The organism is Paenibacillus sp. VCA1, from assembly GCF_031583795.1.
Taxonomy (GTDB): domain Bacteria; phylum Bacillota; class Bacilli; order Paenibacillales; family Paenibacillaceae; genus Paenibacillus_AQ; species Paenibacillus_AQ albilobatus.
This window is the reverse complement of record NZ_JAVLSX010000006.1, coordinates 1-230,686: the sequence shown is the minus strand read 5'-3', so window position 1 is coordinate 230,686 and position 230,686 is coordinate 1. Positions and strand designations below refer to the sequence as shown.

Below are 230,686 nucleotides of genomic sequence, written 5' to 3'. Positions count from 1 at the left end.
GCTGTCGATCATGATCTCCGTGGAAACGATGGGCATTCCGCGTTATATCGTCGTCAAGTCCTTGGGGATCATGAACACCTATTGGGGGCATGTGCTGCCGATCCTTGCATTGCCCGTCGGCGTGTTTTTGCTGAAGCAGTTTATGGATCAAGTGCCGGATGAGCTGCTGGAAGCGGCGAAGCTTGACGGAGCAACCGAGTGGCAGCTGCTCGTCCGGATGATCCTGCCGATCGTCACGCCGGCGATGGCGACGATTACGATCTTGTCGTTTCAAACCGCATGGAGCAATTCGGAAACTTCCGCGCTTTTTATGCAGGACGACGCGATGAAGACGCTGCCGTTTTACGTGGAATCGCTTACATCCAATCTGGCGAATACGGTAGCGCGCCAAGGAGTCGCAGCCGCGGCATCATTGATCATTTTTATGCCGAACCTGATCATCTTCCTGCTGTCGCAGCGGAAAGTCATTCAGACGATGGCCCATTCGGGCATCAAGTAGGGTAACGGAGGTTCAAACATGGAAAAGAGAAGGGGCAAACGACGGTTCGTCTTTTTGTTAACGGTTTTTTGCATCTTGACCGCGATCTTGTTTCCCGGCTTGGCTGCGGCGGAACCGCCCTACATGACTTTCAGCAAGGACGGTTACGATCGGAGGATTCCCAGTCAGGCAGCCTATTACCCTTCCACGGTCGTGGGAGACAACATTTATAAAGCGATGTCGCAAAACGGCGCGGAACGCCTGGAGTACTCGCCGCTGAAACGTCCGCAGGATCTGTTTATCGACGGCAAAGACGAAATCTATATCGCGGATACGGACAACAACCGGATCGTTCACCTGAACCGGGACGGGGAATTCGTGAGGGAAATTACCGCCAAAGGCATGAAATCGCCGCAAGGCGTGTTCGTGACCCCGGATGGAATGATTTATGTCGCCGATACGGGAAACAAACGGATTCTGAAGCTCTCTCCAAGCGGCGAACTGCTTGCGGAGTATGGGCGTCCGAAGTCGCGTTTCATCGATGAATCCTTCCACTATGAACCGACGAATCTCGTCGTGGACGCCAGAGGATTCATGTACGTCATCAGCAACGGAAGTTATCAAGGGGTGATCCAGCTGGATCCCGAAGGCAATTTTTACGGCTTTTACGGCACCAATATGACCGAAGTATCCCTCATGGACATCGTACGCAAGCTGTTTTATACCGAAGAGCAGCTCAGCCGCCAGGTTCGCACGCTGCCTTCGACCATCCGCAATATCCACATCGACGAACAGGGGTTCATCTATACGGTGTCCGCGACGGATAAGGAACAGGTCAAAAAGCTGAATATCCGCGGCGAAAATCAATGGAAGGACAAAAAGTTCGGGATCGAGCCCCGGTTCAGGAGCCGGGGTCAGGCGGCGGAAACAAAGACAACCGATTCGAAGCAGGAAGTGCAAAAATCGGGCTTGACCGATATTACGGTGGACCGCAACGGAAATCTGGTCGCGATCGATAAAGTATCCAATGCGGTGACGCAATACGGTCCGAACGGGGAGCTGCTTTTTTTCTGGACGGGACCGGTGACGATCGGGTCTCCGCAGCTTGGCATCAGCCAAAGCCCGGTGGCGGTGGATACCAATTCCCAAAACGAGCTGTTCATTTTGGACGATTCCCAAAACCTGATCCACGTGCTGAAGCCGACCGAATTCGGGACGCTTCTTCATAAAGCGACCACCTTGTCCCAGGAAGGAAAATATGCCGAAAGCGAGCCCGTCTGGCGGGAGGTTCTGAGGTTAAACGCATTGTATTCGCCGGCTTATCAAGGACTCGCGGAAGCGGCTTATTACAAGGAGGATTATAAAGAAGCGCTTCGCCTGTTCAAGCTGTCGGGGGATGTGAGCGGATATTCCGACTCGTTTTGGCAGCTGCGTCTGCAGTGGTTCCAGCGCCATTTCTCCGTTTTGGCCAATACGGCGTTCATAGCGGCCATTCTGATCTGGATATTTTACCGCAGCAGGAAGAAGATGCGTTTTATTGCGCAGGGGAGCAAAAAATTACGGGGGTTTTTGGGCAAAAACAAGCTTTTGGCCCAGCTGCGGCATGCGTTTACCATTTTGAGACACCCGATCGACGGGTTTGCGGATCTCAGATATGCGCAAAAAGGCGGATACCTGAGCGCATTCATTCTTCTTCTGTTTGTGACGCTGGTGCTTCTGGCGAAGGAATATTACACGAGTTTTACCTTCATGCCCGTCCCCAGCAACGAACGAAGCAGCGGCTTCCTGTTGACCGGAGCGGTCACCTGGCTGACATGGGTCGTCTGCAATTATTTGATCGGCAGCATCAGGCAAGGGGAGGCGCGTTTTAAGGATGTGTTTGTAGGCAGCTCTTACGCCTTGTTCCCAATCGTTATCCTCGGGCTGCCGCTGGCGGCCGTATCCAATTTGATGGCGCTCAGCGAATCTTCGATTTACGGCTTTTTCCAGACCGGCATGCTGATCTGGTGCGGATGTTTGTTTTTCTGGAAGATACAGTCTCTTCAAAATTACGGCGTCGGCGAAACGGTAGGGAATATCCTTCTGACGGCGTTTGCGATGGTGATCGCCTGGGTGCTGTTATCGATCATCGCGGGGCTGTCTTCCGAGCTTCAAAACTTCTTCTATACCATATACCAGGAGGTGTCGATGTGATGCAGTTGCCGGCGAAATGGAAACGCCTTTTCGTGCTGACGCTTTTAGCGGCCATAACAAGCGCAAGCATCGTCACGTACACCATTGCCGCGGAGACGGAGAAGCCGGGCCAAGCGAATGAGAACAAAACGGATTCGGAGAAGAAGGCGAAACAGGAAGACCATGCCGCAAACGTTCGGGAATCCGAAACAGGGACGAAAGCCGGAACTCCCCAACAAACGAAGAACGCACAGGAGGGTTCAACGACCGACGCCAGAACCGCGAGGGGCGCGAACGTCCAAACGGCCAAAAACAGTTACCGTTCCCTGTTTCCGGGCGACGACTCCTTTCGGCTCGCGAGCGAAAATGCCAAGCTCAGGCTGTATGTCGACCCGAAAACCGGGCATTTCCTAGTAAAGGATAAACGCAGCGGCCAAGCGTGGAGGTCTTTTCCGGATGCTTACGGCTGGAACGACAAGGATAACACCAACACCTGGAAAAAGCATATGCAGTCCCCGGTATTCATCAAATACGTCGAATTTAACGTGCGAAAAGACCAAATCAAGGAAACGAACGTCCTGGACCAGAAAGCGGCGATCGAGCGGTTCGAGCTGACGGATTCGGGCTTCCGGTTGACGTTTAACATGCCCGACATCGGGTTCGCCATTCCGATCGAAGTGAGTCTGAAGGATGACTACGTGGAAACGAAAATCATCGAGGAAGGTTTTAAGGACGGAAAAAGCAGCGAGGAGATGGCCGAATATGAGGCACGCACGAAAAAAAAGGATAAAAACGCGCGCATTGCCGCACTTCGCTTATATCCGTTCCTCGGCGCCCACACTTCGGACCGGGAGGACGGTTACCTCTTGATACCCGATGGTCCGGGGACGCTGATCCAGTTCCGGAAGGACCGGCCGCCTAACAACAATTTTTATTTTGAAGCGGTATACGGAGAGGATTACGCCTTCAGCAACAACAACCCGTCCCTTTCGATTCGTGAGCCCGTTCGAATGCCCGTTTTCGGCATCAAGGCCGGTGATCAGGCACTTTTGGCCGTTATTCATGACGGGGCGGAATATGCCAACGTGCTTGCGGCGCCGTCCAAATCGATGAACCAGTATAACTGGGCGACGGCCGAGTTTACGTACCGGCAGCGGTTTTTTCAGCCTACCGATAAGCGCAAGCAAAACGGATTTCAGACGTTCAACAAAGAGCGCGCGCAAGGCGACCGTTCCATCCGGTATTATTTCCTGGATGGAAACTCACCCGATTACGTCGGGATGGCCGCGCGTTATCGCCAGGTTCTGATGGAGGAAGACGGTTTGAAGCGGGTGACGCCGGATGGCGATTCCATCCGTCTGCCGGTCTATTTGCTTGGGGCCGACTCCAAAAAAGGGTTCCTGTGGGATTCTTACGAGGCACTGACGACGACATCGGAAGCGGAAGAGATCGTCAATGAGCTGACGGCGATCGGAGTCAAGAAAATGTCCATCACCTACGCCGGCTGGCAAAAGGGAGGCATCAGCGATTTCGGCGGGCATTTTCCGGTCGACAAAGGCATCGGAGCCAATGACGGAATGCGGCAGTTCATCGAATATGCCCATGTCAAAGGCCACGACGTGACGCTGGACGCCTCTTCGTACACGTTCAACAACACAGGGCGCGACGGATTCCGCTCCAGCCGGGACGGATTGCAGGATCTGGGGTCGGTCGTCATCAAATATGGACGAAGAAACGAGACCGCGACGACGCTCGTGAGCCCCCGTTTCATGCAAGAGGTGCTGGAGAAGGACTTTGACAAGTTCAAGCAGCTCGGAACGGACGGGTTAACGCTGGGCGGCGGCCAGGGGTCGCTGTTGAACAGCGACTTTAACGAGCGGCACAAGGCAACGCGGGAAGAAGCCAAAGGAATTCAGCAGCAGCTGTTTGATCAGGCGGTTCAAACGCTGGGCTCCGTCAGGGCGGAAAGCGCCAACGCGTATGCTTGGAAATACGTCGACGCTTTGGACGGCGTGCCGATCGAAAATTCCTTCGATCTGTTCGTCGATGGGACGGTGCCATTTATGCAAATAGCGCTGCATGGACTGATCCCTTATTCGTCCGTCTTTGCCAATACCGCCGATAACTATGCGACCTATCTTCTGAAAAACATGGAGTACGGCTCCATCCCGAGTTTCATGCTGACTTTTGCGGCTTCGCAAGATCTGATCGGGACGCGTTCGCTTTATAACTACTACAGCACGCATTACAAAGATTGGTCGGAAGAAATCGCAAAGCAGTACAGCCGGTTCAACGAAGCGCTTGGGGACGTGCAGGACCGGATGATCGTAGGCCACCGCTCCCTGGCCGCGGGCGTCTACGAGACGACATACGACAACGGGAAACGGATCGTCGTGAACTACAACGAATCGCCATATTACGGGGACGGGTATGAGGTCAAAGCCCAGGACTTTGCCGTCGTTCATGGGGGGAGATCATGATGGGCAAATTCAAGCTCAAAGCTCGGACTTCACGGCATTTGGAAGCGCTGATGTTTGTCGCTCCCTGGATTCTCGGCTTCCTGTTATTCATGGCGTTTCCGCTTGTTTTCTCCTTGTATATGAGCTTGCACAAGGTGACGGTGCTGCCGACGGGCCTCAAATACGATTTTCAAGGCTTGAAATATTATAAGGAAATTCTGTTCGGGAGCTCGGCCTTTTACGATAATCTCATTCCGTTTTTTCAGGAAATCGTCATCATGGTGCCCGTCATCATCGTCTTTTCGTTATTTATCGCCATCATGCTCAATCAGAATTTTCCGGGGCGGATTTTGTTTCGGGTAGTGTTCTTCCTGCCGATCATTTTTACTTCGGGGTACGTGCTGACGGAATTCGTGAATCAGGGCGAAGGAACGCTTGGTTTTTTGGAACGGTTTTCGATCGGGGAATACCTGCTTGATTTTTTGGGGGACAGCTCCTGGACGAAACCCGTGATGGACGTGCTGAACCGGTTCGTGCTCGTGTTATGGTACTCCGGAGTACAGATTTTGATTTTCCTTGCGGGAAGACAGACGATCTCGAAATCGAGTTACGAGTCCGCGCGGATCGACGGCGCTTCTCCGTGGGAGGTGTTCTGGAAGATTACGCTGCCGGCCATGTCCCCGTTCATTTTGCTGAACCTGATTTATACGGTGGTCGATATGTTCACGTTCCCTTACAACCCGATCATCGAGCTGATCAATACCGGGAACTACGGCTACAACAGCGCTTTGGCCTGGATTTATTTCGTCGTTATCGCCTGCTTCCTGAGCTTGATCATGCTCCTGTTTTTGAGAATGAACCGCAGCCGCCGATACCGGTGATGCAGATCCCGCAAGAGAGGAGGGGCCGAAGTGATTGGGAAAATGAACGCGATAAAGACCAAAACGTCTTCGCTGAAAAAAAGGGTCGCACGCGACGGCTTGAACACGATTCGTTACGTCATCCTCGGCCGGGAAGTGAACCGGGGATTATTGTTCAAACTGTTTATTTACTGGATTCTGATCGTCACCTCTTACATTTATTTGAATCCCATTTTGAAAATGCTCGTGAAAATGGTGATGAACGAGAAGGACTTAAACGACCCGACGGTGACTTGGGTACCCCATGAAGTCTATTTTGGCCACTTGAAAACGGCCTGGCAGGCGCTTCATTACGTGCAATCCTTATCGGTTAGCGTCGGCATTTCCGCGGTCGTGGCCTTGTTTCATGTGATTGCCTGCGGATTGATGGGTTATGCCTTGGCCCGAATGCAGTTCCCTTTCAAAAAGCTGCTGACGGTGCTGCTTGCGGTAACGTTTATCATTCCGCCGCAGGTGATCGTGCTGCCGATGATCATCATGTACACAAAACTGGGGCTGCAAGGTCATCTTTTTTCGCTGGTTCTGCCTTCCCTGTTTGGTTTCGGGATCAAAGGCGCGTTATTTGTCATCATCTTCAGGCAGTTTTATACGACGCAGCCGAAAGAACTGGAGGAGGCGGGAAAAATCGACGGCGCGAGCAGCTTCAAATTTTATTGGAAAGTGATGTTTCCGCTGGCCAAACCCGCGATTCTCGTCGTTTCCCTGTTCTCCTTCGTGTGGACGTGGAACGACACCTATTATCCGCGAATGTTTCTTGGGCAATCGCCGTTAGTGCCGCTTTCGACCCAGATGTCCCGGGTGGATGCAAGCATTACAAGCATGCTCGGGAACGAAGAAACCGCCCTTGTATTGGTGGAAGCCATCAAAATGTCTGCCAGCTTCCTTGCGCTATTGCCGCCGCTTCTCATCTTCTTCTTTGCGCAGCGTTATTTCGTCGAAAGCGTCGAGCGTACGGGACTTGTAGAATAACGTGCATGCTGCAAATGCCTTCGGGCCCGTACGGAAACGTTGGGCATTGCAGGAATAGGGGACAGAAGAAGGGGGGATGCGGGCCAAAAAATGCTGCAAGGTTCCAAAGCGATTTCCATAAGTTCATGAAATGCCAAAGGGTATAAGATGAATACATGTTGAAGGGATGAATCGGTCATGAAAAAGCGGATAAATGTTATTTTCTTGATAGTTGTTGCATTTGCGCTTATGTTGACGGGATGCGGCTCCGGAGGTTCGGGAAACGATACGGCGACAAAGGAGCAGCCCCCGGCGGATACAAAGCAAGCCCCCAGTCAACCGGCGGAGCAGAAGCCTGAAGAGAAAAAAGAAAATAATGAGCCGATCAAGCTGATTTTCATGGCGCCTTGGAGCAAAGAACAGGTGGAAAGCCGTATTCTTGCGGGAACGAAGGAGAAATTCCCCAATGTCGATATCGAACCTACAGGCAAATTCGCGGATGCCGCGTCCTTTGACGAATTGTTCGCCCAAAATGTGATGCCGGATTTGATTCTGACGACGGATGGCTTCGACATTTTGAAGGAAAGGGATATGCTGCTGCCGCTGGATGACATGCTGAAAGAACGGAACTTCGATTTCAACGCCATCAGGCCGGGAATCATGGATGCGCTTCGGGCGCGGGATCCGGAAGGAAAAGGAAGGCTGCTCGGCGTTCCCATCGAGGACGTGACGGTGGCGCTGCATTACAACAAAGCCGTGTTTGACAAGTTCGGCGTGGATTATCCGGTCGACGGGATGACCTGGGACGAGGTGATCGACCTTGCCGGCAAAGTTACCGGGGAAAGGGACGGCGTGAAATACCGGGGATTGGCGACCAACTCTTTGTCCCAAGCGATGACGCAGCTATCCGCCAATGGCACGGATCCGCAAACAGGCGAACCCCAATTTTCGAAAAATCCGGCATTCGGGAAATTTCTGAACTTAACGAAGCGGATCGCAAGCATCCCGGGGAACTGGGAGCCAGACATCGAATACGACTTTAAAAAAGGCGACGTGGCGATGAGTCTGGGACTGATTGCAAACACCATCCCTTATTATCCGGAAGAACTCGATTATGACGTGGTGAGCTTCCCGAGCTGGCCGGATTTGCCGGGCGTCGGGCCGTCCACGCTGCCGCTGACGATCGCCGTCAACAAACACAGCAAACATATTGACGAAGCGATGGATCTGCTGGAATTCCTGCTGACGGATGAACAGCAAATCCGCATGACCCGTGCGGGCATTCCTTCCGTCTCTTCGGATCAAAGCATCTTGGAGCAGTTCGCCGGGGATACGCTGAATGGACGGGAATTCAATATTAAAGGCATCTATTCTCTGCAACAGGCCAAACCGGCGCTGTATAGCCCTTATGGACCGGATATTTTGCTTTACGGAACCAATTATGTCGGTTCGCAAGTGAAACCGTTCCTGACTTCCGGCAACGACGTTCAGACGTTCCTGCGGAAGATGGATGAGGACTACGCCGCCATCGTGAAGGAGAAGAAACAGCAGAACTGATGCGATGCAAAAGCCTTCCAATATACCTTGCGGATGAGGGGGAATACGAGTGGGCCAAAAGCAATCTTGGGTGCATGGGCTGATCGGTTTGCTGCTGTTGCTTATGATCTCCGCTTGCACCGGCGCAACGAAACAGGAAGCCGTTCCTGAGCCGAAGCCACAGACGGAAGTAGAACAAGCGGAGCCTGAGGAGCAGGCTCCCGTGAAGACGTTTCCGGAAGATCCGGTCGAACTGCTTGTAGCCACGCCTTGGGGCGAGGATTACTTTAATTCCCGCATTGGCAATTATATGAAGGAAAAGCTGCCTCATATCAAGGTGACGCATGTCGATTGGAACGGCACGGTGGAAAATATGCAGGAGCTTAACGCTTCGCAGATCGTTCCGGATATCGTGCTTGCGTTTACGGGCCAAGAACCGCTTCAAGAACTGGAGATGGTTTATCCGCTGGATGACATGGTGAAAGAATACGGAGTCGATCTGAGCCAAGTGGACCCGGCCATACTCGCCCAAGTGCGGTCGCGGGACCGGGAGGGTCGTTTGGTTGGCGTTCCGCAGGAGATGGGCGTCATCGGTCTTCATTACAACAAGGAAATATTTGATCTGTTCGGGGTCGAATATCCTTCGGATCATATGACGTGGGATGAAGCGATCGAGATGTCGAAAAAAATGACCGCCGAACGGAACGGGGTGCATTACAGGGGATTGGAGCTTGGAAGCTATACGTTCCCCCTGAAGCAGCTGTCCATCACTTTAACCGATCCCGATACAGGCGAAGTGCTGTTATCCAAAAATCCGGAATTCACGCAGTATATGGAATTGTTGAAAAAAATATATAGCGTACCGGGCATGTACGATGAAAACGTCAGCGGGTTCAGCGATAAAACCGTCGCGATGCATGTGGATTGGCATGGTTATTTAACCTGGTTCGGGGGGAACGACGAAGAGGCGAAGGAATTCCAGCAGGACATGGATATGGTTCCCGTACCCACGTTTCCGGGCAAGGAAAATACGGCGCCTTCGCCGAACACGCAGATTTTCGCGATCAATGCGTTCAGCAAGCACAAGGAAGCGGCATTCCAATGGATCCTTGAAAGCATTTCGCCCGAATATCAGGCAACGCTTGCCCGGGCGGGAACGCCGTCTGTAATCACGGGGGATAAAACGATTAACGAGCAATTCGCTCAGGACAATATAAGGTACGAAGGCAAAAACATTAACGCGTTTTTCCAATATCCTTTCACGCCGCCGCCGGCCAAAAGCAGCTCATGGGATTCCTACGTGAAGCTGGATGACGCGATCAAGGAGTTTTTGCAGTCGGACATGGACATTCAGAAGTTTCTGAGAACGCAAACGGAAAAAGCGGAAAAAGCGATTCAGGAGGCAAAATCCTCGAAAGGGAAGTAATGAAGCCGCATGAATCTTTAAAGTTTAAGTATTGGCCGTAAATAAGTAACTGTAAAAAAGCCCGCATCCGGAATCGGAATCGGGCTTTTCGATTTATCGCCGTCAAGTTGGCTGACGAAGCTCATCCTTCATATCTTCTAGCCTCTTGATAGGTGAGCATCAGCGCCAAAAGCAGCACGGACATCATCGTATCGTAAACGATCAGGATCAGCACAAGCTGAACCGGAGCGGCGAACAAGTTGGCTGCCAGGCTTGCCAGGCCCGAAACAACCAAAATCACGGCGGCCATTGCGACGGAGGCGGGCCAGTGCTGCTTTAAGGATCGAAAGGCACGGCGAAAGGCGGCATCAAAAGGAACGCGGTCCGTGACGACCGTAAACTCCAAAAATACAAACAGGATACGGAAAGCGATAAAAAATAGAAGGGCGGCTCCGGAGCCAATCGCTCCAAACAATAAGATCAATAGGGTTGATACCGTTGACGTCGCAAGCACCATCGCGGCCTGCAGCAGCAGAAAGGGGGGGCCGAAACGCAGGTTGGCGCGCAAAATCTGGGAAGCATGAAGTTTCGAACCCCGGCACGCGGCAGCGAGCGTACTTATATATCCTCCCTGCGCGAATGACCACAGCACGGCGGCGGCCAGCATAAACCACGTAAACGGGAGGGAATACAGCTGAAAAACGGACGGTATTCCGATGCCCAATATGACCCTAGAGCTCCACTGGGATTGAACCTCCCACGCGTGCGAGCCGTAAAGAACAGCTAGCAGAATGGCGTCGATCAGGAAGGGCTGCAGGACGATATAGGGTTGCTTTTTGAACGTTCGGCAAGCTTCAAGGATCGGCATAGCGACCTCCTTTGGGTTCGAAAAACATCCGTTATTCGGGAAATCAGCCCGCAGATAAGGCTTGTCGGGACGAATCCATTTGAAACGATTGCTGCACCGGCAGCCGGATCCAAAAGACGGAGCCTTTGCCAATTTTGCTTTCAGCCCATATCTTGCCTTGATGAGCCTCCACCAGCGCTTTGGCAATGCTTAAACCTACGCCAAGGCCGCCGCTGTCCCTGGATCTGGATTTATCCGCCCGATAAAAACGGTCAAAAATCCGGCCCAGCTCTTCTTCCGGTATTCCCATCCCCGTATCTTTGCAATATACGAGCATGGAGTCCTCTTCATGGACGACGCCGACCTCGATTTTTCCGCCGCTTGGCGTATATTTGATGGCATTGTACATGACGTTGGACAGGATTTGCGCGACCCGGTCCGGATCGGCTTGCAGGTAGCACGGCGTTTTGGACGGCACATATTCAAACCGGATGTTTTTTTCCCGGGTCAGAAATAAAAATCCTTCATAAATGCCTTGAACGACCCGGGACAAATTGACTTCCTGCTTATTCAGCTCGAATTGGGCCCCTTCGGCTTCCGACAATTTTTCCATGTCTTCCACGAGTCGGTACAGCCGTTCAATGTCGACGAGAATGCGCTGGATTTGATCGGCGGTTAGCGGATAAATGCCGTCAATGATCGCGTCCAGCTGCGACAACACGGCGGTCAGCGGCGTTCTGAGCTCGTGTGTCAGATCCTGCATCAGCTGATTGCGCCATGATTCATGGCGTTCGAAACGGTCGATGAGATGGTTGATCGTCGTGATCAGAACCCGGGTCTCCGTCGTGCCTCGGACCGGAATCGGCGAAAGTTGGTTGCTCGTGACGATGGACTCCGCCATGCCGGATGACGTGGACAGGCTTCGGCTCCAGCGCCAAGAGGCAAAAACGGATACCGCGAAAGCGGCACACAGGAGGATCGTGATCGCAAACCTGCTCCGGCGCTGAATCTGCTCTTCGAATTGCCGGATGGCGGGCGAATACGTACCGTCCGACGTATCAAAATAGGAGGTGAGATAACCATCGATTTCCCCGTTTAATACGAGCGGCGCTTCAACGGTAAAAAGATCGGTCCGTTTCAACCAGACCGGGTCAAGCAAATCCAAAATGACCGTTTCGCGATCCGCGTCGACATATTGAATCGGAATCGCAAAATGGCGCGATGCTTCCTCAAATATTCCGATGCTGTCGCTGCGGTCCGTTCCGTTTTGCTGCATCCGTTCCCGAAGCGAATAGAGCAGATGTTGGCTCTGCTCGGCGGCATATTTTTGCTTAAACACGGAGAGTTGTTTGCTCCAAATTTGCGTCAGGGCCACATAGGAACAGATGGAAGCAACCACCGTCAGGCAGAGGATCACCAAAAACAGCCATGTACGGGTGGAGATCGTCAAGAATGAAAGCATCTTTTTCATGTTTCGTCCGGCTGAAAAGTAAATTTGTATCCGGAGCCGATTTTGGTGACGATATACTGCGGGTTTTTGGGATCCTCTTCGATTTTTCTGCGGATATTCCGGATGTGGACGTCCATGACGCGCCCGTCGCCAATGAAACGGTAGCCTTGAACCTCATAGGACAAATCATGCCTGCTAAAAACCTTGCCCGGCTTTTTGACAAGGATGCTTAACGTGCGAAACTCGGTTGCGGTCAGGTTTGCGGGTTTGCCGTCGATATAAACGTCCTCGAATTCGAAATTGACCATCAGCCTGCGGCGGTTGAAGTAGAGCACATTGGGCCCGCTTTTGTTCAAATGATTGATTCTTCGCTGCAAAGCATAGATTCTTGCAATCACTTCCTTCATCCGAAACGGCTTCGTGATGTAGTCGTCAGCACCCAGGTTCAGGCCGTTGATCATATCCGTTTCGCGGGCTTTCGACGTAATCATGATCAGCGGAATATTCGATACCTGCCGGATGCTGCGGCAAACTTCCTCCCCGGGGAGCCCTTGAATCATCAGATCCAGCACGACCAGGTCCAGCTTCAATAGCTGAATTCGCTTCAATGCTTCCCTGCCGTCGCCCGTAATGTGCACGTTCCAGCCTTCATTGATAAAGTACGATTGCAAGATGTCCCTTACGGAAGCTTCGTCTTCTACAATCAAGATGTTCATCCTGTAACCTCCTAGAACTCTTTCTCATTTGAACGGAATAAACAAACTCGAAAAAGGGTATACCCGGATCGCGAAGAGGGCGCCATATGGCTATGTTTGGATCGATCTTTTGGATGAATACATGTCCTTAAAAGATATATCTAATCATCGATTTATATGTATTGGTAAACGCTTTCATGGAGGCGTGGTTATATTTTACAATAAAACCAAACGAAGTGGTAGCAATTTGTTATATTAACTTGCGAAGGGGCGCGAGTAGAGAATACGAGGGGAGGGCGCCAGCTTCGGTTCACGGATATTCAAGTAATCGTTGAAACGGAAACCGTTTTGAAAGCCTATTATTGAAGCCATTGAAAGACGGTTTGAAGTGAATATTCCCGTATCCTGCGTTGAAAAATGCTTTTGACGCGTTGACGCCAGGACTACAAAAAGCAAACTTACCTGATCTATATTTCGGCGCCTAAACAATCCAAAACATCGGGAGCCAGGGTTGAAAAATGTGGCAGCAAAATCTCGACGATGGGAAGGAAATAAATGATCGATACATTCGGTCGTAGAGATTAAACGTATCGGACAAGGGAACATGGTTGAATAGAATCACCTGCTGGCGTGTACTATCTTAATAAACTTTCCATTCTAACTGTTTAAAAGTTTTCTTATTCCATTCTTTCACATTTGTAAATGATGTGTCGTCAATGTTTGCAACCTTGGCTATTAACGTGTCATCATTCCACTCGATCATCGAAATTGGATATTCGAAGGAACTTAATATTTTCAAATTTTCTGGAGGTGGGATTTCCTCAAACTTTTTCAAATTAACGATCACGACTTGATTTCTAAGAACCTCTGAACCTTCATTTCTACCAAAGAGAAAGGCCGCAATTTCACCATTTTGCTTAGAGAATTGAAGAAAACTTGACTCTGAAATCTGCAATGACTGCCATTCTCCATCCTTATGTTCCAATAGAAGTTGATTACAAAGTTTCGTCCCACAACTGTAATTCAAAAGGATGTATTCCTTCTGATTGTTTGTGAACAAATAATTAATCCGCATTCGATTTAATTCACTCTTTTTGTCCTTAAATGGTTCTAAGTACGAATTTATAATCGGAATTTTGTCGACGGAGATGCTGAGAGGGTTTTGGTTAGGAATTTTCATTTGAAGCAATAGCTCTTTTTCCCGATTTGCTTGAATACCATTATCTTTAGATATATTTTGGAGTTTTGCGTCATGCGTTTTTTCTCCTCCATCCCCAAGTATTAAATGATTTCCCTTTGAGTGGCAAGAAACGGATAAACAGATTATTAAAAACATGATTGGCAAGTATCTTTTCATCATATCCTCCTTTGCTAAACCATTATAAAAGAAATTGCACCTAATAAAATATATATAAGCTCATTCTCGCTCAAAGTTTTCTTTGCGGATTATCTTATTAGATTCGTGTCGGCTGGTCTATCTGATTCAAACGTCCTTTGCACCGATTCGAGGAGGGCATTTAGCTCTTATGAGAATACGAAAGGCTTGGAATGAGGGGATCGTGAACCGTAAGTTCATTGCATTAAGCATGTTAGTTCAATGTCCCTCAGTCTGAAAAACGACGACCCCAAAATGGTCATTGTAAGCTGCACTCGAGATGAATGGCGTTATCCAAAAAAGAAAACAGCTGCTCGCACATGACATCGGCGCCGGCTCCCAGCCAAATCAGGTGACCCCATGAATCAAGCTCGCAAAGCCGGGCGTTCGGAATGACCCGATGGGCGTGCCTTGCGTGTTCCACAGAGACGGAAGCATCATGAATGCTATGTGTAATCAAGGCAGGGCACTGGATCGAAGCAAGCTCCGGAGTCAGGTCATGTCCTGTTTGCTCCAAATCGATCATAAAACCTCGTCCCGACCGCTGACGGTTGACCATATTTTTGAATCGTCTCCGATCCTCGTCGCTGATTTCAGGCAGTACCTGTTCTTTCGGCAGCGTGCTGAAGGAAGGAATCATGCTGTTCAAAAGAAAGCGGGGAGCAAATTTGTTCATGAACCGTATCGCCGCCCATACATATTTTTCAGTAGAAGGGTTGAACATGATCCTTGCCCATTGATGCGTCTTGTCGGTTGGAGACAGCCAGCGATCGGAGACTGCGGATTGCAGGATAAGGCTTTTTACCCGGTTCGGGTATCGGGAAGCGAGATAAATCCCGCTTGGGCCTCCGGCGGACATGGCGAGGATATGCGTTTGGGGCTCTTGGAGCTCATCCAGGAGTTCGATATAGGCTTCGCATGCAGTCATGGGCGATCGGCCCAGCTCCGCTGACGTGTTGCCGTAACCCGGACGGGAAGGCGTAATCATCCGGAAACCACGTGCCGTAAGAAGGTCATAACCCAATTCTTCACGGCAGCTCGAATGGCCTCCGTGCAAAATGAGGACCGGCTCTCCCGATCCGACGAGGCTGTATTCCAGCTTGAAGCCGTTTTTGGTCACGTATTGATGGATGGATCTTTCCATAACATTTGCGCCTCCTAAAAGCGAATTATGGTTCATTATTAGATTTAAAAAAACGCGTGCGCCCTTTACTAAAGAAACGCCCGCAGGCCTTGATACCAAAAAGAAACGTACTGGCCAACCATCCGCTTGCAATCTTCCGGATCTTGGTGGTGGCGGACGATCTCGAAATAGCCTTGCATAAAAGCGACCGAAACCGGCCAAGCCGCTTGCCGCTCGAACACTGTCCTTCCTTGTTTGCCGTTATAGATCGCCAAATGCTCCGCAACGTTGTCCGCCATTACCCGGTGAAAATTCGCAGCGGCGGTTTCGAACCGGGTTCCCTTGGAGCCATCGATTAAGATTAGGAGCGGACTTCGGTATTTTTCAACGATCCCCGCCAATGCGTGGACGACAAGTTCAAATATATCCCCTGTTTCATCCGGATGGTTGTCGTGATTGCCGATCAGCATCTCCAGCTCGCGGAGGACGGGTGACACGATGGAATCGAATAACGCTTCCTTCCCCGGGAAATACCGGTACAAGTTGCCGACCGAGATGCCGGCATTCGCCGCAATCCGTTTGATCGAGGCGTCCGCAAAACCATGCTGGGCAAACTCATCTTGGGCATGTTGGACGATCGCCTGCCGCAATTCCTCCTTCAAAACCTGAACCATAAATGAACCTCCATTCGCTTTTAGAGTATAAATGAATTGGCCGCTGCAATCAAGCGCTTGAAAACAGGGCCAATAACGGTCGGGGAAGTCGTACGTTTAACCTGCCAGCAGGACGGCCGCAAGAAATACGAATTGCAGCAAGGTTCGGGGAAATAGCTTAGGCACAGGGCGCCCGCCGATCGTTAACTTTTCCTTGGCTGCGCGCACATTGGCGGGAAACATGGCGACAAGCAGCATGGCCAAACCGATCGAAGCGGCCTTGGAAACGGCAGGAATCAAGATGCCGACGGCTCCGGCAAGTTCCAGCAGCCCGGTGGCGGTCACGATCCAATCCGGTCTGGGAAAAACCGGCGGAACCATGCGGATCAGATCCCGCCTGCGGGTTCCCCAATGCGCGGAAGCCGTTAGGAGCAGCATGGCGGCCACAGCCGCCTGTAGCGAAGTATGCCAGCCTTCGAAATAGGAAAGCCCGGCCAAGCCAAGCATCTTGAACAACAGAAAAACCGCAACAAGTACATAAAAAGGCAGCATCCAAATATTCCTCCATAGGAAGTCATGATCAAAGCTTTATAATCCTAAACCAACATCTTGCTGTGACATCCGTTATGCCTGGCTTTAGAATCCTTTCATGACCATCAAGTATAAAATGACGACCGGAAGCAGCGTGGCGGCGATGCCGAATACGGCCCAGGAACGGGAGGCGTTGCGGTAGGCTTGGGAAATCACGCCGGTTTCGATGCAGCGGGCGCTGGACCGGATCATTTTGCGCTGCAGGGGAATGAGGATCGCCGCCCAAATGATGCCGGTAAGGGCAAATAAGATGAGGGAAAGCACAAGCCAATTGAAACCCGAGAACGAAACTCCGGCACGCGCTGCCATCATGCCGCCGGAAAGGATCACGAGGAAAAGACCCGGAATCGTAAAGATGTAATCGGCAAGCATGACATTTTGCACGGCATGATGAATGGCTGCAGGGTTTTTCGTCAAATCCGCCCGAACCTTCCAAAAGGCCGCCGTCACGATATTTCCTACGAATAATACGACTCCGAGCAAATGAAGCGTCAACCATAAATTCATGATGCTTCCACCTTTCGATTTTTTATTTTCGAGACTGTAACATATCCGAAATCATGGATGTGAAATCATGTCCCTTGAAAGAGGTCGCCGTCAACGGGATGGAGGAGCGCACTCGCAAGCCGAGCGTAAGAAGGACGAACATATCCGCCGTTTTGTCCGCATCGACCGACTCCGGAATGACTCCGTACCTCTGGCCGGTCTCAATCCACTCCTTGGATAAATATACCGATCTCTCATAGTACTGTTTAAGGGCTTCCGCGATGACGGGCTGATCCTCCTTGCCAAGCAAATACAACAGCACCTTGTTTGTCACATCCTGGGCGTTTTCGTATTGCAGGATGTTTTCCGCAATTTTCTGCATGGGTTCACCGAACGAACGTCGTCCTTGCTCCACCTCGTTCATAAATTGGGTATTCGTTTCTTCAAGCCGCTCCTGAAGCACCCAAACAAAAATTTCGTCCTTGCTCTTTACGTAATGGAAGATCGCCCCCTTGGACAAGCCCGATCGATCCATGATATCCTTCATGGTCATCGAGTGGCATCCTTTTTCCTGAATCAGTTCTTTGACCGTATCCAGCAGAAGTCTGGTTGTTTGCTGCCTGCGTTGTTCTTGTTTCAATCGGATCCCTCCGGAATGGTAATCGATTTTTTATCGTGTTATCATTATTATAAAAAACCGACCGACGGTTTGTAAATATGTTTGAAGAAATTTTAGTGCGATTAACGCATGACTGCAAAACATGAAAACTATGAAAAATCGTGAAAAACTGTGAAAAAAGCCAAGACAAGGGCGAAATGAAGGATTTGCGGTAAAAAAACCCTACATTTTGTCGATGGCTGCTGCATTATCTTATGTTATATTGAAAGGGATTAGGTCATAAGGAGTGGGATGAATGGACGATAAATGCATATCGGTCGTTGTCCCCGCTTACAATGAGGAAGAAGTCATCCGGCAGTGCTACAAAGCATTGACGGACGTGATGATGTGCACAAACTATACATACGAGCTTCTCTTTGTAAACGACGGGAGCAAGGATCGGACGATAAGCATTTTGGATGAGCTGGCAAGGCAGGATGCACATGTGCGAATCGTAAACTTTGCAAGAAACTTTGGTCATCAGGCGGCGGTCACGGCGGGCATCAATCAAGCACGGGGCGACTGCGTCGTCATCATCGACGCGGATTTGCAGGATCCGCCCGAAGTGATTCACGACATGGTGAAGAAGTGGGAGGAAGGGTATGAGGTCGTATACGGAAAACGGAGAAAACGCAAAGGCGAAACGCTGTTCAAGCTCGCTTCGGCTTCTTTGTTTTACCGCTTTCTGCAGCGCATGTCCGATACCCACATCCCGCGCGATACGGGGGATTTCCGTTTAATCGACCATAAGGTCGTGCATGTATTCAACCGGTTGACGGAGCGGAACAAATTCATCCGGGGGATCATCAGCTGGATCGGATTTAACCAGACCTACGTGGAATATGACCGAAACGAACGGGTTGCCGGGCAAACGAAATACCCGCTGCGCAAAATGATCGCTTTTGCTTCCGACGGCATTTTTTCGTTTTCGTCCAAGCCGTTGAAGCTGATCACCCGAATGGGTTTGCTGACGGTCGTGATCGCATTTTGCGTGCTTGTGTATTCCTTAAGCGCCAAGCTGCTCCATCTTCCGGAGGTTGAGCGGGGCTGGACGTCCATCATGACGGCCATTACGTTGTTCAGCGGCGTTCAAATGCTGTCGCTCGGCATTATGGGCGAATATATCGCGCGAATCTATGACGAGAGCAAAAACAGACCGCAGTACATTATAAAAGAGACGATCCACTACCCGCAGGAAGAACTACATATTCAGGAAACGTATCAACCGAAATCCCGCCAGGCCGAGATGGCAACCAATAACGCTCCATAAAAACGGGGCGCAAGCTTGACGCAGGAGGTAGGATGTTGAAAAATTTTTGGATATGCGGGATGGGCACCATGCTTTTGTTTAATGCCCTCGCTGCTTGCGGCAGCCCTCCGAATGGGAACGGACAGGCGGAACATCCGGTACAGCAGGCAAAACCGGCCGATCCCAATGCGAAACGGGAATCAAGCTTCGGCGATCGGTTGAACCTGAGGCAGCATCGTGAGGACACGGAGCGTTTTGTCATGAACCGAATGCACGGGCCGTATGGCGTATATACCAATTACGCCGACAGCGGCGAATCGGACACGGATGCCACGGGCCACGAAGTATTAAGCGAATCTTCAGGTCTCCTGATGCGTTATGACGCGCTTACGAACCGGAAGGACGCTTTTCAAGCCGAATGGGAGCGGGCAAAGCAGGTTTTTGAGCTTCCTTCAGGTTTCAGCTACCGGTATAGCCCCAAGCAGGACAAGAAATATTCGGTCAATGCCGCCGTCGACGACCTGCGGATCATCAGGGCTTTGTATGAAGCGGGGGATCGGTTTCATTCCGCGGAATACGCCGGGTTGGCCGACGACTACGGGAAGCGGTTCTATGCGTTTAACGTCAAGGACGATAAGCTTTACGATTTTTACGACGATGCTTACAAGGTTACAAACGATTTCGTGACGTTGTGCTACATTGATTTGGCGACATTGAAACGTCTGCCCGTTCCTGCTAAGCAGCAATCCGCATTGGTCCAAAACATGGCGGCAATCCTCCAAAACGGATATCTGTCGGACGCGTTCCCCTTTTACGAAACAAGGTATGATTACGGCACGGACACCTACCGTTCGGAGGGGATCAACACCATCGAATCGGCGTTAACGATTTTGGCGTTATCCGAGGCCGGCCTCGAGCGTTCCGAAAGCATCGCTTATTTGAAGGAACATGTGAAGAACGGAACGTTATACGGCCAATACGATCGGAACGGCGTCCCCCGGAACGATATTCAATCCACCGCAATCTATGCGATAACGGCCATGATCGGCTCCGTGCTGGGGGATGAGGAATTGTATGAAAACAGCATCCGGCAGATGGAGAAATACCGGGTGACCGATAAGGCAAGCACGTTGTACGGCGGCTTCGGCGATCCGGCAGCAAAACAGGCTTTTTCTTTCGACAATTTGATGGCATTGCTCGCTTATGCCCATTAGTGCCGGGCGTTTGCGGGAATAAAGGCAGGTGTATGCATTGGCTAAGGCTCGCTTAATCGACCGATTGGGATTCGGCATGACCGTACTCGGCCGCTATGTTTCCCCGCCCCTGCTGGCCGCGTCGCTGGTCCTCGTCATCACGGCGATCGCGCTGTTCGTGCCGCCTTACATCGGGATGGCCGACAACGGAGACTATTTCCGCGTATTGTACAGCAACGGGCTTTATTTCAACAACCCGGACTATGACAGTTTGTATTTGGGCTTTTTTAACAAGCAATTCGGGATATTCCAATACTTCAACGAAAACGGTGCTACCTTAACGTCCTCGCAATCTCTTCTAATACGTTTATCCGTTTGGATCAATCAATGGTTTGACCGGCAGGTGTTCGACATTCGGGTGCAAGGGGCGCTGTTGACGGTCTTATATACGGTTGCCGTTTATCTTTTCGTCGAGGCGCTAACTTGGAAAATGAAACCGAAATACGGTTACGCGGTGGCCATTCTGGCTGTGTTCTTGTTTGGGGACACCGCTTATACCGCTTTCTTCAACTCGTTTTTCAGCGAAAGCATGGTTTGGATTATGCTTATTTATTTGTTTGCCTCCGGCTTATTGCTGTTCCGCAAACGATACTCCGATTATGCGATGCTGGCTGTCTTTTTTGTCAGCGGCCTTTTGCTTACGACAAGCAAGCAGCAAAATGCGCCCGTCGGCATCATCGTCGCCGTGATGGGAATCGTTTTTATTTTCGTGCGGAAGCAGCGGACCTTTCGGGTCATGACGGCGTCTGCGCTCGCGTTCCTTATGCTTGCCGGCATCGCGACCTACGTGCTCATTCCGAAGGAATTCGTCAACATCAACCAATACCATGCGATGACGCGCGGCGTGCTGATGCAATCCGAAGACCCGGAAGCCACCCTGAAATCGTTCGGCATCAACCGGCAATATGCCATTCTGAACGAAAGCATTTATTACGAGCCATATACGACCGTGGACGTGAATTCCAAAATATTGGAGGATAACTTCTACAATCATTACGGCTTCGTATCTATCCTTGCTTATTACGTAACCCATCCGGGACAAGCAGGCAAAATGATGGACCTTGCAGCCAAAAACGCGTTCACGATCCGCCCGCCGGCCATGGGAAACTATGAAAAGTCCGTAGAAAACCGTTTGGGGCGCAAACGACGTTTTTTTCCGGATACAGTGAGCAGAAAAAGGCACTTGCCCCCAAGACGTTCGGCTTCATCATCATATGGATGCTGGTCGTTACGGGCATGTATGCCGCTCATTTCGCCGCGTCCGTCAAGGCCAGGGATGTACGGGGCATGATCCGGCTGCCGCTGATTCTCATGCTGATGTTCATGGGGTTGTCAGGGATCTTCGTGTCGATTATCGGCGCAGGGGACGCGGATTTGTCAAAGCATGAGTTTTTATTTACGGCCGCGTTTGACTTGGTTACGCTCACCGCGGTGTCGGACGCTATATGCCGGAATTTGTGGCAAAGCAAGCCTGCGGCGCATGATCAATCCGTAACGGCGCAGAGTTAAATCGGGAGAAAGGGGGCGATTCATTGATTCGAAACCACCATCGGTCACATATGATGCTGCTGGCGCTGCTTGTTGTGAGCCTTGTCTTTTCGGTGCCGGTACCGGTGCAGGCGGCTGAGCAAACATCCTTTCCTTCGGTTCTGATCTTGTATGACAGCCTCGGAGTCGGAACGAAACAAGAAGGCAACGTCGAGGCTTTAAAGCGGCTGCTTGCCGCGTTCCGGGTTCAGGTGACGGCCGAGCCGGTCGATTCTTATACCGCCGGGTCGCTTAACGGCTATTCCAAACTTGTCGAGGTTCGCAACCGCTCCGATTGGATGGAGGAACCACGCGAATTTCTCGCAGACTTGCAGTCGTATCAAGGAGGCCTACTCTACATCGGGGAAAAGCCAAGCGACAAGCTGGCCCGGTCACTGGGGCTGCGGGTTCAGGCCGAACGGAGAACGGCCGACCTGGCCATCGGGCCGTTCGTCGAGAAATCCATCGATGTCTCGTATCTTTTCGATTCGACGCAAAGCGAAACAAAGCGGTACGGAACCTTAAAGATTCATTCGTCCGGCGCAAGCTATCCTTACGGGGTGCTGAATGGGGCAAACGCGTACGTTCCTTTCATGGAGAAGGACACGTTAAGCGAAATTGCGTTGGCTTATGTGCTTAAGGATTGGCTTCAAGATCACCAAACAGGTCATTATTTTCTCGTTTTCAACGAAATATACCCTTTTTCGGACTTAAGTTTGCTGGAGCGGATGTCGGACGAGCTGTTCGAGGCTGGCATACCGTTTATCGTTAGCGTGCACCCTGTATTCAGCAATACCGATTATCCCGCCATGAAGCGTTATATCAACACCTTGAAATACGTTCAGTCACGTAACGGGACCGTTTTGGTCGAATCGCCCGTCGTGGCTTCCACCATCCAGGACCTCGACCGCAGCTTGCAGCGCCAGATGGAGCATTTTATCGATGAGCTGGCGAAGGAGGGCGTCGTTCCGCTTGGGATGGGGACCGAGATGTACTGGTCTTATGACGAGCACTACGTTTCGGAAGGGATGGCGTTTTTTGACTCGGTCGTTCTCTATCCGGACGCGCGCCCGATCTATAAAGCGAAACGGAACCGGTCCACGGCGTTCCCGTCCTCGCTATACAGCGTAAATTCGGCGTTGCTGCAGCGCTATCTTTCGGACGACCGCTTGATCAAACCGCTGCCGATGGACACGGCGATAACCTTTGACTTTGCGGAGAATGAGTCGGAGCTTGATCGTCTGGTCGACGGGCTTAAAAACAGCTGGTTCACTTTCGAAGACTACAAAAACGAAGCCCACAGCGTAAAAACGGGGACCAACGAACTCGCATCGGATCGAGGTTCGCTGGTGCTTAACGGGGTAAGCTTGGGCATTCAGGCAAGTCATGTGGAAACGAGCTCCGACCATGTATACAAGCAGCAGGGGAAAAAAAGCTTTGAGACCTGGTTTACGGTTCAAAACAAAATTTTTATCGTCATTATTATCATCACTTTAATCGTATTTTGCGGCTTCCTGATGATCGGATACCGCATGTACAAGCGGAAATTTTACAAGTAGAGGATTTTGCCCAAATCCATGCAAAGGAGGCAGTCATGACCGCTGCAGACATCTTGATGATGATTGCCGTCATCAGTATATGGTCGTTGCTTCTCGTCAATGTCGTGCTGATCATCTCCGGCTACCTGTACTACATCGGAAACGAAAGCCGGGAGGTGCCGCCGCTCCCCGAAGAAGTCCCTTTTGTCACGCTGATGGTTCCCGCCCACAACGAAGGCAAGGTCATTACGCAAACGGTGGAGGCGCTGCTTGCGCTCGATTATCCGCATGACCGTTATGAGATCATCGTCATTAACGACAATTCGAGCGATAACAGCGGCGAATTGCTTGCGAAGCTGCAGGACAAGCATCAAGAGCGCCATTTGATCGTAATTAACACGGACAACATCATCGGCGGAAAAGGGAAATCGAACGCCCTCAACATCGGTTTTCAGCAAAGCAGGGGGGAATTCATCGCCATCTACGATGCCGACAACACGCCGGAGAAGACGGCTCTCCGTTACCTTGTCGGGGAAATTACGCATGATCCCACGCTTGGCGCGGTCATCGGGAAGTTCCGAACCCGCAACCGGTTTGCGAGCCTGCTGACCCGCTTCATCAATATTGAGACGTTGTCCTTCCAATGGATGGCTCAGGCCGGACGATGGAAATTGTTTAAATTGTGCACCATTCCCGGCACCAACTTCATTATGCGGCGCGAGATCATCGAAGCCATCGGAGGCTGGGACGTCAAGGCGATCGCGGAGGATACGGAAATCAGCTTTCGCATTTACATGATGGGTTACCGCATCAAATTCCAGCCCAAGTCGGTAACGTGGGAGCAGGAGCCCCAAACGCTGAAGGTATGGTTTAAGCAACGGACAAGATGGGCTAAAGGCAACATTTACGTCATCGTAAAAAATATCCCGCTGCTTTTCGACCGGTCCGCCAAACGGATTCATTTCGATCTTTTGTACTTTTTATCGATCTATTTCCTGCTCCTGACATCGCTGATCATGTCCGACGTGCTGCTCGTCTTCTATGCGCTTGGACTTGTCCATACGACGATTGCCGGGCTGAGCTCGTTTTTGTGGCTGCTCGCCGTCATTTTATTCGTGACGGGCACGTTTATTACGCTGATCACGGAAAAGGGAGAAATGAGGCTTTCGAATCTGCTGATCATCATGCTGATGTACATATCGTACTGTCAATTATGGATGGTTGTGGCCGCCTACGGGTTGTACAACTATATCAAGGATTTGATTTTCAAAAGGGAAGTCAAATGGTATAAAACCGAACGTTATTAAAACAAGGAGGAGAAACGTGAAAACCAAATCTACGATCTCCTGTATTATTTGCTTGCTGTTAACTGTGATTGCTTGCGGACAAGCATTCGCCCTGCCCAAACAAGACGGAGACGCTTTTACGTTCACAGAGAGGTTAACCTCAACGAATATATCTTTATCCGGAGTCACGGCTTCCCGTTCATTATTTATCCGGCTGGAAGATTACTGGAATGTTAGCGAGGTAAAGCTGTATCTGGCTTATCAGGCGACCCAGCTTGCGAGAACGGAAGAGTCCAGCGTTACACTGAAAATGAACGGTACGAAATTTTATTCGTTTCGCCCTATTGGGGACAAGAAGCAATACCTAACCGTTTCGGTTCCGAAAGAACTGCTTGTTTCAGGAAGCAATACGCTTTCGATCGAAGGTTACATTTTGACGAATTTGCCGGAACGCGTTTGCGTGCCAACGGAGAAACGGGACAATTGGCTTGAGTTGTACAAAACTTCCTATGCCGAAATCAATTATGCGAAACAAGACACGGCCAAAAGCATCCGGGATTTCAATCGGCGATTCGTCGGTTTGGATACGTTAAAAGACGAACAAAACGCGCTTGCGGTCCCAAACGGCAGCGATGCTTCGGAGCTTGAAGCCGCGGTGTACGCCCTTTCCGGATTGGCCAAGATCAACCGCACCGACGATACCGCGATACCGCTGCTTCCGCTGGACGACGAGGCGCTCAAACAACGCGACAAGCTGGTCATCGTCGCCTTATACAAAAATCTTCCGGAAAAGTGGAAACAACAACTGGGACAAGTCGACGTTCAAACCAAAGCGTTGATCCGGGTGGTGAACGAAGGCTCGGATTCCGCCCTGATCGTGACGTCCGAGGACCCGCTCATGCTGAAAAAGGCAGGCCGCCTGATCGGTAATCAGATGCTGTTCGACCAGCTCGACGGTCCCGAAAAATGGGTGGACGCGAGCACGGAGGTAGATACGCCGGAAATGAATGTGAGCCGGGACGTCACGCTGACGGAAACCGGAGACAAGCTGACCGGCATGATGCATCAAGAAAAGAGCTACTTCGTGACGCTGCCGGCAAACCGGTTTATAGCCGACTCCAGCAAAATCAGTCTCGATTTTCGTTATTCGGGCAATCTTGATTTCGACCGCTCCCTCGTCACGATTTTGGTCAACGACACGCCGATCGGCAGCAAAAAGCTGACGAAGGAAATGGCGAATCAGGACCGACTTACGCTGACGATTCCGAAAAACCTCGAGGTTTCGGGCAATTTTACGGTCACGGCCGCCTTCGACCTGGAGCTGAAAAGCGCAGGCTGCATCGAGCTGCAGGATCAAATGCCTTGGGCTTTCATTACGAAAGATTCCTTGCTGCAGCTAAACACCAAAGATCGGACGGACTTATTGTTCAACAATTATCCCAACCCGTTTTTGAGGGATGCAAGCTTCAACAAGATCGCGGTGCTGCTGCCGGAAAAGATGGACGCTTACGATTATCAAACGGTCGGAAACCTGTTCCATTTGCTCGGCAAATATGCGGAGGCCAACACGGGCGAGGTCGTTTTTTATAAAAGCAAGGAACTTCCGGACGAATCGAAGCTGCAGCAGTACAATCTCATCTCCATCGGCTCGTATCAGGACAATCCTTGGCTCCAAAAACACAACGACCAGCTTTTCTTCCGGTACAGCCCGGATGGGACAAGGATCATGTCCAATGAGAAGATGAGCATCGAAGAAAACTACGGCAAGCGGATCGGCACGCTGCAGTTGATGGAGTCTCCTTACAATCGGGGATACGGCTGGCTTGCCGTGACCGGGCCAACCTCCAAATACGACGATTTGGCATCGAATCTGCTGGCGACGGACAGCTCCAAGTGGAAGGTCTATGGAGATGGCGTCGTGACGGATCCGGACGGCAATACGAAGGCTTTCCGGTTCAAGAAACAAGCGGAGACGCAGCAAGGAAACTCCCTGGTCGGTCAGATCTCCGAGCGGAAAGATGTGCTGGGTTTTATCGCGGCCTTGGGACTGACCGCCGTTTTGGTCATCGTGTCGCTGATCCTTCTCCTTCGTAAGTACAGAAAGAGAGAAGGTGGGAAATGATGAAACGCTACCAGAACAGTCTGTTGTCGGATGCCGCTTTTTTGCTGCTGTTTGTCGTCTGTTTTATTCATATCGTGTTTACGGCAGGGGATCCGCAACATTATTTAGTCAATATGATCCTGCTTAACGTATCGTTTCTCATTGCCGTTATCACCTATTTTACAAGTATTACCGCTGGCCTGATCCTGAATATCGCGTTCATTTTCGGATATGGTACCTTTGCCATTTATCAAACTGTGGTTGTCGGTGAGCCGCTGCAAGGCTACCATTACTACTGGCTCATCATGACGCCTGTTTTGACCGCGGTTATCTCGCTGCTAACCTCTTCCAACCGGCGGCTTCAGTTGGAAGCGGAAAGCCTAAAGCAACGCAACGCTTCGCTGGCGACGTTGGACGAACGCACGAATTTGAAAAACAGCCGCTCGTTTCAAAGCGACGCGACGATATTCATGGCGCTTTCGAAACGGTATGACATTCCCTTGACGCTGCTTGTGATGACGGTCAAACATTGGGATGAACTGAGCCGGATGATCAGCGAATCCCAGGTCACGGAAATGATTTACGACATTTCGAGGATGAGCGAGACAAGCATCCGAATGAATGATTCTCTCTATATGCTCAATGCGGATCATCCGACCTGGGGTTTGCTGCTGTTTACCGATCAGGACGGGGCAAAAGTGGTGGTGCAGCGCTTAAAGGAAAAAGTCGAGTCGTTCAATACGATCGAATTTTCCAACAAATACAAGCTTGATTTGAAGCTTACGGTCGGAGCGATTCAGTACCATGCCGAAGAGATCCGGACGCCGCTTGACTTTATCGCAAATGCACGCCAGAAGATGGAATATGATGTATAGAAGGTGAGCTCCTTATGAAGTCGATCGCGACGCGCGAATCCCTTCGTTCGTTTATTGTTTTTGGCCTGGTAGGCATTTTGAACACCGGCGTAGACGTCGCGGCCTTTACGCTGCTGACCTGGTGGCGCTTGCCCTGGCTGACGGCCCAGGTCGTTGCTTACGGCTGCGGGGTGCTGAACAGCTTCCTCATGAACCGCAAGTTTACGTTTAAACAGCAAGGGGCGTTAACGAAAGGGCTGCTGCGCTTTCTTTTGCTGAATGTGGTTACGCTTGGAATTACCTCCGCCAGTATGGCGTTTTTGCATGATCAGATGGGAATTCAGCTCTGGATAAGCAAAGGGGCGGCGACACTTTTGGGGGTCGTGCTTAACTTTGCGGGAAGCCGCTGGTGGGTGTTTCGGTCGGAGGTTCGCGCCAGTGAAGAAAGCGCAAATCGATTGCGCGCGGGATTATAAATGATACATGGATTCCCAAAAAGGGTTGTTCCTTTGCAGCGTGAATGCTGCAGAAGAAACGACCCTTTTCTTTTGCTAATGCTGGATATTAATTTGAACAATCATTTGATCTCTTTGCTCCTTGCTCACTAAATGTAGGAGTTTGCCATTCGTGACTTTGTTGTATTCGCCATCTTCTGCAGCAAGACCACAGGCTTGAATGTCCCATCTGTGTATCCTTAAACGAGTCCAAAATCGGCTGCTTTTTTGATTGCTGTTTCTGCCCAGTGACCGGAGATATCAGAGTATGATTTTTCTGAATCAGCGTCAGCATCCACACGATAAGAAAAACTGAAAAGGATTATTACAAACAAAAATATATAGTGAGAATATGATAGATTCATATATTAATGAAATTGCTCCTTTAGCTTAGAATAGTCACCATTTGGTTGGATAATAAGTATCTTCTGATTTCCGTTGTCAAATAATTCAGATATATCATTATTTGATGAAGGTGTGTTAGTTGTAAGCTCGGTGAGGGAAATTTGTCTCACATTGCCGAAGAGATTTAACGCAGAAAGGCTGATTTTTGACATTTTATCTATTGACCAACCTGTTCTTCCTTCATAGTCTAAATTTCCCAGTGCTATAATTTCACCACTCGGTAATAAAAACAATTCTGGTTGAATTTGTTTTTCAGCAACCGGTATTTCTCTATATGTGTTTTTCACAAAATCAAATAACCAATATTTATTTGAAGTTACTACTGTATTATATCCGTAATTTGCTGTTGGCTTTTTTGTAGTTGATGTAGCATTTACAAGAACTTTCCCATTGTTTAAATAAAGACTTTTATAATATTCATGATCTCTGGACTGGTTTTTGTTAGGCTGATAATCCAACACTCTCCAAGAATTCGAATCATAATTGTATATATAAAATCCTACATCTGAAAGGAATAAAATGTTTGAATTTTCGATCGATATTATTTCTTCGATTGAGGGTTTAAAACTTGCTGTTTTTCCCGTTGCGCTTTTAAGTGTACATACATTAGAACCAACAACCGGGATCGATTGGGCTTTTGTCCATGTATTTGTGTATGGGTTGAAAATTTGAGTCCATGTTCCATAGGGATTGTCTACTACAAAAAAAACATTTCCGTCATCCAACAGAGTTGCTTTTATTCCATAGGTTGGTTCATTGCTCATTGATTTCTGTAAGGTCCACTGATTTGTCTTTGGATCGTATATCTCAACTGATTTCTCGCCTAATCCATCCTTTTGTATTCCTCCTGCTACAAGAACCCTCCCGTCTTGAAGTAAAGTTACTGAGAAGTTTGGAGAAAAATTACTGAAATCTCTTACTGCTTTCATGTCGGTGGTTATTTTCCACTTTTTTGTATTGAAATCATATATCTCAGCTCGTTTTATTGGCTCTCCTTGTAATATAAGTTGTTTATTAAGACCTACTGTGCTTCCTGTAAAAGCTAAAACACGACCATCTTTTAATTGTATAGGGGAATATAGTAATCCTTTTTGATTTACTCCCGGAAATTTTGACCAAACGGTTGTCTTGTGGTTATAGATATATGAGCCCGTTTCTTGGTTTCCTACAATCATTAAGTTACCGTCGTTTAATTGAATAATATTATTGACTCCATTAATATCAATAGCTGTCTTGGGAGTGTTTGTTTTTATTGCTGTCCAGCTATTACTTGCCGCATTTACGTGAATACTCGATTGAAAAACTACAAAAGCAATAAATAACATTAATATTTTTTTATACATTTTGTAATTGTCCTCCAAATATAGATATCGAATATTATGCTTATTGAATTCCATGGTGAGTTGATCCTGGTTTGCCCAGGTAATCGCTAAATAGAATCGATAGATGTTATAATAATAAGAAACAACATCGCCGAAAGTTGCTAGGTGAACGATCAGGACTTCAGATGAATTACATTCGACAAGTAGAGCGAGATGAAAAAAATCTAACGATCAATAGTTTGGTAAAAATTGCATCCGGTCTTCAAGTCACGCTGGAGCAACTATTCCAGTCCATTTCGCACTGGTAGAAAAACTGCTAGTCCTGTAAAGGAGCTTCACATTATGTTTGATTCCGTTTTAGATACCTCATTTTTTAAAGACATAATTCAGGATAAAGACAGGGGACTGGTAGAATCCAAATTTGTGCTTCGATCTTATCCCAAAGGTCAGATATTGTACTTACATGGCGAGGAAGGCAACGAAATGTACATTATAAAGTCCGGTGCCTTAAAGATATATCGCCAGGATGACAGCCGCGAAATCATATTAGGACACCAGTTCCCAGGCGAAGCAATCGGAGAACTGGAGATGTTTCATCACGACAATCGAAGAACAGCTTCTGTAGCGGCCATAGAGCGTACGACTCTTTGGGCCATTAAGCGTCCTGATTTGGATGAGCTAGTGCGTATGTATCCTGATATTATGCGAAAGACCATCTACATTCTGAGTGAACGACTAACCCAAGCAGACCGTAAATTAGAGTATTTAGCATTTCTAGATACACGTGTACGAGTGGCCAATCTACTGCTTGATCTCTACTCGAATTTCGGCGTTGAAACGAAAGATGGGCTTCTTATATCTTGGAAAATAACACAGAACCACTTCGCCAGCATGATCGGTGTAGGTAGGGAATCCGCATCACGGGTTATTAATGAGTTTCAAGCAGAAGGGTTATTACATATTAAAAACAGAATGTTCATCATTATTGATATGGAGAACATCCAAAAGATCGCAAAGCATGAAACGTCAGTTGACAATGAACGACGTTGGCATTCCACCCATAAGTATGATAATCCAGTTCTCTAGATTTTACTGTGGCCGCGTAGACATTATTTTTGTGATTTTGAGCACAAACACTTGTTCGGATACAGGTTTTTCACCTTGTAAGGATTATCTTGTTACAAACTTTTCCCTGTAGTTTAATAGTTCCGGATTTTCAAAAAAAAAAGAAGCCGATGCCAATCGCGAAGTTTGAACTTGGTCTATTTCTTGATCCCATTGGGGAACTCTAGCCCCGGGTTGTTTCCATGTCTCCCAGTTTGTTCCCAGCAATCTGCCGAGAGGATGTCCGCTGTAACTCCTCTGTTTCCTGATTTCGCCAAATTCATAATATAATTGAACAAAACGGTCTACATGATATGTGAATGTCTCATTAATAAGGGGGATTGGCATGGATGAAGAGAAGCAGGGGGCCGATAATCATCGATACATAACCGAAGCCAGAAATGGCGATTTCAATGCTTTTCGCCAGATTGTGCTTCAATATTCCAACGCGATGTTATCCGTTGCCTTCAGCGTGATCGGGGACTTCCATGAAGCGCAGGATGCAACGCAAGAAGCTTTTATTAAATGTTATCGTCGACTACATACCTTAGATGATCCTTCGAAATTGGGCAGTTGGTTATATGCTATTGCTTATCGAACAAGTCTTGATTTCGTAAAAAAGAAAAAACAAACATTGCCTTACGAAGATGCAATTGCCCCCTCCATAAATAATGTCGATCGATGGTTAGATCATCATATTACGCAAGAAATGATTTGGAATGCCATGCAAAATCTAGAGCAGACAAGTAAAATAGCCATCATGCTGTACTATTTAAGCGAATGGCCCATGAAAGAAATCGGTCAGTTCCTGAATATTTCCTTATCCGCTGTAGAAAGCTGCATTCGTCGCGCCAGAGAAATACTGAAGCGTCATCTCACCGACGACTTCGAGCCATATTTCCGCATGCGGCGTCTAGATCGGAAATTCGAACAGAGAGTCATGGAAACAATATTAAGAAGCGCCGGGCATTTCTATATACCTGTACTTGATCGAGAGCGGGTATTAGACTGGTTCGTCCGTCATTTTCAACTGGGAATCAGCAGACATGGCAATCTTTTAATGGAGTCTGGGCATGAATTGTATTTGCTGGAATGCCATACCCATCTGCCAAGCGATGTGCCCTTATTGGCCTTTGAGGTGTCCGATCTAGAAGGACTATGGCATAAGCTGCAACATGACGAAGTCAAGTCGGAGTCGATCAAAACGAACAATTTTATCGGCAAACACTTCGTTTTTTACGACCCGGACGGTAATGCATATCATGCGGTTGAAAAAAAAGAAAAAAAACAGCTTGAGTATGACGGATTTGATGAAATTAGGTCGTCTATATATAGAAATACGAATTTTTAAGAGAGGTGGGCTTTCATGGCCAAAAAAGTATTAATCAAAACACAGGAGCAACAAGCAACACAAGCACCGATGTTAAAAAGAGTCTCTCACAACTACTTACCCGTATCTAACGTTGAACTTGCCTCCAAGTGGTACAAAGAGACATTAGGACTTACAGTAAGACCCCGCGGATCTGCCGACCCAGCCATCCTCGTGCTCGGTAACGGGCAATGGCTGTTCCTGCTGGAAACGAAGGAGAAGAGAACGGCAAATTTCCTGACCGATCAATGGGAAGGCGAACAATATGAAATGTTCTCTCTGACATTCGAGGTTGAGAATATCGTAGAGGTCCATAAACGAATTCGCGAAAGTGGCGTCTACGTCGAACCGATCAGCGACCAGGGAAGCTGTGGTTTGCAATTTAAATTCAAAGATCCGGACGGAAACAAGTTCAATGTTTGGCAGGATGCAGAATAAAGTTAACGGGGGGATAGACTTCATGTTGAACAGCCTAGACAGAGGCAAGTGTTTATTTCGCTGTATGTGATTTCAAAAAAATTCCCGTTGCTGCGCATTCATTAAAAAAGGCCGAATCTCCTTTGTATGGAGTTTCGGCCTTTAGCCTTTATTTAACGAGAACGCACATGCTCGGTGCATCATCGTAAAAATATATTCAGTAGCCGCGTGTTGAGTTGGTGTTGACCTAACTCCTTTCCTTGGAACGGATACAGTCTGCATGTTGCCATGTATGAAGTACTAAAAGTTTTGTCCGCTGCGGTCCCTCAGATCTTAGTCTTCCCCAGTCGCAATCGAATTTTCGCTGTACGAAATCCAATCGCTCCAGCTACCCGAATACAGCTTCACATTTTCATATCCCGCTTCCTTAAGTCCAATGAAATTCGGGCAGGCAGATACGCCGGAACCGCAATAAACAATGATTTCTTTGTCGCGGGGGAACTCTTTATAGTGTTCCTGCAGCCGGTCCGCCGCAATCCATTTTCCGCTGTCGTCCAAAAGCAGCTTCCAAAACTTGTTTTTGGCCCCCGGAATATGTCCGGCGACGGGGTCCATCGTTTCGTCCAACCCCCGGTAGCGGCGGGGATCACGGGAATCAATGACGATAACGTCATCCCGGCCGGACGCGTCGCGTACGTCTTCCATGCTAGCAAGCAGTTCGGGATGAAGTGTATAGCCGTAACTTGCAGGAACCCGGATCGGCTGATCGGCGGTTACCGGATAACCCGCAGCTTTCCAGGCGCTGAAACCTTCGTTCATGACAAAAGCCTGCCCATGGCCCAAATATTTCAGCAGCCACCACAGCCGCGAAGCGTACATGCCGCCTTGGTCGTCGTACGCGATGATGCGCGTTTCGGGCGTGATCCCGTTTTTGGCCAAAGTGCGGCTGAGCTGTTCCGGTTCGGGAAGGGGATGGCGGCCGCCATGCTCGCGCACGGGAGAAGAAAGGTCTTTTTCCAAATCGAGGTAAATAGCACCAGGGATATGTTCCCGTTCATAAGCTTCTTTTCCGGCTTGGGGTTTTCCGAGTTCGAATCTGCAATCCACGATCGTGACATCCGGTTCATACATTCGGGCCAGAACCCAAGGTTTGCTTACGATTGCACTCATCAATTTTGCACCGCCCTTATAAAATGTGATCGTTTTAAATACTCCAATTCCGTGAATATACCCATTATATATAGTTCCCGTCCATTTTCACCAGCAAAAAACGGGTGCAAATTCCCGGTTTAACAGGATGGATATTGGCGAGCCGGGACTTGAACAATTTCAAAGGAGCGAAAAACGCACGGACCGGGTAGGAAATCACAATTCACATGGCATAAGCCGGTGGAAGGATAAAAGAAAATCCGTAAAGACAAATGCTTGTTGAGGAGCGGTTCTTTGCGGATTTTTTTCGTGCCGACGATATTTAAGCTGCATCGACTTTTTTTCAACCGCCCCCCGCATGGAGTAAAAACGGCAGTTGATCCGAAAAGATAAAGATTGCCCGTTTCGCTCGCACTGGCTACAATTTGATCCGAACACCAATTGAATTTTCGGGAGGAGTGCACGCATGAAGCAAGTCATTGACGAAGGAATTTTGGCCGCCGGCAGGTATGACCATGCGCCCCAGTTGACGAAAGAACGGTGCGAAGAGGCATTGTCTTTTATTTTGGATCAAATCGACCGCAATCTTGAAACGTTCATCGACACCTTTCCGTCCGAAGCCAGTTCCGGCAACGTGTATCGGCAGGTCGGCAATACCGAATGGACCCCGGCCTTTTGGACGGGAATGCTGTGGCTTGCCTATGAGACCACCGGAAACGAAAAATACCGGCAAGCGGCGGAAAAGCAGCTCCCTAGCTTCAAGCAGCGGATCGAAGAACGGCGTTATACGAATACGCATGACCTCGGCTTTCTGTATACGCTTTCCTGCGTATCGGCGTATAAGCTGACCGGCAACGAGGAAGCCAAACAGATTGCGCTTGACGCCGCCGAGCTTCTGTACATCCGTTATCTGGACAAAGCGGGCATCATCCAGGCCTGGGGTAATTTGGACGATCCGAGGCAGCGCGGCCGGATGATCATCGACTGCTTGATGAATTTGCCGCTGCTTTATTGGGCGAGCGAAGTATCAGGCGACCGGAAATTTTACGATGCCGCCCATTCCCATGTCCATATGTCGGCAAAATATCTCATCCGGGAAGATGCTTCCAGCTATCACACGTATTATATGGACGCCGAAACGGGGGATCCGAAATACGGCAAGACGGCCCAAGGTTACTCCGACGATTCGTGCTGGTCGCGGGGGCAAGCTTGGGGGATCTACGGTTTCCCGCTGTCTTACCGTTACACGGGGGAAACGGAACTGCTCGAATTGACGACGAAAATCGCAAATTATTTCCTGAACCGGCTGCCGGAGGATTTTGTCTGCTATTGGGATTTGATCTTCACCGAAGGGACGGAAGAAAGAGACAGCTCCGCCGCGTCCATTGCCGTCTGCGGATTGTTGGAAGCCGCGGCGCATTTTCCGTTGACCGAACCGTTGAAGCGGAAATATGAAAATGCTGCGTTATCGATTCTTGAATCCTTGGTCGAAAACTACATGACGAAGGACGTGCCGGAATCGAACGGGATTTTGCTGCATGCGGTATACAGCAAGCCGGGGAACAACGGCGTCGACGAATGCTGCATCTGGGGCGACTATTACATGCATGAAGCACTTGTCCGGGTGACGAGAGATTGGAAACCTTATTGGTAAAAGGAGCGTGAAAACCATGGGCAAAGCAGGCAGCACCGGACATGATGTCCACGCCGGAACGGCGCGGCGCGACCCGCGAACGGCATGGTGGACGGCGGCCCGATTCGGAATGTTCATCCACTGGGGGCTGTACGCGCTTCCCGCGCAGGGCGAGTGGATCATGTACGCGCAGAAAACGCCTGTCCGCGAATACGAAAAGCTAGCGCAGCGGTTCAATCCGACCGAATTTGACGCGAAAGCGTGGGTAACGCTGGCGAAGGAGGCCGGCATGCGCTACATCGTAATCACCGCCAAACATCATGACGGCTTTGCGATGTACCATTCGAAGGCCGATCCATTTAATATCATCGACGCGACGCCGTTCGGCCGCGACCCATTGAAGGAATTGGCCGAATCCTGCGAAGAAGCGGGAATCGTCTTATGCTTTTATTATTCGCATGTCATCGACTGGCATCACCCGCATGCGCTGCATAAAGAGCATAACAATACTTGGGATTACAAGCTGGAGGAGAAACGTTTTACGGAATATTTCGAAGGCAAAGCGAAACCCCAGCTGAAAGAGCTGCTGACGGAATACGGCAGGGTGGGGCTGCTTTGGTTCGACACCGCCGGAGGGTTGTCCGAAGAAGACAGCAAGGACATCGTCCGCCACGTGCAAAGCCTTCAGCCCGACTGTCTTATCAATTCCAGGGTGTCCCATTTTATGGGAATGGGCGACTTCGTTTCCAAGGGCGACAATGAAATCGGCATGAGCGGGGAAGACGCCAGGCCTTGGGAGACGCCGATGACGCTGAACCAGTCCTGGGGGTATACCACCAAAGATCAGGTGTGGAAAACGACGGATGCATTGATCAAAAAGCTTGTGAACGTGATCGGCAAAGGCGGAAACCTGCTGCTGAACGTCGGCCCGACGCCGCAAGGAACCATACCGGAGCTTTCGGCGGAAAGGTTGCTTGAGGTTGGGGAGTGGACCCGCCGGAATGCGGAGGCGATTTATGGAACGGATGGGAGTCCTTTTCCCGTGGAGCTCGAATGGGGGGCGCTAACCACCCGGCCGGGAAGGGTTTATCTTCACATCCACAACGACAAATGGCCGGCAAACGGCCTGCGGTTAAACGGGATCCGGAATAAGGTGCTGCGTGCCTACTGTCTGGCGAACCAGCGTCAAACCGGGCTTGAATTCGAGCAGGCTTACGATGAACAATTGGAACTTCATACGCTCGGGATCCGTTTGCCAAGCCAGCCTGCGGATCAATATGTATCGGTTGTCGCTCTGGAACTTGAAGGAGAAAACGATTTCGATCGCACGCTTACGCAAATGCCGGACGGGGTTTTCCAACTGGAGGTGCCGCATGCCAAGGTCAGCCTGGTCCGGGAAGCGGACAAGGAAGCCGGCATTCCCGACATCCGGGGCGCGGAATGGACGTTCAAGCTGGTGACACCGGGAACCTATGAGCTGCTGCTGGTCAGCTTCAAACGCCATGATCAGGAGTGGGACGGACTGTATCCGGAACCGATTCTGCTGGAATCGGAGGGTCAAGTAATCGCCGTTGAGCCTAGGGAAGATTTGGCGGATTCCGATTCTCCTTCGTGCCAGCATCCGTATACGGCCGTGCTGTCGCGAATGGGGCAATTTACTTGGGATCGGGCGGGAGTCCATACATTAGCTTTACTCTCTTCCAAGCTGAAGGACCCGGCGCCGAGATTCACGGAAATTTGGCATGCCGATGCGGTCAAGCTGCGGGCGTTGAGGCTGGTTCGAGTGAGTGGCTGACGTTTTTCATCACGCCCGAAAAGGCCGTCACGACAAGGGTTTTCGCGTTTTTGTACAATTTTAACATTAAAAAAAGGCTGGAAAAAATAAGAATCGTCAGTCATCAATCTTACGAAAATATAAGCTTTATGAAAAAGTTCCAGTATCTTGCTGGCGGGGGCGTTCCCTATACTTTGGGTACCGGCTGGACGAAATGGACCAAGCTCCGGATAGTTTCGAAACGATAAAAGGGAGGCGCTTACATGGTAAAAAGAAGCAAAAAAATCGGAACCGCGCTTTTGGCGACGACATTGGCTTTATCGCTTGCGGCTTGCGGAAGCAGTTCCGGAGGGGATCAAGCGAAAGGGGGAACTTCCGCGGATGGAAAATCGGGCGAACCGGCAAAGCTTACGCATCTGACGTATTGGGTAAGCATGCACTCCGCAGCTGCGGCCCAAATGAAAACGTACGCCGAGATGGGCATGTACAAAGAGCTTGAAAACATTACCGGCGTCAAAGTCGATTTCCAGCATCCGCCAACGGACGCAGCGCAGGCAGCCGAGCAGTTCAACCTGATGATGGTATCCGACAAGCTGCCGGACGTCATCGAGACGTCGTGGATCGGTTATCCGGGCGGACCGGAAAAAGCGATCCAGGACAACAAAATCATCAAATTAAACGATTTGATCGATCAATATGCGCCGAATTTGAAGAAATTGCTGGAAGAGCATCCGGATTGGAAAAAGCAGGTGACGACCGATGACGGAAGCTTATATATGTTCCCGTTCTTCCGCGGCGGCGAAAAGGTCCGGGTATTCTACGGGCCGGCCATCCGGCAGGACTGGCTGGATAAGCTCGGGCTGCAAAAGCCGACGACGATCGACGAGTGGTACACGGTGCTGAAGGCGTTCAAAGAAAAAGACCCGAACGGAAATGGCAAAGCGGACGAAATCCCGCTGTACTTCACCAAGGACGACGTCGGCATCGACGCGCCTTTCCTGGGCGCCTGGGGGATCAACTACGGATTCTACCAGGTCGACAACCAGGTGAAATACGGCCCGATTCAGCCGGAATACAAAGAATTTTTGACGACGATGAACAAATGGTACAAGGAAGGTTTGCTCGACAAAGACTTCGCGGCGCCGAACGACAAGCTGTTCGATGCCAAAATGACGGGCAACCAGCTTGGCGCGGCGCCGACCTACAACGGAGGCGGCATCGGCAAATACGCCAACCTGATGAAGGATAAAGACCCGACGTTCAATTTGGTGGCGGCTCCTTATCCGGTGCTGAACAAAGGCGACAAAGCGATCTGGGGCCAAAAGGACTTTGCGACGAACGGCGTCGGGGCGGCGATTTCGACCAGCAATCCGAATCCGATCGAAACCGTCAAATGGCTGGATTACGCGTACGGCGAAAAAGGAAGCCTGCTGTTTAACTACGGCAAGGAAGGCGAAGCTTACAAAATGGAAAACGGCAAGCCGGTCTTTTTGCCGGAAGTGCTTAACCCGCCAAGCGGCGTAAGCTTGCAGCAATCGTTCGCGAAGCATAACCGCTCGACATGGAGCGCGCCGTTCGTGCTTAGCGACGACTTCCAGATGCAGTACCTGGCGCTGCCGAACCAGCGCGAAGCGCTTGAAATTTGGTCCCAGCCTACCGGCGAACGCAAAATGCCGCTCGTGACGCCGACGAAAGACGAAAGTTCGCAGTACGCTTCGATCATGACGGACATCAACACGTACCGGGACGAAATGTTCCTGAAATTTATCATGGGCGCCGAACCGCTCGACAATTTCGATAAATACGTGAAGAAAATCGAAGCTATGGGCATTGAAGACGCAATCAAAATCCAACAGGCAGCCCTTGACCGGTTCAACAAACGTTAATGGCATGAACGCCGATTCAGGGTCGGGGGATGAACGTTCATCTCCCGGCTTTTCTAGAAATATGGGGAGGTATAAGTTTCACACGTATCAACAGGCTCCTATTTCATCCGGATTCCTACAGAAAGGCAGGGATAAGCATGTGGCAGATAAGCAAAAACAAGCCGATGAACAAGCGTTCCGCCAAGCTTAAACACGATCTCTCCACCGGTCAAACGATCCGAAAGGATCTGCGACGGAATTGGGTCATTTATTTGATGGCGCTACCGGTCATCGCTTATTACGTCATTTTTCACTACGGTCCGATGTACGGCCTGCAAATCGCATTTAAGGATTATACGCCGGCAGGCGGCATTTGGGGCAGTCCTTGGGTCGGTTTTAAACATTTCGACAGCTTTTTTAACGGCGTGTATTTCTGGAGACTGATTCGCAATACGCTGCTCCTGAACGTCTACGACCTGATCTTCGGCTTTCCGGCCGGCATCATTTTGGCGTTGTTATTAAACGAAATCCGCAAAATGATGTTCAAGCGCTTCGTGCAGACCATTTCCTACCTGCCGCATTTCATTTCGATCGTCGTGGTGGCGGGAATGATGTTCGACTTTTTGAGCCGCGACGGGCTCATCAATCAGCTTCTCGGTTTTATCGGCGTCGAGCCGATCGATTTCCTGAAAGAAGCGGGCTGGTTCCGGTTTATCTTCGTATCCTCGGGCATTTGGCAAGGCGTGGGCTGGGGTTCGATCATTTATTTGGCGGCGATCGCCAACATCGACCCGACGCTGTACGAAGCGGCCAAAATCGACGGCGCAAGCCGGTGGAAGCAGATTTTCCATATTACGATCCCGGGCATCATGCCGACGATCGTCATCATGCTGATTTTGAACATGGGCCATCTGCTTTCGGTCGGCAGCGAAAAGGTGCTGCTTCTCTACAATCCGCTCACCTATGAAACCGCCGACGTCATTTCCACTTACGTGTACCGCAAAGGGGTGCTGGAGGCGAGCTACAGCTTCACGACGGCCGTCGGCTTGTTCAACTCGGTCATCAGTTTGATTCTGATCGTTTCGGCGAACGCCATCAGCAAGCGCGTATCCGAAAATAAATTGTGGTAAGGAGGCCAAACGATGGGCGCACAAACAACCGGTGAAAAAATATTCGGCGTCGTCAATACGATCCTGATGCTGCTGCTTTGCTTCGTCACGTTGTACCCGTTTTTGTATGTTCTGTTTGCCTCTCTCAGCGAGGCGTCAACCTTTATTCAACACCGGGGCATGCTGCTGAAGCCGCTTGGGTTCAATCTGGACGCATACAAAGCTGTATTTGATAACCCGATGATCACGAGCGGCTACAGGAACACGCTATTTTACGTCGCGGCGGGAACGGCGATCAATTTGTTCATGACGGCGCTCGGAGCGTACGTCCTTTCCCGGCGCAACCTGTATTTCAAAAATATGCTGATGTTCGGCATCGTCATCACGATGGTATTCAGCGGCGGTTTGATTCCGAACTATATTTTGGTCAATAAGCTGGGGATGATGAACACGCCGTGGGCTCTTTTGATTCCCGGAGCGATCTCCACGTTTAACCTGATCATTATGAGAACCGCGTTCCAAGGCGTTCCCGTTTCCCTGGAGGAATCCGCCAAAATCGACGGGGCGGGGGAAATGACCATCCTGTTCCGAATCGTCATTCCGTTGTCCATGCCGGTGATTGCGGTCATGATTTTATGGTATGCGGTAGGGCATTGGAATTCGTATTTTTCGGCGCTGGTTTACTTGCGCGACCGCACCATGTATCCGCTGCAGCTGGTCCTGCGGGAAATTTTGATTGCCAACTCGACGGATTCGATGTCGACCGGAGTGGCTGCAGACGATAAGTACGCCATAGGCGAAACGATCAAATACGCGACGATCATCGTATCGACGCTGCCGATCATTTGTCTGTATCCGTTCCTGCAGAAGTATTTCGTCAAAGGAGTTTTGATTGGTGCCATCAAAGAATAAAACGGGTGACCGGCCCTGCCTGCTTGCATTATAATGTACGTAATCGTTCATTTTTGCGTAAGCAGCATAATGCAAATTAAGGTGGGGGTGATGCTTGTTGAAATGGCTGCTTCGTCCGCTGGGGATATCCAATCTGAGAAGCGTATGGATGACGATGTTGATCTCGAATCTCGTTCTTTTGCTTATACCCGTTTCAATGGGCGCCTTTCTGTACACCAAGGTGGAAGCCAGCCTCGAAAACGGGGCCAACCGGTCCAATAAGGCGATGCTGGAGCAGCTGAAACTGTCCCTTGACGGTAAGTTGAACGAAGTGGAAAAATTGGCGCAGCAAATCATTTTTGATCCGAAGCTTGAATATCTGCTCAAGCTCAGCGGGGATCCGGACAGTCCGGACCGCTACAAGTTTATCGAATTCATGCAAAATACGATGTCCCGGCCCGGGAATATCACGAATTTCATTTTGGATTATTACGTCTATTTCGATAAAAGCGACCTTATTCTAAAGTCCGGCCTCATGACGGATTCGCGAAAATTTTACGACATGTATTACAGCTATCAGGGCATGTCCTATGAGAAGTGGCGGGAAGAGATGCTGGGAAGTTTCCATACGATGGCATATCTTCCTACCGCGACGCTGCTCCGCCGGGCGGAATACGATCCGATGGAAAGTCTGGACAAAAATCCGCTGAACGTCGTGACGTTTACCCAATCCCTTCCCGGACGCGACCGGAAAGACATTAAGGGAAGTTTTGTCGTCTTGATCAACGAAAGCCAGATCAAAGAAATGTTCGCGCAGATCGAATCGGCGAACGACAGCTCGATTTATGTCGTGGACGGCGACGGCAGAACGATCATGGCGACGGACCGGGAGCCTCTTCCTTCAGAGCTTTTGTCCCGGATCAAGGGTAGCGGGGGGTTGTTCAATCAGTCCTTGAACGGCGATGAAAAAATGGTGTCGTATACCGCCTCCAAAAAAGAAGGATGGAAATACGTCCTGGTCACGCCGCGAAGCGTGTTCATGCAGCAGGTCATTCGTATCAAACAATGGGCCGTCATCCTGTTCGCCTTGTGCCTGGCCGTCGGCATGTCCGCCGCTTTTATGATTACATACCGCAACTACAGTCCGCTCCGAAGAGCGGTCAATGCGATCCTTCGCGGCAAAAATTGGAGCGGAAAACCGTCCGTCAACGAATACGAGTTCATTATGCAGACCATCGAAGGTTCCCTGCATGAAGAGAAAAATTTGCGGAACCTCCTGGCCCAACAGACGCCCGTGATCAGGTCCAACTATTTATCGCGGCTCATTCGCGGACAGATGGACGTGGATGCATCGGAGCGGGGCGGTCAGTCGCTGCGGTTTATGGACATTGAATTTGTAAGCGATTACTTTTCGGTCATCGTCGTCCATATTGACGGCATTGCGAGGTTTAACGAGGAACAAAGCGAGGAACAATGGGCCTTGGCCAGATTTATCATTTCGAATATCGGAATGGATATGATCGAAATCCCCCATAAGTCCTTCGCCGTGGAACTCGACCGCGACCGGGTGGTTTTTTTGAACAATTTCGATCCGCAGCTGTTCGGGGACGCAGACCGGGTCATCAGGGAAATGTGCGTGTCCCTCAAAACGATTATCGAGCAGCGCTTTAAGATGGATATTACCGTGGCCGCAGGCCTTCCCCATGCCGGGGCAAAAAGCATCGGCGAAAGCTATGCGGAGGCGGTGGCCGCGTTCGAATACCGCATCATTCGCGGGGGCGGCACGATCATCCATTTCCAGGACATCCAAAAAGTGCACGCCCATTATTATTATCCGATCGATATCGAGGTTCAGCTCATCAATTTCGTCCGGAGCGGAGATACGGAAAACGTCCTTAAGCTGCTGGACACGATTTATATGATGAATTTCGAGTCGGGCAGCATTACGCCGGAAATCGGACGCTGCTTGTTTTTTAACATTACGAGCACGTTCCTGAAGATCATCAACGCGACGGGGACGGATCAGCATGACATTTTGGGGCCGGATATCGATCTGGTGAAGGACATCTTCTCGTACGAAACGGCGGAAGGAATGCACAAGCGGACGAAAAAGCTTTACGAGCTGCTGACCGAATCCCTCGTTACGGAGCGGACCGACCATAGTTCGCAGCTGCTGCAGGAGATGGAGCGGTTCGTGGATGAGCATTTCACGGACCCCAACATGGGGCTTGGCATGGTTGCGGACCGTTTTGGCATGACGCCTCAATACGTCTCGACCTTCTATAAAAAACAAAGCGGGAAAAACCTCAGCGACGCCATCGTCAGAAAAAGGATCGAGCTCGCCAAGCAGCATATGTGCGACAAGGACCTCACGAATGCCCAAATCGCGCAAATGGTCGGATATACGAGCGACGTCGTTTTTATCCGGGCCTTTAAGAAGCTTGAGGGCGTCACGCCCGGCAAATACCGGGAAAACATGCTTCCGTCGTATGCCGATGATGCGGGGTGAAGGTGAACCGCGCAGGCTATTGCCGCTTTGTCTACACCCGCGCCATGCGCGGGTTCTTTTTTTGCTGCACAAGAAAGTAACTCGCCCGGTTGCAGCCGTTAGCGGAATTTGGAAAATCGTATCGGCTTGACATCAAGGTGGCAACTCGGTAAAATCTATACCCGCGGGGGTATATTTTGCGAAGATCGGCTCCTGCGTTTTTTATAGCTTATTAAATACCCTGTGGGGTATATCGAGAGGAGGCGACATGATGTTCAAACGATTATGGAAAGACATCACGCCGCAGGAAGTAGAACAATGGATCCGGGACGGACGCGATGACGTCCAGTTGATCGATGTCCGGGAATTGGCCGAATTCAAGGAAGGACATATTAAGGGAGTTAAACTGCTTCCTCTTAGCCAGCTGGAGGTTCGTTTTGACGAGATTAACCGCAACAAGGATGCGGTCATCATTTGCCGCAGCGGGAACCGAAGCCGTCAGGCTTGCGAATTTTTATCCGCCCATGGCTACCGCCAGCTCCGCAACATGACCGGCGGCATGCTGGAATGGCAAGGAGAAACGACGACAACATCGTAAATCAATCCCATTGGAGGAATGCGGAAATGGCAACAAAAGTGGCAATCATCGCGGCCAACGGCGGTATGTTCGACGCGTACAAGGTGTTCAACATCGCAACGGCGGCTGCGGCAAGCGACGCGGAAGTAGGCGTTTTTTTCACGTTCGAGGGTCTGAACCTGATTCATAAGCAGGCGCATCATCAGCTGCCGATGCCGGCGGGAACGGAACATTTTGCCGAAGGTTTTCAACAGGGAAGCGTGCCTTCCGTTCCGGAACTGGTCTCGATGGCCCAGGAATTGGGCGTCAGAATCATTGCCTGCCAAATGACGATGGACGTGATGAACCTGAAAGAAGAAGACTTCATTGACGGGATCGAAGTAGGCGGAGCGGCGACGTTTATCGAATACGCCATGGATGCGAACATCACGCTGTCTTTTTAAACATTCGGGAGAGAAACATTAAGGAGGAGGAGAAATCGTGTCGGAAAAGACGAAGCAGCCCGTTTTGTCCAAAATGAACCCCCGCAAGTTGGCGCAAATCATCGTCGGGCGCGAGGAATTGTTCATATTGGATGTACGCAACGAAGCGGAGTTTAACGATTGGAAAATCGAAGGCGAGAACATCGATAGCATCAATATTCCTTATTTTGAACTCCTAGACGGCATAGACCCCGCTTTGAGCCGGATCCCGGATAACAAGCGCGTGCTGGTCGTATGTGCGAAAGAAGGCTCGTCCGTCTTTATCGGTGAACGGTTGGCCGAGGCCGGCCGGGAAAATGTATTTTACCTTGAAGGCGGCATGAAACTTTGGGGCGAACATCTCGAACCCGTGAAGATCGGTGACCTGGAGAGCGGAGGCGAGATCTACCAGTTTGTCCGGATCGGGAAAGGCTGTCTTTCTTACATGATCGTTTCCGAAGGGGAGGCCGCGGTCATTGACGCCGTTCGGACGATCCGGCATTATCTCGATTTTGCGCAGGAGCGCGGGGTAAGGATCAGGCATGTGATGGACACCCATCTGCATGCGGATCATATTTCGGGTGGACGCGACCTGGCACAAGCAGCCGGAGCGGCTTATTGGCTGCCTCCCAAAGATGCGGAAGAAGTGATGTATCCGTATCATCAGCTTGTCGAAAATAACGATATCCAGATCGGAAACGGCAAAACGACCATCCATCCGATGTATACGCCTGGACATACGATCGGAAGCACATCCTTTCTCGTGGACGGGCAGTATCTGCTGACGGGCGACATTTTGTTCGTAGCTTCCATCGGACGTCCGGATTTGGCCGGCAAAGCCGAGGATTGGGTCGACGACCTGCGCCATTCCCTGTATGAGCGGTACGGAAGTTTGCCGGAACAACTGATCGTGCTGCCAGCCCATTTCGGTCGAATGAGTGAGATGGATAGGGAGGGGAAAGTTTGGGAGAGGCTCGGTGATCTGTTCAGGCGGAATCCGGGATTAAACATAACGGACGAAGATGAATTCCGAAAAACGGTAACCCGGCATCTGCCGCCGCAGCCGAATGCGTACCAGGAAATCCGGCAAACCAACATGGGAAAAATCGAGCCCGATGAAGAAGAGCGGCGCGGGATGGAAATCGGACCTAACCGCTGCGCCGTGCATGATATATAAAAGGAGGACAATTCGATGAATGCAGATAAAGTAATTGACGCCAAAGGACTGGCGTGCCCGATGCCGATCGTCAAAACGAAAAAAGCAATCGAAGAGCTGCAGTCCGGGCAAATCCTCGAGGTTCAAACGACGGACAAAGGCTCGAAAAACGATCTCACCGCCTGGGCGAACGCCACCGGACATCAGCTGTTGGACACCAAAGCCGAAGGCGGCACCTACACGTTTTGGATTAAGAAAAAATAAATAAAACCCAACCTAAAAGCAAACACTCCGAAGAACGGAGTGTTTGCGGTGCTCCCGATTAATTATGGTAAATGATGCGGATATTCAAGTGGCTGTATGTTTCCTCGGTATAATGCCGGTTGGGGCAGCTTTTGATGCAGCGAAGGGAATCCGTTGTGGCATGCAGCTTTTCGGAGCATTCCGGACAGCGTTCCTGAAAATACGATTTGAGCTTGCGAAGCATGATAAATCCACCATCCTATTCCCATTGAATTACTTGGTTTTAATTGATTATAACGCTTTTTTCTTCATTAGTATAGTGTTTCTGCGGGAGGTTTATGCGAAATAACGGCAGCGGAGGAGGTGCAAGAACTTGGATGCGACAGGGTACATCGTGATGTTTGTAATCGGCCTGATCGGCTCCTTTTTTTCCGGATTGCTTGGGATCGGCGGGGCGATTATAAACTACCCTCTGCTGCTGTATGTGCCCGAATGGCTTCATGCCGGGAGCTTCACCGCCAAAGAAGTCTCCGGCATCAGCATGTTTCAGGTTTTCTTTTCTTCCTTGGCGGGGGTTATAGCATATAAAAGGCAAAGCAGGAACGAGAAGCCGCTGATGCATAAAGGGCTGATCGGCACAATGGGGGTTAGCATTCTGATCGGCAGTTTGGCGGGCAGCGTCAGTTCCAAATATTTGCCGAGCGAAACGATCAATATCGTGTACGGCGTGCTTGCGATTATCGCCGTGATCATGATGCTGGTGCCAAGCCGGGGAAGCAGGGAAGATGTCGAGCTTCAAGCGATAGGTTATAATCATGCCATGGCTTCCGTTGCGGCGTTTTTAGTCGGGATCGTATCCGGCATCGTGGGGGCTGGCGGCTCGTTTATCCTCATTCCGATCATGCTGACCGTGATGAAGATACCTACCCGGGTAACGATCGCTTCATCGCTGGCGATTGTTTTCATCTCGGCGATCGGCGGGGTATCCGGCAAGCTGATTGCAGGCAGCGTACCGCTTTTGCCGACGGTTGCCACCGTTATCGGCAGCGTTTTGGGTGCTCCGATCGGAACCCGCGTCAGCCGCCATCTGAACGTCAAATGGCTGCGGGGAGGACTGGCTGTGCTGATTGCGGCGACCGCCGTCAAAATATGGTGGAGTATTGCAGCCTCGTAGATCGTAGCCTCGTAGAACGAGACCAATCAAAAAACGGTTGATTTATCGTTAACGATAGTTGACGAATGCGGAAAGGCTCGTTTAAAATATAACTAGCATGAAACCGTAATAAAGGCGATGGAGTTCGCCATAACCGCCCGCAAGGGCTGATGACTCCTACCGGTGATGAAAGAGCGCACTGGTAGGAGTCTGTTTTTTTTGGGCCGCTTCTACCAGGCCGGCAAGGAAAATTTATACATATCGTTTATAAAAAGGGGCATAACAGAAATATGAACAACGCGAAACGCAGCAAAGACAAGCTTCACTTTACGTTATGGTACGGCGAAATGATCCGGAATTTTGTCAAATGGGTTTGGCGCGGCAGCGTGATCGGCCTGTTGACCGGATCGGCGTCGGCCGTTCTGCTGCTTGGTCTCGAATATGCGACGGACGCCCGAAACCGGCACCCTTGGCTCCTGTTTTTGCTGCCGCTGGGAGGAGCGCTTGTCAGCTTGTTATATTGGAAATTCGGCAGCAGCAGCTCCAAAGGCAACAATCTCGTTATCGAGCGGATTCATGACGGCAGCGAGGCCGTACCGTTCCGCATGTCGGTGCTCGTTCTGTTCGGTACGTTAGTGACCCATTTGTTCGGGGGTTCGGCCGGCCGGGAAGGCACGGCGGTTCAAATGGGAGGAAGTTTGGCGGAGACCTTCGGCAAATGGATCAAAGCCGGGGCATTTGACCGGAAAATTTTGCTCATATGCAGCGTAAGCGGGGGCTTCGGCGCCGTGTTCGGCACGCCGCTGGCCGGAGCGATGTTCGGTCTGGAGGTTGCCGCAATCGGGATCATGAGTTATGAAGCGCTCGTACCGTGTTTCACTGCAAGCTTTGTCGGCCACCTTGTGACCACGCGTCTTTGGGGCGTTCACCATGTCAGCTACCCTCAAATGATCGCGCCCGAGTTTAGCCTGCCGGTCGTGTTCAAAGTTATGGCCGCGTCGATTCTTTTTGCGCTCGCCAGCATCTGCTTCAGCGAGTTGACCCATGCGTTAAAAAGGCTGTTTGCAACCGTATTCCGGAATCCGGTTCTGAAAAGCGCGGTTGGCGGACTGATCGTCATCGGGCTGGTTTATGCCGTCGGATCGCGCGCGTATTTGGGGCTTAGTTTGCCGCTCATTTCCGATGCGCTGGACAAGGACGTGCCGACGTTTGCTTTTTTATGGAAGCTGGTCTTTACGTCGGTTACGCTGGGCGCAGGATTCCAGGGCGGAGAGGTGACCCCTTTGTTTGCGATCGGCGCCACGCTCGGGAACACGCTGGCGGATGTTTTCCATCTGTACGGTCCGTTTTTGGCGGCCCTCGGTTTTATCGCGGTATTTTGCGGAGCGACGCATACGCCGATCGCCTGCTTTTTGATGGGAATCGAGCTGTTCGGCTCAAACGGCGCCGTCTATATGTTTCTTGCATGCCTCATCAGCTATTTGTTTGCCGGGTACAGCGGAATTTATACATCGCAGCGGATCGTTGTTTCGGGCAGCGATCGGATCGTCGTTCCGGCAGGAACGACGCTGTTAACGAGGAAAAAAATGTTGATTCGGCCAAACGGTTCGAAACAACAGAATGAAACAACTCTGTCAGATGATAAAAACGAATAAATCTGCAGAACATTTGAAAGGAGCCAGGACGATGGGACGGATATGGAAGTCAGGTGTGACACTGCTGCTTGTCGGTATGCTTCTTGCCGGATGCGGCGGAAATCGGAATGAGGTTAAACCGGCGAATCCGGAGGATGGGACAAACGGACAACAAACGCAGCAAGGCAACAATGCTCAGGAAGAACCGGGAACATCTGCAGGCGGTGATCAAAAAGGCGGCAACGAGCCGGAGGACACTAATCCGGAGCCAAGCGATCCGGCGCTCGAGCTTCTCGGAAAAATGGACACGGACGAAAAAATCGGCCAGTTGGTGCTGGTGGGCATGGACGGGACGTCCGGCAGCGACGCAACCCGCGAACTCATCGAAAAATACCATGTCGGCGGTTTTATTTTCTACAAAAACAACATCGAAAGCACCAAGCAGGCGCTTCGATTGTTTAATGATTTGAAGTCGGTCAATCGATCGAACCCGGTTCCGCTTTGGATGAGCGTCGACGAAGAAGGCGGGCGCGTGACGCGTATGCCGAATGAATTCGTCAAGGTGCCGGCAAGCAAAAAGATCGGCTCAAAGGACAGCGAGGAGCTGGCCAAAGGCATCGGCGCCATTCTCGGGCGCGAGCTTTCCGGCTTCGGGCTTAACATGGATTTTGCTCCCGTGCTGGACGTGAACAGCAACCCGAAAAACCCGGTCATCGGCGACCGCTCGTTCGGAAGCAAGGCGGACGTCGTCAGCCGGCTTGGCATCGCGACGATGGAAGGCATCCGGGAGCAGCGGGTCGTTCCGGTCGTCAAACATTTTCCCGGACACGGCGACACCTCCGTCGATTCCCATATCGGACTGCCGGTCGTTAACCATGATTTGACCCGTCTTCGGAAGCTGGAGCTCGTTCCATTCAAAGCGGCGATTGAAAACAAAGCTGAGGTTGTGATGATCGCCCATCTGCTGATGCCGAAGCTCGATCCGGATCACCCGGCGTCGTTTTCCAAAAAAGTAATCACGGATATCCTGAGGGGAGAGCTTGGTTATCAAGGGGTTGTCATCTCCGACGACATGACGATGGGCGCGATCGAAAAAAATTACGAGATCGGCAAAGCGTCGGTCAACGCCATTTTGGCGGGAGGCAACATCGTGTTGGTCGGACATGATTACGCCAAAGAAAAAACCGCGATCGAGGCGCTGAAAACGGCGGTGGCTAACGGAACGATTTCGGCGGATGTGCTGGATAACCGGGTGTACGCCATTTTGAAGCTGAAGCAGGCATACGGGCTAACGGACCGCCCGGCGGCAGGCCCGGATGTGCAAAACATCAATCGGGATTTGACGAAACTGCTCCAAAAATACGGCTTGCGTTAATAGGAATTACGGATAAAAAAGGAATGAACGGAATATGGAACAAGCCCTGACCGATGCGGGTTGCATCTGCAGGGCTTGTTTGCATGGAACCGCGTGGAAACGAAATATTTTGCGATTCGGCGAATTGATGTGAGCAAAAAACGCATGCAGCTTTATGCCGCCCGATGGTAAGAGGATTTGCCTGCGCTTTTTCGTTTCACAAGCAGCTTCCGGAAATCCAACTCGCAGACGGCGACGCCGGCAAGAACAAGGCCTGCGCCGATGTACCCCTGCACGGTCAGCGTCTCGTTCATGAAGCAAATTCCGAAAAAGGCGGTGACGACGGGTTCCATCGCAAAAATAAGCCCGGTATGCGTCGGCGACGTATATTTCTGTGCCATGGCTTGAAGGACGAAGCCGACGGCGCTGCACAAAATGCCGAGCGCCAGGATCGAAAGCCAACCGGCAGCGTTCTGCGGCAGCGTGGGCTGCTCGAAAAGAAATGAGGAAACGACGCCCAAAAGCGCGGCAAACCCCAGTTGAAGAACGCCGACGGTAATCGAATCGACCCGTTTGCCGGCCCGTCCGGTAACGATAATATGTATGGCAAAAAATAAAGCGGCGAGTATGCATAACGCATCTCCGGATTGGATTGCGGCATGCGGCTTCAGCGTTAACAGTGCGATCCCCGCCATCGCGACCGCAATCCCCGCGATCAGCCGCTTGTCCGGCTTGATTTTCAGGAACAGCGTTGTGAGCACGGGCACGAAAATGACCGTCATGCTCATCAGGAAGCCGGCATTTGAAGTCGACGTGTTTCGCAGCCCGAAAATGATGCAGACGAACACGCCGAACAGCAGCGTGCCGAGCAGCAGCGCGTATTGAACGGCCTTGCGGTCCGCATGCCTGATTTTTTTATGAAACAGGATGCCCGCCGCCGCGAAAGCGACGCCGAAGCGCAAGGCGATCAGATTGAACGGCGCTAGCGTATCGAGCCCGATTTTCATAAACAAATAAGAAGTACCCCAAAAAAACGTAACCAACAAAATAAGCAAATCCGCTTTGTACTGTTTCATGTTCCCTGTCTCTGCCTTTACGTCAAAAATGGATCGAAGAATTTGGCACATGGATCAAACTTCGTGCGACTCCCGCTTGTGCCTGAATCAGTATAAATGGTATAACAAAATAAGAAAATTGAATGTTTATCATCATTCGCATGAGAAAAATTCATGTAAATGAAACATCGGTTTAGTGACGGGAGACGGGGAATCATGAGCCTCATCAAATACGAGATTTTGAAACAGGTCGTGGAACTGGGCAGCTTGACGAAAGCCGCGGAGGTGCTCGGGTTGACGCAATCCGGCGTAAGCCATGCAGTCCAGAGCCTGGAAACGGAATTCGGATTTTCTTTGTTAAGCCGGAGCCGATCCGGCGTAAAGCTGACGGACAACGGAGAACGCGTATTAAAGCACATACGGGACATGCTTCGGGTGCAGGAGCAGCTGAAGCAGGAGGTGGCGTTGATCAACGGGCTCGAAACCGGAACGATCCGGATCGGCACCTTTACGAGCATTTCCGTCCAGTGGCTGCCCGGGATCATCCGGCAATTTTTAAGCGAGCATCCGAATATCGAAGTGAAGCTGTATGAAGGCGATTATCATGAAATCGAGGAATGGCTGCTGAAAGGGGAGATCGATTTCGGCTTCGTATCGCTCCCGACGATGGATTCCTTCCGGATCATCCCGCTCCGCCAGGACCGGATGCTGTGCGTGATGCCGCCGGAGCACCCGCTTGCGGACGAGCCGTTTGTCCGCTACGGTCAAATCGCGGAGGAGCCTTTCATCATGCCGAAGGAGGGCAGCGATTACGACGTGCGCCGCGTGCTTCGGAAGGGAAGGATCAAACCGCCCGTCCCTTTTCAGGCGGCGGACGATTATGCCATCATCGCGATGGTCGAGAACGGGCTTGGCATCAGCATTTTGTCGGAAATGATCCTGCAGGGAAGAACGAACCGGATCGTGGCGCTCGAACTTGAGGATCAAAGCTACAGATCTTTGGGCATTGCCCTGAACATGGCCAAAAACACCGCGCCGGCCGCCAAAAAGCTGATTCGCTGCGCCAAGGAATGGCTGACGGGCTGGCAGCCTTCGCCGCAAACCGGGCTTTTGAAGCATGGAGAGACGGCGGAGTGATCGTGATTCCCCATTGTATATTGCGAATAAAGAACGGAGGTTGGATTTTTCGGCCGGCCTTGTATATGATATGAATCATTGATAGGGCGTGGGAGAGATGCGAGAATCCGCGGGAGCGGCCAGAAACGGAGATGAAGAGGTGGATCAAGTCAACATCCTGATAATCGAAGACGATGCAAAAATTGCGTCTTTGCTGAAATCGCATATTCAAAAATACGGCTACGCGGCCAGTGCGGTGGAGGATTTCGCGCGCGTCATGGAGGCATTCCGCGAGGTGCAGCCGCATTTGGTCCTGATTGACGTCAACCTGCCGATGTTCGACGGCTTTTATTGGTGCCGACAAATCCGCACGGTGTCCACCTGCCCGATCTTGTTCATTTCGGCGAGGGAAAGCGAAATGGACCAGGTGATGGCGCTTGAAAACGGGGCCGACGACTATATTACGAAGCCCTTCCACTACGATGTCGTCGTGGCCAAAATCCGCAGCCATTTGCGGAGGGCCTACGGGTCGTATTCCGCCAAATCCGAGGAACGGACGGTGGAAGCGTCGGGACTGGTGCTGTATCCCGAGCGGTTTATGTTGACTTACGGGGGACAGTCGGTGGAGCTTACGCAAAAGGAATCGGTTCTGGTGGAAGCGTTGATGAAAAAGGCGGACCGCGTCGTCAGCCGCGGGCGGCTGCTGGATCTCATGTGGGAAGACCGGCATTTTATCGACGATAACACGCTGAACGTATACATTACGAGAATCCGAAAAAAGCTTAAGGAGCTCGGGTTTGACGACCCGGTGGAAACGGTCCGCGGCGCCGGATACATGCTGAAACTGGAAGGAAAGGATTGACGATGAGACTGTTTGTTCGGGAGCAGCTGCCGTTACTTATTTTTTACGCGGGACAGATGCTGATCGTCGGCTTATGGTATTGGCTTGCGGTCGAGGACCATTCCTGGGCGACGGCGGCTTACGGGGCATTGCTCGGCATCGTGGTGCTGGCGCTTTATCTGGCTTACCGTTATTATACGCATCGCAAGCTGTACGCGAGGCTGGAAACGCCTCTGGCCGACATGGACCAATCGCTTGCCGGGCTCGGCGAAGCGCCGATGGCCGGGGCGGTCAGCGATTTGCTCCGCAATCAATTCCAGCTGTACAAAAACGAGCTTTACGGCACGCAGCAGCGGCTGGAACACCATACGGCCTTCATCAATCGCTGGATTCACCAAATGAAAACGCCCGTTTCCGTCATACAGCTTGCACTGCAGGATTTGGACCTGGACGACGATGTCGAGGATGGGCTGCAAGAGGAGATCGACCGCCTCAAAAAGGGACTCGAGATGGCTTTGTACACGGCCAGGCTGGACAAGTTCGAGCAGGATTTCAAGGTGGAAGGCGTGCCGCTTCTCATGGCCGTCGAAAACGCCGTCGCCGAAAACAGGCAGTGGTTCATTCGGAAAGAGGTTTACCCGGTCATCGATATTCCCCCTGATCTATCCGTGATCAGCGACGCCAAATGGCTGGCGTTCATGCTCGGGCAGGTCATCGTCAATGCCGTAAACTATTCGGCAGGCGCGGGCAAGAAGGTTGCGTTCCGTGCTTACAAGCTCGGTCCCCGTGCCGTTCTCGAAATCCGCGACGAAGGCATCGGCATCGCCAAAGAGGACTTGGGCCGGGTGTTCGACCCTTATTTTACCGGCAATCAGGGGAGGCAGTATCACGAATCGACGGGCATGGGCCTGTTTCTCGTCCGGGAGGTGTGCCGCAAGCTTGATCACCAGGTCGGGATCGATTCGGCGCCGGGCGAAGGAACGACCGTCAGATTTACGTTTAATCTATAGGAATTGATCATTTCCGGCCGGAAGTCCCCGCAAAGTACCTGAATCGGTTTCGTAGCCAATGCCCGCTTTGCGGGGTTATTTTAAAAATGGAGTGAATACGAGGGCGCCGCATCAAGCGGCGTCTTTTGATTTGCGCTTTACCCCATCGCTTCGAACAAAACCTTACAAATGTTTAAGGTTCGGGTAAGGAGAATCCATAGTTTTGGCCCAGGCAATGCTATAAAGTGAAATACATAGAGAGAAGAGAATCAGGAAGGAGAGAGTTTTCATGACGGAAATTTTAAAAGTTTCGGGACTCAGCAAGGTATATCCGGGCAAAGTGACGACGCGCGCACTGACGGACATCAGCCTAAGCATACAAAAAGGGGAGTTTGTCGGCGTCATGGGACCTTCGGGGAGCGGGAAAACGACGCTGCTCAACATGGTGTCGACGATCGACGCGCCAAGCTCCGGCACCGTGCTCATTAACGGGAACAACCCGCATGCTTTAAAGAAAAAGGAGCTGGCCTTGTTCCGCAGACGCGAGCTCGGATTCGTGTTTCAGGACTTTAATCTGCTCGATACGCTGACGGTTGCGGAAAACATCGTCCTGCCGCTGACGCTCGACAAGCAGAGCCTGAAATCGATGGAAGCCCGGCTTGAAGCGATCGCAGAGCGGCTCGGCATCAAAGAGATTTTGAACAAAAGGGTTTACGAAATATCGGGAGGGCAGAGGCAGCGCGCCGCGATCGCCCGCGCCATCATCCCGGAGCCTTCGCTGCTTTTGGCGGATGAACCGACGGGAGCGCTGGATTCGAATTCCTCGCGGATCGTCATGCAGACGCTCGAGAAGCTTAACGAGGATGACGGCGTTACGATGATGCTGGTTACGCATGATCCGCAGGCGGCCAGCTACTGCCACCGCGTCGTGTTCATCAAAGACGGCATGATTTCCGGGGAAATCCGCAGGGGCGAAAGCCGGCAAGCCTTTTTCCAAAAAATCATCGACATGCTTTCGTATTTGGGAGGTCAGGCGCATGAGCTTTCGTCGGTTCGCGTTTAACAACGTCAAACGGAATGCGCGCGCGTATTTCGCCTATTTCCTGAGCAGCTGCTTTATGGTGATGGTGTTTTTTACGTATGCGCTGTTCATTTTCCATCCGGATATCGATAAAACCGAGCTTGGCTCCAACGTCAAAATGGTCATGCTCATTATGGAATATGTGATTTATACTTTTGCGTTTCTGTTCGTGTTGTATTCGATCGGCTCCTTTTTGAAAGCCAGGAACAAGGAATTCGGCATCCTAACCATGTTGGGGGCGACCCAAGGGCAGCTCAGCAAACTGGTTTTTGTCGAAAACATGATCATCGGAGCATTGGCGATCGTCGCCGGAATTTTGGCAGGGCTGCTGCTGTCCAAGCTGTTTCTGACGTTAAGCGCCCGCATGATCGGGATCGACGAGCTTGGGCTCTATTTTCCGGCAAAAGCGCTGCTATTGACCGTCGGCGCGTTCCTGCTGTTGTTTTTGGTCATTTCGGCCTTTACGCTGCTGTTCATTAACCAAAGCCGCGTACTCGAATTGCTGAAAGGCGGAAGCAAGCCCAAAAAAGAACCGAAGGTTTCGATTTGGATCTCCCTGTTCGGCGTTTTGCTGCTCGCCGCCGGGTATGTCACGGTCGACAAAAACCTTGCCGTCGCCGCGGTGACGGGCATCGCGGGAACGTACTTCTTTTTCACGCAAATTACCGTCCTCGTCTTCCGCATGCTCAAAAAGAGCCGGCGACTGACCTGGCGGGGCACCAATTTGATCTGGATTTCGGAGATGGCCTATAAAATCAAGGACAACGCGGTCATTTTGTTCATGGTGACCGTCGTTACCGCCATTTGCTGCATGGCCGTGGCTTTTGTCATGTCCATCAATGTCCGTACCCAAAACATGTACCACGAGGACCCGTATCCGTTCCGGTATTATGTCGGCGATGCGGCGCAAGGCGAAAGCGGTCTGAAAACCGTCGAGCAAAAATTGAACGAAAAAGGCATAACATACGAGAAGTTTAAAACCGAATCCTATAGGGCGACTGCCTCCGGCAGGAAAGGCGGCGTTGCCGTCATGTCGGAGGAAAGCTACAAAAGTATCGCGGATGCGCTTGGGTTGGAAAAGATCGATGCCCTCAAAGGGAAACAAGCCGTGCTGGTGCAGTCCGAAAAAGAAGCGCGGAACAACCCGGGCTGGTCCGCAGGAACGGCGATCGAGCTGAACAATCCGTCTTCCCGGCTGGAGGTCGTCAAGGAAATCCGCACGAAAAAAGAAGTTTCGCCGGTGAGCGGCACCAACCTTCTTGTCGTGAGTCCCGATCTTTATGATGGATTGATAAAACAGATTCCTGCCGACCGCAGTTATTGGATCTACCCTATTTACATTTATATGGTTCCCGCTTGGTCCGGCGAAACGCCTCCGGGCAGAAACGACCAGGAATACAAGGTGGGATTGGAGCTTGACCAGTGGGCGCATGAACGGAATGTGAGCGGAGAATCGGTGGATTTGCTGTCTTCCCGCGGGGGAATGTACGCCATGCATGAGCAAGGAACGGCCATGATGAGTTTTATCGGCATCTTTATCGCTTCGCTTCTGTCGGTATGTTCGGCAAGCTTCCTGTATTTCAAGCTTCATTCCGAGCTAAGGCAGGACCAGCAGATTTATACCGCGATGTCCAAAATCGGCCTGCAGTCCGGTGAAATGGGCAAATCTTCGACCGTGCAAATTGCGGTGCTGTTTTTTACGCCGATCTTCGTTTCGGCGATTCAAACCTTGGTCGTGCTGAATCGGGTCCGCGAAGGGTTTGATCTGGATGACGTCAATCAGCCCGTGCTGCTGGCTTCAGCGGCTTTCCTCATCGTTCAGGCCGTATATTTCGTGTTGGTCAGCTCCCGTTATATCCAAAAGCTGAAACGGGTGATGGTGTAGGGGAAGGAGCTTTATGTTCGTGAAAAGAATCGATACGCTGGATTATTTGCGCGGTTTTGCGCTTGTCGGCATCATTTTTATCAATATTTTGCAGATGGTTCCCCATGTCCGGATTCCGCCGGAATACGGGTTTTGGAGCCACTTTGAGCAAGGGCTTTTAACGTTTGTTTATCACGCGGTGTACGGCCGTTTTTATACCATTTTCAGCTTTTTGTTCGGCGTCGGGTTTTATCTGTTTATTTCCCGCGCACGGGCAAGAGGGGATCAAGCGAATGTGCTGTTTGTGCGCAGGCTGCTGATTTTGCTCGTGTTCGGCTTCGTTCACCATCAGTTCCAGCCGGGCGAAGCGCTGCTGATGTACGCGATTTTAGGTTTTCTGCTGCTTCCGCTTTATCGGTTGAAACCCGGGGCAAATCTTGCCGCCGGCATGCTTTTTTTGGCTTCGGGCTGCTGGATCGGTCCGATCGGGATTAGCCTTGGGATGTTCGTCCTCGGTTTGTGGGCAGGGCAAAGCCGCATTTTTGAGCAAGTGAAGCGGCATAAAAAGCGGTGGATCATCGCCCAGGCCGTTTCCCTCGTACTGATCCCCTTCGGACTATGGGCGGAGCGCGAGATCGTTGATGCAACGGGTCTGGTCGACATCGCGATGGTGGCCGGGGGATTGGCCGAAGACGTGTTTTACGTCACGACGCTGACGATCCTGCTGGAGTTCCCGTTCATGAAACTGTGGCTTATGCCGTTAAACCGGCTCGGACGGATGGCGTTAACCAATTACATCATGCAAACCGTTCTGATTTTGACGATGGACGCGGTGCTGAACCTGAGCGGCCATGCCTACTATTTGATATTGGCGATGATCGCCGCCGAGATTTTGGTCATCCAGGCGATTTGCAGCACGATGTGGCTGAACCGTTTTGCCATGGGACCGCTCGAATGGCTGTGGCGGATCGGCACGTACGGGAAAATCCCGGAGCATTATAGGTCCAAGCACAATTGATTGATCCGAAGGCATCATTCATTTTATTCCAGCTTGTTGAAAATAAACCGGTTCTCCGCTAATCTTAGATCAACTCGCCTGGCCTCGGCCAGGACACGGACGATTGAAGAAAAGCGGAGGATTTGGCATGCGCTTCAGCTTAAAATGGAAATTTACGGGTTTTCTTGCGTTGCTGCTTCTGTTTGCGATCGGCTTGCTCAGCTTTCTCATTTTGCAGGGAGTGTCGAGCAATCAGCGGCGGGAGATGGAACAATCGATGCAGCAGCAGGCGGCGGTGGCCGCGGACCGGATCCGGCAGCTGTACGTGACCGGAACGCAGGTGGATGCGGACGTGTTCATGCGTTTACAGGGACCGGCCCTGGCGCGCGAACTCGGGAATGTCAGCGGGATGCGGGTGATTCTGTATGACGCCACAGGCAAAGAAGCCGGGGATTCGCTGATGATGGCGGATAAGCCGGATGTCCGAGGGACGCTGCCGTTTGCGCTGCAAAATAAAATTGCGTACGAGATTCATGGGGACATGCTGGAATATTTGTCGCCGGTGCAAAGCGATCAGGGACAGCTGGGAGTCGTTCATTTTCAAACCTCGGTCGCCGACCGGCATCTCTTTTACCGCAGCATTCAGAGATTGTTCCTAATAGCGGGAGCGGCGGTTCTTATCGTTTCTTTTATTTTCGGGTTAATCTATATGAACAAACAGGCCAATGCCATTCATGCCTTGAAAAAAGCGACCGAACGGATTCGGCGCGGGGACTATTTGGCGGAGCCGAGCCTTCGGCGGAAAGACGAACTGGGAGAGCTCAGCAATGGCATATTCGAGATGAACCTGGCAATTAGGGAAAACGTGCGGTCGCTGCGCGAGGAGCGGGAAAAACTGCTGGAAACGCTCGATAAATTGCAACAGCTCGAAAAAAGGCAAAAGGATTTTATCCATAACATCAGCCATGAGTTTAAAACCCCGTTAACTTCCATAAGGGCCTACGCCGATCTCCTGCAGATGTACCCGGACGACCCGGCGCTTGTTCAGGATGCCCATGCATCGATCACGAAGGAAACGGGAAGGCTGTATGATCTGGTGGAGCGGGTTCTCCATCTGGCGGCTTCGGAAAAATACGCGTTTGACCACCATCCGGAGGAGGTCGAGCTGATGGAGCTGCTCACGGACGTATGTTCCAGGATGAAAGGAAAAGCCGAGCAGTTCGGCATCACGCTGGAGCAGCGGCTCGAACCGGTCGTCATCGTCGGCGACCGCAGCAACCTGATGCATATCTTCCTTAATTTGCTGGATAATGCGATCAAATATAATGTGGCCAGAGGTTCGGTCGCGATTGCGGGCGCAAAGGATGGCGACCATGCCGTGGTGCGCATCCGCGATACGGGAGTCGGCATTCCGGAAGACCAAAGGGAGCTCGTCTTCGAGCCGTTTTACACCGTGAATCACGACCGTGCCCGCAAATCCGGCGGAAGCGGCCTGGGGCTGGCTCTGGTCAAACAGCTGACGCTCCAAAACGGAGGCGAAATCAGGATTGAAACGCCCGAGACAGGTACAGGCACGGAGTTTATTCTTACGTTTCCGCTTGCGGGAAAGGATGGCTCCGAACCCCTGCTTCGTTTGCCCCAAAAATGAGAAGGCGAAATGGATACAAGTTGGAAACAATTCATTATATTTTCGAAACGATTGTCCCTTATACTCGAAACAGATCGAAAAACAGATCGAAAACAACCGGAGATCCCGGCAGCCGCAAACGGTAAGGAGGGGGCGCGATTTGAAAAAGACGACGGGCCGGATGTTATTAACATGCGCGGCGGCCATGGCCGTCACGTCCGCGCTTCTTGGCGGATGCGCCGGCAGCGGCGGCGATCAAGTCACCGTCAAACCTCCCCCGATCCGCGCGGAATCCGGCAAAATCGAGCTCGAGCAAATCATCCGCCTCGAAGATGCGTACGGTTTCGCATGGCTGTCGGATTCGGAAATCATTAGCACGAAAAAGCCGAAGTGGATGGAAGCGCCGCTGTACGTCCATTCGCTCGTCAGGGAGAAGGATCCGGATAAGACTCTAGGGGTTCAAGAGGCTTTAACGGTAAATCCATCGCCGGAAGGAAAGGTTTTGTTCGTCAGCAACCAGATGAAAGCGTCGTTTCTCCGTATGGAAGACTTGAAAACAATACCGCTGGACGTATCGAACGGGAACGAGTCCATCTTAAACGGCAACGTCCGCGGCGCTTGGCTGGGAGAGAAGGCGTATCTGTTTGCGTCGGCCGACGGGCTCGTCGTCGCGGATTTGGACGGGAATGCCGCCAGCGTGTTGAAGTTTAAAGACGGGCAGACACCGGTCAAAGTCGAAGCGGCTGTTGATCCGAAAGATCCCAAACGGTTTACGGCGTATTTTATCGATGAGGAACGCAAGGTTTACAGTCTTAAGATCGTTATTGAGGATTCGCGTTTTCCAAAAGCCGAGGGGAGTCCCGAGCTGTTGGAGACGCATGCGGCGGATTTTTCGGTTTCGCCGGACGGCACCCGGCTTGCCGTCGCGGAGGAAACCGGGGAAAATGCCAACAGGCTGGAGCTTGTAAAGACGGGCGAAACCGAAACGGGGACCACGCTGATCGAGGGGCGTTTGATCCGGCAAATCTCATGGTCGCCGGACGGCTCCAAGCTGGCCTATTCGTTGTTCAACCTGGAAAGGGGCGGCTCGGGCCTGTATGTGATGGATACGAAAACCGGCCATACCACTTTGGTATCTTTGTATCCGAATCTGCAAAGCCTGCTCATATGGAGTCCGGATGGAAATCAGCTGATGATGAGTCAGGAAAATCCGGAGATGAACCTGACGACAGAGAGAACGAAGCTGATGACCGAGATCTACCGGTTTAAATGAGTAGATTTTAATATCCGTAACCGTAGCGGCACATCGAACTGGCGAAGATTGCTAATAAGAGATTTGGAAAGGGGCGAAGGGGTTGAAACGGAAAGTTATTTTCATGCTGCTGGCGATGAGCGCGGTCATCGTCGTCAGCGGTTGCGGCAATTCCCAAAAGATTACCGTCCAAACGCCTGCGGGGCAGCATGAACAACAGCCTCCTGGCGGTCAGCCGGCCGAAACGAAAGAAGACGCGCTGGACCAGTTCAAGCTTCTGACCGCGCAGGCGAAGGACGCGGCGGAAGTGATCCGTTTTTTGGACGAAAAGCTGCCCGGAGCAACGCCAAAGCAGGCCGATCAGTTGATCTTGGAGCTGGAACATTTTTATGACCGGTATTTGCCGAGCCTGAACGACAATTTCGACACGATGCTGGCGAAGCCCGAAACGGCGCAAAAAATGAACGAAATCGGGTATCCGATGGACGTGAACAACATCAAAGGCGATGACACGCTGAAGCAGTGGCTCATGGACCAGATGGCGGGAGGGCTTGCCTTGGGCAATACGGAAGGCATGTTTTTCTGGAAGGTGGACTACAAGGCGCTGCAAAAATACAACCGCTACGTCTCAACCGACATCCGGAGCTACCTGGCATTGAAGGCGCTGGATGCGGAGAAAAACTACATTGAAGACGGGGCGCTTGCCGTTTCGAGAGAAGAGCTCGGCGACCGGATGATGAAAGCCGAATATTACATGATCGAGCATCCGGAAGGGCTGCGGTTTAAGGAAGTGCTGCAGGCGTACAAAGCCTATCTGGATACCTATTTGACGGATTACCGTTATGACGCCATCGACGACCGCACCGGGAAGCTATTGCCGGACGTGAAAAAAAGCTATCGAACCTTCGTCGGCGAGCACCCGGAATCCAAGACGGCGATTATCGTCAAAAAATATCTAGAGGCGATTGAACGCAACAAGGACGTCATCTACGAAAAGGGCAGCGGCGGCATGCAGGGACCGCTCAAAAAAGACATTCAGTCTTTCTGGGATTCCATTGATTTGAAAGTAAACAGCTTGTTTGTTCCCGAATCTTGAAAGGCGCGGACGTGGTCCGCGCCTTTTGCGCTGCCTCCCGGAAAGCCGCCGATTCGACGCCGTCCGCCGCGGTATGACTTCATCTTCCAATACATGTATAATCGAATTGGGAACTTATAAAAAAATACAATTGGATAGGGGCAATCATCGAATGAAAGAAGGTTATCAAAAGGGGAACTGGAGGGCGTTCGTGCGTTTGGTCCGCGAAACGAAACCGTCTCCATGGATGCTTTCCGTGGCCGTCATTTTAAGCGTTATATCGACCTTGGTCAGTCTCGTGGTGCCGCTTTTCACGAAGGGGCTCGTCGACAGCTTCACGTCGGACAGCATCAAACCGGCCCAAATCGTCATGCTGATCGTCAGCTTCGTCGCTTCCGCCGTCGCGGGCGGGATTTCGATATATTTGCTGAACCGCCTCGGTCAGGAAGTTGTAGCCAAACTTCGCGAACGCCTTTGGAGAAAGCTGCTGAAGCTGACGATTCCATACTACGACAATCACCGGACTGGCGACACGATCAGCCGGATGACCAACGATACGGCCGTGCTGAAAGGGCTTGTCTCCGAGCATGTCACGGGATTTTTTAACGGGGTCATTTCGATGGTCGGGGCGATCGTCATTTTGCTTCTTCTCGATTGGAAAATGACGCTGATCATCCTGGCGGCGATTCCCGTTACCGCGGCCGTGCTTGTTCCGCTGGGCCGGATCATGCTTCATATTTCCCGCCGTCTGCAGGATGAAACCGCCGATTTTACGACGATCCTGAATCAGGTGCTGTCCGAAATCCGCCTTGTCAAAGCGTCCAATGCCGAGGAACGGGAAAACGCGATGGGGGACGACGCCATTCGGGGCCTGCTCAAGCTCGGGATCCGCGAAGGCAAAATCCAGGCGTTTATCGGCCCGATCATTTCTTTCGTCATGATGGGTCTTATGGTGCTTATTATCGGTTATGGCGGAATGAGGGTATCCAGCGGCGCGCTTTCCGCGGGCGATCTGGTCGCGTTTATTTTGTATTTGGTGCAGATCGTCATGCCGATGAACCAGATTACGATGTTTTTCACCCAATTGCAAAAATCGGTCGGGGCGACGGAACGGATCGTCAGCATTCTTGAGGATCGCCAGGAAAACGTCAAAGAAGGCAAGACGTTGGCCGGTCCGATCCAAACGATCCGGCTAGAACATGTCTATTTTTCGTACGAAAAGGGCGATACCGTCCTTCACGATATCAGCTTCACGCTTGAGCCGGGGAAAGTGACCGCCGTCGTCGGCCCGAGCGGGGGCGGAAAAACGACGCTGTTTTCCGTCATCGAACGGTTTTATCTCCCGGACAGCGGCGTGATCCTCGTCGGCGGGGAAGATGTCAGCGGGTATTCGCTGGAGTCCTGGCGCCGGCAAATCGGTTATGTTCCTCAGGAAAGCCCGATTGTCGCCGGAACGATCCGCGACAACATATGTTACGGCATGGATCGCGAGGTGACCGACGAGGAGCTTCGGCATGCGGCCCATATGGCTTACGCCGACATTTTTATCGATGAGCTGCCGGAAGGATACGCAACGGAGGTCGGGGAACGCGGCATCAAGCTGTCCGGAGGGCAGCGCCAGCGGATTTCCATTGCCCGGGCGCTTTTGCGCGACCCGCAAATTTTGATGCTGGACGAAGCGACGTCGAGCCTGGACAGCCAATCGGAGGTTTTCGTGCAAAAAGCGCTGCAAAACCTGATGAAAGGGCGCACAACGCTGGTCATTGCCCACCGTCTGTCGACGGTCGTGGACGCGGATCAAATTCTTTTTATCGAAAAAGGCCATATTACGGGCGTAGGAACGCATCAGGAGCTGGTCGAAAGCCATCCGATGTACAGGGAATTTGCGACCCAACAGCTCCGGATTGCGGAAAACGCCGTGGCGGACGGGGTTTCATCCTGATTGACTTTTGCGCCGAAGGAACCTATAATCGGTCTATACCCCAAAGGGTATGAAAACAAAAATGGAAATTGTCCGCGCCAAGCGGTCAGTCAAGATAAGTCGGACCACTACAGGGAAAGCGTCCGACCTTTCATGAATGAAAAGCTTCACATTCCCTAGAAGGAGGAGCGTGTATCGATGCTGTGGGTGTTGTTCGCCGCGCTTGCCGTAGTGGTTGTATTATGGGCGGTAAGGGAACTGCGGCCGGTGAATGGATTGACCTTCATCAGTTCCGAAGAGCTGAACGCTCAACGGGAGAACAGGCAGGATCTGCAAATGCTTGATGTCCGAGACGCTGCCGACTACATCAAGCACCATGTTCCCGGATCGATCAATATTTCCATCGGAAGATTGCCTTATGTACATCATTCGCATTTAACGTCCGAGGAACCTGTGCTCATCCTGGCGGAGAATAACCGTCAGATCAAAAAGGCGGCGCGTATGCTGAAACGGTACGGCTTTTTGCGAATTTATGCGCCCCGCAACGGAAAAGCTGCATTGAACTGCGGCGTATGCTGCCGTTCATAAGACGTTATGAAATCAGACCTGGCGCTGCCGCCAGGTCTTTTTAGTAAAATCAGGCGCGAGCTGACCCGGCTGCCTTCATCCGCACAAAACATGGGTTCAACGTATATAGAATATACGAATGGGGGAGCTTTCCTGTGCAAGTCGTCATGATCGGACCGTTCATGCTGAAACTTTCGCTGCTTATGCTGGCGGCCGCCGCTGCGGCAGGGTATGCGGTTCCTTTTTTTCTGACAAAACGATTGGAGCCTGACCGTCGAAAGCCGTTGATGGATGACCTGGTGACGGCCCTTTTGATCGGCATATTGGTCTGGAAATTCAGCGTTATCGTGTTCAATCCGAATAGCGTCATCCGTTCGCCGCGATCGTTGCTGTATTTTACGGGTGGAACGGAGGGCCTGAATTTGGGTGCGATTATCGGGGCTATGATTCCCGTTTACAAATGCTTGAAATACCGCAGGCCGTGGGCGGCCTACGCCAACGCGGCATTGGCCTGGCTCGCCTCAGGTTATGGAGTATGGAACTTGCTTCGCGTTTTCTTCGATGGCGGGGGAGCTTCAAGTATCGCATCCACGGTTGTATCCGCCGCCGTCGTCACATTCCAGCTTCGACGCACGGACCGAGTGTTCAGCGGGTATCATTTTGTCCTATCGGTGCTCTGGCTTTCGATCGGATGGTTTGCCGCTTCGCTGCTTGACGGCGCTCCGGATGAAGCTTGGTGGCTGGGCTTTACCGGTATGCAACTGTGTTTAATCGCTGCCATGATTTTGGCATTTTCCGTTAAGGTAACGGTAGACGCCAAACGAAAATCGAATGACACGAAACCGCCAATCATTTGACGTTACTGCAAAAACCGCGTATAAACGCGGTTTTTTTTGCCAATGATACGTATTTTAGGTTCAATTTCATTGACATCTCCCCGGTAGAGTGAATATAATGTGCTTAACAAGATTGATACATGAACATATGCTCATATTATATTTGCAGTTTGGATCGGAGGCATGTACGATGGCTGAGGCAACCGTAAAAGTGAGACGGGAACTCGTGCTGGAAGGCTTGGATTGCGCGAACTGTGCCATGAAAATTGAAGACGGCGTGAAAAAAATGGAGGGCATCACCTCCTGCTCCGTCAATTTCGTCAAACAAACGCTCACCTACGAAACCGACAAGGAAGACGACGAGTTGATTTCCAAAGTTAAACATAAAATCAAAAAGCTCGAACCTCACATCAACGTTCTGGATCAACCGAAGGGAGGGCACCGGACCTCCACCGGCCACAGCCATGCGCATACGCATGACGGGCACGGCCATGGTCACGATCATGCACATGGAGAGACCCACGATGAAGGGCATTCGCACAGCCACGATCATGGCAGCGGCGGAACGAAGACGATGGCTGCGCGGCTGGTCATTGGCGCGGCGCTGACCGCGGCGGGCATGTTTTTGCAAGTCAATGCATACGCAGAGCTGGCCATTTTCCTGGTTGCCTATCTCGTTGCCGGCGGGGATATCGTCTTTCAGGCGGTCAAAAACATCATCCGCGGACAGGTTTTCGACGAATATTTCCTCATGTCGCTGGCGACGATCGGCGCTTTTGCCGTCGGGCAGTATCCTGAAGGCGTCGCCGTCATGCTGTTCTATCAACTGGGCGAGATGTTCCAGGGCATTGCCGTAAACCGCTCCCGAAAATCGATCAGCGCGATGATGGATTTGCGTCCGGACTACGCGAATTTGCAGGCCGGCGGCGAAACGAAACGCGTGGCTCCCGAAGAAGTGCGGGTTGGCGATCACATCGTCGTGAAGCCGGGAGAGAAGGTGCCGCTGGACGGGATCGTCATCGAGGGAAACTCGATGGTGGATACGTCGGCATTAACCGGAGAATCGGTTCCGCGCGGAATTTCGGCGGGCCAGGAGGTTTTGAGCGGATTCATCAATAAAAACGGCGTATTGACGATTGAAGTGACCAAGGATTTCGGCGAATCGACGGTAGCGAAAATTTTGGACCTCGTGCAAAACGCAAGCAGCAAAAAAGCGCCTACCGAGAAGTTCATCACCAAATTCGCAAGGTATTACACGCCGGTGGTCGTGATCGTGGCCGTGCTGCTGGCGCTGGTGCCTCCTTTGATAATTCAGGGAGCGGCATTTTCGGATTGGATTTACCGGGCACTGATCTTTCTCGTCATTTCTTGTCCTTGCGCCTTGGTGGTTTCGATTCCGCTCGGATTTTTCGGCGGGATCGGCGCCGCTTCCAAATCGGGCATTTTGATCAAAGGAAGCAACTATCTCGAAGCGCTGAACGACGTCAAATATGTCGTTTTCGATAAAACCGGAACCCTTACGAAAGGCGCATTCAAGGTGACGGAAGTTCATCCGGTTCTCGAAGGACTAGACGAACAGGGACTGCTGGAAATCGCCGCTTATGCAGAATCCCATTCGACCCATCCGATTGCGGAGTCCATCCGTGCGGCGTATGGAAAAGAATTGGATGAGACGCGTGTTGAGGGGTATAACGAAATCTCCGGTCATGGCGTTCAAGTCCAAGTGGACGGCCGGGAAGTATTGGCCGGAAACGCGAAGCTCATGGAACGGGAATCGATGACCTATATCAAGCCGGAGGCTGCCGGTACCATCGTCCATATTGGCCTTCACGGCGAATATGCCGGATACATCGCGATATCGGATGAAGTAAAAGAGGACGCCGCGGAGGCGGTACGCAACCTCAAGCAGATGGGAAAAACGACCGTCATGCTGACGGGAGACGCGAAAGCCGTCGGAGAAGCGGTGGGGCGCTCGCTAGGCCTGGACGAAATTCACGCCGAACTCCTGCCGCAGCATAAGGTCGAAGAGATCGAAAAGCTGGACGCCAAAAAATCCCCGAAAGAAAAAATCGTCTTCGTCGGCGACGGCATCAACGACACGCCGGTGCTTGCCCGGGCCGACGTCGGCATCGCGATGGGAGGGCTCGGTTCGGATGCGGCGATCGAAGCCGCGGATGTCGTCATCATGACAGATGAGCCGTCCAAGGTGGGGACGGCGATCCGGATTGCAGGACGTACGCGCGCGATTGTATGGCAGAACATTATTTTCGCTTTAGGCGTAAAAAGCATTTTCCTGCTCTTGGGCGCGTTCGGGATCGCCACGATGTGGGAGGCTGTATTTTCCGACGTAGGCGTCACGCTTTTGGCGGTGTTAAACGCAATGCGGGTTTTGAAAGTAAAACAGTGATAAAAAGATTCACGTTCGAAAACGTATGATCGGAATAAAGAAGAGCGCATCATCTCCTTGTGGGAAGAGGCGTTCTTTTTTTATCAGGATTTTGCAAAGTTCGATTCCTGCCGCTCCAGGGTATAATATATAGACGAATTAAACCGTTTCGCTCTATATATTGTAGATTGCAAGTCGCTTTTTGGATTTTTGCAAAATCCTCTATTGAAAAATGATGTTCGTGCAGCGCTTTAATCAGGCCTTATCCGATAGAATGACTGCTGCGGGATTGCGAGCGCGGGTAAACGCCCGGGCAGTCTGGAATATATGTCGGAATCCCCCCGTTTATTGCTCCGAATCCCCTTCTTTCATACAAGGCTTTCATGAATAATAGAGATAATCCATAAGCAATGATCTCGAGAACTGCAAAGGAATTGGAAGGGGAGTTATTCATGAGTCAATCCGTAGTTCCGGAATGGCAGGCAGCTTGGATTTGGGGGAGCGGCGAACCGAGCCCCAGAAACGAATGGCGCTGCTTTCGCCGCACCTTCACGCCGGGGAGTCCCGTTCGCGCGGCCAGCTTACGCATTAGCGCCGATTCCCGGTATGTGCTCTACGTCGATGGCAAACCGATTGGACGGGGTCCCGTCCGTTCGTGGCCGTCCGACTGGGCCTATGACGAATATGAAATCGGCCATCTGCTGAAGGCGGAACAAGAATGCGTCATTGCCGTGCTTGTCATGCATTACGGCATCTCCACGTTTCAATACATACGGGGACGCGGCGGACTATTGCTGCAGCTGGATATGCAAAATGCAGATGAAAGTCTGGCTCCTACCAGCCAAAATGGGGCGGCATGGAGCCTTGTGACGGACGCCTCGTGGAAAACCGCGGTCCACCAAGGGCATGACGCAAATTCCTCGCGCATTTCCTGCCAGATGGCTTTTACGGAAATCGTGGATGCCGGAAAGTGGGATGACCGGTGGGTTACGGCGGCTTATGACGACAGCGGCTGGGAGCAAGCTTCGGTCATCGGGCCTGTGGGTGTCGAGCCGTGGACGGGGCTCGTGCCTAGGGATATCCCCTTCCTGACGGAAGAGCCGATTTATCCGTCAAGGGTCGAAAGCATGTGCGGCGTTCAGCCTTCTGCTTGGGGAGCGGTCATCGACCTGTACGGCATGATGTCGCCAAACAGCGGTTATCATGCAAACAATACCGCCTTTTGCGCGTATTTGGCGGCGCGGGTGACCTTGGCGGAAGCGGGAGCCTTTACCATCGGGCTTCCCGATTCGGGGCGCGTCGACCCGCTTATTCGAATCGACGGACATCTGTACGAATCCAAGGATTATGCCGGGGAACATCCTGAACGCTATTTGACCGTCGCTTTGGAAGGTGGAGAACATCTCCTTCTGATGGATGTAACCGGCGTGAGCCACGGGCATGGTTTCCATATCGGCTTCGACTCCGAGGTGCCGTTCCGGCTGCAAGCCGTTGGTGTGCAGGAGGACGGAGCATTGGAGGGAGGCGTTTTGGCTGCTGTGAAGGCCGAGAAAGGCGCTGCAGTAGCTGGAGAATCGGGAGTGAAGCCGCATACGCCGGAGTTCAGCCTCATCGGCCCGTTTGATGCGGTGGCGATTGTTGACCATCAGCCGACGAGGCTCCTAAACCGCGAGCATCCGGACTACCAAGCGATCCGGCAGGCCGCGTCAGCTTCCGACCTGAAGCCGTTCGTAGCCTGGATACGTCCTGTGGATACCCCGTTCATTAACCGGAATGACGTGTTCGCCGCGTGCGTATGGAAAAAAGCCCAAACGAAGCTGCCGATGCCGGCATCTTTGCAGCAGGCCGTTATCGCGAGCCCGGATGCCGCCGTCCTGCCTGTGCTTGAGGAAATGGACACCGAAATCGTCATTGATTTTGGAAGAGAGCTGTCGGGATATCTCGCATTCGAAGTGGATGCCGCCGCCGGAACCGTCATCGATTTATACGGTTTCGAATTTATGAAGGATGGCTGGAGGCAGCATACTTACCAGTTGGACAATACGCTCCGGTACCGTTGCCGCGAAGGAAGGCAGTCTTATGCCTCTTATATCCGCCGCGGGCTCCGTTATTTGGCGCTTACCGTCCGTGAAGCCGCTCGTCCTGTGCGCCTGTATGAAGCGAAGATGATTCAAAGCAACTTCCCGGTGGCGAATATCGGCAGCTTCCAATGCAGTGACGCGCTGCTGAATGAAATATGGAGCATCAGCCGTGATACGACCCGGCTGTGCATGGAGGATACGTTCGTCGATTGTCCGGCTTACGAGCAGGCCTATTGGGTCGGCGATGCTCGAAACGAGGCGCTGGTCGGCTATTATGCATTTGGGGCGAAAGAAATCGTTGAGCGCTGCCTGAAGCTCGTGCCGGGCTCCGATTTCCAAACGCCGTTATACGCCGATCAGGTTCCAAGCGGCTGGAACAGCGTGATTCCGAACTGGACCTTTTTTTGGGTGACGGCATGCTTCGAATATTACCATTATACCGGCCGTGATTCGTTCCTGTCCGGGATTTGGCCCCACGTAAAACGGACGATGGAGCAATATTTGAAGTATATGGACGAAAGAGGATTGTTCTCGTTCGAGGGTTGGAACCTGCTGGATTGGGCTCCGTTCGAGCAGCCGCATGCAGGCGTGGTCACTCCGCAGAACATGTTTTTGCGCAGAACGTTGTGCCACGCGGCCGAAATCGGGGCTATAGCCGGCGACCAGGAAAGCGCCGCGCGTTTTCGTGAAGAAGCCGCGAAGCTGAAAACCTCGATCCATGCGTATCTTTGGGATGAGACGAGGCAGGCATATGCCGACTGCATCCGCCGTGACGGCAGCTTCTCGGAAACGCTCAGCGCGCAAACGCAAGTTGTGGCTTATTTATGCGATATGGCGGAAGGGGAGCGGCTGGAGAAGCTTACGTCTTATATCCTCGATCCACCGCATTCTTTCGTGAAGATCGGCAGCCCGTTCATGTCCTTCTTTTATTATGAAGCGCTGGCCCGGATGGGAAGGCTGGATGTCATGCTCAACGATATCCGCGAGAGCTACGGCATCATGATCGAAAACGGCGCTACGGCATGTTGGGAAATGTATCCATGGAGCGGATTGTTCGAGGATCCGAGAATGCTGACCCGTAGCCACTGCCACGCCTGGTCCGCCGGCCCGGCCTATTTCCTCGGAGCGTATATTCTGGGGGTTCAGGGCGCGAGTCCGGGGTGGGCCAAGATCAAGGTTGCCCCTCATCCATGCGGATTAAAACGGGCGTCGGGTTCCGTGCCGCATCCGGATGGCGGGCGAATCGACGTCTCCTGGCGGATCGAAGGGAAGGAACGGATCGTTCTCTTCATCGCTGCGCCGCCGGAGGTCGACGTCGAGACGGAAACGCCGGAGGGGTATGACATGAAGGTTGAGTTCCTCTAGATCCAATAATTCCGCAAATGTTTTCGCAAATAAAAGGCATGGGAATGCCCGCAGCCGGCTGTTGAAAACGCAAGGCCTTCCCATCCGCTTAAGGCGCCGGAAGACATAAGCGCGGATAGATGAGAATAGACTTCATTGACGCCGTTTTCAGAATCGCCATGGAGCATAATTAACATTCGAAGGGGCCGTCCCAAAAGACGGCCCCTGATTTTTGGTTTAGGAGTTCGGTTTGTGATCGAAAGGCTCCGAGAACGAACGTTGTTCCCGTCGCTGTTGGTTTTCGATTTCCTGAATGATGTTCAGTGGATGATATCTAAAACCAAAGGCGACCGCTAACGCTTGACCGCGGGTCGTTCGTCTCTCCGCTGCTTCGGCGAAGTCCCCCACTCGGCCAGGCGGATGAAGGAATTGGAGAGGTGTTTATCCGTTATTTATTTGATGTCGTACGGCAGCTCGAACGTCCACAGGTCGGTTCCGTTTTCTTTGGAGTCCGGATCGTTGACGCCGAAGTCGTTATCGTTGACGATGACCAGCTTATGGCCGTCCACCAGGGAGATGCCTTCGATTTTTTCGTGCGGGTATTTGAAATCCACGGCATCGAGAACGGTACGTTTTACCGGCGTTTGAACGCCTGCTTGGCGCAGCTCGGACAGGCTGAGCTGCTCCAGCGTTTTTCCGGTTTTGGCCGTATCGTCGTATTGGCCCAAAATGTTCGTGGCGTTTTTCAGGTCGATCGCAAAGATTTTTTTGAGCTGGGCCGCGTCGCCTGCGTTTTTGTCGCGCTCATCGATCAGTAGCGTATGCTCATTGACCGCAACCAGATCGGAAATGACGATGTCCGACTGCTTCAAATCCTTGAATTGTTTCGCGTCTTCCGTAATGTACGCATATTCGGCTACCAGCTTCAGCGTAGCGAGATCGATTTTGATGATCCGGAGGGTACGCGAATCGTCCACGCTTTTATCCGGATTGCGGAGCGGGCTTTGCATGGCCATAAACATCCATTTGCCGTCCGGCGTAATGCCGACCGCTTCCGCGCCGCGGTTTTGGCGGCGGGTTAAATACACGGCAGGGAGATTGTCCTTTAGCGGCAGCGCGGCCGTGTTCAGCTCGGAGCCGATGCCTTTCGGCGCGATGCGCTGCAGCAGCGTTCCGTCTCGTTTGACCTGAACGAGGTAAGGACCGTATTCGTCCGAAATCCAGAATGTGTCATCCTGCGGATTATAGGTCAAGCCTTCGACATCGAGACCATACGGATCGTAGGCAATGACGTTTTTGGCGGCTTTGTCGTAGGGCACTTCATCGCGCGATTTCAAGTTTGGAAGTCCGGTGACTTTGTCCGTCCCTGTCACCGGATCTTTGCCGTTGATTTTGAGCGGGATGGTTTCAAGGATGTTGATGTTTCCCTGCTCTAGTTGGATTTTGTAGATGGTCGGCGTGTAATTCGGGAGCGGGAAGGTCCGGCGCGTTTTGCCGTCCACGTCGATTTCACCATTTGGACCGCGGTCTGCGGTAGTGTAAAAGACGTTGTCCGGGTCGCCGGGAATATGGGTGAGCGAGGAGCCGATGCCGAATTTGATGCCATCCGCCAAATCCTTTTCATGAATCGTATATTTCCCCGTCAATTTCGGCTTGTCCGAGAACAGGGCCGTTTTGCTGACATCATCCCAGTCCACGTATTTGCCGAGCAGGTCGGCGACGTCGCGAAGCGGCAGGAAAAGGCGGTCATCCTGCATGACGGCCGGTGTTGACGGCGTAAAGGCTTGTCCGTTTGAGGAATATTGCACCTCCGGAGCTGCCGCGTGGGCGGAAGGAAGCAAAGCGGAACCAACCGCCAATGCGGCGATGGCCGAGACGAACCATTTTTTTGTCATATCTAACAGACCCCTTTCGATGCTAAAAAAATGTATGTAATACGAATATTGTAAGCAGGAATTGTTAACGAGGCGTTATCCAAGGATTGGCTGAGGGTAAAATGTGAAGGGGGCGAATCCGGCAGAAGGGACCGAATCGTTACGCAGACGCGCAGAGATTGGAAAAACGATCCATAACCCGCAGCGATTGCTTCAGCATAATAAGAATCAGGCAATTCGTTGAATTTTTTGGTACAATGAACTCATTGAGAAAGATTCTTAATTGGAGAGAGGGAACGAAAACATGAACATTTCGGAAGCCATTCGTACGCGCCGGAGCATCGGGAAAGTGACCGAAGAGGACATCCCGGTTTCGCACATCGAGCAAATCCTGGAGGCTGGAACATGGGCGCCTAACCATAAAATGACCGAACCATGGCGGTTTTTTGTTTTGAGAGGCGAAGGACGCAAGGTGCTTGGGGAAGCTTTGGCGGACGTCGCGCTCGCAAGCGCTGCCGATCCGACTTCGCCGGAAGCCGCAGCGGCTGCTGAAGCGGCCAGAATGAAGCCGTTCCGCGCACCGGTTGTTATTACCGTAGCCGTGACTCCTTCCGAGCATGATAAAGTCATTGAGCTGGAAGAATACGGCGCCGTGTTTGCGGCGATTCAAAATATGCTGCTCGAAGCCCACGGGCTTGGTCTTGGCGCGATCTGGAGAACCGGAGCCCCGGCCTATCACGCCAAGATGAACGAACATTTCGGGCTCGGCGAAAAAGACAAAGTGTTAGGATTCATCTATTTGGGCGTGCCAGCCGAAGGACAGGCGCCGCAGGGCAAACGCAAGCCATTCGGGGAGTTCACGGTATGGGTCGACGAGGCCGATCCGCTGAAGAAATAACAATGTCTCGTGACAAAAGCGAAAATCCGCGCAGCTGCGCGGATTTTTTAGCATTTTTTGCTCATTATTTTGCGAAAATGAACGTCACCAACATTGCCCCCGACGGACATCAAGTCAGGGATTCCTTTTCGCGTGTATACCAGTGGTAACATTCGCCATCGATCCCGATGTCGCGTTGATAACGAAAACCGCAAGTTTGAAGGACCCTGTTAGACGGCACGTTGCGTAAAAGAGCGATCGCATTCAAGACATCGACGTCCGTTTTTTCGAATAAATAGGCGACCATCCCTTGAACGGCTTGTGCCGCATATCCCTTTCCACGATGATCTTTCGAGATCGCATATACGATTTCCCGGTTTGGCGCAGGCAGTTCCTCTTTCATTCCGGTGCAGCACCACCCGATCAATTCTCCGGATTCCTTCCATACGATTCCAAGCCGTAAACGAAGATCCCCGACGTTTCCGCCTTCCGATACGGCGCCGAGAAACTTTTTGTTCTCCGGAATTTCGTAATGGGTTAACCAATCCTGCCGTTGTTTTTTGGATACGTTCCACCCGGGCAAAAATTCGTAAATCTCGGGCTGCCAGGTCAGCGAATGGAACCGATCCAGATCCGAGGGGATCCACTCCCTTAAAAACACATCTTTGCATTCAATCGCAAACAAGCCTTTTACCTCCATGCGGCGGGAATCGGTATTCATCCCATGTCTCCTTCCGAAAAAAAGATACCCTGATTATCATAGCAATCCGGCGGCCCTCATGGGTTGGAGAAAATGATTATAGCTGAAGTGGGCCGTTCCAATGTGCTTCAGGTTCAAGGTTCATTCCTCCGTAAAGAAATTTCTAAATTCATTGAGTTTTATTGTAATACTCAGATCTTTTGCGCCTTGTAAATAACTAAAATAATTAAAAATCAAGGTATCTCCGCTTATTGATTTAAAATGCAGGTTATCGCCATAATGCATATCGTGTATATCCGTATTTCCTTCAATGGAAGCTTGTTCTTCTTTATTCAGTAATTTGGTGTAAAGACGGACACTCTTATTTGTTTTCATGTTAACGGCCCATAAAAGCTTTTTTGATGCTGACTGAACCAAGATGAATTCCTCTCCGATGAAGCCATCGATGGTGTAAGAGTCATCTTCAATAATCTGTGTTAAATCATACGTTTTTACGATATTGCCATGATCATTTATGAAATTCACAAGCTTTCCGTCGTTAAAAACCCAATTGGTTCCGTTTTTTGATGTTTCGGAAGTTTCACCACGCCCATGTATAACGGAATGGATGATTTCATCATTTTTAATAAAGATTATAATCGTATGGGCATTTATTAATGGTTCACCTGAGAAGGTATTCATTGTAATCACAAATGAATTTGCATTTTGAATACGCTGAATGGACATAGACGAATATCGGGGAGGAGTTTCGGACAACAAGTTGATTTTACCGATCATTTTTGCTGTTTTGTTTTTTAACGAGTAAAAACGCCCATTGTTATGAAGCCAAAATGTTCCATCAGGTGTTTCGCCAAAAATAGGGACATTTTCATTTAAAATACGAACGGATTTTCCCTCTACATTAATTTGAGAGTCCGTGAGTTGAGAAAGATATTTTGCAGTAATATATGTGATGCCATTATTATTCAATATTTCTTTATTAAAAGAAGTAGAAGAATTGTCGTCCGATTTTACCTGTTTGGCAGCGGTATTGACAATGATAGATTTATCCGGGGATACGAGGTATAAGCTGCGATCCGTCTGAGACCATTCAACATGATAGCCCAACTTCTCAAAACTGGTTTTCAATGGAATATAGTTCACATTCCCAATGAGAAGCGTGTTGTCGATCTGTCCCGAATGATTGATGTATACAGCGTACATAGAAGCTGCCTCTGCCCGGTTTACATGACTGATACTAAATAGAAACAGCATGATGGCAAGGCTCAGGTAGAACGGTTTACGGAATTTTGGCTTAGTTTTCATTGACGGAGACTCCTTTTATATGAAAATAGAAAACCCGTGTGTTACGTCTGTTCAATGGAGATTTTAGTTGATAATTGATCGTTGTTACCTCAGGATTTTGCAAAATCCTTACCTAAATAACAATCCAGCAGGTCAAAAGGTTACATGGATAAAAAATTCTTTGAAAATTCTCGAATCCATCCCGTATCCATCCCATATCCGTTCGTTTTCTGAAAATAGTGAAGGAAATGTGAAGCTGCGGCGCCATGTTTCTACATATTTGTTGGCTACAATAGGAAGGAGCAATGAAAAAAAGGAGGGGTGTTCGGCATGAACACATTTTCAACGATCAAAAAAGCGGTTTTTGCCGGAACGATATCCTTGCCGCTGATCCTGGCAGGCTGCGCCGGAGGCAAGCAAGCGGACATGCATGGTTCGCATGCTTCCGACAAGGCCGCCTCAGGAAGCGGATTGACGCAGACGGCACTTGAAACCGATCCGCCAAGCCGGGTGGATGGGCGGGATGTGACGCTGACCGCTCAGGAAAGTACGCTGGACGTTGGACAAGGCAAAAAGCTGCCGGTTTGGACGTTCAACAATTCGGTGCCTGGGCCGCAGATCAGAGTGAAACAAGGGGAGACGGTGAAAATTACATTAAAAAATACGCTAAAGGTTCCAGTTTCCTTGCATGTGCACGGATATCCGGTGCCTTTTGAAATGGACGGGATCCCCGGCGTCAGCCAAGATGCCATCGCTCCGGGCAAAAGCTTTACTTATACCTTCAAAGCGACGGTTCCGGGAACCTATTGGTATCATTCGCATCAGGACAGCGTGAAGCAGGTCGATATGGGGCTGTACGGATCTTTTGTCGTCGAGAGCGATGAGGACGTCGTCGATCGGGATTATACGCTAGTGCTGGATGAATGGATGAGCGGCGGTATGGAAATGGAAAGCGACCAAGCCTCCAACGGCAAGGAGGAGGGGATGTCCGGCCATGATGGAAACGCCATGGACATGTCCGGCATGGATATGAAGGGAATGGATATGGGACAAGACATGCAAGGCATGGACATGGACACCGGCCATAAAAACGAACCGTCTGCCGGCCACGACATGGGCACCGGTCAGGAAGGCGGATCGATGGGGCATGACATGAGCATGTATAATGTGTACACGATCAACGGCAAAACGTACCCGGCATCCCGGCCGTTGAACGTGAAGGAAGGCGATATCGTGCGCCTGCGGCTGATTAATGCGGGTTATATGAGCCACTCCCTGCATTTGCAGGGGCACCGCTACCGGATCGTCGCGACGGACGGCAACCGGATCGCAAATCCCGAATGGGTAGACAACAAACTGCTTGCAATTGCGCCCGGGGAGCGTTACGACATCGAATTCGAAGCGAATCATCCCGGAACGTGGCTGCTTGACGAGCATAACGATAATCCGGCCGCGAAAAACATGAGAATCGCGATTCAATACGACAATGCTTCGGATTCACAGAAAAATCAGGTGCAAGATGACCCGGACCAAACCCTCGAGACGGTGAACATGGCGGAATACGGGAAGCCGGAAAAAGGCAAATTTTCGCTCACCGACCGGTACAATCTCGAATATACGATGGATTTGGGCACCGCTCACCGGAACGGGGAAATGGTGTATACCATCAATGGCAAAGTTTTTCCGGATACCGATCCGGTCAAGGTGAAGACGGGCGATAAGGTGAAGGTCCGTTTCGTAAACTCGTCGGCGAATGAAGACCATCCGATGCATTTGCACGGGCATACCTTCCAGGTGTTGAGCAAAAACGGAAAACCGCTCGGCGGAGCCGCCGAATATAAAGACACGTTAAACGTCAAACCCGGAGAAGAGTACGCCGTCGCCTTCGAGGCCAACAACCCGGGAGATTGGATGTTCCACTGCCATGATTTGCATCACGCGGCGGCAGGCATGGTGACGGAGCTGAAATATACGGATTTTAACAATACGTTCAAACCGGATCCGAATGCCGGAAACAAACCGGAATAGACGGAAAAACAGCCGATTTTCCGAAGCAGGGGCGGTTGATGAGCCGCTGTCTTCGGATCGGGCTGTTTTTCTCTTTTTAACAAAGGAAAATTATCGGTAAAAGTTCATGATTTCCATCCATCCGGTTTGCCATTTTGGCTTATAATGGGTAAGAAACCGCACCGAAGAAAAAAGCCCTCCCTGGATCGGGAGAGCCGTTTCTTTTGCCTTCACCCGTGCTGGGTGTGCTGCAGCGTTTGCACGAAAATTTGTTCGATATGTGTATCGTCAAGCGAATAAAAGACGGTTTTCCCTTCCTTGCGGCGTTTAACGATGCGCAAATTGCGCAAATACCGCAGCTGGTGCGAGACGGCGGATTGTCCCATGCCAAGGAGAACCGTGAGGTCGTGCACACACAGCTCCCGCTGCAGAAGCGCATCGATCAGCTTCACGCGGGTAGGATCGCTAAAAGCCTTAAACCAGTCCGCAACCTGCGAGGCGGCCTGATCGTTGATCAGTCCTTCCTTGATTTGATTTAGTTCGGCTTCCGAACCCATGCAGGTTGCATCGCATTCTTCAATCGGATTGATGGACTGTTCCATGGATTAATCACCTTTCTATCGGCTTGCGAATTACGCTTATGATCCCAATTATAGCAAAAGAAACGCTTAAACGAAATGATTACAGATAAGAAAAAGAATGCTCGCGCGGTAAACGGTATCATGCATAAAATTTCGATGGTGAAGATTGGAAGATTTGCGCGATACGATCCCATGGAATACGCCGGGCAATGTTAAAATTGGAACGTTTTTCAAAGGATCACTTGTTGAAGGAGAGATTGATGTTGGGCAAGAAAACACGTATTACCGTTCTAAGCGTCGTCCTTTCCGGCATGCTGCTGGCGGGATGCGGAGCCAAGGAAGCCGAGACCTCGGATAAACATGCAGACGCGCATCAGACGTTTGCCGCAAACGGGGATTTGCAGGAAAAAACCGCGGGAACGGACAAGCTTCCGACGTTTCTGGATCCGCTCGACCCGATGCTGAAAACGGCCTATAGCACGGCCGCCGGCGTGAAGGACATGTTGTCGTCCATTCCTTGTTACTGCGGCTGCGGCGAAAGTGCCGGGCATAAAAGCAATTTGAATTGTTTTATCAAAGAAGTGAATCCGGATGACGGCAGCGTCGTGTGGGACGACCATGGCACACGCTGCGGCGTATGCGTCGAGACAGCCATGACCGTGTCGGAACTGAGCAAGCAAGGAAAATCGCTGAAGGAAATCCGCACGATCATCGACCAAACCTATTCCACGGGCAAATATGCGCCGCCCACGCCGACTCCCGAAGTCTTATAACCGAATCGAAAAAAACAGTGCATGCAGGCGAAAGCCTGCTTTTTATGCAAACATATATATTGAATATAGCAAATATATATTATATTATAATTCCAAAGTCTGTAAACATTCTGCAGGAAAACGGCAGGTACGATCTCAGCGAATCAAATCAAAAAAACGGTACGACGACGCGATGAAATTCGTGAACCCAGGAATGGAAAGGGAAAGAATTCGTCGAGCTTGGTGTACCGAACTAAGGAGGGAAAACGTTGAAACGATCAGCAAAAGCGGCACCGGAATGGACTGGATTTCAGGAAGCGCGGCCCTACGGGCCGAAATACGATCTGCGCACCGATTTTGTGATGGTATACGGCATTTCGGATGATTTGCCCGATCGGATCGAAGGCTGGAAAAAGGCCGGGTATACCGTCCATCTCATGACGGGCGTGGCTTGGGGCGAATACCAGGATTATTTGTACGGCCGGTTCGACGGCCGGAATCATTGGGATGAGGCGCAAACGGTCCGCACCGGCAAACATCTGCTTCATAATGTGGACGTTCCTTATATGGTCCCGACCGTGTCTTTTGCCGATTACCTGTCCACGCATATCAAAAAGGCGATCGATGCCGGCGTGGAAGCGATCCATATGGAAGAGCCCGAATTTTGGGCGGCGGCCGGATATGCCGAAGCGTTCAAAAGGGAATGGCTGAACGTTTACGGCGAAGAATGGATCCCGCCGCATGCTTCCCATGACGCGCAGTACCGTGCTTCCAAGCTGAAGGCGGCGATGTATTATCGCGCGATGGACCGGATTTGCAGCGCAATGAAGGAATACGCGCTCGCAACCTACGGCCGGACCGTACGCTTTTACATCCCGACGCACAGTTTGATCAACTATACCCAGTGGCGGATCGTCAGCCCCGAGGCGCAGTTTGTATCGATGCCTTCCTGCGACGGCTTTATCGCCCAGATTTGGACCGGTACAAGCCGAACGCCGAATGTCTACCGGGGCGTGCGCCGGGAGCGGACGTTCGAGACCGCCTATCTGGAATACGGCATGATGCAGGAGCTGACCCGGGGAACTGGACGCGAGATGTGGTTCCTGCATGACCCGATCGAAGATAACCCGCGCCATACTTGGGCGGATTACGAGCAAAATTATTTGGCGACCGTGACCGCGTCGCTGCTCCATCCGGGCGTCAGCCAATATGAGGTTTGTCCTTGGCCGTACCGCGTTTTCGAGGGAAGTTATCCGAAAGAGGACGGGAGCGGCAAGGAACCGATTCCCGGCCGGTACGCAACGCAGCTGATGACCGTGATACACATGCTCGGCGAAATGCATAAATACGATGCGGATACGCATGGACCCTCGGCGGCAGGCATCGGCTTATGCCTGGCCAATTCGGCGATGTTCCAACGGGGAGACGTGGATGTTCCCGAAGAAAAACAGGATGCCTCCGGTTCGCGGTACGACGGTACCGAAGCGGATGACGCATTAACCGCAAAAGAACGGAAGCTGCTCGATTGGTCGCCGTTTTACGGGCTTGCGCTCCCGCTGCTCAAATTCGGAGTGCCGGTCCGGCCGCTGCAATACGATAACTTGTTGCATTTTCCAGGGTATCTTGACGATTACAAAATATTGTTTTTGAGCTACGAGTTCATGAAGCCGGAGCATCCCGGCATTCATCAGGTGCTGGCGCAGTGGGTTCAGGAGGGCGGCGTTCTCGTCTACGCAGGGGATGGAAGCGATCCTTACCATCACGTTCGGGAATGGTGGAAACGGGAAACGCGGCGCGGCGCTTACGGGCGTCCGGAGGAGCATTTGTTCGAAACGCTGGGACTCGGGCGCCATCCGGAAGAAGGAATGCACCAAGTTGGCAGCGGGGCGGTCATCTATGAGCGGAAGCATCCGGCCGATTTTGCCGAAACTTCCGATGGCGCGGATCGGGTCCTGAACCGTTTGAAAGAAGCGCTGGTATTTCTCGGAGCGGAAGAAGAGTTTAAGGAAAACCGCGTTCTTGAAATTCAGCGCGGCCCTTATCGCATCGTCCATGTTTTGGATGAAACCGGTTCTGACGCATCAGTCGTGCTCGAAGGTTCGTTTATTCGGTTGTTTGATGCCAAACTGCCTTTGGCCAAACGAGTGGAACTAAAGCCAAACGGAAACTTGCTGCTTTACGATTTGGATTATGATGAGGGAGACCGCCTTCAGCCGCGGATATTGGCCGCTTCCTCCAGAATCCGGGAAGAAGTTTATTCGGACCGGGCTCTTCGTTGGATGGCCGAATCTCCGGAAGGAATCCGGGTCAGCGTCCGGGCGCGGGTGCCGCGACAGCCGCTCAAAGCGTATGTGGATGAGGATGCCGTAATCTTTGATTATGACGCAGAAACGCAGACGGTTTTTCTGGAATTTGAAGGATCACCTCAAGGCAAATCCGTTCGAATTGAATGGGCATAGCCCGTGTCGCCCCTGATGATCAAATTATTTTTTGATTTCGGGGGTATTTTTTTGATAAACAACTATTCAAATTTGACTAGTGGCATCGTTTGCGTTAAGATCAATTTGAAATCGAAGAAGGGAGCTGCATAAATGTCGACGGTGCGATTGCTTGTTTTAGGTACCATTTTGCGTAGAGGCGTCAGCCACGGTTACGGGGTGTACAACGATCTGACCTCCTGGCGCGCCGAAACGTGGACAAACGTCAAGCCGGGATCGATTTACCATGCCCTGGAAAAGCTCGAAGCCCAAGGGCTGACCCGGACGGAGACGTCCGATCCGCAGGTCAAGCTCGGACCTTCCCGCACGGAATACAGCGTCACCGAGCAGGGGAAAACCGAATTCGAAACCTTGCTGAGGTCGGCGCTGCAAAGCTTTGAAATCCAGACGTTTGCCGTCGGGATCGCCTTTATGGACATGCTGCCGAGACGGGAGGTTTTGGAGCTGCTTGAACGCCGGGCGTCCGCTTTGAAAGAATCCGCAGCCTTTTTGCGCACACTGCCAACGGAGGAAGCGCCGTCCGAACCTTCCAAACATCCGGAGCTGGTCGGAATATGGGAACAGTATGTGGAAAATGAACTGTCGGGTACGCTGAAGCTGATCGGCAAGCTTGAATCGGGAACATACAAGTTTGCGGGAGAAAACGGGTAAGGAGTGGGATAGGAATGAACGTACGACTGCATGATGGAAGCGGAATCGATGTCGTGATCGAAGGGGAGGGGCCGGCTATTTTGCTCCCCGTCAATCCGGTTCCGATCGAAGGGCCGCAAGCCGATGAAATGAGAAAATGGGGAGCCGATCCGGCGCTTGGACGTACGCTAATCGAAGGGCTGAGCCGGACTTACCGCGTCATTTCTTTTGACTATGAAGGGCATGTCCTTCAAGTGCCAAAAGCGGACACGCTGACGCCTGAACATATCGCCGCCGATTTTCTCCGGATCGCCGATGCGGCGGGTGCAGAAAGGTTTGCTTATTACGGTTATTCCTGGCTTGCCCTCAGCGGGCTGCAGCTTGCGCTCCGCACCGATAGGCTTTCCGCGCTTGTAATGGGTGGTTATCCTCCGGTCGATGGTCCGTACGAAGAAATGCTGAAGGTAACGATGGCGACACATGAAATGTCGACCGCCAATGCTTCCGGTAGCCACCCAAGCGAAACGGCGCAAACGACCGAATGGGGGGAGAGTTCCGGGGAATACGACTGGGCCGACGTCGAAGTATCCATGAGCGAAGAGCAAACGCGGCAGTTTGTGACGTTGTATGAGCATTTGCGGGATTTTGACGATCGGACGGCTCTATCCCGCCTGACATGCCCGCGGCTTTGTTTTGCAGGGAGCAAAGACCGCATTGAATACGGAGAGAAGTGGGGGGATGTAACGGTTGATATCATTTCTCCTTTGATCCGATACAAAAATGAGCTGACGGAAGCAGGGTGGGATGTCCGGATTTTGGACGGTCTCGATCATACGGGAGCGATGCAGGCGAAGCATGTGCTGCCGGTTTTGCTGCCTTGGTTGGATTCGCATTTGCGGGGGAAATAAACGGAGAGGTTTTCCTTGAAGAGGAAAGCGAAAGATTGTTGGTTTGAGTTTGGGAGCAAGGGCAAACGCACATTGTAATCGCTCCGTATTTAACAGATTTTAAGGATGAACGGTAGAAAACCCTCTAAGCGAATCTTGCTTAGGGGGTCTTAACTTTTTGGAAATGGCTTGATCGCCCGATGGATGCGTTAGAACAATAATTTGTAAATGATATACCCTATGACTAAGACCAGGATGATTACTACAGTACCCTTCCACCCTAATCCGCCGACTAAATCGGCTAAATTTCCATGTTGAGCTCGATTGACTCCATCGCCAAACGCCCCAAAAGGGTTGCTTTTTAATTCTTCTTGCCGTAGACGTTCTCTTTTTTCTTCAGGTGTTTCATTGCGGGTATCCATGTTTGACCTCCTGATTACTTCCCTTTTTTTCAAGCAAAAAGATCCGAAAGGAGATGATGCACCAAGTGAATAAATATACCTCATTTATTAAAAAAGCGAATTATTTCAAAGAAATAATCCGCTTTCCGATCATTAAAAGTCTGCGCCGTGATTGTCTTGCGGGGCAATTGGCGGTTGAACCGGTCCCAAGCTGAAGACAGAAAGACTACTGAGAACACCTAGCAATACAATTGAAATCAAAGCTTTCTTCATTTTCAATCTCTCCTTTGAAAATAGAATTGAGAATGCGTGAATACTCAGCAGTTTGGGAATCAATGGCATATGTTTTAAGAAATTCAAAAAGTGTAATAGACTTTTTGAAAAACTTATCATTTCTAAGTTTATCAGATAATGTAATATTATGTAAAGTATAAGTTATTGCATCAGCGTATTGCCGGTTCTTATAATAATACAGCGCCAAAAGATAGTGGACGGTTAAATAGTAAGAGATTCGAACGGGTCTATTTTGGTGTTTGTATTTTGCAATATAAGGAGTGAGTTTTTCGATTTCGGTGTCGACATTAAAATCATGGGCTAATGCGGATTCGATAATCGTAATTAAACCGGGGATGATTTCATCGCCGTTGTCCATTAGCACATGAAGATATTCAGGAAGTTTTTCTTTGTTCCCCGATAATATATCCAATGTTAAGGCATTTACTTTAGCAAAAACTTTAAATTTGTCGATATAATATTGACTCTCTTCGCTCGAATCTTCCACCCAACTTAGATCAGAATAACGATTGACGCATTCTTTTGATTCCGAATAAGCCCTTAATTTTTGCAACGCCAAGCCTTTCATCAAATAGCTGTACCCGAAGTAGTAAACGGGCGGTTTTTCCATTGAATCCAGACAAGAAAACCGTTTTTCCGGCTCTTTAGTCAAATGAGCAAGTTCAAGCAGGCTCTCCGACAAGGATATTGCTTCATTCCAGTCTTCAAAAGAATAAGACATTTTTATCATATTAACTAACGTGTCAATTTTTATTTGTGATAGAGCAGATATTCTGCTGCGCAAAAGGAAGCACCTCCTTAATATAACAAATATTAACAAAATATATTATATAAGGAGATTTGACATCTGGTCAATAAAAATTATCGATTGGTTTTCTACTTCAAATCCCGAAGGAAAAACGACTTATCAACGTTTCAGCGTATTGCTTTTACGCGTATCAATGAATCATGCCAAATGCGCAGTAATGATCCCTTGGCAAGACCATTTCCGCATTTTGTATGCGAATTCATGCTTGCCAAAAAAATCGGGCTGTGTTATTTTAAATGTGTAACCGGTTCCATATCGAGGTGATAGATAAAGATGGCAACGATAAGAGATGTGGCCAAACATGCCGGGGTTTCGGTAGCGACGGTATCGCGCGTAATCAATGAAACCGGTTATGTGCATGAAGATACCCGCAAGAAAGTTGAAACCGCGATCCAGGAACTGCATTATACGCCAAACGAAGTCGCCAGATCCTTGTATAAGCGAAAGTCCAGGCTGATCGGCCTGCTGCTGCCTGACATTACCAACCCCTTTTTTCCAGAGCTTGCGCGCGGGGTGGAGGACGAAATGCAGGCGAACGATTTTCGGATTATCTTTGGCAACAGCGATGAAAATATGAAAAAGGAAAAAGATTATATTCAAACGTTCGTCCAAAACAACGTGGTCGGCGTCATCGCTTCCACGAATCATCCGGATAACGATACATACCGGAAGCTGAACATTCCGGTGGTATTCCTCGACCGGACGGCGGACAACCGACCCTCCGTTTATTCGGACGGCCGGGAAGGAGGGCGGATGGCTGCCCAGGAAATCGTAGCCCGCGGCAGCAAAAAGGTGACGGTGATCAGAGGCCCGAAGCATATCCGGCCGGCACAGGACCGTTACCAAGGAGCGGTCGATGTGCTGAAAAGCGAGCGGATTGCTTTCAACGTCATCCCAACCTCGTCTTATTCCTTTACGGAAGCGGGAAATTGGGCCAGGGAGCTGTTCGAGAAACATCCGGACACCGACGGCGTGATCGCGAGCAACGACATTGTGGCGACAGCGGTCCTCCATGAAGCGCTCAGGCTTGGCAAAAACGTGCCGGAAGATGTGCAAATCGTCGGTTTTGACGACATTCCGCTGAGCACGCTGTTGACGCCGGCGCTGACGACGATCAGGCAGCCCGCGTACGACATGGGCAAAGCAGCGGCTTCCCTATTGATTCAATTGATCGAAAATGAAAACGTAGACAATAAAACGATTCAAATGCCCGTGACGTTTACGGAGCGGGATACGACGAGAAAGGTGGAGCAGTATGGCTAAAATCATTGTGGTAGGAAGCTCATCGATCGATCTAGTCGTCACATCGTCCAAGCGCCCGGGAGCCGGTGAAACGGTTCTCGGAGACAGCTTCAAGACGGTCCCAGGCGGCAAAGGGGCCAATCAGGCCGTAGCCGCGGCACGGCTTGGGGCGAATGTGACGATGATCGGACGCGTAGGAGACGATCATTACGCAGACATTATTTTAAACAACTTTAAAAATAACCATGTTTCTATCGACTATGTGGAACCGGTTACACATATGGAAAGCGGAACCGCCCACATCGTGCTGGCCGAAGGGGACAACAGCATCGTCGTCGTGAAAGCGGCGAATAATGAGGTGACGCCCGCTTATATCGACCAATCGTTGGCTGCTTTTGACGATGCCGATATGGTCATGATCCAGCAAGAAATTCCGGAGGAAACGGTGACGCATGTCGGCCGGCTGTGCAAAGAGCGGGGCATCCCGCTGCTGCTGAATCCCGCGCCTGCCCGTCCGCTGCCGCAGGAGGTTATCGATAACGCCGCTTATATTACGCCGAACGAACATGAGGCTGCCATTTTGTTTCCGGATTTAAACGTTGCCGAAGCGCTGCGCCAATATCCGAACAAGCTGTTTATTACGGAAGGCAGCCGCGGTGTCCGGTATTTCGACGGGAACGACGAAGTGCTCGTGCCTTCGTACAAAGTGGAAGCGGTTGACACGACGGGCGCGGGGGATACGTTTAACGCCGCCTTCGCCGTCGCGTTGGCGGAAGGCAAGCCGGTATACGACAGCGTACGTTTCGCCAACCGGGCCGCGTCATTATCGGTCACGAAATTCGGCGCGCAGGGCGGCATGCCGTATCGCGAAGAAGTGGAGGCGCAATTGTAACATGAAAAAGCAAGGCATCTTGAACAGTCATATATCGAAAATATTGGCCGATCTCGGCCACACCGATACGATCGTGATCGCCGACGTGGGGCTGCCCGTTCCCGACGGCGTCCCCAAAATCGATCTGGCGCTCACGATCGGTTCGCCGAGTTTTGAAGAAACCGTCAATGCGATCGCATCCGACATGGAAATCGAAAAAATCGTTCTCGCGGATGAAATCAAAAGCGATAATCCGGATGCGCTTCATTTTATAGAGAAGAAATTCGCCGGCTGCGCCATCGAGCATTGCCCGCATGAGGAATTCAAAGAGCGGACCCGGAAAGCGAAAGCCGTGATCCGGACCGGCGAGGCGAAGCCGTTTGCGAACGTTATTTTGCAGGCAGGCGTCAATTTTGGTTAAAACGCTGGAGCTTCCGAACAGGTTTGTCGTGAAACTGCACCTTGCGGAAGCGTCCACGAAAGAACAATCAAGTAGTATTGCTTGCAAAAAACTAAGCTTATGCTTACGAAGCAAGTTTTGCTATGAAGATAATTCATAGTAGCATTCCAAGCAAAACTTTTAGGAGGAGCCGTTATGCAGATTCAAATGAAGGGAATCCACAAAGCCTTCGGCAGCAACCAAGTGCTGTCCGGCGTCGATTTTGACCTGCGCGAAGGCGAGGTTCACGCCCTGATGGGGGAAAACGGCGCCGGCAAATCCACCCTGATGAATATTCTTACCGGATTGCATGCCAGGGATAAAGGGACGATCCACATCGACGGCAAGGAGACGTATTTCGCCAATCCGAAGGAAGCGGAGCGTCAGGGGATTGCATTCATCCACCAGGAACTTAACGTCTGGCCGGATATGACGGTGCTGGACAATCTGTTCATCGGAAGGGAAATGTCGTCTTCGCTCGGATTTCTGAAATACAAGGAAATGAAGGCGCTTGCCAATGAGCAGTTTCAAAAGCTTTCCGTCGACATTCCGTTGAGCCTTGAAGCGGGCGAATGTTCCGTCGGCCAGCAGCAAATGATCGAGATCGCCAAAGCGCTGCTTTCCGACGCGAAAGTCATCATCATGGACGAACCGACATCGGCGTTAACGGAAAGGGAAATCCAAAAGCTGTTTGAAGTAATCGCATCCCTGAAAAAAGATGGTGTTTCCATCGTTTATATTTCGCATCGGATGGAGGAAATATTCACCATTTGTGACCGAATTACCGTGATGCGGGATGGACGAACCGTGGATACGAAAAACATCCCCGACACGAACTTCGACGAAGTCGTCAAAAAAATGGTCGGCAGGGAGTTGACCGAACGTTTCCCGGCACGGAATCCGAATCCCGGAGAGGTCGTTCTCCAGGTGGAACACGCAACGCGCAAAGGTCTATTCAAAGACGTCAGCTTCCAGGTTCGCGAAGGCGAAATCGTCGGTTTCTCCGGGCTCATGGGTTCGGGACGCACGGAAATGATGAGAGCGTTGTTCGGACTGGACCGTTTGGACAGCGGGGAAATTCGCATGTTCGGGAAAAAGGCGGTGATCCGGAAGCCGGTGGACGCGGTGAAGCTTGGGATCGGCTTTATTACGGAAGACCGGAAAGACGAAGGGTTGGTCTTGGACTTTTCGGTACGCGAAAACATGGTACTGCCAAGTTTGAGCGGTTTTACGACCAAAGGGCTGATTTCCTCGCAAAAAGAGAGCGCCTTTGTGGATGCGTTGATCAAACGTCTGCAAATCAAAACCCATTCGCGCGAAACGGCGGCAGGCAATCTGTCCGGCGGGAACCAGCAGAAGGTCGTCATCGCCAAATGGGTAGGCATCGGGCCGAGACTTTTGATCCTGGATGAACCGACCCGCGGCGTCGACGTCGGGGCCAAACGCGAAATCTACCAGCTGATGAACGAGCTGACAGGACATGGCGTCGCCATCATCATGGTGTCGTCCGAACTTCCGGAGGTGCTCGGAATGAGCGACCGGATCGTCGTCGTTCACGAGGGCCGCATTACGGGAGAGCTGACCAAAGACGAAGCGACGCAGGAAAAAATTATGACGCTGGCTACAGGGGGACAGTAAAATGACAACACTCAATGAAGCAAAAACGGCTAAAGGGTTTCAGTTTTCGCAAATCACGCAAAAGCTTGGACCGCTGCTCGGCCTCATCATACTCATCGTCATCGTTTCGATTCTGAATCCAAGCTTTTTGGAACCGCTTAATATACTCAATCTGCTGCGGCAGGTATCCATCAACGCGTTGATCGCGTTCGGCATGACGTTCGTTATTTTGACCGGCGGGATCGACTTGTCCGTCGGCTCGATCCTGGCGTTGTCCAGCGCATTTGTTGCCAACATGCTCGTTGCCGGGTTTGATCCGATTTTGGCGATCATTATCGGTTGTTTGCTTGGCGGCGTGATGGGTATGATCAACGGCATTATGATTACAAAAGGGAAAATGGCGCCGTTTATCGCCACGTTGGCTACGATGACGATTTTCAGAGGACTTACGCTGGTGTATACGGACGGCAACCCGATCACCGGACTCGGCGACAGCATGACGTTCCAGCTGTTCGGCCGCGGTTATCAATTCGGCATCCCGGTTCCGGCCATTACGATGATCATTACTTTTGCGGTGCTGTGGATCGTTCTGCATAAAACCGCGTTCGGCCGCAAAACGTATGCCATCGGCGGCAATGAAAAAGCGGCGATCGTATCGGGCATTAAAGTATCCCGCGTCAAAATCATGATTTACTCTCTGGCAGGCCTGCTTTCGGCCTTGGCGGGCGCGATTCTGACCTCCCGTCTGAACTCGGCGCAGCCTACGGCCGGCACATCCTACGAACTGGACGCAATCGCGGCGGTCGTTCTGGGCGGTACAAGCCTTTCCGGCGGACGCGGCCGCATCGTGGGCACGCTCATCGGCGCGCTCATTATCGGAACTTTGAACAACGGTCTGAACCTGCTCGGCGTGTCTTCCTTCTATCAGATGGTAGTCAAAGGGATCGTCATCGTGATCGCCGTGCTCATCGACCGGAAGAAATCGGCATAAGGGAGAGATTCATATGAAAAAGCTAACGTTAATCCTGGCGGCGTTCCTGCTGATGTTGACCACGGGCTGTTCCCTGGAACCTCCCGGATGGGCCAAGCCCAACACCGGCGGAGACCTGAAGCATATTAAAATCGGCTTGTCCGTCTCCACGCTCAACAACCCGTTTTTCGTATCCTTGAAAGACGGCGTCGTTGCCGAAGCAAAAAAACACGGCATGGAAACGATCGTCGTCGACGCGCAAAACGACTCGGCGAAACAAAGCAACGACGTGGACGATCTGATGCAAAAAGGCGTCAACGTGCTGCTCATCAACCCGACCGATTCCGCGGCGATCTCGACGGTCGTGCAATCCGCGAACAACCTCGGCATCCCGGTCATTACCCTGGACCGTTCCTCGGATAAAGGGGATGTCAAGGCGCTTGTCGCATCGGACAACGTGAAGGGTGGCCGGATGGCTGCCGAGTTTATCGAAAAAGTCGTAGGCAAAGGCGCAAAGGTGATTGAGCTCGAAGGCGTGGCCGGCGCATCGGCGACCCGCGAACGTGGAAAAGGTTTCCATGAAGTTGCCGACAAAGACTTGAACGTCATCGCCAAACAAACGGCCGATTTCGACCGCACCAAAGGTTTGAACGTCATGGAAAACCTGCTGCAGGCTCACCCTGAAGTGCAGGCCGTATTCGCCCACAACGATGAAATGGCGCTTGGGGCAATCGAAGCGATTCAAAGCTCCGGCAAAAACATTCCGGTCGTCGGCTTCGACGGCAACGAGGACGCGCTGAAATCGATCAAGGACGGAAAGCTGACCGCGACGGTGGCGCAGCAGCCGGAATTGATCGGACAGATGGCGGTTCAAGCCGCAAATGACGTGCTGCATGGCAAAATGGTGGAAAAATCCATCCCTGCGCCGCTTAAACTGGTGACGAAGGAATAAGCATTGGACAAGGGAAGCATGAAGGAGGAGCACCTGCGGGTGTTTTTCCTTCTTCTTTAAGGCAAGTTTCTGTAAGCGCATTCCCATTGACCTTTACGGACATATGGGCTAACCTTGAAACGATTCGTCACGCTTTTTAAAAGATATCATTGCATTCGCAAATCTTGCCTTCTAAGGAGGAAACAAAGTGGCAAAAATTCCTGTTATCATAAGCACCGATCCGGGCATCGACGACGCGGCCGCGCTTGGGACCGCTTTTTATCGAAACGAACTGGATATCCGGTTGATTACAACGTTGCACGGGAACGTGGACATCGGCAAAACGACGGCGAATACGCTGAAGGTTCTTGATTTTTTCGGTCAAAAGATTCCTGTAGCGCGCGGCATGCAGACACCGCTCGTGATCGCTCCGGTCAGCACGGACGTGCACGGGGAATCCGGCATGGACGGTTATGATTTTCCCGAAAGCGGGCAGACGGTCATCCCTGAACATGCAGTCGAGGCAATGCGGTCCTTGCTTGAATCCTCGGACGAAAAGATAACGATCATATCGATCGGACCATTAACCAATATTGCCATGCTGCTTCTTATGTATCCTCGGATCAAATCCAAAATCGACCGCATTGTGTTCATGGGCGGTTCGCTTTGCGGCGGGAACGTCACCAGCGCGGCCGAGTTCAACATTTGGGCCGATCCGCATGCCGCCGAAATCGTGTTCGAATCCGGCTTGGAACTGGTCATGATCGGTCTGGACGTCACGCTTAAAGCGTTGATCGGAACCAACGAACTGGCAAAACACCGCAACAAATCGGCTGAAATGTTCGCCGCTATCTTTGGACATTATCGGGACGGCGATATGGAACATGGGGTGATGATGCATGACATGTGCGCCGTAACATACGTCACGAATCCGGAAATTTTTAAAGTCGAACCTAAACGTGTAACCGTGGTTACGGAAGGACCCGCGATCGGCATGACGATGGAAGTAAGCGGAGAGCCTAACATCCGGGTGGCGACCGGGATCGACCAGGAAGCATTCCGGAATTGGTTTTCGGAGACATTGGCGCGAATGGTCTAACCTAAAGGAAAAGAGGGAGCTGTCCCACAGGATCCGACGGATCAGGGACGGCTTTTTTCTTTTGACCAGGCCGGAAACTTGAGATTTGTCCATGATAAAATAGAAAGAGCCCGCGGCAAGCAGACTCAATGTTCTTCTTCAAACTCTGCGTAAAAACGCTTAGTTTATGTGGCCTCCACCAATTTTTTCAGCATGCCCAACACCGACTGTTCGTCTTCCTCGGATTCCCGAACTTCCTGGGTGGCGCCGGGTCTGTTGTCTTCCTGTTCGATCCGCAGCAGCGTAGAGCCGCCTTCTTCGCTGAGTATGTAACTCATGATGAAATAATTTTCGGGTTTGTCCTCCAAGCCGGGCCGCGGCGCAAAAAGGGAGTACCGAATCAATTCGTGAGGAATGATTTCCAAAACTTTTCCCCACTGCTCAAAAACTTGTCCTTCCCATTCATTGCGGAATCGGATTTCGCCGCCTTCCTGCCAATCCGTAAGCAGGATGCTGCCGTATTGCCACTGTTTCACTTGTTCCGGGTCAGTTAATGCTTCCCATACTTTTTCGGTAGATGCATTGATTCGAATCCGGGAAATATTCGTCGGCATGGTTTCGCTCCTTCATGTAGAAGATGGATGATTGCCAAAACTTCGACTAGATCATAACAGATGCCCTTGCCCATATCAAATGGATCATGCCGCCCCAATGGCGTTCCATTCGTTCGATCTGCAGGCCGGCGTCCAAAACCAGTTGTTCGATATTCCGATTCCAATGGCATCCGGATATGCGGCGGGCAACCGGGTTCAACAGCCGCTGCGCCGACTTTAGTGCGGGATTTTTTCCGAGTCCGTGCTCCAGGAGGAAAAGCCGACCGCCGGGTTTGCACCATTGGCCCAGCTTTCGCAATACTTGAATCGGATCTTCATAACCGCACAACGATAGGGTGGAAATCACGCAATCGAAGGATTGCGGAGGAAAATTGAGGGTCTCGATGTCGCTCTCAATGAATTCCGCCTGAACGTGCAGCTCCTCCGCTATTATACGGGCACGCTGCAGCATCATCGGACTGAAATCGACGGCGGTCAGGCGCATTCGTTCCATATTGTAATAAGGAAAATTGGCTCCGGCCCCGACGGCGATCTCCAGCACGTCCCCCTCGACGTTTTGCAGCAGTTGTTTCCGCCACTCTCCAAACATCCGTTTCCGTGTGTTTTCTTCGTAAATGGCCGATTGCTTGTCGAACTTCCGGATTAACTTTTGCTTATCCATAACCAAGCCTCCTATTTGCCGTCCAAAACATTTTTCATTTCATGGAATATGCCCGCAGCATAAAGCGGACCTTTCATCGACAGCTTGGTCATGATCAGCGCCAGTTCGTAAGGGGACTCTTTTCGGCCTTGCAAGAGCCATTCCTGAATCATTCCCAAATGAGCGGAGCTAATGTACGTAATGAGGTATTCCGTTGGCACGAGGGTGTTTTCCTTTTTGATAAGCGGGACGATATTTTTTTCGAAAAGATACTTCGACATCATGGACCTGACGAGCGAATGAAAGGCCGGGTCTCCTTTGGGCCCCAAAATCGTCTTTAAAAATTCCGCTTGTCCGTTCATGTATTCGATGAGTTCGACGATTTGCGGGACGGGTTGATCCTTGGCGATTAGCTCATCCAGATTGAAAGGGCGGATCGTTCGAATGATCGAAATCATGCCCTCAATCAATTCCTGTTCGCTTTGCTCAAGCAAATCATATTTGTCGCGATAATGAAGATAAAACGTGCCGCGGTTAATGTTGGCTCTGGTGGTGATGTCTTTGACCGTCAAGGCTTCGAATCCTTTTTCCTCGATCAGTTCCGTCAGAGCGTCGCGGATGACCGCTTTCGTCCGCAGGACCCGTCGGTCTGTTGATTCGTTCAAACGAATTCCTCCTTCATAATGAACATATTGGGCGAACCTGCTGATTAATCGTCACATTTCACAGTTCTGTTTATTGTCGGTCTGTCATGCCCTGATTATAATAAAGGCGTGGAAGATAATCAACGCGATGTTCATTATCTTAAGGAGGTCCAATCGACATGGAAACAACTATGAATGTACAGCAGGTCAGCAAATCCTTCGGCAAAAAAAACGTTCTCTCCGATGTAAGCTTGCAAATGGGAAAGGGGCAGATTTACGGACTGATCGGTCCTTCCGGCGCCGGAAAAACGACGCTCGTCAAAATGATGGTCGGCATGGATTTGCCCGACGCAGGATCGATTGAGGTCCTCGGGACGAAAATGCCTAACTTGTCCATGCTGCAGCAAATCGGATATATGGCCCAGTCTGACGCGCTCTATAACGAGCTGACGGGTGAGGAGAATCTGAAATTTTTTGCCTCGATGTTCAAAATGGGCAGAACGGAGCAAAAACAGCGGATCGGCTACGCGGCGAATCTCGTAAATTTGACGCATGAGCTGGGAAAAAAGGTATCCGCCTATTCCGGCGGGATGAAACGCAGACTGTCGCTGGCGATCGCTTTGATTCATAACCCATCCGTCCTCATTTTGGACGAACCGACCGTTGGCATTGACCCGGAGCTGAGACAGTCGATCTGGAAGGAACTGGTCCGTTTGAAATCCTCGGAGCAAAAAACGATCATCGTCACGACGCACGTCATGGACGAGGCGGAAAAATGCGATAGGCTGGCCATGGTGCGGGAAGGTAAAATTTTGACCGTCGGGACGCCGGAACAGCTGAAGCGGCAGTACGGCGCTGAGAATCTCGAGGACGTATTTTTGCAGGCGGGAGGGAAACGGCTATGAGAATTCGCGCCCTTGTCCGCAGAATTTGCGAGCAGCTGATGCGGGACAAAAGAACGCTTGCGCTGCTTTTTCTGGCCCCATTGCTCGTATTGACTTTAATGCATTATTTGTTCAACCATACCGGAAACGTATCAGACGCCAAAATCGGCACGGTCAACCTCGATCCGCGAATCGTCGAATTGATGAAAAATCAGGGCATGGAAGCCATCTCCTATGATCATGCCGATAAGGAAACGCTTGTGAAGGATAAACTGGACGCCGTCATCGAGATGCAGGATGGAGCGATTCACCTGATTTTGAAAAATACCGATCCATCGGTATCTAAAGCGATTCAGATGAAAATCAGCCAGGCGGCCGCCTCGCTTGCCGAAGCCGCTTCGCAGCAAGGTAAGGCTGCGGCGCCGCGTGTAGCCATAACGACGGACTATGTTTATGGCGGTGCGGATACGAACTATTTTGATACGCTCAGTCCTATCTTGATCGGATTTTTCGTTTTCTTTTTTGTGTTTCTCATCGCGGGGATCGGACTGCTTCGGGAACGCACGACGGGAACTTTGGAGCGCCTGATGGCGACCCCGGTTCGCCCGGGTGAGGTGATTGCCGGTTATTTGGCGGGGTATGGCATTTTCGCTTTCCTGCAAACGGTCATCGTCGTTTTGTTCAGCACGCTGGTGCTGGGCATCCATCTGGCAGGTTCGATTTGGTACGTGCTGCTGATTAATTTGCTGCTGGCGTTCGTGGCGCTTTCGCTCGGCATTTTGCTGTCGGCGTTCGCCGCCTCGGAATTCCAAATGGTGCAGTTTATTCCGATCGTCATTATCCCTCAGATCTTTTTTGCCGGCATTTTTCCGCTGGACCATATGGCCGCTTGGATTCAGGTCATTGCCAGAATCATGCCGCTTTATTACGCGGCCGACGCGCTTAAGAGCGTGATGTACAAAGGTCTTGGGTTTGGCGATATTGCGGTGGATCTTGGGGTGCTGCTCCTGTTTGCAGCGGTGTTCATCGGATTAAACCATAGACGACTTGCGTTCCTATATAGAAAATGAGGATGGGCCGCCCGGCCATTACGACTTCGGAGAACGGTCATCTACTTAACGGAACCGTGGTTCTCACGCACCGTTATCATCAGTTGACTCAAAGAATGTTCAAATATATACTGTTGAGGAAATTCCTTATCTCGGTTATCGAGAGGGGTTTCAAAGGTAAAGTGCTTACATTTCTATGGGGGTGGTCTGATGAATAACAAGACAATTTGGGCAAAACTTTTCGCGGGGGATCGCGCCTACTAGCCCAAAAACCAGCGTTTTCCCCCTCAAAAAAGGGGTACGGAGTTGAATAATCTATTTCTAAAGTCTGACATTGAACTTATGGAAGTCCAAGCCAACGTCCTTTTTAGCCACAATGAGGATGGGCGTATGACCACAATAAACGAACCAAGCGCGAAGAGCGCACCTCGATTTTTCATGGGGATCACCAAGCAAGGTCATGTTGTAAGGTACCATGAAACACTGGATGAAGACGTTAAAAATGAACTGGAACGGTTTGTTGAAAAAGCACCTTGGTTGGATGCCCCAAATCGAGTTAATATGGCTGATATTTTACGTATTTTAAGTAAAGAGCGCCCCGTTGATCATATCTATCTGGGACCCGCCTATGTATTCCCTGACATGAGAGGTCGTTTAACACAAGCGGTAAAAATGACGCAGATGAATATCGAACTTTTAGAACCGTATTTTTCTGATTTTGTCGGTGATGTTCTTCTTGGACAGCCTGCTTTCGCAGTTGTTCAAAATCAAGCCGCCGTGTCCTTGTGCAGCAGCGCAAGAAGCTCATCGATTGCTGCTGAAGCGAGCCTGCATACCGCTCCGGATTTCCGCGGCAGAGCCTTCGGTATGGAAGTTGCGGCAGCCTGGGCAGCCGAAATTCAAAATCAGGGGCGGATTGCTTTATACAGCACCGCATGGAATAATCTCGCCTCTCAAGCTGTAGCGAGAAAATTGAAACTGAGACAATACGGTATGGATTTAAATTTTAGCTAGAATTTTTATAGCCCTAAATATCCCGGTTCCTTCAATGAAGGAGTGCCGGGATATTTTTGTTTCAAAATATGTTGGATATGTCGATGCGGCCTTTTCCCGTTCGTTGTATCAATAGAAGCGGGCAAAACGCAGATCATCCGCTTTACCGGTCTTCAAACCAATATACTTGGAGGTAAAATAGGTGAGGAAAATCATTGTATCTGAATTCGTGTCATTAGACGGTGTCATGGAGGAACCGAATTGGACGTTCCGGTTCAATACGGATGAACAAAATCAATTTAAATACGAGGAACTGAAGGCCTGCGACACGCTTCTGCTGGGTCGGGTAACCTATGAAGGCTTTGCAGCGTCTTGGACGAAAGTGAAGAATACGGTCGCTAAAGGCGTTGTTATTCCTGATGATTTTGCCGATCGAATGAACAACTACCCCAAATTTGTTGTTTCCACGACCTTGCAGGAAGTTTCATGGAATAACACCCGGTTGATTAAGGGAAATATCGTAGAGGAAGTAACGAAGTTAAAGCAATTGCCCGGTAAGGATATTTTAGTCGCCGGCAGCTGCCGATTCGTAAACACGTTGATGCAGCATGATCTTATTGATGAGTATCGACTTATGGTATTCCCAATCGTGGTAGGGAAGGGGAAACGCCTTTTTAATGACCGCAACGATCAAAAGATTTTGCAGCATGTAGAAACAAGGACATTCCGTTCGGGTGTTACGGTAATGACCTATCGGCCTCAACGGTAAATGAACAAAAGGTGCAATCGCAATTTGCCGTGGAACGAAAGATCAATGACTGATGAATGGCATATGACATAGATAAGCCGCCTGGTGCCTTACCATGTGGCTTATTTACCTTGCTGTTTATTTGATTTTTTTCGTTGTAATCCTTGGAAAATCAGCATAAACCCCATTAGGAAAAATAAAATGTTGACTGAACTTAAAGGCTGTTTTCCTAAAAAATCCTTAATTATAAGATAAGATTGGATAACCAAAATAATGGACGCATATAGGAAATACATATTGGATTTGTCTTTAAATTTCCGGCCAACCAGCTTAATTAACATTGTAAATGCAATGGCATAGACGGAGATGATCGCAACAAAGACAAGAGCTAAGAACGATAAATTCATAACATCTGCTCCCTTACAGTTATTGTTAATTATATTTTATCATATTTGTTGGTTGAAACAGAGTCATTAAGAGAACAAGTTGCATCTTGCAATGGGGACGGGAACTCTGGGCTTTGGTTTATACTTATTCCGAAAATAAAATGAATTCATAAGAGCTCTGATAACAAAAAAATGTTATTCAGAGCTTTTTGTATTTTACACTTTTTTTAGGATTTATTTAGAGCTCATTTAGACATGTTTTATATCATTAACATTGAACAAAAATGGTACGGCAAAAGGTGTCAAATTTATTGCTGGAATAAGAAACATGAGGGGAGCGAAAAACGATGAGGAAAAATAAAAAATGGTGGCTGCTAGTGATCGTTTCATTAGGAGTAATGATTCCTTTTGTAGCCCCCTATCTTACGTTAAATCCCTCGGATAGCCGCGTAGCTACTACTTCCACCATACAATATCTGTTGCTTGTTACACATATTATGTTTGCATGTGCAGCGCTTCTATCGGGATTTTTTCAATTCATCGATCGAATGCGAATTAACTCGCCCCAGGTCCATCGGATTCTTGGGAGAATCTATGTATGCAGCGTCTTTGTAAGCGGGGGAATTGGCTTGGCATATGTTTTCTATATGGATAACTTTTCAAAAGCAATGTCATTCCTTGTATTGTCCCTTTTATGGATTTTTACTTGTTGGAAAGGGCTGCGTGCTGCAATCCAAAGGGATATTCACGAGCATCGGAAATGGATGATCAGAAATTTCGGCGTAACGTTAATTGCTGTTAGTGGAAGGCTGGTAGTGCCTTTATTGTTATTATCATATTATGTTTTGAATGGTTTTTCTCTTCCTAGTGGCAGGGATCAAATGGTCGAAGAGGTATTAAACGTTAATATATGGGTTGGGATCGTTGTTAACTTCATCATCATGGAGTGGAGGATACTCAAACAAAATAGCTGAAGTTTTTTACTTCGTCTTATGGCAGTGGCTTCTTGTGTTTTGGCGGATATACCGAAGCTGAGAGGTTCCCATTAAATGAAAACGTGGCGTTCATTTCGAGCATAATTTCCCATTGCCCGGAAAAAATAAGCTTGAATACGACGAAGGAGGATGCAGCAAATGCCTTTAGTGCCATACGAGCCTTTACGCCATTTGGATCAAATAAGACGGGAAATGGATCATTTTTTTAATACGGACCTTCCGGCCTTCCGGGGCATGCGCCAAAATCTGGGCAATTTGAGCGTGGACGTGTACGAAACCGATACCGAGGTCGTTGCGGTATGCGATATCCCGGGTCTCGAAAAGAAAGAAGACGTGGAAATCGACATCGAACGCAACATGCTGTCGATCAGCGGCACCATCAACCGGACGAACGAAATCAAGGAAGAGCATATGCATCGCCAGGAACGATACGTCGGCCGTTTTCACCGCATGGTGACGCTGCCGGCCAACGTTTCCTCCGACGACGTGAAAGCCTCCTACAAAAACGGCGTGTTGGAAATCCACATGAAAAAACTAGGAGATGCCCGGAAAAGGATCGACGTCGAGTTTCACTAATGGTTTACAAAGTTCGAGCGCATGACATCCGTGCATTTTAAAAGGTACAATCCTATCAAGGGTTGTGCCTTTTTTTTGTTGAAACGCAAATAATCGGAATCCTGCTGTGACCCATTGATCGATAGCCGCATCTAATCATCGGAATGAAATTTTTGAAAGGGGGACGCCCCGTTTGAACATAGATGTGAACGAATCCGAGGTCCTACGCGCGCAAAAGGGCGATAAGGAAGCTTTTATATCATTAATAAAAAGGTTGGAGCTTCGAATGTACAACATTGCCAGGTCCATTGTCAAAAAAGAAGAGGATTGCGCGGACGCCATGCAAGAAACGGTCCTAAAGGCTTACCGGTCGCTGCCGACATTGCAAAATCCACGATTTTTCAATACTTGGATGTGCCGGATTCTCATCAATGAATGCAATACGCTTCTGCGCAAAAAAAGCAAAACCGTCTCAATGGCGGAGCCGCCGCAGGAAGCCGTATATGTTCCTCAAGCCGCGGATATCCGCATGGATTTGCGTGATGCTGTCGACAGGTTGGAGGAAACGCAGCGAACGATCGTTATTTTATATTATTTTGAGGATATGACGATTCAGCAAATTGCGGACATGCTGGAGATGTCGGCGGGAGCGGTGAAAACAAGGCTTTACCGGGCACGCATGACGTTATCTCGCCGACTGAAGGAACCAGCAGCAAAGGAGGTGCGGTTATGACTGGACTGGACGAAATCATGAACCGTCTTAAAGAAGATCGGGCACAGGAACTGCCGCATTCCATTCGATTACGGATGGATGACATATATGCCGGATTGGATGACGTCGTGCAAGAGAAGCCGGATACGGGGAAGAAGAGGAGCTTGCTCCGCAGAATAACCGTGATTTGCGCCGGTACGGCGGCTGCGGGCCTGCTCCTGATCGGATCCGGTTTTGTATCCCCCGTCATGGCGCAGGCGTTGAAGCAGATTCCTTTTCTGGAAAGCGTGTTTAACCTGGCGGGAGACAAAGGTCTTCAAAAAGCCAGCGAAGCAGGGTATGCCGTAAATGCGAATCAAAGCGTTACACATAACGGGGTGACGATCCGTTTATCCGAAGTGGTCTATGACGGAAGCCGGCTAAGTTTCGTGCTGACGAAAGAAATGGCCGGAGACGGCGGAAACCAAGGAACAGCTAACAATTGGTACGAAGAACTAGTCCGATCCAAAGGATCGAGTTATGTCTTCATTGATTTTTACGTCAACAACAAGTTGATCAACAGCAGCATGGGATACTCCTCGGGGGGTGACAAGGCTCCGGGCTCCCTGCTGGTGCATGGACTGGATTCCCCCGGTTTGAATATCCCGGATCAGTTCGAACTTAAACTCGTGATGCGTTTTTCGAATGATGGCGTGCCTTATGAATTTACGCTGCCGGTCAAGAAAACGAATGACAACAACATCGTGCTTACGCCCGGCGAGACGAAGGTTTTTGATCACATTCATATGAAAGCTGCCAAATTGGAGATCACTCCGGTGACGACCCGGCTTGAAATGGAGATCACAGGAGAACCGGGGCAGGACATCAAGGAAATTGCAGAGGCGATTCCGGATAAGTACAAGGTGACAGGTTTTATCAATATTTCCTACGACATTTTTGACGACAAGGGCAGCCTGCAAAAGAACATTGGAGGAAGCGGCACAGGAGAAGACGATCATTATTTATATTCATCCAGCTACGAACCGTTTGAATCGATCCCGGAGTTCGTTACCGTCAAACCTTACATCTTCCGAGGTAGGGAGAAGCAATACATTTCCGAACTTGAGTTCAAGATACCGGTAAAATAAAGGGTGTGAGATTGGTGAAAAAACCCACTTCTTGGAGTGGGTTTTTTGGTTCGCAAATTTTCGCTGAAAATATAGCAAAAGGCGAGACGGCTTAGGGCCGCTCTTTGCAGCGGCTTTTTTCAATGGGCATACATATAAATAGTTGTTTTCTTATACATATCATTGAAATCTATCATTGATCCTTGTGCTAGAGTTCAATAAAATGAAAGATAGAAATATACCTTATTATGGAAGGTGATCTAATTATGAGAAAATTTCCCGTAATTGCCATCCTGATGATCATGCTCTTTTCGTTTTCCTCCTTCGCCTCGGCACAAGATGCCACTTCGCCGCCTTATTATCTTTCCGGAAACGTATCGTATGAGGCTACTTACTACAACCAAAATTTTAATGCGCCGGGTTCGGTCACACTCACTTTGCTTAAGGTGACTTCCGACGGCGACGTGCCGGTAGGCTCCAAAACCGTGTTCGTACGTGCCGGAGAGACAAAAACGGAAAGAGTTCTGTTGGCTTCCAATCTGCCCGCGGATTACTACAAATTAAAAATATCGTACGGCAGCGGCAGTGTCATTGTTTATGCGGATCGAATCATTCAGGAGTAACGATGGAGACAAAAATTTAACATAGAAAATGATGATAAGGATAGGCGCCGATGAAGGCGTCTTTTCTTTTGCCGGAAAAAAGGGAACTGACTTGCAGGAGGAATCTTTTCCGAGGACGAGTTCTGCGCTGCGTGCGTAGAATGGCAAAAAAATTACACCTCAAGCCAATTTCATATATAATGAAAAAAAGAGAACAAATATTCTGTGAAATGGTGATGTATGGTTTCATGAATTCAAATCAAAAGCCTTTGGATTTTGCGGAAATCGATTTGAGCGCGCTAGCGGATGAAGAGAATTCATCCTTTCGTGAATTGAAAATACCTGAGCGTTCGGCGCAACCGGAAGAGGAGAAGCTCCCTTTCGTGCAGGCTTTATCGAAGGAAAAACGTTTTGTAGAGCAGGCAAAAGCGATGGCGGAGCGGACAGGGGAGCAGACGGCTTTTGTCCCGTTCATGAGCTACTGGCCGACCTACGAGCAGATGAATGAGTCGCAGCGGAGCTGGTATTTTTACTGGAGGACCGAAGTCCGAAACGGACGTTTTCCTTACACGGACTTGTCCTATATTTTTGTATGCCTGTACGAGCTGATTCATGGCGTCGGATGGGAGTCTCCGCGGCAGGGTTATGAGCAAATGATGAACCTTTGGAATGCTTACGGAAACCGGTATCCCAAGCTGAACGACTACATGGCCGAGTGGGTGAGCGATTTCGTGCTGGTTCACCAGCTGGGCGTCCCGTTGATCGGCTTGATCGAAAGGTCCGGTGCGGCACGGTCAGGAGAGCTGTTTGATCTGGAGCTTGGAAGAATGCTGGCCGAAGATGCTGCTTCCATGACGCTGGAGCAAATTTTAACGCTGTCGGATTACGATGTGCGGCGGAGCAAGTTTTATGCGGACGGGGGACGCGAACGGATGGAAGAATACGCGCCTCAGGTCATCGCGCTGGTTCACTCCTTTCTCCAAAAGACGACCGGAAAAGGCCTGGTGGACACCTTCTATAAAGGTACGGGCAAAAAGATCGAGCGGTATTTGTTCCGCAGCGGCGTTTACGACGCTGAAACGTATGGAAGGACCTTTTCTTTGCGAGTCCCCGAACTTCGGAAGTGTCCTCCGCTCCGTTATTACGTCACGCAGTTATTGCGGTGCACCGAAAACAAGCTGCGGGAGCTGACGGGCTTCAAAGGAAGGCTGCGGGGAGTTACGTTGAAAAGCGAAACGGAAGCGCTGATCCAAAGGTTTTTGGAGAGGGAGTTTGCCGCCAAAAAATCGGCCGTGCCGTCCATTTCGATCGATCCGCAAAAGCTGGCCATGCTCCAAAAAGACAGCGAGGACGTGCGCAGCATGTTGACGATAGAGGATTGGGAAGGGCCGGCATACGAATACGGACGGAATGAGGAAGAAGGTACGCTCGTCCCTCAGCCGGATTATGGGAGACAAGAAGATACCGTATACGTCGAAGATTTGAAGGAATATGGGCAGAAGGAGTCCGGCCAACGGGTTTCCGAAGAACCTGCCTGTGAGGAACGATGTGTCGCATGGGACACTTCCGCCTTGGACGAAGAATGGACTTCGTTTGCGGAGCGATTGGGACAAGCCCATTTGGAAGCCTTACATGCATTAAAGTCTCGATCCTTATGCAGCGGGCTGGATCAGGTTGCCGAAAAATACGGAACGATGCCGGCGCTGCTGCTGGATGAAATCAATTCGGCCGCGATGGAGACGATCGGCGATCTGGTGATCGACGGAGAAGCCATTGCGGATGATTATATCGATTATTTTGAAGGTTTAAGAAAGACGAACACTGGGAACAACAGCGATCGGAAGAACGATCCGTAGCGGCCATTATTTCAGTGTTTTACCAATAATTAAGTTCATAACAAAAGAGGTGGGTATCATGACGGAGTTAAAAATACCGAAAAGGCTGACGACGGCGCTTGTCAATTCTTTGACGGCTGGCGTCGTGCCACGAATCGGGCTTGAGCATATCGCGGTCGGCAGAAAGCCGGAAGTGGAGGCGATTTTGCGGGATATGGACAATATCGCCGAAGGCGGAGCCGCCATGAAGCTGATTACCGGGCGTTACGGCAGCGGAAAAAGCTTTCTGCTGCAAACGATTCGCAACTACGCGCTCGACCGCGATTTTGTGACGGCCGACGCCGATTTGTCCCCGGAACGCAGGCTTGTCGGTACCAAAGGGCAGGGGTTTGCAACCTACCGGGAGCTGATGACCCATCTGTCGACGAGGACGCGGCCGGACGGAGGAGCGCTGGAAGCGATTTTGCAAAAATGGATTTCGGGGATCCAGCAGGAGGCGATGCAGCGCGGGGATTTCCGCGCAGGCGATCCGGGCCTGACCCACGAAGTGGAGCAGCGGATTATCGCTGTCGCGACCGAAATGCAAAATTCGGTGCACGGCTTTGATTTCGCCAAGGTGCTTGCGGCTTATTGGAACGGATACAAGCTGGGGGAGGACGAGAAAAAGCAGGCGGCGCTGCGCTGGCTTCGCGGCGAATACCCGAACAAGACCGAGGCGAGAAAAGAACTCGATGTGGCAGTCATCATCGATGACGACAGCTGGTACGATTACGTCAAGCTGTGGTCCGAATTCGTGGCGAAAATCGGCTACAAAGGGCTGCTGCTGTTTGTCGACGAAGGCGTCAATTTGTACAAAATATCGAACAGCGTCTCCCGGACAAGCAATTATGAGAAGCTGCTGACGATGTTTAACGACACGATGCAGGGCAAAGCCGAGCATTTGGGCATTTTTTTGGGCGGGACGCCGCAATTCGTCGAAGACGAACGCCGCGGATTGTTCAGCTACGAGGCGCTGCGGTCGCGTCTGGTCGATGGGCGGTTTGCCGGGAACGGCTACCGGAATTATACCGGTCCGATCCTGAAGCTTGAGATGCTGTCGCACGAAGAAATCCTTATTCTGCTGCAAAAGCTGCGCCAAATTCACGGGCTTCATTTTGGTTATACCCCGTCCTTGACGGATAACGAGTTGATCCGGTTTATGGAGATGGCCGTCGGGCGGCTGGGTGCGGACGAGCTGCTGACCCCGCGCGAAGTGGTGCGCGACTTCATGGATTTGCTGCATACGCTGCATCAAAATCCGGAGGTTTCGTTCGGCCAACTGCTGGGTGAGCGCATGGCCGAGCCCGCGGCCGCAGGCCGGGAGCAAGACGATCTGGATGATTTTTTGGCGGAGTTTGAGTTATGAGCGGGGGAGCAAACCACGTATTCTACCGATTGGCACCGTTCATTCAGGAGTTCATATACCGGAAACGGTGGGAGACGCTGCGTCCGGCTCAGGTTGAAGCGTTGAACATTTGCCTGAACTCCTCACATCATATGCTGATCGCCGCAGGAACGGCGTCGGGGAAAACGGAAGCCGCGTTTTTTCCGGCTTTGACCGAGCTGCACGAACGCCCGTCCGCTTCCGTAGGAATTTTGTACATAGGGCCGCTCAAGGCGCTGATCAACGACCAGTTTGAACGGATCAAGGAGCTGCTGAGGGACGGGAACATCCCGGTATGGCATTGGCACGGCGACGTGTCGCAATCGGAGAAAACCAAGCTGGTGCAAAACCCGTCCGGTGTGCTGCAAATAACGCCCGAATCGCTGGAAGGGTTGCTGATGAACCGCCCGAATGCGATCCCCGCCTTGTTCCACGATCTCAGATACGTCATCATTGACGAGGTTCATGCCTTTATGGGTGCGGACCGTGGGATTCAGGTGCTCAGCCAGATCGCCCGGATTGAAAAAATGACCGGCTGTTCGCCGAGACGCGTCGGCTTGTCCGCAACGTTAAGCGATTACGAGGCGGCGAAGGCATGGCTTGGCGCAGGCAGCAGCCATCCGGTGGATGCCGTAACGGTGCCTGGCGGACGCAAGCTTCGGCTGCGCGTGGAGCATTTTTCGTTTCCGGACGCGCGGGATGAAGAGCAGGCGGAGCATTTGCAAAACGCGCGCAAAGCCTACTATAACTTTGTATACGACAGCACGCATTTGAAAAAAGCGCTCGTATTCACCAACAGCCGTTCGGATGCCGAGCTCACGACGCTGGAGCTGCGGAGGGTGGCTGCCCAGCGCCATCAGCCGGACGTATTCCACGTGCATCACGGAAGCATCTCGGCGATGCTGCGAGAAGAAGCTGAAGCCGCGCTGAAAAACGGTCCCGGCCCGGCCGTGGCCGCCGCCACGCTGACGCTGGAGCTGGGCATCGATCTGGGCGAGCTGGAGCGCGTGGTGCAGCTCGGCGCGCCATACAGCGCATCGAGCTTCGTGCAGCGGCTTGGACGTTCCGGGCGCCGGCATGACGCGCCGTCGGAGATGCTTTTCGTGTGCCCGGAGGAAGAAGACGAAGACGCGATGCTGCCGGCGCGAATGCCTTGGACGCTGCTGCGGGCCATCGCGGTGATCGAATTGTACGTCCGTGACCGCTTTGTGGAGCCGCTCGAAATCCGGAAGATGCCGATCGGGCTTTTATATCATCAGACGATGAGCATTTTGAAAAGCATGGGGGAAGCAACGCCTGCGGAGTTGGCATCCTATGTGCTGTCGCTGCCTTCGTTTAAACAAATTGCTCCGGATGCTTATAAAACGTTTTTGAACTATTTGCTGCAAACCGACCATGTGCAGTGGACGGAACAGCAAAGCTTGATTATAGGCTTAACCGGCGAAAAAATCGTCAACAATTTCCGTTTTTACGCCGTTTTTAAGGATGACGAGGAGCACGCGGTATACAATGGCACGGAGGAAATCGGGTCGATTACGACGGTGCCGCCGCCAGGGTATTGTTTTTCGTTGGCGGGGAAATTGTGGAAGGTAACCGAAGTAGATACGAAGCATAAAGCCGTCTATGTCAAAGCGGCGCTGGGCAAGGTCGATACGTTGTGGCTTGGCGGCGGCGGGGACATACACACGCTTGTCGTGCGGAAAATGCGCGAGGTTCTTGCGGATACCGCCATCTATACGTATCTGTCGCCGCAGGCCGTGAACCGGTTGGAGCGGGCGCGCAGGCTGGCCAAAGAAAGCGGGCTGCTGAAATCCCCCGTCATTCCGGCTGGCGGCGATTCCATGTTCGTTTTGCCGTGGATCGGCAGCAAGCAATTCAGGACGTTGGAACGCCTGCTCAAAAACAATCTTGCGCAGCGGCTGTCTCTGCGTTCGATCGTGCCGATGGAGCCTTATTATTTTGTTGTTGCCGGGCAAGCGGACAGCCGGACGTTATTGGAACAGATTCTTCAGGAATGCGCGTCCTGTACGGATCCGTCGCAGCTGCTCGGGCCTGATGAAGCACCCTATTTGGGAAAATACGACGAATTCGTTTCGCCGGAGCTGGTGCGCATGGCTTTTGCGGTCGACGGGCTTGACGTCGAAGGGCTCAAGCAGGGCTTGAGTGAAGTGCTGGAGCGATGAAATAAAAAAAGAAGCGTCAGGTTATGCATCCATGGGAAAGTCCACCAAGCCGGGTTTTCCCGTTTTTTTCTGATTGCTCCGTCGGAAGGAAGCTGGAAACCCGCGAAAATGATCACTCAAGCACTGCTTTATATATCTGGCCGCTTTTCGCAGGTACACTAACGTTGTAAAAACCTTAAAGGAGTGAGCGCATGTTTAACATGGTCAAAATCGGCAGGAACATCGCCCGGCTGAGAAAAGAAAAAGGGATGACGCAAATGGAGCTGGCGGACCGGATGGGGATCAGCTATCAGGCCGTCAGCAACTGGGAACGCGGCGAAACGATGCCGGATATTTCGAAGCTGCCGGAGCTGGCGGACATATTCGAGGTCAGCATCGATCAAATTTTGGACAATCAAAAGGGGGCGGACATCGTCCAAAACATTGCCCAGAACAAAACGACCGAATTTTTGCGGGAAAACGAAGTTTCCGTCGAAGACTTCTCTGCCGTGATGCCCCTCTTGAAAACGGAACAAGCCGATGAAGTGTTCAGCCATATGAAACATAAGTTTAAACTTCATGATTTGTCCGTGATTGCCCCGTTCGTCAGCACCGAATTTATCGATGAATGCGCGAGAAAAGCGGCGGCTTCGGAAGGAATCGGAGCAATAAAGGAGCTTGCGCCGTTTATGAGCGATGAAGCGATTGACGAGTTTGCCAAAAAAGCGTTGGAGACAGAAGGGATCGAGGCGTTGAAGTTCATCGCGCCGTTTATGACGGATGAGGCGGTTGATGAATGCGCGAAAAAGGCGTTCGAGAACGAGGGGATCGGAGCGTTAACGTCCATCGCGCCGTTTATGAGCGAAGAGGCAATGGACGAAATTGCGGAAAAAGCGTTCGAGAACGAGGGAATCGGAGCGTTAACGCCCCTTGCACCGTTTATGAGAGATAAGACGATGGACGAGTGCGCAAAAAAGGCGTTTGAAACCCACGGTATCCGAGTGCTTCTGCCTGTTGCGCCGTTCATAAGCGATGAGGTTCTGGAAGCGTGCGCTCGCCAAGCTTTTGAAAAAGAAGGTATGGGGGCCCTGAAGCCGATCGCACCATTTTTGGAAGAAGGGGTCATTGAAAAATGGATCCGGGCAGGGCTCGAATTTTCGTCCTAATTAGAAAGTCAAAATGGATGAACCGGGATCAGACCTTCAGCAACCCGTTTTCCAAAGGTTGTGTTCCTAACCGCTTTCGGATACAATGGCTTTAACTATGTTGAAAGGAGGCAAAAAGCGATGAGATCTGTATTCGCACCGGCTTGGATCGATTTATCCGTGAAAAAATCGGGAGATTTGCATTCGACGGGATACGTCTGCCCATTTTTAAGCTGCGCTGCAATAAAATCCGCGAATACGGTGTCTGTACGTTTTTTGCCTCTCTCGTGTTAACTTGATGCGTGAATTCAAGCTGTAGCTGGTTCATGTGAAATGTTGAGCGAAAAACGTAAAACGTAAAATGGACACCGAAACTTCGGTGTCTTTTTTTGTCTTTTTGGCGTGAAAATGAAGGTTCGCAAGTTTCGTTTGAACCGACGGGTTCATTGTGAACCAAGAGGAAGGAGTGAGAAAGATTGACGAAGAAAGCAGTGGATGCAGCCTCCTAAAAACACAATTCTTTTTTTAGGAGGCAATCCAATGGTTAAAAACAATTCGGATGAAGCACTTGTCTCACGACTCAGTCAAGGCAAAATAATACTCATTGTCACGACATTCGCATTATCCGTGCTTGTGGCGGCGATTACGGTGGATATGGCAAATCCCGTGCTCCCGCTCATCGGCGAACAACTGGGAGCTTCAAAAGCGCAAATCAGTTGGGTGGTCAGCGGCGTTGCGCTTGTTTTAGCGATCGGGGTTCCTTTGTACGGAAGAATGTCGGATTTTTTCGGACTAAAAAAGCTATTTATGATCGCGGTCGGCATTCTGTCGTCCGGAAGCCTGATTTGCGCTCTCGCCCCGAATCTTATCATTCTTGTTGTGGGGCGAATGATCCAGGGGGCCGGGATGGCGGCGATTCCCGTCCTTTCGGTCGTCGCCGTATCGAAGGTGCTGCCACCGGGCAAACGAGGCGGCGCCTTCGGCATCATTGCGGGCAGCATCGGGATCGGAACCGCAGGCGGACCGATTTTCGGAGGCGCTGTCGGAGAGCTGTGGGGATGGCAGGCATTGTTCTGGGTCACGCTGCTGCTTTCGGCGCTTGTTATTGTCGGCACGATGTTTGCGGTACCGTCCCTTCTGCCTGACGCTCAGCAAGGAAAGCGGCGGCCGTTTGATGTTCTTGGCGGCGCTCTGCTAGGGCTGACCGCCGGGCTTCTGCTTTTTGCCGTGACTCAAGGGGAAGCAGCCGGGTTTGCTTCACTGTCGCCGTTGGGAAGTTTTGCAGGATCCATTGCCGCTTTGATCGGTTTTATTTGGCGCATCAACGCTGCGGAAACCCCGTTTGTGCCGCCCGTTCTGTTTACGAATCGATTTTATGTTTGCGCGCTGATCGTTTCGATGTGCTCGATGTTTGCCTATTTCGCCGTGCTTGTGTTCGTTCCACTTTTGGTCGTGGAGGTGAACGGGCTTACTCCCGGTCAGGCAGGGCTGGTGCTGCTGCCGGGAGGAGCGGCCGTCGCGGCTTTTTCTCCGGTCATTGGCCGCATGTCGGATCGGGTAGGGACGAAACGGTTGATCGTTGCCGGTGCAAGTATGATGGGCATATCAACCTTCTTTTTGTCGACCTATGCTGCTGGAAATTCCCCCGTCCTTGTTTCGGCGGCTGTATTAGGGGCGGGAATCGCGTTTGCGCTGTTGAATTCCCCGGCCAATAGCGCAGCCGTCAGCGCTGTGGCGAAAGATCAGGTCGGCGTGGGGGTCGGAATCTTCCAAGGTTCGCTTTACCTTGGCGCCGGAACGGGAGCGGGGCTGATCGGAGCCGTTTTATCGGCGCGGCGGGACGCCGCGCATCCCTTTAATCCTTGGTACGGGGAGGGGGCCGGCGCTTATTCCGACGCGTTTTTCATCACGACTGCGGTCGTGGCCATCGCTTGGATCGCCGCATGGGGTTTGCGAAACGATGGCATGAAATGATTGGATTTGTCCGCATAGGCGAATCCGTTCTTTCCTTACCTTAGGGGATTGACTACGCATCTATAATTGATCAAGTTTCGGTACGTGCATGCATGAAAACAGGGACATCCGGTCTGCCGGTTGTCCCTGTTTTTACTCATATTATTTTTTTCTCTAAAATAAAAGATGAGCATAGAAGATGGAAAACAGCGTTGCGCACATGTACAGCAATGAATATGAGAATACGGCGGCGAACTAGAAGCAAATGTCGGTTCGTTCTCGCTTGTTTACTGTAACGGATATGCAGCACGGCTGGACTTTTTGAATCATGGGGAGGAAAATTCCTCCATTTGTTGTTGCGCCGTGTTATAATATTCTTAATGTAAAAAATACAATACTTTGAAGTTCTGTGAATTGAGGTGAAAAACAGCTATGAAAAATAGAAACATAACGGGTATTGTAGTAGCCATAATTTATAGTATTGTCCTTTACGGGATTTTAATTGAAGCACCCCCTGGCAAAGTTCCAGATACTCCGTCATGGGCATTCCTAATGATTCCATTTGGAGCAATTGCAATTCAGGCTCTCTTTGATTTTGTGATCAAGTATGATTTCTTCAAAGACAAGAAATAGAGAAAAGACCGCATCACGAGCCCGTTGGCTAACTTCGAAATTTTGCGGCTCGTTCCGGAGCTTCGGGAATTGCCGCGGCGGTCGTATGTGATGACCTGGTATTCGTCGGCGAGAATATCAGCTACATATGTGTAAAATCCAGCGTCACCACCTACGCCCGTAATCATGAGAAGCAGTTCTCCTTCTCCCCGTACTTCGTAATAGAGCTCGTCGCCTTCCGTTTTTACGAATCCCGATCTCACCATGTACGATCCCTCCCGTATTTCTGTCATCTACGTTTCAAAAATGGAAATGAACTCCGCACCAATGCAATATCTCCCCAAAACAAGACAAGCGCCAGAACATTGTTTCCTAACAATATTTCGCATAGAGCCAAGTACAGGCGATACTGAACAACAAAGAGAAGGCTTATATACTCAGGTCTATCTACTTATGTCTAAAAAGGTCATGTTTGTTTGCCGCCAATCCTCTTATAATCAAAAAATGAAGATAGAAGGAGGAGAGTATATGGCAAACGAAACATCCTACGGTTTTGGGTGGTATTTGAAGGAAACGGATCTAGCCATGACGCGTTACATGGATCAGAACTTGCAAAAAATCGGTCTTACCCGTTTTCATTGGCAGATCATGAACCGGATACATTTGAGCGGCTTTGCCGTAAAAGAAAAGTTGTACGCCCGCAATTATCTCGGCATGGAGGAGCTGAATGAAGCCATCGATTCCTTGGTTCGCCGGGGATGGGTGCGTATCGTGAAGCAAACGGAGCTTGACGAAACGAAGCTTCAGTTCACGGAGGCCGGTGAAAAAATGTTCCCTGAGGTGGCGGCCAAGGTGAAGGAAGCCGGCGAGCAAATGTTTGCACCGATCACGAAAGAGGAATACGAAACAACCGTGAACATCCTTAGCCGGTTGATCAACCACATGAATGCAAAGGACTTCGAATGATGCGATAACTATATTAAAAAATCAACATATGAAAAATTCACAAAAATAAACCAACGCATACCTGGTTCATATCCACCATATTCATCATTTCTTCGGATCTAGACTGATTAAAGGCAAAACCTAAAAAAATCACCGCCATTTTGAAATAGCATTCTGTTGACCGGAGCGCCCGTCTTCAAGGGGATGCTTTAAGTCGGCCACCTTCGTTTTTTGCTTCTGTTCTATACAAAAACGGCTCTGGACGCTAGACTGATCATGAGGATTAGTTTATCCATAACGATAAAGGTGGTCATTCATGAAACTCGAGCGTCTCATTTCCATGATCTACATGCTGCTGAATCACGAAATATTGTCGGCTTCGGCACTGGCTGAAAAATACAACGTCTCCCAACGCACGATCTACCGCGACATTGAGACCATCTGCGCGGCGGGAATTCCGGTGGTTTCCTATCAGGGAGTGAACGGCGGGTACGGGATCATGGAAGAATATAAAATGGACAAAAGCCTCCTCGGATCTTACGACGTGAACTCGCTTGTGACTCTTTTACGCAGCATGTCCACGGTGTTTGAGGATGAGAAAGCCGAGGAAACGATCCATAAACTCCAAACCGTACACCAGGAAGCCAAAAAACCAAGCATGTCGCTCGATATCGGCAGCTGGCGTCCATATAATGAAACGCTTCGGATGATTCACGACGCTCTTCAGCGGCAGCTTGTGGTGAAATTCGAATATGTGAGCACCAAAGGGGAACGGATGAAGCGGTTTGTCGAACCGGTCAACCTGCTGTACAAATACGATTCATGGTACTTGTACGGTTATTGCCGGCTGCGGAACGACTATCGGGAATTCAAATTGCCTCGCATCGTGTCTTTGGAAGTAACGGGAGAGCATTTTCAGCATCATCGGCATGAACCGAAGGTCGAATCCGTGTGGCGAAGCAACGGGCTGGCCGAAGCGGACGAATTTGATGTCGTGATCCGAATCGCTCCGCCCGCCATGGCGAGGGCGCTCGATTTTTTCGTGGGGGCGGAAAAGCGTTTTGAAGAAGACGGAAGCCTGAACATCCTCCTGACGAACCAGCATCGCGGCAGCATGCGATGGCTCGTTCCGGTTGTGTTGAGTTTCGGCGACGGTGCCGAAGTCATCGAGCCGCCGGTAATCCGAAAAGCAGTGAAGGAACAATTGCTAAAAACACTCGAAAAATATCGGGAAGTATGACAAACCGTTGTCATACTTCTTTTTATATGCTCAATTCAGGCCAACAAAGAAACCGTAAATGAATGAAGGAGTGGTTCTGAATCATGAAGCAACAAGCACAAAGCAAGCTGCCGGTCGTCATCGCGGCGCTGCTGCTGGGCATTTTGATGGCATCCATGGACAATTCGATCGTGGCGACGGCGATGGGCAGCATCGTCGGCGAAATCGGCGGCATGGACAAGTTCGTCTGGGTTACCTCGGCGTATATGGTGGCGGAGATGGCCGGGATGCCGATATTCGGCAAGCTGTCGGACATGTATGGAAGGAAGAGTTTTTTTGTATTCGGGATCATCCTGTTTATGATCGGATCGGCTTTGTGCGGCACGGCTCAGTCCATCACCCAATTGGCGCTGTACCGGGCGGTTCAGGGCATTGGCGGCGGGGCGCTCGTCCCGATCGCTTTTACGATTATGTATGATGCCGTCCCGCTGGAAAAGAGAGGAAAGCTCGGCGGATTATTCGGCGCGGTCTTCGGCATTTCCAGCATATTCGGCCCTTTGGTCGGAGCGTACATTACCGAATATATCGCATGGCAGTGGAATTTCTACATCAATTTGCCGCTTGGTCTGACGGCGCTGCTGATGATCGTACTGTGCTACAAGGAGTCCCATGAGCATTCCAAGCAGCCGATCGATTGGGCAGGCGCGTTCACTTTTCTCGGTGCTGTCGTCTGCCTGATGTTTGCGCTGGAGCTTGGCGGTAAGCAGTTGGCATGGGGGTCGCCGGGGATGCTGAGCCTGCTCGGAGGATTCGTGCTGCTGTCGGCGTTGTTCCTGTTTCTGGAGACGAAGGCGAAGGAACCGATCATCACGTTCCGACTGTTCAAAAACCGGATTTATTCGACGAGCATTCTGACCGGATTTTTTAGCGGCGCGGCCTTTATTGCGGCATCCGTCTACATTCCGATATTCATTCAGGGCGTGCTGGGCGGATCGGCCACAAGCTCCGGCATGGTGCTGCTGCCGATGATGGTATCATCGGTCATTACGGCGACATTGGGCGGCAACCTGATGAGCAGGTTTTCATACCGTTCGATTATGGTATCCTCGCTGGCGGTGTTAACGGCCGGCGTGGCGCTGCTGGCGACGCTGGGACCGGATTCGTCGCGGCTGCAAGTGACGTTTTACATGATTTTGGTAGGCCTTGGCATCGGCGCTTCGTTTTCGGTGCTGAGCAACGCCTCCATTCATGGGTTGTCGTATCGCCAGCGCGGGACGGCTAGCTCCACGTTTAATTTTCTCCGTTCCTTGGGCATGACATTGGGCATTACGCTCTTCGGGATGATCCAAAATCATACGTTTTCCGCGAAAATGGGAGAGATGTTTAGCAGTGGCGACCAAGCAATCGGCGTACTTGCCGTCAACGACCCGCACGTGCTCTTGTCGGAGCAGACACGTACGGGCATTCCAGGCACGGTTTTGGAGAAAGTGATGGGTGCGCTTTCCTCTTCGATTGCGGTCACCTTTGCTTGGGCGCTGCTTCCGGTGCTGCTGGCATGCGCGGCTTCGATGCTGATGGGCAAGGCCAAGCTTGATGCTGGCGCGCAGGCGGATTCCGAACCGGAACCCTCGGGAGAGAACAAAGATTACGGTTATTCGACCGTATCCTAAATCCTCATTACCCATTCCCGGGAGTATCTCAATGAATTTCAAAAACAAGCGAAGAGCCTTTGGCGCATGCCAAAGGCTCTTTCTTTCGGAATTACAATATCCATGCACCGATCAGTCCGCTCAATATGCCGGCGGCGACAACCGAAACGGAGACGAAGGCAAGCACTTTTTTCGGAAAAGCCTTCCATGCGATCAGTATCGACGGAAGACTGACGGCAGGCAGCGTAACGAGCAGGGTCGACGCAGGTCCGGTTCCGATGCCCAGTGCAAGGAAGGATTGGATAATCGGAATTTCCGCTGCCGTCGGAATGACGAACAATGTGCCCACAATCGCAAAAACGACAATGGCCGCGATCCCCCCGCCGACCCATGCCGGAAACATCGCCGATTGGAAGGCGCCCAGCAGCAAGACCGCAATCAGATAGGCGGGAACGACGCTGACGAGCATCCTGCCGAGGCTTTTAAGCCAGCGGACGAGAAACGGATAGGACTCTGTTTTTTCTTCGGGCAAAACCGCCATGGATTCCGGGATTTTCGTTTCTCCCGCAAACCGGTTGGCAAAATAGCTGACGCCGAACGTAAGCAGAACCCCAAACGCGATGCGCATCAGCATAAACTTCCAGGACAGGACGAAAGCCATAAAAATGAGCGTTGCCGGATTGAGAAGCGGGTTTCCAAGCCAAAAAGCCAGCGCGGCTCCGATCGAAACATTGCGTTTGCGAAGTCCGCTTACGATTGGGGCGGCGCAGCAGGTGCACATCATGCCGGGCAAAGAAGATACGCCCCCAATCAGCGTGCTTTTGAATCCCGCTTTTCCAAGCTTCCGGTAAAGCCAGCCGGTAGGCAGCAGCACCTGCACCAGGGAACCAAGCAAAATGCCGAGCACCGCCGCTTTCCATACCGATTTAAAGTAGGCCTCCGCATACATCAGAGCGGAGTGCAAGGACGGTCCGCCCGCTTCCATATTTAGAATCGAAGAGCCGATCGAATGCTTTGAGGCGGCGGTAAACGCCTTGTGATAATACGGCCACCACTTGACATAAAGCAGGCCGGCGACAACTATGAATACGAACAGGACGACCATCCAAACCGTTTTTTTGTTTGAAGGGCCTCCTGGTAGCGAACGAATCGGTGACATCTTTTTTCCTCCATTCTTGAAGTGGACAATTATATATTCTATTCCTCCCATTGGATCATGACAAGGAAAATCTACGATTTTCATGAAAGATTCAACCTGCGTTTTCAAAGACAAGCTTTTACGCGGCCCTGCAACATATTCGCATCAAAATGCATCTAAGAGTGATAGGACACTCTCCCCCTCCCATATACTGGTTATTGATTATCGGATGAAAGGAGGTTTGCGAATTCTGCGTACTTTTCACCGCTCATTCACAGCAATCATTCTTATCTTGCTTTTTTTAGGTTGGATCATCCCTGCGCCGGTGCATGCGGACACACAACGCGCGGGCAGCGATCTGATCATCGTCAACAAAAAAACGAATAAGCTGGCATTTTTCCAAAACGGTTCCCTGGTCAGGGAATTTCGCGTAGCCACCGGCAAGACACCTGCCCTGACGCCGGAAGGGCGTTTTGAAATCGTGAATAAAATCAAAAATCGTCCGTATTACAAAGAAAAAATTCCGGGAGGAGATCCAAGAAATCCGCTCGGCGACCGCTGGATCGGGCTGGATGTCAACGGAACGAAAGGGACGACATACGGGATCCATGGGAACAACAACAAAAATTCCATCGGAAAATATGTCAGTGCCGGATGCATCCGCATGTATAACGACGATATTCATTGGCTTTTTCCGAAAATACAGCTGCATACCATGGCCATCGTTACATCGTCTAAGCTTTCGTTTGAGGAGATCGCTAGAAACTCAGGCTATCATGTAGGCGAACAGAAATTTGAGGGGAGGCTGCTGATCGACAATAAGGAAGTTGACTTGCGTAACGAGATGATCATGTACGATTCCCGGATTTATATTCCTCTCAGGGCTTGCATCGAATTGTTAGGCGGGGAGGTGCTTTGGAACAACCAGACCAAAACGGCAACGATCAAAATCGGCAGCCGCACGATCGTGCACCGGGCTCTGTCCGACCAGGCGACGGTCAATGGAAAAGGGGTCAAAATTACGGCCTCAAGGTACGTTGGAGATTCCTTGATGCTGCCGCTGCGAAATTTTTCGGAAATCTCGGGATATTCCGTCTTATGGGACGACGCGACGAATACGGTTTCCATTCAATCGCCGAAATAAGGAAATATACGGCATCCGCGGTTTCGCGGATTTTTTTTATTGCAGGAACGAACAAGCCGCAGAAATATTCCTTCATTTTACCGCTTTTCTTGTTGACGTAATTCGAGCATCCCTTATAAAATATGAGAGTTGCGTCTTTGAACGCATGAACATCAAGAACAACACTGATTACGAACATATACCGCTAAAATCTCGAATATCGATCATGGAAAGGCATGTGCATGAAAAGAAAACTCGCAGACATTTTTTTGCTTATCGCAGGTTCATTCATCTTTGCGCTCGACATCAATCTGTTCGTCATTCCGCATGACTTGTCCGAAGGCGGCGTCACGGGGATTACGATCATCCTGTATTATTTGTTCCAATGGTCGCCGGGCCTTGTGAATCTGGTCTTGAACGCGATTCTGCTCATCGTCGGTTATAAATTTTTGGACAAGCAGACGACGGTGTATACGATTATCGCCATTGTGTGCAACTCCTTGTTCCTGCATTTGACGGAAGGGTGGACGCTTCATTCGGACGAAGTGCTTCTGAACGCCATTTTCGGCGGCGTATTTGCGGGCGTGGGTATCGGCCTGATCGTACGCGCGGGCGGAACCACGGCGGGGAGCGTCATTTTGGCGCGGATCGCCCATAAGTATTGGGACTGGAACATCAGCTACGCGCTGCTCTTTTTTGACCTGATCGTAGCCTTTTCGTCGTTTTTTATCATCGGCGCGCAAAGCCTGATGCTCACCATCGTCATGCTGTTCGTCGGCACGAAGGTGATGGAATTTATCATCGAAGGTTTGAACCCGCGGAAGGCGGTTACGATCATTTCCAAGGAGTACGACCATATCGCGCAGGAGATCAATTCCGTAATGGAACGCGGCGTGACCGTGTTTCCGGGATACGGGTACTATACGAAGCAGCCGAAGGAAGTGCTGTACGTGGTCATCAACAAACAAGAGGTGCCAACGCTGAAAAAGATCGTCAAATCCGTCGACAAAGACGCATTTATTACGATTCACGACGTCAGGGACGTGTTTGGCGAAGGTTTTATCGATTTGGCAAAATAATTCGGAAGGCAAAACCCGGGGCTGCGGATGGCGGCCCTTTTTGTTTTTTGGCAAGGATTGCGCTTTCCGGACCGTTCCCCCTACAATAGATACATGGATGTAGATGAAAAGGAGGCGGACAGGCGTGCGAAAATTCGGCATCGAGCCGATGAGCGATTCGGCTTTGCTGATCGAATTCGGCGACCGGATCGACGAAGGAATCAACCGTCTGGTTCAAGCGGCGGTTTCCCGTTTGGAAGCCGATCCGTTTCCCGGGTTCGTGGAATGTATCCCTTCATTTGCGGCGATGACCGTTTTTTATGATCCGATCAGGCTACAACGGTCATCCGGCTCCGGTACGGCGCATGGATACGTCAGCACCCTCGTGACGGAGATGCTTCGTTCCATGGAGGAAAACGTGCAGCCGGCACGTGAAGTGATCGATATCCCGGTCTGCTACGGCGGTGAATTCGGCCCCGATTTGGCTTATGTAGCCGAATTAAACGGGCTGGATGAAGCGGAAGTCGTCAAAATTCATTCGAGCCAAGACTACTTGGTGTATGCCCTCGGTTTTGCCCCGGGTTTTCCGTATTTGGGCGGCATGCCGGCAAGCATATCGGCGCCGCGTAAAGCGACGCCCAGACTCTCCATTCCCGCCGGGTCGGTAGGCATTGCCGGGACCCAGACCGGCATTTATCCGCTCGAAACGCCGGGAGGCTGGCAGATTATCGGCAGAACGCCGCTTGCGTTGTTTCGGCCCGAGCAGGATCCGCCAGTGCTGCTGCGAAGCGGGCAGTATATCCGCTTTAGTCCTATCGATGCTTCCGTATACAACCGATTGGCAGGTGGAAGGGGATGAGCATCGAGGTATTAAAACGGGGGCTTCTCGTCACCGTACAGGATTTGGGAAGAACCGGCTTCGGGAAGTTCGGCATCGGCAAATCCGGGGCGATGGACAAAACGGCGCTTCGGATTGCCAATTGGCTCGTCGGCAATGACGGCGGAGAAGCCGCGCTGGAAGTGACTTGGTCCGGCTTTTCGGTACGGTTCCATCAAAACATGCTCGTTTCGATTACGGGAGCCGATTTGTCGCCGGAATCCGGCGGCAAACCCGTGCCGATGTGGCGGCCGGTATGGTTCCGCCAAGGGAGCGAGCTGACGTTCAGGCGGCCCGTTTCCGGCTGCCGCGCTTACCTTGCCGCTTCCGGCGGATGGGACGTGCCGGAGGTTTTGGGCAGCCGAAGCACCTATCTGCGGGCAGGGATAGGCGGCGTAGAGGGGAGGGCGCTGCAGTCCGGCGATATAATACATAGCAGGCGCTCAGACCGTTCGGGCAGTAACGACGATCGTTTCCCCGGAAATGGGGGAGACGAAGCTTTTCGGACCGTGCGCTGGTCCGCAGCCCCGCGGCAGGGCTACATTCGCCCGAATCATTTGATCCGGGTGACCAAAGGCAGGCAGTACGGCGATTTTCGGGTAGAAGACCAAAGCGGTTTTTTCGAAGGCTCCTATCGGGTGAAGCCGGAGTCGGACCGGATGGGGTACCGTTTGTCAGGTCCAAGACTTACGCTGCGGGCGGCCCGGGAGTACCTATCCGAAGGCGTGACCGACGGCACGGTCCAGGTGCCGTCCGATGGGCAGCCGATCATCCTTATGGCCGATCGGCAGACGCTTGGCGGTTATCCGAAAATCGCGCAGGTCATTTCTACGGATTTGTCCAAAATCGCCCAGCTGTCTCCCGGAAACGCCATCCGTTTTCGGGAAGTATCCCTTGCCGAGGCGGAAGCGGCCTACCTGGCGCAGGAACGCGGACTTCAGCTGCTTCGAAAACGAATCGGCGACGAATTGAAGGAGGTTGTGGAATGCGGCGGGTGGACCTGAATTGCGACATGGGGGAAAGCTTCGGACGATATGCCATCGGTTCCGATGAGGACATGATGAAATACATTACTTCCGCGAACATCGCTTGCGGATTTCATGCCGGCGATCCGTCCGTCATGCGTCATACGGTCCGGATGGCCGTCCGGCAAGGCGTTGCCGTGGGGGCCCATCCGGGACTGCCGGATTTGCCGGGCTTCGGCAGACGCCGCATGGAGGTTTCGGCCGGGGAAGTTTACGACATGGTGACTTACCAGATCGGGGCGCTGCTTGCTTTCGTCAAGCAGGAAGGCGGTACGCTAAAACATGTGAAAGCGCACGGAGCGTTATATAATATGGCGGCAAGCGATAAGGGATTGGCCGAGGCGATCGCCCGGGCGGTTTACGATACGGATGCTTCCCTCATATTATACGGGCTGGCCGGCAGCGAAATGATCGCGGCCGGCAAAGCCCGAGGGCTGCGCACGGCGTCGGAGGTGTTTGCCGACAGGACGTATCAGGCGGACGGAACGCTTACCCCGAGAAACGCGCCGGGGGCACTGATTATGGATCCGGATCGGGCCGTGAATCAGGTGCTGCAAATGGTGAAGGAGGGCCGCGTGACGACGGCGGACGGCCGTACCGCACCAATCGAGGCGGATACGGTATGCATCCACGGCGACGGCGAACATGCGCCGTCTTTTGCGAGCATGCTGCGGGCCGCGCTGGAAAAAGCAGGGGTCGCCGTTTCGCCATTATAAAATATGAAGTTCAGGGGGAACCGGAAAATGAAAATACTGATTACGGCGTTTGAGCCGTTTGGCGGCGATGCGATCAACCCGACGGAGAGATTGCTGATGGACATCGGGAAGGAACCGATCGAGGGAACCGAAATCCATACGCGGCTGCTGCCGGTCGTTTTTGACGAATGCGCGGACAAGCTGCTCGAAACGGTGGCAGAGATCCGGCCGGATGCGGTCGTTTGCTGCGGCCTGGCTTCCGGCCGGACCTCCATTACGCCGGAGCAAATCGCGATCAATTTGAAAGAGGTGCCGAAAGAATCCTCCGTGGCGGACAACCAAGGGAACCGTCCCTATAACGAACGCGTGAACCCGGAAGGCCCGGACGGCTTGTTCAGCCTGCTGCCCGTGCGCGCGATGACGGACAACATGAAAGAGCAGGGGATCCCGGCTTCCATTTCGTATTCGGCGGGAACCTTTATCTGCAATAATACGATGTACGCGCTGCTGGATCATATCCGGACGAACCGGCTGCCCATGATCGGCGGCTTCGTCCATTTTCCGGCGTCGACGGAGATGGCCGCAAGCAAGCCGGGCTTGCCTTCGCTGTCGCACGACACGATGCTGAATGGTTTGAAAATCATGATCGAAACGATTGTGAAGGAATCGTTTCGCGATTAACATCGTTTTCGCTTAAAAACGCGGAAAAGCCTGATCCTCTTATGGGTCAGGCTTTTCCTTTTTTGCGGAACTGGTGGGGCGAAATGTTTTTGTAATGCCGGAACTGCTGAATAAAATAGCTGGAGCTGGAAAAGCCGACCTCAAGCGCAATGTCCGTCATGCTCATATCCGTCGTGAGCAGCAGCTTTTCCGCTTCGGTGATCCGGATATAACTGAGATAATTGGTGAAAGTTTTGCCCATGATCGCTTTGAAGCGCCTCGAAAAATAGCTGTAGCTCATGTTGCAGAGCTTGGCCGCCGTTTGCGCGTTGATGTCGTTCATATAGTTGTAGTCGATGTATTCGAAAACCTGCTGAAGCATCCGGTAATCGCTGTCATTCAGAGAACGGGAAACTTCCCAACCCCATTGCTGATGATGCGTCCGGCGAAGAAACCACAGAAAAACGCGGCAGATCAAGGTACGGACCGCCAGCTCAAAGCCGAAACCTTTGGAATTGAATTCTTCGTAGATTTCCCTGATCAGGCCGGGGATCGGCGTATCGTCGATCTCGTCCGCCGTAAACACCCGCTGACCTCCCGCATCCGCAAGGGTAAAGGGGAGGATGTACTTCGATTCCAGAAAGGTGCGGGACGTCGAATACAAAATTTCCGGGTCGAATTTGACGACGATGTACGAAACCCTATCGTCCATGGAATAGATCGAATGGGTTTCATGCGAATGAATCAAAACCAGATCTCCGGGTTCAAGCTGATGGCTTTCCCCGCCCAGAAACACTTTGGCCCTGCCGGAGAGGAAATATAAAATTTCGATATAAAGATGCCAATGGGGATCCACGACGACGCGTCCGCCGTTGCCGGAATGGATCATGCTTTCGTATGGATATTGGATGGAACCCGCGGCGGCGCGGTTGGATTCGAAATACGGCTCGGTCATCGGTTTAACGCACCTCTTTTGTACCATGACAAAAATTTTATATTTTTGAATAGGTTCATTGTATTACGGATCGGACGATTTTGGTATCCTTACTTTGACTTGAAACACAGGAGGAGGCATTGCGGTGGAAAATGTGGCACTTCAACTGTATTCGATTAAAGAATTGACGAGCACCGACTTTTTGGGAACGCTTGCCAAAGTGGCGGAAATTGGCTACGACGGCGTCGAATTTGCGGGTTATTTCGGAACGTCCGCGGCGGACCTGAAAAAAACGCTTGACGCTCACGGACTCCGGGCGGCCGGAAGCCATATCGGCATCTCGGAACTACAGCTTGAGCTGGACCGGATGATCGAGTATTCGCTTGCGATTGACAGCCCTTACATTATTTGCCCCGGCATTCCGGAAGAGATGCGAAACAGCGCCGACAGCTATAAACGAACGGCGGAATCGTTCAACCGGATCGGGGAGCGCTGCAAGGAAAACGGACTTCGTTTCGGTTACCACAACCATGCGGTCGAATTCGAGAAGTTTGACGGACTGACCGGCATCGAGCTGCTCGCCCGGCATACGGATCCCGAACACTTGTTTTTTGAACTCGATACATATTGGGCGGAATATGCGGGTTTCCGTTCCGTCGATTGGATCGAATCGCTGAAAGAGCGCTGCGCGGTTTTGCATATCAAAGATATGAATAGCGGGCAGGACAAGCGGAATACGGAAATCGGCTCCGGCATCATGGATTTTAAGGCGATCGCCGAGGCAGGCAAACGTTACGGCGTTCAATGGTACACGGTGGAGCAGGAAGAGTTCGACATTCCGCAGCTGGACAGCATCAAGGCGAGTCTCGAATATCTTCGACAAATATTATAAATTATGTATCCAAGGAGATGATTACAGGTTATGGCGGCTAAAGAACAAAAAACGCTGCGCGTCGGCGTGATCGGCTGCGGCGGCATCGCAAACGGCAAACATATCCCGAATTTGAACGCAAACGAAAACGTGGAGCTGGTCGCGTTTTGCGACATCATCGAAGAACGGGCGATCGAATCCGCGAAAAAAATCGGCAGGGAAGATATCGCGATCTATACGGATTACAAAGAGCTGTTAAAGGACGAAAGCATCGATGTGGTCCATGTGTGCACGCCGAACAAGTCGCACTCGTTCATTACGATCGACGCTTTGGAAGCCGGCAAACACGTCATGTGCGAAAAGCCGATGGCGAAAACTTCCGAGGAAGCGAGAGCGATGTTGGAGACGGCCAAGCGCACGGGCAAAAAGCTGACGATCGGCTATGACAACCGTTATCGTCCGGATTCGCTGCTGCTCAAAAAAATCGCCGAACGCGGCGATCTGGGCGACGTCTATTTCGCGAAGGCGCATGCCATCCGCAGACGCGCCGTGCCGACATGGGGCGTGTTCCTGAACGAAGAAGAGCAGGGCGGCGGGCCATTGATCGATATCGGGACGCATGCGCTCGATTTGACGCTGTGGCTGATGGACAACTATAAGGTGAAAAGCGTCGTCGGCAACGTGTACCACAAGCTCGGCGGCAAAAAGGACGCCGCAAATGCGTTCGGACCATGGGATCCGGAGCAGTTCACCGTCGAAGATTCGGCGTTTGGATTCATCACGATGGAAAACGGGGCGACCGTGATCCTGGAATCGAGCTGGGCGCTGAACACGCTGGACGTCGGCGAAGCCAAGGCGACGCTGTGCGGAACCGAAGCGGGCGCGGACATGCGCGACGGGCTGCGGATCAACGGCGAAGAGCTCGGCAATCTGTACACCAAGCTGCCGGAGCTGAACACGGGCGGCGTCGCCTATTTCGACGGCAAATCCGAAAGCCAGGCCGCAAGAGAATGCAGACTGTGGATCGACAGCATTTTGAACGATACGGAGCCGATGGTGAAACCGGAACAGGCGCTTGTCGTGACCGAGGTGCTGGAAGCGATCTACGAATCCGCGCGGACGGGCAAAACGGTATATTTTAAATAGGTCTATAGCAAAAGCTCACCCTTTTCAAAGAGAGAGTGGGCTTTTTATCTTCGCGCCGCTTGGCGGCTGTCGCAATATTGAACCTGATTGTCGCAATGTTACACTGTTTTATCCATATTTCCTGTGATAGATTAATGGCAAGATGTCCTTAAATTAAACATTGGGGTGGCCTAACATGATTAAAATAGGTAAAATTAGCTATTGGCACGTACATGCATGGGATTATACGAAACAAGCCGGGGAACATCCGGATACGGAAATCGTTGCGGTATGGGATGAAAATCCGCAGCGCGGCCGGGAAGCCGCAGACAAGCAAGGCGTGGCGTTTTACGAATCGCTTGATGAAATGCTGTCACGAGACGATATCGAAGGCGTGATCGTGGACGCTCCGACGCGGATGCACCGCGAAGTGATGCTGAAGGCGGCAGCCGCGGGCAAGCATATTTTTACGGAGAAAGTGCTGGCGCCGACGCTGCATGAAGCAAACGAGATTTTGGAGGCGGTTAAGCGCCATAACGTGAAGCTGACCGTGTCGCTGCCAAGATTGAACGACGGGTATACGCTCGCGATCCGCGACATACTCGATCAGGAGCTGCTCGGAAAAATAACCTTGGTACGCGTTCGCCTGTCCCACAACGGGGCTACTGCAGGCTGGTTGCCGGACCATTTTTATAAGCTGGAAGATACCTTCGGCGGAGCGCTCATTGACCTGGGTTGCCATCCGATGTATTTAACCCGCCTGTTCCTGCAGCAGGAGCCGGTTGAAGTTAAAGCGGAATACGGCTACGTTACGGGCAAAGAAGTCGAAGACAATGCCGTTGCGACGCTCTCCACGCCATCGGGCGCGATCGGGATCGTGGAAGCGGGTTTCGTGAACAGCTTCTCGCCGTTCTGCATCGAAGTCCACGGCACGGACGGCACGCTGCTGTACGGTACGCCGGACGAAAAGCTGCTGATCCGCACAACCCGGAAGGAAGAGTACCAAAACGGCTGGGTTGAGCTTCCGGTGCCGGGGCCGCGTGAAAGCGCGTTCCAGCAATGGGTTTCCCATATCCAAAACGATACGACAGCCGATGAAAACTTGATGTTCGCCCTTGAACTGACGAAGCTGATGGAAGCGGCGAATCAATCGGCGCGCGAGCATCGCGGCATCCGTATTTCCGATCTCCAGGCTTGATTTCAGGTGCCGAAATAATACAGATGGAATCAAGGATTGTACTGCATGATGAACAACTTTCCGTACGACATGATGACGGAGCGACCGGACGCTCTGGAGCGGCTTGACCTGAAAGTATACTGGGGAAACTATGAGATTCGCGTGTTGCGTTTTCACCTCATTACGTTTCCCGCAGGGAAAATGGTATCCTTTCATAAGCACGCCGAATACGAGTTTCATTTTATCCCGCGCGGCAAAGGAATGGTGATCCTGGAACAGGAGCCGTTCCACCTGCGGGAAGGCATGTTTTATTTGACCGGTCCGGGCGTGATGCATTACCAGGAGGCCGATGCCGGCGAGGCGATGGATGAGCTCTGCCTTCACGTCGATATCGTCAACCTTGCCGAAAAAGAAAAAGGCCAGGGCAGACGGACCCGCCATGCCGCCGACCCTTGGGAAATTGCCGAAGCCCAGGACTGCATGGAAAAATTGAAAGCATTGCCGCTGAAACCCGTGATGGACGTTCATCGGGCGATGCCTTATTTTCTGGAAGCCTATCAGGCTGCGCACATGAAATATGCCGGGCTTTACACCACCATTAAACACAGCGTCATACAAATTTTGCTGCGGGCGGCCAGAGCCTATGAAACGGAACCGATGGAGGCGCTGCTGCCCGCAAGGGATATGAAGGCTTACCGCTTCCAGCTCGCCATGGAGTATATCGAAGCCAATTCGGCGGGAGAGATCGTTTTGGAAGACGTGGCCGACAAGCTGCATGTCAGCAGCAGACAGCTGCAGCGGATTATTAAGGACCTCGGCGACGGGCGTTCGTTCAGCGAAATTTTGGAGGACATTCGTCTCAAGGCCGTATGCCGCAGGCTGGCGGAAACGAAAGAACCGATCGACGTCATTGCCGGGCTCGAGGGTTTTTCAAGCGGCAGCTATTTGCATACCGTGTTCAAAAAAAGGTTCGGAATGACACCGACGGAATATCGGGTCTTACACGCAAAATTATAGGGGGATGGCTTTCGTGAGAAAGACTTTTCGGATAGGGATTATCGGAAGCGGCGGCATTGCCGGCGAGCATGTCCGCGCTTATAAACGCATCGAGGATGTGGAAATCGTCGGCGTGGCCGACATTTTGCCGGGACGGGCGGATGAATTTATCAAACGCTGGGATTTGCAGCAGGCCAAAGGTTTTGACGACCACCGGCAAATGCTGGAGATGGAGCTTGACGGAGTCAGCATCTGCACGCCGAACGTGGCGCATTATCAGACGACGATCGATTCGCTGCGCGCCGGCAAACATGTCATGCTGGAAAAGCCGATGTCGGTGACGCTCGAGCAGGCCGTCGAAATGGTGCAAGTCTCGAAGCAGACCGCCAAAATGTTGAACATCGGCTTTCAGCCGCGTTATGACCCGAATATGAGCCTGATCAAGGATCTGGTGCAAAAAGGCCAGCTTGGCAAAGTATATTATGTAGAAACCGGCGGAGGACGCCGCCGCGGCATGCCTGGAGGAACGTTTATCCGCCAAGATATCGCCGGAGCGGGGGCGATGGCCGACATCGGGTGCTATTCGCTGGATCTGGCTTTGAATACGCTGGGGTATCCTAAGCCGTTGACGGTTTCGGCATACACTTCGAATTATTTCGGCACGAACCCGAAATATCATCCGGAAGCGGCCCATTTCGACGTGGAGGACTTCGGCGTCGCGATCGTCCGATTCGAAAACGATCTTGTGCTGAACTTCAAAACGTCCTGGGCGATGCATATGGACACGCTCGGAGCGACGATGTTCCTCGGCACCGACGCGGGCATGAAAGTGCTCCCCGGCAGCAAGGGACCATGGGGAGGCGTTTGGGACGGCAACGTCGGCGCGGTTTCCATTTTCCACGATATCCAGGACCATCATACGGAAAGCATCATTCCGCTGATCGATCATCAATTAAGCGTTTTCGAAGAAAAAATCAAGGACTTCGTCCGCGCGCTCCGCGAAGGAGGGCCGGCTCCGATTCCGGGGGAGCAGATTTTGCGCAATCAGGCGATTTTGGACGGCATTTTGCGTTCCTCGGAAACGAAAAGGGAAGTCGAAATCCATATTCCGGATATCGGATAATTTCCGGTGTCCGAAGCTGCAGTCCGCAGCCTGACCGTATCAGGCTTGGCGGACTGTTTTTTTTTTGCGCCCGTTCGGATTTTCGCGAAATTTTCTTGTCATCCTGAGAATTTATGGTATATTTAAACTCCTTCCTTTTTTCCCAACATCTCACTCCAATTCGTTGATTCAGGAGGACAATTTCGATGCTTTGGTTCAAATGGGACCTCAACCTGAAGATCAGGCTGATCGGGGATTCCCTGTTCAACATGCTGTTCTGGATGTATTTCCCTTTCATGACGCTTTATTTCAGCGGAGCTTTCGGCAAATCCGTCGCGAGCATGCTTATGATGGTGCCGCCGCTCGTCGGGCTGTTCGCCGGGCTGTTCGGTGGTTTTTTGGCCGATCGGCTGGGCCGGCGCCCCGCGATGCTTTTGGGTTCGATCCTTCAATCCGTGATGTTCGCCATTTTTGCCTTGTCTCCCTCCCGCTGGCTCGATTATATAGCGTATATCGGGGTGGGCGTCGGAAGTTCGATTTTTACGCCGGCAAGCTCGGCGATGGTCGCGGACGTTACGCCGGAGAAGGACCGGAGAATGGTGTTTGCGACGTTCGTGACCGGCCGAAATCTCGGGGCGGTTTTCGGACCGGCGCTGGGGTCGATTTTTTTCATCAACTACCGGACGGAATTGCTGTGGACCTGCACGCTCGTTACGTTTTTGTACTTTTTGGCGATCTATTGGAAAATCCGCGAAACGCTGCCGGCATCGGCGGGGCCCGCTCAGGAGAAGGGAAGCATGGGGTCGCTGATCATACGGCAGTTCCGCAATTACGGCCTTATTTTCAAGGATCCGCCCTTCGCCGTTTATATCATTGCAGGGATTATGGTGACCATCGCCTTTATGCAGCTGGATATGTATCTCGCGGTTTACGTCAAGGAATACGTGCCGGCGCAGCCGCTGCTTTCCTTCGGGAACTGGTCGTTTTCCTTGAGCAGCACCGGAATTTTCGGATGGATGATCGGGCTTAACGGATTGCTGTTCGTGCTTTGCGCGCTTCCGGTTACGAAACTGTTCGAGCATTGGAACGACCGGAACGTGTTTATTTTGTCCTCGGCGCTGTTTGGACTCGGGATGTTTCTCATGGGCTTTACGACAAACGTATGGCTGCTTCTCGTTTTCATTACGGTCATGACGATCGGCGAGGTTTCCCGTTCTCCCGTCACGGAAAGCTTCGTCAGCAAATACGCGCCGGCGAACGCCAGGGGTCAGTACATGGGAGCTTCCAACCTCCAATATTCCTTGGGCCGGTTTATCGCTCCGGTAACCATCTTCCTTTCGACCTGGCTGCCGCCGCTTGGAGTATTCGGATTCATCTTTTTCTGTACGCTGGCAAGCGTCGTTTTGTATATCGTGTTGTTCCGCATTCTCCCTGAGACAAAACCCGCTCAAACAGAAAATGCGGGGCTGTGATCCCGGAAACGTCCGCCGCCATTTTTTGCCGGTTCGGTGTTATCTTTTTCCTGTAAAAAGGACAACCTGTGAAAAGGTACCGAAACACATCTACAGGAGGAAGAATAGGCACAATGAAAAAACAAGCGATCTGCCTGAGCGTACTTTGCGCACTCGTATTCGGGGCTGCGCCGATGAGCCCGTCCGCATGGGCGAAATCGGAAGAAATGCAAGTCAACACAAAAATCATCGATTCCAAAGGGGCAGAAGTAGGCACGGCGGTGATCACGCAAAAAGCGGATGCGGTTCACATTCACATCGAAGCAAAAAATCTGCCCCCGGGCGAGCATGGAATCCACTTCCATGAAACCGGCAAATGCGATCCGCCGGACTTCATGAGTGCAGGAGCGCATTTCAATCCGCAAGGCAAACAGCATGGATTCAAAAATCCGAAAGGGTTCCACGCCGGCGACCTGCTTAACATCCATGTCAAGGAAGACGGAAGCGTTGTTGCCGACCTGGAGAGCAAAACGGTGACGCTGAAAAAGGACGCGCCGAACTCGCTTTTGAAATCCGGCGGCACGGCGCTCATGATCCACGAAAAAGCGGATGATTACGTGACCGACCCGTCCGGTAATTCCGGGGCGCGGATCGCCTGTTCTGTCATTCGTTAATTCACGGGAAATAAGAAGACAGCCGATCATTGGACTGTCATATGCTTGGAGGAGGGTGTCCCAAACGCCGTATAATGGCTGCTGGGCACCCTCACATTTCCACAACCCGCCGCATACCGCTATAAGCCCATAAGGAGCGGCTATCTCCCGCCATTAGCGCTAAGAGGGTGTTCAAATAGCTATGAAAATGGCAGAGGGCATTCTCTTTGCATTTGTACAACAAAAGAAGCCGTTTCTTAGGAAATGGAATGTTCACTATAACCTGGCAGCCGATCTTGCGGCTGTCTTTTTTGTTTGGGATCAGGTCACAAAATGGCCGGGTCATAATCCCGTCATTTTTGGGAAAAAACAGAAAATTCTTCGTTGACCTCATGCGCGGGCTGTGATAGATTCAAGGAAGTATGATATTAAGTGGATAGACTTACTCGGAATTATTCAGCATAATGACGCGAGGTGGGATAGGGTTGGAGCTTCAAGTATCAAACAGTCCTTTTAATCAGGAGCAGACAGATCTATTGAACCGGCTGCTGCCGACGCTTACCGGAGCGCAGGCCAGCTGGCTGAGCGGTTATTTGACGGCGCTGCAGAGCACGGGAGGCATCGCGACGGCGGCACAGCCGCAGGCGGGGACGCCTGCTGCAGCGGTGTCGTCTACCGCCAGGGAAGTGACCATCCTTTTTGGTTCGCAAACAGGCAATTGCAGCGGACTAGCGAAAAAGTTATCCAAAAAGCTGACCGAACAGGGAGCCGTTGTCACGCTCTCATCCATGAGCGATTTCAAGCCGGCGAACCTGAAAAAGATTCAAAACCTTCTGATCTTGGTCAGCACGCACGGTGAAGGAGAGCCGCCGGACAACGCGATTTCCTTCCATGAATTTTTGCTTGGCAAGCGCGCTCCGAAACTGGACGGCGTCTCGTTTTCCGTTCTTGCGCTCGGCGACACGTCGTATGAATTTTTTTGCCAGACGGGGAAAGATTTCGATCAACGCCTGGAAGAGCTTGGCGCGACCAGAATCGTCCCGCGCGTCGACTGCGACGTGGACTTCGACGAACCGGCAGCCGAGTGGATCGAAGACGTCACGCGCAAATTGGGCGAAGGAAGCGCCCAGGCCGCTGCGGCGGTTTCATCCGTCGGAGGTACGGCCTCAAACGAAACCGAATCGGAATTCTCGAGAACGAATCCGTTCCATGCCGAAATTCTTGAGAACCTTAATCTCAACGGACGCGGATCAGACCGCGAAACCCGGCATTTGGAAATTTCGCTGGAAGGATCCGGGCTTCAATATGAACCGGGCGACAGCCTCGGCATTTATCCGGAAAACCATCCTCAGCTGGTTGATGACCTCATCGCTGCCATGGACTGGAACCCGGAGGAATCGATCACGATCAACAAACAAGGGGATTTGCTTGCATTGCGGAAAGCGCTTCTGCGCCACTACGAAATTACGGTGCTGACAAAACCGCTGATCAAACAATTTGCAGAGATCGCTGCCAGTCCGGGGCTGAAGGAACTTGTAGAACCGGGACAGGAGCAAAAGCTGAAAGAATATATTGAAGAAAGAGATCTGCTTGATCTCGTGCAGGATTTTCAGCTGAAGGGCATTCCTGCCGCTAGCTTCACGAGCGTTTTGCGCAAGCTGCCGGCGCGGCTGTATTCCATCTCCAGCAGCTCGAAGGCAACGCCGGACGAGGTGCATATCACGGTTCGGGCCGTTCAATACGAGGCGCATGGGCGCAACCGGTACGGCGTGTGCTCGACGCAGCTTGCCGACAGGCTTCAGCCCGGTGATACGTTGCCGGTGTACATTCAGCATAACCCGAATTTCAAGCTGCCGGCGAATCCGGACGCGTCCGTCATTATGATCGGACCCGGCACGGGCGTAGCCCCGTTCCGCGCGTTTTTGAGCGAGCGCGAGGAAACCGGGAGCGAGGGGAAATCCTGGCTCTTTTACGGCGATCAGCATTTCGCAACGGACTTCCTTTACCAAATCGAGTGGCAGCGCTGGCTGAAGGACGGCGTGCTTACCCGGATGGACGTTGCTTTTTCGAGGGACACCGATCAAAAAGTATATGTGCAGCACCGCATGCTCGAAAAAAGCAAGGAGCTTTACGAATGGCTTCAAGAGGGGGCATACGTATACGTGTGCGGCGACGAAAAGAAAATGGCCCATGACGTCCACGCCACCTTGGCGGCCATTCTGGAGCAGGAAGGCGGCCTGAGCGCGGAAGAAGCGGCGGATTATTTGCTTCGGATGCAGCAGGAGAAGCGTTATCAGCGGGACGTTTATTAAAAGGGAGCCGTATTGGCTCCTGCAAGCGAGCGTTCTAGACGAGAGGAGATGCGAGATACATGTCTGAAAACAATCTGTTGTCGAAGAACAGCGCCCCGCACAGCGACGTGGAAGATATTAAACGCCGCAGCAACTATTTGCGGGGCAGCCTGACCGAAACGTTAAAGGATCCGATCACCGGATCGATCCCCGAGGACGATAACCGCCTGATGAAGCATCATGGCAGCTATATGCAGGATGACCGGGATTTGCGCAACGAACGCCAGAAGCAAAAGCTCGAACCTGCATACCAGTTCATGCTGCGGGTGCGGGCATCGGGCGGCGTGGTCACGCCGGAGCAATGGCTCGTTTTGGATCGGATCGCCCAGCAGTATGCCAGCGGGTCGATTCGTCTAACGACGCGGCAATCGATCCAGTTTCACGGGATATTAAAATGGAATTTAAAAAACACGATCCGCGACGTCAACGAAACGCTGCTCACGACGCTTGCCGCCTGCGGCGACGTCAACCGCAACGTTATGTGCAATCCGAACCCGCACCAGTCGGACCTTCATGCAGAGGTATATGAGTGGGCCTGCCGCATCAGCCGCCACCTCGACCCGAAAACGACGGCCTATCACGAAATATGGCTCGACGGGGAAAAGGTCGTGTCCAGCCAGAGCGAGGAAGAACAGGAGCCGATTTACGGGCGCGTGTATTTGCCGCGGAAATTCAAAATCGGCATCGCCGTTCCGCCGTCCAATGACGTGGACGTCTTTTCGCAGGACCTCGGCCTGATCGCCATCGTGGAGAACGGTCGCCTGGCAGGTTTTAACGTTGCCGTCGGCGGCGGCATGGGGATGACGCACGGCGATCCGAAAACCTACCCGCAAATTTCCAAAGTCATCGGCTTCTGCACGCCGGAGCAGGTCATCGAGGTGGCCGAAAAAACGGTCACGATCCAACGCGATTACGGCGACCGTTCCGTCCGGAAGCATGCCCGGTTCAAGTATACGATCGATGACCGGGGGATCGGCTGGTTTACGGATGAACTGACTTCACGCCTTGGCTGGAAGCTGGAGGAGGCCAGACCGTTCCGCTTCGACAGCAACGGCGACCGTTACGGCTGGGTGAAAGGAAGCGGCGGCAGCTGGCATTTCACGCTGTTCATTCAAAACGGGCGCGTTAAAGACGAGGAGGACTACCCGCTGATGACGGGGCTTCGTGAAATCGCCAAGGTGCATAGCGGCGATTTTCGGATTACGCCGAACCAAAACCTGATCATTGCAAACGTCAAAACGCAAAGCAAGAAAAAAATCGAAGCTTTGATCGAGCAGTACCGCTTGATGGACGGCGTCCGTTTTTCGGCGCTGCGCCGCAATTCCATGGCATGCGTGGCCCTTCCGACATGCGGGCTGGCCATGGCCGAATCCGAGCGTTATCTGCCGACGCTGCTTGGCAAAATCGAGGAGATCCTTTCGGAGACGGGACTTGGGGAAGAAGAGATCGTCATCCGCATGACCGGCTGTCCGAATGGATGCGCCCGTCCGGCTTTGGCCGAACTGGCGTTTATCGGCAAAGCGCCCGGCAAATACAACATGTATTTAGGAGGCGGATTTGCCGGCGACCGGTTAAACAAGCTGTACAAGGAAAACATCGGGGAAAAGGAAATCCTCGATTCGCTCCGCCCGATCCTGGCCCGTTACGCGGAGGAACGGGAGCCCGGCGAGCATTTTGGCGATTTCGTGATCCGTGCGGGTTATGTGCAGGAGGTTCGGGACGGACAGGAATTCCATGAACAGAATAGCGTCACGATTTAATTGAATATGAACAAACCATTCGGCAAACCAATGACCCTGTGTTCGGGGGCATTGGTTTTTTGCCGTCTCCGTCCGGACAAGCCGCTAGAAAATTGTTGCGTTTTTTGTTCCGGTTGTTTGAAACCGCGCCTGATTTTATGGTAAAATCGATATATATGAAATTTTCACAAGAGGGAGGGATTGGATGCAGGCACTTGGAAAAAGACTTCGTATGCTGTTGATCGTTCTGCTTGGCTGCATTCAGATGTTCACCTTTCCCGTTTCCTTTGAAGAGGAAGTATCCCCGACATATAACGGCGAGACCGAGGCGGTTCATGGCCGAATCGATCCGCAAACCAAACCTGCCGTCCGCAAAAATCCTTCCTTGTTGCAAAGATTGATCCTGCTTGCATCGGCGCTGCCGGTCCTTTTCGTGATTCCGCTGCTGTTGCTGCTGCGTTTTCCTAAACCCCGTCCGCCTTTTAGTCCGATCATATTAATCCGCAAAAGATACCTTCTGCTATTACCCGTCAAATTTACCTCGAATTACGTGGCTTAAAATGCCTTCCTTGGAACGGTTTATTTCCGCATGCCGTCAATTCGTTTATGATGTACGTTTTGCGCGTTTCTTTTGGCTGTAACCGTGCAACGGTTTTCGGCGCAAAAAAAAGAACGCATCCAAGACTTTTTGCTCAGTTTTAGATTATGTGAACAATTTCTCAAACTAAATATCGAACGTTCAGGAGGCCATTTTATGATGGAAATTCGTGAATCTATTTTGCCTGGAATCGGGATGAAATATCAGATGGACACGGCCAGCGGGGACCGGATTGTGATCGTGATCCATGATGACGGAAGGCGCGAGCTGTACCATTTTTCGCAGGAGGATTACGATCAAAGCAGGCTGATGGCGACGTTTGAGGACCAGGAAGCACGGCAGTTTGCCGCGCTGGTCGGAGGGATGGTCTACAAGCCGAAGCAGCTGGAAAGCGTGGAAATGGCTTTTGACGACCTTACGATCGAATGGTACAGAATCGAACCCCACTTCGGATGCATCGGAAAAACGATCGGCGAGCTTCATATCCGGCAAAATTCCGGCGCATCGGTTATCGCGCTCATCGACAAGAACAAAGGAAAGCAGGTCAATCCCGGTCCCGACGCGATGCTCAGGGCGGATGCCACGGTCGTGGCGGTCGGGGAAAGGGAGCAGCAGAAACGGTTCAAACAAATTCTTATGAACGGAAGCGGGTGATTCGATGGAGCATTTGATCTTTGAAATCGGCTTGGCGCTCGGACTTATCGCACTTGGCGGACTGATTTCGGCGAAGCTGCGCTTCTCCGTCATTCCGTTTTATATATTGATCGGCATGGCCGTAGGTCCCCATGCGACGGAGCTGTGGCATTTTGATTTCCGGTTTATCGACAGCGCGCCGTTTATCGACTTTATGGGAAGGATCGGCGTTTTGTTCCTGCTGTTTTACTTGGGGCTCGAATTTTCCGTCGGACGATTGGTCAAATCGGGAAAATCGATCGTGGTCGGCGGTTCGATTTACATCGGCATCAATTTTACGCTGGGACTGCTGCTTGGTTTTTTAGGCGGTTTTCCTGTGGCGGAGGCACTGGTGATTGCGGGTATCACAACGATTTCATCCAGCGCCATCGTGGCGAAAGTATTGGTTGATTTGAAAAGAACGGCCAATCCGGAAACGGAAATGATCCTTGGCATCACTATGTTTGAAGACATTTTCCTTGCCGTGTATATCTCTATCCTTTCGGGTTTCGTTTTAAGCGATTCCACTTCGCTTGGGGGCGTGTTGTTGTCCGCGCTCGTATCGCTCGGATTTATGCTGACGATTATTATTCTGGGAAGAAAAGCGGTCCCGCTCCTGAACAGGTGGCTACGAATCCGGTCGAACGAATTGTTTGGCCTGGTCATTTTCGGCGCGTTGTTCCTGATTGCCGGATTTTCCGAGACGATCCACGTCGCGGAAGCGATCGGCGCGCTGCTGGTCGGTTTGGTGCTTGCAGAAACGGAGCATGCCAAACGGATCGAGCATTTGATCATGCCGTTCCGGGATTTTTTCGGAGCCGTCTTTTTCTTCAGCTTCGGACTATCCATCGACCCGATGTCGCTTGGAGGAAACGCAATTTGGCTCGCGCTGGCGGCCGTCGTCATTACGTTTGCAGGGAATTTCAGCGCAGGGATGCTTGCCGGACGAACGGCGGATCTGTCCCCGAAAGCCTCCGCGAACATCGGACTGACCATTTTGTCGAGAGGGGAGTTTTCCATCATTCTGGCCAATTTGGGGAAGGATGGAGGGCTGATGGATATTTTGCAGCCGTTTTCGGCGATTTACGTCTTGATTTTGGCGATACTCGGTCCGATTTTGACCAAACAATCCCCGCAAGTTTTCGCGTTTTTAAACCGTTGGTTCAAATTCAAAGACAGGCGGGTTCCGAAGGAAGAATCGCTTTAACCGGCCCCGGTGACATCTAGTCGTGACGCTTCCATATTTAAAGGAGGGAAGACGATGCGTTCGAAGGATATCGTTCAAGCCCGTTTCGGCGGGAAAACGGCTTTGCAATCCGTCGTCGGCGGCGTTGTCGCTTCGGCCGGCCTGGAACTGTTCCTGCATCCCCACGAGCTGATCGCCGGCGGCATGACGGGCATTTCGGCACTCGTTTCTTTTCATACGGAAAAACAATTCGGCTTATTGTTGCTGTTGTTCAACCTTCCGCTGCTGCTTTTGTATTCGTTTCTGGGGCGCAAAACGGCGTTTCGGAGCGTGCTTCCGGGATTGCTTGCCTTTTCGGGCTCCGCCCTTCTGTTTGCGCCTCTGCCCGCGGTTAGCGGGGAACCGGTCATTGCGGCGCTGGCGGGCGGGTTCTGCCTCGGAATCGGAGCCGGGCTCGCGGTCAAATCGGGGGGACTCTTGGATTCGCTCGGTTTGGAACATGGCGACCAGATTCGGCCGCGGATCATTATGTCCTCCAAGCTGAGTCCGAAACACGCGCTTGTGTTGTGCCATGCAGCCGTTTTGGTTTTGGCCGGCGCGGTCATGGGCTGGGAGCGGACCTTGTATTCGGCGCTTGCCTGCATAGCAGCCTATGAAACATCGGCTTTCATGTTATGGGGCATGCGCAGAACGGTATGGGTGGCGGTTTCGCGCCCGGACGAGGTCAGGATTGAGGTAAGGAAAAAAATAAACCTGGACGGGGAACTCCTGACGGAACATGAAGGAGGAGACGCGGAAAAGAGGATCTTTTTGAGATACGCCGTGCATATTCTGGACGTTCCCCGTTTTAAAGCGGCCGTGAATCGATCGGACCCTGGGGCGGAAATGATATGGCTTCTTCCTTTTGAATTGAAGCGGAGGCCGTGAATTCCATCTTGGTTCCGTCCCCCGTTCGCGGCAAAGAACCCTGAAGCAGCTTCAGGGTTCTTTGTCATTTGAAGAAAGAATATCTGCCGCCTAAATACAGCAAACATTGCCTTGACCGGACTCGACGGCGGTTTTTAAGCTGCCCAGCACCTGTTTCCACGCCTCGACATGCCATGCTTTTGCCTGCTGCCATTCAGGCTCGTCTCCCCATCCGGAGTGGCACAGCTTGACCAGGGTGGAATCCCGGGCCGCGGGTTCCAGCAGAACCTCGACCGCCGTCAAAGCTCCGGGCATGTTCATGATGTTTGCAAACGGGTCGGGTCCTTTCCATTCGAAAACAAGCTTGCGGGGTTCCTCAAGGGTTAAAATTTTGCATTCCTTGGTGCTCATTCGTTCCTTGTTTGCCGGGTCGAAATAGAGCTCGTACCTGCCCCCCTCGAAAGGTTCGATAAAGGCTGAAGGGGCAAACCAAACCTCAACCCGGGACGGAACGGTCCATGCCTTCCATACGATCTCCTTTGATGCTTCGATATGTAATTCCTGCCTAATGGTCGCTTGTCCCATGTTCTAAGCCCCCGATTTAAATTTTTTTATGCAGAAATTATAGCGGGAAGCGTATGTAGAAAAGTCTTCTACTTTGCTTTGTTTCTTTCTTTTTTCTCGAACAGAAGCAGGGGCAAATTTACGACGATCGGCGGATCGACCGCAAGCGGCTCCCGAAGCGAAATCGTAACTTGCAGGCTGCTGTTCTCCGCAACTTGGATCGGGTGAGGATATTTTCCGCGCAACGCATGGTTCAGTATGAAATAATCTTTCGGATTAAGGCTCCAAGGAATGCCTGCCGCCAAAGCATGATACACTCCCGGCGGGACGTCGGTGAAAGTGCAGTTCCGGCTGCGGTTCATCGCTGTTCCGGCCGCGGGCCTCTGGTCCGGAATGGGGCTTGGAAAGAAACCGACGAAAACGATGCCGCGAAAAGAAGGCGGGGCTTCGATGCGGCAGCGGATTTGCTGCATAGGCGAAGGAATGCCCGGTTTTTCTTTTTCAGCTATCGGCTCCTGCAGCTCATATTGCCTGACGTAACTGGACAAGGGCTGGGCAAAAGCGCGAAACTTGCGGGGAGACATTCCGACGTTTTGCTTGAAGCGCGTATGAAAAGAACCCGGACTACGGAATCCGATCGACAGCAAAATTTTCATAAGCAAGGAAGGGTCCCGCAGCAGGGCCGATTTTCCGGCTTCCATCCGCAGGGCCGACAAGTAATGGCGCGGGGAAATCCCCGTCGCTTGTTTAAATATCCTGGAAAAATGGAAGGGGCTGTATCCGACAATGGCCGCGAGCCGTTCGGACGTAACATCATCCTCCAAATGCTCTTTCATGTACCGGATGGCCGCTTCCGCAGCCGCGATCTGTTCTTCATTCATCGCAAACACTCCCCAATCCGGCCAATGAATTTAATGACATATCATTCCTTTTATTGGTATGATATCAAATTATAGCAGATATCCTGCCAGACTTGGTTGTATCGGTATCTTGGGTATTATTACGCAAGCAAAGAGGTAACCGCTACCGAAGCCATCCGGCAGATAGATATGAAAAGGACTACCTTTTACAGACGAGTCAGAGAAGTCGAAGAGCAGGGGAGTCAAGGAGTAGAAGTGAAAAAGTCATAACCACAGACCGTGGCTATGACTTTACCTTCACAATTCATTTTTAATCATTGGAAGAACTCGGTTTAAAATGGCGTCATTAGAACTCTAAATAGGTGGGCTAACGGAAGTCACTCAGGGTTTAATAGCTTTGATTACAGCCGAAACGATGTAATCTTCAATATTTGATCCTTGGACCCAATCCTTAATGAACGCTTTGGACTCATCCTTTGGCTCAACACTGATGTTGGTAAAACCACTCTTTTGAAGCATCGCTTCAATTTCGCCGACAGACGATGCCCCGGAGATGCAGCCGGAATAGAATTCATGCAGGTCATTTTTTATTTCCGGTGGAAGATCCGCTGTTGTGACGATATCGGAAATGGCTATCCGGCCGCCAATTTTAAGAACGCGGAACGAATCATCAAACACCTGCTGCTTATCTGGTGAAAGGTTGACTACACAGTTCGATATTATGGCATCTACACTGTTATCCGGAACTGGAAGATGCTCGATTTCTCCCAAACGAAAATCGGTGTTCATAAAATTGCCTTTCACCGCGTTTTTGCGGGCACGGCTAACCATTTCAGGAGTCATGTCCACGCCGATCACTTTACCCGTTTCCCCTACCTGCCGAGAGGCCAGAAAACAGTCAAATCCTCCGCCACTCCCAAGATCCAGTACTACTTCGCCGGCCTTTAAAGAAGCAATGGCTTGCGGGTTACCGCAACCCAGACCAAGGTTTGCGCCTTCAGGTACCGCATTTAATTCGTCTTCCGAATAGCCTAATCTGCTCGATATCGAATTGAAATCAGAAGGTGTGCTGCAGCAGCTGGATTGGCTGTTGTTTGGTTGGCAACAAGATTCTACATTCACCTCGGCAACGGCAATTTGCTTATATCGATTCCGTACATTCTGGCGGATTTCGTCATTCGTTAACTTTGTCATGGATAACACTCCTTGGGATTTGTTAGGATTCGATAAATGGTCAGCAGCACTTTAGCAACAAGCTTGAATTGGTTGTGGGCAGCAAGGATCTGTCTTCGTTTTACGTAGAGGCTCCAGAAGCCTATACCAACTCGTTTTTGGCTTTACGGTGGACCATTTCCATGCTTGCCGAGCAGTTTTTCGCACCTCTTGTTCGTTTATTTTCATCAGGTACTCGGTGGAGTAATAGTGATCGTACATCAAAGGACCTCCTTAAATGGGTTTGTATGTTTAATGACCTGCTATGAAAAGCAGCTAAGTCATTTGACATCAGTACATTGATTTTAATTGCAATATGCAAGTATTTGGAGGTAAAAAAAATTACCCTAACATCGGTTTGCAGCAATGATCGGATTTGGCCATCGCTTCATTCATCAATTTGATGGAACGGAGAACGGTCTCTTTTTCAAATTCGGTCATGAAAGAAAATACTTCATCCAAATAAGCGTTCATTTGATGATCGATGGTTGTAGCAACGTATTTCCCTTCAACAGTTAGAGAGAGTGTGGAAACCCGGCGATCTGTTGGATCAGGCGTCTTTTTGATCAAGTTCATTTTGATCAATGATTGTATTTGCCGGCTGAATGTTGTGATATCTGTGCCTAACGTTTCTGCGATCTGTTGGATCGATGGATTATGTTGGCGGTCAACCTCAAACAGAATGTGACTTTGGACTGGAGTGATGTCATGCCCACCCACGGTGCAGCAATTTTTATTTAGTAAGCCGAAACGGCGGGTCATGATCTGGAATAGTTCGCGAGTGCTTTCCATTGCGTTTTTCACCTCATGATTCATTTATACTCTCATTGATTGCAAAATGCAAATGTTTTTTTGGATGAAAATGAAATTCTTTGGATTTGATTTTTATTTATGATCAGCATATCATATAAACGTTCACTTATATATCGTCAAAAAGGAGGGGCAATTTTGGAACTGATACATGAAATGGCTGATAAATTAAAGCTGCTAAGCGACTATACCCGCCTTACCATTTTATCGTTGCTTAAGGAACGGGAATTTTGTGTCTGTGAGCTTGTCGAGATCTTGGAAATCTCCCAGCCTGCAGTGAGTCAGCATTTAAGAAAGCTGAAATCTCAAGGTATGGTGAAGGAAAGTAAACGCGGACAATGGGTTTACTACTCTCTAAATGTAGAAAACAAGCCATACATTAAGGCTGTATTGGAGCACACGCCCGACTCCAAAACCATTTTATCCTCACTAAACAAAGAAAATTTAACTTCGGTGTGCAAGTAAATTTTCTTATATTGAATATATAAGTATATAGTTATATAATGATTCGCGAATGTTTCGATATTCGTGATTTCATTATATGGAGGTCAAAATGCTAACCGCTGTACTTGCTTGTGTCATTTTTTTGGTCACATTAATTCTGGTGATCTGGCAGCCAAAGAATTTATCTATTGGATGGTCTGCCTGCGGCGGCGCCATCCTAGCGCTACTGATCGGCGTCGTAAATTTTCAAGACGTTTGGGACGTAACACAAATCGTCTGGAATGCTACTCTTGCTTTTATAGCCATCATCCTCATTTCTCTTATTTTGGACAGCATCGGATTTTTCGAATGGGCTGCGCTGCATATGGCAAGAGCAGCTCGCAGCAGCGGCTTGAGAATGTTTGTTTATATTTCCTTTTTGGGAGCTATTGTTGCTGCATTCTTCGCCAATGATGGGGCTGCGTTGATTCTTACCCCAATTGTCCTTGCAATGGTGCGGGCGCTCCGATTCGATGAGAAGAAGGTATTTCCTTTTATCATCGCCAGTGGATTTATTGCAGACACGACTTCCTTACCATTGGTTGTCAGCAATCTTGTAAACATCGTGTCTGCGGACTTCTTCGGCTTTTCCTTCTTGGAATACGCCGGCCATATGATCATCCCGGATTTATTTGCCCTGGGTGCCAGCATTATCGTTCTGTATTTGTTCTTCCGAAAGAGCATCCCAAAAAAATTTGATACTGCAGATCTTAAGTCCCCAAAGGATGCGATTAAAGATCCTAAAATGTTCAGATTATCTTGGGTTGTTCTCGTCATCCTATTGATTGGATACTTTGCGAGCGAGTTTTTGAATATACCAGTATCCATCGTAGCTGGAATTATAGCCGTCTTCTTTCTGCTTATGGCACGAAGAAGCCCAATGGTCCCAATCAAGGACGTGGTGAAGGGCGCCCCGTGGGCAATCGTATTTTTCTCGATCGGCATGTATGTGGTGGTGTATGGCTTGCGAAATGCCGGACTGACTGATTTATTATCTCAAGTCATTCAATCGGCAGCGGATCAAGGATTGTTTGTGGCTACGATATCAATGGGCTTTTTATCTGCAGTCCTGTCATCTTTAATGAACAATATGCCGACGGTCATGATTGATGCCCTGGCTATACAATCAACCCAAACAACCGATGCAATCAGAGAGGCTTTAGCGTATGCCAATGTGATCGGTTCTGACTTAGGTCCAAAGATTACTCCTATAGGATCTCTGGCGACACTCCTTTGGCTACATGTGCTATCCACCAAAGGGGTCAAAATCTCATGGGGAACGTATTTTAGAACCGGCATCATCCTTACAATCCCTACCCTTTTGATTACATTGTTGGGCCTGTATTTGTGGCTAGCAATATTAAATTTTTAAAAAACAAGGAGACGATCTTTTATGGGAAAGAAAACAATTTACTTTTTGTGCACAGGGAATTCTTGCCGAAGTCAGATGGCGGAAGGATGGGCCAAAAAATATCTAGGTGAGAACTGGAATGTGTTTAGCGCGGGGATCGAAGCTCACGGACTCAATCCGAATGCTGTAAAAGCTATGCATGAGGTGGAAATTGATATTTCGAATCAAAGTTCGGAGATCATTGATCCTGGAATCCTCAACCACGCCGATTTAGTGGTTACTCTTTGTGGCGATGCAGCAGACAAATGTCCCGTAACTCCGCCAAGCGTTAAACGTGAGCATTGGGGATTTGAAGATCCGGCGAAAGCTCAAGGTACGGATGAAGAGAAGTGGGCTGTATTTCAACGTGTTCGCGACCAGATTGGTGAGAGAATTGAACGATTTGCCAAAACTGGAGAATAGATCAAAGGAGGCTGCCGATTCGGGTTGCCTCTATTTTGTTACTGCAACCGAGGCTATGCGACAGATCGAGTCAGCTGCCTTTTATAACGGGCAGGATAACGTAACAACAAAAGCAGATTTGGTGAAATATTGCCGATTTGCAGTAATTTATTCGCCGAAGCTGTGAAAGCAATACCATGTATAAAATTGGTTTTACAGGGGATTTTAATTCAATCCGTATAAGAAGGAGCTGAAGTAAAATATGATCCACCCCAAAGACAACTACGGGGTATTAGGTATAAGATCGAAGTTGATTCGGATGTGAACGAGGATCGTAATCGAGAGGAGCAGTTGGACGATTCCTTTGAGGCCTGGTATGGGAATATCAACGACCAGGTGAAGCAAAAGCTGGATCTCACGAGCGTTCCGCAGGACAGTGTATTGGATTCAGCCGTCGCCATGGATGAGGATCCATCCCGGGATAAGAGCTGAACAACCATAACATTGACGCCGCTGAAGGAAGTTCCCCCGTCATGTAGACATCTTTAAGCCACACAACCTCCGCTCGGTATACGACTGGGCTGAGGTTGTTTAGCTTTTTTAACTGCTTAAGATTCTGACTTTTTTACTTATTTTTATTACACAACGGAAACTGTGACCATGTAGGATTCGCATCTTGGCTCCATCCTATACAAGATGCAGGCATCACAGTAGGAGATTGATCGGATCGAATCGCATCGGCAGAGCCTGCCCAATTCGATAAAACGGGAAACGATGCTACGAGAATGATTCCACGGAAATGCGAAGCTAATTCCATTTCAGTCTAATATTTTTAGAAGGAGCGAACGATAAGAGATCCAAGGAATAAACAACTTGCTAAAAAATATGATTCAATATTCCCGTGAAGTTGCAACGAGGAGAAAAGCTACTAATCGAAGTCGATGGATTAGAAATAAAATAAAGAGACCATAGCTCGTTGCTATGGTCTCTGGTCTCTTTATATGAAGTGGCCAGTAAACGTACTAACTACACAATTCGACTCATTCACTTCAACTGTTCGTCAACGACCTACCGCTGAATCGTTTGATCGCTTCCTCGGTCACCGGCGTGAAGAGGTTAATCAGGTTGCCGTCGGGATCGCGGAACAGCGCAGCACGGTTCCCCCATGGCATCGTGGTTGGTTCCTTTACCCACTCGTTGACAAACGGCTTCAAGCGCTCGTATTCGGCATCGACATCTTGGACGCGGAACTCGATGATGACCGTGCGATTGTCGGCCGCCACTGCGGAACCAGCGCCAAACAGTTGCACCGTCTGGGAATGGCCGATCGCCAGGGTGCACGATGGCATAACGAATTCTGCGAAGACGGGCGCAGGGCGTTCCGCCGACACACCCATGACTTTCTCATAAAACTGGACGAGACGATCCACGTCGTCGGTAATGATGCGTATAGAAGCCAAATTCATGAGATCCCATCCTTCCTATAATTCATGATACAATTCGGTATCATATCATTTTGGGTCAAAATACTTCGCATTTATCTTCTACTCCTTTACGTTTATTTACTCCGAGTATAAAAAAACGCTGCTGACAACAGTATGTCAGTAGCGTTTAACATTTTTTTGGCTTCCTCCCGAATTCGATTTCAGAATGCGTCAATACACGATATGTCTTGATTCATATCTTTCCAGAACTGCTCACATAGTGATACGGATGCGGCGGAGTTCACATCTGCCTATGTAAATCGGTTTACTCTTGAGCATATGCCCGAGTTGGGATGATTTTTTACTGTGGCCCTGTTAAATTGGTTTTTTGGAAAAACGAAGTTGATAATGAATGAAAAAGCCCTGGGGTAGTTGTTAACCCAAGGCATTATATTAAACAGAATGCTCAAGTGAGGGGCAAGTCCATCCATGACTCTGCATCATTTTAGCTACTTTGTCTATGTCTGCAGGATTTGTTGAATAGATAATAACAGGATATAGAGAAACGTAACATTCATCGCGATAATAGTTGATGCTTACTTTTGCTACTTCATATTCAGCGGGATCTTTATAAGCAGAATCGCTAATAAAATCACCTATATGAGGTATTACATTGGATTCGAACTCTCTATATACATTTCTCAAATCTCTGTTACTACTATCCAACTGAATTTGTTGCATTATTATGATTTTCATATGTTGGTTCACCTCCAATTATTGAAGATTTTAATGATTATACTTTATTGGTGAAGTTTAGGAAATGATCGTGCAAGGCGAATAACAATTGAGGTGCTTACTTTTGTATAGACTCCTCACATATATCCCCAATAAAGGTAGTTATGATATGATAAGCGAAGAATCATATTGTACGGAAGCATGATTGATCAAAGGGGAAATGGCGGAGGCAAGAAGCATGGAAGCTATTTACAAACCGATTCACAGGTCTAAATGGAGAATTCGGCTGGGAACCGCCTATTATAGGGGGAGGAGGTACCTGGAATGGTGCTTCGGCTCCGCGCATTTTGCCAAAACCGAAAGACGGGAACAGTTGCCGTTCCGCGTTGCCGCTCATCGCACACCGATGCTCAGAAAGCTGAAAGACGTGGATATGTGGCTTCAGCATAACAAAGTAACCAATCTTAAAATCGCCGCCCGGCGTATCAACGGAATTACGGTCATGCCCGGGGAAACCTTTTCTTACTGGAGATTGATCGGCAAACCTACCCTGCGAAAAGGGTACGTCGAAGGCATGGTTTTATTTTACGGGGGATTCAAACCGGGCGTTGGCGGGGGACTGTCCAGCTTTCCAATTTGCTGTACTGGATCACGCTGCATACACCGCTTGAAGTGACCGAAAGGCATCGCCACAGCTACGACGTATTCCCGGACGCAAACCGAACCCAGCCGTTTGGAAGCGGGGCGACGTGCGCTTATAACTACTTGGATCTTCGAATCAAAAATAATACGGCCGAACCTTATCAGCTGGTGCTTGGCATGGAAGACAGGGATTTGACGGGCGAGTGGAGGACGACTCAAATGACGCTTCACACCTACGAAATCTATGAAAAAGAGCATCGGATCACCCAGAACCTTTGGGGCGGCTACGAGCGGCATAACAGCATTTACCGCAAAGTGTTCAATCGCGAAGGCGAGCTTGTGCAAGACGAATTCATCACGGAAAACCGGGCTCTGATGATGTATCAGCCTTTTCTCGAATCAGGAATATAGATCGCCGCAGCACATTGAAGCCCATTCCGAACGATACCGACTTCATATTTGACATGAAACGTTTTGTATCCGGCACGATCCCGAGTATAATACTATTATCAGGTTAAAAGGAGGCGAGTTGCATGAATACGGTACCGGAAATGATGGATCAGAACGCCGATCAAAAAGAAGAAGCTTGCTGCGGAGATCATACCGAGCGGAAAAGCCATCATTCGGATAAGGTGAAAAACAGTCTGGTCAGTCGCTTGAACCGCATTGAAGGCCAGGTTCGCGGAATCAAGGGACTGATCGAGAAGGATACGTACTGCGATGATGTTTTGAACCAAATTGCCTCCGTGCAGTCCGCTTTGAACGGCGTGGGAAAACTGCTGCTTGAGCATCACATGAAAAGCTGCGTCGTTCAACGGATTCAGGAAGGCGATCAGGATGTGCTCACGGAGCTCATGACGACAATGAACAAATTGATCAAATAAAACGGCAAGCCGCCTGAGGGCGGCTTTTTTCATGGATAAAAAAATAGGGTGGAGGGGTATTGTAAAAATGTGTTGACTAAATATAGGGTGAGGGGGTATACTAAAATCAAGAAAGGCAAGCAACGACATCAATCAAAATTTTGAAATGGATACAATAAACGTGAGGCTCATGAAGGAGTGATTGTTTTGGAAGCAGCTCTTAAAAAACAAAAACAGAAAACTTTGCAAATTACCGGGATGACATGCGCCGCGTGTGCGAACCGGATTGAAAAAGGGTTGAACAAACTGGAAGGCGTGGATTCGGCAAACGTGAATTTTGCGCTTGAGCGGGCGACCGTAACCTACGATTCGGATAAAGTGGACGAAGAAGCGATCGATGCCACCATCAAAAAGCTTGGTTACGGGACCGTCAAGGAATTGACGCGTTTCAAGCTTGAAGGCATGACATGCGCCGCGTGTGCGAACCGGATCGAAAAAGGGTTGAACAAATTGCCCGGCGTATCGAACGCAGCCGTCAATTTCGCGCTGGAGACCGCTACGGTAGAATATTCACCCGCGGAGGTTTCGGTCTCCGACATGCAGTCAAAAGTGAAACAGCTCGGCTACAAAGCGAACGTCCAAAGCGATAGCGAAGAACAGGCAGACAACCGGGACCGGGCGGTCCGGAAGCAAAAACGCAAGCTGATCGTTTCGGCGATCCTGTCGCTTCCGCTGCTGTGGGCGATGGTCGCTCACTTTTCGTTCACATCATGGATTTATTTGCCCGATCTGTTTATGAACCCGTGGTTCCAGTTGATCCTGGCGACTCCGGTACAGTTTTATATCGGTTGGCCGTTTTATGTCGGGGCATATAAAGCGCTCCGCAACGGAAGTGCAAACATGGATGTGCTGGTATCGCTGGGGACTTCGGCCGCCTACTTCTACAGTTTGTACCTGACGATCGACTGGTATGCGAAAGGCGCAAATATGCATCACGGTCCGAACATGTATTACGAAACGAGCGCAATTCTAATTACGTTGGTTATTATGGGCAAGTTGTTTGAAGCCTTGGCCAAAGGCCGCACGTCGGAAGCGATCAAATCGCTGATGGGACTTCAAGCGAAAACGGCGCGGGTGATCCGCGACGGACAGGAGCTGACGGTTCCGGTTGAGGAAGTCATCGCAGGCGATATCGTCATGGTTCGTCCGGGCGAAAAAATTCCGGTGGACGGCAACGTGCTGGAAGGCGAATCGTCGGTGGACGAATCGATGCTGACAGGCGAAAGCTTGCCGGTCGAGAAAAGAGCCGGGGACGCTGTCATCGGCGCCACCCTGAACAAAAACGGCGTTCTGCGCGTTCAGGCTACGAAGGTCGGCAAGGAGACGGCTTTGGCGCAAATCATCAAAGTCGTTGAGGAGGCACAAGGCTCCAAAGCGCCGATCCAGCGGGTCGCCGACGTCATTTCCGGCATCTTCGTACCGATCGTGGTCGGCATCGCGGTCGTCGCATTTCTGGTCTGGTATTTCTTCGTCACGCCGGGCAACTTCTCCGAAGCGTTGGAAAAAGCCATCGCCATTCTGGTTATCGCTTGCCCTTGCGCGCTTGGTTTGGCTACGCCGACATCGATCATGGCCGGTTCCGGACGCGCTGCCGAGCTCGGGATCCTGTTCAAGGGCGGAGAGCATTTGGAGCAAACACATAAAATCGATGCGATCATTTTGGATAAAACGGGCACCGTTACAAAAGGTAAACCGGAATTGACCGATGTCATCGCGGAAGGCGATGAACAAGAGTTCCTTCGACTGGTCGGCGCCGCAGAGAAAAATTCGGAGCACCCGCTCGCGGAAGCGATCGTCGCCGGCGTACAGGAACGCGGTATCCGGTTACCGGACACGCAAATGTTTGCGGCCGTTCCGGGCTACGGCATCGAAGCTGAAGTCGAAGGCAAGAAACTGCTGGTCGGCACGCGAAAATTGATGGATAAACACGGCGTTGACGCCGCCCACGCCTATGAATTGATGTCCCGCCTGGAGGAATCCGGCAAAACGGCCATGCTGGCGGCGATCGACAACAAGTATGCAGGGATGGTCGCGGTGGCGGATACCATTAAAGAAACTTCCAAAGAAGCGGTACAACGCCTGAAAGACATGGGCATCGAAGTCATCATGATCACGGGCGACAACGAACGCACCGCCAAAGCCATCGCGGCGGAAGTCGGCATCGATCATGTCCGCGCCGAGGTGCTTCCGGAAGGAAAAGCTGAAGAGGTCAAAAAGCTTCAAGCCCAAGGCAAAAAAGTGGCAATGGTCGGCGATGGCATCAACGACGCCCCGGCGCTTGCGACGGCCGATATCGGCATGGCGATCGGCACGGGCACCGACGTCGCGATGGAAGCGGCGGACGTGACGCTCATGCGCGGGGACCTGTCGAGCATCCCTGACGCGATCTATATGAGCCGCAAAACGATGGGCAACATCAAGCAAAATCTGTTTTGGGCGCTGGGATACAACACGCTGGGCATTCCTGTAGCGGCACTTGGGTTGCTGGCGCCTTGGATCGCCGGCGCGGCGATGGCGCTCAGTTCGGTATCCGTCGTATTGAACGCGCTGCGCCTGCAGCGGGTAAAAATCCGCCACTGATTGGTATGGAAATCTGCGGAAAGATGGCATTGAAACGTCGACCGGAGGGCTGATTTAACCAGCCGGTCGGCGGTACTGATTCGAGAGCGGTTCAGCTTTTAAAAACGATCCGAAAAAAGGGAGCGATTTAATATGAGCGAACATCAATCAATGAATCATGGAAGCAACCAGCATCACCAGCATGACCATCACCAACATGACCATCACCAACATGACCATCACCAACATGACCATCACCAACATGACCATCAACAGCATGACACTCATCAGCATGACGCTCATCAGCATGACCTTCACGGTCAAGACACCCATGGGAATCATGGTCATCATCATGGCGGGCACGGACATCATCAAAATATGCCTGGCCTTTATAAGGTGCGTTACGAGTTTCCAAAGGGCATACCGAACGCCAATGAAGAAACGGAGATCATGATCGTAACGACCGATCGTGCCGGCAATCCATTGAGCCGTTTCAAAGTTACCCACGAAAAACTGATCCATCTGATCATCGTCAACCATGACCTGTCGTTTTTTAACCATATTCATCCCGAATATGAGGGCAATGGGGTTTTTAAAGTCAAAACGGTCTTCCCGGATGGAGGCAAATATAAATTGTTCGTCGATTTCGTTACGGAAGACGACGTCGCTTCGAATTTGAGCGAATGGGTAGAGGTAAGCGGCACGCTCGCAGGTCATCATAAGCTTGAACCCGAGAGCAAGTTGGTGAAAGAAGTCGACGGCAGGGAATTCGAGCTCTCGCTAAGCACGGACCGGGCGCAAAGCGATACAATACTGACCTATACGGTAAAGGACGCCCATTCCAAAAAAGAAATAGTCGACTTGGAGCAGTACCTGGGTGCAGCCGGCCACGTCGTCGTATTGTCGGCCGATACGAAACATTATCTTCACGTCCATCCCGTCGATGAAAGCTCGAAAGGCCCGACGGCGGCATTTGCCACATCTTTCCCGGAAAAAGGAATCTATAAAATCTGGGGGCAATTTCAGCATCGGGGGGACGTACTGACCGTGCCATTCGTAGTGGAAGCCAAATAATCAAATCCAGTCGAAATAGGGAGAAGGAGAACAGCCGTATGATGGAGGCCATAGAAACGCCGGGGAAAACGAAAATTGCCGTATCGACGCCGATTCAAATCGGGGGAAACGTGATTACCCCTAAGCAGCTTGCAACGATTGCATCCGCAGCCGGCCGGGATGCGCATATTGAAATTACGCCGTTTAGACAGATTTACGTCGAAGTGCCGGTTGACGAAAAAGAACGGGTGACGGAAGCATTGCAGCAGGCCGGGCTGGAGGTTTTTCCCGCCGGGGCCGTCGTGAAAGGCTTGATCGCCTGCCAATTTTGCAAAGGAGCGGAAGATGCCGGTCTCGCGACGGCTCAAGCGATCCATCAAGCGATCTCCGGGATTGCAACGCCGGTTCCGATTAAGGTTGCTTATGCCGGATGCGCGCTTGGCACGAGCGAACCGCTGCTGAAAGACATCGGCATCGTCAAAATGAAGGACACGTTCAGCATATACGTCGGCGGGGAAGCCAAAGGGATCAAGGCTGCAGCTGCCGAGCTGCTGGCGGAAGGTTTGGAGGAGGGACAGATCATCCCGGCGGTCATCAAGATGATCGACTTCTACAAGGCCAATGCAAAAGGAAAAGAGAAATTCGGCAAATTCATCCGCCGAATGACGCTGGAAAAGATCCGCGAGGCTGCCGGACTGGCGGTTTAACGAAACCTACCGTTAAGGAGTGAATCGAAATGAAACCATCCGTTAAAATCTATACGATTTCCACATGCAGCGACTGCCATCAGGCTAAACGATATTTTAAGGAGCACCAAATCGACTTTATCGAATACAACTGCGAAGACAATCCGGAATACGCCGAGGAAGTTCTGAGACTGACCGGCATGCAGACGGTCCCGACGATCGTGATCGACGATCAGGTGTTTGTCGGATTCGCCGACCATTTTAAAGAAATTACGGCTTTGTTGGGATAACTGGCCTCGTGCCGTTCAAATAGATGCGGCGGCCCGCTTGACTTCGGAAACGGAGAAGGCGGGTCGTCTTAGTTTTTAAGCCATTTTTTTTTGAAACAGTCTCTCATCGACCGTTCGTGTTAAAATAGAAAAGCAAAAGATTTATTACATACGAAAGTGGTGGAAGCATGGGATTTACACAGCAGGAGATTATCCGCATTCGCGAGCAGTCGTACCGGATGGAGCGGGAAGGCGAGTTGACGCCGGAAGCGCTAAAGTACATATACGACAAAAAGCTGTTTCATTTGTTTGTCGCCGATGATTTGGAGGGAAATATGACGCCGCTGCCGCAGGCGATCCGCATTTTCCAGGAGTGCGCGCGCATTGACGGCAGCTTTGGCTGGCTGGTGACGATCGGCTCGGGAGGCGGTTACTTCGTTCCGTTCATGACGGACGAAACCGCACGCAGCGTCTTCGCCCGGCCCGATGCCGTCATTGCAGGCAGCGGCGCCGTTACGGGGACCGCGCGCAGAGTGGATGGCGGCTATATTGTTAATGGTAGATGGAAGTATTGCAGCGGCTCCATGTTTGCCACCACCTTCACGGCCAACACGCTGTTGGAACAGCAGCAGCCGGATGCCGGCCAGGAACCGCAAATCGTGACCATCATTATGCGGCCGGATCAGGTGCGGATCGAAAAGGATTGGAATCCGTTCGGCCTGAAAGCGACCGGCAGCCACAGCATGGTCGTCACGGACGCTTTTGTTCCGGACGAAATGACGTTTTCGTTCTCGGAGATGCGTTCCCATGAGGACGAGCTGCTGTACAAATATCCGTTCCTGCCGTTTGCGCAAACTTCGTTTGCGGGCGTTGCGATAGGGCTGGCCGATCATTTTCTGGAGGCGGCGGAAGCCTATTTGCAAGCGCGCGGAAATGAAAGCGTTCTTGCCGAGCTAAAGGAGCAGATCGAAGAGTTTGCCCATCAGAAGGATGCCTTTTACAGGGTATTGGACAAGTCATGGGAAGAGCTGGGGCAAAAAGGGAAGCTGACGCCCGAAATGGAGCAGCGGATTTCCATCGAATGCATTACGGTTGCGAAAGCCTCGCTAGGCTGCGGCCTGCGGCTGTTCCCGCTGTTGGGATTATCGGCCTGCATGGAAGATACGGAAATTAACCGGGTATGGCGCGATTTGCAGACCGCGTGCCAGCACGCCCTTCTCAGGGGCTGAAAAAGTATTTTATCCTTTTCTATATAGATTGAACTAAAGTTTGCATCGAACTTCCTGTTAAAAGGGCCCGATGCGGCCCTATAACCTTCATTTCTTTAGTTCATTCTATATAGCTCCCCGCAAAGTGCCTGAATCGGCTATGATGCCAAGGCCCCGCTTTGCGGGTTTTTTTTATGCCGCTTTCGGGTCATTTGCTTGGTTTGGCTCCTTTTTGAAGTTCATGCCAGGCTTCCACGGAATCGGCGCTGGTGTAAATGTAAGGGGTGTCCGGCTGCTCGATCGGTGAGATGGAGGAAGCTTCGATCTGAATCACTTCTTTTCCTTCGTGCGAGATGACATGGAGTTTCCCCTGAACTTTGACCCACGTATCCACGGGTAGATTTTGCGGCCGAACCGGGTCGACCAAAATGCCGAAAGGGGTGGCATCCGCCGTGCAGCACTGGACTAGAAAACGGCTCACGGCAAACGGTTCCGTCTCGGCCCCTGCCTGATCGCGGTACACAAAACCCGATACGGCGATTTGCTTCCCTTCGAATTCCTTTTTATACATGTCGATCGCGCCGAACGTTTCGGAAAAAATGGCGGGATACACCGGGATGACGGGCTGAGCGTACAAAATTTTGGCCAGATCCGTAAATTCTTTGGCGTAAGGATCATTTGTTTCGAACCGAACGGCTTTTTCGGGCTCGACGGCGGAATACGAAAAGGACATTCCTTTTTTGGCGGCTGCGGCGGTCCCGAGCGCCCGGTCCGGCAGCGTGAATCCGAGCAAGAGGGGGAATGCGAACAGCCCATACAGCGCGGTGCTTTTAAGGCGCGATGCGGGCAGCTTGTGGTCGCAATTGCAAAGCATGGCGCTTTTGCCCAGAACCGCTTGGAGGATCAAGCTTAGGGCCATCAGCCCGAGCGGAACCGGACAGAGCTTAATCCAGCGAGCAAGCGCCGGAGCGACGTAAAACGCCAGGGCATCCTGGTCCGCCAAGCGCCAAATATAACAGGCGAACGCCAGCAGAACCGCCGCCCGAAACAGGTAATGCAGCCGAATGCTTTTCGAATCGTTCATCTTGCTACCTCCCGGTCGTCGATCGTCCTCCGGCTTGAACTAAAGCCACGCCGTAATTACAACGGAGCCGGCAAATACGACGGCGAAAATAAGAAAAAACAAATACAGCGCAAATTTGGTTTTGAAAAGCGCCATCAGCATCATGGCATTTTTGAAGTCCAGCATCGGGCCGAACACCATGAATGCCACAAGCGATCCGGCCGGGAACGCATGCAAAAAGGTGGAGGCCACGAAAGCGTCCGACGTGGAGCAGAGGGAAAGCGCAAAGGCAAGTCCCATCATAAACAGATAAGAACCAAGCGGCTGGGCGCCGATGGCGACAAGGCTGTCCCTGACCATAAAGGTTTGGATGGCCGCCGTCAGCAAACAGCCGATCAGAAGGTATTTGCCCATTTCGAAAAACTCTTCCGACGTATGCACGAAAATCGACGCCAATTTGCCGCCTAGGACCGTGTGGGAATGCGCCGTATCACCCATTTCGCGCTGTATCGACCAGCGCATGGGTGATTTTTTTACGGTGAAAAAGACGATCAGCCCGATCAGAAAGGCTGTCGCAAAGGCCAGTCCCATTCGGGCGTAAGCCAATTCAGGGTGGCTGCGGAACGCCATGAAGGTCGCTCCGTATACGACCGGGTTCAGAATCGGTCCCGACAGGATAAACACGATCGCGACATACACCGGCATGCCCTTTTGAATCAGTCGCCGCACCAGCGGAATCATTCCGCATTCGCAAACCGGAAAAACGATGCCGAGCACGCAGGCGAACAAAATCCCCGGGATCGGCTTTTTCGGAATCCAGCGGGAAATGATGTGGTCGGGAACGAAAACTTGAAGCAGGGAAGATAACAACGCCCCGGCCAAAATAAACGGCAGTGCTTCCAGCAATATGCCGATGAAGCTCGTTTTGAACGCTTGCACGGAATCGTTGTCCAGCAGAGCTTGGTACTCCGGCAGCCACATGACGGCCAGAATCAGGAGCAGGGCGGCGGGAAGAAGCATGGGGATGATTTTTAGCGAAGAGAGTGCATTCATTGAAAAAACTGCTCCTTCCTGCCGTTTATTGGAATAATGCGTTCCATTTTTCTTTGAGCAGCGTTCCGTCCAGGTTCATGCCGATGCATACCAGATAGGGGGAACCGGGATATCGGGATTCTTCCCATGCGGTGCGGCCTCCCGCGTATTGAACGAGCCGGATTGGACCGTCCAAGTCCAGAGCGACATGGCCCTTGGCCCTCATCAAAGTGTCGCCCCAGCCTTGAAAAAACGATTCCAGCCGTTCTTTGGACAGGGGACGGAAATGTTCCTTTGGAGGGAAGGTTAACGTGACGGTGCTGACGTTTGAAAACGAGCCGTTGCTTTGTGTCGATGCATGCTTCGCGTGGTCATGAACGGGTTGAACCGGATGATCAGTACGGATCGCCTTGGTTCCCGGATGCGATTCGGCGGAAATGGACGGCATCGGTTCCGGGGGCGCGATTCGCCGAAAAAGATCCGGGAAGTCGATTTTGCTGAACGTGGTAAACAGGATTGCGGCGGCTTCGTTATGCTTTCGCGCCATTTTTTCGATTTTGGACAGCGTGTCGGAAGATACGAGATCGCTTTTATTGACCGCGATGAGGTCGGCCGTTTCCAGCTGTTTGCGCAGCGTGCGCACGAGCTGTTTGTCCGCAGAAAACCGGCTCGCAAATTCCAGGGCGTTTTCGGCGTCCACGAGCGTTATGGTATGATGCAGTCTCAGTCGATCCTTGAATGCCGGCTCCAGCAAAGCCGATTGAATTTCGTCCGGATCGGCGACGCCGGTAAGCTCGATATAGATGGCGTCAGGCCGCTGCTTCAACAGAAGCAACAGGCTGTCGGGAAGCTCGCTTTTGCGGCTGCAGCATACGCATCCGTCCAGCAGCTTCTGCACCTGCACGTCAGAATGCTCCTCCAGAATATGACCGTCCACGTCGCGTTTCCCCAGCTCATTCATCAAAATCCCCGGGCGAAGCCCCCTTCGTTTGCTTTCTTCTATGAGGGACAGCAGCAGCGTCGTTTTGCCGCTTCCGAGAAAACCGCTTAACAGGATGACGGGTGTGTGCATGCGGTGTCCACCTTCCTTTGAATATATGATTATGACGGTTCCATGGCTTGGTATGCGAAAACATTTTACGATTTATTTATACGTAACAATTACGATTTAATGACAGGTTGACCGAAGGACGGTTCCTTTTACAAAAAAAGCTCATGTGTTTAACGGACAAATAATACTTTGCTATTATGATGGAAAACAGGAGAAACATTATCGATAAGCGGGAGGAGCGGGCAAAATGAGATTGGCATTGCTTGGGGACTTGCATTATCACGAGATCGACCGGTCGGTTCGTGGGCTGGCGGAAGCCCGAAACGCATTCTACCAGCATGTGCTGGACGAGTTTTTAAATCAGGACGCGGATTTGTACATTTCGCTTGGAGACCTTACCAACTACGGACTTACGTCGGAGCTGGAGGAGGTATATGCGATCCTGGCCCGTCAGGGCAAAACGTTTATCCATGTTCTAGGCAACCATGACCTTTACGGTCAATCGAGGGCGGACGTGCTGAAAATGACGGAGCAGAAGCGATACCACGCGCTGGATACGGAAGAAGCCATGCTGGTGTTTCTCGATACGGCAAAAGAGATGGATTATGAGGATTGGGGAGGATGGCTCGAATTCGAACAACTGGAGTGGCTGGAAAACATGGTCGCCGCATCCGGGGAAAAACCGCTGCTCGTGTTCGGTCATCATCCGGTTTACCGGACTACCGCAGGCTCGGAGCGGGAAAAAGGCTCGATCCATCCAGGCATTGACATGTGGAGCATCCTGAACCGCAAAAAAGGAATCGGGATCTACTTCAACGGCCATACGCATATGGATTCGATCGTTCAACGGGATAATTGGTCCTTCGTCCAGGTGTCGGCCTGCCTCGATCAACCGGGCTTCCGGATTGCGGAGATCGGAAATGAAGCGATCCGGATATGGGCGGTGGACGTCGCCGAACCCGAAGTATTTCAACATGCAACGCTGCTGCACCAACATATGAAGCATTTTTCGCCTAATCCGAATGCCCGCGGAAAGGACGGAGATCGCGAATTGGCGGTTTCTTTGTTGAGCGGAACGAAGCTGTCATAAATTGCCGGCCGGGCAACTTGAAACCTATGAAAAGAGCGCTTTCAGAAAAAAACCATGACGTATCAGACATATAGGAGTATAATTCACTCCATGCCTTATGTTTTTACAGGGAGTGAAAAAAAGAATGCGACGGCATAACAAAACCATATTTCTTCTGACGTTTCTCATTTTGGTCTGGGGGATCAATTGGCCATTGTCCAAATTCGCACTTCAATATACGCCGCCGGTGTTGTTTGCGGGGCTTCGCGCGCTGATCGGCGGACTGCTGCTGGTGATTGTAGCTCTGCCCAAGTACAAGCAGCTGCAATTTCGCCGAAACTGGCATGTATACTTATTATCCGCACTGCTCAGCATCGTGCTTTATTACGGCGTTCAAACGATCGGGCTGCAGTACACGCCGTCGGGGCTGTTTTCGGCCATCGTGTTTTTGCAGCCGGTGTTGCTCGGCCTTTTTTCTTGGTGGTGGCTGGGAGAACGGATGACGCGCCAAAAAATGATCGGGTTGATCATCGGCTTCGTCGGCGTAGCCACGATGAGCATCGGCGGGATGAGCGGAAACATTGCCCCGGTTGGCATCTTGCTTGCGCTCGTTACGGCGCTCACCTGGGCGCTGGGCACGGTCTACGTCAAAAAAATCGGACACCGCGTCGATTCGCTGTGGCTGACGGCGATGCAGGTCACGATCGGCGGCATTCTCCTGCTTGCAGGGGGAACGGAGATGGAAAGCTGGTCGGATATCACATGGAATATTCCGTTTATCGCGGATACGGTATTCATCGCCGTCTTCGTTATCGCCTTCGGTTGGTTCGTTTACTTCAAACTTATTCATGAGGGCGAGGCAAGCAAGGTCGGCTCCTATACCTTTCTTATTCCGTTGGTATCCATTGCCGCAAGCGTATTATTCCTGAATGAGCATGTGTCGCTGAACTTGGTTTTTGGGCTGCTTCTGATCTTGGCCAGCATCCTGCTCGTGAACGTCCGGTTTAGGAAAGCCGAAAAAACGACGGCCGCATAAACGTTTCAACAACTTGGGCCGTGTTAACCGTTTCGAAACTTATACTTTCGTAAATCTTCAAAAGCAGAGCCTCGGCTCTGCTTTTTTGTAACAAAGGGCATTTGACAAAAATGTATCTTCCTAATGCTGCAGCTTTCCGTAATCCTTGATCCGGACATGGACACGGACTGAAATATCCGCGTCCGCGTACACTTTCCTCCAATCCAGTCGATGCCATACGCCTACGGGAAGCGAATTGCGCACATATTGCCCGATCCCGAATGGATCAGTTTGTTTTTCCTGCAGCATGCGGATCAAAGAACGGCATTTTGCCTGGATGGCTTTCCGAATTTCTTCTTCCAGCTTGTGCTGCTCCGCTTGCTTTTTCATATCCAGGTCCCCGATATACTCCAGCAGCGAACCTTCGACCTTAATGTCCATGTCTACTTTCAATCTTTTTCCCTGTAACAGGTTGGATGCAGAGACGACATGTATCTTACGGCGGCTTCTTAGAAATTGCAGGGAAGCTTGCTCGCTGTCATCGTGATCTTCTTTTAAATTCAAATACAAATCGCCGGCACCAATGTTATGGTGAAGAAGTCCAAAAAACATCCGGTCGCTCGGCTCCACCTTCCCGACGTATTTGTCGTCTTTAAAAAGGGCGATGCCGTCGATGATCAAGCTTTCCTTTTGTTCCTTGATGATGGTGGTCACCGGATCGATTCCTTCGTCATAATAATCCCTTGAAAAAGTATATAGGCTGGAATCGGGGATATCGCCGGCCTTGGCTTCCGCTTGGATGAGCGTATCGATGTATTCGCCCGCCGTCGGTCCTTGCGGGTAGTCATTGCGGAGCAAAATGTGGTAAGGATCCTCTTCCGCGATAATGACATGCATCCTGGAACCGATCATGGGGTCCCTGCGCAAGGAATCGAGGTGCTTCCAAATCCCTTCCCGGGCCAATTTTTCCCCGAATAACACCTGCCTAAGCTGTCCGGTGACCAACTTCCGGTTGTTTTGTCGGTCAAAATGCGATTTCGCGTCTTTGTCGGACTTGGCTCTGACGGAATATACGATGGCATCCTGGTGGTTCGATTTCGGAATGCTGATCGTGACCCGCATTAAATTTCCTTGCTCTCCGGATTCCTTGTCATAGGCAATCGTTCGGATGAAACCGGATTTCTCCAAAATATGCTCGTCCGTGCAACCGGTCAGCACAACGATAAGGACAAGGCAGACGAGCTTAACTTTCATTGTTCGGCACCTTTCCTTTCAGTTTGAGATATTGCAGCACAAGGATCAGCACCACCGGTATGATGAAAGCAATATAAGCTTCAGTGTACAGCACTTTCCTTAACAGCACTTCCGATTGCCTCAGATGTTTAGGGATGTAACCGATAAAAAACAACATGGTCACGACCACGAACTCGAGCCGGTTCGGCTTTACTTTCGGGCAAGTTTGTTTGATCGCGGACAGGGCGGCGTAACAGAACATGACCGTAACGATTAAATTGGCGAACACGAACATCGAGAACACGAGGTTTTCGATCCGGTTGATGAACGGCATTTCGATGAAATCCAGCAAATCGATGACGGGATATAACAGCGACTCGATTTGATGAAAGCTGAAAAAGCCGAATGCAGTCAGTATAACGATTAACTGAGAAATGGTAATCACCCAGTGCCCGATGAACACGCCGAGAAACAACTTGCTCTTTTTAGTGACATGGGGAAATAGAAACATGCTGAGTTCGTAACCCATATAGGTGGTGTACACTTCCATCCAGTTGCGAAACGAATGGCCTTGGGATGCAGCCTGAAACAGGTGCGGCGTAAACCGGACGATCTGCCAATCATGGAACTGATACACGGTGAGGCCGACCGTCCAAAACGTCATGAAGAAAAAAACCGTCGCCGCTTTGCCGATGCCGTAAATATCCTTGATCAAGAGGGCGAAGACCATCAGACAGAAGAGCAGGAAAATAAACATCGGGTTAGTCGTCTGGAACGACAGCATCTGGAAAATAAGAAAAAAGTTTTTTCCCAAGAAGGAAGCCGTGAAAATCCAAAAGATGGCCAACGCCCAATAGACCGGATACATGATCGCCTTGGGCAGCGCGAGCTCCATGATTTGAAAGACCGAAGCGCCCCTTCCCATTCGGTATACGATCCAATACAAAAATATATTAAATGAAGCGATGACGGCTAACGCCAAATAACCGATCCATCCGTTCGTGCCGATATTTTCGGCGATCAAGCGGGGGAGGCTGAACAGCGTGATGTTCATTTCCGTCATGTAAATGAGCAGGGTGATGTGGAAAACGTTTAATTTTTCTTTCACTTTGTTCACCCTTATTTCCGCATTTTATTGGTTGATTTGTTTTCGGAATCCGAAATGGAAGGGCGTTTCCTGAGGCCCCAAAAAGGTCCGCGAACGAACGTGTCCAGGAAGTCGGCAAAGTTCATCGGAGCGACCGGCGTTAAATAGGACGTTCCCAGGTTGGTCACTCCCGACAGGTGGATCACCACAAGACCGATACACATCATCAGCCCCAAATTTCCCAATATGCCGGCCATGATGATCAGTCCGAACCGGATCAGGCGGATGGACGCGCTCATGATATAGCTTGGGATGGTGAACGATGCGATGGCTGACGTGGCGACCGAGATAATGAGAATGTTGCTCGTGAACCCGGCCTGAACCGCGGCCTGTCCGATCACGATACCGCCGACGATGCCGATCGTTTGGCCGACTTTCGTCGGGAGCCTTGCTCCGGCTTCGCGGAGCAGCTCGATCGTCGTCTCCATGAGCAGCGCTTCGATAAGGGGCGGGAAAGGAACCTTTGCCCGCGACTCCGTCAAGTTTAGAAGCATCGTATGCGGAATCATTTCATAGTGATAAGTGGTCACGGAAACGTAGAACGCGGTAAAGCTGATCGTAATGAGAAAACCGATGAATCGCAAGACCCTCAAGGCAGACCCAAGCAGCCAGCGTTGATAATAATCGTCGGGAGAAGAGAAAAAATCAAAAAAATTGGTAGGAGAAACAAATGCGGACGGGCTTCCGTCCACAAAGCCGGCGATTCGGCCGCCGATCAGCTTGGACGCGATGGCGTCCGGGCGCTCCGTCGTCATGAACTGCGGGAAAACGGAGTTCGGATTTTCATCGATCAGCTGAACCAGCATATTCGAATCCATAATGGCGTCGAATTCGATCGATTGAATCCGTTTCTTCAAGTCTTCCACCATGTTTTGGTCCGCAACCCGGTCGATATATGCCAATACCACGTCGGTTTTGGCGATTTCCCCGACCTCGAACTTGACGGTTTTTAAATGCGTGCTTTTAATTTTTTTCCGAAGTACGCCCAGATTCTGCGACAAATTTTCCACGAAGCCGTCGTGGGGACCGGAGATGACCGTTTCCGTTTCGGATTGAGAGATGGTTCTGCCTACAGGCTCGGAAATATCGACGAGATAGGTCAGGTCCCGAAAAAATATGGCGGCTTGCCCGTCCAAAATTCCTTTGACGCATTCTTTGGCATCGCCCGTCAGCTTATATTGGGAGCGTTTAAAGATTTGTGCCGCTTCGTCCTCGGTCGCGTTGGAAAGGGGATCAACGATATCCCGCTTTAACGGCTCCGGGCCCACGAGGAACGGGAGATATACGATATGTACATGGCAGTCGGGATACGTGCGCCGTTGAAAGTCGATGCAGTCCTTAAACTGATCCAATATATGATTTAAGGTAGGTTTTTCGTTTTTTTCGGGTTTGGCGGTCACTTGTTCCGAGCTTTTCCCCTGCGTGAACAAAAATTTCCTTAAATTCAGAAAAACGCCCATGCTCAACACCTCATGGGTATTTTCCCCATGGAAGGGGGAAATATGCATTCGAATCTTGCCCGTAATTTTCCGCAGTAGATTTATATTGTAAGGAACGTATGTTCTTGTTAAAATAATATAAAACCTAGAACCTTAGCACGAAAATATTGAACCCCATAGGAGGAAACAGGAATGAATTCGCAAGCGTTTTTGGTGATTGACGTACAGAGGGGCATGTTTCCGGAGAATGACCCGGTTTATGCCGGTGATGCATTGTTGTTGAAGCTTCAAGGTTTGCTGGACAAAGCGCGAAGCTGCGGCGTGCCCGTCATCTACGTCCAGCATAACGAAGGGCCGGGCGAACAGCTTGAACCGGGGACTTCGGATTGGGAGATCCATCCTTCCATCGCGCCCCAAGAGGGAGAAGCCGTCATCCAGAAGTTCACGCCGAATTCATTCCATGAAACCGATCTGCAGCAGGTCCTGACGGAAAAAGGAATTCGCAGCCTGGTGATCGCCGGGCTTCAAACCGACCTTTGCGTTCATGCGACAAGCACGAGGGCAGCCGAGCTGGGATATGAGGTCACCGTCGCGGAGGACGCCCACAGCACATGGGGGCAGGGAGCGGAAACAGCGCAAGAAATCATTGACCGGCATAATCGGCAATTTCGCGAGTTTGCCGCCGTGAAGAAGGCTTCGGAGATCGAATTTTGCTAAAACCGGTCAAATCGTGCCCGGAAAACGAAACGATTCTTTAATATCACGATCTTGCTTTTCTATTCCGATATTCCTTCGTCCGGACGAAAAAGAGGGTATACTTTGGGTGAAGGGGTGACGAATATGAACACGGCAAAAGAAGAGGCGCTAACGGAGGAAAAGTGGCAGGCGATCGTCGGGAACGACGCATCATATGACTTCGTGTTTTTTTACGCTGTCAAATCGACGGGGATTTTTTGCAGACCTTCCTGCAAGTCAAAAGTCCCCAACCGGGCCAACGTCCGGATCTTCCGCACCGCGGAAGAAGCCATCCGGGAGGAATTCCGACCGTGCAAGCGGTGCAAGCCGACGGGCGAACGTTTGCCGGACCGCGAGTGGGTCGACGCGATCGCCCGATACATGGAGCGGCATTACGATTGCGCGATGACGCTGAATATGCTGGCAGAGATGTTCCATGGGAGCCCGTACCACTTGCACCGGACGTTCAAAAAGATCATGAATGCAACGCCGGTGGCCTATTTGCAAGGCATCAGGCTGGATAAGGCGCGCGAGCTGCTCGCTCAAACCAATATCTCCATAGCCGAGATCGGGAGCCGGGTCGGACTTCCGAATCCGTCCTATTTTATCTCGCTCTTCAAACGAAAATTCGGCATAACCCCTTACGAGTATCGAAAACGGATTATGGAAACGGGGATATGGACCCAAGGAGGCGCATTCGATGAAAAGTGACGTTGTAGGGCCTATTTATTGGTCGGTGTTGGAACACGGAGGCTGGAAGCTGCATCTCGCAGCGACATCCCGCGGTCTTTGCTATGTTGGTTCGGCTAACAAGCCGTTTGAGGAAATGGAAGAATGGGTGGGTAAACAGATGCGACCGGCGAAGCTGATCAGGAACGATGAGGCGCTGTCGCCATATTTCGGCGAATTGATGGATTATATCGACGGCAAGCTGATACGCTTCACGATTCCGTGCGACTTGGTCGGCACCCCGTTCCAGCGCTCGGTTTGGGAGGCGCTGCGCTCCATTCCCTATGGAGAGACGCGCACCTATTCGGACATCGCGGAATCGATCGGCAAGCCGGCAGCGGTTCGGGCCGTGGGTTCGGCGATTGGCGCCAATCCGGTGCTCATGTCGGTCCCATGCCATCGCGTCATCGGCAAAAACGGAGCGTTAACCGGCTTCCGCGGCGGACTGGAGATGAAGTCGCGGCTGTTGTCCATCGAGAAAGAGGTGTCGGATTCCCGGGTTCATGAGGCTGCCCATCATGCATAACGAGGTTTCGGAACGGATCGCCGCTTTGGACTGGGACGCGCTCCACCGCGATTTGGACCGGCAAGGATTCGCCACGTTTCAACCGATTCTTACGCCGCAGGAATGCCGAGATTTTATCGAATCCTACCAAGCGGAGGAGCTTTACAGAAAAACGATCGACATGAAAAGATACCGGTTTGGGGTCGGAGAGTACAAGTATTTTCAATCTCCGTTGCCCGCTCGGCTGCAGCAGCTTCGTGAAGCGTTCTACGTCCCGCTGTCTGCTGCGGCTAACCGCTGGCTCGAGCAGCTGGGCAAGGAGCCCAGGTATCCCGGCACGCTTTCGGATTTCCTGGATGAGTGTCATGCAGCCGGCCAACGCCGTCCCACGCCCCTCATTTTGAAATATGAAGCCGGCGGGTACAATTGCCTCCATCAGGATTTGTACGGCGAAGTATTTTTTCCGTTCCAGGTCCTCCTTGTCTTAAACGAGGGGGATGAAGATTATTCCGGCGGGGAATTTTTGCTCGTTGAACAGCGGCCGCGCGCGCAAAGCAGGGGGCATGTCATCAGGCTCAAGCGTGGAGCGGGCGTCATTTTTCCGACAAGCTTTCGTCCCGTTCAAGGAACGAGGGGATGCTACCGGGCTTCGCTGCGCCACGGCGTTGGAACCGTAACGGAAGGAACGAGGTACAGCTTGGGGATTATTTTTCACGACGCGACCTAGACGAAAACGATGATGCCATACGGAATGCATAAAAAGGGGGGAAGAAGCCATGGCCTATACTCTGGAACATAAAACGCCGAAGTCTATGCTGAACAAAGGAACGGGGTTTTTATCCGGATACAGTCACTCGCTGAACCCCTATGCGGGATGTTCGTTTGGCTGCTCCTATTGCTATGTCCGGCGCATGCCCGTGGCAACCTTTCGCGACCAGGAATGGGGGACGTGGGTGGACGCCAAGGACGGAGCGGCGGACGTATTCCGCAAAGAGCTTAAGAGAGCCCGAAACAACGGTCCCGTTACGATTTTTATGTCCTCGAGCACGGACCCGTACCAACCGGCGGAAGCGAAGGCAGGCATTACGCGCTCCTTGCTGGAGGTCATGGCAAACGATCCCCCTGACTTTTTGCTCGTACAGACCCGAAGTCCCCTTGTGAAAAGGGATATCGATCTGCTGGTTCGGCTGGGGAATCGCGTAAGGGTCAGCATGACCGTGGAAACGGACAGGGAGGATGTTCGGCGGCAATTTACGCCGGGCACCCCGGCCATTGAAGCCCGGCTTCGAACGCTGAAGCTGCTCAAAGAAGCGGGCGTTCCAACGCAGGCTACGATTGCGCCCGTGCTTCCGTGCACGGACGGTTTCCCCCACAAATTGCGACCGCTTGTCGAACGGATCTGCATCGACGATTATTTCATGGGTGATGGAAGCGGAGGGCGGCGTACCCGCAGTTTGGGCATCGAACGGCTGTACGGGGAAATGGGACTGAAGGAGTGGTACGGTCGGGAAGCTTACCGGTACGTGTATGACCGGTTCCTTGAAACATTTCCCCCGGAACAGGTGTTCATCAGCCAACAGGGGTTTGAGCCCTAACGATGGTTAAGCGAATGGATCGAAAAGAAAGGCGGGCGCCGCATGTTAAGCGAAAGCACGACGTTCTTTCAATATGGAGAGATCGAAATGACGGCTCTCCGGGGAGCGGATCCCGTTTTTGGCGCAGCCATGGACAGAATCGGATTCCTCAAACGTCCCACGACGCCGGACTTGTTTAAGGCATTGGCCCAAGCTGTCGTCGGCCAGCTCATTTCCGTCAAGGCGGCTCAATCCGTCTGGGAACGGATGGTTGCCCGGTTCGGCCGAATCGATCCTCCCTCGATTGCGGCGCAGTCCCCGGAGGAACTTCGGGCATGCGGTTTGACCATGAAAAAAGCGGCTTGCATTTATCGGACCGCTTGCCGCATGGAAAGCGGCGAGCTTGACCTCGACGAGCTGGCGCTTCTTCCCGACACCGAGGTTGTCCGAAGACTGACGTCCCTTGACGGTATCGGGGTTTGGACGGCTGAAATGCTGCTGCTGCACGCCTTGGAGCGACCCGATGTGGTCAGTTGGGGAGATGTCGCGATCCGGCGCGGAATGATGAAGTTATACGGATTGGACGGTTTGACGAAGAAGGAGTTCGACCGTTACCGGGAGCTTTATTCACCGTACGGTTCCGTCGCATCAATCTATCTTTGGGAAATATCTTACGAATAGGAAGGAGATGTATGATGAAAACGGCGGCAATACGCGAAACACTGTTGGAACTGGCCGAGCCGGAATATCAGAGGTTTGCGTCATCGCTAATTCCGGGCGTGTCCAACCTGTTGGGCGTCCGGATCCCTGAGCTTCGTAAATTGGCCAAGCGTATGGCCGAGGAAGACCGGCGCGCTTATTTGCGGCATGCTTCAGCCGAGTATTTTGAGGAAGTGATGCTGCAGGGGATTCTGATTGCAAACGAGAAAGCCGATCCAGCCGAAAAGCTGGAGCTGATCGCTTCGTTTGTCCCCAAAATCGACAATTGGTCGGTATGCGATACGTTTTGCGCCGGCCTGAAGTTCGCCAAGTCCAACCAAACGCTGGTGTGGGATTTCCTTCAACCCTATTTGCAATCCCAACACGAGTATGAGATCCGGTTCGGCGTGGTCATGCTGTTGAACTATTATATCGATGAGGCGTACATTGACCGCGTGCTTCGAATTTTGGATCGGATCCGGCATGAGGCTTATTATGTCCGTATGGCGGTAGCCTGGGCGTTGTCCATGTGTTATGTCCATCTGCCGGAACCAACCATGGTGTATCTGCAAAACAGTACCGTTGACGATTTTACCTATAACAAAGCGCTGCAAAAAATTATCGAATCGACCCGTGTGAACTCTGAAACGAAGCAGCTGATCCGATCGATGAAGCGAAAATAGCTCGTCCGAAACATCAGGCGAACGATGCCCGGTATGCGGAAACGTATATTAGCGGCTCCATCAGAAAAATCTATCTAAACGCATCAAAGTGTCCAATAAAGAGCACATTTGAAAAGGTGGACCTTCGATTTTCGAAGCTCAGCCTTTTTTAATGTTCTTTTAAGATAATTATTGTATAATATCCGCCTAGATAGATGGGAGAGGATATACGTGCATCAAATGTTTAAGCCATCAAAGCGTTTGGGAGCAACCCTGCTTACCCTTTTCTTTGGCGGTTTTGTGTTGAATTTCATCATGCAGGCCGCGTCGCTCGGTATGGATTTGGGGAGCGTTTTCGCCTGGATTTCGAATTACTATTGGCTTTATATTTCCGGGAGCTTGTTTTTCTTTTTTGTGCTGCTCGTGTTTGCCGCCATCGTTCCGAATGTGTATTCCGGCGCGCTGCTTGCGTTTCTGGTATGCTGCATTCTTGCGGTGGCCAACTATAAAAAGCTGGGCACAACGGGCGAACCGCTGTTTCCATGGGATTTGATGCAAGTCAAAAACGCCAAGGAAATGACGAAAATTACCCACGGGATGATCTCGCCGACGGCCATTATCATCACCATCGTTGTCGTGGCTTCCCTCGTGTATCTTATGTTCAAACTTCCTAAGCTCAAGGTTCAACTGCCGCTGCGGCTTGCCATGATCGTCGTATCCGTGTTGATGATTGCGGGTTTTATCCAAATGGTCGGAAGTCAAACCGCGCTCGCAACATCGATGAACTATCAAAACATTCCATGGAATCAGAAGGTCAATTATTCGCAGAACGGTTTCGTGTATGCATTTGCCGGCAACCTGAACCAGAAACTGATGGAAAAACCGGAAGGTTACAGCAAAGAAGCGATTGAAGCCGTTGCGCAAAAATATCGGGATATGCCGGTCCAAGCCGATGGAAAAACGCCGGCGGAACAGCCGAACGTCATGTATATGATGGATGAAGCCTTTTTTGACCCTACCCGGCTGCCGACTTATACATTCAGCGAGGATCCGTTGAAGTTTATCCATCAGCAGGAGCATGCGACGCCGTCCGGATTCATGCTGTCTCCTGAGTTTGGCGGTAATACAGCCAACATCGAATTCGAAGCGTTGACCGGGTTGTCGATGTATTTTCTCAAGGACGGTTCCATCCCTTATCAGCAGCGGATCGTCAAAATGTCAACGCTGCCGTCGATTGTCAGCATATTAAAGGACAAAGGTTATCAAACCAAAGCCCTTCATCCGTTTGACGATACGTTTTATAACCGGAACCGGGTATATCCGATTCTTGGCTTCGATCAATTTACAAGCGAAAAGGATATGGAAAATGCGGAACGTTATACGCCTAACGGATACATTTCGGACATGGCTGCGGTAAAAGAAGCGGTTCGCGAGCTACAGGCATCGGACAAACCGACGTTCCTGCATTTGGTTACCATGCAAAACCACTTCCCGTTCACAAAAGGGTTGAACGGCTCCAACACCATCACTGTCGGGGGCGTAAAACCGGAATATAAGGACGAAATGGAAACGTACGTGCATGATACGAAATTGACGGACGAAGCCCTGGCTTATTTAAGCGGGGAATTGAAGAAAATCAAGCGCCCGACGATCGTCGTATTTTGGGGAGACCATCTGCCGGCCTTGTCCGCAGGAATTTATACGCAGGCGGGCTGGGATACGAACCCGAGATTAAAGCACGAAACGAAACTCATTTATATGGCGAACTTCGATATCGGAAAGCAGCCGGTAGGTACGATCAGTCCTGCTTTTATCGGACCGACGTTATTCCAATTGAGCGGGCAGCAGCTTCCTCCGTATTACAAACTGCTGGAGAAAGTTAAATCCGAAATTCCGGGATTGAACAAACATGTTCTGGTGGGAGCTTCGGGCGTCGTTTCCCAATTAACGCCTGAGCAGCAGTCACTGCTGAACGATTACCGATTGGTTGAATACGATTTGCTCGAAGGGGAGCAATACGCCAAAGATCTTCTTTTTTAACTTTGAAATGACAGAAAAACAAGAGGCCGTCCCAAAAGATCTTAGATCTTGAGGACGGCCTCATTTTGCTGTTGAGAGACGCTACGGATACGAATCATTCCTCCCATCGCTCTTGTGCTCCGATTTCCTGCGTCAACTTAACCCGTATTTCCAGCAAATCATCGGTATCAAGTCCAATATTGCCGGGTAAACCTTGAGTTCATTGTGAAAACCGCCTAAGCCGGTATCATGAGCCATCGTCGTCATGAACTCCGTTGAAAGCAGCTATTGAAAATTGTTCGTACTCACGCAATAATAAAGATTCATGCATCGTTCCGTCCGAATGATGCTAAAAATCTATGCAGAGAAAAGGAAGTGATTCCAAAATGCCAACGATTCATGTTGAAGGAAAACAAGCCATTGAAGCGGCCGACGGGCAAAAACTGGTACTAGCTTTAGAAGATAACGGCGTGGATATTCTGCATCGCTGCGGCGGCAATGCGAGATGCACGACCTGCCGCGTGGAAGTGATCGAAGGGGATGCCGGCGCCATAGGTGAAGCCGAAGCAGCCATCCTTGCGGCCAAAGGCATTGCCGAGCCGAATATCCGGCTGTCATGCCAAATCCGCGTACATAGCGATCTGACCGTTAAACCGGTAATGACCGTGTCGGGTTCCGGAATGGATGCCGGAAAACGTCCGGAGGAATGAGGTCCGGTCTCATATGAAAATGCCATACGGCTGCTTGTCTATTTTATAGACGGGCAGCCGTTTTTTTATCTGGAATAGACCGTTGAATCATCGGTTCGCACAAGTATAGCCGGTCGCAAGGAAATATTTCATAGAAAAAAATCGTTGACAATGAAGGTCTGCTGTCAGCTATAATATGTAGACCGTTCGTTATAATTTAACGGAAAGGAGGTCCTCGCCACCATGGCAGGAAAAACGAACTCACGTGAATCTATCGTCGAAACGGCTTCCCGGCTGTTTTCGACGCAAGGATATCATGGAACGGGATTAAATCAAATCATAAAAGAAAGCCATTGTCCCAAAGGCTCGCTCTACTACTATTTTCCGGAGGGGAAAGAGGAGCTCGCGCGAGAGTGTATCGAGCAGATCAAACGGAAGGTTTCCGGCAAATGGGAAGAAGCATTCGACCGATATGCAAGTCCGGCAAAAGCGATACAGCACCACATCGAAATGATGGCCGAGGATGCGGAGCACTCGAACTTTGAGGGATTTACTCCGCTCAGCTTTTGGAATGCGGTTGAAACGTCATCCGTCAGCTTATCGCTGCGGGAGGCGTGTCAGGCTGCGATTGACGAGTGGCGGATGCTCGTAACCCGGCGGCTGCAATCGGCAGGGCTCGATACCCGTCGTGCGGAGGAGACGGCTACGGTCGTGTTATCCATGCTGGAAGGCTCGCTCATCATTGCCATGACGAATCGGGACACCGGCCCGATTCGTATCGCGTCCAAGTACATGGGGATATTGGTGGAACGTGTGCTGCAAGACGGTGCGACAGAAAAGATAGAGATCATAGAGAAGGATAATAACAAATAGAGATAAAAACAGACATATGGAGGTTAGGCATTGTGGAAGCAGCCATGCAGAATACACATACAACAGCAAGCTCGAATAAACAATTTAAAGTCATCCCTATTATGGTGGCGCTTCTCATTAGCGGATTTATCGGGATGTTCAGCGAAACGGCGCTGAATGTCGCCTTAAACGATCTGATGCAGGTGCTGCACATCGCTCCGTCCACGGCTCAATGGCTGACGACCGGTTATCTGCTGACGCTGGGCATTTTGGTGCCGGTATCCGGCCTGCTGCTGCAATGGTTTTCGACTCGACAGCTTTTTATCACCGCGCTTATTTTTTCGATTGCCGGTTGTTTGATTGCGGCGCTGGCGCCGAATTTTGAACTGCTGCTGCTCGCCCGCGTCGTTCAAGCGGTTGGGACGGGCATCATGCTGCCGCTGATGTTCAACACGATTTTGGTTATTTTCCCCGCTGAAAAACGGGGCGCCGCCATGGGCATCATCGGCCTGGTCATTATGTTCGCGCCTGCGGTGGGACCGACGATCGCGGGACTGTTAATCGAGAACCTCAGCTGGCACTGGATTTTCTGGTTGTCGCTGCCGTTTCTTGTATTGGCGTTAGTTTGCGGCATCCTGTTCATGCAAAACGTGTCGACCATCACCAAACCGAAAATCGATCTGTTGTCGATTATTTTATCGACGATCGGCTTCGGCGGCATCGTGTTCGGCTTCAGCAGCGCCGGCGAAGGCGGAGGCTGGACGAGCCCGAAAGTTATCGCGTCCCTGATCATCGGCGCAGCGGCATTGATCTTGTTCGGCTGGCGTCAAATGCGAATGAAGAAGCCGATGATCAACCTGCGGGCCTTCAAATATCCGATGTTTACGGTCGGCGTCATTATGGTCTTTATCTGCATGATGATCATTTTATCGTCCATGCTGGTGCTGCCGCTGTTCCTGCAAGGAGGGTTCGGCAAGTCGGCGTTTTACGCGGGGCTGATCATGCTGCCCGGAGGAATCGTTAACGGTCTCATGTCGCCAGTCATGGGCCGCCTGTTTGACAAATACGGTCCGAAATGGCTTGTCTTCCCCGGATTCCTTGTGGCTGCCGCAGCGCTTTGGTTTTTCTCGGGCGTGACGGCCGCATCCGCCGCGTTCCTCATCATCGTGCTGCATTCTTGTTTGATGATCGGCATTTCGATGGTGATGATGCCTGCGCAGACCAACGGGCTGAATCAGCTGCCGCGGCAATTTTATCCGGACGGAACCGCGATTATGAACACCCTTCAGCAGGTGGCGGGCGCGATCGGGACCGCCGTAGCCGTAAGCATTATGACCGCAGGTCAGGAGCGTTATGCGGAATCCCATCCGGGCGGCAACATGGTCGACTCTTTGACGGCTGGCGTATCGCATGCCTTTATGTTCGGCATGATCATCGCTCTGCTCGGTTTCGTGATCGGCTTGTTTATGAAACGCGTTCCGCTGAAACGGGATTGATTTCTGATTTCGCGGTCAAGGGAGAAACCAAATAACGCTGAATCAACAGAGATCTGAAGCGATATTCGCTTTAGGTCTTTTTAATCAGAGGCATATTCCTCACGGTCTCTATGACCCGAGCTTTTTCGGGATCGCCTGGCATGTGAAAATAGATGTACTTGAGTGACCCGGGATTATCGTCCAATCTGCCCGCCGTTTCCGATCATTTGACGTTTTGGTGCGGTACGAACGCAATCGTTGGGCGGTCCGATGAATACCGTATCCTTGATGGGAGCAAGCGTAGCTTTGACCTGCTCTTCATTCAGGCAGTACGTATGCGAGAAAACTTCGGCAGGCGTCAGCCGCAGCAAATCCGATCCGCCGATAAATTCGGGAACCGGAGCGTCGAATATCGCCAAAAGATGCGTATCGTCCGCAGTCGCGATTTCGTAATGCCACCATCCTTGCGGCACGTTCGCCACTTGTCCGGGGGCAATCGGGATATTGATCAGCTTTTTCGTAAAAGGATTAATGAGCGACACGACGGCCGCGCCGGAAATGAGGTAAACCAGCTCGGAAGCATTTTGATGAAGATGGGGTTCAACCACGTTCGATTTGCTCAAATATATATCGAGGAGCGATACGTTGCCAAGGGTGTTTAACTGATTGACCGAAAGCATATTAATAAAATTTCGGGCGTCCTTTTTGAAAAAAGTGTTGTTATTTAGATCGTAGAAGAATTGAATCGATGGGGAAGTAAAATCCATGTAGGAGATCATGCTGCAGCCTCACGTCCTTTGAATGATTTGGATGCTTTACCCGGTATATTATGCAAAAAATCCGCGAATGTCCCTAAAGGAACGTAGGGAGGGGAGCCCCCTGCATTAACCTTGATTGGGTGGAAATGGTATTCCGGATCGTGATATAGTAAATCTAGCAATCTAGTAAAACAAACTATATTACAGATCATAGGAGAACCGAAGATGAAGGTTATAGCGAAAATTTTGTTAAGCTCCGCACTGCTTGCCGGTTCGCTTGCGGCCATTCCTGCGGATGCGGCGAAGGCGGCAGGTAAAGTGAGCATCATGCTGGACGGCTATCCGTTATTTTTTCCGGTGGAGCCGACCGTCCTGAAAGGGACGACGATGGTGCCTTTCCGGGCGATTTCCGAGGCGCTGGGCATTCAGATCGTTTGGAACCAGAAGGAACAAAAAATTACCGCAACGAAGCAAAACGGGGACGGCTCCTCCAAACAGGTCGTGCTGACGATCGGGAGCAAAAATGCCGTGGTCGACGGGAAGAGCGTGCCTCTCGCAAGCGCCCCGCAATCGATCCGCAACAGCACCATGATCCCGCTCAGCTTTTTTAGCCAGCAGTTCGGCGCCGGGGTGGCCTGGGATCAGCCGTCGCAAACCGTGTCGATCACGTCGCCGCGGAAGGACATGTACACGCTGGGATTTTACGCGCTGTCTTCCTTCGATGAACGGGCGTTTGTGCCGTCGTTCGATTCGGTAGCCTTCGGATGGAGCCGGATCGATTCAACAGGACAATTCACGATGGAGGGCAAGGAGTATAAGTGGCCGCAGGCCGCAGGCGATGTTACGCCGGAATCGATCATTCAGGATGCCGACCGTCAGGGAACATCGCCGTATTTGATGGTGTATTCCGTGGATTCCAGCGGCGAGTTGACGAAAAACCTGGAAGACCGGGCGCTGCAGGAAAAAACGGTCTCGCAGATCGTCGAAGCGGCGTCGGGCAAAGGTTTTAAAGGCATCGCCCTGGACTTGGAAGGGCTCGGTTTGACCGGGGACAAAAGCAAGGCGAAGTCCGATTACAACGCATTCGTGAAAAATCTTTCCGCCAAAGCCCGCGCGGCCGGCATTAAGCTGACGCTTGTCCTTCATCCGCTGAACAGCTCCTATGCAGGTTACGACTACAAAACATTGTCCGGCTTGGCGGATGATCTGGTGATCATGGCCTATGCGTTTGAACAGGAAAAAGGCCCGGAACCGCTTAAGCAAGTGGACGAAGCCATCCGTCTAGCGCTGAAGGAAACGACGAAGGATAAGTTGATTCTGGGGATTTCGCTAGGCAGTGAAAACGCCGGTACGGTCAACGACAAAATCGGACTTGCCAAACGTTATGACCTCAAAGGAGTCGCCTTCTGGCGTTTGGGGCTGGTCGGTCAGCCTGCCTGGGCGAAAATCAACGAATCCATTGAGATGAAATAATGCATCTAAAAAAAGAGCTGCCCCGCAAGCGCAAGGGGGAGCTCTTTTTTACAGGATCGGCGACAGCAGCCGCGATATGCCTTCTTTGATCCGAATCCATCTCGGCCGGAGCTGGTATTCCTGCAGCGTCAGCTGCCGGGAAACACGCAAATCCTCTTCGAACATGTCCGTTAGTTTTTTCGAGATCCGGTCATCGTACAAGAACGCATTGACCTCGAAATTCAACTTAAAGCTGCGGAAATCGATGTTGGCCGTGCCGACCGAAGCGATTTCCTCGTCGATGACGATCGTTTTGGAATGGATAAACCCGTTATTGTACAGGTATACGGTAGCGCCGACCCGCAGCAGTTCCCCGATATACGAATACGTCGCCCAATAAACGAATATATGATCCGGTTTGTCCGGGATCATGATTTTCACCTCGACGCCCGAAAGCACCGCAATCCGCAATGCGTCCAGCACGCTGGCGTCCGGAATGAAGTAGGGGGTCTGGATATGGATCGTTTTTTTCGCGGAGGAAATCATTTTTATGTATCCGTTTTTGATATGTTCAAGCTCCGAATCCGGCCCGCTCGTCACGATCTGCATGCCGACCCGCCCGCACGGCGCGACCTCCGGAAACAGGTTCGGCGAATATGTAATCGGATGATGGTGCGATGCCTGGTTCCAGTCCAAAATAAAGCGAATTTGCAGGGCGTACACGGCCGAACCGATAATCCGCAAGTGAGTGTCACGCCAATATCCGAACTTTGAATTCAGGCCCAAATATTCGTCCCCAACGTTAAAACCGCCGACATAGCCGATTTCGCCGTCTATAATGACCAGCTTCCGGTGGTTGCGGTAGTTCAATCGGAAGTTGATCAAACGCAGCCGTGAAGGGAAAAACGCCTCGGCAAGCCCCCCGGCGGCCCGGAACTCGCGAAAAAACCTTTTCGTCAGCTTTCTTGAGCCCAACTGGTCGTAGAGGACCCTGACTTTGACGCCCTGCCTGGCTTTTTGGGTAAGGAGATGGATCAGTTTTTTTCCGAGAACGTCGTTCTGGATAATGTAATACTGGATGTGGATATAATCTTTGGCCCCGTCAATGTCCTTGAAAAGCTTGTCGAATTTCTCCTGACCGTCCGTAATGATGTCCACCGCGTTTTCCTCGGTAAACATCGAATGATTGTTTTTCAGATACATGTAAATCATGTCGCGGTATTTGCTTGCCGATTCGTTATAAAAACGGAAGCTGCCCGTCTGGATCCGCTCCAGTTGCTCCAAAATGATTTCTTTCACGCCGATCTTTTTCAAATCATCCCAATGGAACAACCGGACATGCCTGAAATTTTGCGCAAACAGCAGGTACAAGAGGAATCCGGCAATCGGAATAAACGAAAGCACGAGCAGCCAAGCCCAAGTCGCTCCGGGGTCGCGGCGTTCCTTAAAAACGACGACCATGGCGAAAATAAAATTCAGAAATAAAATCAATCCTAGAATAATGGAAGTGAAATTCATTGCGGCGTTTATCCTCCTGCTTCATGCCAATCGAACTTATAACTGATGCTGCAATCCGGAAATATCATGTTTGATGCGATTCAGAAAGTGCCGGGAAATTGCGGTCGAATGATGTTCCTTCCGCTGAATGACGCCCAGAAAAACGGGACTTTGCTGCGGGAAGTCAAAATCCAGGATTACGGTGTCCGAAATCGGTTCGTAAATGAACGAATAGTTCAGCCCGACGGTGACCGCCAAATGGTTTTGGCACGCCCGGCTGATCAGTGCCCGATTGTTGGTGGTGTATACGATCTCGGCCGGTCCGAACTTGGCCTGAAAATCGTCCATAAACCATTTCACATAATCATCATTATACAGTACAACCGTCTGTCGTTTAAGCTCTTCCGGCGTAATTGTTTTTTGAAAAGCGAGCGGGGAATGAATGCTGGTGGCCGCAACCATTTTAACCCGCAGCAACAATTCGTGATCCAGCCCCAAATGCTCAATCAACCGGTTTTTGTGGAGAATGATGAAGCCGAGATCGGTTTTTTCGTTCAGCACGTCGTCGATAATGTCCTGCGAGCCTTGTTCAACGATTTCGATTTTGACCTGCGGATATTTCTTCTTGAAATCAAGCACCGCTTGTTCAAGCAGCAGCATGGGTCCGGGAATCGTGGCGATTCGCAGACGCCCCTGAACCAGCTCCGAGTAGCCTTGGGCGGCTTCCTTTAATTCGTCGTATTTTTGCAGCAGCTCCGCCGCCTTTTTGATGATCATGGCCCCTTCGGCGGTGGGGACGGCTCCGGTGCGGTTCCGTTTCAAAACGGTCATGCCCCATTCTTCTTCAAGGCTGGATATCGATTGGCTTACCGCGGAGATCGTGACATGCAGGTTTTGCGCGGCCTTTGAAATGGAGCCTGTTTTCGCGACCTCGACCAAATACTCAAGTTTTTCAATATGCATAGGGTTGCCCAGTCCTTAATAGTTAATTTAAACACTAATTTAAGCTGATCTTAAATGAAATTAAATATGTTTAAATTTTGTTTAATTTATATCAATGATAACATAGAAGTAAAGCCTGAGGTACATCCTTAAACACGTGCTGCAGCATAAATCAGGCCGATATCTTTGTTTCGTTGCAGGTCAAGCTTCATATATGCCATGAGAGAAAGGGAGTCATCGCATGAGATTGGAAGGAAAAGTCGCGCTGATTACCGGAGCGGGAGCAGGCATCGGAAAAACGACGGCGCTCCGTTTTGCGCAGGAAGTCGCGAAAGTGATCGTAACCGATATCGATATGGACAACGTAAATCAAACCGCTTCGGAAATCAATCAATCCGGCGGCGCAGCTGCCGCGTTCAAGCATGACGTCAGCAGCGAGGACGATTGGAAACGAATTGCGGCCGCGGCGGTTCAACGGTTTGGTTCTATCGATATTCTGTTCAATAATGCGGGCATTTATTTCATTAAACCGATTGCCGATATCGGCTTGGACGAATGGAACCGGATGCTTTCGATTAACGTAACCGGCGTATTTCTAGGAATGAAGCATGTCATGCCGATCATGGCCAAACAGCCGAAGGGCGGTTCGGTCATCAACGCCTCCTCCATCGCCGGATTGACAGGCGCCTCGGGTCATGTGGCGTATGGCGCCAGCAAAGGCGCTGTGCGGATCATGACGAAGGACGCGGCGGTCGAATTTGCTTCGGCCAATGTGCGGGTCAACTCGATCCATCCGGCTTATATCAATACGGCGATGGGCGATTATGCAACGCAGGTGAACCAAATGTCCGCCGCCGAGCTGGGCAAACGAATGGCTCCGATGGGACGGTTCGGCACGGTCGAAGAAGTATCGAACATGGTTGTGTTCCTTGCTTCCGACGAGTCTTCCTATTGTACCGGCGCCGAGTTTGTCATCGACGGCGGCGCGACGGCAATGTAAGGCGGATCGCCGGCGTATCCGGTAAAAATTAAAATAATGAATGGGAGAGAGCAATGAAATTCGAAAATAAAGTAGCCGTGGTAACGGGCGGAGCAAGCGGCATCGGGGAAGCTTCCGTCAGAATGTTCGCCGCCGAAGGAGCCAAAGTCGTGATCGCCGATTTCTCGGAACGAGGACAAGCGGTAGCCGATGAAATGAATCAAGCGGGTTATGATGCATTATTCGTAAAAACAGACGTAACGAATGAGCAGGATGTCATTCAGATGGTGGAGCAAACGATCGCAAAATACGGCAAGCTAGACATCCTGTTCGCAAACGCGGGCATCGCGCAGGACGGCCCGGCCGATCTGCTGTCCTCCGACAGCTGGCAGCGCACGATCGACATTAACTTGACCGGCGTCTTCCTCTGCGACAAATACGCCATCAAACAAATGCTTGCGCAGGGGCATGGCGGCGCGATCGTCAACTGCGGCTCTATTCACAGCCATGTCGGCAAGGCCGGCGTTACCGCGTATGCTTCCGCCAAAGGCGGCGTCAAGCTGCTGACCCAAACGCTGGGCGCGGATTATGCAGCCAAAGGCATTCGGATCAATGCGGTGTGTCCGGGCTACATCGATACGCCCCTGATTAAAGGCAGAACCGAAGCGATTACCCAGCATCTGGTCGGGCTGCATCCGATGGGACGCCTCGGCAAACCGGAAGAAGTAGCCAAAGCCGTCTTGTTCCTGGCAAGCGATGATGCCTCGTTTATTACGGGTACCAGTCTTCTGGTGGATGGCGGGTATACTGCCGTCTAATCTATTACGCGATTCGGTTTGCCTAAATAAGAGCCGGATCGAACAAAATATGCAGCACGTGAGCCCAAACGCCCCGAAATCCGAGGGGGTTGGGCTTTTTGGTTTTCGCCGTCATCGATTCTATCGAGGCAGGTTTTTGTCGTTGCGGGAGGAGATGGACATATACATATGGAAAATTTACTTTGCATCGTTATCCTAAGAAGTTGGAGGTACTATTTCGGTATGAAAAATAACCTATCCGACCCATCCGGCATTACGGCGCGGGCGGCGGCTTATCTGGAACGCATCGGGTACGACGGAGCGGTTGAACCTACCGCAGCCGTACTCGCGCGTCTTCAAGAATGCCATATTTATCATGTCCCCTATGAAAACCTGGACATTATCAATGGCATTCCTTTATCGCTAAGCCTGGAAAATCTATACGACAAAATCGTCACCCGCCGCCGCGGCGGGTATTGCTTCGAGTTGAACGCGCTGTTCAGTTGGCTTTTGGAAGAGCTCGGCTTCCGGGTCACGCATTACTTTGCGAGATTTTGGCGTGATGAACCGGAGCCGCCGCCCATGCGCAGGCATCATATTTTAAAGGTGGAAGCGGAAGGCCGCTCGTATTTGTGCGATGTTGGCGTCGGCGGCATCGTCCCCGTCCGTCCGCTGGTGCTGGAAGAAGGGGTGGAGCAGACGATCGGTACGGAAAGTTATCGACTGGAGCGGGATCCATTTTTCGGCTGGATGCTTTGCGAATCGAAGCATGGGGAATGGTGCCGGCTGTATTCGTTTACCGAGGAACCCCAGCTGCTGCAGGATTACGCGATGGCTTCGTATTGGTGCGAGCATGCGCCCGAGTCGATTTTTACGCAATCCGCGATGGTGTTTATCCGCACGCCGGAAGGAAGAAACACGGTGGCGGGGGAGGAGTTCAGGATCTTCACATCCACTGGCGTCGATTCATGGATACCGCAAACGATCGAAGAATACCGTGAGGCGCTGCAAAAGCATTTTGGCATTGCGCTCGGTTGAGAAGAAGGATGCAGTAATCATCCGTCAAGGAGGAATAGCGAATGCCGTTTTTATCGTTAAATACTTGGAGCTTGCACAGGAATTTGGGTCCGCTCCGCTGGACGTATTGGGATGAAGAGACGAAAATGCAAAACACGGCGATCGATGATCAGCCCGAAACCATCCCGCTGCTTGACCTGCCTTTTTTGCTGCACAGGAACGGTTTTCAGGCGATGGAGCTCTGCCATTTCAACCTGCCGGATACAAGTCCGGCTTATATCCAAAAGCTTCGCGACTCGATCGCCCGATCAGGAATCCGTTTGTACGCGCTGCTTGCCGATTACGGAGATATCACGAGCCCGGATGAAGAACGCAGGGAAGCGGATGTGAATTGGATGAAAAAGTGGATCGATATCGCCTCCGCTCTCGGCGCAGAACGGATCCGTATCATTGCCGGGAATGCGGATCCTGCCGACGAGGACGCGGTCCGGTTGGCAGCGGCGCAGCTGCAGCGGCTGATCCAATACGCCTCGGATAAGCATGTCCGAATCGTTACCGAGAACTTCCATGCTTTGACCTCCACGGCGGCAAACTGCATAACCCTGCTGGACATGTGCGGTGAAGGGCTTGGGTTAACGACGGATTTTGGCAATTTCTCCGGGGAAGGCAAGCTTGCAGAATTGGGGATGACCATCCCGCGAAGCGAATCCATACATGCGAAGGCCATGACCGACGCCGAGGGCAATCCGAATGAGGACGAATTCAAGAGCTGCATGGATCTGGTCAGAAGCAGCGGTTATGAGGGCCCGATGACATTGGTGTATGATGGGCCGGGCGATATGTGGGAAGGGATTAACCGGGTCAAGGCATTAGTCGAGCCCTACCTCTAGAAACTCATTGCCGTTACGATGGAGCGCATAAATCTTTTTTGCTTAAAGAAGGAATAAGGGATGCTGATCCGGCTGATAGATTCAGGCCTGATAACTTTTATTTCCCAAAAAGAGATTAGCGTAATTATGAAAAAGGTGCGGACTTCGGCGTCCTGCACCTTATTTTTTGTCGGATCCAGGTTCTAACCGGCTGCCTGCCAAAATAAGAAAAAGTAAGCGCTTTATTTTGCGGCAAAAACCTACCTCGCATCCGTCTCCTTTCATTCTACCGACTGTGTCAAGGTCATTCACATTATGGGCAAAGGAAGTGAAGAGACTTATGGCAGCCAAACAGGGACAGGTGATGAGCCGGACCCGGAAAAAAGTTTCATGCAAACTCGGAATTTGTCTGGTTTTGGTGGTGCTTCTGCTGTTCCCCTGCATCCCTCCTGCATCGGTATCGGCCGCTGGGCAGATTACGATCGATCAGGCCGGACCGGGAGGACAGTTAGGACCGGGGATCACCCGTCTGACCGGGACTTACGGCGGGGTGTACGACATTGAAGTTGCGGTAAACGGCGATTCGATTGAAAGCGCCCATATGGAAGGAGAGGAAGCAGGCAGCTGGTATGCGGATGTCGATTTATCACCATACGACGGTCCGGTCGAAATCGTGGCGAGAGGCAAGGACGCGGCAACGCGTTACGTGGTTTGGTCTTCGTTTATGCAGATCGAAGTGGATAATCCGAAGACGAATAAGCCGCAGGTACGGGTGACCAGCCCCACGGAGCAGGAGACGGCCCAGGGAGAAGTGGCGGTTAAAGTCGAGGCTACCGGCAAAAACGGCATCGCGCGCGTTCAGGTCAGGATCAACGGAGGGGAGTGGAAGGACGCCAATCCAGCCCTCTCAGGTTATTCGTTATCCTGGGATACCCAAGCCGTTACGGGACGGATCAACAGCCTGGAGGCGAGGGCCGAGGACGTTAACGGCAATGTCGGGTACAGCCGGACCGTGTATGTCAAAAGCGGTGTCTCCGTTGAGATGGGTAACCGTAATTCCGCCGCCTCCGATGCCGAAGTTGGGACCGTAGAGGCACGATACGGTGAAGCGGCAAACGAATTCAGAAATGAAAAAAACGGTGTATTGGATGGTGAAGAAGCTCCAACAGTAACCCGGGACGTATACAGCCAAGACCGGGCGTTATGGATATGGGAAAACGAATCTTACCCGCTTGTGCTGAACCCTGGCGCCAGGACGGTGTTGGATGCGATGTCCGCGGATACGGACACGTTCGGTCAAGACCCGGTTCGAACCTGGTATTTGGCGGTCGGGAAGTATAACGGGCTTCGGATGCTGGAAGACAAACGCGCGGAATTGCGGGAATTCATCGCGTGGGCGCATGATCGCGGGTATCAGGTTCAGGCTTTGATAGCCGGCGGCACGACGCCTCCGTATTTCGGGGCGTATGAAAGATACCGGCAGCAGGCGGTTGCCGAGTTCGAAATGATATTGAATTATAATTTGTCCTCCGCCGAACGCGAACGGTTCGATGGGGTAAATATCGATACCGAGCCGTACAGCCTTCCCGATTTTAAAAGCGACAAACCTTCGGTCCAACTGCAATATCTGGATATGCTGAAAGCTTTGATGGAGCGGAAGGCAGCCTCCGGGTTATCCCTGCATGTCGGGGCGGCGATTCCCCGCTGGTTCGACACCTCTACGGACGCAACGGATATTTCCTGGAACGGTTATTTGAAACCGCTTTCCGAACACGTGCAGGATACGCTTGATTATATCTCCATCATGGATTACCGCGATCAGGCGGACGGCACCGTCGGAATCATCGATCAAGCGCGGGGCGAAATGGAGTATGCGAATAAAATCGGAAAACCGTATTCCGTCGTGATCGGCGTGGAAACCAAGGACATCGCGGACGGCGGAGATCCCGAAACGATCAGCTTTAATGAAGAAGGACGGCTGTACATGGAGGCGGAGCTGGATAAAGTGTACGCCGCTTTTGAGGGCAATCCGGCCTTTGGAGGCATTGCCGTTCATCACTACGACTCGTTGCGGAGGCTTCCTTCCGTCTGGGGACCCGGTGCGGTTTACTGGCAGGCGCCGCCGGACGCGGAGCCGCCGACAGCTGTTTCGGGAGAACTCCGGGCGACCGCGTTCGACCATCAACGGATCGACGTTGCCTATGGTCCTGCCGGGGATAATGCCGCCGTTCAGGAATATCGCATATACCGGGGGACCAATCCGAACTTTCCGCTCGATGAAGCGCATTTGGCGGGAGTTTCCACTAGACTCGTCTTCCGGGACGTCGGGCTGCTCCCCGACACGAAATATGTGTATAAGATCACGGCGGTAGACACTTCCGGAAATGAAGGACCTCCAAGCGATCCCATCAAGGCGAAAACATTGCATACTTCATTGAAACCGATGATCGTGTCGAAAATGGAAACCAAATATGACGGAACAAAAGCCACCGTCACCCTGCAGGTTGCCGACTTGAAAACCGGAAAGGCCGTCGCTGCCAAAGTGGGGGGGAGATTCACCTATATGGCCGGAAAATACGTAAACGGTACGGCTAATGCCGCAGGATCCTTTACGGCCAACTCCGAGAACGTACTCTCCCCGTCGGGCATGATCGGCTTTGCCCCAAGACAGGTCACGGCTCCCGGTTACTATTGGGCGCAGGCCTATGACATAAAGGATGGGTCGTCCGTACGTTGGGGGGATTGAAAAACGTCGAAAGACGTTTTTCTTTTTTTTCTTTTTCTAAAACTTTTTGTCCCTTCTCCCGCGTCCTAGCCCATGAGTGCAGCCAAAAGACACTTACTTTTATAGAGAGACGGAGGAACAGGATATGAAAAAGAAAACGATGAAACGGATTACATTAAGCGCGGCGGGTGCTGCAGTCATTTTGGGAATGAGCGCCGCCGGCTTGCCGGTCCATGCGATGGCTTCCGTGCAAGCCCCGGCAATCGTATCGGCCAATATGCAAGCGGCAGCGCCTGTAGCGAAGGGCGTAACGCTATCTGAAAAAGTTCTCAAATCGACAACCCCATACCTGACGGCCCATATCAAAGTGCCGCAGCTGGCAGGAATGCTGGATACGCATTACCAGGATGAATGGAATGACATCATGTTGTCGCATGCGCAAAAGGATTTGGCCAATTGGGAAAAAGAAGCGGCGGAAGCCGCCGCAAAAGCGAAGAAGGCCCATCAAGAGTTCCGCCCGTATGAACTGACCATTACCTATAGCCTGAAATCCGCCGGAACAGGCATTCCGGCCGGAATCATCTCGCTCGAGATCGTTACCGAAGGCAGCACCGGCGGCACCAGCATGCCGAGGATTGATACGTACAACGTGAAAAATGCGGCCGCCGCCGAGCGCGTTACGCTGTCCGACCTGCTAGGGGACGATTATAAAGCCAAGCTTGATGCGGACATCCTCGCGCAGATGAAAAAAGATCCGGAGAAATACTTTCTGGAAGATTACAAAGGAACGTCCGAAGAGCAAACCTTTTATATCGAAAACGGAGAATTGGCGGTCGTGTTCCCGAAATACAGCATCGCGCCGGGGTATGTCGGTTCGCCCGAGTTCCGCTTCGCATTGAAGGGGCAATCCGCCGGCAAGACGAACCATGAATCCGGCCTGAAGCTGGACTTGAAAAAAGCGGCAACCTATAAGAACGCGCGTGGTACCGAAATGGTCGCCTTGCGTGACGCCGCACTTCAACTTGGATACGAATTGAAGTGGAATCCATCCTCCAAAACGGCCGAGGTCCGCAAAGGAGCGCAGTGGACGAGCGTAACTGTTGGGAAAGACGCGTATTCTTACGCAAAAACGGCTCCGAGAGCGTTAGGCGCCGCGCCTGTGCTGCGGCAGAACAAGCTGTATGTTCCGGTTCGATTCATTTCCGACATGTTGAAGGTAGAGGTTCTGCGGTAATTTTTCCGGTTTACGGTTTGAAAAAAATGAAGGCATTCCGAAGGTAGTTCAAGCGGAATGCCTTTTTTATCTTTACATGCCTATACCAGTAAATAGCAACAACTTTTTACATACGTATTTTCGTCCTGATCATGTACAACAAATCAAAGGTTAGGATGAGTCTAAAATGAGCGACAACATGAAACTTTACAGTAATCGGCATTCGCGGCGTCTGTTGCCCCAAAAATTGCCGGGAGACAAACGGTACATGCCGGGACTCGACGGACTGCGTGCGTTTTCCGTCATGGCCGTCATTGCGTACCACATGAACGCCAAATGGGCGCAAGGAGGACTGATCGGGGTCGGAATTTTTTTCGTCATTTCCGGTTACCTCATCACGGACCAAATGATTCAGGAATGGCAGAGGCATAGAAGGCTGAACCTTATGGACTTCTGGATTCGCAGAGTCCGCAGGCTCCTGCCCGCCATGCTGGCCATGCTCGGTTTCGTCGCCTTATGGCTTTTATGCGTCGATCCGGGCAGATTACAAGACTTAAAGGGAGCTTTTCTATCTTCATTATTTTATATGAATAATTGGTGGCTTATCTATCATAAAGTATCCTATTTCGAGAGTTTTGGGCCGCCCTCGCCGATCGGGCATCTCTGGTCGCTTTCCATCGAGGAGCAGTTTTACTTGATTTGGCCGCTTCTCTTCATGATCGGACTGCACATCATTCCCCGGCGCGGCAAGCTGACGCTCGCGATGCTGGCATTGGCCGCCGTTTCGGCCTTGGCCATGGCGGTGCTGTACGTCCCGGGCACGGACCCGAGCAGGGTTTATTACGGGACGGACACACGGGCGTTTGCGCTCCTGATCGGCGCGGCCCTGGCCGTCATTTGGCCAAGCCGGAAGCTTGGCGGCAGGATATCGGCGGGAACCCGCAGTGTTTTGGATATCGCCGGATTTCTCGGGCTGGCCGTCCTGATCATGCTCGTATATCGTGTCAACGAATATGACGATTATCTTTATCGTGGCGGGTTCCTGCTCATTTCGCTGCTTTCCGCGGCCGTGATCGCCGCGCTTGCGCATCCGGCCAGCCGGATCGGCAAAGCGATGGGCTGCAAATTTTTGCGCTGGATCGGGGTAAGGTCGTACAGCCTGTACCTTTGGCATTACCCCGTCATCATATTCACTACCCCGGAGGTCCAGACGGAAGGGTCCGGCATGCTCCGCATCTTGTTTCAGCTGTCCTTGAGCTTTATTTTGGCGGCATGTTCCTACAAATATATCGAAGAGCCATTGCGCAGAGGAGGATTATTCATGAAACGAAACCAGCCGGCTTTTGCCGGAAAACGACGCCTGCGTCCTATTTTTCTTGGCGCGATGTTCCCCGCCGTCTTCATTGCGGCCGTCTGCGGGCATGTATTTTTTCAAAAAACGGAACCGGCAGCGGAAGTCGTCCAGGCGGAGGGAATGCTCACAGCACCGCACCCGGATGAGCACGAAACCTCCCACGACAAGACGAATGAAAAGGCGGACAACAAGGAGGACGTGCCACCAAAGCAACATGAAACTGATGATAAAGAGACGGCGATGGCTACGGCCCCGTCCCGCAAGCCCGCATCCGGTTTGAAGCCGCCTTCGGGTCAAGGCATTACCGCCATCGGCGACTCCGTCATGCTGGACGCCGCGCCATTTCTGGAACAAATGCTTCCCGGCATCGTCGTGGACGGCAAGGTCGGACGGCAGATGCGCCAGGCGGAGGACGTGATCGAGCGACTGGAGGCCGAAGGACATCTCGGAGACCGGATTATCATCGAACTCGGCACCAACGGTCCGTTTAACAAAAAGCAATTAAGATCCCTGCTGCAGTCGCTCGGAAAGGACAAGCAGATCATACTCGTGAATACACGCGTTCCGCGAAACTGGCAGGATACCGTCAATCGGGACATTGAAGAAGTTTCCAGTGAATTCGGCAACGCAGCGGTTGTAGACTGGTATTCGGCAAGCGAAGGAAAAGACGATTATTTCTATCGCGACGGCGTCCATTTGAAACGCAGCGGCGCCGAATATTACGCTTCCATGCTCGTAAAGGCGGTAACGGCATCCGGAAAATAATTTTTTTTCGCAGCGCAAACTTTTTGCGCCCCTTCATACGTCTTGCTTCCAGAGAGCGGGGAAGGCGCTGCCCCCCCTAAAAACCGCCAGTGACTAAACAGAGAAGGGTAATACGACATGCTGAACAGGAAAATGGAAAAGCTGCTGACGCGATGCATCAAAGAACATAAGGAAAATGTGTACAGGCTCGCGTATAGTTACGTTAAAAATAAAGAGGATGCGCTCGACATCGTCCAGGACTCGATTTATAAAGCGATGACCCATATCGAAGGGCTGAAGGATCCCGAAGCCGTCAAAAGCTGGTTTTACCGGATCGTGGTCAATACCGCGCTCGACTTTCTCCGCAGGAACAAAAAGGTTCGGACGATGGACCATGAGACGATCGAAATTTATGCATCGGGCGCGGAGGACGATTACGCGAATTTCGATTTGAACCGGACGCTTGAGGAACTGCCGGAGAAATACCGAAGCGTGATCGTGCTGCGGTATTTCGAAGACATGAAAATCGACGAAGTGGCCGCCGTGCTGGGGGAAAACGTGAACACCGTCAAAACGAGGCTGTATCAGGCGCTTCGGGTCATGCGAACGAAAATGGACGACGAATCTTCAAAGGAGATCAAATCAAATGAACAATAACATCGAACAGCTGCGAAGAGAATATCAGGACATACCGATTCCGGAGGAGCTGGATGGGGTCGTGGACAGAGCCATCGACACTTCTTTGCGCAGCCGTAAACAAAAACGCGTCAAATATACATGGATTGCCGGCGCTTGCGCCGCGGCGCTGCTCTTTCTGGTGACCATCAATGCCAGTCCGTCCGTTGCCAACGCTTTATCGTCCATCCCCGGCGTAGACCGGATCATCAAAGTGCTGACGCTGAAGGAATACGTGGTGAACGAACAGGATTACAGCGCGAACATCAAAGTGCCGGCCGTCGCCAATCTCGACAACAAGGCGTTGGAACTGGGACTAAACGAAAAATACATGAAGGAAAACAAAGCGCTTTACGACAAATTCCTAGCGGAAATCGAAGCATTAAAAAAACAAGGCGGCGGCCACTTGGGCGTGGATGCCGGCTACGAGATCAAAACAGACAACGACGACATCCTTTCCATCGAGCGTTATGTCGACAAAAGCATGGCTTCGACATCCGAAGAGTTGAAGCTCGATACGATCGACAAAAAGAAGCAGATTCTCATCACCCTGCCGATGCTGTTCAAAGACGATCAGTATATCCGACTGATCAGCGGCAATATTCAAGAACAGATGAAAACGCAAATGAAAGAAAACCCGGATAAATTTTATTGGGTGCATGGCGCCGCGGACGTGCTGCCGACGGATGAATTCAAGACGATCAAAAAGGACCAGAACTTCTATATCAACAACGACGGCAAACTCGTCATCGTATTCGACAAATACGAAGTGGCTCCGGGGTACATGGGGGCCGTGGAGTTTGTCATTCCGACCGAAGCGATCGCTGACGATCTTGTTAGCGGCCAATACATCAAATGACGTTAAAGACCGGTAAAGGGGGATGCCTTTTTCCGGTCTTTTTGCCGCTTCCGCCTGCATGGGCTTGATTTGAGCGGCAGATCGGCTATAATGTATAAAGTGGATAAGAAATATCCGCTTTATATATGATGAGGCAAGGTGACTTTTTTCATGCACATGAAAACGGGCGTTGAACAATCCGTCTATGCGATTATTTTGCTGAATATGCTCCCTGAAAAGGCCGTTCTGCCCGGCGAGGCAATCAGCCAGCAGCTTGGCGTTTCGGCCACTTATTTTCAAAAATTGCTGCGCAAGCTTGTCAGCGCCGACCTGATTGCTTCCGTGCCGGGAATCAAAGGCGGCTTTAAGCTGAAAAAACGGATCGAAGAGATTCGCGTCTACGACGTGTATCTCGCCATTGAGGGACAGCAGACGCTGTATTCTTCCAGCGGAATTTTGTGCGACATGCTTGAACTGCGGGAAGAAGATCGCTGCTGCTTTTTGTCCGATTTGATGGAAGAGGCTGAAAACGCCTGGAAATCGGTATTGAAGCAAAAAACGGTGGCCGATTTGGCCGGGGAGATGCAGGCCGAGCGTTTTGCGGGCAAACTAAAATCGCTGCAGGCATGGGTGCAGAAAACCATGGTCGTTTAACTAACGTTTCGCCGGAACAAAATACAACGCAAACGGGTCCTAAAAGATCCGAATGTGATGAAAGAGGGAATAACATGATTCCAATGTTGGCACGCATTAACGAGTTAGCCAAAAAAGAGCGCGAGGTCGGCCTAACGAACGCTGAGCGTGTGGAGCAGCAAGTGCTGCGCGAAGATTATTTGCGCGAAATCCGCGGCCAGGTGCTGAAATCCTTTGAAGGACTCACGATCATCGATCCGGAAGGAAACGACGTGACGCCTGAAAAAGTAAGACAGCATCAAGTCGAAGAAATGCGCAAGCTTCTTCATTAAGAAAGGCGAGGTGGGTATCGTGGAAAAAGCGCAAGTTACAGGTAAACAACTGAAAGACGTTACATTTTCCGTCTTGGATTTGGCCCCGGTCACCGTGGGCAGCACGCCGTCGGAGGCGTTTAAAAACACGATGAGTCTCGCCCAGCACGCCGAAGCCTGGGGATATCACCGTTACTGGCTGGCCGAACATCATAACATGCCGGGGATCGGCAGCTCCGCAACCTCGGTCGTCATCGGATACGTAGCGGGCGGAACGAATACCATCCGGGTCGGCTCCGGCGGCATCATGCTTCCGAACCATTCGCCGCTTGTCATTGCGGAGCAGTTCGGGACGCTTGAGGCGATGTATCCCGGACGGATCGATTTGGGGCTCGGCAGAGCGCCCGGCACGGACCAGGTGACGGCCATGGCGCTGCGCCGCGACGTGCGGGCCGACGGCTCGGAATTCCCCGAGCAGCTGGAGCAGCTGCGGGCTTATTTCGACCCGAATTCGAGATACAAACGCGTACGCGCGTTTCCGGGAGAAGGGCAGAAGGTGCCGATTTGGCTGCTGGGCTCCAGCGGTTTCAGTTCGGCGCTCGCCGCGAAGCTGGGGCTGCCGTTTTCGTTCGCGAGCCATTTTTCGCCCGAATATACGATCCCGGCACTGGAGCAATACCGCGAGCGTTTCCAGCCATCGGAAGATCTGGATCGGCCGCATGCGATGGTAGGCGTCAACGTGTTTGCGGCCGACACGACGGAGGAAGCGGAGTTTATCGCCACTTCGTTCCAGCAGCAGTTTTTAGGCATGATCCGGAATACCCCCGGCCAGCTGCCGCCACCGGTCAAGTCCATGGACGGACTTTGGACCGAGCAGGAGAAATATATCGTCATGAGCCGGCTTTCCACCGCGATCATCGGCAACCCCGAACAAGTTAAACGTCAGCTGCAGGCGTTCCTGAACGAAACCCAGGCGGATGAAATGATCGTCAACTCGGCGATTTACGATCATCAAGCCCGTCTGCGCTCGTACGAAATCGTGGCGGAAATCACGGGCATGAAGAAATAAATAAGAAAGACCGGTCAGCAGGAGAAATCCCGCGCCGGTCTTTTTACTGTAAGAATTTAATTAGGCTCATAAAAATATCCGATGATGGCTGCGACGACGATGATGCAGAACAGCACGAAAAACGTAATTTTCCACCCGCTTCGCGGCACTTTGCCGCTGACGCTGCCCGTTTCGCCGTTTACCATGAAATGGTATACTTTGTTCTTGAACGTATAAGTCGCATTCCATAACGGAAGCAAAATATGTTTGTACGTCCGGTCGTCATATTCCGTATCGATATTCAAGTTCCGGATTTCATCTCCGCCGATTTTGCTTTTGATCCGGCTTTCTAGATCTTCGTCGATCCGGTATTTCGCTTGCGACCATCCGTCGCGCAAGGAAACGTTGTAACGCTCTGCTACATAACCGCTGAGAAATTCGGGTTTATACGGCAGAAGATCATCGAGGCTGAAATCGTCGAACCGTTCGATGATTCTGCTGTCATGGCGGTCGGAGGCCGGGATGAGCACATCATTGAAAAATTTGCTGTACGACCCGCTGGTGGAGTGCCATACGGTATAGCGAACCTGCTCCTCGTACGTTTCCGTTTTGCCGTCCACCGTCCGCGTGCGCGTCTCCGTCCGGTAATGATGGGTCCCGACCTCCGCCGAATAATCGGATTCGGTCTGGGCGTCAAACGTCCAGAACGGAACGTAAATGCCCGTCACGTTGGTGTAGGTGCGCTGCTTTTTAAAAGCGTTCGGCACGAACCATTTTTTCTTTTTCCATTTGAGGAAAAGCTCGTTTGCTTTTTCTTTCGTAATATGAAATGGGATGATGGATTCGGGCCGGATGCTGTCAGCGCTTCCTTGCGGCAGCACCTTGGGCGATCCGCAAAAGGCGCATGTGAGCGCGGTCTGCTGGGCCGGAATCAGCGTCTCGGCGCCGCAGCTTTCGCATTTGATCACCTGCTGTTCGGTCCCCCAATCCATTAAGGACTCATCGTCTTCATCCGAAAAATCCAGCTCGTATTCGTCCGGCTCCTCATAATCCTCCGGAATGTCGATCGGCGCCAAATGGCCGCAATACGTGCATTTCATCTGCTGGCTTTCGGCGTCGAACACCATTTGCGCCCCGCAACCGGGGCAAGGGAAGCGAATCGGGGCTTCAACCGTCATAGTCGTCCTCCTTTACGCTTTTGTCCCGCAGCTTGGGCAGAATTTCATGCCCGGCTCAAGGGCGCCGCCGCATTCGGAGCAAAATTTCTTTTCCGGTCTCGGCGTCCCGCATTCCGGACAAAACTTCTCGTTTGGCTTGAGGCCGTGTCCGCACGAGCTGCATGGCGTCATAGCTTCGGCTGCGGGCGCGGCGGGCGACGATGGAGCTTGCGGAGCGGGAACGGACGCGCTGTTCATCGCTTGGCTGAACATTTGCCCCATCGCCATGCCCGCCCCAAGCCCGGCACCGGTTCCGGCAAGCCCGCCGTCCGGATTGTTAGCGGCTTCCCGGATCGATTCCGCCGCCTGGAATTTCATGTATTGGTCCAAATTGCCGGCGATGTTCATGGACGACTTGCGGTCGATCATTTTCTCAACTTCTTCCGGCAGGGAAATATTCTCGATGAAAAATCCGGAGAGAGACAGCCCCATGCCGTTAAATATCGGCTCAAGTTTCGCTTGGGCGGCCGAGCTTAGCTCGTCGTAATGAAGTGCGATATCCATAATCGGGATTTTGGCTTCGCCGATCAGGTCGGTCAATCCGGAAACGATGACCGATTTCAGGTACCCGCCGATCTGGTCAGCCGTAAAAGAGGACTGGGTGCCAAAAATCTCCTTCAGGAACAAGGCCGGATCCTGCACGCGGAACGCATAACTCCCGAAACCCCGCATGCGGATGGCGCCGAATTCCGGATCGCGCATCATGATCGGGTTGGTGGTGCCCCATTTTTGATCGGTGAAATTGCGGGTGTTCACAAAATAGACGTCTGCTTTAAACGGCGAGTTGAAGGCATATTTCCACGATTTTAATGCCGTCAGTACAGGCATGTTTTCCGTGCTTAATATGTATCTTCCCGGTCCGAACACGTCGGCGATTTGGCCTTCGTTCAGGAAAATGGCGGCTTGGGACTCCCGTACCGTAAGCTGCGCCCCCATCTTGATCGCCTTGTCGTATACCGGAAATTGATGAACAATTTCATTGGTGTTGTCGGTCCATTCAATAACTTCAATAAACTGGCCGCGAATAAATGAAAACAATCCCATTCCTAACGTCCTCCATTTCAGGCTTCTACAATCTTCTTCCATATTATACGTGATATTTGGCGAATCGTCCCAAGAAATATGGGAGATTGTCCCGATTTCTGAAAATATAAGAAAGTAATGAAAGTACTTCGGTATTTTTCTTCTGAAGGCTGTCAAAGCAAGAGGCAGAAGGCGCTTATTTTCACGGGAAATCTATCAATGGGAGGTAGCGGCTGCGGGGAAAGGATTGCTATAATAGATATGATAAATATAAATGAAGTTAGGGGAGCACATCATGACGCATCATACGAACAACGGTTCCGAACAACCTTACGAGCTGTATCCCGTTCCTCAATCGGCGGTTTTCTTTGAAGAAGCGGCGGCTTTAACGAAGGAAGTACATATTGCCGCATTATCCGGGCTGAAAGAAGCGACGCTGCCCAAACTGCAAACCGCGTTAACCGGCCAAGGCATAACCTATACGGTATCCGAAGTGCTGAAGGAAGGGCAAGCGCAAATCATTTTGGCTGAAAAAGAACAGGCGGACCGCATAGCCGGTTTAGGCCCGGTTTCCGGAGCGCTTTTCGCGCGAAAAGAAGCTTACGCCCTGAGCATCGCCGAAAACGGCGGCATCGCGCAAATCGCGATTATCGGCAGCGATCCCGACGGCATTCATTACGGCGTGGTGACGCTGCTGCACATGCTGAAGCAGTCCGAGGGCGGCATTCTACGAACCTGCCGGATCGAAGATTATCCGGAGATTCTCTACCGCGGATATATTGAAGGTTTTTACGGCTATCCATGGAGCCATGACGACCGGATGGACCTGATGGAATTCGGCGGCCGGCAGAAGCTGAACACGTACATTTACGCGCCGAAGGATGATCCGTACCATCGGAAGTTTTGGCGCGACCTGTATCCGGAAGAGAAAGCGCGCGAGATCGCTGAACTGGCCGCTGCTGGCCATGCCAACAATTTGAATTTCGTCTGGACCATCCATCCGGGGGATTCGATCGATTTGTCCTCGGAAGATGACTTCCGTTCCGCACTAGCCAAGCTCGAACAGCTGTACAGCCTTGGCGTGCGCCAATTCGGCGTGTTGTTCGACGATTTGGTGGGCGCTGCGGACGGCAAACGGCAGGCGGAGTTCATCAACCGGATCGACGGAGAATTCGTGAAACGAAAAGGCGACGTGCGGCCGTTGATTACCGTCGGGACGCGATATTGCGAAGCGTGGGGGCCGTCGATGACGGAATATTTCAAGCCCCTTGTCGAAACGCTGCATGACGACGTGGAAATCATGTGGACAGGGGCCGCAACGATGTCCAACATTTCAAAAGAGCAGTATGACGCGCCGAAACGCCAGATCGGGTCAAACCGAAATCTTTCCGTTTGGTGGAACTATCCGGTGAACGATTACTGCGATTCCAAAATTTTGATGGGCAAAATCGAAAACCTGAGCTCCGACCTGGACAACGTCAACGGCTTTTTCGCAAATCCCATGAACCAGGCGCAAGCCTCCAAGCAGGCGCTGTTTTGCATTGCCGATCATAACTGGAATACGGACGCGTTTCATCCGGAACAAAGCTTTTCCGCATCCTTTAGAGCCCTTGCCCCTGAAGTGGCGGAGGACCTTGAAATTTTTGCGGCGAACAGCTGCTATTTAAAAGACGACGGCGGCGCGAGCGGTGATTTTTATTTTGACGAGTCCTGGGATTTGAAGGAAAATATCGCTGCGCTTCGGGAAGGATTTGAAAGCGGTCAGGATATTTCCGGTCCGGCAGCGGCTTTGTTGAGCCAATTCGAACGCATGGAGCTCGCGGCGGACCGGATCCGGGAACAATGCCTGAACCGAAGCCTGGTACAAGAGCTGGATCCGTTCCTGCGCGCATTCAAGCTGATGGCGGAAGCGGGGCAGCATGCGATTCACGCGGTAAACGCCATGCGGCGCGGGGACCTCACGGACATGGAAACGCATAACGAAGCGGCGTATACGCGTCTGGCGGCTATGGACGAGTGCAAGGTCAACCGTTTGAAGGAAGAAAAGCCTTTTGATTTTGTCGTCGACGTGGGCACGCTTGCCGTTAAGCCGTTTATTTCGGAGATGATCGTGCTGACGGCAGTTAAAGCGGGCACGGAGCAACAGGAGCCAGTTCTCGGCTATGATCGCAACAACATCGCTTTATCTACTTTGGGCGTTACCGCAAGCGCATCCAGCAGCGCGAATGAAAACGAAAACGCGGCCAAAACGATCGACGGCAGCATCCAAAGCGGCAAATGGTGTTCGACCGAGGTACGGCCTCATTTGACGATCGACCTGAAAGAACCGAAGACGATCCGGCAGTACCGCGTCATCAACTGCGGGCATCCGGAAGCGAGAGAATCGAAGTATTGGAACACCAGACATGCGCAAATTTCGGTTAGCTTGGACGGAGAGCATTTCACGCTTGCCGACGAAGTCGTAAATAACGCGGCGGACGAAATCAACCGCATTTTGCCGCAGGAGGTTCAGGCCCGTTATGTCCGGCTGCACATTGTTGAACCGACGCAGATGAGCATCGAAGGGAGCGGCCACACCCGCATTTACGGGTTCGAGTTGTTTGACCAACGTTACCCGGAATTGTCGGAGAAGGTGCCGACGGCCAACATCCGGCTCGAAGCGCCTGGGAAGGTCATGATCGAGCAATTGCAAAAAGGGGACGTCATTTCGCTTTATGCTTCCCTACAGGCCGAATCCCCGATCGCGGTATCGAAACCGGCAGAGCAGGACGGGGAAACCGTCATATTTGAAGGAATTCCGCTTCAGGAATCCGGAAACCGCGTTTATGTAGAGCGGACCGGGGGACTTCTCCTGCCGAGCGTCAGAACGTCGAAAGGGCTCGCCTGATTTGGGGACACAGGCATTCGCCTGTTAACTTGCCATCACATTTAAAAAGCACTTTCCCGGTCTGCCTGAAGGGTGACCGGGAGAGTGCTTTTTCGTCGATAGATGTTTTTTCTTCATATTGGATATTTACAGGTGCGCCAATATGTTGATCAACCGTCCGAACGGATCGCGAACATAAAATCTTCGGACGCCCCAAGGTTCGTCCGCCGGTCCGTATTCGATGCGAAAGCCGCCTTCCAGCATGCGGCGATAGGCTTCCTCCACATCATCGACCTCAATCGACAGATCCGGTACAGGGGTACCGGAGCCGCCTTCGGAGGCAAAGCTGATTTGAACCGACATGTTTTCCTCCGAACCGTACGTTGCTATCCAGCCGTGGTCCATCAACAGGTTCAGGCCGAGTATGTCCCGATAAAAACGTTTGGCTTGGGCCATCTCCCGCGTTTCAATATTCGCAACGACACGTTTTACCTTCATGATTGTTGCCTCCTATCAGATTTGGAGCGGTAGATTTTTGTTCTACTGGTACCTTCTGAAAACTTTCGAGTATGGACTTATTATAGCATTGGAGAAGGAGATCTACTATTCTCGTCGGAACCTGCCTATATAGAACCTGATCGGAGTTGATGGACTGTAAGTTTTGCCGAATTTTTTTGTAATTTTCATCCGATTTTGGGGTCACCGAATCTGCCTGATTATGGTATGCTTTTAGACAGTCGGGCAAGTCAAATCCACCGGGAAAAGAAGGAATGTTATGGGCTTATGGGTTCGGGAGTCTTCATTTTACAAAAACTTTTTTAGGCTGACGCTGCTGATCGCGCTGCAAAACATCATTACGCTCGGCGTGAACCTATCCGATAATTTGCTGCTGGGAGGTTACAGTCAGGCGGCATTGTCCGGCGTCGCGCTTGCGAACCAAATCCAGTTCGTATTGCAAATGCTGGTCATGGGCGCGGCGGAAGGGCTGGTCATTTTATCGGCCAGAAGCTGGGGCGCAAAAAACCTGGAAGCGGTTAAAAAAGCGGCCAGCATCGGCATGAGGATCGCGCTTTTGGTCAGTCTTGTCATGTGGGTCATCGTGTTTGTGTTTCCGCACGGCTGCATGTCGCTGTTTACGAACGAAGATCGCGTGATTGAGGAAGGGGCCGCTTATTTAAGGATCATCTGTTTTTCCTACCTGTTTTTCGCCGTAACCAACGTGCTGCTCGCGTCGCTTCGCAGCGTCGAAATCGTGCGGATCGGGTTCATCGTATCGTTATCCACGCTGATCATCAACGTATGCCTCAATTATGTGCTGATCTACGGGCATTTCGGATTTCCGCGCATGGGCGTCAGCGGTTCGGCAACGGCAACCCTTGCTGCCAGAATCATTGAAACCTTCATCGTCATCGTTTTCATCAAACGTTTCGATCGCAGGCTGATGCTTAAATTGAAGGATTTTTACCGTATCGATATGCAGCTTTTCAGGCAGTATTTGCGGATCGGCTCCCCGATTTTGATGGCGAATTTGCTGTGGGCCTGCGCGATGGGCGCCCAGTCCGCCATTTTGGGGCATATGGGAGAAGCGTCGATTGCCGCGAACAGCGTAGCCACCACCGTGTTTCAGCTCGTGACCGTCATTACGTACGCTTCGGCAAGCGCGACCGCGGTCGTGATCGGAAAGACGATCGGCGAAGGGCATATATCGAAAATCAAAACTTACAGCAAAACGCTCCAGCTTTTATATCTGTTCATCGGCCTGGCGACGGGATTGGTGCTTTTCGTAGCGAAAGATTACGTGATGGATTTATATGCCATTTCGAGCGACGCCAAAACGCTTGCCGTTCAATTCATGACGGTATTATCGATCACGGTCGTCGGTACGGCTTATCAAATGCCTGCGCTAACCGGCATCGTCCGGAGCGGGGGAGATACGAAGTTCGTGCTGTACAACGATTTCATTTTCATGTGGCTGATCGTGCTTCCCGCTTCGGCGCTGTGCGCATTTGTCTTCGGGCTTTCCCCGTTGATGACGTTTATCTGCCTGAAATGCGATCAAATACTGAAATGCTTTGTTGCCCTGGTAAAAGTCAACCGTTTCCGGTGGATCCGGACGTTCGGCACGGACACGGCACCAGTGGATTCTACCAAAAGCGCTGCCACATAAACGGAATATGTGCTTCGAATGCGGGCGCCGCCTGCCGAAAAAACTCCGCCAACCGCGCGGAGTTTTTTATTTTCGTTTTTTTGGGATTGAAACCGTTTTATAAATATAATATAATCTTATCAAGATAATAATTTATTATAACGATAATTTAAATGCAATCTTCATGCATCATGCTAACAGAAAGGAGCGGGAACCGATCCATGAGCGAAAACCGGCAGTTCCTGGAGAAGTTTTTTCCCATCGCATCATTTATCGCCGCGATCGTCGGTCCGAAATGCGAAGTCGTCATCCATGATGTCAGCGATCTGGAACGATCCATCATCTTTATCGAGAACGGGCACATCAGCGGTCGGAAAGTCGGCGATGCATCCACAGACCTTGTGTTGAAGCTGATTAAAGACGAGGCATATCACGAAGAGCAATTCATCGCGAATTACAAAGCTTCGGGCAAGCAGGGTCAGAGCTTCAGGTCATCCACTTACTACATTAAAAACGACAGCGGTACGCTGGTCGGTCTGATGTGCTTAAACATCGACGTGACCCACATGGAGGTCGCTGCAGAGTGGATTCAGCACGTATTGCAGGGAGGCTCGCTTGTTCCCCCGCTGTCCATCGGTTCTCCGCAAGAGGATAAGCAGCAGTCCAAGGAATATTTGCAGGGAAATGCGGACGATTTGCTGCAGCACATGATTTCGACTGTGTTAAGCAAGATCACGATTCCGATCGACCGTTTGTCTTCAAAAGAGAAAATCGACATCGTCAGGGAGCTCAACGAGCAGGGCGTATTTCTTCTCAAAGGCGGCGTTTCGCAAGTCGCGGCGTCATTATCGATCTCGGAGCCTACCGTTTACCGGTATTTGCAAAAATTGAAGTAGGGATGTTCTCACGGAAGTTAAGGAAGGTGACAGCATGAAATACAATTTTGACCGCATCATCAACAGATTGGGTACGAACAGCGCGAAATGGGACGGGATGGCCCAAGCGCACGGCGAGGACATGATCGCCCTCTCCGTGGCGGATATGGACTTGCAGGCGCCGCCTATGGTCGTCGAAAAGATTGTCGAAATGGCGAGCCGCGGGATCTACGGGTACACGGATCCTTTTCCGCCTTACTTTGAAGCGGTGCAGCAGTGGTTGGACAAAGCTTACGACTGGCGGGTGCCGCAGGAATGGATCGTATTCAGCCCCCGCATCGTCCAGGCCGTATCGATCATCATTCAGAAGTTTACGAAAGAAGGCGACCGGATTATGATCCATTCGCCTGCTTATCAGCCGATTGCGAAAGCGGTTGCGATTAACGGCAGGGAACTGGTGGAAAGTCCGCTTCATTTGGTTCATGGCCGGTACGAGATCGATTTTGAGGATATGGAACGGCAAATGCAAGCAGGCGTAAAAATCGTTCTCCTGGTGTCGCCGCATAATCCTACGGGCCGGGTGTGGACGAAAGATGAGCTTGAACGCATGGCCGCTTTGTGCGTCAAGTATGATGCGCTGATCGTATCGGACGATATTCATGCCGATTTTATTCACGCGGGTCATGAGCATACGATCATCGCCAAATTGTCGGAGGACATTGCCGAGCGTTCGATCATCTGCACTTCGCCGGGAAAAACCTTCAATCTGGCAAGCCTTGAAATCGCCAACATCGTCATTCCGAATGACCGGCTGCGGGAACGGTTTAAAGACGGACTGCAGCAAGCGGGAGTTCATAACCCGACGTTTTTTGCGGTGCCGGCCTTGGAGACGGCTTACACGGCCTGCGATGATTGGTTGAATGAGCTTCGGGATTATATCACGGATAACATTTCATTTACGGAAGCCTTTTTTGCCGAACGTATGCCTGAACTGAATGTCATCAAGCCTGAAGGGACCTATTTATTGTGGATCGATTGTACGGCGTGCAGCCGGCATGAAAGCGATTTAGTCGAATGGATTCAAGAAAAAAGCCGGGTTAGCGTAAGTTTCGGAAGATCTTTCGGACAAGCCGGGGAGGGCTTTATACGCATCAACGTTGCGGCTCCGAGACCGCTTCTTGACGAAGCGCTGGAACGTATGGCGGCAGCGTACCCTTTACGCAAACAATAGACAGATTTCATCATATCCAGGGGGAATACACAATGGCTGAGCCGAAAAAAGTAAAAACCATCAAGAAACCGACATTATTTCTAGCCTTGCTGCCGATTATCACCATGGTTGTCCTGCTTTGCCTGGGGTATGTCATGTTCGAGCTGCCTCCCGAGCCGCTGATCATCGCCTCGACGGTCGTCGCGGGGATCATCGCCATCAAGCTGGGATACAGCTATAACGATATTTTGGAATCGATCTCGCAAAAAATCGCGAAAACGATGCCGGCCATTCTCATCCTAATTTGTGTCGGTTTGATGATCGGCGCATGGATGGCCGGCGGAACGATTCCGATGATGATTTATTACGGCTTGAAAATTATAAATCCTCAGTTTCTGCTTATTACCGCGTTTCTCGTAACCTCTGTCGTTTCCATCTGTACAGGCACGTCCTGGGGTTCGGCGGGAACGATCGGCGTAGCGTTTATGGGTGTCGGAGCGGGTCTGGATGTCAACCTGGCCGCCGTTGCCGGCGCTGTCGTTGCGGGCGCGTATTTCGGGGACAAGCTTTCGCCGCTGTCCGATACGACGAACATCGCGTCCTTGTCTACCGGGGTGAACCTGTATGAGCATATCGGACACCTGCTTTACACGACGCTGCCCTCGTTTATCGTCGCAGGCATTGTTTATGTCGTTACGGGCCTGAATACGCATGGTGCGGGCGTTGCCGTTCCCGAAAAAGTCGGCACGATCATGGATACGCTGAGCACGATTTACCATTGGAATTTTTGGCTTGTCATCCCGGTCTTGATCGTTTTGTACGGTTCGATCCGCAAAAAGCCGACGCTGCCCATCATGCTGTTGTCATCCGCTTTTGCGATGGCGAACGCGCTCATATTCCAAGGTTTCTCGCTGCACGACGTCGTCAGCTCCGTTTTGAACGGTTTCGATATTTCGATGGTTCATGTTCAAGGCTTCGACGCGGAAAAAGTCCTTCCGGACATCCCGAAATTGCTGAATCGCGGCGGGATGAACTCCATGATGGGAACGCTGCTCATCTGTTTCAGCGCTATTACGTTCGCAGGTACCATTTCGCTTACGAAATCGCTTGAACTTATCGTCGATAAAATTTTGAAATTCGTTCATTCTACAGGTTCCCTCATCGTGGCGACGATCGTCACGGGCTTGACGATGATCGGAGTAACGAGCAACGGCCAGGTTTCGATTCTGATGCCGGGCGAAATGCTGCGCGAAGCCTATATCCGCCGCGGCCTGCACCCGAAAAATCTCGGGCGTACGGTGGAAGACTCCGCCACGATCATCGAGCCGATCCTCCCGTGGACGGCCGCCGGAGCTTATATGGCCGGCACGCTGGGCGTCGCAACGCTTTCCTACTTGCCTTGGGCGATGTTGTGCTGGACTGGGATTATTTTCGCGACGATCTGGGGTTTCACCGGCTTTGGCATCGCGAAGCTCTCTCCGGAACAGCAAAAAGAAATGATGAAAGAATTTGAAGAAAAGGATGCGGCGGAAGCCCGAAACGCTTAATTCAGGATTTTGCAAAATTCTATTCCTTCGTTCTCTGGTCCAATATGTAGACGAACGAATAAATCATTTTTTAGAAAAAAGTCCGAACCCGGGCTTTTTTTCTTTTTGGAATCGTGGACGATTCCATCAAAATTTACCGTCCGATCCCTTCTTGCTGGGCAATAACCGTGGAGTCTTAGACGTCTATCCCATATTGTAAAAAGAATGATTCAATTTGTGGGTTGCAGGTCCAGGTTATGTGATTAAAAGAGGGGGGAAGGAAGATGAGTTGCCGCCGGAAACGCATAAACAAGTTGGATGCCGTCATTTTCAGACTGAGAAAAGCCGAACGATTTATCATGCTTGGAAAAATGGAGAGGGCATCGGCGGAGATATCCGACGCACTGATTATATTACGCAGCTTATATAAACTAATTAATGCCGGCAGTTCACCGAAATTAAGACGCAGAAGGCAGAGAAGATCTCCATGATCAGGCCGAGATATACGAGAAAAAGCTGTGCGCGGAATGTCCGTGAAGCCATTGCCGCATTAAACCGGGCAAAAAAATTAGTGAGGGCAAATGAAACAAGGCTGGCGGAGAGGGAAATCATTGATTCTATTTTTTATTTGATGCAGGCGGAACAATGCGTTAATTATCTTGGAGGAACCGTTGTACTGCGGGGGGCGACAGATGCAACAGGAGCAGCGGGAGACCCAGGAGACACGGTAGCTACCGGAGCAACGGGAGCCACAGGAGCGACGGGTGCAACGGGTGCGACGGGAGCAACGGGCGCAACGGGAGAAACAGGTGCAACCGGAGCAACAGGTGCCACAGGTGCGACAGGAGCAACGGGAGCAATGGGGGCCACAGGAGCGACTGGTGAAACAGGTGCAACCGGAGCCACGGGTGAAACGGGTGCAACGGGTGCGACAGGAGCAACGGGAGCAACAGGTGCTACGGGAGCGACTGGTGAAACGGGAGTCACGGGTGCAACGGGTGCTACAGGAGCGACTGGTGAAACAGGTGCAACGGGAGCAACAGGAGCAACAGGAGCAACAGGAGTAACAGGAGCGACAGGTGCAACAGGAGCAACAGGAGCCACAGGAGCGACTGGTGAAACAGGTGCAACGGGAGCAACAGGAGCAACAGGAGCAACAGGAGTAACAGGAGCGACAGGTGCAACAGGAGCAACAGGAGCCACAGGAGCCACGGGTGCGACAGGAGCTACGGGAGCGACTGGTGAAACAGGTGCAACGGGAGCCACAGGAGCGACTGGTGAAACTGGTGCAACCGGAGTCACGGGTGAAACGGGAGCCCCAGGAGCCACGGGAGCCACAGGAGCAACAGGAGCGTCGGGATCTACAGGTGAAACGGGAGCCACCGGAGCCACGGGTGAAACGGGAGTGACAGGAACCACGGGAGCGACGGGTGCTACAGGAGCCACGGGAGAAACAGGTGCAACGGGAGCCACAGGTGTAACGGGAGGCGCGGGAGCAACTGGCGCCACGGGAGCGACAGGTGCAACGGGGGCCACAGGAGCGACTGGTGAAACAGGTGCAACCGGAGCCACGGGTGAAACGGGAGCAACGGGAGCGACAGGAGCCGCAGGTGCTACAGGAGCAACGGGAGCAACGGGTGCAACAGGAGCTACAGGAGCGACAGGAGCAACGGGAGCGACAGGAGAAACAGGTGCAACAGGAGCAACGGGAGCCACAGGTGCTACAGGAGCAACGGGAGCAACAGGAGCAACGGGAGCGACAGGAGCAACGGGAGCAACGGGTGCTACAGGAGCAACCGGAGCAACGGGTGCAACGGGTGCAACAGGAGCTACAGGAGCTACAGGAGTCACGGGAGTAACGGGAGCGACGGGTGCAACAGGAGCGACAGGAGCAACGGGTGCGACAGGAGCAACAGGAGAAACAGGTGCTACAGGGTCGACAGGAGCCACAGGTGAAACGGGAGCCATAGGTGCAACAGGAGTAACAGGAGCCACAGGTGCTACGGGAGCAACGGGAGCGACAGGGGCAACAGGAGCAACAGGTGCCACAGGTGCTACGGGTGCAACAGGGGCAACGGGAGCGACAGGAGCCACGGGTGAAACGGGAGCCACAGGTGCAACAGGAGCAACGGGGGCCACAGGAGCGACTGGTGAAATAGGTGCAACGGGAGCCACGGGTGAAACGGGAGCCACGGGTGCAACCGGAGCCACGGGAGCGACAGGAGCGACGGGTGCAACAGGAGCGGGGGCAACAGGTGCCACAGGTGCAACGGGTGCGACAGGTGCTACGGGAGCAACAGGTGAAACGGGAGTCACGGGAGCGACAGGAGCAACGGGAGCAACAGGTGCTACAGGTGAAACGGGAGTCACGGGCGCAACGGGTGCAACAGGAGCAACGGGTGCAACAGGAGCCACGGGTGCAACAGGAGCCACAGGAGCAACGGGAGCTACAGGTGAAACGGGAGTCACGGGAGCAACCGGAGCAACGGGAGCTACAGGAGCAACCGGAGCAACAGGAGCCACTGGAGCCACAGGAGCCACGGGGGCCACAGGTGCCACAGGAGCAACAGGTGCAACGGGGGCCACAGGAGCAACAGGTGCAACTGGCGCTACGGGAGTAACCGGATCCACAGGAGCAACGGGCGCAACAGGTGGTACAGGAGCCACAGGAGCAACGGGAGCAACTGGTGCAACAGGAGCAACTGGCGCCACGGGCGCAACAGGAGCAACAGGAGCCACAGGGGCAACGGGGGCCACAGGAGCTACGGGCGCAACAGGTGCTACAGGATCGACAGGAGCAACAGGTGCAACAGGTGCAACAGGTGCTACGGGAGCAACGGGTGCTACAGGAGCGACGGGAGCCACAGGAGCAACGGGAGCAACAGGTGCTACAGGTGCTACAGGTGCCACAGGTGCTACGGGAGCCACAGGAGCAACAGGTGCAACGGGGGCCACAGGAGCAACAGGTGCTACAGGAGCCACGGGAGCAACGGGAACAACGGGAGCCACAGGGGTTTTCGAGCAATTCCAAGTCTCCGAGAACTCTCCCAATACTTCCGGAAGCTCGGCGGTCAGCATTACGGCAACCCCGGTCACACTAAAAACGATAACCATCACAGGAGTACCGGCGGCAAGCCGGGTGTGGTTAACAGGTGTTGTTGGTTGGCAGGCTGCTTCAGGCGCATCGGCAATCCAACTGCAAATCCTTCGCGGAGCGACGTTAATTTTCAGCATCAATGCCCACGCGGCTGGGAACAATGCATTTGCAACGACCAGCGTGAACCATGTGGACATAACTCCGGGTACCGGAAATGTCACTTACTCGCTGGATGCTTTGGCTGTCGAAGGTTCAGCGACGGCGATTGGAGGCATTACTTTTACAGGTTCCTTAATCAATCCTTAGCTTAAAGACGGTAACTCGCTACGAACAACTCCCTTTCAACAGGGAGAACAGCCGTATGCATTGTCATAAAGAACCCAGGTCTTCACATAAGGAGGCAAGGGGATAATAAATAGCCATGGAGGGTTCGGGTGACACCTTTCCATGGCTATTTCGTATATAGACAAGACATAAAGAAAAGAGGGATATCCGTGAGTCTACACATCAAGGAAATTAACAATGGGAACTGGCGCGACGCCGCAGCGTTATCCGTTTCAGCCGAACAGCAGCGTTTCATTGAGAGCAACGCGTTTTCGATGGCCGAATGCTTCTACGAATTGAACGCCGTCTCCGTCGGCCTGTACGATAACGATACGATGATCGGCTTTGCCATGTACGGATGGCCGGACAGCGAGCAGCGGAGCGCGTGGCTCGACCGCTTCATGATCGACCGCCATTTCCAAGGAAAAGGTTATGCCAAACGATTTCTCCTGCACATGATTCGTTATATCGAACAGCAATACGACTGCAAAACCATCTTTCTAAGCATTCATCCCGATAATGAGCATGCCAAAAGTCTTTATGAAGCCATCGGATTCCGGTTGAACGGGGAAATCGATAACGAAGGCGCCGTCCCGGGTCTGGTGATGGAACTCGATTTAGACGTTTTTGGCGAGGTCCAACCTGATGAGGGTCAGATCTGAAGCGCCCGTCCCTCCGGCCGATGTTCGGGCTGATCATGTATAAGCGCACCGTCTTCGAGATGAAGCCAGGTATCGAAGCGGCGTTCCCCTTCCGTCAGTTCAATGACCCGCGCTCCCGTCAGGAACGGTTGACCCAAATAAGCGTTGCGGGTCGTACGTCCGTAACAGAGCCGAATTCCATGCAGCCTTCCCCAAAAATCATTCCCGTGGTCATGACCCACGAAGGTGCCCATGATATCTCCCATCTCCACCATGGCGGCAAAAAAACCGGTATTGATCCACGGCGCGCAGCAATATTTGTCAAGCTTTTGCCCGTAGCATACTGAAAAATCCCAAACATCGTTGTACTCGGGAAGAGGGATGTGAAAAAAGCCGAGCGAAGGGAGGGGAGAGCCTCCGTTCCTTACGGTCAATCGGTAAGATGTTTCCGTATACCAAGAGATCTGGCTCCGACGGATCCAATCGTAAAAGCCCAACCGCAAGTGCTCCAGCGGCGAGTAGCTCCCCGAATCGAGAAAATACAGCGCAGCGGCAGCCTGAAGATCTCTTCCCAAAATTTCAAGTACATAGTTTCCCGTCCCTTGAACATTCGGCGGATCGGGTTGTGCGTAACAGTAGCGATGCGCAAGCTGCAGGTTGTGCAGCTGCTCGCGCGTGACGTTTGCCGCCTCGGAATCATGATTGCCGAACACGGCTGCCCATGGCACCTGCATTTCTTCGGGCACGGACACCGCATCCTTAAAAGCCCGAATCGGGTCCGGGCTTCCGCCGCTTGCGATCACATCCCCGGTATACACCACCAAATCGGGCTTTTCCGCTTTCAGGATCCTTTGCATCATGGCCTTCATCCGCGTTTCTTCTTCGCTTGGCCGCGCAAATTCCGTGTCCGTAAACTGAACGATTTTGAATTTGCCGCTCGGATTAAAATGAAGCGTTTTTCTCATGCCGGTTCCTGCCTTAATTGCCGACAAAAGACGGCAGCTTGGCGTCCCAGTTTTCCGGCAGCCCCAGCCCCAGCGCGTGCGCGGCAACGGCCGCCGTATCGACGATGTACAGGCCTGGAACCTCCGTGCCGGGTTCAATCCCGGGGCCGACGCATCCCCAGAATACGTTTTTATCCATCGGATGATCGCTGCCATGGCTGTATTTGTTGTCTCCGCCGCCGCCATGGTCGGTAAGGAGAATGACGAGGCTGTCCTCGAGCAATCCCAGCTTCTCGATGGTGCCGAGCACGCGTCCGAACAAACCGTCATTTTTGGAGATGGCCTCCAGATAAAGCTTGGAATCCGGACCATAACCGAATTTATGGCCCGCCGCATCCGGTTCGTCGAGCTGCATGAACAGCAGCTTCACGTCGGGGTTGTGCTCCAGGTAGTTTTCAATGGCGCCGACCAGCTCTTCATCCGGCAAAGATTCTTTATGTATCCCCAAATCCTCCTCGATGATGCCGCTGTTGATCGGCCTCCAGCTGGAGAAGGCGGCCAGCTTCGCTTCCGGCCAAGCTTCCCGCGCCAGGCGGAAGATCGAAGGGTACGGCGAATCGGAAGGGAATGTTGTCGTTGCCGCGACTTCGTTATTTAATTGATGTTTTTCCGGTGTGACCCCATGCAGGATCGAACCCCAGCATTCCGCGCTGATGGTCGGAGACTGCGCTTGCGCTGTAAGCGTAGACGCCCCTTTTTTCAAAAAAGCATCGATGATCGGAGTGTCGGTATGCTGAATGAAGTTGCCTGCCCCGTCCATTCCCAAAATAAAAACCCGCTGAATGCTATTGCCGTTTATCAATCGAAAAACCTCCTTAAGAAACGATAAATAATGTAAGCGTTATTATGAACCCTAGCATAAAGAGTACGTCGAAGGCTGTCAATCCATTCCGGCCAACTTGCGGAGTGATTTTGCAAGAAGTCATGATCGTTGCATCAGAAAGTCACGACGATGGTGGTTGACCGGACGAACCGCAAGATAGAATGGGGATGAAAAGGTTTACATGACTCGATGCGAAGGGGCTGGATCATGAAGAACACGTCATATCTGCGAAGAAGTCTAAAAAAGTACAAGTGGCTGCTGCTGATGACGCTGCCGGGCGTCGTGTATTTGTTCATCAACAATTACATTCCGATGTACGGCGTCATTCTCGCATTCAAAAACTACAATTACGTCGACGGCATTTGGGGAAGCGAGTGGGCGGGGCTTGATAACTTCAAATTCCTGTTCAACTCGGAAAACGCGTACGTCATTACCCGGAATACCTTCCTGTACAACTTCGTTTTCATCGTGCTGAACTTGGTGTTAGCGGTTCTCGTCGCGCTGTTTATCAACGAAATTAAGGAAAAAGTGGTCAGCCGATTTTATCAGAGCACGTTTCTGCTGCCCCATATCATTTCGATGGTTGTCGTGGCTTACCTGGTGTACAGCTTCCTGAACGTGGACAGCGGTCTCGTGAACCGGCTGCTGATCAAATGGTTCGGCGCGGAAGCCGTTTCCTGGTACGGAGAGCCGAAATATTGGCCGTATATTTTGGTCATCGTCAATGCGTGGAAAAATGTCGGTTATTTATCGATCATCTACTTTGCTTCCATTATCGGCATCGACAAGGAATATTACGAAGCCGCCACGATCGACGGCGCCAGCAAGTGGAAGCAGATGACCCGGATCACCATTCCGCTCATCCTGCCCGTCATCACCACCATGACGCTGCTTGCGGTCAGCAGCATTTTGCGGTCGGACTTCGGCCTGTTTTACCAGGTGCCGATGAATACGGGGGCGCTCATCCCGACGACCAATACGATCGATACGTTCGTATACCGGGCCATGGTCCAATCCGGCGATATCGGTATGTCGACAGCGGCCGGATTTTATCAGTCCGTCGTCTGTTTCGTGCTGATCCTGGCCGCGAACGCGGCGGTCAGACGCATCAACAAACGGGATGCCTTATTCTAATCCGTGAGAGGAGACACAGTGAGGGGAATGAATTTAAGCAAACGCATCGGACCCGCATTCATCCACCTGTTTTTTTGGGGATTCACCATCGTGTCGTTGGTTCCGTTTTTATTGGTGTTCATGGTGTCCATCTCCAGCGAGGATTCCATCTTGAAAAACGGCTACTCCCTATTCCCGAGCCAAATCAGCTTTGCGGCTTACCAGTTTTTGTTCAACGATTTTTCCGAAATCGCCAAAGCTTACGGGGTGACGATTTTGAGCACGCTGGTCGGCACGGTTGTAAGCTTGCTGATCACTGCCTTGTTTGCTTATCCGCTATCGAGGCCGGACCTGCCGTTTCGCCGGACGCTTTCCTTCTACATTTTTTTCACGATGCTCTTCGGCGGGGGCATGGTACCCTGGTATATTACATATGTCAACATGTTCGACATGAAAAACACGATTTTTGCGATGATCATACCGAACCTGTTGTTGAGCGCGTTTAACGTGCTGCTGATGCGAAGCTTTTTCGCTTCAAGCATTCCGGACTCCGTCATTGAATCGGCCACCATCGACGGGGCGGGCGAGCTCAGAATCTTTTTCAAAATCGTCGTTCCGCTTTCGCTGCCGATCATGGCGACGATTGGTCTTTTCAATACGCTGTCTTACTGGAACGATTGGTACAACTGTATGCTGTTCATCGACAAGCCCGAGCTCTACAATATCCAGTATTTGATGACCAAAACGCTGACGAATATCCAGTATTTGCTCATGAAATCCAACAGCACCGCCCAGGTCGGGGAATTGCTTGCCAAAATGCCGCAGGAAACGGTCCGCATGGCGCTGGCCGTGGTCGGGATAGCCCCTTTATTGTTCGCTTACCCGTTTTTCCAAAAGTATTACATCAGCGGGATTACAAGCGGCGCAGTCAAAGGTTGACATATCGCATCACGAAAGGGGAGGTGGGACGGGCATTCCAGTTTTGAAAAGCAATTGCATGCTTCGAAAAAAAGCGATAATCGAGAGGGGTATGAAATTGAAAATGAAAAAAGCCTATTTAGCGCTCATGATCATGTTATGCGGCATGCTGGCTTTAGCCGGCTGCGGAAAAGGGGATTCGGACAAACCGCAAGACGCTGCGGCGGCCGGGGGAGGCGGAAACGAATCTTCGCTCAAACCTTACAAAATCACGCTGGTGTATCCGGCGACCGCCCCGAAGGACTTGCAGCTCGTGCAGGACGAAATGAGCAAATATTTGACGGAAAAAATCAATGCCACGATCGAGCTGAAGCCGATCGAATGGGCTTCCTGGGACGATAAAACGAACCTGATGAAAATTTCCAACGAGCCGTTTGACCTGATGTTTACCGCCAGCTGGTTCTCTTATGCGAAGGACGCCGCCAAGGGACAGTACATGGAGCTGGATGAGCTGATGTCCAACTACGGCAAAGATATCCCCGGCGTGCTTGGCGAGGATTTCATTAAAGGGTCCAGAATCGGCGGCAAGCTGTTCGCGCTTCCGACCAAAAAGGAGTTCGGCCAAGGGTTCGGCTTCCTGCTGGACAAAAAGCTGGTCGACAAATACAAGTTCGATACGAATGGCGTAAAATCGATGGAGGATCTGGAAGCGATGTTCAAAACGATCAAAGAGAACGAACCTGGCGTCACGCCGATCGTTTCCAGCAAATTCACGAATATTTGGGACGCGGCCAATTACGACTCGATCACGTCCAATCTTGCAATTCCTCGCGGCAGCAAAGAACTGAAAGTCGTGGATATGCTTGAAGATCCGAAATACCTTGAATTTTACCAACGCATGCATCAGTGGAACCAGAACGGCTGGTTCGACAAGGACATCCTGACATCGGACGCCGACCAGGGCATCAACATGATTAAGGCGGGCAAAGCTTTTGCGGTGGCCCAATCCTTGAAGCCGGGCAAGGACAAGGAAATGAGCATTAACGCAGGTGTCGAATTGGTTCAGATAGAAACGGCAGAGCCGTTTACGACGACCGGTGATGCGCAGGGCGCGATGCTCGGCATTTCCCGGACCTCCAAAGATCCGGCAAGAGCCATGATGTTCCTGAATCTGCTGTACACCGATCCCAAGCTGCTTAACATGCTGGATTGGGGGATCGAAGGCAAGCATTACGTCAAAAAATCCGAAAACATGATTGATTATCCGGAAGGCGTGAACGCCGACAACGAAGGATATCCGAATCCGGGCGGCTGGATGTTCGGCAACCAGTTCAACTCCTATCTCTGGGCGAACGAAGATCCGAACAAATGGGAAGAATTCAAGAAGTTCAATGAAAGATCCGAGCATTCCATCGCTCTCGGATTTGCCTTTAATGAAGAGCCCGTGAAGTCGGAACTCGCATCGATTAGAAACGTGGAACAAGAGTTCGGTGCGACGTTGAAATCGGGGGCGGCCAATCCTGAGGAAATCATTGCCAAGTGGAAGAAGAAGCGGGATGCGGCAGGTTTTGACAAAGTGAAAGCCGAAGTCGAAAAGCAGCTTGCCGAGTGGGCCAAGACGCAAACCAAGTAAATTCCAGCAACCTTCAAGCAACAGGGGGAATTCTGAACCGGGACTTTGGAATGGAGTCCTTCGTAAGGGATTCCCTTTTTTTACGCATGTCACTATACTCAGAGTTAGATAAACCGTGATACGCCATAACCATGATTCTACCATCCTTTTTTAAAGAGCCGGGGAAGTGCATGAAACTGCTGAACATTAAACACTCGCTACGCTTCAAGCTGATTATCGGTTTCGTTACGATTGCGGTCCCGCTCGTCGGACTGCTTCTTTACAACAATTATTACGCGTCGAATACGATCCGGGAGCAGGTGGCCGATTCGAATAAAAACTCGATGATTTTGTATTCCCACCAGATCGAGGCCGCGTTGAACAAGGAAACGAATTTTCTGTACAACATCGCGCTGGAAGATCCAAACATCGCAGCGCTTTCGCAGCTTGCTGAAAATACGGACGAATATTACTTGGCCAAAGCAAGAATATTGAACACGCTTACAAGATACCACCGGTTCGATAAAAGCGTCGATCTCCAATTCATCTATTCGGTGAAAACGCGGGATCTGTTCAACACGCCGATCAAAACCTCGTCTTTTGAAGAACTGGAATCGATCAAAACGACGATCGAAAAAGTGGTGACCGGCGTTAAGCCGGACAGCGATTATTTCCGGGAATGGAAGGCAATCGAATACGGACAGGAAAAATACGCATTAATCCGTCTCGTCGACACGGGGGACGGTTTTTATCTCGGCGCATTCGTGGAACTGGAAAATTTAATGATTCCGCTGGATTTGATCCATCTGGAAGACGGGTTTGCCAGCTTCGTTAACAGCCGGGGGGAGTTGATCACCAATACGTCCGCCATCGGCGGACATCTCCTGGATACGTCCCTGGCCTCCGAATCGAACGAAGTGTATCAGGTCATTAACAAGGATGACCGGAAATACGTCGTCGTCATGAACCGGATCCAGGGAACGGACGTTATTTTGGGCGCGTTTGTGCCGGAATCCCAAATGCTGAAAAACTTATACCATTTTCGGAGGGTTATCGTCCTCATATCGATTGCGGCTTTTATCACGCTGATCATTTATTTGGTTTACCTGAACGACATCATCTTGAAGCCGATGAACAACCTGATCCGCGGGATGCGGCGAATTAAGCACGGGGATTGGGATACGAGGCTTCATTCCTCCAAATCGAAGGAATTCGCCATCATCAACGAAACGTTCAACGGCATGGCGTCCGAAATCCATGACCTGAAAATCAGCGTATACGAGGAACAGATCAAAGCGCATAAAGCCGAGCTCAAGCATTTGCAGCTTCAAATCAATCCGCATTTTCTGCTGAATTCGATCAACATCGTCTACAATTTGGCCGAAATCAAAAATTACGGCGTTATCCAGCTCATGTGCATGAACCTGGTCAAATATTTTCGTTTTACGACCAAAACCAACCAGATTGCGGTTACGATCGCCGAAGAGATGGAGCATATGGAAAGTTACATCAAAATTCAGCAGGTCCGTTTTCCGGAGCGCATTACCTATGCGTTCCGCATCGCCGATCAAGCGGAGCATGCGGCCATTCCGCCTCTGCTCATCCAGCCGTTTATCGAAAATGCGATCAAATACGGATTCGATTTCATGGATCATCCGTTTCACATCGAAATTGACATTCGCTTGCCCGGAGAGGACCAATTGGAAATCATGATCCGGGACAATGGGAACGGATTTCCGGACGACGTGCTGCGGCAGCTTCAATCAGGCACCTTCAAGGCAAGCCGGGACGGGCAGCATCTGGGCATTTCAAACGTCCAGTACCGGCTGAAGCACATTTTCGGGCAAAAAGCTTCCTTGTCATTTGACAACGCCCCTGATGCGGGGGCCAGAATCAAAATCGTACTTCCTTTCCGGACGGTTGAGCAGTTTACTTCATATTGATGTATTGAAATGGAGGCAGCGGTGATGTACAAGGCACTGATCGTCGACGACGAAATTTATGCGGTGATGGGGATCAAAAGCGGAGTGGATTGGGAAAAGCTGCACGTGTCCGAGGTTTACGAGGCTTACAATATGAGGGATGCATTGCAGATCTTCGATCGCACGCCGATCGATATTATGATTTGCGACATCGAAATGCCGAGAGGCACGGGCATCGAGTTGTTAGAAAAGGTAAACGAAATTTCTCCGGAGACGGAGACGATTTTCCTGACCGCGCATTCCGCCTTCGATTTCATGAAACGGGCCATCCAGCTGGACGGGTTCGATTATTTGCTAAAACCGGTCGAATTCGACGTGCTGCAGGAGACGATATCCAAGGCGCTGGCTTCGATCGAGGAAGAAAGGGAATTACATAAGCTGCGCAAGCAGTATAAACCGTATTATGACATGTGGCGGAAGAAAAAGCCGCTGATCGTGGACAAGTTCTGGAACGATCTTTTTTCGGGCAGAATCGTATGCACGCCGGACAACGCCGCGAGTATTTTGGAGGAGCATGAACTATCGGATTTGAAGGATGCGCCGGTTCTGCCTATCCTTGTCAGCGTAGAGTCGTGGCTGCGTGAATTCAGCACCAAAGACGAGGAAATCATGGAATACGCCATTCGAAAAGGCGCGGCTGAAATGCTGCTGCCTGCCGGAAGCGGCGAGGTCATTCAAACGAAGCAAGGAGTAAACGTTGTCGTGATCGCCGGCGATGCATGGAAGGACCCCTTGTTCGATCTTCATTCCCGATGCGAAAAATACGTCCAAAACTGCCACAGGTATTTCGGATGCAACATATCCTGCTACATCGGCACAAGCTCCAGCTTGTATGAGGTGGCGGAGACGTACAGGCAGCTGCTGGAAATCGAATATAACAATTTGAACAAATCCAATCAGGTGTACTCCATGACATCGCAAAGCACGCATTCGATCCAAACGATGATTCCGCGGATTTCGACCTGGACAATCCTGCTGGAACAAGGGAAACTCGAAGAGCTTCAAAACGAAATCCGCTGCCGGATTTCCGAAATGAAGAAGATTCAAGGGCTTTCCTTATCCGGACTCGAAGGATTCCGCCATGAGTTTATGCAGATGGTGCATTATATTCTTCATAAAAACGGACTGTCCGCCTTCGAGCTGTTTCAACCGCAGGAAGGGATGCTGCTGAATGCGCAGCCCCGGAATTTGGAGCAGCTGGAGCTATCCGCTCTCCGCATGGTCGGAATCATTCACCAGGAGCTGCATCAGAACCATTCCGTCATTCAAAGGATTCAATATTACATCAAGGAACATTTGAGCGAACCGATTACCCGTGAACAGCTTGCCAGCTACGTGCATTTGAATCCGGCGTATTTATCCCGCTTGTTCAAGCGCGAGGTTGGGGAGTCCATCACGGATTACATCCTGCATCTTCGGATGTCGCTTGCCAAGGACTTGATCGAAAGCTCCACCATGCCGATTTCCGATGTAGCAAAAACATTCGGCTACCACAATTTCTCCCACTTTTCCAAAATGTTCCGCAAAGTGTATGACGCCTCGCCGCAGCAATTCAGGCAGCAGTCGGTATGACGGCGATGGGGCAAACAAACGGAAGGACTTTGGCGAGACCAAAGTCCTTCCTGCCATTAACCGTCATTCTCCTCTTTGAGCCGCGTTTATCCATTTTACAATGTCGACTTTGCTTTGGGTTTTAGCGCTTTCCAGGGCTGCAAGCACCATGGCCATGCTAAGCAGATTGTCGCTGCAGTCGGTTTCAGGTTTGCGGTGTTCATGCAAGGCCGCGAACATTTCGTCGAGGCAGCCGTGATGGAAGGTGTTGTTCATTGCGACCGGTTTGCCGGGAATACGTTCATACTCGCGAATAAACCGATCCGTTTGGTCGGATGCCGCAACCACCTCGGCATAAGGCTCGCCTTGTCCGTCCCAAATGGCCGTCCCGCGTTCGCCGGTAACACGCCAGGAAGCTTCCCAGGAAGTCGGCGCCCCCTCGGCGCACCAGGATCCGCGGTAATTAAATACGGACCCGTCCGACATTTCGAAGATGCAGATGGCCATAGCGTTCCCCTCGTACCACGAGCCCGGGGGATTCGACTCATGACAGTACACGCTGACAGGGTCTGCGCCCAAAAGGAACCGGGCTTGGTCAAACGTATGGATAGCCATGTCCAGCAGGAGCGGGCTGTCCATCGCTTCGCGGAAGCCGCCGAAATGCGGGCCAAGGAAAAAATCCGCCCCGATAAATCCCGGCCGGCCGATCGTCCCTTCCGCAATCAGGTTTCGGAACGAACGGATCCGCGGGTCATAGCGGCGGTTTTGCATGACGGCATGCGTGCGCCCTAAACGCTTTGAGGTTTGTACGATTTCGAGGCAATCCCGGATCGACTCGGCGAGCGGTTTTTCGGCAAACACGTCGCAGCCCGATTCCATGGCCGCGATACCGATGTGATGATGGCTGGAGGGGATGGTGACATCGAAAACCAGATTCGCTTCGGTCGAAGCAATGGCCTCTTTGACGTCCGTAAAGACAGGGCAGGACAAACCTTTCCGTTCCGCCATGGCAGTCGCCGCCTCCAGATGAATATCCACCAGCCCGACGATTTCTCCATCTTCCCTGCCGATGACATAATCGACCCACGTATTCGCCATGCCGCCGCATCCCGCGACGACAACCCGATGCTTTTTCGTCATCTTGCGATCACTCCTATATTGGCCTATAGTATTCGTAACACTCTCATTATAACGGCCGTTTTTTCCGATTTCTCTACATGATCTTGTGCAATACTAGTCCGATTTTGCGGAGGTAGCAACAAATGACCCACCCGAAGGAGCTTTGGGAAAATACGCTGCTCGAAAATAGCGCCTATCCGTTTCAACTGTTTCAAAATCGCTGCACGTCCGTGCCTGCCGGAGAATGCGTTCTGTATTTGCACTGGCATGAGCATTTTGAATTTTTGGTGATGAAAAGAGGAAACGCCGTTTTCCATATCGACAGCCGTCCTTATGTGCTGCAGGAGGGTGAAGTGGCGCTCATTCCCGGAGGCAGCCTGCACGTCGGCTACTCGCTTGCGAAGGGAGACGTCCATTACGATTGCGTCGTCGTGAACGCATCCCTGTTTCGGGAATGGCTTCATGATCCGCTGCATATCCAATTTGTCGCGCCCTATTTGGAAGGAAGGCGTCAATTTCCGGTCAAACTGTCGGAACGGGAGGAAACCGACTCCAGCTGCATGCCACTCCTGCACGACATCATCGGAGAGCTCGCCGCCAAACCGCCTGCCTATCCATTGATCGTAAAATCCAAGCTGCACCTGTTGTTTTCGCTGCTTGCACGTCTTCACATGCCCGATCCGCAAGAGTTTCGGCCGGAAGCCGTTTATTTTCCCAATCGGGAACGTTTTAAAGAGCTTATCCAATACGTCGACGCGAATTTTGCCGAAAAAATGACCGTCGAGCAAGCAGCCGGACAGGTCAATCTTAATCCTTATTATTTTTGCAAGCTGTTCAAGCGGCTCACCGGCCTTACGTTTATCGAATACGTCAATACGTGCCGAATGAAGGAAGCAAGGCGACTGCTTCTTGCCACCAACGATTCGGTGACGGATATCGCGGCGAAAGTGGGCTGCGAGAATCCGAACTATTTTACGAAGATGTATAAGAGGTATATAGGCTTGACCCCCTCGCAGACGAGGAAGGGGTAGGGGAATCCGGCCCTTGCGAGGCTTAAAATCAAGCCAAACGAATAAAGACCAGCTTACATAAACCGTAAGCCGGCTTTTTACGTTTTTCACCCTGCAACCGGGCAAGCATGCCAAGAGAAACTACGAGCTTTTGGGCAAGGCGGCATCGCCCAAAGAACGCCCTACGGTGTTTTTGACCTGAAAAGCGTCTCCCCTGCGGTTAGGGGCGGTCGGAACCGACGTAATGTGTTCTCCCTGAAGCATGATGCCAAGCTCGGCGGTCGTCAGTTTTGGACTGCGGCCATTCAAGCGGCAGCTGGAAAAGCGGACGGTTGAAATACGGGCCAACCCGGATATGGCGGACCCCACCTGCGGCGCCTCGACGATCCATTCCGCGGAAGACTGCGGCCCGGTGTAACGTTTTGTCGTACGGAACGTCCAGTTTTGGGATGCGTTCCGCAAATAAATAAGCCAGGTCGAACCTCTGATTTTCGAAATGACGGCTTGAATCCGGTCGCCCGGATGGACGGGATAAGGGATCGGCGTCATAACCGCCGGCAGGATTTCCCACCATGCATAGTAGCGGGCTTTTCCGTTTACGAAGTCATGTCCGGTTCCCACTTGAATCAGGCTCGTATTGCCGAAACCGTCAATCCCGATCCAAGCGGATGAATAAGTAGTGTGCGAGCTGGATCTCACAACAGGGACGATCCATTTTGCGGATATGCGACGAAAGGACTTGGACCGTCCGGACACGGCGTAACCGCTCCAGTTGGCGGAGATCCATCCTACGCTGTTTAAGCGGGGTTTTCCCGGCCTTGATCGTACGCATGATCTATGAAAAATGTTCAACGATTCCACCACCTCTTTTGTCGGATAATCTATCCTATTGCGCTATTGGAAGAGTTGCGTGGGGGAATGAAGGTTATTAAAAGCTTGTTTTCTTGTCATTCGGGTCATAGAAAAATAGTTGCGCGGATCTCTCGACCATAACTTTTTATCCGATCGTTGTGTTATATAAACAGGGAATAACTTGGAGAATGGGGGACCCTTTGGATGACTATTAACTGGGCAAGCGTTATTGTTGCGTTTATATTTATAGCGGTCGTTGTTCTATCGGTCATAGGTTTGCTGCGCTTTGTGTTCAAAAACCGATAGCTTTCTAGTGGGTTGGGCAAAATCTTTGCCTTGGAATATTCGTAACCGTCCTTGTGAGAAAAGCCGAAACGTCGCGTGATCCGGATCAAGGGTGTTTTTTCTCTTTATCATCCAGCAAAGGCTGGCAAATGGAAAACTGCTCGATGGAGCGGTTTTTTTTGTCTGCAAATTTTTCTATCGTGTGAACTCCAAAGAAATATATTTACTTTTAAACGAAAATAAATTACTGTATAAATCAAAATAGGGAGGTGGGGATTTATGGAAGAACTGCATTTGAACGTTTCCCTGCTGCGCGCCAGAATTCCGAATTTAACGGTCGCGGCCCGCTCGGCGGGATTAAGGCCTGCAACGGTATCCAACCTTTGTACAGGCAAAATACCGGTCGGGAGGGCGGAGGTTCGCACGCTTGCGGCGCTTGCGTCCCTTGCCGGGTGTACTATGGACGAATTGCTCATTCGCGGCCATCCGCTGGGCATGCTCGAAACGGGAATCAAGGTGCTTGATTTATTGGCTCCCTTGGTCAAAGGCGGCACCATCGGGCTGGTGGCCCGCCAGAACGTCGGGCAGCTGGCATTGCTGACGGAGCTCATGCACCGGTTCAAAACAATGGATCATGCAACCGTATTTTGGAAGCCTGCGGAACATACGAAAGGCATCGATGAGTTGATTCATGAAGCGGAAGCTGTATGCGATACAGCCGCAGCAACGTATGAGCGGATTCTTCAATATGCCAAAAGCAGGGATGTCATCTTAGGGGCCGACCGCGCCATGGTATTGTCCGGCGAGCTGTTCGACCTCGAAGCACAACTGAAGTCGGCCGGCATTCGCCCGGTCACGACGATTTTGGTTGACGTTAGCGGAGAATCGGTTGATGAAGAACTTCCCTTTGGCCCGCTGGATACGTTTTTGCGTTTCGATGCGGAATTGACGACAAGAGGGCTTTTTCCGGCCATCGATCCCGTTGCGTCCACTTCGGTTATGCTGGAGGGAGGACAGTTAGAGCCGCTGCATTTATCCATCCAACAACAGGCCAGAAAATTAATGCGCCGTTACCGGGATTTAAGGCCTTTGGTCCTTTTTCGGGGTGAAGAAAAGCTCCCGGAATCCGAAAGAGTCCTGTTCGAGCGGGGGGAGCGGCTGGAAGCGTATTTATCCCAACCTTTTTACGTCGCCGAGCCGTTTACAAGGAAAAAAGCGGAATGGATTCCTGTCCGGGATACTTTGGAGGATGTGAGGATCATTTTGGAGGGGGGAGCGGATCACGTTCCGGTGGAGGACATCCATTTTGCGGGACGTTTCATGGCAAAGGTGTAGGGGTGGTACTTTTTGAATCACGGTTGGTTTGAATCATTCGACATAACGGTAGTTCGGGTGATCCCGGAGATATTAAACCCAGCTGAAGTGGAGGCGAGGTTTTATGGCTTTGCATAAGATGGATTTGACTCAGGAAGCGCTCATCGGGAGTTTGACGAAAGAGGTTCCGCCGCTGCTAACCGTCTCTTCCGGAGATTCCGTCTGTTTTAGCCTCCCGGATGCGGCTTGGGGATTGGGCGCGGCCTATACCGACCGAAAAAAGCCTTTTGCAAGAAGAGAAAAACTGGACGGAGGGCATGCCTTGTTCGGCCCCATTTTCGTAGAAAACGCCAAGCGGGGAATGACCCTTGCGATCCACTTTGAGCGGATCATTCCAGGCAGCTACGGTTTTACGGCCGCCGGGCAGTACCCGAACTGGCAAAATCAACAATTGCATCTGACCGATTTTCGGGAAATTATATTGAACTGGACGCTGGATCAAGAAAAAATGACGGGAACATGCCGCATCGGCGGAAAAACATATATGACTCCGCTTCGCCCTTTTATGGGCGTAATCGGGATGCCGCCGGAGGACGCCGGGGTTCATTCAACTTGGCCGCCCCGTTTTTGCGGAGGCAATATCGATTGCAAGGAGCTGGTAAGCGGCAGCACGCTGTATTTGCCTGTTCCGGTTGACGGGGCCTATTTGTCCATCGGCGACGGACATGCGGCGCAGGGGGACGGGGAAGTAAGCTGCCAGGCGATCGAATGCCCGATGGACGAGGTGGAGGTGAGGCTTCAGCTTTTGGAGGACGTCCGGATAAAAAATCCGCGGGCGAACACGCCTGCCGGCTGGATTACGTTCGGCTTCCATGAGGATTTGAACGAAGCGACGGTGCAAGCCTTGGACGGCATGCTTGATTTAATGGGGGATTTATACGGGCTGAACCGGGTTCAAGCGATGGCATTGGGCAGCACCGCGATCGATCTTCGGATCACCCAAATCGTCAACGGGGTGAAGGGCGTGCATGCCTGCCTTCCGCATGACCGGATAACGCAAAAATAACGCATTCGGAAAGAATCATCCAAAAGGATGGTTCTTTTTTTGTGAATCATTATACTAAAAGAATACAAGATTCCATGATCTTAGCATTCGCGGGAGGTACTTATGAAGCTGCAGGCGGCGGGAAAGGCGTCCAAATGGTATGTTTATCAAAAAATCGTCATCGTTTTTATTTTATTTTTGCTTCCCCTCATTTCCATGAACATTTGGTTGAATTACAAGGGCATGTCCGTGACGAAAAGCGCGATTTTGAATTCCTCTCAGGCAGGGGCGTCCTTTTATTCCAAACAGCTCGACAAAGAGCTGTATTTCATTCGGAATTTGCAGCTGCAGCTGATCAATGACAAGGATTTGCAAAAGCTAAGCTTCCGCGGAAGCCTGCTGGAAGATTACGAGGAGGTGGAGCTGATCGACCAGGTCAGGGATCGTCTCTCCACGCTGATGGCCTCCAGCGAATATGTGGTGAACAGCGGGGTATACGTCGAATCCGTGGCAAAAACCATTTCGATGAGTTCGGGAGTTACAGGCACGCCCAACGATGAAATGATGCAAATCACGTCGCTGCTCAAAATCACGCCGAAGCCTTCCTTTTACCTTAGCGGCAACCGGATATTCCTGATTGAAAGCGCAAACAACAACAGCATTGTGACTTACATCGAAATTTCCAGGCCGATGCTGCTGCAGGCGTTAAATGAAATCGCGAAATTATACCCGGAATCCGAGGTGCTGCTCGGGAGCAAAGAATTCGGGACGATGCTGACGACGGCGAAACAAACCGACGAATCCACGGAAATTTTGAAGCTGACGGATGAGGAAAACGCAAACCCGGATCGGCCGCAAATCAAAAAAGCGCATGGAGTCAATTATTTCATTACCCGCAGCAACGTCGGCTCGCTCCACTTGTCGATGATTATGTACGTGAACCAAAATGAGCTTACCCGTCCGTTAAGCCAATTTATTACCTGGTTTTATACGCTGTTCATTATCGCGATCATCGTGATGATCCTCTATTCGTTTTCCGTCAACTTGATGATTCACCGGCCGTTGTCGAAGCTGGTCAAAGCCTTTCATATGATCGAAACCGACAATCTCAACATCACGATCGAATCGAAGACGAAAGACGAATTCCATTACGTGTTTAACAGTTTCAACAAGATGGCGCGCCGGCTCAAAAATTCGATCGAGGAAAACTACGAGCAAAAAATTGCTCTTCAGCATTCCCAATTGAAGCAGCTTCAGTCCCAAATCAATCCGCATTTTTTGTACAACAGTTTTTTTAATATTTACATGATGTGCAAAGTGGGGGACGCCGACAGCGCCGCGGAGCTGTCCCAAAGGCTCGGCAGCTATTATCAGTACATTACGAGAAGCGGTGCCGACGAGGTTCCGTTCTACAAGGAATACCGGCACGCGCTCGATTATTGCGATATTCAGTGCATCCGGTTTTCCAACAGGGTGTCTTTTGCATACGACGAGGAGACGGAAATTCCGCCTTCGATTACGGTGCCGCGGCTGATCATCCAGCCGATCGTGGAAAACGTGTTCGAGCACGCTTTTGAAGACGGCATGATGGAAGGGAAGGTGTTTATAAGCACGGAGTACGGGGAAGGGAAACTACGCGTCTCGGTCGAAGATAACGGAAATCTGGCCACCGATGAAATGATCGGGCAATTGAGCGGCAAGCTTGCCGTGGATTCAAAAACGATCGAAAATACGGGGTTGATCAATGTCAATAACCGTTTAAGGCTTAAATACGGGCCGGAAAGCGGCTTAACGGTCACGCGAAGCAGGCATGGCGGCTTAAAAATAGATCTGATCATTATTCTCGAAAGCATGAAGGAGGCGGCAGCATGTACCGATTGTTAATCGTGGACGACGAGCCGGTCATCGTCAATGGATTGATTCAGCTTTTTCAGGAGAACACCGAATTCGAATTGGATGTATGCAAAGCCTACTCGGCTGCGGAAGCGCTGAAAACCGCAAAAAAAATGAAGCTCGACATCCTCGTCAGCGACATCCGCATGCCCCAGAAAAGCGGACTGCAGCTGGTCGACGAAATCGTCTATTATTGGCCGCACTGCCGCATCATCTTTTTGACCGGATACAGTGAATTCGACTACGTTCAGGAGGCGCTGCGCAAACGAGCGGACAATTACATCTTGAAAACCGAAGGGATTGAGCCGATCTTTCGTGCCGTGAAAGATGCATGCCTTAAGCTTGACGAGGACAACCGCCGCAGAATTCAGGAGGAAAAAGCGAAAATGCATTTTCAAATCGCGGCTCCCGTGCTCAGAAACGAGCTGGTGGGCAGGATTTTGCGCGGAGAGACCGCTTCCGATTTGCTGTCCGAGGCAAGGTATGAGGAGCTGAACTTTCGGATTAACGCGACAGATCCGGCATTTTTTGTCATGGGCACCGTGGACGGTCCGGAGGACGCGAACAGGAAGAAAGCGATCGTTTCGGTGCAAAGGGCCTTCGGCAATTACCTGCCGGAATCGATTGCCTGCGAGCCTTCCGTTTTGGAGGAGGGGATCCTCGTTTGGCTGCTCCAGCCCCGGGAAGAGCTGCTCGCCCGTTTTTTGCCGCCTGAACCGGAGGGGTCTTGTTGGAGAGGATTCACGGCATATATGAAAGGGATCTTGGAGCTGGTGCAAAACGAATGCGAAAGCCTGCTTGGCGCGTCCGTCTCTTTTGGCATTTCCGGGGAGTTAGGCGAGAGCTGGACTACGATTCTTAATCAGTATGAAACGCTGCTCGGGGTTCTGAAATCCAGGGCTTCGCTCGGCCAAAACATGATCGTGATCGATATCGAAAACGCGAACAGGCATCAGGAGGTTTTGGACGATCCGGAGCAAATGAAGCAGGAAGACATGAAATCATGGGTCATCGGGCAAATTCAAAGCTATGTCCAAAATCATCTGGCGGGTGACGTGTCCCTGACGGCAATCGCGGAAAAAGTGCATTTTAATCCGTCCTACCTGTCGCGCTATTACAAACAAATGACGGGACAAAATTTGCTGGACTACATCCAGTCGAAAAAGCTGGAGGCGGCCGTGCACCTCATGATGCACACCAACCTGAAGCTGAACGAAATCGCCGCCCGCGTCGGGTTTGATTCGCAGTCCTATTTTACGACCTTTTTCAAAAAGAAGACGGGGATATCCCCGCAGGAATACCGCAGTTCAACCGAGAGACGGGGATAACGGAACCAAGCCATTCTAGAAAGGATTATGCAAAAATCCAAAGAGCGACTATCCATCGGCGATATATGGAGTGAAACGGTTTCGTTTCGTCAATATACTGTCCCGAGAGCGGCCGGAATCGAATTTTTGTAAAATCCTGAAAAAAGTAAATAAAGTGAAAGAGAAGTAAAAAACTCAAAATTGATAGCGTTTTCTTCTGAAACCTATAATTAAACACATAAAGCAATTGGCATTTCAGCATAGACAAAGGGGGAAACGCGTTGAATATGAAAAAAATCAATCCATGGAAAATGATTTTGCTCGTCACGATGTCGCTTTCGTTATTTACGGCATGCTCCAGCCAAGGCAAGGAATCGGCAAACTCGGCTGCGGAACCGTCCTCCAAAGAGGAAAAAAAGAGCTCGGACGCGCCGCCCGAACCGCTCGGCAAATACCCCGAAACGGTGACGGTGACGGAAGTGCTCGGCTATAACCCTCCGGAAGACCCGCGGACGCCGAAAGGCATTACGCCGGAACAAAACGCTTACCTCAAAGATTTGAAAGACATGCTTAACATCGAAGTCAAGTACAAATGGACCGTTCCGTCCAGCCAATTCGAGCAAAAGTTCTCGCTGGCGATGGCTTCGGCCGACCTGCCGGACATTATGGAGCTCGACCAGAAAAACTTTGAAAAGCTGAAAAAGCAAGGCATGTTGGCCGACCTGACGGCAGCCTACAACGATTACGCTTCGCCTGAACTGAAAAAATACATGGATTCCGACGGCGGCTTCGCCATGAAGACATTCTCCGAAGACGGCAAGCTGCTCGCGATCCCAGCCTTCGAGGACCCGTTCCTCTCGACGCAGCTGCTCTGGCTCCGCAAAGATTGGCTCGATAATTTGAAGCTGCAGCCGCCGAAAACGATGGATGAGCTGGACAAGGTTGCCGAAGCCTTCGTGAAAAACGACCCGGACCAAAACGGCAAAAACGACACGTACGGGGTATCCCTGCAAAAGAATCTGTTTTTCTGGGCATACGACCTGAGAGGATTCTTTAACGGCTTCGGTGCCTATCCTTCGATCGGGGACAACCAATCCGCCTGGATCAAGGACAGCAGCGGCAAGCTGGTCCCGGGACTCATCCAGCCGGAAGTGAAAACCGCGCTTGCCAAGCTTCAGACCTGGTATCAGAACGGCATATTGGATAAGGAATTTGCATTAAAAGACGAAAACAAAGCGGTTGAAGACATTACGGCAGGCAAAGTCGGCATCGTATACGGCGAATGGTGGTATCCGAACTACCCGCTGAACCTGAACGTGGACAAGGATCCGAAGGCGGAATGGATTGCCGTTCAAATTCCGGGACTTGACGGTCCGGGCAAATCGCTTGTGCCGAAGATCCGGAGCGGAAAAGTATTCGCCGTAAACAAAAATATGAAAAATCCGGAAGCCGCCATCAAAATGATCAATTTCTATATCGAAAAAGGCAAAAAGAAATACATCGATCAAAACAAAGCGGAGAACGGTTACGTCTACAACTGGTTTAATCCGCGGATTTACAACCCGGCCCAAATCGATACGATTTATACCGAAGTCAACAAGGCGCTGGATGCGAAACAGACGGAAATTACGCTGGATGACGAAAACTACAAAAACGTTGCCGACGTCTTTAAAGCAGCCCAGGATTATCTTGCGGGCAACACGGCCAATGCCTCCAAAGGCGTAAACTGGGGTCAATATTTCAGCCGTGCCGCAAAAGACGGGGGCTGGGGAACGACGCGGCAAATCAAGGAAAGCGGCGCTTTCGTGAACAACGAGTTTTTCGGCCTGCCGACGGAAACGCAGGTTGAAAAAGGCGCCCAGCTCGACAAGCTGATGCAGGAATCCTTTACAAAAATCATTATGGGCGGTTCCCTGGACGAGTTCGACAAGTTCGTTCAAAGCTGGAAATCTCTTGGCGGCGATCAAATCACCCAAGAGGTCAACGATTGGTACAGCAAAGAGGCTGCAAAATAAAAGCCATGCATAAGCTGCCGCAATGATCCTGAAAGTGATGAAACGGGAGGAGGAGCCTGATGAAGCCGGCGATTCCTCCCGTTTACGATTGAACGGGGAGGTCCATCTATGAGAACGCTGAAAAAGGAATATCTGCTCCATCTCATGCTGCTGCCCGGCGTGGTCGTGACGCTGATCTACGCCTACGGCCCGATGGCCGGGCTCGTCATGGCATTCCAGCAGTTTGAGCCGCTTTCCGGTTTTTTTCATTCCAAATTCGTTGGTTTTGACAATTTCAAATACGTGTTTAACATGCCGGATTTTAAGCAGGTGCTTTGGAATACGATTTTGATCGCCGTCATTAAGATGGTATTGTTCCTGCTTGTTCCACTGATTCTGGCCTTGCTTTTGAACGAGGTGACCAAGCGCTGGTTTTCGCGTTTTATCCAGTCGGCGGTATTTCTGCCTTTTTTCCTGTCCTGGACCGTGCTTGGCGGTGTCATTATCGAGTTGTTTTCGCTGAATGGTCCCGTCAACGGATTGTTGACGGCCATCGGACTGAAGCCGATCATGTTCATGCTCGATAACGATTGGTTCCGCGGCATCGTGATCGGGTCCGATGTCTGGAAAGGGATGGGCTACAACATGATCGTCATGCTGGCCGCCATTACCGGAATCAACGCGACGCTTTACGAAGCCGCCGAAGTGGACGGCGCGGGTAGATGGAAGCAAATGATCCATATTACGCTGCCGGGCATGGCGCCGATTCTGATTTTGCTTGGGGTGCTGAGCCTTGGCGGAATTTTGAATGCCGGGTTCGAGCAAATCCTGATCATGTACAACCCGACCGTATACGAGGGAGCCGATATCATCGATACGTTCGTATACCGATTGGGGATGTTCAGCCAACAATTCGGACCTGCCGCCGCCGTCGGACTGTTTAAATCCGCGATTTCTTTGGTGCTGGTATCCGTGACCTATTATGCGGCTTACAAATACAACAATTATCGGATCTTTTAGGCGGGAGGTAGAGAGATGCATAAACCTACGATCAGCAGAAGGATATTCGTCATATTCAATACGGTGCTGCTAACGGCGATCACGCTTCTCGGCATCATCCCGTTCATCCATCTCCTCTCGGTATCCCTCAGCTCGAATACGGCGGCGATGGCCGGCGAAGTCAAGCTTTGGCCGGTCGGGTTCAACTTCGACGCTTACCGCTACCTGGGGGAAAAGGTAGAGTTTTTCCGTTCGCTGGGCGTGTCCGTTGAACGGGTGGTGCTAGGGACGGCGGTCAATATGTTTTTATGCTTTGTGACGGCATATCCGCTGTCGAAGGCGGTGGACCAATTTAAGTATCGGACGGTCTACGTATGGTTTTTTGCGATCACGATGTTTTTCGGCGGTGGCCTCATCCCGACGTATATCATCGTGAAAAACACCGGATTGATTGACTCCATCTGGGCGCTGATTTTGCCGGGGGCGCTGAATGTATGGAACATGGTGCTGATGCTGAACTTTTTCCGCACCATTCCGCGCGAGCTGGACGAAGCCGCAACGATCGACGGCGCGGGACACTGGAGAATATTATGGCGGATTTATTTGCCGGTCTCCCTGCCGTCCATCGCGACCATCGGGTTGTTCACGATCGTGGGGCATTGGAACTCTTGGTTTGACGGCATTTTGTATTTAAACTCGCCGGAGAAATATCCGCTGCAAACCTATTTGTCCACGTTGATCATGTCGATCAATTCCCAGATGACTTCGGTTTCGATCGAACAGATCAAAGCGATGGAGAACCTGAGCGAGAAAACGCTGCAGACAGCGCAAATCTTCATGGGGGCACTGCCGATCATGGTCGTATATCCGTTTTTGCAGAAATATTTTGTTAAAGGCATGACCGTCGGAAGCGTCAAGGAATAACACAGTATTCGTAAGGAGCGGAGATAACGGATGAAAATGGTAAAGGTCGCATTGATCGGAGCGGGCCTGCGCGGCGTCAATTACATGGATTACGCACTGCAGCATCCTGCAGAGCTTGAAGTCGTGGCAGTCGCGGAACCGGTTCGGCAGCGGAGAGAGAATTTCAAGGCAAGGCATGGTTTGGCGGACGAGATGTGCTTCGAGCATTGGAATGATTTGTTTGCGCTGCCGAAGCTGGCGGATGCGGTCGTGATCTGCACGCAGGACAAACAGCATTTCGAGCCGACGATGAAAGCGCTGCAGGCGGGGTATCACGTGCTTTTGGAAAAGCCGATGTCGCCGGATCCCGAAGAATGCATCCGCATGGGCGACATGGCTTCAAAGGCCGGGCTTGTATTTTCGATCTGCCACGTGCTTCGTTACACGCCGTTTTTCAGTACGCTCAAAGCACTGCTGGAAAAAGAAACGATCGGCCGATTGGTATCGATCCAGCATAATGAAAACGTCGGATATTGGCACCAGGCGCATAGCTTCGTCAGAGGAAACTGGCGCCGGAAGGACGAGTCCAGTCCGATGATTTTGGCGAAGTCCTGCCATGATCTCGATATATTGCTGTGGTTGGCAGGTTCGGACTGCGTGAAAGTTTCTTCATTCGGCTCGCTCAGCCATTTCAGGGCTTCGGAAGCGCCTGAGGGAGCGCCTCTGCGATGTTTGGACGGATGTCCGGTTGCGGACGAGTGCCTGTATTATGCGCCGAATATCTATTTGACGGAGGATACGAACTGGCCGACCTCTGCCATTAGCGACGATATGAGCTACGATGCCCGCTATAAAGCGCTGCAGGAAGGGCCTTACGGCAGATGCGTCTATCATTGCGATAACGATGTTGTGGACCATCAGGTTGTAAACCTGGAATTTGCTGACGGGGTAACGGCCGCTTTTACGATGAGCGCGTTTACGAGAGATATCAGCCGCACGATCAAGCTGATGGGAACCAAAGGCGAAATCCGCGGAGCGATGGAGAAAAACGAGATCGAAATCATCCATTTCGGCAGCGGCAAGGTCGAGCGGATCTCTTTTGAAGATATGGGAGGCCATGTTGGGCATGGCGGCGGCGACATGCGTCTCGTGAAGGATTTTCTGAAGCTGGTGCGGACAGACGGTCAAAGCCAAGGTTTGACGTCGGCGAACGCCTCGGTTCAAAGCCACCTGATGGCGTTTGCGGCGGAACAATCCCGGATCGAAGGAAACATTATCGGATTGCGGGAGTTTAAAGAACGACACAGCGTACAAGAAGCGAAATAAGGTCACTAGCGTAAAAAACCTGTCGGGCATTGAAGCTCGGCAGGTTTTTTGCATAAGGATACCGCTAAAATCCGGCTTATACCCATCCTTGGCCCGATGCTGCTTCGTCTATATGAACTACTTGAACTACGGAGGGACTTTTTTCAATGATCATGCGCGGAAGTTCATGCAGGGATATCGCCCTCCAGCACGAATTTAATAGGGAGTTCCATGATAAATGGTCTTTATTTAAAAAAAACGTTAGATAGATTGAACTAAAGTTTGCATCGAACTTCCTGTTAAAAGGGCCCGATGCGGCCCTATAACCTTCATTTCTTTAGTTCATTCTATATAGATGTGTCGATTTGTCTTGTATTCATTCGTTGTATTCATAGAGGCCGGTCAATACCGGACTAAATTGAGCGGAAATCGGCCCGCTATCACATTGTGGAGGGAACAAACATGAGATTTATGATGATCGTGAAAGCTACAGCGGATTCGGAAGCCGGCGTCAAGCCAAGCCAGGAATTGCTTGATGCCATGCTGCGGTATAACGAGGAGTTGGCGAAAGCGGGAGTGCTGCTTGCCGCGGACGGTTTACAGCCAAGCTCCACCGGCATCCGGATTTCGTATCCGGAGCCTGGGGGGAAACCGAAAGTGGTGGACGGCCCCTTTACGGAAGCCAAGGAAATTATTGCGGGCTTTACGCTGATCGAAGTTAAGTCGCGCGAGGAAGCGATCGAGTGGGCGATGCGCATGCCTGATCCGCACGGCGGCGGACAAGGCGAAATTGAACTCAGGCAAATTTTTGATCCGGAAGAATTGTCTTCGGATGAAGACAAGCAAGAAAAAATAAAGGGGCAGTTTAGGCTGTGAGCATTTCTAACACAGGGCGTACGATTGATGCCATTTGGCGGATCGAATCTCCTAAATTAATCGCCGGGTTAACGCGTATGGTGCGCGATGTAGGTCTGGCGGAAGATCTGGCCCAGGATGCGCTGGTGATCGCGCTTGAGCGGTGGCCGGAAACGGGCATTCCCGACAATCCGGGAGCGTGGCTTATGACGACGGCCAAGCGGCGTGCGATCGATCTGCTGCGAAGAAACAAGCTTCGCGACCGAAAATATGAAGAGTTGACCCGCAGCGCCGAATGGTATAGGGAAGAGGATATGGACCGCCAACTTGATGGGGAGATCGGCGACGATCTCCTGCGCCTCATCTTCATGACCTGTCACCCGGTTTTGTCGCAGGACGCAAGGGTGGCGCTCACGCTAAGGTTGTTATGCGGACTTACGACGGACGAGATCGCACGGTCGTTTCTGGCGGCCGAAGCGACGATCGCGCAGCGGATCGTTCGGGCGAAGCGGACGCTCAGCGCCAAAAAGGTTCCCTTCGAGGTTCCGGTCGGCGAGGAGTTGAAGGAGCGAATGGCAGCCGTTCTTGAGGTCATTTACTTAATGTTCAATGAAGGGTATTCGGCAACCGCAGGCGAAAACTGGGTACGCCCGCTGCTTTGCCAAGAAGCGCTTAGGCTTGGCCGCATGCTTGCGGAGATTGCGCCGGCTGAACCCGAAGCGCATGGGCTTGTGGCGCTGTTGGAAATTCAGTCTTCACGGCTAAAGACGCGCGTCGGACCGGATGGCGAGCCGATCCTGCTCATGGACCAAAACAGGGCCAAGTGGGATCAACTGTTGATCCGCCGGGGGCTGGCTGCTCTTGATCGGTGCCAGCAGTTGGGAAAGCCGTACGGCCCTTACGCGCTTCAGGCAGCCATTGCAGCCTGCCACGCAAAAGCGATGTCGCCCGGGGAGACGGACTGGGTCCGAATCGCGGCGTTGTATGAAGCATTATCCCGCGCCATGCCTTCGCCGATCGTGGAATTGAACCGTGCGGTGGCGATAGCGATGGCGTTTGGTCCGAATTTCGGCCTCCAGATCGTCGATGAATTGAACAACGAGCCGTCGTTGTCGACCTATCATCTTCTGCCCAGCATTCGCGGCGACCTTTTGTACAAGCTGGACCGCTTCGAGGAAGCGCGCCTTGAATTTGAACGGGCCGCGTCTTTGACGAGAAACAACCGTGAGCGGGAACTGCTGCTGGCTCGAGCATCCGAGTGCATGGATAAAAAATAATTTTGCCGTTTGTCGATTTGGCGCTCCTTCGTTCGTCGTTCAAGTAAAGGCAGATGAAAGGCAGTATGCTGCCGAATCCAAACCCTGCCTGAAGGAGCGTGCTTTATGAGATATTTGCTGATGTTCAAATCGACGGCGTTTTCGGAAGCGGGCATAAATTACGATCAAGATTACAGTAATTGCCGACTGAAAGCCCACGGTTTTAATCGTGGGATGAAAGACGGCTTTGCCAGAACATCCCTTTATGGGATGGGAAGGGCAAACACATAGCACGTGTGCGTGTGTGCTTTTCTTTTTGTTTAATTGTTGTAGCTGTATGGTTAAACTGATACCATTGTTTTATGGGACAAGAATATAGACGGACAGCTACAACCGTATCTCTCATTAGTTATCATTTTGTTTTCTGCCCTCGTTATCGAAGAAAAGTGTTAGTAAAACAAGTGGAAATTCGATTCAAGGAGCTATTAGCTGAAATATGCCATCAGAATAACTGGATTATTGTGGCGATGGAAGTGATGCCCGATCATGTCCATCTGTTCCTGAACGGTCTTCCCACCGATTCTCCATCAGATGTTATGGCAAAAGTGAAAGGAGTGACCTCTCGAATATTAAGGCAGGAGTTTGAGCATCTTGCTCATTTGGCTAGTCTGTGGACACGTTCTTTTTTCGTGAGTACAGCTGGAAACGTATCAAGCGAAACGGTAAAGCGTTATGTTGAAGAACAAAAGAAAAGGGGGTGAACACATGCAAGTTTTAACCGTTAAGATACGCATATTTCCTGATCAACCAGCCACTTTAGTTCAATTGGGAAAGGAGTACATTCGGGTCGTCAATCAACTAACCGAACGGGCTGAACAACTGGGGGCATTTCCGAAAATGACGACAAAAGATGTAGAAACCATTCTTCCGTCTGCCGTTTGTAATCAAGCGATTCGTGATGCCAAAAGTGTTTTCAGTAAAATTAAGAAACTTGGTGTTCGTCCCATTCTTAAAAAACCTGTATATTTCGTTAACAATCAAAACTACACGGTATCCGAAAATACAGTGGCTTTCCCGATCGTTGTAGATGAAAAGACGAAGAAAACGACGTTTCGTGCTACAGCGACGAGTAGAGATATGGAGCTGTTAAGAAAAGCCAAACTTGGATTGATGCGTATCATTGAAAAGTCAGGGAAATGGTACGCTCAAATTTCGGTAGAAGTGCCTACAAGTGAAACAAACAACGAAAACATCATGGGGATTGATCTGGGTTTAAAAGTTCCTGCTGTTTCTGTAACTTCTACAGGTAAAACCCGATTCTTTGGAAACGGCAGACAAAACAAGTACATACGAAGAAAGCATGAGCAACGTAGGCGTA

Annotated in this window: 205 protein-coding genes, 2 pseudogenes and 1 riboswitch (1 of these 208 cut by a window edge); of the genes and pseudogenes, 158 read left to right on the top strand and 49 right to left on the bottom strand. The window is 51.3% G+C overall.

Annotated elements, in window-relative coordinates; genetic code table 11:
- The 7 genes from RJP21_RS15615 to RJP21_RS15585 form a co-directional block, all read left to right on the top strand.
- Nucleotides 1-499, top strand: the 3' portion of a protein-coding gene (locus RJP21_RS15615; protein WP_310860081.1) for a carbohydrate ABC transporter permease. The gene continues 410 nt to the left of window position 1, outside the view; the window shows 499 of its 909 coding nt (coding positions 411-909); its start codon lies beyond the left edge, outside the window; it ends in the stop codon at nucleotides 497-499.
- Nucleotides 500-517: 18 nt separating this feature from the next.
- A complete protein-coding gene (locus tag RJP21_RS15610; protein WP_310860080.1) occupies nucleotides 518-2,671 on the top strand; it encodes a YIP1 family protein in 2,154 nt (717 codons plus the stop codon).
- The gene (locus tag RJP21_RS15605; RefSeq protein WP_310860272.1) at nucleotides 2,671-5,130 is read left to right on the top strand and encodes a DUF5696 domain-containing protein; all 2,460 of its coding nucleotides are present in this window, start codon (nucleotides 2,671-2,673) and stop codon (nucleotides 5,128-5,130) included. The genes RJP21_RS15610 and RJP21_RS15605 overlap by 1 nt, the downstream gene beginning before the upstream one ends.
- A complete protein-coding gene (locus tag RJP21_RS15600; RefSeq protein WP_310860079.1) occupies nucleotides 5,127-5,990 on the top strand; it encodes a carbohydrate ABC transporter permease in 864 nt (287 codons plus the stop codon). The genes RJP21_RS15605 and RJP21_RS15600 overlap by 4 nt, the downstream gene beginning before the upstream one ends.
- Before the next feature lie 30 nt (nucleotides 5,991-6,020).
- On the top strand, nucleotides 6,021-6,998 hold the full coding sequence (locus RJP21_RS15595; protein WP_310860078.1) for a carbohydrate ABC transporter permease: 978 nt from the start codon (nucleotides 6,021-6,023) through the stop codon (nucleotides 6,996-6,998).
- A 177-nt stretch (nucleotides 6,999-7,175) separates the two neighbouring features.
- Nucleotides 7,176-8,534, top strand: a complete 1,359-nt coding sequence (locus RJP21_RS15590; protein ID WP_310860077.1) for an ABC transporter substrate-binding protein — start codon at nucleotides 7,176-7,178, stop codon at nucleotides 8,532-8,534.
- 49 nt (nucleotides 8,535-8,583) lie between these two features.
- Nucleotides 8,584-9,939, top strand: a complete 1,356-nt coding sequence (locus RJP21_RS15585) for an ABC transporter substrate-binding protein (protein WP_310860076.1) — start codon at nucleotides 8,584-8,586, stop codon at nucleotides 9,937-9,939.
- Between the two features lie 121 nt (nucleotides 9,940-10,060).
- Here RJP21_RS15585 and RJP21_RS15580 read toward each other — a convergent pair whose 3' ends face one another.
- The 9 genes from RJP21_RS15580 to RJP21_RS15540 all read right to left on the bottom strand — a co-directional run bounded on the left by RJP21_RS15580 (nucleotide 10,061) and on the right by RJP21_RS15540 (nucleotide 17,778).
- Nucleotides 10,061-10,786 (bottom strand): hypothetical protein, encoded by a 726-nt coding sequence (locus RJP21_RS15580; RefSeq protein WP_310860075.1) that lies wholly within the window; start codon nucleotides 10,784-10,786, stop codon nucleotides 10,061-10,063.
- Nucleotides 10,787-10,829: 43 nt separating this feature from the next.
- The gene (locus tag RJP21_RS15575; protein WP_310860074.1) at nucleotides 10,830-12,236 is read right to left on the bottom strand and encodes a sensor histidine kinase; all 1,407 of its coding nucleotides are present in this window, start codon (nucleotides 12,234-12,236) and stop codon (nucleotides 10,830-10,832) included.
- A complete protein-coding gene (locus RJP21_RS15570) occupies nucleotides 12,233-12,931 on the bottom strand; it encodes a response regulator transcription factor (protein ID WP_160038111.1) in 699 nt (232 codons plus the stop codon). Before RJP21_RS15570 ends, RJP21_RS15575 begins: the two co-directional genes overlap by 4 nt.
- A 619-nt stretch (nucleotides 12,932-13,550) precedes the next feature.
- On the bottom strand, nucleotides 13,551-14,270 hold the full coding sequence (locus RJP21_RS15565) for a hypothetical protein (protein WP_310860073.1): 720 nt from the start codon (nucleotides 14,268-14,270) through the stop codon (nucleotides 13,551-13,553).
- 274 nt (nucleotides 14,271-14,544) lie between these two features.
- A complete protein-coding gene (locus RJP21_RS15560) occupies nucleotides 14,545-15,429 on the bottom strand; it encodes an alpha/beta fold hydrolase (RefSeq protein WP_310860072.1) in 885 nt (294 codons plus the stop codon).
- A 68-nt stretch (nucleotides 15,430-15,497) separates the two neighbouring features.
- The gene (locus RJP21_RS15555) at nucleotides 15,498-16,082 is read right to left on the bottom strand and encodes a TetR/AcrR family transcriptional regulator (protein ID WP_310860071.1); all 585 of its coding nucleotides are present in this window, start codon (nucleotides 16,080-16,082) and stop codon (nucleotides 15,498-15,500) included.
- Nucleotides 16,083-16,178: 96 nt separating this feature from the next.
- Complete coding sequence (locus tag RJP21_RS15550) at nucleotides 16,179-16,613, bottom strand: DoxX family protein (RefSeq protein WP_310860070.1); 435 nt, start codon at nucleotides 16,611-16,613, stop codon at nucleotides 16,179-16,181.
- An 84-nt stretch (nucleotides 16,614-16,697) separates the two neighbouring features.
- Nucleotides 16,698-17,159, bottom strand: a complete 462-nt coding sequence (locus RJP21_RS15545; RefSeq protein WP_160038121.1) for a DUF2269 family protein — start codon at nucleotides 17,157-17,159, stop codon at nucleotides 16,698-16,700.
- 22 nt (nucleotides 17,160-17,181) lie between these two features.
- The gene (locus RJP21_RS15540; protein ID WP_310860069.1) at nucleotides 17,182-17,778 is read right to left on the bottom strand and encodes a TetR/AcrR family transcriptional regulator; all 597 of its coding nucleotides are present in this window, start codon (nucleotides 17,776-17,778) and stop codon (nucleotides 17,182-17,184) included.
- A gap of 274 nt (nucleotides 17,779-18,052) precedes the next feature.
- Here RJP21_RS15540 and RJP21_RS15535 point away from each other — a divergent pair, with 274 nt between their 5' ends.
- The 8 genes and pseudogenes from RJP21_RS15535 (at nucleotide 18,053) to RJP21_RS15495 (ending at nucleotide 28,080) form a co-directional block, all read left to right on the top strand.
- Entirely contained in the window at nucleotides 18,053-19,066 is a 1,014-nt protein-coding gene (locus RJP21_RS15535) for a glycosyltransferase family 2 protein (protein ID WP_310860068.1), read from the top strand.
- Nucleotides 19,067-19,098: 32 nt separating this feature from the next.
- Entirely contained in the window at nucleotides 19,099-20,259 is a 1,161-nt protein-coding gene (locus RJP21_RS15530; RefSeq protein WP_310860067.1) for a hypothetical protein, read from the top strand.
- Nucleotides 20,260-20,335: 76 nt separating this feature from the next.
- Nucleotides 20,336-21,807, top strand: a pseudogene (wsfD, locus tag RJP21_RS15525) (glycan biosynthesis hexose transferase WsfD).
- A 23-nt stretch (nucleotides 21,808-21,830) separates the two neighbouring features.
- On the top strand, nucleotides 21,831-23,384 hold the full coding sequence (locus tag RJP21_RS15515) for a hypothetical protein (protein ID WP_310860064.1): 1,554 nt from the start codon (nucleotides 21,831-21,833) through the stop codon (nucleotides 23,382-23,384).
- A gap of 35 nt (nucleotides 23,385-23,419) precedes the next feature.
- Nucleotides 23,420-24,670 (top strand): glycosyltransferase family 2 protein, encoded by a 1,251-nt coding sequence (locus RJP21_RS15510; protein WP_310860063.1) that lies wholly within the window; start codon nucleotides 23,420-23,422, stop codon nucleotides 24,668-24,670.
- Between the two features lie 16 nt (nucleotides 24,671-24,686).
- On the top strand, nucleotides 24,687-26,771 hold the full coding sequence (locus tag RJP21_RS15505) for a cellulose biosynthesis cyclic di-GMP-binding regulatory protein BcsB (RefSeq protein ID WP_310860062.1): 2,085 nt from the start codon (nucleotides 24,687-24,689) through the stop codon (nucleotides 26,769-26,771).
- Nucleotides 26,768-27,625 carry a diguanylate cyclase domain-containing protein gene (locus tag RJP21_RS15500; RefSeq protein WP_310860061.1) on the top strand — a complete coding sequence of 286 codons (858 nt, stop codon included), beginning with the start codon at nucleotides 26,768-26,770 and terminating at the stop codon, nucleotides 27,623-27,625. The genes RJP21_RS15505 and RJP21_RS15500 overlap by 4 nt, the downstream gene beginning before the upstream one ends.
- 14 nt (nucleotides 27,626-27,639) lie before the next feature.
- Entirely contained in the window at nucleotides 27,640-28,080 is a 441-nt protein-coding gene (locus RJP21_RS15495) for a GtrA family protein (RefSeq protein WP_310860060.1), read from the top strand.
- Nucleotides 28,081-28,466: 386 nt separating this feature from the next.
- Here the strand turns inward: RJP21_RS15495 and RJP21_RS15490 are convergent, their stop codons facing one another.
- Nucleotides 28,467-29,846, bottom strand: coding sequence for a Kelch repeat-containing protein (locus RJP21_RS15490; protein WP_310860059.1), 1,380 nt, complete (start codon nucleotides 29,844-29,846; stop codon nucleotides 28,467-28,469).
- Nucleotides 29,847-29,983: 137 nt separating this feature from the next.
- Between RJP21_RS15490 and RJP21_RS15485 the strand changes: the two genes are divergently transcribed.
- The 4 genes from RJP21_RS15485 to RJP21_RS15470 all read left to right on the top strand — a co-directional run bounded on the left by RJP21_RS15485 (nucleotide 29,984) and on the right by RJP21_RS15470 (nucleotide 32,736).
- On the top strand, nucleotides 29,984-30,133 hold the full coding sequence (locus RJP21_RS15485) for a helix-turn-helix domain-containing protein (RefSeq protein WP_310860058.1): 150 nt from the start codon (nucleotides 29,984-29,986) through the stop codon (nucleotides 30,131-30,133).
- A 34-nt stretch (nucleotides 30,134-30,167) separates the two neighbouring features.
- A complete protein-coding gene (locus RJP21_RS15480; protein WP_310860057.1) occupies nucleotides 30,168-30,911 on the top strand; it encodes a Crp/Fnr family transcriptional regulator in 744 nt (247 codons plus the stop codon).
- Nucleotides 30,912-31,275: 364 nt separating this feature from the next.
- Nucleotides 31,276-32,280, top strand: a complete 1,005-nt coding sequence (locus RJP21_RS15475) for a sigma-70 family RNA polymerase sigma factor (RefSeq protein ID WP_310860056.1) — start codon at nucleotides 31,276-31,278, stop codon at nucleotides 32,278-32,280.
- 15 nt (nucleotides 32,281-32,295) lie between these two features.
- The gene (locus tag RJP21_RS15470; RefSeq protein WP_310860055.1) at nucleotides 32,296-32,736 is read left to right on the top strand and encodes a VOC family protein; all 441 of its coding nucleotides are present in this window, start codon (nucleotides 32,296-32,298) and stop codon (nucleotides 32,734-32,736) included.
- A 312-nt stretch (nucleotides 32,737-33,048) separates the two neighbouring features.
- Here RJP21_RS15470 and RJP21_RS15465 read toward each other — a convergent pair whose 3' ends face one another.
- A complete protein-coding gene (locus tag RJP21_RS15465) occupies nucleotides 33,049-33,885 on the bottom strand; it encodes a sulfurtransferase (RefSeq protein ID WP_310860054.1) in 837 nt (278 codons plus the stop codon).
- A gap of 445 nt (nucleotides 33,886-34,330) precedes the next feature.
- On the opposite strand from RJP21_RS15465, the gene RJP21_RS15460 reads away from it, so the two are divergent.
- The 10 genes from RJP21_RS15460 to RJP21_RS15415 all read left to right on the top strand — a co-directional run bounded on the left by RJP21_RS15460 (nucleotide 34,331) and on the right by RJP21_RS15415 (nucleotide 46,082).
- Entirely contained in the window at nucleotides 34,331-35,518 is a 1,188-nt protein-coding gene (locus RJP21_RS15460; RefSeq protein WP_310860053.1) for a glycoside hydrolase family 88 protein, read from the top strand.
- Between the two features lie 16 nt (nucleotides 35,519-35,534).
- The gene (locus RJP21_RS15455) at nucleotides 35,535-37,292 is read left to right on the top strand and encodes an alpha-L-fucosidase (RefSeq protein WP_310860052.1); all 1,758 of its coding nucleotides are present in this window, start codon (nucleotides 35,535-35,537) and stop codon (nucleotides 37,290-37,292) included.
- A 242-nt stretch (nucleotides 37,293-37,534) separates the two neighbouring features.
- Nucleotides 37,535-39,157 (top strand): type 2 periplasmic-binding domain-containing protein, encoded by a 1,623-nt coding sequence (locus RJP21_RS15450; protein WP_310860051.1) that lies wholly within the window; start codon nucleotides 37,535-37,537, stop codon nucleotides 39,155-39,157.
- Between the two features lie 164 nt (nucleotides 39,158-39,321).
- Nucleotides 39,322-40,266, top strand: a complete 945-nt coding sequence (locus RJP21_RS15445; protein ID WP_160038545.1) for an ABC transporter permease — start codon at nucleotides 39,322-39,324, stop codon at nucleotides 40,264-40,266.
- Nucleotides 40,267-40,278: 12 nt separating this feature from the next.
- Nucleotides 40,279-41,157, top strand: coding sequence for a carbohydrate ABC transporter permease (locus RJP21_RS15440; protein WP_310860050.1), 879 nt, complete (start codon nucleotides 40,279-40,281; stop codon nucleotides 41,155-41,157).
- 94 nt (nucleotides 41,158-41,251) lie between these two features.
- Nucleotides 41,252-43,645, top strand: a complete 2,394-nt coding sequence (locus RJP21_RS15435) for a helix-turn-helix domain-containing protein (RefSeq protein ID WP_310860049.1) — start codon at nucleotides 41,252-41,254, stop codon at nucleotides 43,643-43,645.
- 250 nt (nucleotides 43,646-43,895) lie between these two features.
- Nucleotides 43,896-44,222 (top strand): rhodanese-like domain-containing protein, encoded by a 327-nt coding sequence (locus RJP21_RS15430; protein WP_310860048.1) that lies wholly within the window; start codon nucleotides 43,896-43,898, stop codon nucleotides 44,220-44,222.
- A gap of 26 nt (nucleotides 44,223-44,248) precedes the next feature.
- Nucleotides 44,249-44,644, top strand: coding sequence for a DsrE/DsrF/DrsH-like family protein (locus RJP21_RS15425; protein ID WP_310860047.1), 396 nt, complete (start codon nucleotides 44,249-44,251; stop codon nucleotides 44,642-44,644).
- Nucleotides 44,645-44,717: 73 nt separating this feature from the next.
- Entirely contained in the window at nucleotides 44,718-45,839 is a 1,122-nt protein-coding gene (locus tag RJP21_RS15420) for an MBL fold metallo-hydrolase (RefSeq protein WP_310860271.1), read from the top strand.
- A 15-nt stretch (nucleotides 45,840-45,854) separates the two neighbouring features.
- On the top strand, nucleotides 45,855-46,082 hold the full coding sequence (locus tag RJP21_RS15415; protein ID WP_160038162.1) for a sulfurtransferase TusA family protein: 228 nt from the start codon (nucleotides 45,855-45,857) through the stop codon (nucleotides 46,080-46,082).
- A gap of 58 nt (nucleotides 46,083-46,140) precedes the next feature.
- On the opposite strand, the gene RJP21_RS15410 is transcribed toward RJP21_RS15415, so the two are convergent.
- Entirely contained in the window at nucleotides 46,141-46,305 is a 165-nt protein-coding gene (locus RJP21_RS15410; RefSeq protein ID WP_310860046.1) for a hypothetical protein, read from the bottom strand.
- 129 nt (nucleotides 46,306-46,434) lie between these two features.
- Here RJP21_RS15410 and RJP21_RS15405 point away from each other — a divergent pair, with 129 nt between their 5' ends.
- The 3 genes from RJP21_RS15405 (at nucleotide 46,435) to nagZ (ending at nucleotide 50,223) form a co-directional block, all read left to right on the top strand.
- Nucleotides 46,435-47,235 (top strand): sulfite exporter TauE/SafE family protein, encoded by an 801-nt coding sequence (locus RJP21_RS15405; RefSeq protein ID WP_397386222.1) that lies wholly within the window; start codon nucleotides 46,435-46,437, stop codon nucleotides 47,233-47,235.
- A 104-nt stretch (nucleotides 47,236-47,339) separates the two neighbouring features.
- Nucleotides 47,340-47,401: riboswitch (Fluoride riboswitch) on the top strand.
- A 160-nt stretch (nucleotides 47,402-47,561) separates the two neighbouring features.
- Nucleotides 47,562-48,869, top strand: coding sequence for a voltage-gated chloride channel family protein (locus RJP21_RS15400; protein ID WP_310860269.1), 1,308 nt, complete (start codon nucleotides 47,562-47,564; stop codon nucleotides 48,867-48,869).
- A gap of 31 nt (nucleotides 48,870-48,900) precedes the next feature.
- Complete coding sequence (gene nagZ, locus RJP21_RS15395) at nucleotides 48,901-50,223, top strand: beta-N-acetylhexosaminidase (RefSeq protein ID WP_310860045.1); 1,323 nt, start codon at nucleotides 48,901-48,903, stop codon at nucleotides 50,221-50,223.
- Nucleotides 50,224-50,375: 152 nt separating this feature from the next.
- Here the strand turns inward: nagZ and RJP21_RS15390 are convergent, their stop codons facing one another.
- Nucleotides 50,376-51,278 (bottom strand): DMT family transporter, encoded by a 903-nt coding sequence (locus RJP21_RS15390; RefSeq protein WP_310860044.1) that lies wholly within the window; start codon nucleotides 51,276-51,278, stop codon nucleotides 50,376-50,378.
- Nucleotides 51,279-51,473: 195 nt separating this feature from the next.
- On the opposite strand from RJP21_RS15390, the gene RJP21_RS15385 reads away from it, so the two are divergent.
- From RJP21_RS15385 to RJP21_RS15320, 14 genes are all read left to right on the top strand, one after another.
- A complete protein-coding gene (locus tag RJP21_RS15385; RefSeq protein ID WP_310860043.1) occupies nucleotides 51,474-52,394 on the top strand; it encodes a LysR family transcriptional regulator in 921 nt (306 codons plus the stop codon).
- Nucleotides 52,395-52,491: 97 nt separating this feature from the next.
- Complete coding sequence (locus RJP21_RS15380; protein ID WP_310860042.1) at nucleotides 52,492-53,235, top strand: response regulator transcription factor; 744 nt, start codon at nucleotides 52,492-52,494, stop codon at nucleotides 53,233-53,235.
- A gap of 2 nt (nucleotides 53,236-53,237) precedes the next feature.
- The gene (locus tag RJP21_RS15375; protein WP_310860041.1) at nucleotides 53,238-54,224 is read left to right on the top strand and encodes a sensor histidine kinase; all 987 of its coding nucleotides are present in this window, start codon (nucleotides 53,238-53,240) and stop codon (nucleotides 54,222-54,224) included.
- Between the two features lie 268 nt (nucleotides 54,225-54,492).
- The gene (locus RJP21_RS15370) at nucleotides 54,493-55,266 is read left to right on the top strand and encodes an ABC transporter ATP-binding protein (RefSeq protein WP_310860040.1); all 774 of its coding nucleotides are present in this window, start codon (nucleotides 54,493-54,495) and stop codon (nucleotides 55,264-55,266) included.
- Entirely contained in the window at nucleotides 55,241-57,169 is a 1,929-nt protein-coding gene (locus RJP21_RS15365) for an FtsX-like permease family protein (protein ID WP_310860039.1), read from the top strand. The genes RJP21_RS15370 and RJP21_RS15365 overlap by 26 nt, the downstream gene beginning before the upstream one ends.
- A 19-nt stretch (nucleotides 57,170-57,188) precedes the next feature.
- Nucleotides 57,189-58,166, top strand: coding sequence for a DUF418 domain-containing protein (locus tag RJP21_RS15360; protein ID WP_310860038.1), 978 nt, complete (start codon nucleotides 57,189-57,191; stop codon nucleotides 58,164-58,166).
- A gap of 127 nt (nucleotides 58,167-58,293) precedes the next feature.
- On the top strand, nucleotides 58,294-59,793 hold the full coding sequence (locus RJP21_RS15355) for a sensor histidine kinase (protein ID WP_310860037.1): 1,500 nt from the start codon (nucleotides 58,294-58,296) through the stop codon (nucleotides 59,791-59,793).
- A 139-nt stretch (nucleotides 59,794-59,932) separates the two neighbouring features.
- Complete coding sequence (locus tag RJP21_RS15350; RefSeq protein ID WP_310860036.1) at nucleotides 59,933-61,045, top strand: hypothetical protein; 1,113 nt, start codon at nucleotides 59,933-59,935, stop codon at nucleotides 61,043-61,045.
- Between the two features lie 82 nt (nucleotides 61,046-61,127).
- Entirely contained in the window at nucleotides 61,128-62,120 is a 993-nt protein-coding gene (locus RJP21_RS15345; protein ID WP_310860035.1) for a hypothetical protein, read from the top strand.
- A gap of 151 nt (nucleotides 62,121-62,271) precedes the next feature.
- Entirely contained in the window at nucleotides 62,272-64,041 is a 1,770-nt protein-coding gene (locus tag RJP21_RS15340; RefSeq protein WP_310860034.1) for an ABC transporter ATP-binding protein, read from the top strand.
- A gap of 177 nt (nucleotides 64,042-64,218) precedes the next feature.
- Nucleotides 64,219-64,608, top strand: a complete 390-nt coding sequence (locus RJP21_RS15335; RefSeq protein ID WP_160038188.1) for a rhodanese-like domain-containing protein — start codon at nucleotides 64,219-64,221, stop codon at nucleotides 64,606-64,608.
- A 134-nt stretch (nucleotides 64,609-64,742) separates the two neighbouring features.
- A complete protein-coding gene (locus tag RJP21_RS15330) occupies nucleotides 64,743-65,444 on the top strand; it encodes a hypothetical protein (protein ID WP_310860033.1) in 702 nt (233 codons plus the stop codon).
- Between the two features lie 169 nt (nucleotides 65,445-65,613).
- On the top strand, nucleotides 65,614-67,830 hold the full coding sequence (locus tag RJP21_RS15325; RefSeq protein WP_310860032.1) for a heavy metal translocating P-type ATPase: 2,217 nt from the start codon (nucleotides 65,614-65,616) through the stop codon (nucleotides 67,828-67,830).
- A 431-nt stretch (nucleotides 67,831-68,261) separates the two neighbouring features.
- Nucleotides 68,262-71,255: a family 78 glycoside hydrolase catalytic domain gene (locus RJP21_RS15320; protein WP_397386221.1), complete on the top strand. Its 2,994-nt coding sequence runs from the start codon at nucleotides 68,262-68,264 to the stop codon at nucleotides 71,253-71,255.
- A 431-nt stretch (nucleotides 71,256-71,686) separates the two neighbouring features.
- Here RJP21_RS15320 and RJP21_RS15315 read toward each other — a convergent pair whose 3' ends face one another.
- On the bottom strand, nucleotides 71,687-73,129 hold the full coding sequence (locus tag RJP21_RS15315) for an esterase-like activity of phytase family protein (RefSeq protein ID WP_310860030.1): 1,443 nt from the start codon (nucleotides 73,127-73,129) through the stop codon (nucleotides 71,687-71,689).
- Between the two features lie 283 nt (nucleotides 73,130-73,412).
- On the opposite strand from RJP21_RS15315, the gene RJP21_RS15310 reads away from it, so the two are divergent.
- Complete coding sequence (locus RJP21_RS15310; RefSeq protein ID WP_310860029.1) at nucleotides 73,413-74,006, top strand: nitroreductase family protein; 594 nt, start codon at nucleotides 73,413-73,415, stop codon at nucleotides 74,004-74,006.
- Nucleotides 74,007-74,115: 109 nt separating this feature from the next.
- On the opposite strand, the gene RJP21_RS15305 is transcribed toward RJP21_RS15310, so the two are convergent.
- Together RJP21_RS15305 and RJP21_RS15300 are read right to left on the bottom strand one after the other, a co-directional pair.
- Nucleotides 74,116-74,706 carry a GNAT family N-acetyltransferase gene (locus RJP21_RS15305; RefSeq protein WP_310860028.1) on the bottom strand — a complete coding sequence of 197 codons (591 nt, stop codon included), beginning with the start codon at nucleotides 74,704-74,706 and terminating at the stop codon, nucleotides 74,116-74,118.
- A gap of 120 nt (nucleotides 74,707-74,826) precedes the next feature.
- Nucleotides 74,827-75,990, bottom strand: a complete 1,164-nt coding sequence (locus tag RJP21_RS15300) for a stalk domain-containing protein (protein WP_310860027.1) — start codon at nucleotides 75,988-75,990, stop codon at nucleotides 74,827-74,829.
- Nucleotides 75,991-76,299: 309 nt separating this feature from the next.
- Here RJP21_RS15300 and RJP21_RS15295 point away from each other — a divergent pair, with 309 nt between their 5' ends.
- Nucleotides 76,300-77,997 (top strand): multicopper oxidase family protein, encoded by a 1,698-nt coding sequence (locus tag RJP21_RS15295; protein WP_310860026.1) that lies wholly within the window; start codon nucleotides 76,300-76,302, stop codon nucleotides 77,995-77,997.
- A gap of 209 nt (nucleotides 77,998-78,206) precedes the next feature.
- On the opposite strand, the gene RJP21_RS15290 is transcribed toward RJP21_RS15295, so the two are convergent.
- Nucleotides 78,207-78,578 (bottom strand): ArsR/SmtB family transcription factor, encoded by a 372-nt coding sequence (locus RJP21_RS15290; protein WP_160038198.1) that lies wholly within the window; start codon nucleotides 78,576-78,578, stop codon nucleotides 78,207-78,209.
- A gap of 239 nt (nucleotides 78,579-78,817) precedes the next feature.
- Here RJP21_RS15290 and RJP21_RS15285 point away from each other — a divergent pair, with 239 nt between their 5' ends.
- From RJP21_RS15285 to RJP21_RS15270, 4 genes are all read left to right on the top strand, one after another.
- Complete coding sequence (locus RJP21_RS15285) at nucleotides 78,818-79,330, top strand: PCYCGC motif-containing (lipo)protein (protein WP_310860025.1); 513 nt, start codon at nucleotides 78,818-78,820, stop codon at nucleotides 79,328-79,330.
- 248 nt (nucleotides 79,331-79,578) lie between these two features.
- Nucleotides 79,579-81,768 (top strand): hypothetical protein, encoded by a 2,190-nt coding sequence (locus RJP21_RS15280; protein WP_310860024.1) that lies wholly within the window; start codon nucleotides 79,579-79,581, stop codon nucleotides 81,766-81,768.
- 132 nt (nucleotides 81,769-81,900) lie between these two features.
- Nucleotides 81,901-82,458: a PadR family transcriptional regulator gene (locus tag RJP21_RS15275; RefSeq protein ID WP_310860023.1), complete on the top strand. Its 558-nt coding sequence runs from the start codon at nucleotides 81,901-81,903 to the stop codon at nucleotides 82,456-82,458.
- A gap of 14 nt (nucleotides 82,459-82,472) precedes the next feature.
- Entirely contained in the window at nucleotides 82,473-83,345 is an 873-nt protein-coding gene (locus RJP21_RS15270) for an alpha/beta fold hydrolase (RefSeq protein WP_310860022.1), read from the top strand.
- A 188-nt stretch (nucleotides 83,346-83,533) separates the two neighbouring features.
- Here RJP21_RS15270 and RJP21_RS15265 read toward each other — a convergent pair whose 3' ends face one another.
- Both RJP21_RS15265 and RJP21_RS15260 read right to left on the bottom strand, forming a co-directional pair.
- Complete coding sequence (locus tag RJP21_RS15265) at nucleotides 83,534-83,746, bottom strand: DUF6366 family protein (RefSeq protein ID WP_310860021.1); 213 nt, start codon at nucleotides 83,744-83,746, stop codon at nucleotides 83,534-83,536.
- A gap of 205 nt (nucleotides 83,747-83,951) precedes the next feature.
- On the bottom strand, nucleotides 83,952-84,803 hold the full coding sequence (locus RJP21_RS15260; RefSeq protein WP_310860020.1) for a hypothetical protein: 852 nt from the start codon (nucleotides 84,801-84,803) through the stop codon (nucleotides 83,952-83,954).
- 297 nt (nucleotides 84,804-85,100) lie between these two features.
- Between RJP21_RS15260 and RJP21_RS15255 the strand changes: the two genes are divergently transcribed.
- The 7 genes from RJP21_RS15255 to RJP21_RS15225 all read left to right on the top strand — a co-directional run bounded on the left by RJP21_RS15255 (nucleotide 85,101) and on the right by RJP21_RS15225 (nucleotide 91,996).
- Nucleotides 85,101-86,090: a LacI family DNA-binding transcriptional regulator gene (locus RJP21_RS15255; protein ID WP_310860019.1), complete on the top strand. Its 990-nt coding sequence runs from the start codon at nucleotides 85,101-85,103 to the stop codon at nucleotides 86,088-86,090.
- Nucleotides 86,083-86,961: a ribokinase gene (rbsK, locus tag RJP21_RS15250; protein WP_310860018.1), complete on the top strand. Its 879-nt coding sequence runs from the start codon at nucleotides 86,083-86,085 to the stop codon at nucleotides 86,959-86,961. Before RJP21_RS15255 ends, rbsK begins: the two co-directional genes overlap by 8 nt.
- A gap of 1 nt (nucleotide 86,962) precedes the next feature.
- Nucleotides 86,963-87,361 carry a D-ribose pyranase gene (gene rbsD, locus RJP21_RS15245; RefSeq protein WP_160038216.1) on the top strand — a complete coding sequence of 133 codons (399 nt, stop codon included), beginning with the start codon at nucleotides 86,963-86,965 and terminating at the stop codon, nucleotides 87,359-87,361.
- A 174-nt stretch (nucleotides 87,362-87,535) separates the two neighbouring features.
- On the top strand, nucleotides 87,536-89,017 hold the full coding sequence (locus RJP21_RS15240; RefSeq protein WP_160038218.1) for a sugar ABC transporter ATP-binding protein: 1,482 nt from the start codon (nucleotides 87,536-87,538) through the stop codon (nucleotides 89,015-89,017).
- A 1-nt stretch (nucleotide 89,018) separates the two neighbouring features.
- Nucleotides 89,019-89,987 (top strand): ribose ABC transporter permease RbsC, encoded by a 969-nt coding sequence (rbsC, locus tag RJP21_RS15235; RefSeq protein ID WP_160038220.1) that lies wholly within the window; start codon nucleotides 89,019-89,021, stop codon nucleotides 89,985-89,987.
- 13 nt (nucleotides 89,988-90,000) lie between these two features.
- The gene (gene rbsB / locus RJP21_RS15230) at nucleotides 90,001-90,918 is read left to right on the top strand and encodes a ribose ABC transporter substrate-binding protein RbsB (RefSeq protein WP_310860017.1); all 918 of its coding nucleotides are present in this window, start codon (nucleotides 90,001-90,003) and stop codon (nucleotides 90,916-90,918) included.
- 187 nt (nucleotides 90,919-91,105) lie between these two features.
- Nucleotides 91,106-91,996 carry a nucleoside hydrolase gene (locus RJP21_RS15225; protein WP_310860016.1) on the top strand — a complete coding sequence of 297 codons (891 nt, stop codon included), beginning with the start codon at nucleotides 91,106-91,108 and terminating at the stop codon, nucleotides 91,994-91,996.
- Nucleotides 91,997-92,160: 164 nt separating this feature from the next.
- Here the strand turns inward: RJP21_RS15225 and RJP21_RS15220 are convergent, their stop codons facing one another.
- The 3 genes from RJP21_RS15220 to RJP21_RS15210 are packed head-to-tail and all read right to left on the bottom strand — an operon-like array spanning nucleotide 92,161 to nucleotide 93,894.
- On the bottom strand, nucleotides 92,161-92,589 hold the full coding sequence (locus RJP21_RS15220) for an SRPBCC family protein (RefSeq protein WP_310860015.1): 429 nt from the start codon (nucleotides 92,587-92,589) through the stop codon (nucleotides 92,161-92,163).
- A 46-nt stretch (nucleotides 92,590-92,635) separates the two neighbouring features.
- Complete coding sequence (locus RJP21_RS15215) at nucleotides 92,636-93,250, bottom strand: class I SAM-dependent methyltransferase (protein WP_310860014.1); 615 nt, start codon at nucleotides 93,248-93,250, stop codon at nucleotides 92,636-92,638.
- Between the two features lie 11 nt (nucleotides 93,251-93,261).
- On the bottom strand, nucleotides 93,262-93,894 hold the full coding sequence (locus RJP21_RS15210; RefSeq protein ID WP_310860013.1) for a TetR/AcrR family transcriptional regulator: 633 nt from the start codon (nucleotides 93,892-93,894) through the stop codon (nucleotides 93,262-93,264).
- A gap of 158 nt (nucleotides 93,895-94,052) precedes the next feature.
- Between RJP21_RS15210 and RJP21_RS15205 the strand changes: the two genes are divergently transcribed.
- The 4 genes from RJP21_RS15205 to RJP21_RS15190 all read left to right on the top strand — a co-directional run bounded on the left by RJP21_RS15205 (nucleotide 94,053) and on the right by RJP21_RS15190 (nucleotide 97,568).
- Nucleotides 94,053-94,778: an ABC transporter ATP-binding protein gene (locus tag RJP21_RS15205; protein WP_310860012.1), complete on the top strand. Its 726-nt coding sequence runs from the start codon at nucleotides 94,053-94,055 to the stop codon at nucleotides 94,776-94,778.
- Nucleotides 94,775-95,827 carry an ABC transporter permease gene (locus RJP21_RS15200; RefSeq protein ID WP_310860011.1) on the top strand — a complete coding sequence of 351 codons (1,053 nt, stop codon included), beginning with the start codon at nucleotides 94,775-94,777 and terminating at the stop codon, nucleotides 95,825-95,827. The genes RJP21_RS15205 and RJP21_RS15200 overlap by 4 nt, the downstream gene beginning before the upstream one ends.
- A 285-nt stretch (nucleotides 95,828-96,112) precedes the next feature.
- Entirely contained in the window at nucleotides 96,113-96,820 is a 708-nt protein-coding gene (locus tag RJP21_RS15195; protein ID WP_310860010.1) for a GNAT family N-acetyltransferase, read from the top strand.
- 181 nt (nucleotides 96,821-97,001) lie between these two features.
- The gene (locus RJP21_RS15190; protein ID WP_310860009.1) at nucleotides 97,002-97,568 is read left to right on the top strand and encodes a dihydrofolate reductase family protein; all 567 of its coding nucleotides are present in this window, start codon (nucleotides 97,002-97,004) and stop codon (nucleotides 97,566-97,568) included.
- A gap of 101 nt (nucleotides 97,569-97,669) precedes the next feature.
- Here the strand turns inward: RJP21_RS15190 and RJP21_RS15185 are convergent, their stop codons facing one another.
- Complete coding sequence (locus RJP21_RS15185) at nucleotides 97,670-97,954, bottom strand: hypothetical protein (protein ID WP_310860008.1); 285 nt, start codon at nucleotides 97,952-97,954, stop codon at nucleotides 97,670-97,672.
- A gap of 326 nt (nucleotides 97,955-98,280) precedes the next feature.
- On the opposite strand from RJP21_RS15185, the gene RJP21_RS15180 reads away from it, so the two are divergent.
- From RJP21_RS15180 to RJP21_RS15135, 10 genes are all read left to right on the top strand, one after another.
- Complete coding sequence (locus tag RJP21_RS15180) at nucleotides 98,281-98,907, top strand: DUF2306 domain-containing protein (protein WP_310860007.1); 627 nt, start codon at nucleotides 98,281-98,283, stop codon at nucleotides 98,905-98,907.
- 159 nt (nucleotides 98,908-99,066) lie between these two features.
- Nucleotides 99,067-99,504: an Hsp20/alpha crystallin family protein gene (locus RJP21_RS15175; protein WP_310860006.1), complete on the top strand. Its 438-nt coding sequence runs from the start codon at nucleotides 99,067-99,069 to the stop codon at nucleotides 99,502-99,504.
- A 172-nt stretch (nucleotides 99,505-99,676) separates the two neighbouring features.
- Nucleotides 99,677-100,216, top strand: coding sequence for a sigma-70 family RNA polymerase sigma factor (locus RJP21_RS15170; RefSeq protein ID WP_310860005.1), 540 nt, complete (start codon nucleotides 99,677-99,679; stop codon nucleotides 100,214-100,216).
- Nucleotides 100,213-101,322 carry a DUF4179 domain-containing protein gene (locus tag RJP21_RS15165; RefSeq protein WP_310860004.1) on the top strand — a complete coding sequence of 370 codons (1,110 nt, stop codon included), beginning with the start codon at nucleotides 100,213-100,215 and terminating at the stop codon, nucleotides 101,320-101,322. The genes RJP21_RS15170 and RJP21_RS15165 overlap by 4 nt, the downstream gene beginning before the upstream one ends.
- Before the next feature lie 245 nt (nucleotides 101,323-101,567).
- Complete coding sequence (locus RJP21_RS15160) at nucleotides 101,568-101,924, top strand: hypothetical protein (protein ID WP_310860003.1); 357 nt, start codon at nucleotides 101,568-101,570, stop codon at nucleotides 101,922-101,924.
- Between the two features lie 227 nt (nucleotides 101,925-102,151).
- Nucleotides 102,152-103,759 carry a TerB N-terminal domain-containing protein gene (locus tag RJP21_RS15155; protein ID WP_310860002.1) on the top strand — a complete coding sequence of 536 codons (1,608 nt, stop codon included), beginning with the start codon at nucleotides 102,152-102,154 and terminating at the stop codon, nucleotides 103,757-103,759.
- 58 nt (nucleotides 103,760-103,817) lie between these two features.
- Nucleotides 103,818-105,143, top strand: coding sequence for an ATP-binding protein (locus RJP21_RS15150; RefSeq protein WP_310860001.1), 1,326 nt, complete (start codon nucleotides 103,818-103,820; stop codon nucleotides 105,141-105,143).
- The gene (locus RJP21_RS15145; RefSeq protein ID WP_310860000.1) at nucleotides 105,140-107,344 is read left to right on the top strand and encodes a DEAD/DEAH box helicase; all 2,205 of its coding nucleotides are present in this window, start codon (nucleotides 105,140-105,142) and stop codon (nucleotides 107,342-107,344) included. The genes RJP21_RS15150 and RJP21_RS15145 overlap by 4 nt, the downstream gene beginning before the upstream one ends.
- A gap of 191 nt (nucleotides 107,345-107,535) precedes the next feature.
- Nucleotides 107,536-108,489, top strand: coding sequence for a helix-turn-helix domain-containing protein (locus tag RJP21_RS15140; RefSeq protein WP_310859999.1), 954 nt, complete (start codon nucleotides 107,536-107,538; stop codon nucleotides 108,487-108,489).
- Nucleotides 108,490-109,122: 633 nt separating this feature from the next.
- The gene (locus RJP21_RS15135) at nucleotides 109,123-110,442 is read left to right on the top strand and encodes an MFS transporter (RefSeq protein WP_397386227.1); all 1,320 of its coding nucleotides are present in this window, start codon (nucleotides 109,123-109,125) and stop codon (nucleotides 110,440-110,442) included.
- A 557-nt stretch (nucleotides 110,443-110,999) separates the two neighbouring features.
- Here the strand turns inward: RJP21_RS15135 and RJP21_RS15130 are convergent.
- Nucleotides 111,000-111,299: an alpha/beta fold hydrolase gene (locus RJP21_RS15130; protein WP_310859997.1), complete on the bottom strand. Its 300-nt coding sequence runs from the start codon at nucleotides 111,297-111,299 to the stop codon at nucleotides 111,000-111,002.
- Nucleotides 111,300-111,561: 262 nt separating this feature from the next.
- Between RJP21_RS15130 and RJP21_RS15125 the strand changes: the two genes are divergently transcribed.
- From RJP21_RS15125 to RJP21_RS15115, 3 genes are all read left to right on the top strand, one after another.
- Nucleotides 111,562-111,999, top strand: a complete 438-nt coding sequence (locus RJP21_RS15125) for a MarR family winged helix-turn-helix transcriptional regulator (protein ID WP_310859996.1) — start codon at nucleotides 111,562-111,564, stop codon at nucleotides 111,997-111,999.
- Nucleotides 112,000-112,294: 295 nt separating this feature from the next.
- The gene (locus RJP21_RS15120) at nucleotides 112,295-113,218 is read left to right on the top strand and encodes a helix-turn-helix transcriptional regulator (protein ID WP_310859995.1); all 924 of its coding nucleotides are present in this window, start codon (nucleotides 112,295-112,297) and stop codon (nucleotides 113,216-113,218) included.
- An 83-nt stretch (nucleotides 113,219-113,301) separates the two neighbouring features.
- Nucleotides 113,302-114,867 (top strand): MDR family MFS transporter, encoded by a 1,566-nt coding sequence (locus tag RJP21_RS15115; RefSeq protein ID WP_310859994.1) that lies wholly within the window; start codon nucleotides 113,302-113,304, stop codon nucleotides 114,865-114,867.
- A 91-nt stretch (nucleotides 114,868-114,958) separates the two neighbouring features.
- On the opposite strand, the gene RJP21_RS15110 is transcribed toward RJP21_RS15115, so the two are convergent.
- Nucleotides 114,959-116,005 carry a permease gene (locus RJP21_RS15110; protein WP_310859993.1) on the bottom strand — a complete coding sequence of 349 codons (1,047 nt, stop codon included), beginning with the start codon at nucleotides 116,003-116,005 and terminating at the stop codon, nucleotides 114,959-114,961.
- A 271-nt stretch (nucleotides 116,006-116,276) separates the two neighbouring features.
- On the opposite strand from RJP21_RS15110, the gene RJP21_RS15105 reads away from it, so the two are divergent.
- The 6 genes from RJP21_RS15105 (at nucleotide 116,277) to pcp (ending at nucleotide 121,443) form a co-directional block, all read left to right on the top strand.
- Complete coding sequence (locus RJP21_RS15105) at nucleotides 116,277-117,128, top strand: L,D-transpeptidase family protein (protein WP_160038270.1); 852 nt, start codon at nucleotides 116,277-116,279, stop codon at nucleotides 117,126-117,128.
- A 221-nt stretch (nucleotides 117,129-117,349) separates the two neighbouring features.
- Nucleotides 117,350-118,186: a YitT family protein gene (locus RJP21_RS15100; RefSeq protein ID WP_310859992.1), complete on the top strand. Its 837-nt coding sequence runs from the start codon at nucleotides 117,350-117,352 to the stop codon at nucleotides 118,184-118,186.
- A gap of 103 nt (nucleotides 118,187-118,289) precedes the next feature.
- Nucleotides 118,290-119,024, top strand: a complete 735-nt coding sequence (gene pxpB / locus RJP21_RS15095) for a 5-oxoprolinase subunit PxpB (protein ID WP_310859991.1) — start codon at nucleotides 118,290-118,292, stop codon at nucleotides 119,022-119,024.
- The gene (locus RJP21_RS15090; protein ID WP_310859990.1) at nucleotides 119,021-120,046 is read left to right on the top strand and encodes a 5-oxoprolinase subunit C family protein; all 1,026 of its coding nucleotides are present in this window, start codon (nucleotides 119,021-119,023) and stop codon (nucleotides 120,044-120,046) included. The genes pxpB and RJP21_RS15090 overlap by 4 nt, the downstream gene beginning before the upstream one ends.
- Nucleotides 120,028-120,783 (top strand): LamB/YcsF family protein, encoded by a 756-nt coding sequence (locus RJP21_RS15085; protein WP_310859989.1) that lies wholly within the window; start codon nucleotides 120,028-120,030, stop codon nucleotides 120,781-120,783. Before RJP21_RS15090 ends, RJP21_RS15085 begins: the two co-directional genes overlap by 19 nt.
- A gap of 27 nt (nucleotides 120,784-120,810) precedes the next feature.
- The gene (gene pcp / locus RJP21_RS15080) at nucleotides 120,811-121,443 is read left to right on the top strand and encodes a pyroglutamyl-peptidase I (RefSeq protein WP_310859988.1); all 633 of its coding nucleotides are present in this window, start codon (nucleotides 120,811-120,813) and stop codon (nucleotides 121,441-121,443) included.
- 46 nt (nucleotides 121,444-121,489) lie between these two features.
- Here pcp and RJP21_RS15075 read toward each other — a convergent pair whose 3' ends face one another.
- The gene (locus RJP21_RS15075; protein ID WP_310859987.1) at nucleotides 121,490-122,377 is read right to left on the bottom strand and encodes a helix-turn-helix transcriptional regulator; all 888 of its coding nucleotides are present in this window, start codon (nucleotides 122,375-122,377) and stop codon (nucleotides 121,490-121,492) included.
- 124 nt (nucleotides 122,378-122,501) lie between these two features.
- On the opposite strand from RJP21_RS15075, the gene RJP21_RS15070 reads away from it, so the two are divergent.
- From RJP21_RS15070 to RJP21_RS15005, 14 genes are all read left to right on the top strand, one after another.
- Entirely contained in the window at nucleotides 122,502-123,248 is a 747-nt protein-coding gene (locus RJP21_RS15070) for a sugar phosphate isomerase/epimerase family protein (protein ID WP_310859986.1), read from the top strand.
- 30 nt (nucleotides 123,249-123,278) lie between these two features.
- The gene (locus tag RJP21_RS15065) at nucleotides 123,279-124,373 is read left to right on the top strand and encodes a Gfo/Idh/MocA family protein (RefSeq protein WP_160038286.1); all 1,095 of its coding nucleotides are present in this window, start codon (nucleotides 123,279-123,281) and stop codon (nucleotides 124,371-124,373) included.
- 175 nt (nucleotides 124,374-124,548) lie between these two features.
- Nucleotides 124,549-125,550: a Gfo/Idh/MocA family protein gene (locus tag RJP21_RS15060; protein ID WP_310859985.1), complete on the top strand. Its 1,002-nt coding sequence runs from the start codon at nucleotides 124,549-124,551 to the stop codon at nucleotides 125,548-125,550.
- 45 nt (nucleotides 125,551-125,595) lie between these two features.
- On the top strand, nucleotides 125,596-126,546 hold the full coding sequence (locus RJP21_RS15055) for a helix-turn-helix transcriptional regulator (protein WP_310859984.1): 951 nt from the start codon (nucleotides 125,596-125,598) through the stop codon (nucleotides 126,544-126,546).
- A 13-nt stretch (nucleotides 126,547-126,559) separates the two neighbouring features.
- Nucleotides 126,560-127,648 carry a Gfo/Idh/MocA family protein gene (locus RJP21_RS15050; protein ID WP_310859983.1) on the top strand — a complete coding sequence of 363 codons (1,089 nt, stop codon included), beginning with the start codon at nucleotides 126,560-126,562 and terminating at the stop codon, nucleotides 127,646-127,648.
- A gap of 185 nt (nucleotides 127,649-127,833) precedes the next feature.
- Nucleotides 127,834-129,099 (top strand): MDR family MFS transporter, encoded by a 1,266-nt coding sequence (locus RJP21_RS15045; protein ID WP_310859982.1) that lies wholly within the window; start codon nucleotides 127,834-127,836, stop codon nucleotides 129,097-129,099.
- Between the two features lie 113 nt (nucleotides 129,100-129,212).
- Nucleotides 129,213-129,752, top strand: coding sequence for a superoxide dismutase family protein (locus RJP21_RS15040; RefSeq protein ID WP_310859981.1), 540 nt, complete (start codon nucleotides 129,213-129,215; stop codon nucleotides 129,750-129,752).
- 181 nt (nucleotides 129,753-129,933) lie between these two features.
- Complete coding sequence (locus RJP21_RS15035) at nucleotides 129,934-130,119, top strand: hypothetical protein (RefSeq protein ID WP_310859980.1); 186 nt, start codon at nucleotides 129,934-129,936, stop codon at nucleotides 130,117-130,119.
- 97 nt (nucleotides 130,120-130,216) lie between these two features.
- On the top strand, nucleotides 130,217-132,043 hold the full coding sequence (locus tag RJP21_RS15030; protein WP_310859979.1) for an assimilatory sulfite reductase (NADPH) flavoprotein subunit: 1,827 nt from the start codon (nucleotides 130,217-130,219) through the stop codon (nucleotides 132,041-132,043).
- Nucleotides 132,044-132,102: 59 nt separating this feature from the next.
- Nucleotides 132,103-133,842 carry an assimilatory sulfite reductase (NADPH) hemoprotein subunit gene (gene cysI / locus RJP21_RS15025; RefSeq protein ID WP_160038300.1) on the top strand — a complete coding sequence of 580 codons (1,740 nt, stop codon included), beginning with the start codon at nucleotides 132,103-132,105 and terminating at the stop codon, nucleotides 133,840-133,842.
- A 184-nt stretch (nucleotides 133,843-134,026) separates the two neighbouring features.
- Nucleotides 134,027-134,380 carry a hypothetical protein gene (locus tag RJP21_RS15020; protein WP_310859978.1) on the top strand — a complete coding sequence of 118 codons (354 nt, stop codon included), beginning with the start codon at nucleotides 134,027-134,029 and terminating at the stop codon, nucleotides 134,378-134,380.
- 198 nt (nucleotides 134,381-134,578) lie between these two features.
- Entirely contained in the window at nucleotides 134,579-135,073 is a 495-nt protein-coding gene (locus RJP21_RS15015) for a cation:proton antiporter regulatory subunit (RefSeq protein ID WP_310860268.1), read from the top strand.
- A gap of 4 nt (nucleotides 135,074-135,077) precedes the next feature.
- Nucleotides 135,078-136,298, top strand: a complete 1,221-nt coding sequence (locus tag RJP21_RS15010) for a cation:proton antiporter (protein WP_310859977.1) — start codon at nucleotides 135,078-135,080, stop codon at nucleotides 136,296-136,298.
- A gap of 54 nt (nucleotides 136,299-136,352) precedes the next feature.
- Nucleotides 136,353-137,204 carry a YitT family protein gene (locus RJP21_RS15005; protein WP_310859976.1) on the top strand — a complete coding sequence of 284 codons (852 nt, stop codon included), beginning with the start codon at nucleotides 136,353-136,355 and terminating at the stop codon, nucleotides 137,202-137,204.
- Nucleotides 137,205-137,294: 90 nt separating this feature from the next.
- Here the strand turns inward: RJP21_RS15005 and RJP21_RS15000 are convergent, their stop codons facing one another.
- The 4 genes from RJP21_RS15000 to RJP21_RS14985 all read right to left on the bottom strand — a co-directional run bounded on the left by RJP21_RS15000 (nucleotide 137,295) and on the right by RJP21_RS14985 (nucleotide 140,611).
- Nucleotides 137,295-137,768 (bottom strand): SRPBCC family protein, encoded by a 474-nt coding sequence (locus RJP21_RS15000; protein WP_310859975.1) that lies wholly within the window; start codon nucleotides 137,766-137,768, stop codon nucleotides 137,295-137,297.
- Nucleotides 137,769-137,836: 68 nt separating this feature from the next.
- Nucleotides 137,837-138,628: a helix-turn-helix transcriptional regulator gene (locus tag RJP21_RS14995; protein ID WP_310859974.1), complete on the bottom strand. Its 792-nt coding sequence runs from the start codon at nucleotides 138,626-138,628 to the stop codon at nucleotides 137,837-137,839.
- A gap of 360 nt (nucleotides 138,629-138,988) precedes the next feature.
- A complete protein-coding gene (locus RJP21_RS14990) occupies nucleotides 138,989-139,801 on the bottom strand; it encodes an arsenite methyltransferase (protein WP_310859973.1) in 813 nt (270 codons plus the stop codon).
- Nucleotides 139,802-140,161: 360 nt separating this feature from the next.
- The gene (locus tag RJP21_RS14985; RefSeq protein WP_310860267.1) at nucleotides 140,162-140,611 is read right to left on the bottom strand and encodes a MarR family winged helix-turn-helix transcriptional regulator; all 450 of its coding nucleotides are present in this window, start codon (nucleotides 140,609-140,611) and stop codon (nucleotides 140,162-140,164) included.
- A gap of 174 nt (nucleotides 140,612-140,785) precedes the next feature.
- Here RJP21_RS14985 and RJP21_RS14980 point away from each other — a divergent pair, with 174 nt between their 5' ends.
- The 4 genes from RJP21_RS14980 to RJP21_RS14965 all read left to right on the top strand — a co-directional run bounded on the left by RJP21_RS14980 (nucleotide 140,786) and on the right by RJP21_RS14965 (nucleotide 143,396).
- Nucleotides 140,786-141,094: an ArsR/SmtB family transcription factor gene (locus RJP21_RS14980; RefSeq protein ID WP_397386226.1), complete on the top strand. Its 309-nt coding sequence runs from the start codon at nucleotides 140,786-140,788 to the stop codon at nucleotides 141,092-141,094.
- Nucleotides 141,095-141,182: 88 nt separating this feature from the next.
- A complete protein-coding gene (locus RJP21_RS14975) occupies nucleotides 141,183-142,484 on the top strand; it encodes an arsenic transporter (protein ID WP_310859971.1) in 1,302 nt (433 codons plus the stop codon).
- Between the two features lie 21 nt (nucleotides 142,485-142,505).
- Entirely contained in the window at nucleotides 142,506-142,925 is a 420-nt protein-coding gene (gene arsC, locus RJP21_RS14970) for an arsenate reductase (thioredoxin) (RefSeq protein ID WP_310859970.1), read from the top strand.
- A gap of 300 nt (nucleotides 142,926-143,225) precedes the next feature.
- Complete coding sequence (locus RJP21_RS14965) at nucleotides 143,226-143,396, top strand: hypothetical protein (protein ID WP_310859969.1); 171 nt, start codon at nucleotides 143,226-143,228, stop codon at nucleotides 143,394-143,396.
- A gap of 557 nt (nucleotides 143,397-143,953) precedes the next feature.
- Here RJP21_RS14965 and RJP21_RS14960 read toward each other — a convergent pair.
- Both RJP21_RS14960 and RJP21_RS14955 read right to left on the bottom strand, forming a co-directional pair.
- Nucleotides 143,954-144,370, bottom strand: coding sequence for a VOC family protein (locus RJP21_RS14960; protein WP_310859968.1), 417 nt, complete (start codon nucleotides 144,368-144,370; stop codon nucleotides 143,954-143,956).
- Between the two features lie 411 nt (nucleotides 144,371-144,781).
- Nucleotides 144,782-145,084: a hypothetical protein gene (locus tag RJP21_RS14955; RefSeq protein WP_310859967.1), complete on the bottom strand. Its 303-nt coding sequence runs from the start codon at nucleotides 145,082-145,084 to the stop codon at nucleotides 144,782-144,784.
- 217 nt (nucleotides 145,085-145,301) lie between these two features.
- Between RJP21_RS14955 and RJP21_RS14950 the strand changes: the two are divergent.
- The 3 genes and pseudogenes from RJP21_RS14950 (at nucleotide 145,302) to RJP21_RS14940 (ending at nucleotide 149,208) form a co-directional block, all read left to right on the top strand.
- Nucleotides 145,302-146,116: pseudogene (locus RJP21_RS14950) on the top strand (VanW family protein).
- 143 nt (nucleotides 146,117-146,259) lie between these two features.
- Nucleotides 146,260-146,589 carry a metal-sensitive transcriptional regulator gene (locus RJP21_RS14945; RefSeq protein WP_160038578.1) on the top strand — a complete coding sequence of 110 codons (330 nt, stop codon included), beginning with the start codon at nucleotides 146,260-146,262 and terminating at the stop codon, nucleotides 146,587-146,589.
- A 186-nt stretch (nucleotides 146,590-146,775) separates the two neighbouring features.
- Complete coding sequence (locus tag RJP21_RS14940; protein ID WP_310859966.1) at nucleotides 146,776-149,208, top strand: heavy metal translocating P-type ATPase; 2,433 nt, start codon at nucleotides 146,776-146,778, stop codon at nucleotides 149,206-149,208.
- A gap of 147 nt (nucleotides 149,209-149,355) precedes the next feature.
- On the opposite strand, the gene RJP21_RS14935 is transcribed toward RJP21_RS14940, so the two are convergent.
- On the bottom strand, nucleotides 149,356-149,541 hold the full coding sequence (locus RJP21_RS14935) for a hypothetical protein (RefSeq protein WP_310859965.1): 186 nt from the start codon (nucleotides 149,539-149,541) through the stop codon (nucleotides 149,356-149,358).
- 24 nt (nucleotides 149,542-149,565) lie between these two features.
- On the opposite strand from RJP21_RS14935, the gene RJP21_RS14930 reads away from it, so the two are divergent.
- From RJP21_RS14930 to RJP21_RS14915, 4 genes are all read left to right on the top strand, one after another.
- Nucleotides 149,566-150,261, top strand: coding sequence for a hypothetical protein (locus RJP21_RS14930; RefSeq protein WP_310859964.1), 696 nt, complete (start codon nucleotides 149,566-149,568; stop codon nucleotides 150,259-150,261).
- A gap of 38 nt (nucleotides 150,262-150,299) precedes the next feature.
- Entirely contained in the window at nucleotides 150,300-150,947 is a 648-nt protein-coding gene (locus RJP21_RS14925) for a nitrite reductase (protein ID WP_310859963.1), read from the top strand.
- Nucleotides 150,948-150,976: 29 nt separating this feature from the next.
- Nucleotides 150,977-151,216, top strand: coding sequence for a glutaredoxin family protein (locus RJP21_RS14920; protein ID WP_310859962.1), 240 nt, complete (start codon nucleotides 150,977-150,979; stop codon nucleotides 151,214-151,216).
- Nucleotides 151,217-151,383: 167 nt separating this feature from the next.
- On the top strand, nucleotides 151,384-152,424 hold the full coding sequence (locus RJP21_RS14915; RefSeq protein WP_310859961.1) for an acyl-CoA dehydrogenase family protein: 1,041 nt from the start codon (nucleotides 151,384-151,386) through the stop codon (nucleotides 152,422-152,424).
- Between the two features lie 187 nt (nucleotides 152,425-152,611).
- Here RJP21_RS14915 and RJP21_RS14910 read toward each other — a convergent pair whose 3' ends face one another.
- The 3 genes from RJP21_RS14910 to RJP21_RS14900 are packed head-to-tail and all read right to left on the bottom strand — an operon-like array spanning nucleotide 152,612 to nucleotide 155,570.
- Nucleotides 152,612-153,487 (bottom strand): TIGR03943 family putative permease subunit, encoded by an 876-nt coding sequence (locus RJP21_RS14910; protein WP_310859960.1) that lies wholly within the window; start codon nucleotides 153,485-153,487, stop codon nucleotides 152,612-152,614.
- A 39-nt stretch (nucleotides 153,488-153,526) separates the two neighbouring features.
- The gene (locus RJP21_RS14905; protein WP_310859959.1) at nucleotides 153,527-154,519 is read right to left on the bottom strand and encodes a permease; all 993 of its coding nucleotides are present in this window, start codon (nucleotides 154,517-154,519) and stop codon (nucleotides 153,527-153,529) included.
- A gap of 25 nt (nucleotides 154,520-154,544) precedes the next feature.
- Nucleotides 154,545-155,570: a CobW family GTP-binding protein gene (locus tag RJP21_RS14900; RefSeq protein ID WP_310859958.1), complete on the bottom strand. Its 1,026-nt coding sequence runs from the start codon at nucleotides 155,568-155,570 to the stop codon at nucleotides 154,545-154,547.
- Nucleotides 155,571-155,796: 226 nt separating this feature from the next.
- Between RJP21_RS14900 and RJP21_RS14895 the strand changes: the two genes are divergently transcribed.
- Complete coding sequence (locus tag RJP21_RS14895) at nucleotides 155,797-156,639, top strand: metallophosphoesterase family protein (RefSeq protein WP_310859957.1); 843 nt, start codon at nucleotides 155,797-155,799, stop codon at nucleotides 156,637-156,639.
- A 124-nt stretch (nucleotides 156,640-156,763) separates the two neighbouring features.
- On the top strand, nucleotides 156,764-157,654 hold the full coding sequence (locus RJP21_RS14890) for a DMT family transporter (protein WP_310859956.1): 891 nt from the start codon (nucleotides 156,764-156,766) through the stop codon (nucleotides 157,652-157,654).
- 120 nt (nucleotides 157,655-157,774) lie between these two features.
- Here RJP21_RS14890 and RJP21_RS14885 read toward each other — a convergent pair whose 3' ends face one another.
- From RJP21_RS14885 to RJP21_RS14875, 3 genes are read right to left on the bottom strand one after another with little or no spacing between them, the layout of a single operon-like run.
- A complete protein-coding gene (locus RJP21_RS14885; protein ID WP_310859955.1) occupies nucleotides 157,775-158,887 on the bottom strand; it encodes a Ger(x)C family spore germination protein in 1,113 nt (370 codons plus the stop codon).
- Nucleotides 158,877-159,974 (bottom strand): GerAB/ArcD/ProY family transporter, encoded by a 1,098-nt coding sequence (locus tag RJP21_RS14880; RefSeq protein ID WP_310859954.1) that lies wholly within the window; start codon nucleotides 159,972-159,974, stop codon nucleotides 158,877-158,879. Before RJP21_RS14880 ends, RJP21_RS14885 begins: the two co-directional genes overlap by 11 nt.
- Nucleotides 159,975-159,985: 11 nt before the next feature.
- Nucleotides 159,986-161,473, bottom strand: coding sequence for a spore germination protein (locus tag RJP21_RS14875; protein WP_310859953.1), 1,488 nt, complete (start codon nucleotides 161,471-161,473; stop codon nucleotides 159,986-159,988).
- Between the two features lie 171 nt (nucleotides 161,474-161,644).
- On the opposite strand from RJP21_RS14875, the gene RJP21_RS14870 reads away from it, so the two are divergent.
- From RJP21_RS14870 to RJP21_RS14820, 11 genes are all read left to right on the top strand, one after another.
- Complete coding sequence (locus RJP21_RS14870) at nucleotides 161,645-162,169, top strand: cysteine hydrolase family protein (protein ID WP_310859952.1); 525 nt, start codon at nucleotides 161,645-161,647, stop codon at nucleotides 162,167-162,169.
- Between the two features lie 123 nt (nucleotides 162,170-162,292).
- Nucleotides 162,293-162,898: a bifunctional transcriptional activator/DNA repair enzyme AdaA gene (locus tag RJP21_RS14865; RefSeq protein ID WP_310859951.1), complete on the top strand. Its 606-nt coding sequence runs from the start codon at nucleotides 162,293-162,295 to the stop codon at nucleotides 162,896-162,898.
- The gene (locus RJP21_RS14860) at nucleotides 162,888-163,442 is read left to right on the top strand and encodes a methylated-DNA--[protein]-cysteine S-methyltransferase (protein ID WP_310859950.1); all 555 of its coding nucleotides are present in this window, start codon (nucleotides 162,888-162,890) and stop codon (nucleotides 163,440-163,442) included. Before RJP21_RS14865 ends, RJP21_RS14860 begins: the two co-directional genes overlap by 11 nt.
- On the top strand, nucleotides 163,435-164,148 hold the full coding sequence (locus RJP21_RS14855) for a 2OG-Fe(II) oxygenase (protein ID WP_310859949.1): 714 nt from the start codon (nucleotides 163,435-163,437) through the stop codon (nucleotides 164,146-164,148). The genes RJP21_RS14860 and RJP21_RS14855 overlap by 8 nt, the downstream gene beginning before the upstream one ends.
- A gap of 49 nt (nucleotides 164,149-164,197) precedes the next feature.
- Nucleotides 164,198-165,016 (top strand): SPL family radical SAM protein, encoded by an 819-nt coding sequence (locus RJP21_RS14850; RefSeq protein ID WP_310859948.1) that lies wholly within the window; start codon nucleotides 164,198-164,200, stop codon nucleotides 165,014-165,016.
- Between the two features lie 42 nt (nucleotides 165,017-165,058).
- Nucleotides 165,059-165,676 (top strand): DNA-3-methyladenine glycosylase family protein, encoded by a 618-nt coding sequence (locus tag RJP21_RS14845; RefSeq protein WP_310859947.1) that lies wholly within the window; start codon nucleotides 165,059-165,061, stop codon nucleotides 165,674-165,676.
- An 11-nt stretch (nucleotides 165,677-165,687) separates the two neighbouring features.
- Entirely contained in the window at nucleotides 165,688-166,377 is a 690-nt protein-coding gene (locus RJP21_RS14840) for a DNA alkylation repair protein (RefSeq protein WP_310859946.1), read from the top strand.
- 219 nt (nucleotides 166,378-166,596) lie between these two features.
- Nucleotides 166,597-168,396, top strand: coding sequence for an LTA synthase family protein (locus tag RJP21_RS14835; RefSeq protein WP_310860266.1), 1,800 nt, complete (start codon nucleotides 166,597-166,599; stop codon nucleotides 168,394-168,396).
- A 365-nt stretch (nucleotides 168,397-168,761) separates the two neighbouring features.
- Nucleotides 168,762-169,085, top strand: a complete 324-nt coding sequence (locus RJP21_RS14830) for a 2Fe-2S iron-sulfur cluster-binding protein (RefSeq protein WP_310859945.1) — start codon at nucleotides 168,762-168,764, stop codon at nucleotides 169,083-169,085.
- Nucleotides 169,086-169,307: 222 nt separating this feature from the next.
- Complete coding sequence (locus tag RJP21_RS14825; protein WP_310859944.1) at nucleotides 169,308-169,937, top strand: TetR/AcrR family transcriptional regulator; 630 nt, start codon at nucleotides 169,308-169,310, stop codon at nucleotides 169,935-169,937.
- Nucleotides 169,938-169,981: 44 nt separating this feature from the next.
- Complete coding sequence (locus RJP21_RS14820; RefSeq protein WP_310860265.1) at nucleotides 169,982-171,412, top strand: DHA2 family efflux MFS transporter permease subunit; 1,431 nt, start codon at nucleotides 169,982-169,984, stop codon at nucleotides 171,410-171,412.
- A gap of 173 nt (nucleotides 171,413-171,585) precedes the next feature.
- On the opposite strand, the gene RJP21_RS14815 is transcribed toward RJP21_RS14820, so the two are convergent.
- The gene (locus tag RJP21_RS14815) at nucleotides 171,586-172,158 is read right to left on the bottom strand and encodes a cupin domain-containing protein (RefSeq protein ID WP_397386225.1); all 573 of its coding nucleotides are present in this window, start codon (nucleotides 172,156-172,158) and stop codon (nucleotides 171,586-171,588) included.
- A gap of 216 nt (nucleotides 172,159-172,374) precedes the next feature.
- On the opposite strand from RJP21_RS14815, the gene RJP21_RS14810 reads away from it, so the two are divergent.
- Nucleotides 172,375-173,622 (top strand): stalk domain-containing protein, encoded by a 1,248-nt coding sequence (locus tag RJP21_RS14810; RefSeq protein ID WP_310859942.1) that lies wholly within the window; start codon nucleotides 172,375-172,377, stop codon nucleotides 173,620-173,622.
- A gap of 48 nt (nucleotides 173,623-173,670) precedes the next feature.
- Here the strand turns inward: RJP21_RS14810 and cls are convergent, their stop codons facing one another.
- Together cls and RJP21_RS14800 are read right to left on the bottom strand one after the other, a co-directional pair.
- Nucleotides 173,671-175,119, bottom strand: a complete 1,449-nt coding sequence (gene cls, locus RJP21_RS14805) for a cardiolipin synthase (protein ID WP_160038357.1) — start codon at nucleotides 175,117-175,119, stop codon at nucleotides 173,671-173,673.
- Nucleotides 175,120-175,155: 36 nt separating this feature from the next.
- Nucleotides 175,156-176,061: a LysR family transcriptional regulator gene (locus RJP21_RS14800; RefSeq protein ID WP_310859941.1), complete on the bottom strand. Its 906-nt coding sequence runs from the start codon at nucleotides 176,059-176,061 to the stop codon at nucleotides 175,156-175,158.
- A 220-nt stretch (nucleotides 176,062-176,281) separates the two neighbouring features.
- Between RJP21_RS14800 and RJP21_RS14795 the strand changes: the two genes are divergently transcribed.
- From RJP21_RS14795 to RJP21_RS14740, 12 genes are all read left to right on the top strand, one after another.
- A complete protein-coding gene (locus RJP21_RS14795; RefSeq protein WP_310859940.1) occupies nucleotides 176,282-177,040 on the top strand; it encodes an SDR family NAD(P)-dependent oxidoreductase in 759 nt (252 codons plus the stop codon).
- 53 nt (nucleotides 177,041-177,093) lie between these two features.
- Nucleotides 177,094-177,837 (top strand): SDR family NAD(P)-dependent oxidoreductase, encoded by a 744-nt coding sequence (locus tag RJP21_RS14790; protein ID WP_160038363.1) that lies wholly within the window; start codon nucleotides 177,094-177,096, stop codon nucleotides 177,835-177,837.
- A 222-nt stretch (nucleotides 177,838-178,059) separates the two neighbouring features.
- Complete coding sequence (locus tag RJP21_RS14785) at nucleotides 178,060-178,854, top strand: arylamine N-acetyltransferase family protein (protein WP_310859939.1); 795 nt, start codon at nucleotides 178,060-178,062, stop codon at nucleotides 178,852-178,854.
- Between the two features lie 41 nt (nucleotides 178,855-178,895).
- Nucleotides 178,896-179,723: a sugar phosphate isomerase/epimerase family protein gene (locus RJP21_RS14780; protein ID WP_310859938.1), complete on the top strand. Its 828-nt coding sequence runs from the start codon at nucleotides 178,896-178,898 to the stop codon at nucleotides 179,721-179,723.
- A gap of 319 nt (nucleotides 179,724-180,042) precedes the next feature.
- Entirely contained in the window at nucleotides 180,043-182,448 is a 2,406-nt protein-coding gene (locus RJP21_RS14775; protein ID WP_310859937.1) for an Ig-like domain-containing protein, read from the top strand.
- A gap of 124 nt (nucleotides 182,449-182,572) precedes the next feature.
- Nucleotides 182,573-183,661: a stalk domain-containing protein gene (locus RJP21_RS14770; RefSeq protein ID WP_310859936.1), complete on the top strand. Its 1,089-nt coding sequence runs from the start codon at nucleotides 182,573-182,575 to the stop codon at nucleotides 183,659-183,661.
- Nucleotides 183,662-183,827: 166 nt separating this feature from the next.
- Complete coding sequence (locus RJP21_RS14765) at nucleotides 183,828-185,759, top strand: acyltransferase family protein (RefSeq protein ID WP_310859935.1); 1,932 nt, start codon at nucleotides 183,828-183,830, stop codon at nucleotides 185,757-185,759.
- Nucleotides 185,760-185,876: 117 nt separating this feature from the next.
- Complete coding sequence (locus RJP21_RS14760; RefSeq protein ID WP_160038375.1) at nucleotides 185,877-186,395, top strand: RNA polymerase sigma factor SigV; 519 nt, start codon at nucleotides 185,877-185,879, stop codon at nucleotides 186,393-186,395.
- A complete protein-coding gene (rsiV, locus tag RJP21_RS14755; protein ID WP_310859934.1) occupies nucleotides 186,385-187,272 on the top strand; it encodes an anti-sigma-V factor RsiV in 888 nt (295 codons plus the stop codon). Before RJP21_RS14760 ends, rsiV begins: the two co-directional genes overlap by 11 nt.
- 150 nt (nucleotides 187,273-187,422) lie before the next feature.
- The gene (locus RJP21_RS14750; protein ID WP_160038379.1) at nucleotides 187,423-187,905 is read left to right on the top strand and encodes an RrF2 family transcriptional regulator; all 483 of its coding nucleotides are present in this window, start codon (nucleotides 187,423-187,425) and stop codon (nucleotides 187,903-187,905) included.
- Between the two features lie 74 nt (nucleotides 187,906-187,979).
- Nucleotides 187,980-188,216 (top strand): DUF896 domain-containing protein, encoded by a 237-nt coding sequence (locus RJP21_RS14745; RefSeq protein ID WP_160038381.1) that lies wholly within the window; start codon nucleotides 187,980-187,982, stop codon nucleotides 188,214-188,216.
- 19 nt (nucleotides 188,217-188,235) lie between these two features.
- Nucleotides 188,236-189,264: an LLM class flavin-dependent oxidoreductase gene (locus RJP21_RS14740; protein WP_310859933.1), complete on the top strand. Its 1,029-nt coding sequence runs from the start codon at nucleotides 188,236-188,238 to the stop codon at nucleotides 189,262-189,264.
- A gap of 56 nt (nucleotides 189,265-189,320) precedes the next feature.
- Here RJP21_RS14740 and RJP21_RS14735 read toward each other — a convergent pair whose 3' ends face one another.
- Nucleotides 189,321-190,421 carry a TFIIB-type zinc ribbon-containing protein gene (locus tag RJP21_RS14735; RefSeq protein ID WP_310859932.1) on the bottom strand — a complete coding sequence of 367 codons (1,101 nt, stop codon included), beginning with the start codon at nucleotides 190,419-190,421 and terminating at the stop codon, nucleotides 189,321-189,323.
- Between the two features lie 12 nt (nucleotides 190,422-190,433).
- Entirely contained in the window at nucleotides 190,434-191,504 is a 1,071-nt protein-coding gene (locus RJP21_RS14730) for an SPFH domain-containing protein (RefSeq protein WP_310859931.1), read from the bottom strand.
- Between the two features lie 274 nt (nucleotides 191,505-191,778).
- Between RJP21_RS14730 and RJP21_RS14725 the strand changes: the two genes are divergently transcribed.
- A complete protein-coding gene (locus tag RJP21_RS14725; RefSeq protein ID WP_310859930.1) occupies nucleotides 191,779-194,370 on the top strand; it encodes a glycoside hydrolase family 84 protein in 2,592 nt (863 codons plus the stop codon).
- 126 nt (nucleotides 194,371-194,496) lie between these two features.
- Here RJP21_RS14725 and RJP21_RS14720 read toward each other — a convergent pair whose 3' ends face one another.
- The gene (locus tag RJP21_RS14720) at nucleotides 194,497-194,847 is read right to left on the bottom strand and encodes a VOC family protein (RefSeq protein WP_310859929.1); all 351 of its coding nucleotides are present in this window, start codon (nucleotides 194,845-194,847) and stop codon (nucleotides 194,497-194,499) included.
- A gap of 277 nt (nucleotides 194,848-195,124) precedes the next feature.
- On the opposite strand from RJP21_RS14720, the gene RJP21_RS14715 reads away from it, so the two are divergent.
- The 6 genes from RJP21_RS14715 to RJP21_RS14690 all read left to right on the top strand — a co-directional run bounded on the left by RJP21_RS14715 (nucleotide 195,125) and on the right by RJP21_RS14690 (nucleotide 204,189).
- Nucleotides 195,125-196,516, top strand: a complete 1,392-nt coding sequence (locus tag RJP21_RS14715; RefSeq protein ID WP_310859928.1) for an MATE family efflux transporter — start codon at nucleotides 195,125-195,127, stop codon at nucleotides 196,514-196,516.
- Between the two features lie 200 nt (nucleotides 196,517-196,716).
- Nucleotides 196,717-197,391: a helix-turn-helix transcriptional regulator gene (locus RJP21_RS14710; RefSeq protein WP_310859927.1), complete on the top strand. Its 675-nt coding sequence runs from the start codon at nucleotides 196,717-196,719 to the stop codon at nucleotides 197,389-197,391.
- 34 nt (nucleotides 197,392-197,425) lie between these two features.
- Entirely contained in the window at nucleotides 197,426-198,601 is a 1,176-nt protein-coding gene (locus tag RJP21_RS14705; protein ID WP_310859926.1) for a MalY/PatB family protein, read from the top strand.
- A gap of 32 nt (nucleotides 198,602-198,633) precedes the next feature.
- Nucleotides 198,634-200,127, top strand: coding sequence for a Na+/H+ antiporter NhaC (gene nhaC / locus RJP21_RS14700; RefSeq protein ID WP_310859925.1), 1,494 nt, complete (start codon nucleotides 198,634-198,636; stop codon nucleotides 200,125-200,127).
- 550 nt (nucleotides 200,128-200,677) lie between these two features.
- Nucleotides 200,678-203,509 (top strand): collagen-like protein, encoded by a 2,832-nt coding sequence (locus RJP21_RS14695; protein WP_310859924.1) that lies wholly within the window; start codon nucleotides 200,678-200,680, stop codon nucleotides 203,507-203,509.
- A gap of 188 nt (nucleotides 203,510-203,697) precedes the next feature.
- Nucleotides 203,698-204,189, top strand: coding sequence for a GNAT family N-acetyltransferase (locus tag RJP21_RS14690; protein ID WP_310859923.1), 492 nt, complete (start codon nucleotides 203,698-203,700; stop codon nucleotides 204,187-204,189).
- On the opposite strand, the gene RJP21_RS14685 is transcribed toward RJP21_RS14690, so the two are convergent.
- Together RJP21_RS14685 and RJP21_RS14680 are read right to left on the bottom strand one after the other, a co-directional pair.
- The gene (locus RJP21_RS14685; protein ID WP_310859922.1) at nucleotides 204,180-205,133 is read right to left on the bottom strand and encodes a metallophosphoesterase family protein; all 954 of its coding nucleotides are present in this window, start codon (nucleotides 205,131-205,133) and stop codon (nucleotides 204,180-204,182) included. The two genes, RJP21_RS14690 and RJP21_RS14685, sit on opposite strands and share 10 nt — an antisense overlap.
- Nucleotides 205,134-205,146: 13 nt before the next feature.
- Complete coding sequence (locus tag RJP21_RS14680) at nucleotides 205,147-205,974, bottom strand: alkaline phosphatase family protein (RefSeq protein ID WP_310859921.1); 828 nt, start codon at nucleotides 205,972-205,974, stop codon at nucleotides 205,147-205,149.
- Nucleotides 205,975-206,202: 228 nt separating this feature from the next.
- Here RJP21_RS14680 and RJP21_RS14675 point away from each other — a divergent pair, with 228 nt between their 5' ends.
- The 5 genes from RJP21_RS14675 (at nucleotide 206,203) to RJP21_RS14655 (ending at nucleotide 213,192) form a co-directional block, all read left to right on the top strand.
- Nucleotides 206,203-207,129 carry an ABC transporter permease gene (locus RJP21_RS14675; RefSeq protein ID WP_310859920.1) on the top strand — a complete coding sequence of 309 codons (927 nt, stop codon included), beginning with the start codon at nucleotides 206,203-206,205 and terminating at the stop codon, nucleotides 207,127-207,129.
- 27 nt (nucleotides 207,130-207,156) lie between these two features.
- A complete protein-coding gene (locus RJP21_RS14670; RefSeq protein ID WP_310859919.1) occupies nucleotides 207,157-208,047 on the top strand; it encodes a carbohydrate ABC transporter permease in 891 nt (296 codons plus the stop codon).
- Between the two features lie 103 nt (nucleotides 208,048-208,150).
- Nucleotides 208,151-209,659: an ABC transporter substrate-binding protein gene (locus RJP21_RS14665; RefSeq protein ID WP_310860264.1), complete on the top strand. Its 1,509-nt coding sequence runs from the start codon at nucleotides 208,151-208,153 to the stop codon at nucleotides 209,657-209,659.
- A gap of 170 nt (nucleotides 209,660-209,829) precedes the next feature.
- Nucleotides 209,830-211,581, top strand: coding sequence for a sensor histidine kinase (locus RJP21_RS14660; protein WP_310859918.1), 1,752 nt, complete (start codon nucleotides 209,830-209,832; stop codon nucleotides 211,579-211,581).
- Between the two features lie 24 nt (nucleotides 211,582-211,605).
- Nucleotides 211,606-213,192 carry a helix-turn-helix domain-containing protein gene (locus tag RJP21_RS14655; RefSeq protein WP_310859917.1) on the top strand — a complete coding sequence of 529 codons (1,587 nt, stop codon included), beginning with the start codon at nucleotides 211,606-211,608 and terminating at the stop codon, nucleotides 213,190-213,192.
- A gap of 63 nt (nucleotides 213,193-213,255) precedes the next feature.
- On the opposite strand, the gene RJP21_RS14650 is transcribed toward RJP21_RS14655, so the two are convergent.
- Nucleotides 213,256-214,311 (bottom strand): Gfo/Idh/MocA family protein, encoded by a 1,056-nt coding sequence (locus RJP21_RS14650; protein WP_310859916.1) that lies wholly within the window; start codon nucleotides 214,309-214,311, stop codon nucleotides 213,256-213,258.
- Between the two features lie 122 nt (nucleotides 214,312-214,433).
- Here RJP21_RS14650 and RJP21_RS14645 point away from each other — a divergent pair, with 122 nt between their 5' ends.
- Nucleotides 214,434-215,321 carry a helix-turn-helix transcriptional regulator gene (locus RJP21_RS14645; protein WP_310859915.1) on the top strand — a complete coding sequence of 296 codons (888 nt, stop codon included), beginning with the start codon at nucleotides 214,434-214,436 and terminating at the stop codon, nucleotides 215,319-215,321.
- A 120-nt stretch (nucleotides 215,322-215,441) separates the two neighbouring features.
- Here RJP21_RS14645 and RJP21_RS14640 read toward each other — a convergent pair whose 3' ends face one another.
- Complete coding sequence (locus RJP21_RS14640; RefSeq protein ID WP_310859914.1) at nucleotides 215,442-216,161, bottom strand: G1 family glutamic endopeptidase; 720 nt, start codon at nucleotides 216,159-216,161, stop codon at nucleotides 215,442-215,444.
- Nucleotides 216,162-216,716: 555 nt separating this feature from the next.
- On the opposite strand from RJP21_RS14640, the gene RJP21_RS14635 reads away from it, so the two are divergent.
- From RJP21_RS14635 to RJP21_RS14580, 12 genes are all read left to right on the top strand, one after another.
- Nucleotides 216,717-217,772, top strand: a complete 1,056-nt coding sequence (locus RJP21_RS14635; RefSeq protein WP_310859913.1) for an ATP synthase beta subunit C-terminal domain-containing protein — start codon at nucleotides 216,717-216,719, stop codon at nucleotides 217,770-217,772.
- A gap of 103 nt (nucleotides 217,773-217,875) precedes the next feature.
- Nucleotides 217,876-218,817, top strand: a complete 942-nt coding sequence (locus tag RJP21_RS14630) for an acetamidase/formamidase family protein (RefSeq protein WP_310859912.1) — start codon at nucleotides 217,876-217,878, stop codon at nucleotides 218,815-218,817.
- 102 nt (nucleotides 218,818-218,919) lie between these two features.
- Entirely contained in the window at nucleotides 218,920-220,680 is a 1,761-nt protein-coding gene (locus RJP21_RS14625; RefSeq protein WP_310859911.1) for a sensor histidine kinase, read from the top strand.
- Complete coding sequence (locus RJP21_RS14620) at nucleotides 220,665-222,017, top strand: response regulator transcription factor (RefSeq protein ID WP_310859910.1); 1,353 nt, start codon at nucleotides 220,665-220,667, stop codon at nucleotides 222,015-222,017. Before RJP21_RS14625 ends, RJP21_RS14620 begins: the two co-directional genes overlap by 16 nt.
- Nucleotides 222,018-222,283: 266 nt before the next feature.
- A complete protein-coding gene (locus tag RJP21_RS14615; RefSeq protein ID WP_310860263.1) occupies nucleotides 222,284-224,011 on the top strand; it encodes an extracellular solute-binding protein in 1,728 nt (575 codons plus the stop codon).
- Nucleotides 224,012-224,119: 108 nt separating this feature from the next.
- The gene (locus RJP21_RS14610) at nucleotides 224,120-225,010 is read left to right on the top strand and encodes an ABC transporter permease (protein ID WP_310859909.1); all 891 of its coding nucleotides are present in this window, start codon (nucleotides 224,120-224,122) and stop codon (nucleotides 225,008-225,010) included.
- A gap of 15 nt (nucleotides 225,011-225,025) precedes the next feature.
- Entirely contained in the window at nucleotides 225,026-225,913 is an 888-nt protein-coding gene (locus RJP21_RS14605; protein WP_160042228.1) for a carbohydrate ABC transporter permease, read from the top strand.
- A gap of 30 nt (nucleotides 225,914-225,943) precedes the next feature.
- On the top strand, nucleotides 225,944-227,218 hold the full coding sequence (locus RJP21_RS14600; RefSeq protein WP_310859908.1) for a Gfo/Idh/MocA family protein: 1,275 nt from the start codon (nucleotides 225,944-225,946) through the stop codon (nucleotides 227,216-227,218).
- A gap of 441 nt (nucleotides 227,219-227,659) precedes the next feature.
- On the top strand, nucleotides 227,660-228,073 hold the full coding sequence (locus RJP21_RS14595) for a YciI family protein (protein ID WP_310859907.1): 414 nt from the start codon (nucleotides 227,660-227,662) through the stop codon (nucleotides 228,071-228,073).
- The gene (locus RJP21_RS14590; RefSeq protein WP_310859906.1) at nucleotides 228,070-229,329 is read left to right on the top strand and encodes an RNA polymerase sigma factor; all 1,260 of its coding nucleotides are present in this window, start codon (nucleotides 228,070-228,072) and stop codon (nucleotides 229,327-229,329) included. The genes RJP21_RS14595 and RJP21_RS14590 overlap by 4 nt, the downstream gene beginning before the upstream one ends.
- A 341-nt stretch (nucleotides 229,330-229,670) precedes the next feature.
- Nucleotides 229,671-230,069 carry an IS200/IS605 family transposase gene (tnpA, locus tag RJP21_RS14585; RefSeq protein WP_310859905.1) on the top strand — a complete coding sequence of 133 codons (399 nt, stop codon included), beginning with the start codon at nucleotides 229,671-229,673 and terminating at the stop codon, nucleotides 230,067-230,069.
- A 4-nt stretch (nucleotides 230,070-230,073) separates the two neighbouring features.
- Nucleotides 230,074-230,686: nuclease/transposase family protein (locus RJP21_RS14580; protein WP_483874791.1), on the top strand; the 613-nt coding region annotated here is incomplete at its 3' end.

Coding starts and splice junctions, on each gene's coding strand:
- RJP21_RS15610 (WP_310860080.1), top strand. CDS start 518: ATGGAAAAGAGAAGGGGCAAACGACGGTTCGTCTTTTTGTTAACGGTT.
- RJP21_RS15605 (WP_310860272.1), top strand. CDS start 2,671: ATGCAGTTGCCGGCGAAATGGAAACGCCTTTTCGTGCTGACGCTTTTA.
- RJP21_RS15600 (WP_310860079.1), top strand. CDS start 5,127: ATGATGGGCAAATTCAAGCTCAAAGCTCGGACTTCACGGCATTTGGAA.
- RJP21_RS15590 (WP_310860077.1), top strand. CDS start 7,176: ATGAAAAAGCGGATAAATGTTATTTTCTTGATAGTTGTTGCATTTGCG.
- RJP21_RS15580 (WP_310860075.1), bottom strand. CDS start 10,786: ATGCCGATCCTTGAAGCTTGCCGAACGTTCAAAAAGCAACCCTATATC.
- RJP21_RS15575 (WP_310860074.1), bottom strand. CDS start 12,236: ATGAAAAAGATGCTTTCATTCTTGACGATCTCCACCCGTACATGGCTG.
- RJP21_RS15570 (WP_160038111.1), bottom strand. CDS start 12,931: ATGAACATCTTGATTGTAGAAGACGAAGCTTCCGTAAGGGACATCTTG.
- RJP21_RS15565 (WP_310860073.1), bottom strand. CDS start 14,270: ATGATGAAAAGATACTTGCCAATCATGTTTTTAATAATCTGTTTATCC.
- RJP21_RS15560 (WP_310860072.1), bottom strand. CDS start 15,429: ATGGAAAGATCCATCCATCAATACGTGACCAAAAACGGCTTCAAGCTG.
- RJP21_RS15555 (WP_310860071.1), bottom strand. CDS start 16,082: ATGGTTCAGGTTTTGAAGGAGGAATTGCGGCAGGCGATCGTCCAACAT.
- RJP21_RS15550 (WP_310860070.1), bottom strand. CDS start 16,613: ATGCTGCCTTTTTATGTACTTGTTGCGGTTTTTCTGTTGTTCAAGATG.
- RJP21_RS15545 (WP_160038121.1), bottom strand. CDS start 17,159: ATGAATTTATGGTTGACGCTTCATTTGCTCGGAGTCGTATTATTCGTA.
- RJP21_RS15535 (WP_310860068.1), top strand. CDS start 18,053: ATGGACGATAAATGCATATCGGTCGTTGTCCCCGCTTACAATGAGGAA.
- RJP21_RS15530 (WP_310860067.1), top strand. CDS start 19,099: ATGTTGAAAAATTTTTGGATATGCGGGATGGGCACCATGCTTTTGTTT.
- RJP21_RS15510 (WP_310860063.1), top strand. CDS start 23,420: ATGACCGCTGCAGACATCTTGATGATGATTGCCGTCATCAGTATATGG.
- RJP21_RS15500 (WP_310860061.1), top strand. CDS start 26,768: ATGATGAAACGCTACCAGAACAGTCTGTTGTCGGATGCCGCTTTTTTG.
- RJP21_RS15495 (WP_310860060.1), top strand. CDS start 27,640: ATGAAGTCGATCGCGACGCGCGAATCCCTTCGTTCGTTTATTGTTTTT.
- RJP21_RS15490 (WP_310860059.1), bottom strand. CDS start 29,846: ATGTATAAAAAAATATTAATGTTATTTATTGCTTTTGTAGTTTTTCAA.
- RJP21_RS15480 (WP_310860057.1), top strand. CDS start 30,168: ATGTTTGATTCCGTTTTAGATACCTCATTTTTTAAAGACATAATTCAG.
- RJP21_RS15475 (WP_310860056.1), top strand. CDS start 31,276: ATGGATGAAGAGAAGCAGGGGGCCGATAATCATCGATACATAACCGAA.
- RJP21_RS15470 (WP_310860055.1), top strand. CDS start 32,296: ATGGCCAAAAAAGTATTAATCAAAACACAGGAGCAACAAGCAACACAA.
- RJP21_RS15465 (WP_310860054.1), bottom strand. CDS start 33,885: ATGAGTGCAATCGTAAGCAAACCTTGGGTTCTGGCCCGAATGTATGAA.
- RJP21_RS15460 (WP_310860053.1), top strand. CDS start 34,331: ATGAAGCAAGTCATTGACGAAGGAATTTTGGCCGCCGGCAGGTATGAC.
- RJP21_RS15455 (WP_310860052.1), top strand. CDS start 35,535: ATGGGCAAAGCAGGCAGCACCGGACATGATGTCCACGCCGGAACGGCG.
- RJP21_RS15450 (WP_310860051.1), top strand. CDS start 37,535: ATGGTAAAAAGAAGCAAAAAAATCGGAACCGCGCTTTTGGCGACGACA.
- RJP21_RS15445 (WP_160038545.1), top strand. CDS start 39,322: ATGAACAAGCGTTCCGCCAAGCTTAAACACGATCTCTCCACCGGTCAA.
- RJP21_RS15440 (WP_310860050.1), top strand. CDS start 40,279: ATGGGCGCACAAACAACCGGTGAAAAAATATTCGGCGTCGTCAATACG.
- RJP21_RS15430 (WP_310860048.1), top strand. CDS start 43,896: ATGTTCAAACGATTATGGAAAGACATCACGCCGCAGGAAGTAGAACAA.
- RJP21_RS15425 (WP_310860047.1), top strand. CDS start 44,249: ATGGCAACAAAAGTGGCAATCATCGCGGCCAACGGCGGTATGTTCGAC.
- RJP21_RS15420 (WP_310860271.1), top strand. CDS start 44,718: ATGAACCCCCGCAAGTTGGCGCAAATCATCGTCGGGCGCGAGGAATTG.
- RJP21_RS15415 (WP_160038162.1), top strand. CDS start 45,855: ATGAATGCAGATAAAGTAATTGACGCCAAAGGACTGGCGTGCCCGATG.
- RJP21_RS15410 (WP_310860046.1), bottom strand. CDS start 46,305: ATGCTTCGCAAGCTCAAATCGTATTTTCAGGAACGCTGTCCGGAATGC.
- RJP21_RS15400 (WP_310860269.1), top strand. CDS start 47,562: ATGATCCGGAATTTTGTCAAATGGGTTTGGCGCGGCAGCGTGATCGGC.
- nagZ (WP_310860045.1), top strand. CDS start 48,901: ATGGGACGGATATGGAAGTCAGGTGTGACACTGCTGCTTGTCGGTATG.
- RJP21_RS15390 (WP_310860044.1), bottom strand. CDS start 51,278: ATGAAACAGTACAAAGCGGATTTGCTTATTTTGTTGGTTACGTTTTTT.
- RJP21_RS15385 (WP_310860043.1), top strand. CDS start 51,474: ATGAGCCTCATCAAATACGAGATTTTGAAACAGGTCGTGGAACTGGGC.
- RJP21_RS15380 (WP_310860042.1), top strand. CDS start 52,492: ATGCGAGAATCCGCGGGAGCGGCCAGAAACGGAGATGAAGAGGTGGAT.
- RJP21_RS15375 (WP_310860041.1), top strand. CDS start 53,238: ATGAGACTGTTTGTTCGGGAGCAGCTGCCGTTACTTATTTTTTACGCG.
- RJP21_RS15370 (WP_310860040.1), top strand. CDS start 54,493: ATGACGGAAATTTTAAAAGTTTCGGGACTCAGCAAGGTATATCCGGGC.
- RJP21_RS15365 (WP_310860039.1), top strand. CDS start 55,241: ATGAGCTTTCGTCGGTTCGCGTTTAACAACGTCAAACGGAATGCGCGC.
- RJP21_RS15355 (WP_310860037.1), top strand. CDS start 58,294: ATGCGCTTCAGCTTAAAATGGAAATTTACGGGTTTTCTTGCGTTGCTG.
- RJP21_RS15340 (WP_310860034.1), top strand. CDS start 62,272: ATGAAAGAAGGTTATCAAAAGGGGAACTGGAGGGCGTTCGTGCGTTTG.
- RJP21_RS15335 (WP_160038188.1), top strand. CDS start 64,219: ATGCTGTGGGTGTTGTTCGCCGCGCTTGCCGTAGTGGTTGTATTATGG.
- RJP21_RS15325 (WP_310860032.1), top strand. CDS start 65,614: ATGGCTGAGGCAACCGTAAAAGTGAGACGGGAACTCGTGCTGGAAGGC.
- RJP21_RS15320 (WP_397386221.1), top strand. CDS start 68,262: ATGAGTCAATCCGTAGTTCCGGAATGGCAGGCAGCTTGGATTTGGGGG.
- RJP21_RS15315 (WP_310860030.1), bottom strand. CDS start 73,129: ATGACAAAAAAATGGTTCGTCTCGGCCATCGCCGCATTGGCGGTTGGT.
- RJP21_RS15310 (WP_310860029.1), top strand. CDS start 73,413: ATGAACATTTCGGAAGCCATTCGTACGCGCCGGAGCATCGGGAAAGTG.
- RJP21_RS15305 (WP_310860028.1), bottom strand. CDS start 74,706: ATGAATACCGATTCCCGCCGCATGGAGGTAAAAGGCTTGTTTGCGATT.
- RJP21_RS15300 (WP_310860027.1), bottom strand. CDS start 75,990: ATGAAAACTAAGCCAAAATTCCGTAAACCGTTCTACCTGAGCCTTGCC.
- RJP21_RS15295 (WP_310860026.1), top strand. CDS start 76,300: ATGAACACATTTTCAACGATCAAAAAAGCGGTTTTTGCCGGAACGATA.
- RJP21_RS15290 (WP_160038198.1), bottom strand. CDS start 78,578: ATGGAACAGTCCATCAATCCGATTGAAGAATGCGATGCAACCTGCATG.
- RJP21_RS15285 (WP_310860025.1), top strand. CDS start 78,818: ATGTTGGGCAAGAAAACACGTATTACCGTTCTAAGCGTCGTCCTTTCC.
- RJP21_RS15275 (WP_310860023.1), top strand. CDS start 81,901: ATGTCGACGGTGCGATTGCTTGTTTTAGGTACCATTTTGCGTAGAGGC.
- RJP21_RS15270 (WP_310860022.1), top strand. CDS start 82,473: ATGAACGTACGACTGCATGATGGAAGCGGAATCGATGTCGTGATCGAA.
- RJP21_RS15265 (WP_310860021.1), bottom strand. CDS start 83,746: ATGGATACCCGCAATGAAACACCTGAAGAAAAAAGAGAACGTCTACGG.
- RJP21_RS15255 (WP_310860019.1), top strand. CDS start 85,101: ATGGCAACGATAAGAGATGTGGCCAAACATGCCGGGGTTTCGGTAGCG.
- rbsK (WP_310860018.1), top strand. CDS start 86,083: ATGGCTAAAATCATTGTGGTAGGAAGCTCATCGATCGATCTAGTCGTC.
- rbsD (WP_160038216.1), top strand. CDS start 86,963: ATGAAAAAGCAAGGCATCTTGAACAGTCATATATCGAAAATATTGGCC.
- RJP21_RS15240 (WP_160038218.1), top strand. CDS start 87,536: ATGCAGATTCAAATGAAGGGAATCCACAAAGCCTTCGGCAGCAACCAA.
- rbsC (WP_160038220.1), top strand. CDS start 89,019: ATGACAACACTCAATGAAGCAAAAACGGCTAAAGGGTTTCAGTTTTCG.
- rbsB (WP_310860017.1), top strand. CDS start 90,001: ATGAAAAAGCTAACGTTAATCCTGGCGGCGTTCCTGCTGATGTTGACC.
- RJP21_RS15220 (WP_310860015.1), bottom strand. CDS start 92,589: ATGCCGACGAATATTTCCCGGATTCGAATCAATGCATCTACCGAAAAA.
- RJP21_RS15215 (WP_310860014.1), bottom strand. CDS start 93,250: ATGGATAAGCAAAAGTTAATCCGGAAGTTCGACAAGCAATCGGCCATT.
- RJP21_RS15205 (WP_310860012.1), top strand. CDS start 94,053: ATGGAAACAACTATGAATGTACAGCAGGTCAGCAAATCCTTCGGCAAA.
- RJP21_RS15200 (WP_310860011.1), top strand. CDS start 94,775: ATGAGAATTCGCGCCCTTGTCCGCAGAATTTGCGAGCAGCTGATGCGG.
- RJP21_RS15185 (WP_310860008.1), bottom strand. CDS start 97,954: ATGAATTTATCGTTCTTAGCTCTTGTCTTTGTTGCGATCATCTCCGTC.
- RJP21_RS15180 (WP_310860007.1), top strand. CDS start 98,281: ATGAGGAAAAATAAAAAATGGTGGCTGCTAGTGATCGTTTCATTAGGA.
- RJP21_RS15175 (WP_310860006.1), top strand. CDS start 99,067: ATGCCTTTAGTGCCATACGAGCCTTTACGCCATTTGGATCAAATAAGA.
- RJP21_RS15165 (WP_310860004.1), top strand. CDS start 100,213: ATGACTGGACTGGACGAAATCATGAACCGTCTTAAAGAAGATCGGGCA.
- RJP21_RS15160 (WP_310860003.1), top strand. CDS start 101,568: ATGAGAAAATTTCCCGTAATTGCCATCCTGATGATCATGCTCTTTTCG.
- RJP21_RS15155 (WP_310860002.1), top strand. CDS start 102,152: ATGAATTCAAATCAAAAGCCTTTGGATTTTGCGGAAATCGATTTGAGC.
- RJP21_RS15150 (WP_310860001.1), top strand. CDS start 103,818: ATGACGGAGTTAAAAATACCGAAAAGGCTGACGACGGCGCTTGTCAAT.
- RJP21_RS15145 (WP_310860000.1), top strand. CDS start 105,140: ATGAGCGGGGGAGCAAACCACGTATTCTACCGATTGGCACCGTTCATT.
- RJP21_RS15140 (WP_310859999.1), top strand. CDS start 107,536: ATGTTTAACATGGTCAAAATCGGCAGGAACATCGCCCGGCTGAGAAAA.
- RJP21_RS15135 (WP_397386227.1), top strand. CDS start 109,123: ATGGCAAATCCCGTGCTCCCGCTCATCGGCGAACAACTGGGAGCTTCA.
- RJP21_RS15130 (WP_310859997.1), bottom strand. CDS start 111,299: ATGGTGAGATCGGGATTCGTAAAAACGGAAGGCGACGAGCTCTATTAC.
- RJP21_RS15125 (WP_310859996.1), top strand. CDS start 111,562: ATGGCAAACGAAACATCCTACGGTTTTGGGTGGTATTTGAAGGAAACG.
- RJP21_RS15120 (WP_310859995.1), top strand. CDS start 112,295: ATGAAACTCGAGCGTCTCATTTCCATGATCTACATGCTGCTGAATCAC.
- RJP21_RS15115 (WP_310859994.1), top strand. CDS start 113,302: ATGAAGCAACAAGCACAAAGCAAGCTGCCGGTCGTCATCGCGGCGCTG.
- RJP21_RS15110 (WP_310859993.1), bottom strand. CDS start 116,005: ATGTCACCGATTCGTTCGCTACCAGGAGGCCCTTCAAACAAAAAAACG.
- RJP21_RS15100 (WP_310859992.1), top strand. CDS start 117,350: ATGAAAAGAAAACTCGCAGACATTTTTTTGCTTATCGCAGGTTCATTC.
- pxpB (WP_310859991.1), top strand. CDS start 118,290: ATGAAAAGGAGGCGGACAGGCGTGCGAAAATTCGGCATCGAGCCGATG.
- RJP21_RS15090 (WP_310859990.1), top strand. CDS start 119,021: ATGAGCATCGAGGTATTAAAACGGGGGCTTCTCGTCACCGTACAGGAT.
- RJP21_RS15085 (WP_310859989.1), top strand. CDS start 120,028: ATGCGGCGGGTGGACCTGAATTGCGACATGGGGGAAAGCTTCGGACGA.
- pcp (WP_310859988.1), top strand. CDS start 120,811: ATGAAAATACTGATTACGGCGTTTGAGCCGTTTGGCGGCGATGCGATC.
- RJP21_RS15075 (WP_310859987.1), bottom strand. CDS start 122,377: ATGACCGAGCCGTATTTCGAATCCAACCGCGCCGCCGCGGGTTCCATC.
- RJP21_RS15065 (WP_160038286.1), top strand. CDS start 123,279: ATGGCGGCTAAAGAACAAAAAACGCTGCGCGTCGGCGTGATCGGCTGC.
- RJP21_RS15060 (WP_310859985.1), top strand. CDS start 124,549: ATGATTAAAATAGGTAAAATTAGCTATTGGCACGTACATGCATGGGAT.
- RJP21_RS15055 (WP_310859984.1), top strand. CDS start 125,596: ATGATGAACAACTTTCCGTACGACATGATGACGGAGCGACCGGACGCT.
- RJP21_RS15045 (WP_310859982.1), top strand. CDS start 127,834: ATGCTTTGGTTCAAATGGGACCTCAACCTGAAGATCAGGCTGATCGGG.
- RJP21_RS15040 (WP_310859981.1), top strand. CDS start 129,213: ATGAAAAAACAAGCGATCTGCCTGAGCGTACTTTGCGCACTCGTATTC.
- RJP21_RS15035 (WP_310859980.1), top strand. CDS start 129,934: ATGAAAATGGCAGAGGGCATTCTCTTTGCATTTGTACAACAAAAGAAG.
- cysI (WP_160038300.1), top strand. CDS start 132,103: ATGTCTGAAAACAATCTGTTGTCGAAGAACAGCGCCCCGCACAGCGAC.
- RJP21_RS15020 (WP_310859978.1), top strand. CDS start 134,027: ATGCAGGCACTTGGAAAAAGACTTCGTATGCTGTTGATCGTTCTGCTT.
- RJP21_RS15015 (WP_310860268.1), top strand. CDS start 134,579: ATGGAAATTCGTGAATCTATTTTGCCTGGAATCGGGATGAAATATCAG.
- RJP21_RS15010 (WP_310859977.1), top strand. CDS start 135,078: ATGGAGCATTTGATCTTTGAAATCGGCTTGGCGCTCGGACTTATCGCA.
- RJP21_RS15005 (WP_310859976.1), top strand. CDS start 136,353: ATGCGTTCGAAGGATATCGTTCAAGCCCGTTTCGGCGGGAAAACGGCT.
- RJP21_RS15000 (WP_310859975.1), bottom strand. CDS start 137,768: ATGGGACAAGCGACCATTAGGCAGGAATTACATATCGAAGCATCAAAG.
- RJP21_RS14995 (WP_310859974.1), bottom strand. CDS start 138,628: ATGAATGAAGAACAGATCGCGGCTGCGGAAGCGGCCATCCGGTACATG.
- RJP21_RS14990 (WP_310859973.1), bottom strand. CDS start 139,801: ATGACAAAGTTAACGAATGACGAAATCCGCCAGAATGTACGGAATCGA.
- RJP21_RS14985 (WP_310860267.1), bottom strand. CDS start 140,611: ATGGAAAGCACTCGCGAACTATTCCAGATCATGACCCGCCGTTTCGGC.
- RJP21_RS14980 (WP_397386226.1), top strand. CDS start 140,786: ATGGCTGATAAATTAAAGCTGCTAAGCGACTATACCCGCCTTACCATT.
- RJP21_RS14975 (WP_310859971.1), top strand. CDS start 141,183: ATGCTAACCGCTGTACTTGCTTGTGTCATTTTTTTGGTCACATTAATT.
- arsC (WP_310859970.1), top strand. CDS start 142,506: ATGGGAAAGAAAACAATTTACTTTTTGTGCACAGGGAATTCTTGCCGA.
- RJP21_RS14960 (WP_310859968.1), bottom strand. CDS start 144,370: ATGAATTTGGCTTCTATACGCATCATTACCGACGACGTGGATCGTCTC.
- RJP21_RS14955 (WP_310859967.1), bottom strand. CDS start 145,084: ATGAAAATCATAATAATGCAACAAATTCAGTTGGATAGTAGTAACAGA.
- RJP21_RS14945 (WP_160038578.1), top strand. CDS start 146,260: ATGGATCAGAACGCCGATCAAAAAGAAGAAGCTTGCTGCGGAGATCAT.
- RJP21_RS14935 (WP_310859965.1), bottom strand. CDS start 149,541: ATGATGATGACCATGATTCCCATGGGTGTCTTGACCGTGAAGGTCATG.
- RJP21_RS14930 (WP_310859964.1), top strand. CDS start 149,566: ATGCCTGGCCTTTATAAGGTGCGTTACGAGTTTCCAAAGGGCATACCG.
- RJP21_RS14925 (WP_310859963.1), top strand. CDS start 150,300: ATGATGGAGGCCATAGAAACGCCGGGGAAAACGAAAATTGCCGTATCG.
- RJP21_RS14920 (WP_310859962.1), top strand. CDS start 150,977: ATGAAACCATCCGTTAAAATCTATACGATTTCCACATGCAGCGACTGC.
- RJP21_RS14915 (WP_310859961.1), top strand. CDS start 151,384: ATGGGATTTACACAGCAGGAGATTATCCGCATTCGCGAGCAGTCGTAC.
- RJP21_RS14910 (WP_310859960.1), bottom strand. CDS start 153,487: ATGAACGATTCGAAAAGCATTCGGCTGCATTACCTGTTTCGGGCGGCG.
- RJP21_RS14905 (WP_310859959.1), bottom strand. CDS start 154,519: ATGAATGCACTCTCTTCGCTAAAAATCATCCCCATGCTTCTTCCCGCC.
- RJP21_RS14900 (WP_310859958.1), bottom strand. CDS start 155,570: ATGCACACACCCGTCATCCTGTTAAGCGGTTTTCTCGGAAGCGGCAAA.
- RJP21_RS14895 (WP_310859957.1), top strand. CDS start 155,797: ATGAGATTGGCATTGCTTGGGGACTTGCATTATCACGAGATCGACCGG.
- RJP21_RS14890 (WP_310859956.1), top strand. CDS start 156,764: ATGCGACGGCATAACAAAACCATATTTCTTCTGACGTTTCTCATTTTG.
- RJP21_RS14885 (WP_310859955.1), bottom strand. CDS start 158,887: ATGAAAGTTAAGCTCGTCTGCCTTGTCCTTATCGTTGTGCTGACCGGT.
- RJP21_RS14875 (WP_310859953.1), bottom strand. CDS start 161,473: ATGGGCGTTTTTCTGAATTTAAGGAAATTTTTGTTCACGCAGGGGAAA.
- RJP21_RS14870 (WP_310859952.1), top strand. CDS start 161,645: ATGAATTCGCAAGCGTTTTTGGTGATTGACGTACAGAGGGGCATGTTT.
- RJP21_RS14865 (WP_310859951.1), top strand. CDS start 162,293: ATGAACACGGCAAAAGAAGAGGCGCTAACGGAGGAAAAGTGGCAGGCG.
- RJP21_RS14860 (WP_310859950.1), top strand. CDS start 162,888: ATGAAAAGTGACGTTGTAGGGCCTATTTATTGGTCGGTGTTGGAACAC.
- RJP21_RS14855 (WP_310859949.1), top strand. CDS start 163,435: ATGCATAACGAGGTTTCGGAACGGATCGCCGCTTTGGACTGGGACGCG.
- RJP21_RS14850 (WP_310859948.1), top strand. CDS start 164,198: ATGGCCTATACTCTGGAACATAAAACGCCGAAGTCTATGCTGAACAAA.
- RJP21_RS14845 (WP_310859947.1), top strand. CDS start 165,059: ATGTTAAGCGAAAGCACGACGTTCTTTCAATATGGAGAGATCGAAATG.
- RJP21_RS14840 (WP_310859946.1), top strand. CDS start 165,688: ATGATGAAAACGGCGGCAATACGCGAAACACTGTTGGAACTGGCCGAG.
- RJP21_RS14835 (WP_310860266.1), top strand. CDS start 166,597: ATGTTTAAGCCATCAAAGCGTTTGGGAGCAACCCTGCTTACCCTTTTC.
- RJP21_RS14830 (WP_310859945.1), top strand. CDS start 168,762: ATGCCAACGATTCATGTTGAAGGAAAACAAGCCATTGAAGCGGCCGAC.
- RJP21_RS14825 (WP_310859944.1), top strand. CDS start 169,308: ATGGCAGGAAAAACGAACTCACGTGAATCTATCGTCGAAACGGCTTCC.
- RJP21_RS14820 (WP_310860265.1), top strand. CDS start 169,982: ATGCAGAATACACATACAACAGCAAGCTCGAATAAACAATTTAAAGTC.
- RJP21_RS14815 (WP_397386225.1), bottom strand. CDS start 172,158: ATGGATTTTACTTCCCCATCGATTCAATTCTTCTACGATCTAAATAAC.
- RJP21_RS14810 (WP_310859942.1), top strand. CDS start 172,375: ATGAAGGTTATAGCGAAAATTTTGTTAAGCTCCGCACTGCTTGCCGGT.
- cls (WP_160038357.1), bottom strand. CDS start 175,119: ATGAATTTCACTTCCATTATTCTAGGATTGATTTTATTTCTGAATTTT.
- RJP21_RS14800 (WP_310859941.1), bottom strand. CDS start 176,061: ATGCATATTGAAAAACTTGAGTATTTGGTCGAGGTCGCGAAAACAGGC.
- RJP21_RS14795 (WP_310859940.1), top strand. CDS start 176,282: ATGAGATTGGAAGGAAAAGTCGCGCTGATTACCGGAGCGGGAGCAGGC.
- RJP21_RS14790 (WP_160038363.1), top strand. CDS start 177,094: ATGAAATTCGAAAATAAAGTAGCCGTGGTAACGGGCGGAGCAAGCGGC.
- RJP21_RS14785 (WP_310859939.1), top strand. CDS start 178,060: ATGAAAAATAACCTATCCGACCCATCCGGCATTACGGCGCGGGCGGCG.
- RJP21_RS14780 (WP_310859938.1), top strand. CDS start 178,896: ATGCCGTTTTTATCGTTAAATACTTGGAGCTTGCACAGGAATTTGGGT.
- RJP21_RS14775 (WP_310859937.1), top strand. CDS start 180,043: ATGGCAGCCAAACAGGGACAGGTGATGAGCCGGACCCGGAAAAAAGTT.
- RJP21_RS14770 (WP_310859936.1), top strand. CDS start 182,573: ATGAAAAAGAAAACGATGAAACGGATTACATTAAGCGCGGCGGGTGCT.
- RJP21_RS14765 (WP_310859935.1), top strand. CDS start 183,828: ATGAGCGACAACATGAAACTTTACAGTAATCGGCATTCGCGGCGTCTG.
- RJP21_RS14760 (WP_160038375.1), top strand. CDS start 185,877: ATGCTGAACAGGAAAATGGAAAAGCTGCTGACGCGATGCATCAAAGAA.
- rsiV (WP_310859934.1), top strand. CDS start 186,385: ATGAACAATAACATCGAACAGCTGCGAAGAGAATATCAGGACATACCG.
- RJP21_RS14750 (WP_160038379.1), top strand. CDS start 187,423: ATGCACATGAAAACGGGCGTTGAACAATCCGTCTATGCGATTATTTTG.
- RJP21_RS14745 (WP_160038381.1), top strand. CDS start 187,980: ATGATTCCAATGTTGGCACGCATTAACGAGTTAGCCAAAAAAGAGCGC.
- RJP21_RS14735 (WP_310859932.1), bottom strand. CDS start 190,421: ATGACGGTTGAAGCCCCGATTCGCTTCCCTTGCCCCGGTTGCGGGGCG.
- RJP21_RS14730 (WP_310859931.1), bottom strand. CDS start 191,504: ATGGGATTGTTTTCATTTATTCGCGGCCAGTTTATTGAAGTTATTGAA.
- RJP21_RS14725 (WP_310859930.1), top strand. CDS start 191,779: ATGACGCATCATACGAACAACGGTTCCGAACAACCTTACGAGCTGTAT.
- RJP21_RS14720 (WP_310859929.1), bottom strand. CDS start 194,847: ATGAAGGTAAAACGTGTCGTTGCGAATATTGAAACGCGGGAGATGGCC.
- RJP21_RS14715 (WP_310859928.1), top strand. CDS start 195,125: ATGGGCTTATGGGTTCGGGAGTCTTCATTTTACAAAAACTTTTTTAGG.
- RJP21_RS14710 (WP_310859927.1), top strand. CDS start 196,717: ATGAGCGAAAACCGGCAGTTCCTGGAGAAGTTTTTTCCCATCGCATCA.
- RJP21_RS14705 (WP_310859926.1), top strand. CDS start 197,426: ATGAAATACAATTTTGACCGCATCATCAACAGATTGGGTACGAACAGC.
- nhaC (WP_310859925.1), top strand. CDS start 198,634: ATGGCTGAGCCGAAAAAAGTAAAAACCATCAAGAAACCGACATTATTT.
- RJP21_RS14685 (WP_310859922.1), bottom strand. CDS start 205,133: ATGAGAAAAACGCTTCATTTTAATCCGAGCGGCAAATTCAAAATCGTT.
- RJP21_RS14675 (WP_310859920.1), top strand. CDS start 206,203: ATGAAGAACACGTCATATCTGCGAAGAAGTCTAAAAAAGTACAAGTGG.
- RJP21_RS14670 (WP_310859919.1), top strand. CDS start 207,157: ATGAATTTAAGCAAACGCATCGGACCCGCATTCATCCACCTGTTTTTT.
- RJP21_RS14665 (WP_310860264.1), top strand. CDS start 208,151: ATGAAAAAAGCCTATTTAGCGCTCATGATCATGTTATGCGGCATGCTG.
- RJP21_RS14660 (WP_310859918.1), top strand. CDS start 209,830: ATGAAACTGCTGAACATTAAACACTCGCTACGCTTCAAGCTGATTATC.
- RJP21_RS14655 (WP_310859917.1), top strand. CDS start 211,606: ATGTACAAGGCACTGATCGTCGACGACGAAATTTATGCGGTGATGGGG.
- RJP21_RS14650 (WP_310859916.1), bottom strand. CDS start 214,311: ATGACGAAAAAGCATCGGGTTGTCGTCGCGGGATGCGGCGGCATGGCG.
- RJP21_RS14645 (WP_310859915.1), top strand. CDS start 214,434: ATGACCCACCCGAAGGAGCTTTGGGAAAATACGCTGCTCGAAAATAGC.
- RJP21_RS14635 (WP_310859913.1), top strand. CDS start 216,717: ATGGAAGAACTGCATTTGAACGTTTCCCTGCTGCGCGCCAGAATTCCG.
- RJP21_RS14630 (WP_310859912.1), top strand. CDS start 217,876: ATGGCTTTGCATAAGATGGATTTGACTCAGGAAGCGCTCATCGGGAGT.
- RJP21_RS14625 (WP_310859911.1), top strand. CDS start 218,920: ATGAAGCTGCAGGCGGCGGGAAAGGCGTCCAAATGGTATGTTTATCAA.
- RJP21_RS14620 (WP_310859910.1), top strand. CDS start 220,665: ATGTACCGATTGTTAATCGTGGACGACGAGCCGGTCATCGTCAATGGA.
- RJP21_RS14615 (WP_310860263.1), top strand. CDS start 222,284: ATGAAAAAAATCAATCCATGGAAAATGATTTTGCTCGTCACGATGTCG.
- RJP21_RS14610 (WP_310859909.1), top strand. CDS start 224,120: ATGAGAACGCTGAAAAAGGAATATCTGCTCCATCTCATGCTGCTGCCC.
- RJP21_RS14605 (WP_160042228.1), top strand. CDS start 225,026: ATGCATAAACCTACGATCAGCAGAAGGATATTCGTCATATTCAATACG.
- RJP21_RS14600 (WP_310859908.1), top strand. CDS start 225,944: ATGAAAATGGTAAAGGTCGCATTGATCGGAGCGGGCCTGCGCGGCGTC.
- RJP21_RS14595 (WP_310859907.1), top strand. CDS start 227,660: ATGAGATTTATGATGATCGTGAAAGCTACAGCGGATTCGGAAGCCGGC.
- tnpA (WP_310859905.1), top strand. CDS start 229,671: ATGGGACAAGAATATAGACGGACAGCTACAACCGTATCTCTCATTAGT.